Origin of the sequence: Flavobacterium cupreum (assembly GCF_003996965.1) — a bacterium.
Classification (GTDB): Bacteria; Bacteroidota; Bacteroidia; order Flavobacteriales; family Flavobacteriaceae; genus Flavobacterium; species Flavobacterium cupreum.
In genome coordinates this window covers 57,672-288,357 of record NZ_QWDM01000008.1, presented here as the reverse complement: position 1 = coordinate 288,357, position 230,686 = coordinate 57,672, and the positions used below count along the sequence as shown (strand labels likewise).

Below are 230,686 nucleotides of genomic sequence, written 5' to 3'. Positions count from 1 at the left end.
CGCAATTACGTCCTGATAATATTTAGTATCCGAATACTCCTTTTTGAGTGTTTTAAAACCGTTCCACGCAATAAAATTGATCTTATCGTCATCTGCTTCCCACCAATTTTTCAAACCGTTGTATTTTTTACTATAATATTCATTGCGTTCGCATTTCGCTATCATATAAATGCATTTCGCCTTTTGTTCTTTTGTCGTTGCAGCCTCCAGTGCTTTTTGGTAATACATTTTAGGAATGTCGCAGTTGGTGATCATCTTTTTCATCGAGTCCCTAAATGTATACGGACTTGAACCATACCCCACGATACTTATTTCATAAAACGTTCTGCCGTTCCCGAAATGAGTAATGTTATAAAAAGCATTTCCCAGCAGCAGACTGTTGGTATACACCTCTTCTTTCTGAGCAAGTTTATCCTGCATGGACTTTATGGTCGTTAAAAAATCCATTTGAGAATATTTCTTTTTCTGATATGCCACATGATCACAATCGTGACAATCTTTTATGCTTCCGTTAAACGGATTTCCTAAAAACTGATTGTACTGAACAGAATCGGTCTGTTGCATAAAAGCAATTGCTTCCGGGATTTTATTTTTAAAGGTTGCCTGAACAGCCTGAAAATTATTTATATCTTTTAATTTCAGGCTATATACTCCTGCTCCGATTTTTTCGATTTCGGTTTTATTGGTCTTAGCCAGAAATGCTTTCATATCCAACAGGACCTTTTCATTATCATAAAAAGCATTTCCATCATTCCAATAACTGTAGCGGGATTCCCCAAATATTTCAGCCATCACAGCATTTCCTTTTTCTTTATAAAGGGCCGACAAGAAGTTTCTGCTCCAGGAAACGGCGTTCTGGTAACGAAATTCCTGTTCCTTATAGGTTTTAGGAAGTTCGTAGTACAGCCAGTTCAAATCGGCTATGATTGTCTTTTCGTTTTTATCGGTGAGATTATCAATTTTACTGAGATTATTGATAAAACGAAGCAATCGCAGCTGATACCCTGCCAGTTCTGTTTTCGGAAGTGTTTTTTCGGCTTTATCGAAATTTTTATCAGCATTGGCAAAATCTCCTTTTAAGGTTTGCAGGTATCCCAGAACCAGATCCCACAGGTAGGGCCTTTCAGTCTTTCCGGCAGCTGCAATTTTCGAAATTAAATCGAAAGCACTTTTATCCAGTTTCGCCTGGTTTTCTAATTTATTCTCCGCAACGGTCTGCTGTTTCACCGGAACATTCTCTTCGGCCTTGAGCTGAAAAGAATTATTCAGGTTCTGCTCTTGTTTGTTGACCAGTCGCGTGACCAGGTAATTCAAGTGTTCGCTTTTTGGATCTAATTCGTAAATCTTCTCTATGGCTTGTTTCTCATCTTTATAATAACCGTGAATGGCCCAGAGTGCAGCTTTTTCTTTATTGTTTTTGGCCATTGCCAGCGATTTATTCCAGTCGGCATCGTTTTGCGGATGGAAACTGTACGCGGTCACCACTCTCATTTCCGGGCATTTATCAAAAACCTGTGCATATAAGTAGTTTGAAACTGCATATTTCTTTTGCTTGTAATTGATTCCGGCCACATAAGCAAGCGCCCTGTAATACAAGGTGTTCTTCGCAACAGAAGCTTCCGTTTTATTAAAAAACAAAACTGCCTTTTGCTTGTCGTTACTATAAAAACGTGCTTTTACGGTTAGAAACCAATACCTGTTTTTCAGAAAAGGATCTGAGGTGGTATTATAAACATTTTCAATAGACTGAATCATCTTCTGATCATCGAATGTTTTTGCCACCACAGGATCATAGCTCCAGTAATCACCGCCTAAAGAAACGGTTTCTATTTTTTGTGCCAGATAGAGAAATTCAATAAAACTTTTAATTTTATCGTCTTTCAGGCTGATTTTTTTCCCCCACTTCAGCGAAGCCTTATTTTCTTTTTTGGTTTTATAAAAAACATGAAGCTGTTCTATTTCGGGTTTATTTTCCAGAGGTTTGTCCCTGTCTTCATATGAGGCTGGTTTATCAGGGCCAATCAGGAAATAGCTTATCGTTGCCGGATTTGCTTTTCCCTTCAGGTAGGTTTCCCAGTCTGCTTGTATATCCTCATTAAAACGGGAATTATGCCGGGTATCAAAACCAATCCCGTAAAAGATATCGCCTGATAAAAAAAGCGGTGTATAGGATTTGTCTGCGAATGTTTCCGGTGTGAAATTCGAATTATAACCAAAGTAATCCCAATCGTCTCCGCCTCCACAGGCATAAATTATTCCGTATACAAAAAGCAAGGAGGCACTAGAAACAAGAAATAACCTGTTCAAAAATATTCTTTTCATAGTTTTTTAAATTGAATTCGTCTAAATCGTAAAATATAATTTCTTTCGGAGGCTGCGCAGTATGCTCTTTCAGCTCTTCCGCCATTTGTTTTAAATCTTCTGCCGCAATTGCTTCAATTTTCAGCAGGTCGTTTTCTTCATAAAATACCCCGTTTTTATAATTGGAATGTTTCACCTTAAAAAACACGGCACTGGTTTGTTCAAAATTTTTATCTTTCCTAAGCGCCTCAATATTCATTTTGGAACGCAGGCCAATCACCTTGTGATTTCTGATGTGCACTCCCCACGAATATACAGGCAAAGCAAAATCAAGCGGCAGCGGATATTTTTTTAAACTCTTCAGATATCGTGCTGCGATTTTGGGATCGTACACCGAGTTGAGCGAATCAGGGGCAATTGAGCCCATATTATAATACATCAAAACTCCGGAATCGACATTCGGAATTTTTGTCTTTTTAAAATATTTGACCTGATGCAACCGGATAGTAGCGGAAAGTTTTTTCTGTGAACGTTTCTTAAATTTTTCAATAAACTTCAGATAGTTGTCTTTACTCGAAAGCGTCCAGTCGCAATCGATCTGGATTTCCTGACAGCCAATGTTGTTTTCTTTATTGATTTCTGAAATCAGGCGAAATGTTTTTTCAGCCAGATCATCAATATCGAGATTCGGTTGTAACATGACTTTATTTTTGATAAAAACTACCGGAACTATAGTAAAACGCTGCACATTTTCCTGAAAATGAATGGGGGAAATCGGAATGGGCTCCTGAGTCTGCGGATGCAAACCAATATCGAAATAACGAATATACAGCTTACGAACATGGTTATCTTCTAAAACATCTTTTTCTGTTTGGGATAATTTAAAAATGGTCTTCCAATAATAAAAAGATACAACCGGCTCTTCTTTTCTACTGCAGGACAGCAGTAAAAAAAACACCAAACCCATTAAAATATTCTTTTTCAAAACCAGTTAAATTAAAAACAAAACCAAAAGTAAGAAATTATAACGCATTTCGGAATCTATATGTAAAGAAACAACACGAGATAAAAACCGCAAATACTAATAAAGGCATAAAAAATTTCTATTAAAGCAAATATAATTGTTATTTTGTGGAATAAAATTCAAAACCTGTTATGTTGAAAAACACACTGAAATATATTTCCTTTTTATTGGTACTATCAATGATAAGCTGTGCTAAGAGAGGCAGTATTACCGGCGGACTGAAAGATACCCTTGCTCCTGTTCTGATATCCAGCTCCCCAAAAAATCTTAGTACTGACTTTAAAGGAAATGAAATCACTTTGACTTTTGATGAATATATAAAGCTTAAAAATATAAACAAACAGCTGATTATTTCCCCTCCAATGAAATATGAGCCGCTGATCACACCCACCAATGTCAGCAGATTTATCACCATCAAGCTTAGAGACACTTTACAGCCCAACACTACCTACAGCCTGAATTTTGGACAGGGTATTACAGACAATAACGAAGGAAACGCCTACAACCAGTTCAAATATGTTTTCTCGACCGGTTCTTATATCGATTCGCTTACCCTTAACGGAAAAATCAAAGATGCTTACGAAAAAAACGTAGATAATTTTGTATCGGTAATGCTCTATGAAGTGAATGACAAATTCAAGGATTCGGTTATTTACAAAGAAAACCCGAGGTATATTACAAATACGTTAGACAGTATGCGAACTTTTAGATTTGAAAATTTGAAAGCCGGAAAATATCTTTTACTAGCCTTAAAGGACAAGGGAAGCAACAATAAATTTAATCCGAAGGATGATAAAATCGGATTTCTTAAAAGTTATATTACGGTACCCACCGACTCGGTATATGAGGTAGAATTATTTAAGGAAACACTTCCGTTAAAAACCTTCAAACCCATACAGGCTTCCGGAAACCGATTATTACTTCCGTATGAAGGAAAACAAAATTTTAAGAATTCGAAACCCAATATCGTCCTGAAGAACAATACCGAAATCCTCGAGACTATTGTCACACAATTTCCGAAGAAAGATTCCTTGCAGATCTGGTATAAACCCCTAAAAGCAGACTCCTTGTCTCTGGAAGTAGACAAAGACAGTTACAAGAAAAGGTTTAGTTTTAAAATTAAAGACCAGAAAAAAGACACCTTAAGCATAAAAGCAGTACAAAACGGAGTGATCAATTTCAGGGACCGGTTTACTTTAGAGACCGAAACGCCTTTGGTGAAATTTGACAAATCTAAAATCAAATTAGTGAATAAGGATTCTGCAGCAGTAGATTTTACAACGGAGTACGATGAATTTGACCAGAAACTATATATTGATTTCAAAAAAGAGCCTTTGGAAAAATACAATTTCACCTTTTTTCCGGGTGCTTTAACCGATTTTTACGAAAAGGCAAACGACACCTTATCATACAAGCTCACGACAAAAGAACTGGCCGATTACGGGAATTTAATATTGAATTTAAAAAATGTAAAACGCTTTCCTATCATCGTAGAACTGACGAATAAAAAGGGAGATGTCGTATTGGCGGAAGCGTATTCCGAAGGCGAAACCAAAATCGAATTCAATCTGGTAGAGCCTAATGCATTTACGATTCGCGTTATTTACGATGACAACAAAAACAAAATGTATGATGCCGGAAGTTATCCGGAAAAACGACTTGCCGAGGAAGTCTATTATTATCAGCAGGAATTTGATGTCCGCGCCAACTGGGATCGAAATGAAACGGTTGATTTAAGCATTCCGTTCAGTCCTGAAGTCGAGAAAAAACTGGATGAAAAAAAGAAAAAAGAGGAAGCGAAAAAGAGAAAAGCTTTTTAGATCCTAATTTCAAACTGATCCCTGTCACTTAAAAAATCCAGTTTCTTACGGGTTTCCAACATTGGATCCTTATCAATTTCAACAATAAAAACACCTTCGTTTTCCTGGGGATCCAAAACCGGATTCCCAAGAAAATCTATTACCTGCGAATGACCGATATGCTCATACTCATTAGCATCCAGTCCGACCCTGTTTACCGCAACTACATAACTCAGGTTTTCAATCGCACGCGCTTTCAGCAAAGCATCCCAGGCATTTGTGCGGACTTTTGGCCAGTTGGCAACGTATAAAAGCAGGTCATAATTCTCTGTATTTCTTGCAAAAACAGGAAATCTCAAATCATAACAAATTTGCAGACAGATTTTCCAGTCTGAATATTCAACGATCACTTTCTGAGTTCCGGCCTCGTAGTATTTATGTTCTCCGGCCAGTGAAAACAAATGACGCTTGTCATACTGTTGTATTTCTCCATTTGGAAAAACAAACAGCATCCGGTTGTAATACTTCCCTTCTTCTGCAATAATCAAACTTCCTACTATGGCTAACTGTTTCTGTTTTGCCACAGACTGCATCCAGAGCACGGTTTCTCCCTGCATAGTTTCGGCTACTTCGCTGGCATTCATGGTAAAACCGGTGGAAAACATTTCCGGAAGGACTACCAGATTCACCCCTGAATCGATTTTATTTATTTTCGATTCGAAGTTTTTTCTGTTCGCGGAAGCGTCTTCCCAATGCAGATCGGATTGAATAAGTGCAATTTTCATAGCTCAAAAATACGAATTTTCAGCCAAAATTTTTTTTTGCAATCATAAAACACTTTGTGCAAAAAATTCTCAAAATACCTTCAAAAACAGCACTTCTTTTGGAATTTAAAAATACTTCAGGAAAAAATATTGCAAAAAATATGCATTTTGTGCAAAAAAAATGCAAGTGTGAAAAATAAATATTTATATTTGATCGCCAATAAAAACCAAAAAAACATGAAAACCAAAGAATTATGAAAACAAAGCTAATTTCATTAGTGCTTATGGGAGGAATAATCCTCTCCGCAAGCGCAAAAGAGACTGCAATTAAAAAGCATCTTTTTGAACAAACAAGTAATCAGGTCGAAATTTCAGGTCAGGTATTAGGCCAGGATGACGGAATGCCCATTGCAGGAGCTACTATTTATGCCGAAAGCAACAATAAAATAGTAACAATCTCTGACGAAAACGGAAGATTTAAACTAAGTGTCCCTGAAAACGAAGTCCACGTTATTGTGACTTATATGGGATACGAAACTTTGTCATTCGCTTTAATTAAAACGACTGGTTTAACTATTCGATTAAAACCGGCAGAAAATGTTCTCGATCAGGTTGTCGTAACGGCCCTTGGTGTTAAAAAAAGCAGCAAGTCAATTGCATACGCTGTGACAGAACTTAAAGGAACAGAATTTACAAAAGCAAAGGAAACCAATATCGCTAACGCTCTGGTAGGTAAAATTGCCGGCGTAAACGTAAGCAGCACGGCAACCGGACCAAACGGATCCAGCAGAGTGATCATTCGTGGAAACGGCTCGCTAAACGGAAACAACCAGCCGATGTACGTGGTCAATGATTTGCCTATTGACAATACACAGTTAAATTTACCGGGAATTGGAAATGGAGCGGGATCCACAAGAATTAACGTAGACCGCGGTGACGGAACTTCGGTTATCAACCCTGATGATATTAAAACCATCACGGTTCTTAAAGGAGGAACAGCAGCTGCGCTTTATGGTGCCAGTGCTGCCAATGGAGTTATCCTGATCCAGACTAAAAGAGGTGCAGCCCAAAAAGGTATCGGGGTAGACTACAACTCCTCCTTTACTTTCGAGACTCCGTCTATCACACCAGACTGGCAGTACGAGTACGGTTCGGGATCACTAGGCAAAAAACCAACCACACAAGCCGAAGCTGTAGCTGCCGGACGCTGGTCCTGGGGAGCTAAAATGGACGGTACAGATGTGATTCAGTTTGACGGAGTGGCAAGACCTTACTCTCCTCAAAAAAATAATATTAAAAACTTTTACCAAACCGGAACAACTTACATCAACTCTATTGCTTTATCGGGCGGAACAGAAAAAGCAACAGGACGTCTTTCTTTCATGAACATGGACAATGAAGGCGTGGTCCCAAATTCAGATTTCAACCGCAAGAGTGTTAACATTGCAACAAACGTCAACTTAACCAACTGGCTGAAATTTGATGTTGTAGCGCAGTATAATATTGATAAATCAAACAACAGGGTAACCGTTTCAGATGCGGAAGCCAATCCAAACTGGGGAACGTATATGATTGGGAATACCGTCGATATCAGAAATCTGGCTCCGGGTTATGATGCGAATGGCATTGAACAGGCATGGAATCCTGTTGCAGTCGCTACAAACCCCTACTATGTGATCAATAAAATAAAGAACAGCGATACCAAAAACCGTTTCATTGGAATGCTGAACGTAAAAATGAACTTCACACCGGACTTATTCCTTCAGGGACGAATCGGACAGGATTACACGAATTATGACTTCTTTGGATACATTCCAAAAACAACGTTAAACAATCCGGTTGGATACGCACAAGGTTCAAAAGTAAAATTACAAAACCTGAATTCTGAAGCGATCCTTAACTATAACAAGAAAAACATTTTGGGCGATTTCTCTTTAAATGCTTTGGTTGGAGTGAATTCGCGTACGACTTTGAGAGATGAAACTAAAGTAGAAGGCTCCAATTTTGTGTTAGATGATTTTTATGCGTTAAGCAATTTATCTACGCTGGCTTACACCTATCCTTATGGAAAAACTAAGACAAATTCCGTTTACGGTGCAGTGGATTTAGATTATAAAAATATTGTTTTCTTAAACGTAACAGGACGCCAGGATTGGTTTTCTACTTTATCTAAAGAAAACAACACAGTATTTTATCCTTCGATCGGAACCAGTATCATCCTTTCAGAAATTATAAAAATGCCGGAATGGGTTTCATTCACCAAACTAAGAACTTCATGGGCTGAAGTAGGTGGAGCCACTCCGGATCCGTATGCTCTGAACCCTTCCTATTCGATGATTCAGGGCGGACATAACGGCCAACAATTACAAGGACCGACAAGTTCGAGAGTGCCTAATGCTACGCTAAGTCCGTTAACTTCCACTACATTCGAAATTGGTACCGATTTAGGCTTTTTTAACAATCGCCTGAATCTTGATGTGGCATGGTACAACCGTGCTACCACAAATGATATTGTTGAAACGACGATTTCCAATGCTTCTGGAGCAAGCACTGCCTTATTGAATCTTGGGAAAATGAGAAACAAAGGAATTGAGCTTTTGCTTACCGGAAAAATAATTAATCATGAAAATTTCTCCTGGGAAGCCAGCTTCAACGGATCCTATAATGAAAATACGGTTGAAGCTCTTACCGATCAGCTGAATTCGATTACAATGGCTACTTCTGTAAACGGTTATGTTACGATTACCAGTGATGTCGGCCGTCCGTACAGCATTATTAAAGGATACAAACCCCGTAAAGATGCCAATGGCAATACGGTTTATAACGTAAGCGGCGGATCGGCGACTATCGCACAAGGTCCTCTTGAGGAATTAGGACAGGGTGTTCATCCGTGGTCAGCGGGTATCAGCAATGAGTTTAAATACAAAGCTTTATCCTTTAGTTTTTTAATCGATGGTAAGTTTGGCGGAAGCTTATATTCCGGAACTGATTTATACGGAACGCGTATGGGATTAACCAAACTGACTTTAGAAGGCCGTGAAAACGGATTGCCAATTTCCGGTGTAGATACCAACGGAAATCCGGTGAACATGGTTATTGCCCCGGAAAACCTGAGAACCTACTATGACGGATTACGAAATATCTCTTCAACCTTTGTGTATGATGCGAGTTTTGTAAAATTAAGACAGGTGATTTTTGGTTACCAGTTGCCAATTGAAAAAATAAAAGGGCTGTCTAAACTTCAGGGCGCTTCTGTTTCCTTTGTGGCAAGAAACTTATTCATTCTTTATAAGAAAACACCAAACGTAGATCCGGAATCTGTATTTAGCGCCGGAAATGCTCAGGGTGTAGAACAATTCGGAGTGCCAAAAACAAGAAGTTTTGGTTTAAGTTTAAACGTTAAATTTTAAATTAAAAAGACATGAAAAAGAGAACCATACTATATATCACAGGAATACTTTTAGCAAGTATGACAGCCTGTACCAAGGATTTCGAAGAAATAAACACGAATCCGAATGTTGTGGAGAAACCCACTCCGAATTTCATTTTCAGCAAATCGCAATTAGACGGTTTAAACAATAATTATTTTGCTACGAATATTCTGGAATGCGGCGGAATGCTGCAGCATTATGCGACCTACAAAGAAGCTTCGGGTGCGGGTGATAAATACCTGAGCAATGAAGTGTATTATTCCGCTTATTTTAACCAGGCGTATCCAACCGGTGTGAATGAAGTCGAAATTGTAATTGATGCCCTCAAAAACAGTCCGAATGAAAGCAACAAACTTAATATTGCAAGAATCTGGAAAGCATACTTGTACCACCGAATTACTGACTTGTATGGCGACGTTCCTTATTTTGAAGCTGCAAAAGCAAACAGTACACAGATTTTTCTTCCGAAGTATGACTCCCAGGAAGCGATTTACAAAGACCTGTTAAAAGAACTCGATGAAGCGGCAACCGCTCTGGATCCTGCTAAACCAAGTTTTGGCAAAGCCGATTTTATTTATGACGGGGATGTGACCAAATGGAAAAAATTCTCCTATTCGTTAATGCTTCGTCTCGGATTAAGATTGACAAAAGCAGACGCTGCACTTTCCAAAACATGGGTCACCAAAGCAATTGCCGGAGGCGTAATCCTAAACGGAACCGATAATGCGATCATGAAATATACAGACGGCCCGAATGATTTTAACAGAAATCCGGTTGGACTTGATTCCAGACGACAAGACTTTACCCAGGGATCTTACGGTCAGAAAAATGTGGAAGGCGGAAAACTGGCCAAAACCTTCATCGATTTACTACAGGCGACTGCAGATCCAAGAATTAGTGTGTATGCAGGAGTCTGGCAGGGAACGGTCCAAAACACCACACTGGCCGTACAGAAAGGTTTTCCAAACGGACTTAAAACAGCGCCTACTCCAACAGAGCAGGCTACGTATTCCGAACCGAACCAAAGTAGTGTTTTTAAATACGATGCACCGCTGGTACTGATCAGCAATGCGGAAACCAATCTTTACCTGGCGGAAGCCGCGGCAAGAGGATGGTACACCACTGAAACGGACAAAGATTTATACGAAAAAGGCGTAAAAGCATCCTTCCTGAATATGGGAATTTACGGTGCCGGTTATACCATTGCTGATGCCACACCTTATTTAACGGCAAATCCGTTTAATGCGGCGGGATCTTTAGACCAAAAAATGAATCAGATACACACGCAGATTTGGGTTGCCTTATTTGTAGACGAGCAGGAAGTATATGCCAACTGGAGAAGAACAGGGTATCCGGTTTTGGTGCCGGTAAACTTTCCCGGAAACGTTACAAACGGCACTATTCCAAGACGTTTCAGATATCCGACGAGTGAATATTCAGTGAATTCCGCTAACTTAGCTGAAGCCATCAAACGCCAGGGCGAAGATACTTTCACAACAAAAATCTGGTGGGATAAATAATATACAAGAGATAAATGAGCATTTTAATTCTTACTGCCTGCATTGCTTTTTTAATCCTGCAAATAGCGTGGTTTAAAATCAATCCTTTTATTGCATTCATCATAACAGCTTTATTAGCAGGCCTTTTTTTAGGCCTGCCAATAAACACTTTGTCACAAACCGTACAAAAAGGTTTGGGCGAAATGCTGGGTTCTATTACTTTGATTATTGTTTTCGGAACCTGCATTGGTAAACTTACCGTTTCGTCCGGAGCTGCCAATGTTATTGCAAAAACGGTTATGGGATGGACGGGTAAAAAATACGTTCGCTTAGGCCTCATGATTACCGGGTTTATTGTTGGGATACCACTTTTTTATAGTGTTGGATTTGTTTTGTTAGTACCGCTGATCTTTTCAGTAGCCCACCAATTTAAATTATCGAAAGTATATCTGGGAATTCCTATGCTGGCGTCGCTTTCAGTGGCACACGGTTTTTTGCCCCCGCATCCGTCCCCAATGGCACTGAGCAGTATTTTAAATGCCGATATCGGACTTGTGCTGGTTTACGGAATTATCATCGCCATACCGACTATTTTTATTGCGGGTTTATTATTTTCGAATTTGCTTAAAAATATAAAAACTGAATCCAGTCATGAGATTTTAAATGTTGAAGAAATCGCTAATCCGGCCACACTTCCGAGTTTTTCGATTAGCTTATTCTCTGCCTTATTTCCTGTTTTTGGTTTGACCCTAACCTCGGTATTGCCCCTGATTTCAACAGATGAAACAGTACTAAACATTTGTAAAACAATTGGTGAACCCAGCATGATTATGCTTATTTCACTGCTTATTTGCACCTACACTTTAGGCCTGCGAATGAACAGAAGCCTGACTTCTGTTATGGATGATTATGCCATCGCGATCAAAGATGTAGCCCTGATTGTTCTGATTGTCGGAGGAGCGGGAAGCCTGAAAGAAGTCATGATCGTCAGCGGTGTCAACGAAACTATTGTGTCGACTTTAACACAGACCAGCATTCATCCGTATTTACTGGCCTGGATAATGGCCGCGATCATTCGGGTTTGTGTGGGTTCTGCAACCGCTGCCGGATTAATGACTGCCAGCGTTTTATTACCTTTACTACAAACCAACGGGCTCGACCCCAACCTGTTAGTTTTATCTGTAGGAGCCGGAAGCCTGATGTGCTCCCACGTAAACGATCCGAGTTTCTGGATGTTTAAAGAATATTTTAATATCAGCCTGAAAGATACTTTTAAATCATGGACCGTCATGGAGTCTTTAGTATCTGTTTTAGGAATCATTTTCGTTTTTATTTTAAACTCAATTATACATTAATATCATGAATTTATTACCACAGGAAAAATTTGATACATTAGGTTTATCTTTACCGCCGGCACCCCAGCCGCTTGGTATTTACAAACCTTATTTAGTAGATGGTAACTATTTATACCTGTCCGGACACGGTCCTGTTCGGGATGACAAATCCTTAATCATCGGAAGAATCGGCGATGACATGGATATTGAAGAAGGAAAATTAGCCGCAAGACAAGTCGGACTGACGATGCTTTCCACGATTGTAACCAATTTTGGAAGCCTGAATAAAGTAAAACGTGTTATAAAAGTTTTAGGAATGGTGAACTGCAATGGTGATTTCCTGAGACACCCTTACGTAATCAACGGCTGCAGTGAATTGTTTGCCGAAGTATGGGGACAGGAAAACGGAATCGGTGTCCGAAGTGCTGTTGGAATGGGATCTTTACCGGACAATATTCCTGTTGAAGTAGAAGCTGTTTTCGAATTATATTAAAAAGTTATGCCACAGATTACATGATTTAAAGGATTAAAAATTTTGTTTTGCCACGAATTGCACGAATTTTCACGAATCAGCTCGCTTAACCGTCTTTGAATTATTTTAAAAAAGTCATGCCACAGATTACAGGATTAAAAGATTTTTTAGCCGCGAATTTCACGAATTTTCACGAATTAATTTTACGCACTGATTTGTGTAAATTAGTGTAATTCGTGGCAAATCAAAAAAATCTTTTAATCCTGTAATCCGTGGCAAAAAAACACAACCAATGAATACAACAACCTCACAAACCAGAATTGCGACATTCGGCGAATTATTACTCCGAATGAGTGTGGCCAATGGAAACCGGTTTACGCAGGCCAACGAAATAAAAATACACGTTGGCGGAGCCGAAGCCAATGTTTGTGTTTTACTTTCCCAACTTGGGATTCAAACCGATTATATTACCCGATTACCGCAAAATGATCTGGCGCAACTGGCGTTAAACGAACTTCAGAAATACAAAGTAAACACCTCGAAATGTGTGTACGGCGGAGAACGTTTAGGATTGTATTTTGTCGAAGCCGGAAATCAGATCAGGCAGTCGCAGGTAATTTACGACCGAAGCAATTCTTCTTTTGCAACCATTCAAAAAGATCAGATTAACTGGGATCTGGCTTTGGCCGATGTCACGCATTTTCACTGGTCGGGAATTAGTCCGGGCGTTTCGAATGAAGCTGGTTTAGCGTGTAAAGAAGCCATCCTTTCGGCACACAAAAAAGGAATTCCGATTTCCTCTGATTTTAACTTTCGATCCAAATTATGGCAATATGGGAAACATCCGTCTGAAATCATGCCTGATCTGCTTCAGTACAGTACCATTACGGTTGCGGATTTAGATGCGATTGAAATTTACTTCGGAATAAAAACCGATAAAAATGAATCTGATGTGAGTCGTTTTCAGCAAACATTCGAATTGTTAAAAACAAAAATGCCTTTTCTGAAAACACTGGCCATGAGCTTTAGAAAATCAGACGGACCGGCACATCTATACAAGGGACTGCTTTTACATGAAGGCAATTTTTATGAAACAAAAGAACAAAAAATACATCTGGTAACGGACCAGATTGGTTCCGGAGATGCCTTTACAGCAGGTTTGCTTTACGGAATCACCCATAACTTTTCCGGTCAGGATTGTATTGAATGGGCCACAGCCTGCGGTGTAATCAAACAGAGTCTTCATGGAGATTTTGCCATCAGCAATCCAACAGAAATAAGTCATTTTATTAAAAATGGCTCAAGCAACAGAATTAACAGATAAATTCCCCAAATATGTACAGCATTTTAAAAACACAAGGTGTACTTCCGTTAGTAACTCAAATCAATATTGAAACAGCCCAAATTGTATTGCAATCGGCTGCTGATGCTGGCATAAAAATTATCGAGTTTGCTGCCCGTGCAGACAATGCGAAAGAAGTTTTTACTCAAATGATTGCATTCAGAAAAGCAAATAATTTAGAGGTAAAAATAGCCGTTGGATCGATTTTAAGTGTTGATGATGCCGAGACTTTTCATCAATTGGGAGCCGATTGTATTGTTTGTCCGCATACCGATTTAGAGATCGGTAATTATTGCTTCAAAAATAATATTTACTGGATTCCCGGCGCTGCGACTTTGAATGAAATACTGCACGCCAATAAATTAGGGGCCGAAATTGTAAAACTTTTTCCAGCCGATAAAATTGGCGGACCCGGATATGTAAAAGCGATAAGAGCCCCTTTTCCAAATTTGAAAATAATGCCCACCGGAGGTGTAACCCTTGAAGAAAGCAATTTGAAATCATGGTTTAAATCCGGAGTGGTTTGTGTCGGAATCGGATCTAATTTATTTTCTAAAGAAATGCTTTTGAACTTAAATTACGAAAAGTCTCTTGAGGCCTTTCAAAATTTAATTGAAGTTGTAGAAAAAACAAGAAACTAAAGTTATGCAAAAAGACTGGTGGAAAATTAATTCCGAAACCCTTGTTGACACTCCTTTTTTAGCTGTATATGAAAATCGTATCCAGTCGAATATAGAGCGTCTGATTGAATTCGTAAATGGTGATGTTCAAAAATTAAGGCCCCATATCAAGACACATAAAATTGGGGAGATTCTGGATTTATTTAAAACCTACCAGATCCATAAAATAAAATGCGCTACTATTGCCGAAGCCGAACTTGCAGCCCTGCACGAAATTCCGGATGTGCTTCTCGCCTATCAGCCTGCAGGGGCCAAAAAGGAAAGATGGATTGCATTGATAAAAAAATATCCGAATACCGCTTTTTCGACCATTGTTGACAATTCCGAATCGGCGAAAGCCTTAGATGAAATTGCCCGTAAAAACAGTTTACAACTTACGGTTTATCTGGATCTGAATACCGGAATGAACCGAACCGGAATTTCGGTTGCTAAAAACTGGAATGCCCTAGTTGACGAAATTGTTGCCTTAAAAAATATTCATTTTGCCGGAATTCATATTTACGACGGTCATTTAAAAGGCGATTTAGAACAGCGCGTTGCTGCCGCTTCCAACTTGTTTTTCAGTATTATTGAAGAAATTGATGTCCTTCAGAAAAAACTGGGCTATGAACTCAAAATTGTTGCAGGAGGATCCAATACATTTCCGTTTTACGCCACTCAGAAGAATGTAGAATGCAGTCCGGGAACTTTTGTGTTTTGGGATTCTAATTACCAGATTCAATTACCGGAACAGAATTTCGAACCCGCTTTGGTTATTGTGGGAACCATTATTTCAAAACCAACCAGTGCTACATTTTGTATCGATATCGGATATAAAGCCGTGGCTTCCGAAAATCCGATCGATAAGAGATTAGTCATTTTAAATGATGAAAATCTAATTCCAACGGCACATTCAGAAGAACATCTAATTTTAGAAAACAGAGGGAAAAACGAGTATGCTATAGGCGATATCATTTACGCGCAGCCGTATCATGTCTGCCCGACCTGCGCACTTTACGATTCGATTCAGGTGGTAAATGCTGCACATGAAATTTGCGATCAATGGCAGGTAGCGGCCCGCAGCAGAAAAATTAATATTTAGAAGCTGAAAAAGAGAATAGAGAATAGAAAATAGAGCCAAGAAGAAAGAGAATAGAGCCTTTGGACCTGTGCCTTAAAAAAAATACTATGTTTATAATAGACGCCCATCTGGACCTGAGCATGAATGCGATGGAATGGAACAGAGATTTAAGAAATGATGTAAAAACATTACGCCACTTAGAAAAAGGAATGACTGACAAACCCGATCGCGAGCGTGCCACGGTTTCGTTTCCGGATCTGCGAAGAGGTAATATTGGTATTGTGGTGGCGACACAGATTGCGCGTTTCGTAAAACCGGGCAGTATCATTCCGGGCTGGAATTCCCCCGAGCAGGCCTGGGCACAAACGCAGGGACAACTGACCTGGTACAAAACGATGGAAGAAGCCGGAGAAATGGTGGCGATTACCGATAAAAAATCGCTTCAGCAACAAATTGATTTATGGAGTGACGGAACTCCAAACGATAAAAAGCCAATTGGTTACATTTTAAGTTTAGAAGGTGCCGATTCTATTGTTGATATTTCCTATTTAGAAAAAGCCTATAATTACGGTTTACGAGCGATCGGACCTGCACATTACGGTCCGGGGCGTTACGCCAACGGAACAGACGCCACCGGAAAAATGAATCAGAATGGTCTTGACTTATTGAAAGAAATGGAACGCCTGAATATTATTCTGGATGCCACCCATTTATGCGACGATGCTTTCTGGCAGGCGTTGGACCACTACAACGGACCCGTTTGGGCAAGCCATAACAATTGCAGAAGTCTTGTGGATCATAACAGGCAGTACAGCGACGAAATGATTAAGGCGTTAATTTCGAGAGGAGCTGTAATTGGCGGAGCCTTAGATGCCTGGATGCTGGTTCCAAACTGGGAAAGGGGCGTTTCGACACCTTTGGGAACCCAATGTAATCTCGAAACGGTTTTTAAACATATGGATCACATTTGCCAGCTGGCCGGAAATGCCAGTCATATTGGTATAGGTTCCGATCTTGATGGTGCTTTTGGTACAGAACAAGGTCCGTATGATTTAGATACGATTGCCGACTTACAAAAGTTGGTGCTGATTTTTAAAAACAACGGCTATTCTGATGAAGATTTAAAAAATATCTTTCATCAGAACTGGATTAATTTTTTAATGAAAAACTGGAATTAAATAAAAACTAAACTTGGAACGGCTTTTTTATACGATTGCAATTTTTCGTGATCCGGACTAACTTCGGTAACCACATAATCAACCTCGGATAAACTGGCAATTTTCATTTTTAAAACGGTATCGAGTTTTTCGGAAATAGTCAGGATGGCGGTTTTTTCGGAAGCCTGAATCATTGCTTTTTTTACCTGAACGGTTTCCCAGTCAGAATCTGAGAATCCACCTTCGATATCTAAAGCATTGGTTCCTAAAATCAGCAGGTCCACTTTAATATTGGCCAATTGATTGTAGACATCACCGCTCACGCACATTTGGCTGTAAGATGAAATACTGCCGCCAATCATGATGATTTTGACATTCGGTTTGTCGAGAAGTTCCACGGCAGAAAGAACGGTAACCGTAAAAATAGTAAGATTTAAATCATTTGGAATCAGGCGTATGAACTCCCTAATGGTCGTTCCGCCGCCAATTAACAAAACCATACCATCATGAAGCAAGCCTAACGTTTTTTGCGCAATCACCTGTTTCGATTCGCCTGCATACGTTTGATTGGAAGAAGAATGGTGATAGGCTTTTGTCATCGCACCACCTTTAACCTTAATCAATAACGATTCTGATTCAAGTTCATTAATATCACGTCGTATCGTATCTTCTGAAACAAATAATTTAGCAGAGAGCGTTTCAAAACTCACACGGGTGTGCAGATTGATCTCTTTTAAAATATGATTTTTACGTTCTTCCTTAGTATAATTAACTACTTCATTATCATTATTCATGCAAATTCAATTTTGTTGGGACAAATGTAAACAATAAATGCAATATTATTGCGAAACAAAATATAACATGGAGAAGTAAAAAAGTTAATTACCCTATTTTAAAGACATTTAAACCCAGTTTCGTTTTGCATATTTTTTGCAGAAAATAATCGTAAACCTTACATTTGTTTGTAACCAACCAGAAAATAAACCATGAAAAACAGTCTTATCTTTTTTTTACTCTTTTGGTATTCCATCGGAAATGCACAATCTGTTCTGGACAATACTACTATAATTCCGGCTCCGAATTCCTATAAGGCTACGGGCGACAGTATTCGTTTAAACGGAAAGATAAAAGTTGTTTTTGAGAATAATAAATTTAGTGCAGCAGAACTCAGAACAGCCCAAATTTTTGAAGTTGCCGTTAATGGAAATCTACCCTCAAAAAAAGGTACTGTCGAAGTGTTGTTTATTGCTAAAAACCCCTTGGCCTCCTCAAAAAAAGAAGCTTATAAAATAAATATTACTTCCAAAAAAATCATTGTAACAGGTACTGAAGAAGGATTATTTTATGCTGTGCAAAGTTTACTGCAGCTGCTGCCAAATAAACCACAAAATCAGGAAATAAAATTGCCCTGTATAACCGTTGAAGACGCGCCACGATACGCTTACCGTGGATTACACCTGGACGTTTGCCGTCACTTTTTTACCGTCGATGTTATAAAAAATTTTATCGCACAAATGTCTAGCTATAAATTAAATAATTTCCATTGGCATTTAACAGACGATCAGGGCTGGAGAATTGAGATCAAAAAATACCCGAAATTAACCGAAGTCGGATCTAAAAGGGCACAGACTTTAGTTGGCAATAAATTCGAAAGATTCCCCTATTTTTTTGATGGAAATCCGTACGATGGTTACTATACTCAGGAAGAAATTAAGGAAGTTGTGAAATTTGCCGAGGCACATTACGTAAACATCATTCCCGAAATCGAAATGCCCGGTCATGCCACTGCAGCGGTTACCGCTTACCCAAATTTATCCTTTTTTCCGGATCGTCCGTATAAGGTTGTGGAATCCTGGGGTGTCTTTGAAGATATTTTTTGCGCCGGAAAGGAAGAGACTTTTACTTTTCTGGAAGATGTTTTAACGGAGGTTATTGCTTTGTTTCCGAGTAAATACATCCATATTGGCGGAGACGAATGCCCCAAAACAAGATGGAAAGCTTGTCCGAATTGCCAAAAAAGAATCAAAGAGTTAGGTTTAAAAGACGAACATCAATTACAAAGCTACTTAACAACCCGAATCGAAAAGTTCCTAAATGCCAACGGAAGACAGATTCTGGGCTGGGACGAAATGCTTGAGGGAGGACTGGCCCCAAACGCAGCAGTAATGTCATGGCGCGGGGAAGCCGGGGGAATCAGTGCAGCGAAACAGAAACATTTTGTAATCATGAATCCCGAACAGGTTTTATACCTGGATTACAATCAGGGCTATTCGCCAAATGAACCTTTAACCGTTGGAAGATTAATCACAGTGGATAAAATTTATAATTACAATCCAACTCCCGTTGACAGCCTTACGGTTGATGAGCAAAAATATATTATGGGCGTGCAGTCCAATCTTTGGTCGGAATATTTGACCAGTCCGGCTAAATTGAATTATCAGCTTTATCCAAGAGTATTTGCCCTGGCAGAAATTGCCTGGACGCAGCCTCAAAACAAAAATTACAACAATTTTGTCCTGAACCGAATACCATATCAACTGGAAAAACTGGAAGCCCAAAAAGTACTGTATAAAGTTCCAACCCCGTTTGGAGCGAATGAAACGGCTTTAATTGCTTCAAAATACGTGCTGGACCTGAAACCAACTCTCAAAAACGGACAGATTTTCTATACGATCGATGGTTACAATCCGGACGAAACCGCTGAACTTTATACCGGGCCAGTCACTATTAACATTCCGAAAGGAGAATACCGAATTATCAAAACCGTTCAGATTACCGAAGGCGGAAGAAGAAGTTCCATCAATAAAATACTGGTAAGGAATCCGGATATAAAGGCGGCTCTAGCTATAAAACCAACTAAGCAAGGTTTAAAATATGACTATTATACCGGAACTTTTTTTCAGCAGGTACTGGATTTAGAAGGAACAAAACCCGTTAATTCCGGAATTTTTGAAGGGGCCGTAAGCAGTGAAAAATGGAAATCGAAAACAGAGCGATATATCGGCTTAAAATTCGAAGGATACCTCTATGTTCCGGAAACGGCAAATTACACCATTTCGACACTTTCAGACGACGGATCGAAGCTCTTTATTGACCAGGAGTTAGTAGTGAACAACGACGGAATACACTGGCTCAATGAAGCGTATGGAGTCGTAAAACTCGAAAAAGGCTTTCATAAATTCAACATCAGTTATTTCGATCAGATTGGCGGTACGACTTTAAGTTGTTTTATACAACAGGAAGGAAAAGAAAAACAGGAAATAAAGGCTTCGCAATTGTATTACGAATAACAGACAAAAAAACGCATTCTTAACGGAATGCGTTTTTGTTATTAATTTAATTCTCCTTTTATTTCTATTTTTTACCTGCATTAATGGTGTCAAAAGCAATAGTGTACGCTACGTCTTTAAAAACTTCTTTCAATTCAAGCTTTACCTTACTGATCCCGGTTATTTCGAACTCAGCTTCTCCATCCTTATCCAGCATCCACTCCGGGCTTTTTATTTGAGTAATTACGATTTTTGTTTCCGTATTATCGAACCATTTCCATTTTCCGAATTCTATGTAGTGCCCTGCATTTTGAGAAGTAATACTAAAATTTGTAAAACAGGTTCCTGCTTTTGAAAAGTTTATCAAATTAACAGTGTCTTTAATAGGTGCTTTTTTGGTGAATTTCCAGGTATTATCACATAACAAATCCGTTTTAAGGGTACTTGTAAATTCAGCGGCCTTCGTTACTTTCAGCTCGTAAGTGTACGTATCAGAACCTTCGTATTTGATCGAAAATTTTACATTCGCCGGATCACTATCGTCGAATTTCATAGATCCAAAGTTTGAAAGCAATAAAATATCCGTATCTAAAATATCATAAGTACCTGTGACGAAAATCTCTTCTGCTTTTTTCGCATTTTTTGAAATTGTATTACTTGCATTTTTTACAATAATATAATTTCCGTTACTGTCAAACTCAATCGATTTGAATTCTGTTGAATTTTCTACAATCCATTTTTTATTAATGCTTTCCTTTACTGTTTCTTCCGTGGCATTTTCCTCTTTAGAACAATAAGAAAAACTGATGATTAGTACTATAAAAACGAGGGCTTGTGCTATTTTTTTCATTTTGAAATTATTTAATGGGTTAGTACTGTTGTTCCTGTTGTTTTGCCCTTACAGATAAATCCGAATCACTCAATTGATAATCTTTCACCAATCGGTTATCAATATACAAACTGGCATTACCCCCAGAATGAAGCACTATTTTTATGGGTAACGTAACTTTTAAACGAAGCCAAAAACAAAAACCCATTCGCTTTCCTTCGGATTCTTTACATAAACTATAATCAAAAGGAAAATCCTGGGAAAACATGCGGTCTGTTCTAGTAGAAAAACCATGAAAAATTATTTTATTGGCAGATCTAGGAATAAAAAGATCGGTCTGTTTTTCTGCATCAGGATCGACATTGACAGTGATTCCATTAGACGTGTTTTGAAAACTAATTTCACGAACTAAAGATTCCTGACCCGGTTCCTTTATCACTTCTATTACACTCTTAGTGAAAATCTTCTGGCAAAATGTAACATTTTCTACATATTGATAAACATAACGCCCTGCAGCAAAGACAGCAATAGCGGCCAACAAGAAAATGAATGTTTTCTGAGGAAGATAATTATGTGACAAACGGGCCACTATAAAAAGTCCGCACAGCAAAGAAATAAACATGGCCAACATGGGTACTACAAATTCCGATGCATCCGGACCATTGCTGCCTCCGTTTGGGACTGCATGTTTCAGCGAGACATATAAAAATGAAATAACAAATGCTATAAAGCATGTCGCCGCTATCGCAACCGACCAATGTGTAAACCGCAACAAAAACCATTGAAGTCCGGCAATAACAAGTACGCAAATAAGAAGCAAACTGACTAATTCTCTAATATCCTGAGCCATAAATAATAAATTATAATGGGGCAAATTTAGAGCGATTGCTTTTAGTGCGCATCACCATTTATAATGAAATAAACAATTCTGATAGTGTCTGAAATAAAAAAAGCATCAGCTAATGCCGATGCTTTTTTCTATTTAAAACTAAATGGTACTACTTATCCTTTTAAGCTTGCAGACAAATACTCACGGTTCATACGTGCGATATTTTCAAGAGAAATTCCTTTAGGGCATTCTACCTCACAAGCTCCGGTATTGGTACAGTTACCAAAACCTTCAGCATCCATTTGGTGCACCATGTTTAAAACACGGTCAACTGCTTCTATTTTACCTTGTGGTAACAAAGCATACTGCGATACTTTTGCAGCAACGAATAACATGGCTGATGAGTTTTTACAAGTTGCCACACAAGCACCACAACCAATACAGGCAGCAGCATCAAAAGATTTATCTGCATCGTGCTTGTTAATTGGAATTGTATTGGCATCAATTGTATTACCTGAAGTATTTACAGAGATAAATCCTCCTGCGTGCTGAACTCTGTCAAATGAACTTCTGTCAACCACTAAATCCTTAATTACCGGGAAAGCTTTTGCTCTGAATGGTTCGATAAAAATCGTATCACCATCTTTAAACATACGCATGTGTAACTGACAAGTTGTAACTCCTCTGTCTGGTCCGTGTGCTTCACCGTTGATGAATAAAGAACACATTCCGCAGATTCCTTCACGACAATCGTGATCAAATGCTACCGGCTCTTCTCCTTTGTTGATCAATTGTTCGTTAAGAACGTCAAGCATTTCAAGGAAAGACATGTCTGGTTCGATTCCGTCAATTGGGTAATCAACGATTCCTCCTTTATCCTGGGCGTTTTTCTGACGCCATATTTTTAATGTAAGTTTCATTTTGTATAAGTTTAAAGTATTAAAGCAAGTATCAAGACTTCTTTAAATACTATTTGTAGCTTCTTTGAACTAATTTAATATTTTCGTACACCAGAGGTTCTTTGTGTAATACTGCATCACTTGGTTTTCCTTTATATTCCCAGGCTGCAACATATGCAAAGTTTTCATCATCACGAAGTGCTTCTCCTTCTTCTGTCTGGTATTCTTCACGGAAGTGACCTCCACAAGACTCATTACGGTGTAATGCATCTTTCGCGAACAATTCTCCTAACTCTAAGAAATCGGCAACACGTGTTGCTTTCTCTAATTCCTGATTAAATTCGTTAGCGCTTCCAGGAACTTTTACATCTTTATAAAACTCTTCACGTAAAGCGGCAATTTCTTCGATAGCTTCAGTCAAACCTTTAGCATTACGGGCCATCCCTACTTTATCCCACATGATTTTTCCTAATTTCTTGTGGAAATAATCTACAGAATGAGTTCCTTTATTATTGATAAATCTGTCGATTTGATCTTTTACATTTTTCTCTGCTTCCAAGAATTCCGGTAAATCTGTAGAAATTTCTCCCATTTTAATATCCGGAGCCAAATAATCACCGATAGTATAAGGTAATACAAAATATCCATCAGCCAAACCTTGCATCAGGGCAGAAGCTCCAAGTCTGTTTGCTCCGTGATCAGAGAAATTAGATTCTCCAATGGAGAAACATCCCGGGATGGTAGTCATTAAGTTATAATCAACCCAGGTTCCACCCATAGTGTAGTGAACCGCAGGGTAAATCATCATTGGCGTTGTATAAGGATCTTCATCAACGATTTTGTAATACATCTGGAATAAGTTTCCGTATTTACTTTTGACGATTTCAGCTCCTAATTTCGTTACCAAAGCAGCGTCATTAGCATCTAAACCTTTTACGAAAGCTTCTTCAGTTCCGTAACGTTTAATTGCTGCAGCAAAATCTAAGTAAACAGCCTCACCCGTTTTATTAACTCCAAAACCGGCATCACATCTTTCTTTTGCAGCACGGGAGGCTACGTCACGAGGTACTAAGTTACCAAAAGCAGGATATCTTCTTTCTAAGAAATAATCTCTCTCGGCTTCCGATAAATCAGTTGCTTTTTTCTTTCCTTCACGAATTGCCTGAGCATCCTCTTGTTTGGCAGGAACCCAGATACGACCGTCATTACGTAATGATTCAGACATCAAAGTCAGTTTTGACTGGTGATCTCCTGAAACCGGAATACAGGTTGGGTGGATTTGTGTATAACAAGGATTTGCGAAAAACGCTCCTTTTTTGTGAATTTTCCAGGCTGCTGTTGCGTTACTTCCCATAGCATTTGTAGAAAGGAAAAATACGTTTCCGTATCCTCCTGAACCAATAACTACGGCATGAGCAGAGTGTCTTTCGATTTCTCCTGTAACTAAGTTACGGGCAATAATACCTCTCGCTTTTCCGTTCACGATAACAAGGTCTAACATTTCGTGACGGTTGTACATTTTTACTTTTCCACGACCAATCTGACGGTTCATTGCAGAATAAGCTCCTAACAATAATTGTTGTCCGGTTTGTCCTTGTGCATAAAATGTACGGGAAACCAAAGTTCCTCCAAAAGAACGGTTATCTAATAATCCGCCATATTCACGAGCCAATGGCACTCCCTGAGCCACACACTGGTCAATAATATTAGCAGAAACTTCAGCTAAACGGTGAACGTTTGCTTCACGTGCACGGTAGTCACCCCCTTTTACAGTATCGTAGAACAATCTGTAAACGGAGTCACCGTCACCTTTATAATTTTTTGCTGCATTGATTCCCCCTTGTGCTGCAATAGAGTGCGCACGTCTTGGTGAATCCTGAAAGCAGAAAGCTTTTACGTTATATCCCTGCTCAGCCAAAGTAGCCGCAGCTGAACCTCCAGCCAAACCTGTACCAACAATGATAATATCTAGATTACGTTTGTTTGCAGGGTTTACTAAATTAATATGATCTTTATAATCTGTCCATTTGTCCGATATTGGGCCGTGTGGAATTTTTGAATCTAATGCCATTATAATTTATATTAATTATTGAAATGATGAAATAATGCGATAATTACGAAAAGTGCCGGTACTACAACTGCAAAACCGTAACCCACTTTACTTAAAAACCTGGAATATTTGTTGTGCATCCCCATTGACTGAAGAGACGAACCGAATCCGTGCCAAAGGTGAAACCCTAATAACACAAAAGAAATACAATACAATCCTGTTCGGATCGGATCATGAAACTTATGCACTAACTCTCCATAATATCTTGTTGCATCAGGCGCAGTTCCGTTTACGTATTTATACGCCACTTCCGGAAACCAAAAGTCATAAAAATGCAATCCTAAGAAAGCTAAAATTACCAATCCGGAAATAATCATATTTCTGGAACTCCATGATGCATTTGCAGCACCGTTGTATTTTGCATACGAAATTGGTCTTGCCGCGCTGTTCTGAGCAGTAAGAACAAATCCCATAACGAAATGGAAAATTACCCCAATTGCCAAAACCGGTTGCATTACATATTGAATTAGCGGATTGTAACCCATAAAGTGAGAAGCTTCGTTAAAAACATCTTCACTAATAATAGAAATGAAATTTAAGGAAACATGCAGCGCTAAAAACGTGATTAAGAATATTCCCGAAAGAGCCATAGCCACTTTCTTTAAGATGGAAGCATTCAACTGTGCAGATTGTGCCATAAGTGTTTTAAGTAGTTTGTTTTTAAAAATTAGACAAAAATAAAGCAATTAGACATGAACTACAACCATTTCGTTGTTATTTATAATGATTTTAAAGAGCTTTCCGTGACTTTATTGCAAATTATTTAAAAACAATAAAATAGACATTTTTCTCAGGCCATTTTAACGTAATCCTGACTTTTATATAATTACCAAATTGCTATTTTTTATCACTTTTTAGATTGTTTTCCTCAAAAGTAACGCCATCCTGAATTTTATTGATGGAAAACAGGGGAATTTTAGCAGCATAATTTTACCTTTATCGGCTTCAAAAAAAATCAGAATGAAAACAGGAATTGACGCTATTTCTTTTGACGTAGCCAACATACATCTACCTATAAAAACTTTGGCAGCCGCCAGAAATATTGAACCTGAAAAATTAGAAAAAGGTCTCGGACTAATTAAGATGACTTTACCCGATGTACATCAGGACGCGGTTGTTTTTGGAGCCAATGCTTTAACCAGACTAATTACGGAGAATCAAATAAACCTAAACGAAATCAGCCGGATTTATGTGGGAACCGAAAGCGTCATCGACAGTTCTAAACCTATTAGCTCTTTCTTAATCAGCCTGATGGAACAAAAATTTGGCGAGGATACACTGGCAGAATGTGACGTTGTCGATTTTACGTTTGCCTGCATTGGCGGCGTTGACGCTTTGCAAAATTGTATTGATTTTGTAAAACTCAACCCGGCCAAAAAAGCAATTGTCGTGACGACCGATTTTGCAAAATACGACTTAAACTCCACCGGAGAATACACACAGGGCGCCGGAGCATTAGCCATGTTAGTAACTTCGAACCCACGAATTATTGTTTTTGATGAAAATTGGGCCACCAGCACCAAAGGGGTTTTCGATTTTTTCAAACCTTACAGGACTATCGCAAAAGAAGCCATTACACAAAACGAAAACAATGATCCGTGGTTTGATAACTTAGAAGCCGAAATCGAAATTCATAAGGACCAGCCGGTTTTCGACGGTCAGTACTCGAATCAGTGTTATATGGATCGTACGAGATCTGCTTACTTCTCTTTCAAAAAACTAAAAAACACAACCGAAACTTTATACAATTCCTGGAACAGCATTATCATGCACCTTCCCTACTCGTTTCAGGGACGCAGAATGTTGTCTGAAATTTATGCTTTGGACCATGAAGATAAAATCATTCCAGAAAATATCGAACCGGCAGATTACCAGGCTAAAATCAAGGAAGTTGGTAAATCTGATGAATATAAAAAGTTTGTAACCGAAAAATTGCAGCCTGCCGAACTGGCTTCGTCTTTAATTGGAAACCTTTACACCGGTTCCATTTTCATGGGATTGTTGTCGACTTTGGCCCATTATTACGATACAAAAACAGAAGTTGCAGGAACAAAATTCGGATTCCTTGCTTACGGAAGCGGATCGAAATCGAAAGTTTTTGAAGGAACCATTCAACCCGAATGGCAAGCGGCTTTAGCCAAAACCAAACTTTTTGAAAATCTGGAAGAAAGTGTTGAAATTGATTTTAAAACTTACGAAAGCCTTCACAAAAAAGAACAAAAACAAAGCATCCGAACGCCTAAAAACGAATGGGTTTTAGACCGAATCGAAAAAGAAATCCCTAATTTGATTGGGGCGAGATATTATAAATGGATTGATTAAGAAATTCCAATTTTTTGAAATTGCTTCGCCCGTTCGCTATCGCTCGGGTCCAAATTCCAAGAAAAAGAAAACCGAAGCAAATGCTTCGGTTTTCTTTTTAGCACAAAGTTTGTCCTCCTGAGCGAAGTCGAAGGACACGCAAGGAGCTCGACAAAAATTGTCGCCTTTGTTTGCGGAATTACTTTGTGTCCTTCGACTTCAGTCAGGAAGACAGGCTTCTACGTTTAAATTTAACCACAAAAGTCACCAATTTTTGTAATCTTAATGAACACAAAGCCTTGCGAACCTTGCGTTTTTAAACATTCTACAAATAAAAAACCTTTGCGTGCCTTGCGGTTAAACCACTAACTTATATCTGCTAACCTAACAATTTTATCATCCAAAAATTCAAAAACAGATTTCCCTTTCAAATTCAATTCTTGTCCTTTTTGCAATCCGTTAGGAAAGTCTATTGCCAGAACAGCGCGGTAATCAATAGCAATTTCGCTCTGGTTTTCTGAATGGCTGAATAATGTAATTGTTTGTTCTCTTTCCGAGAAGTACTTTTTCGCTTCCTCTGCCTGATTTCTAAATTCATTAAGTCCTGACAAAGTCATGTTTACTTCGCCATTCTGAATATTCTCAAAAACAATTTTATCATCAAAATCAGCCATCATTTTATCAATATCAAATTGATTGTAACCGGCAATATAGTTTTCTATTATTTTTTCTCTGTCTATCATAATGTCAAAAATAGATGTTTTTTATTCTTTATAAATCGTAAACTTATTATGGCTTAAAGTAAAACCAAGGTTTTCATAAATCAGTACATTTTCCACTCTTCTTCTGTTGGTGGTTACTTCTATGCTTTTCAAATTATTTTGTTCTGCAAAATTTTTTATTTCATTAATTAGCAAACGTCCAACGCCCTGACCCCGATATTTTTGATCAATAAAAAACTCCTGAATTTCACCAACCAAGCCACAGTGATGCAGAAGATGCTGCGTATGAAAACTAATAAAACCTGCCCCTTCTTTTTCGTTTTCAGCGATCAGATAAACATTCATTGGGTTAGCAATATTTTCATTGAAGATTTTCTTGAAAACTTCGAAGTCTAAAACTTCATTTTCAAGTTCACAAATTGACTTGTACACAAAATCTAGATCCTGCTTTTCGACTTTTCTGATTTTTATTTTTGATTGCATAATCTTGTAAATAGTGAAACTAGTTTGCTAACACATTTTGGAAAGACTTATGCTTCCATTAACAATCTTTTTTAATTCCTCAAAATCTGCCAACCATTCAATCGCTATAAATTTTGAACAATTATCTTTCATGTCATCTGCCCAATCAATTAAAATTGCGGCGCCATCGTTTTTAATCTCGTCTTTCACAAACTCGACTGTTTTATTTGCTCCCACAGGCCCTTCTCCTCTCAGGTCAAAAACTATATTTTTTGTTTTGGAAAAAACCAAACATAACGAAAGTCTCTTCTTTTGACTGGTATCGAGATCTTTCATCTTGTCTTTTTTGGAAAAAGTATCAATTTCAAAAATTTTTGAAATCACAATATCTTTTGGATTTGCATTCCTTTTTAAGTATACAAATACAGAAGTCGGATTAAATATCCTTCTAAACTTTGATTCTTTAAAAGATTCCGCAAAAGTTAAAGGCTTAAATATCTTTATATTTTCATGATGTGCCTTTCCTGTAAAAATAGCTGTTAATTGCGCTTTCATGTCATCAAAATGCGCTCCACCTTGCAAAAAAATGGTAACCAATTCGCCCTTTCTTAACTCAAATGGTGGTATAAAATAATGATTGGTTTTTATTCCTTTACTTTCGATTATAAGCTCTTTCATTTTTTATTCTCCTTATCAAGATTACTCAATTTTAAATTCAAAATCAAAAATAGTAAGAAAACTTGTATTTTTGTAAAATTAAGAAACCAATTTACAAAATCTCCCCAACAAACAAAGATCCCTTTTTAAGCAAAACCAAAAAATATAAAAGAATTTTAAATATCTTTGAACTATGAGCACAGTACCAAAACCAAGACACATCGGGCGAAACATAAGCCGAATCAGAGAGCTTCGCGACATGAAGCAGGAAGCACTTGCTATTGCGATTGGCGTAAGCCAGCAAACTGTTTCGAGCATTGAAGGAAGTGAAAATGTTGATGATGAAAAACTAAAAGCAATCGCCGAGGCTTTAGGAGTAACATCTGATGTAATAAAAAACTTTTCTGAAGATGCCGTTTTTAATATTATTGGGAACACTTTCGACATTGACAACAACAATGGTTCTTCTGTTATTAGTTATGGCTGCACTTTTAATCCGTTTGATAAAATGCTTGAAGCTTTTGATAAGAATGAAAAACTTTACGAACGATTAGTTGAAGCAGAAAAAGAGAAAGTTGCTCTTTTGGAGAAGTTATTGAGTGAGAAAAAATAATTTATACGAAAGATATATTTATTGAAAAAACCGAAGTTTGGTTGCTTCGGTTTTTTTATGGGTTTTATTATTGTTGCGGGAACGGATTGAAAATCCAAGTTATCAAGAATTAATGCATATACTAATTGATATTCTTGCGCATTAAATTTTCTTCACTTTCCTTTTTTATTTTAGTAGCAAACTCAGTTAATTTTGTATTTTGTGATATTTTGATAACTTCGTTTGAGTATTTTAATCCAGTTTTAAAATCTCCCAGATTATTATATGTTATAGATAAATTTAACAGCAAAACTGATTTAGTATCTAAGTCTTTATCAGTTGCAAATTTCCCGCCCTTTAATAAAATTTCTTTAGCTTTTTCATAATCTTTAGTTTGCATATAATTTTGCCCCAAATTAACATACGTTGGTAAATACGTACTATCAATTAAAAGAATACTTAATAAGATTTCAATTGATTTTTGCACATTTCCCAATCTTATTTCGGATTGCGAAATTGCATTTAAAATTATTGGATTTTTATTTTCAATTTCATCAGCTTGAGTAAATTTCTTTTTTGCAGATTCAAAATCTTCAATTTCTACATCTTCCAATCCTGCAACAAATATCTTTCTAGCTCGTTCATTTTTTATACCTCTATTCTCAAAAAACAACACATCTTTTGTCTCTGTCTTGTATTTAATTTTTTTTTTATTTTTCTCTAGACAAGAAATAAAAACCGAAACAAATAGAAACAAATAGAATGTATTTTTTATTTTAATCATAATCTTATTTTATTACCTTTTTTAAAACAGCAATATACAAATTAGCACAATTGGAAAATATATTTTCTATTTAAACAATGAACTTCTTCTGAATCCAAGTTCGCGTGAGGGATAGAGGCGATATCCTTTTGTGAAGTGAAACGGAATAAAAGATATAGCCGAATCCCGATAGCTATCGGGACGACCCAGAGGGACACGCCCCAAAACTTATCAATCTTTGTAGAGTTACTTGCGGAGATTCCTCATTCCTCAGAATGACAATAATTACTGTTGTAAGGTTTATCCATACAGATCTTATGCTTTCTGTTTTCAACTATAGCCCAAGGTTTCAACCTTGGGTTTCATATTGCGACAAATCTATTACCCTCTAATGGTTGAAACCATTGGCTACGGCTTTTAATTAATCTTTGCCTGCGATTTGTGGTTAAATCAGCAACCTAAAATTAGCCTCAAAACAAATAGGAAAACTTTAATAAATCAAGTAGACGCCACTTCTTCAAAAATCACTAATTTTGAAATTCGAAGTTCAAAAACGAAATTATTATGAAATATCATCAAATAAACAGCGCTCTTTTTGTAAAAAACCGCAGAAAATTCACGGCAGAAATGAAACCTAACAGTGTTGCCGTTTTCAATTCCAATGACATTTACCCCGTTAGTGCCGACAGTACTTTGCCGTTTGCACAACACAGGGATATTTTTTACCTGAGCGGTGTAGATCAGGAAGAAAGCATTTTGCTTTTGTTTCCGGACGCGCCTTATGAGAACCAAAAAGAGATTCTTTTCCTGAAAGAAACCAACGATCATATTGCCGTTTGGGAAGGTGAAAAGCTAAGTAAAGAACGTGCTTTTCAGGTTTCAGGAATCAGAACGGTGTATTGGTTGCAGGATTTTCATAAAATTTTGAACGAAATGATGACTTACGCCGATACGATGTACATCAACACCAACGAACATTACCGTGCGACTGTGGAAACAGAAACCCGTGAAGCCCGTTTCATAAAATGGTGGAAAGAACGTTATCCGGCACATAATGTAGCGAAAAGCAACCCGATTTTACAACGCATCCGTTCTGTAAAAGAAAGCGAAGAAATCGATTTGATCCAGAAGGCGTGCGATATTACCGAAAAAGGTTTCCGCAGATTATTGTCGTTTGTAAAACCAAACGTTACCGAATACGAAATCGAAGCCGAACTGATTCACGAATTCATCCGCAACCGTTCTAAAGGTTTTGCGTACACTCCAATTATTGCTTCGGGCAATAATGCCAACGTTTTGCATTATATCGAAAACAATCAGCAATGTAAAGCCGGAGATTTGATTTTACTGGATGTCGCTGCTGAATACGCGAATTATTCGAGCGATATGACGAGAACAATTCCGGTTTCAGGAAGATATTCAGAAAGACAAAAAGCCGTTTACAATGCGGTTTTGAAAGTAAAAAACGAAGCCACCAAAATGCTGACTCCTGGAACGCTTTGGAAACAATACCATATTGAAGTGGGTAAAATCATGACTTCAGAATTACTGGGTCTGGGCTTAATTGACAAAGCCGATGTTCAGAACGAAAATCCGGACTGGCCAGCCTACAAAAAATATTTCATGCACGGAACTTCCCACCACATGGGACTGGATACGCACGATTACGGATTGCTTCACGAACCCATGAAAGCTAATATGGTCTTCACGGTAGAACCTGGAATCTATATTCCGGCAGAAGGATTCGGAATCCGTTTGGAGGACAACGTTGTGGTGCAGGAAAAAGGGGAACCTTTCAACCTGATGCGCAACATTCCGATTGAAATAGATGAAATCGAGAGCCTGATGAATGAATAAATAAATAAAGCCCTTAATAATTGAATATTAAGGGCTTTTTAAATTTTATAAATTGGTTATTATCCAATTTTCGATATCTGCAAATCTAATTCAAATTTGCCTGTAGCTTCATTTTCGTTAATCAACTCAAAAAGCTCTAAAGCTCTTCTTGCATTTTTCTCCTCTTCTCTTTGCTCAGCAACATACCACATCATAAAATCTTCTGTAGCATAATCATTTTCTGCCCTGCATTTTGCGATTACCTTGTTAATGGCCTGAGTAACGGCGATTTCATTTTGCAAAGCGATTTCAAATACCTCTCTGAAAGAAGCAAATTCCTGCTGCACTTCGGGAACAGATGGCGTAACTGCAATCCCTCCCATATCTGTAATATATCTGAAAACTTTAAGGAAATGTTCTCTTTCTTCCTCGGCTTGCTTATACATGTAGGATGCTGTATTATCAAAACCATTTCGATCAAGCCATGCAGCCATCGCTAAATATTTATTGGAAGCATCACTTTCTATTTTTGCCTGTAAGTTCAATATATTTTCTATTCCTTCAATTAATGAAGTACTTGTTCTTAGTAAATCTTTCATAACCTTTAATTTTTATACGTGTAAAGTTACAAAAATTAAAGACAACAGGTGGAGACACCTGCAAATTTGGATTTAATCTAAGTAAAAGATTAAATTAACTCCACTTTAAGAATATTGCAAAGCATAGAATGCAGGTTGAGGGTAAATTTAGTTCCGTTTAGTAATTCGCGAAGCTGAACTATTTCGCAGATCGTAAGATTTCTTGAAAAATTTCTTTTAGTAGTTTCAATCAATTGTGCATCTGACTTATCAGACAAGTCATAAAGCATATTGAGAATGTCAACGTTATTTACCTTTCTTTGAAAAATCAAAAAATCATGAATTTTATAACTTGATACTGTATCAACAAAATTGATAATTATACTATTAGTCAAATCACATTGATAACTGTATCCTTTTTCGGTCTCAAATAATATTTTAGTGGTCAAATCGCTAACTAATGCCATTTTGATAAAATTAATAACGCTGCAAAAATATAGAATTTAAACCAATTAAACATGTAATTAAGACTAATTTAAAATAAGAAAAGCTTTTTGTATTTTAAAAACATAATTTCATCTTCAATTTTCTCATTTAAAAATAGTTTTTAAGAAAATAAAAAGAAAACCTGTAACGTTCTAAAACATCATTCGACTTATTTTAAAAACTAAATTTAGAAATCATGCAGGCACACGAAATAGAGTATCAGATTTTTGGAGAAGAAATGCAATATGTTGAAATAGAACTGGATCCACAGGAAATTGTAATTGCCGAAGCCGGCAGTTTTATGATGATGGAAAACAATATCCAGATGGAAACCATATTTGGTGATGGTTCACAGCAACAGGGATCAGGCTTGTTTGGCACACTTTTGAATGCAGGAAAAAGAGTTCTTACCGGCGAAAGCTTGTTTATGACAGCATTTTTAAACCAGGGCACTACAAAAAGCAAAGTGTCCTTTGCATCTCCCTATCCGGGGAAAATTCTCCCTATTGATTTAATGCAATTTCAGGGCAAGTTTATCTGTCAAAAAAGTTCCTTTTTATGCGCTGCCAAAGGTGTTTCGGTAGGGATAGAGTTCTCTCAGAAACTAGGCCGCGGCTTATTTGGCGGTGAAGGCTTTATCATGCAAAAAATTGAGGGAGACGGAATGGCTTTTGTACATTCCGGAGGAACAATGGCTAAAAAAGAATTAGCACACGGTGAAGTTCTAAAAGTAGATACGGGATGCATCATTGGTTTTACCAAAGATGTAGATTACGATATTGAATTTATTGGCGGAATCAAGAATTCCATTTTTGGCGGTGAAGGCTTATTTTATGCTACTTTAAAAGGTCCCGGAACGGTTTATATACAATCATTGCCTTTCTCAAGATTAGCCGACCGCATTATTGCTTCTGCACCAAGATCCGGAGGAAACAGCCGTGATGAAGGAAGCCTTCTTGGTGGATTGGGAAATCTTCTGGATGGTGATAATCGGTTTTAATGGTATAAAATGGTTTTCGGAAACGGAAGCCATTTTTAGTTCAGAACTTCCCTATTCTAAAAAAAATAATAGCATTATAGAATAAATATTAACTCAAAAGCACATATATTTCTTATAAAGTCCGTGCTTTCCTATCTTTGTGCTTATTCTTTAAACTATCATTTTGAAAACTATTTTATATAAAAACACCAAAATATCGTATTCCGATTCCGGACAGGGAAATGCAATTGTATTGCTACACGGCTTTCTCGAAAACAAAAAGATGTGGCAGGAATATGTTACTCTTTTCTCTGAAAACTATCGTGTGGTCACAATCGACTTACTGGGTCACGGGGAATCGGATTCTTTAGGCTATGTGCATTCCATGGAGGATAATGCCAATGCTGTACATGAAGTTTTAGAACATCTGAAAATCGAAAAAGCCATCGTTGCTGGACATTCCATGGGAGGTTATGTTGCTCTGGCCCTGGCCGAATTGCATCCGGACAGCATCAGGAAATTAGTTTTATTAAACTCGACTTCTAAAGAAGACAGTGCAGAGAAAAAACTAAACAGAACCCGCGCCATCAAAGCAGTAAAACAAAATTATGTAAGCTTTGTAAGCCTGGCTGTAGCCAATTTGTTTAGCGAAGACAACAGAACAAGATTGGCCGCAGAAATTGAAGAAACCAAAGTTCAGGCCTTACAAACACCTTTACAGGGAATCGTTGCTTCTCTGGAAGGAATGAAAATCAGAAAAGACAGGGAAGCGCTTTTACGCGAAAATCTTTTTCCGGTTTTATTGGTTTTAGGGAAAAAAGATCCGGTTTTAAACTACGAAGAAAACATTACACAAATAAAAGATACAACTGCAGAGCTTGTCTCTTTTGACGATGGACACATGAGTCATATTGAAAATAAAGAAGAGCTGAAAATTGTACTGGCTGACTTTTTTAAATAAATCGATCCTTCAAAAAGCAAAAAAGGCTGTTCAAAAAATTTTGAAACAGCCTTTTTCTCATTGTTGGGGGCAAAATATTATATTATAGTTTTGAGATAATATCTTTTTTGAATTTCGCCAAAGTTGCTCTTGTCATTCCAAGATTCGCTTTAGTTGAATCAACCGCCAGATAAATAAAATAACTTCCATCTTCAGAAACATCAATAATATGAATCTGATCTGTTAGTGTAATTAAGATATCATTGATTTTTTGATCAAGTCCTAAAGCTTTGATAGCGTTTAATTTTGCTTTTACAACTTCTAAATTATAAGCGGATGCTAATTCCGGGTCAAAAGCCGGATTTAAAGAAAGCGAGCAATAAGACATTCCTGTTTCAACCTGAGTTACTGAAACGGCAATAAACCCGTTAATATTCTCTTTTAAATCGTTTTGAAAATTCTGTAAAAAATCTGACATGTTTTAATTGTATTTAATTAATTGTTGAAAACGGTATCCATTCTGCGTAACAGAAGTCCCATTTTACTAATATCTTTAGAAAGCAGTGCCACACAATTATCATCCGAATTCTTATTTGCCACCACGATACCGTCGTTGTTTTTAATCATTACCTGTTTCAAATCCCCGTTATTCACATCTTCCGTCATTTCCAGACACATCTTTAATATCATCCCTATCATTGCCGCTACATTCCCGTCGTATTCAAGATTAACTGATTCTACCAAAATTCCATCTATATTAAAAACCAATCCGGATTCCGCTCCGGTTTCCTCAACCAGTGTATTTAAATCAATCATATCGCTATTGTAAAAAAAATTAAGAATCTTCAAAGATATTTTCAATAAACCCAATTGTCCGCTAAACAGTTGTTAAAAAAACAGCTCTCGTAAACACTTGAACCACTTTTATTTATCCACTAATTTTTGACTATTTTTAGAATAAATTCTGCAAAAAAAATTAACAGAAAAAAGAAATATAACTATAATTGCAACAATCTGTTCAATAAAATTCAAATGATATGATTAACCTTTCCCGTAAGAGGGTTTACGAGAAGTTTTTCATAAATTTGCAAAAAAATTATCCAAATGAAAACGGTAGACGAATTACGCTTTGATCTGAATGTAAAACTGATGAAGTTCAGAAGATTTCGTTTTGAGAACGGAAGCATAAACAATACGATAACAGAGGAACAGAAAAAGAAAGGTTTCTTTAAAAAAATATTCAGCTAAAAACTACTTACAAAAAAAGCGGAAATTGTTCTCTAACAATTTCCGCTTTTTTACTTACAGGATGTAACTTACCATCTTCCGGTAAAATCAACCGGGTTGAAATTTTGATTACATTTTTACAATTATGATTTGTACTGATTATGCCTGTAAAGTTTGAATTTTTCGACAATCAACTTACTTAAAGAATAAGGTACAGCAAATAAGAACGTACTTTAGTACCCATCCCGATCAAACAAATTTTGAAGTCTTAAAACATTTTTTTTAATTTGAAGTTAGCGCACTCTACTACCGAAAAGCTGCTTATTATTTTGTTTGGGACATAGTCATTCTGCCTTTTTTTCCAAAAACTGTTTATCCTTTCTTTTCAACTGAAAATAAAATCGTCTTTTAAAAGACAAATCATCTAATTTATTTTTTCCTCGAATGGAATCGCAGCATCAAAAATTTCCTTTAGCAACAAAGCTATTTCTTCCAGGTAACTGCGCAAAGTTTCGTTCGTTACCGTAATATCCAGTTCTCTGTCCTCCTTAAATCCAAACGGAAGAAATCCCGACTTTAAATTTTTGAAGGAGATAATACCAACTTCCACAGGAATAGTTCCGGCTTTCTCCTCAAACATAAACGCATAGGCCAGCACCTGAATAATTTTGTCGTTTTTAAGCTCCTGAGTCAACCCGTTCCAGGATTTCAGTACTACATTCGTTTTCTCTACTTTTCCGGTCTTATAATCGATAATTCTTACTTTTCCGTTTCGCAGTTCGATTCTGTCCACATTTCCCTTAATCAAAACAGGAAATGGCAGAGACGGATGCGTAAACTCCCGCGCAAAAGTTTTTTCCAAAGCAATGATTTTAACCGCATCTCCGTTTACAATCGAATCCAGTTCCATTTTCAGGAAGTTGGAAACATTTCGTTTGGCTACTTCAAAAGCCAAAAGATTGCGTCCTTTTTTTATTTCCCCTTCTTTATAAACTACTTTAAATTGCCTTAAAACTTCATCATCAAGCAGTTTAAAACAATTTTTTATATCAGCTTCTGAAATAAATTTGTCTACAAAAGGATCGTATAATGATTTTAAAGTTTCATGTATAATTGTTCCCAGTGTATTCAGGGCAATATTTTCTTCGACTTCCTCCACTTCACGGATCCGAAGGATTTTCTGAAAATAAAATTCAATGGGATTCCGGATATAACTGGTCAAAGCTGACGGAGAAAAACCGGTCTCCGCAATTTCTTTTAACCGTTCCATCACCGCTTCAGATTTCGGAATCACCATCGGCTTGTAGGCCGTTGTTGGCAAAACAGGATTGTAAATATCAAAAGTAAGATTATGCTTTACTTGTTTTTCGACTTCCAGCTGCGTGATAAAACGACTGCGTTCGCCGGCATCCAAACCATCATTTTCAGTATTGTAAATCAGATAAATATTTTTTGCCCTTTGCAGCAAATGGTAAAAGTGATACGTATAGATAGCATCCTTCTCTTTAAAAGTGGGCAGACCCAATTCTTTTTTTACGTCATAAGGAATAAATGAATTTTGGGATTTCCCGGCAGGAAATTTTCCTTCATTCATGGAAGTCACAATTACAGTATCAAAATCCAGAACACGACTTTCGAGAACCCCCATAATCTGCAATCCTTTTAAAGGCTCACCTTCAAAAGAAACCTCGGCAACATCAATTACCTGTTTGTAAATCGCATAAAGGGTATCAATATTGTCAATATATTTATGTTTGGAATAGTAATTAATCAGTTTATTGATTACTTTAAAAATAGCAAAGACAAACGCTTTTGCAATTTTTTCTTCTTCATTATCATGACTGAAATTGTCTTTAATTACCAGCAAAAGTGTCGAAATGTTTTCGAGAACCGCCACCGATCCGTTCTCCCATTTTTGAAAGAGTAATTTAAAAAGATCCGATACATTTGAATTCAGTTCAAACAATCTGTTGTGCGTTATAAAAGTATAATTATTCTCTTTTATAATCTTAACCAGATTTCCAGTATGAGCATAAGGTTCCACAAGAGGATGCGTTAAAATATCCAATATATCCTTATAATAAAAAACATAGCTTTCTCCTTTTCTGGAGAGCGCATTGGCATGCATTTTGAATAATTTCGCAATCAGTATTTGCGATGGATTATTTTTACCTGAATATCCCATAGTAATATTCAAAGACCCAACCGAAGAAGGTAAAGCATACAAAACGGGCATTAAAAGATTCTCTTCACCTAAAACAATCGCGACCTTATCAAGGGAGGTTAAGGGATTTTCAGCAACTATTTTTTCGATAATACTTCCGGCTAATTTAGCCTGACCAATCGTTTTTGGAGTTCCGATGACCTGAATATTTTTTGATTGTGAAAAATCATCCACAATCCACTCAAAAGGATTCGACTTATAGTGTTTCCAGTTTTCTTTAAAGCGACGGACAAAAAGTCCTGCGTCGTGATAAGGGTCATTAAGAAAAGTCTGATCGACATCCCAATAAATTTTAGCCTGATCTAAAGCTAAAAGATGCTGCACGATTTTTTCTTCAGCAGCATTTAATGCATTGAAACCTGCAAAAACAAAATGACGCTCTGAAATTGTATTTGAAAAATGATTTAGATTATTAACTGCTTCCCGATAAATCAATCCCTGATATCCTATTCCTTTATGCAGCAAATGATTATATAAAGACTCATAATACAATGGTAGAAGTTTCCAGAAATCAATATATTTTTCCAGAAGCTTAGTTTTATTTTCGACTTCTATTCCCCACTTTTTGATGTCTTCGATATCATTCAGATAAGACAAAACATGAGAAGGCTCTAATAAGTAACGATCAATTTCATTAAAATCCTGAAGAAGAGTTTTTGCCCAATTGGCAAATAACTCGAAGGACTGCTGGTTTTGTTTTTCTGTAACAGAAAGATATACTTCATAGAATTCAAACAAAAGTTCAATGGAATCAACAGACCGAATGGCTGCGACATCCTGCACGAAATCTTCTATGCTAATGATATCGGGAGAAAGAATTGTATGGGTAGTTTCTTTTTTTAAAGCTTCAATTAAAAAAACCTTTGCTCTTTTATTTGGCAGAATAATAGTTGTTTCAGCAAGTTTACCGGAATAATCCTGAATTATAACAGCGGCTATTTTTTCGAGAAAAGAAGTATTTATCATTGTATAAAAATAAAAAAAGCCATTCAATTAAGAATGGCTTTTAGAATTTATTTAGAAAGTAAATTACAATTTACCTTCGTATTTAGAACCGATATGTTTGATTTCAGTTCTTCTGTTTTGTGCTTTACCTGCAGCAGTTTTGTTACTTGCAACTGGTTGAGACTCACCGAAACCTTTAGACACTAAGTTATCAACATTTACTCCTCTTTCGATCAAAGCGTTCATAACTGCAGCAGCTCTGTCTTCAGAAAGTTTTTGGTTCAATTTATCAGAACCATCGCTATCTGTGTGACCTTCAATGCTGAATTTCGCGTTTGGATAGTTTTTAAGGATTTCTTTAATTGCATCTAATCTAGCTGGAGTTTCTTTGTCTCCTGTTTTGAAAGTAGCTTTACCTGAGTTGAAGTAGATTGCTCTAGCTTGAACTTTAAGGTCTTCTAAAGCCTCAGAAGTAACTTCTGGACATCCTCTGTTAGAAGCAGGACCTGCAACTGTAGGACAATCATCATCTTTATCTAGAACACCATCTTTATCAGCGTCTAAGAAAGGACAACCACCGTTTTCTTTTGGACCAGCAACTGTAGGACATTTGTCATCTTTATCAGCAACACCGTCACCGTCAGCATCTGGACAACCTTTTAAAGCAGCTAAACCAGCAACATCTGGACAAGCATCATCTTTATCAGCAATTCCGTCTCCGTCAGTATCAGGACATCCGTTTAATGCAGCTAAACCAAAAACATCTGGACAAGCATCAGAAGCATCAACGATTCCGTCTCCGTCTGTATCAGGACATCCGTTGAATTGTTTTAAACCAGCAACGTCTGGACAAGCATCATCTTTATCGTAGATACCATCACCGTCAGTATCTTTACCACCAAATTTGAAGATAAGACCTGCAGTGTGTTGGAAATGAGATGGAGCGTCTGGAACACCAGCAGCATCTTCTCTGTCTCCACTAACTGACCATTTGTATTTAGTAGCAAGCTCTAAACCAATAGCATCAGTAAACCAGAAAGTTAAACCAGCACCTGGGTTAACAGTTCCGTAGCTGCTGTCTCCGAAGAAAACATAACCACCACCAACAGATAACGAAGGATCGATTACTTTAGATTTGATTAATTCCTGGAAGCTGTACTTAATAGTAGCATCAATTCCGTAATACATCAAATCACCTGGATTTTCAACAATCATTCCTCTTGCATCATGCCCTGCAGCATTTGGAGCAAAACGAACATATTTGTCAATTTTATTCACAGACCCTTGTAAACCAACAGAAAATCCTGACCCTACGTATCTAGACACTCCAATGTAAGATAAAGATGGAAGGATATTCCAGTTATCTTTTACAGCGAATGGCTGAGAGAAATGCGCCGGAAAAAAGTCAACATGTTCTGGACTTGCACTAGTCCTAGTATCCACGGCATTCACTCCAAAAGAGATAGCCCATGGATTGTTACTGTCTTGCGCGTGTGAGGACAACCCCATCACCATCATTACAGCAACTAAAAGTTTGTTAAGATGTTTCATACTTAATTTTTTTTAATTACAATTTAGTTAATTACTAGCAAAAGTAACACCAAAATTTTTAAATACAAAATGAAATGTTAAAAAAAACCTACAAAAATTCAATAAAATGGGAATTATATAACTTTTAACATTTTACCAACTGATACAAAAGCACTTATAGCTTTGTCCAAATGCTCCTTTGTATGCGCTGCTGAGAGCTGAACACGTATTCTCGCCTTCTCTTTCGGGACAACAGGAAAAAAGAAACCGATAACATAAATGCCTTGTTTTAAAAGTTCATTCGCCATTGTTTGTGACAATTTTGCATCGTACAACATCACGGGAACAATTGCAGAATCGCCATCGATAATATCAAATCCGGCCTTTTTCATGCCTTCTTTAAAATAATTCGTATTCCATTCTAATTTATCTCTTAGTGAAGTATCTTTTTCCAGTAATTCAAAAACTTTAATGGAAGCCCCTACAATTGCAGGCGCAAGCGAGTTTGAAAACAAATAAGGTCTTGATCTTTGACGCAGTAATTCAATAATTTCTTTCTTTGCTGTTGTATAACCACCCATTGCTCCACCCAGTGCCTTACCCAGTGTACCTGTAATAATATCAACTCTTCCCATGACACCTTTTGCCTCAAGTGTTCCTTTACCGGTTGCACCGATAAATCCGGCCGCATGACATTCATCGACCATCACCAAAGCATCGTATTTATCTGCCAGGTCGCAGATTTTATCTAACGGAGCAACAACACCATCCATAGAAAAAACACCGTCGGTCACAATTATTTTAAAACGTGCACCTGCTTCATTAGCCTTAATTAACTGCTCTTCCAGATCTTCCATATTACTGTTCTCATAGCGATAACGGGCTGCTTTACACAAACGAACGCCATCGATAATAGAAGCATGATTTAAACTATCTGAAATAATAGCGTCATTTTCCCCAAATAATGGCTCGAAAACACCACCATTTGCATCAAAGGCCGCTGCATATAAAATAGTATCTTCTGTTCCATAAAAATCAGCAATCTTTTTTTCTAAGGTCTTATGAATATCCTGCGTACCACAAATAAACCGAACCGAAGACATCCCAAAACCATGTGTGTCCATAGCGTCCTTAGCGGCCTGAACCACCTCTGGATGAGACGATAGCCCTAAGTAATTATTAGCACAGAAGTTCAGAACTTTTTCCCCGGTTGAAATTGTAATTTCAGCGTCCTGCGCCGAAGTTATAATGCGTTCTTTTTTAAAAATTCCGTTCTCTTCAATTGTTTGCAACTCACTTTGCAAATGATCTTTAATTTTACCGTACATTTTTATTTATTTAATATGTTAAAAATTAACAACTTAACGAAATCAACTCTTTAACATCTGATTAATTTCATCACAAATTTACCACATCAACATCTGTTCCTATATATACCAAAGCTCTTTTTAACACTTTGTACCCCAAATCTTCAATAGCTTCCTCATATTCCTGAATTTGTTTCGTGTATTTCGCATTACTGACACCGGTTTTATAATCGAGAAGGTAAGCCTCCTTGTCTTTTGTGAGAACAATGCGATCCGGTTTTAAAATCTTGCCTTCTTTCTGAACAATCGTCTGCTCGTTCAGAATCTTGTCATTTCCATTAAAACAAACACTTAGTTCCGGATGATTCACAATTTCACGCAGTGTTATCAGTACCTTTTCTGTCTGATCTAAAGTAATAAGTCCATTTTCAAGCGCTTTTGTAACCGCCAGATCCACATCTGATTTATCTTTAACGAAAGCCAGAATTTCATGAATACTATTTCCATAAGAAATAGCATCCTGCTGATGAGTTCCCCACATTAAAGCTTCGCGCTGCGCAATTTTTATATTTTTCGGATTCAAAACTTCAGAGACCATTGGAATTACCTTGACCAGATCTGCCATTTTTGAAGGCGGAGAGAGCTTTGTTTTGTTTCCAAAATCATATGCTGTCTTTTCGGGATCGTAAATCCCTTTATGCATCAAATATTTAATAAAAAAAGAAGCCATATTATTCGGGAATTCTCCGTCTTTTCGCTCTTTTAAAGATTGTGAAATAACATACAACTGTTCTTCGGCACGTGTCAGGGCGACATATAAAACATTGATGTTATCCAGCAATTCTTCCTGTTTTTTTAAATTAAAAACTGCCGAGGCACTTTCACCGAAACCTTCCACAGCACTGCTATTATCAATCAGGGCTTTTGGCACGCCCAAATCAGCTTCTTCTGTATCCAGCCAGAGTTTATCTTTTGGTTTCCTGTTGTAATCTTCTTCTGCAAAAGGCATGATGACTACCGGAAACTCGAGACCTTTCGATTTATGGATGGTCATAATGCGGACAGCATTATTTCCTTCCGGAGAAGGAATACTGAATTTCTCCGCATTTTTATCCCAATAACCTAAAAAATCGGCAATACCTGCCTGATTTCTAATGTCGCGCTCCAAAACAATATCCAGAAAAAACTGCACATAGGCATTTCCTTCTGAAGGAAGAATAAATTTTGAAATGATAATTTCGACCGCTTCATACAAAGATTTCTTCCTGATATCTTCAAAAGAAAGCGAAACATCAAACGCCAAGAGCCAGTTTTCAAAATCACTTTCGAGTCTCTGAGCCATTCCGTTTGCGATAAAATCATGAATCGGAATTTCAGTTTCCAGAGTGGTTCCCAGAAAATGTAAAAAATTAGCTTTCGACTCCAGATCGGCACTATTATTTAGATATTTCAACAGATGAACAATCAATCGAACCTCTGTAGCATTCTGAATCATGAGGGTTTCTGACGAAAGAAGCGGAATATTCTGTTCTGTCAGATAATTGGCAATGGCGATTCCCTGATCCCTTTTGCGGGTCAGAACTACGATGTCCTTATATTCAAAACCTTCCTTAACCACTTTTAAAATTGTATTTAAAGTCGCCAGCACATATAAATCTGATTTTTCCACAACATCTTCTTCATCTGCAAAATCATTTTTTTCTATTATGGGAAGAAAAGAAATGTTGACATAGCCGCCTTTTTTAGAATTTGGATTCTGAAAGCTATGATTTTCATATAAATCCTTATAATCCTCATTCGTAAATTCGGTTGAAATCAGTTTAAAAAAAGCATTATTAAAATCAATTACTTCGCTGTAGCTTCTGTAATTGGTGTTTAAATGTTCCAGTTTTTTATCCGGATTCGCAAAAGGATTTGCTTCTTTACTTAATTCAATAAACTGCTCGGCCTTTCCTCCCCTCCAACGATAGATGGATTGTTTCGGATCCCCCACAATCATCAGTGTTCCTTTATTCCCGAAATCATCCTGGCCCGAAAGCGCATTGTCAATTAGCGGAATCAGATTCTGCCATTGCATTTCTGAGGTATCCTGAAATTCATCAATAAAAAAGTGGCGGTAACGTTCTCCCAAACGTTCGTAAATAAAGGGTGCCGGCTGATTCTGAATTTCACGATGAATAATCGCGTTGAATTCTGAAATAGACAAAATATTTTGTTCCGACTGAATTTTGGCCAGTTCATTGCTTACCGTATTCAGCAAAGAAAGCGGTGTTATGTTTTTCAGAAAGGCTTTGTAGAAATCCCTTTTTTCGAAGTTTTTATAGATCTTATCTAAAGTCAGCAGTAATTCCGGAATAAGATTTTCGATCAGAGCCCGGTCACTCGCCGTTTTATTAATGGCAATATCCTCAAATTCGTGAAATGCTTTATTTCTCGGATTGAATTTTCCATCACGAATACTTTCCAGATGATTTGGAAAAGTCCCTCTTGAAAACGACTTTAAATCAATTCCGTTTTTATCGATCAACTCGAGAGTCTGTGTTGCAAATCCGGTATTTTCTTTTTCTAAATCGGCACACAAAACCGACATTTTCTTTTTTATCGCAACAAATTCCTCAATGGATTTGTCCTGAAAATGAGAAATTTCATTTCTGTTGTTTTCATTCAGCACCAGTCTTCCGGTTTCAAGGATTTCACGCGAAACATCCCAACTTTTATCATCGTCGGTTTTTTCCATGGTGAAATCGATCAGCAATCTGGTGAGCGTTTCATCCTGTCCGGCCTGAGCAATAATTGCATCAACGGCTTCTACCAGTAAATTTTCGGTATCAAGTGTCACCTCAAAAGTCATGGGCAAATTCAGGTCATGTGCAAAAGCACGAATTACCTTGTGTGTAAATTTATCTATGGTAGAAATATCAAAAGCAGCATAATTATGAATAAGATGCTTGATAATATTCTGGGATTTTGTTTTGATTTTTAGGATCGAAAGGCCTGTTTCACGGGACAAATCCTCCATTAAATCCATAGCTTTTGATGAAGGTTCTTCTTTGGTAAATTCAGACAAACTCCCGACAATACGGCTTTTCATTTCATGAACCGCTTTATTGGTAAAAGTGATTGCCAGGATATTACGGTAGGCATCATTTTTAGGGGAAGAGAGAATTATTTTAAGATACTCTTTGACCAGCGTATAGGTCTTTCCCGAACCTGCAGATGCATCATAAATAGAAAAAGACGGACTTTGCATAGGTTTGATTTTGTATTGTAAAAATAGTACAATAAATAGTAATCCCAATACGGTGAAATTTTCAATAAAAAAATTCCAAATTCCAATAGCTGTAAATCACAGCATCCATTGGAATTTGGAATTTTTTTATTGGTATTTTCTACCTTTTATGAATGTTTCGGGAATGCTCTTTTATTAAAAACCAGCAGGATACCAACACCGGTAGAAATCGCCATATCGGCAACATTGAAAATAGCATTGAAAAACATAAAATGCTTCCCTCCAAAGAAAGGCAGCCAGGCTGGCAAATTACCTTCCCAAATTGGAAAATAAAACATATCCACTACCAAACCATGGAACCAGGTTCCGTATGGAGTTGGTGAAAAAAGCGTTGCAAGATTATGTGTACTGTCGTCAAAAATTACTCCGTAAAAAACAGAATCCAGGATATTTCCCGCAGCGCCGGCAAAGATTAGGGCAATAGCCACGATCAGATAAGCAGAATGACGTTTCTTAATTGCATCAGCCAGCCAGTACCCGATTCCGAATACAGCAAAAATTCTAAAAACAGTCAAAATTAATTTTCCATATTCCCCGGGAATTTTGGTTCCCCAGGCCATTCCTTCATTTTCTATAAAATGAATTCTAAACCAGTCCGTAATAACCACTTCTTCACCTAAGACAAAATTTGTTTTTACATAAATTTTAGAAAGCTGATCGATAAGTAAAACTAAAAATATAAGGAAGTACGAGTTTCGTAATGACATTTTATGAATTTTTGATGGCAAAAGTAATAATTTAATCAAAAAGAACGCCCCTTAAGGAGCGTTAATTGTTTTATAATAAAATAAGCCGGTCTAAAAATATCTTTGACCAGCTATATATCTCTATTTCTTAACACTTGAATTTCCTGCTGTTTTAGGGGCATCCGTAAAAAATTCAGTAAGGGATTTAAATAAACCTTTCCCTTCTTTTCCTGCAGCGACCTTTTTAGCGGCGTCTTTTGCGATCTGAGATTTTAATTTCGTACGCGTTTTCTCGAATTCTTTCATTCTATTTTCAACATCCGAGTTCACATCTTTGAATTTCAACACTTTAGCCATAATGTAAGGTTTTTATAGTAAAAAAATTAAATTATTATTCGTTCGGTAATACAATGATACATAAAATAATTTATATTTGTTAGGAAAATTAACAGTTGTTTAGTCAGAATACATCCCAAACTTTAAATACCTTAGCAATATCAATATATTTTTAACAACTCCTTAAATCCTTCCAAATGAATGAAATCACCACCATCCTGAACGATTTTCTGGTTAATACAAAATCTACGTCGGCACTAATTTTAAACGGAAAAGGAAAACTCATCACATCACTGCACATAGATTACGGAGACAGCGTAGCAGCCATGAGCGCAGCAATTTTATCCATGAGTGAAAAATTCTTATCGGATCTCGACAAGGGTTCTTTGAAGCAGTTGTTTTTAAAAACAACGGAAGGGGTTGTAATCGGAAATAAAATCAGTGGCTCACACTTTGTGGTGGCTTTTTCAAAAGACGGGAGCAATCTCGGATTATTGATGCGTACAACAGATGAACTTTCGACAGAATTAAGCAAAAATTCCCTATTGAAATAAATAAATCTATTAACCACAAAACCACAACATTATGAGTAACGACTTTTTAAACGTGTTTTTAAATGAAATGAAAACAAACGTAAACGGCTTTATTGCTATTGCCGTAACCGAAATTGAATCCGGATTAAGCTTTGGTAATTTAAGTTTAGACCCGTCTTTTGATCCTGAATTGGCAGCTGCCTACAACCTGGAAGTTGTTAAAGCAAAATTAAATGCCGTAAAGGCTTTGAATTTAAATCAGGAGATTGAAGATATCTTAATTACGCTTTCATCGCAAATTCACATTATTGATATCTCACCGAATAAAAAATTTATGATTTATCTGGCGGCAGACTCCACTAAGGCAAATTTAGGAATGACAAGAGCCATCCTGAAAAAACATAAATTGGAACTGGAAAAGAATTTAGCGTAATGCCTTATATTTTATTGCTTAATCAGAACTATCCTTAATCAAGACAGTTCTAATTAAGCAATATTTTTTTTAACCCTGCACGACTAACTGCCCTCACTGCCTATTTTCTTTTCAGGTGTAAGACATTTATGATAATCGCAAATATACCTGCATAAAAAACGCCCCAAAAGGAGCGTTTAATTTGTATAACTTATCGTTGCAGATTTTTTGCTTCAATACTCATAGTAGCATGAGGTACAATTTTCAGTCTTTCTTTACCGATTAATTTACCTGTTACTTTGCAGATACCATATGTTTTGTTTTCTACACGGAATAATGCGTTTTTCAAATCACGAATAAACTTTTCCTGTCTGATAGCCAACTGCGAGTTCGCCTCTTTTGACATTGTTTCACTTCCTTCTTCAAACGCTTTGAAAGTTGGGGAAGTATCATCTGTCCCATTGTTCAAATCATTCATGTAAGCACTTTTTATTAAATCCAGGTCGGCTTGTGCTTTTTGTATTTTATTTTGGATTATTTCTTTGAACTCCGCCAAATCGGCGTCAGAGTATCTTGTAATTTCATCTACCATTTTTATATTATTTTGAAATTAATATCATTGTTTTAATATCATCAAATTCAATTTCTATGCCGCTTTCCAAAGCATCAGTAAAAACCAAATTCTCTGTTAGTGTCTCAGACTTAATATAGTCTTCATTCTTTAAGATGGCTTCTTCTAAAAGGCCGGTTCTTTTAATTTGTACTTTAATCTTATCAGTAACCTCAAATCCTGAATCTTTACGGATATTCTGAATTCTGTTTACTAATTCCCTTGCAATACCTTCGTTTTTTAAATCTTCGGTGATTGTTATATCAAGCGCAACTGTAATTCCGTTTGAATTTGCTACCAGCCATCCTTCAATATCCTGAGATGTTATTTCGACGTCTTCCAGAGATAAAGTTACATTATTTCCAGCAATAACAATATCTAACGTCCCCTGCTTGTCCAACTGATTGATCTGATCGGAAGAAAAGCTTTGTATTTCCTTAGAAATCAAGCCCATATCTTTTCCAAAGCGTGGTCCTAAAGTCTTAAAATTAGGTTTAATCTGCTTTACTAAGATGCCCGAAGCATCATCTAAAAGCATGATTTCCTTAACGTTTACCTCTGCTTTTATAAGCTCGGAAATTGCTTCGATTTCAGCACGCTGATTCTCGTCAAGTACCGGAATCATTACCTTTTGCAAAGGCTGACGCACTTTGATCATTTCCTTTTTACGAAGAGATAAAACCAATGATGAGATGGTTTGCGCCTTCTGCATTTTACTCTCTAACGTTTTATTAACAAAGTTTTCGACAAATTTTGGGAACTCAGCCAAGTGAACACTGGCATATTTCTCAGATTCTGTAGAAATTGTTAAGTCGCGATACAATTTATCCATGAAAAAAGGAGCGATTGGAGCACTTAATTTACTGATCGTTAGCAGACAAGTATAAAGCGTCTGATACGCTGCAATTTTATCATGAGCGTATTCGCCTTTCCAGAAACGACGACGACACAAACGAACGTACCAGTTACTCAGATTCTCCTGTACGAAGTCAGAAATAGCCCTTGCTGCTTTTGTCGGCTCGTAATCTTCGTAACATTCATCAACAAATTTTATTAAGGAATGCAATTCAGATATGATCCACTGATCGATTTCAGGTCTTTCGTTTAACGGAATTTCAGCTTCTTCATATTTAAACCCGTCGATATTGGCATATAGCGAAAAGAACGAATAGGTGTTGTATAAAGTTCCGAAAAACTTACGACGCACCTCAGCAATTCCCTCCAGGTCAAATTTCAGGTTGTCCCACGGATTCGCATTCATAATCATGTACCAGCGGGTGGCATCGGGACCATATTCTTCAATGGTTTTAAAAGGGTCTATTGTATTCCCTTTACTTTTCGACATTTTTATTCCGTCTTTATCCAGAACCAAACCGTTGGAAACTACATTTTTATACGCTACTTTATCAAAAACCAGGGTTCCGATGGCATGTAGGGTATAAAACCATCCACGGGTCTGATCTACACCTTCTGCGATGAAATTCGCAGGAAAATCTTTATTCTCGTCGATTTTATCTTTATTTTCAAAAGGATAATGCCATTGTGCATAAGGCATTGCACCAGAATCGAACCAGACATCAATCAAATCGCTTTCGCGTTTCATTGGCTGGCCTGAAGCTGAAACTAAAGTAATTCCATCCACTACATTTTTGTGCAAATCAATTAAATCATAATTGGATTCAGACATGTTTCCGATTTCAAAACCTTTAAACGGATTTTCTTTCTGAAAACCGGCTTCGATAGATTTTTCAATCGCATTGTATAATTCTTCAACAGAACCAATAAGAACTTCTTCTTTTTTATCTTCAGTTCTCCAGATTGGCAACGGAATACCCCAATATCTAGAACGAGATAAGTTCCAGTCGTTGGCATTTTTCAGCCAGTTTCCAAAACGTCCCTCACCAGTAGACTTAGGCTTCCAATTGATAGTTTCGTTCAGGTCGAACATTCTATCTTTTACATCGGTTACTTTAATGAACCATGAATCTAGCGGATAATATAATAACGGCTCATCTGTTCTCCAGCTGTGTGGATAACTATGTACGTATTTTTCAACCTTAAAGGCTTTATTTTCTTCTTTTAAACGAATAGCGATTTCAACATCAACAGAACGTTCCGGAGCTTGTCCTTCATCGTAATATTCGTTTTTAACATATTTACCGGCAAGATCTCCTAAATGAGAGGTAAACTTTCCTTGTAAATCTACCAGCGGCACTGGTGTTCCGCTTTCGTCCAAAACCAGCATCGGCGGAACTTCCGGTTTTGCTTCTTTTGCTACTCTGGCATCATCTGCACCAAAAGTCGGAGATGTATGTACGATACCTGTTCCGTCTTCTGTTGTTACAAAATCCCCGGCAATTACCCTAAAGGCATTTTCAGCATTTTGGTACGGCAACACATACGGTAATAATTGTTCGTAACGGATTTCAACTAAATCAGTCCCTTTTGCTTCTGCCAGAATTTTGTACGGAAGTTGTTTGTCGCCATTTTTCACTTTGTCAAAATCAGCATCGTCTTCGCTGGCAAAAAACCCTTTCCCGAACTGTTTTCCCACTAAATTTTTAGCAAGAACCACATTTACAGGTTCGAATGTATACTGATTGAATGTTTTTACTAAAACGTAGTCAATTTTTGGCCCAACGGTCAAAGCGGTATTCGATGGCAATGTCCAAGGCGTTGTCGTCCACGCTAAAATGTGGATTTCTCCAAAACCCTGTAAAAATGAGGGCAATGTTTCCGGTAAAGTTTTGAATTGCGCTACAATCGTAGTGTCCGTAACATCACGGTAAGCTCCGGGCTGATTTACTTCGTGAGAAGATAATCCAGTTCCTGCTTTTGGGGAATACGGCTGAATTGTGTATCCTTTGTACAATAAACCTTTGTCGTAGATTTGTTTCAAAAGCCACCAAACCGATTCCATATATTTGGGTTTGTACGTCACATACGGATCTTCCATATCAACCCAATACCCCATTTTTTCGGTCAAATCATTCCATACGTCGGTATAACGCATAACGGTTTTTTTACACGCTTCGTTATATTCTTCGATAGAAATGGTTTTGCCAATATCTTCTTTTGTGATTCCAAGTTCTTTTTCGGTACCCAATTCTACAGGTAATCCGTGCGTATCCCAACCGGCTTTTCTTTTAACCTGAAAACCTTTCTGGGTTCTGTATCTGCAAAAAATATCTTTAATGGCACGTGCCATCACGTGGTGAATTCCCGGTAATCCGTTTGCTGAAGGCGGGCCTTCAAAAAATACGTAAGGCTCAGCACCTTCGCGAGTTGTTACACTCTTTTCAAATATATTTTCTTTCTTCCAAAAATCAAGTACTTCTGACGCTACTGTTGGCAAGTCAAGTCCTTTGTATTCAGTAAATTTTGTGCTCATTTTATCCTTTTCTTAATCGAGGTGCGAAAGTAAGGAATTTTGAGGTAAATAGATAAAAGATGACAGAAAAAAGAGCGATGCCCCGTAATTTCAGTCAGATTCCGCAAAAAATAGTTGCGTTTTCTAAATTTTAAGAGAAAACTTCTTTTAAAACCTCTAAAGATTTTGGCTTTTTGAATCCGTCTAAATGAAAGCTATAATAGTCAATCAATATTTTAAGTAGTATTTGCCTTTCAATTACATGAAAAACTTTCTGGTCATTATCAAATTTCAGATCGATGAGCTTTTTAAATAAAGTACTTTCGTGTTCCGTCAGCGAACCTACACCATGAAAAAGGGTAAAAATCCCGTCATACATTTCAAAAAACGGCAGTTCTATTTCCGAAACATCCGGATAAAAGCCCAGATACTTGGTGGTTTCGAGGAGCAGGATTAAATGGAAATTGGAAATATCATCATGATGATCCAGCCAGGTCAAAGCGGTCTCTAAAAACGTAAAAAGCGATTCGTTTTTTTCTTCTTCCTGAATGGAATAATGAAGCATTTCAGACAGAAACATGACCATCGTGCTTTTTACAATATCAGTATGAATACTCTGAAAAGGAACTGCCGTTTTTATTTCCTTGAAATTTTCCAAAGTCCCTTTGTTTTTATGCACGGCTTCAATTTCGAGAATGGACAAAGGCTGAAAATAAGCAATTTTCTGACTGGCTTTCCGGCTCGAAAAAGCATCGCGCACGAAATAAGATTTCAGGCCGTTGGAAAGCGTAAAACATTTTACGATCAGGCTTTTTTCCTGAAATTTTAAAGAGGAAATTACGATTGCTTTGGTTTTGACTAACATACTGTCGGAATGTGCTTTTGTTTATTCTTTTTAAAGCGGTCCAAAAATCTGCGTTCGATTAAAAACCAAGACAGGACAGCAAAGAACAAAGTAATCAAAATTACGGCAACGGCCATTAAATAAGGATTGTATTTTTCGAATAAATTGTATTGTCGAAACAATTGGATTATCGGAAAATGATAAATATACAGTCCGTACGTAAAATCACCATATTTCCCGAAATTATTCAAAAAGGGAAGATTGTAGGCCATAATGATCACAATACAGCCAAACGCGGCAGGATAAAACCAATCTGTAGGCAGACTTAAAAGGTAATAACCAATTAGGATGAAAGCTGAAAATGTCAAAATTGTTTTTTTGAATTTCATAAGGAGATCAAAATTCAAAAACAGAAAAATCCCTGTTACGAAATAAGACAAATACCCCGGCAGTTGTTTCGCTAATAAGGGCTTATTGAAATAAGAATCCATCATAAACCAATAGAATAATGACAAAATATAAAGGGCTGCCAGTACCAGAAAAGCGCTTCTGGTTTTTCTGATGGTATAAAAAATCAAAGGCAAAACAATATAAAATCCTTCTTCTACTTTTAAGGTCCACAAAGCCCCGTTTACCGCACAAAGAAGATTGCCTTCAAAAAGCCCCGGCAGGCACGGCTGCATGAAATTCAGAAAAACCAAATTCCATCCCAAATATTTATAGGTATTGCTATCTGAAAAATAATCCGAAAAATCAGCGCTGCTAAAGAAGGAAAAAATTAAAACTGAAAAAACGACCACAACCACATAAGCCGGTAAAATCCTTTTGGCCCGTCTGATGAAATACTCTTTTAATGAAGGGGTATTCACAAAACTTTTAGCCACCAGAAAACCACTTATTACAAAGAAGCCTTTTATCGCAATAATGGCATTAGAAAAATGAGACAAAAAGGCCAGATCACTATTTTGAGAAAGTTCCGAAATATGTGCCAACAGAATATTTGCAGCAAAGAAAAACCGTAAAAAGTCAAAACAATTTTTAGTATTCATAGCACCAAACTACCTGATAATCATTACTTTTTTAACTTTAGTTTCCGCTCCGTCCTGAGCCGATATAAAAATCATATACACTCCGGATGCTACTTTATATCTGCCAAAAGCGGTGGTATCCCACTCTATTGTTCCACCTTCGGAGGTTGTTTCGTAAACGAGATTTCCTTCGATATCTGTAATTTTTATATTCGCTTTATCCAGTAATCCAGCCACTTTTACCGTTCCCCCATAATTGGGACGCACGGGATTTGGATAGACATACACCTCGTTCAAATTATCATTTGCGGCAGTTGATACTCCTTTAAAAGAAATAAGTCCTTTGTCTGTTGCTATAAAAACTTCGCCTGTTGCACTGTTGATATCAATATCATTTATAGTGTTACTGGGCAAGGGAGAATTGTTTATGGTAAAATGATATTTGGTTTCCTGACCATTCGGAGAAACTAAGAAAACACCCGAATCGGCAGTCGCGATCCATTTGTTGTTGGATCCGTCGACCACAATATCTGTAATAAACTGCTCGTACAAAAGTTCCTGTGCCAACCCATCTTCCAGAATAATGATCGGTTTTGTTGTTAATTGGGGGTCTGTTAAAAAACTATTCACATTCGAAAGAATCCTTAGTCCTTTTGCGGTTCCTATCCAAAGCTGATTGTTATTATCCGGAGTGGCTACACGTGCATCAATAAAAGGAAGATTTCCTGCATCACTGCCCATTGTGATTTTTTTGAAAACATTTCCTTTTTCATTAAATCCGATAATCCCGTTATTATAGGTCGCCATCCATTTTGTTCCGTTTTTATCAATTGACATTCGGCCGAAAGGACAACTGGCAACATTTGTAATGATTGATTTTGTCGAATAAACCTGCCAGTCCCCGTTTGGTTTAAGCATTTTTATTCCGTTATCTACCAGGCTGTTATTCATCCATAAATTTCCGGATTTATCAAACACGGTTCCGTTTATCCAGACATCGGGCGTACCCGGAATAGCCTCCAATGAGCTGTTTCCTGTCCCGTAAAGATAAGTGGGCACCTCTTTTTCAATCTTTAATAAACCGGCATCATAAGAACCTGCATATACCTTATTTTCATTATTGGGATCTACCGCTATTCTTACCAATGATTTAGCGCCCAGAACTTCTTCATAAGGAATATCCAGCCATTGATCCTGACTGAATTTACTTATCCCGTAACTGTCTTTCGGATATGGATTATAGGCTCCTGAATAATCTCCGAAAACAGTCCACAACGAATTTGTTGTCGCCTGAAGTGCAAAAACACTATTCCGCAAAGGTCCTTTTGGTGTACTGTTCTCAAAAGCAGAAGCTCCCGAAAGTATTGACGAGAACAATCCATTTTCAGCGGTACCAATATAAATTAAATCTCCAACAGTGGTAGCACAGCTAAAATTCACTTTATCATTCAGCACCTGCGTATTGCTAATCTGACGGCTCAGCGTCATTTGATTATTATAAACATAAACCGTATTAGCTGTCGTAATAAATAGATTATGATTTTTAGCCCGCAGGTCTACAGCCGTTTGCGGAAGCTGAATAAATCCTGTAAAGGTGTTGGAATTGTACCTGTGAACGTAGCCTGCAGCATTAATTGCTATAAGTTGCGTATCGAATGTTTCAACGCTCGACCAATCTCCTGCATTAACTACACTCCACTGGTTGAAATCAATTAAATTTGCATTTGCAATATCCGCCCGTCTGATTCCGTTTGAAGTTGCCGCATAGAGAAAGCCATTAAAAAAGGAAGTTTGTTTTACCCTTATTTCAGCTCCGTTATCGCCAATAAAATAGGTGTCCCCAAATTGTAATGTTTTCAAATTAAACTGTACAATTCCAAAATCGCAGGAGACATACACAAGACCGTCATGCTCCATGAAGTGATTTATTTTTTTTAAATTAGGGGCTAACTGTTTATTGATAATATCGACTTTTTTTGAAATGCTTCCGTCCGTTTCATTCACGATGGTCAACAAACCGTTTTCATATCCAATTAAAGTTTTTTTAGAAGTTTCGCTGTAATAAATAGCAGAAATCGCCTGTCCCGAAAGTCCCTCGACTGTAGTGGTTGTTTTAACACTTTTGTTCGCCTGGTTACTGGCAAACATTGCATTTTCTGAAGCGGCAAAAACAGTTGTTGTACTTTCTGAAATATCTTTTATTTCATTAAACGAAAAATAACCCTGCCAGGATAATTTATTCTGTGCGACAGAGAATTGCATTAGCAATAAAAACAAAATATACAAAAACCTTCTCTTCATTATTAAATATGTTGGGATGGACAAATATACTACAAACGTAAGTATTTGAATTTTGTTCTCTTCATAAATAATTCACGTTATTACGGGTCATGAATTTTATTCTTTAAAAAATAAAAAAAATGCCTTCATTCCTCGTAAGACGAATGAAGGCATTTATAGAAATTGTACTTAAAATTATACTACACCCTGAGCAAGCATAGCATCAGCAACTTTAACGAATCCGGCAATGTTAGCTCCTTTTACGTAGTTTACGTAACCATCTTCGCCAACACCATATTTTTTACATTGGTTATGAATTCCAATCATGATATCTTTCAGTCTCAAATCTACTTCTTCACTGGTCCAGTTCAGACGAATTGAATTCTGGGTCATTTCTAATCCTGAGGCAGCAACTCCACCGGCATTTGCGGCTTTCCCCGGAGCGAATAGTACTTTATTGTCCAGGAATAATTTGATAGCATCTAATGTTGAAGGCATATTTGCAGCTTCCGTAACACATAGTACTCCATTATCAATTAGTTTTCTGGCATCTTCCCCGTTCAGTTCGTTTTGAGTAGCACAAGGAATAGCGATATCTACTTTTACTTCCCATGGGCTTTTCCCTTTGTGGAAAACAGCATTTGGATATTTTTTAGTATAAACTTCAGCTCTGTTATCACCCGTTGCTCTCATTTCTACCATGTGCTCGATTTTCTCTCCTGAAATTCCTTCTTCATCATAAATATAACCATCAGGTCCGGAAATCGTAACGACCTTCCCTCCTAATTCATTTATTTTTAGTGCCACACCCCAGGCAACATTTCCGAAACCTGAAATCGCAACTCTTTTTCCTTTAATTTCATGCCCTATAGTACGCAACATCTGATCTGTAAAATACACAACACCATATCCGGTAGCCTCAGGACGTATTAACGAACCTCCGTAAGCAATTCCTTTTCCGGTTAAAACACCTGTAAATTCATTTCTGATTCTTTTGTACTGACCAAATAAGTATCCTATTTCTCTGGCGCCCACACCGATATCTCCGGCAGGAACATCTAAGTCAGGACCAATATGACGGCATAATTCAGTCATAAAGGACTGGCAAAAACGCATGATTTCACCATCGGATTTTCCTTCGGGATCAAAATCAGAACCTCCTTTTCCACCTCCCATAGGAAGTGTTGTAAGACTATTTTTAAAAACCTGTTCAAAAGCAAGAAATTTTAATACAGACAAATTTACTGTATGGTGAAATCTTATTCCGCCTTTATAGGGTCCGATTGCTGAATTCATCTGAATTCTGAAACCTCTGTTTACAATGATTTCTCCATTATCATCTACCCATGGAACCCTGAAAATTATAGAACGTTCCGGCTCAGCAATTCTAAGAAGTAAGTTTTTTCCATCATACTTTTTTCTTTCTGCAATAAATGGAATTACCGTTTCTGCAAATTCTCTAACGGCTTGAAGAAATTCTGGCTCGTTTGGATTTTTTGACTCTACAAGAGCCATAAATTCATTTATTTTTTGTTCCATTTCTAAATAAATTATTCTAGTAAATTATTTTATTCTGACTCTTTTAAACTTAGAAAACACGTTTAAGAAAACGTTTTCGTTTTGACACACAAAGATATAGTAAATTGACAATTCAATGTTATTTTTTTTTGTTTCCGTTAGCGAATTGTATATTTTTCAAACAATCCTAAAAATAGTATTTTACAGTTCTGAAATTACAACAAAACAACCTAATTAAAGTTAGCAAATTAAGTATTTTGCTACTTATTTTCTAATAGCACAATATTATATTTTGAATCGTACATGTTTTTTATATATTTGCCAAGATTTGAAAGCCCAAACTCATGCTTAAACCTATAGTACTCACATTATTTGCCTTATTCGGAATCTCCACAACTACTGCAAATGCTCAATCTATTGCACAAGAAGTAGGAATTATATTCGGCCCCGTATCTTTTCAGTCTGATTATGGACAAAGACACAATTTTGAAACCAATGTCGGAAATACCGGATTTGGTGTCGGAATTGTTCACTTTATCAATTTTTCAGCCAACAGCAACAGAGATCGTTTCTTCTCAGAACATTTCAAGGTAAGATCGGAATTATCATTCAGTAAAACCGATTTAAAACATTTCGGAGAGGCAGTTGAAAGAACTCCTCCAAAAATAACAACAGAACAATTGAAAGCCATGACCGGCAGTTCTACTTTGTTCAATCTTGGTACACAACTGGAATTTTCGCCATTTATGAAAATACATGATTTCGAAAATACGGCTGGCAGCTTTAGTCCTTACGTAAGTTTAGGAGTTCAGGTTAGTTATTATTCAACAAAATCTGAATCATCATTAGGACCTTTAGGAAGTACACAAGCCACTTACCCGAAATACCTAACACCTTCTGATGGTCGTGCTTTTGGATTTTCTACCGAAAACGGTGTGGTTTTATCTGTTGTAACAGGTGTAGGTATTCACTACAAATTAACAGAGATGAGCGATTTAATGTTCGATATCCGTTATCAGGGATTTAGCTCTGACTGGGTTGACGGATTAAATCCTAACAAAGACATCTACAAAGAAAACAAATCTAATGATTCACAAGTATGGTTTAACGTAGGTTATATCTATTATCTGGAGTTCTAGAATTGACAAAATAAATTATAAAACAAAAACCCCAACTCTTTCGGATTGGGGTTTTGTTTTTTATGCCAGTGCCTGTTCTAAATCGGCTATTAAATCTTCTGCATCTTCAATTCCAACACTCAGTCGGACTAAATCATCAGTGATACCCACCTCAGCTCTTTTATCCGCAGGAATAGAAGCATGTGTCATTAAAGCAGGGTGATTTGCCAGTGATTCTACTCCACCCAATGATTCTGCCAGGGTAAAAACTTTAAGTTTTTCCAAAAATGCAATCGAATCTTCTTTTTTACCTGAAGTAAAAGTAAAAGAAACCATTCCTCCAAAAGCCTTCATTTGTTTTTTGGCAATTTCATGAAAAGGATGGCTTGGTAATCCGGGATAGTACACTGTTTTAATCTTTGGATGTTTCGTTAAGTACTCCACTACTTTTTCCCCATTTTCACAATGTCTTTGTACTCGTAATGAAAGCGTCTTAATTCCTCTTAAAACCAAAAAGCTGTCCATTGGCCCCAGTGTTGCTCCGGTTGCAAACTGCTGAAAGTGCAATTGTTCCCCTAAAGCTTCATCCTTTACGATCAGGGCCCCGGCAATAACGTCAGAGTGTCCCCCCAGATATTTTGTAGCAGAATGCATCACGATATCAGCACCCAGATCAAGAGGTTTTTGTAAATAAGGTGTCGCAAAAGTATTGTCTACAGCCAACCAGATTTTACGTTCTTTAGTGATTTTTGAAATTTCCTGAATATCGGCCAGTTTCATTAACGGATTTGTTGGTGTTTCAACCCAAATCAATTTTGTATTCTCATTGATCAATGACTTCAGTTTTTCAATATCGGTCATATCCACAAAGTGAAACTTAATGCCGGAATCTTTATAAATTCTGGAAAACATTCTATAAGTTCCGCCATACAAATCATCCATTGCGATTACTTCGTCTCCGGCTTTGAATCCTCTCAAAATACAATCTGTCGCTGCCAGACCAGAGGAGAAAGCCAATCCGCGGGTACCATTTTCAATACTCGCCAAAGCATTTTCCAAAGCCGTACGGGTAGGATTTGCAGCCCTGCTGTATTCGTAATCGCCCAAAGGCTGGCCCGGACTCGTCTGAATATAAGTTGAAGTTTGATAAACGGGAGGCATAACAGCTCCTGTACTTGGATCATGATGCTGGCCACCATGTATTACTTTTGTATTGAATTTCATATAGTTACATTTTTTAAACCAAATTTAACAGTACAAATTTACCGTTTAATTTATTTTAATCCAGCCACAACTCCTTACCTTTGTATATAATTAACACTTTTAGACATGAAACAGTATACTTTTTTAGTCTTTTTGTTTCTGATATGCATTAGTTGTAACAAAGAGCTTTCATTTGAAAATGAAACATTTGAAAAAAAAACCACCCTGCCCTGCGATAAAGACTGCCCTTCTGTTTACATCAATATTCCAATTGCAAAAAATAGTAAAATCATTGCAGACAGCATCAATAAAAAAATATATTCGACCGTAAAGGAAATTGTCTATTTTGAAGAAACACCACTAAAGTCTTCCGACTACAATACCTTAGCTTCGTCATTTATTGCTTCTTATGAAGAAATGCATAAAAAATTTCCAGGTGAAACGTTTGGCTGGGAAGCTAAAATTACCGGTAATGTCGAATTTCAGTCGGAACAGATTCTGAATATAAAAATCGATCACTATACTTTTACAGGAGGCGCTCACGGGTATCAGGGGTTCCGTTCTTTACTGTTCAGCCCTAAAACGGGGAAAGCAATTTTTAACGATCAGATTTTTAAGAATCCAAAACAATTTAAGGCTTTCGCGGAGAAAGAATTCCGGGCCAAATACAACATACCGGAGAAAGCCAATATCAATGCTACGGGACTAATGTTCGAAAACGACCAGTTTCAGCTGCCGCAGAATATTTTTTATACCGAAGAAGGATTGCTTTTATATTACAACTCTTATGAGGCCGCTTCTTATGCAGAAGGAGCGAAGGAAATCCTTTTTCCGTACGAGCAAGTCAGTCCTTTTTTACGCTATCACTAATAGTGCTGTGCTGAATTCTTTAATTCCGGGCCTTGCTACTGAACATCGTATTTCATTTTCCTTAAAATTCGTAAGGCTTCCTTAAAAGACAAATAGACTTGCCCAAAAGGTTTTAAAAGTACTTTTGAATCTATTAATCTTTGCCTTGCATCTTCAAAACCATTCAGATAGCAAATCATAAAAGTAGACGGAAGGTTTTCCAAATCGAACATTTCGCGTTCCGAAAGCGTGAATCCTTTTTGTAATTTCTGAAGCAATGCCACATTCGAATTGTAAATATGATACAACATCCGCCTGTTGAATTCAGGTGGCTGAAAAAGCATTTTGCGGTCAATCTTATAATAACCGTTATCAAAAAACCGGATGGTTTGTTCTTCCAGAGGATAATAACTCGTTTTATCATTCAGCCCTAGCGGAACATATTCTGTAATGGTAAAGCTATCCTCATCAAAAACAATCGTAACCACATCCAGGGCCGAATAAAAAAGCTTGATTTGTTCGTTGATCAGTTCAATATCGACACGCGACAAAAAGGTTTTATCCCTGGATTTTTTAGGAACGCCCGCCCAGCAGATCACAAACAATTCTTTAAAAACATTGTACTTAGGCGACATGTCTTTGTGCCTGAAATTCATAAAATCGATCACGCCGTCCAGCGTATACTGAATACTGTTTCGGGAACTGTTTTCGATTCCAATAACCGTTTCCGTGTTTTGGTAATTTTTTTCAATCTCCCCTTCAACAGGAACCGAATTGCTGCCACGCCTCACAAAAACGCTATTGGCAAGAATGGTATGTATTCCTTTCTTAAAATACGATATTTTATTTTTGGGTTTAATGGTTACCAGACCGATCACTTTATCCTTTGGAAGATTCGGAAAAGGCACATTCTCGTACTGGATTTTAGGCGGATTTTCTAAAAAAGCATTCACCAGATTCTGAATCCGGCTGTCATCAAAGAAATCATCCCCGACAATTTCATTATCCTGATCTTCAACACCCACAACGATATAGGAATTGTTGGTAGGATTTGAATTGGATAAGGCACAAATGTGTTTCAGAAACTTTCCCTTTCCTTCACGGGTATGCAGATTCAACTGTCTTTTTTTGTCATAAAAACTGCTCTCGTCGTTATGAGCGAGTAAATTTTTTATTAAAAGACGTTTGTTGATCATTTAATTAGACTTCTTATAGGTTAGATTTTTAGACTTCTTAGACGTTGGACTTCTTAAATTTTTAGATTTAACAATTTTAAATCTCGCTGTCTAAGCCAGTCTAAAATCTAAGAAGTCCAATGTCAGATAATCTAAATATTCTTCTTGACAATTGTTGCCGAGGCTTGCGCTGTCGGATATACAATTAAATCCGCTATGTTTACATGGTATTTTCTCGAAACCACAAAATGAATAATATCCGCAATATCTTCCGCTTGTAAAGCGTCCCAACCTTTATAAACATTCGACGCTCTATCTGCATCGCCTTTAAAACGAACTTCACTAAATTCGGTTTCAACCATTCCCGGATGAATTGCTCCTACTCTAATTCCGTATGGATTTAAGTCCATTCGCATTCCGTTGTTAATAGCATCAACAGCATGTTTTGAGGCGCAATAAACATTTCCATTCGGATAAACTTCTTTACCCGCAATAGAACCAATATTGATAATGTGTCCCGCTTTTCTTTCGATCATTTGTGGAATAATAGCCTTTGAAACATACAAAAGTCCTTTCACATTAATATCGATCATAGCATCCCAATCGTCAGTATTTCCATTTTGAATTGGATCCAGACCATGGGCATTTCCGGCATTATTAATTAAAACATCAATTTGCGAAAATTCTGTTGGCAATGAGTGTATAGTTGAAAAAACTGTCTCTTTATCACGAACATCAAAAGAAAGCGAATGGACTTCCGTAAAAACCGAAAGTTCTTTTTCAAGTTCTGCCAAACGTTCTTTACGTCTTCCGCAAAGGATAATTTTATAGTTATTTTTTGCCATTATTTGCGCGGTTGCTTTTCCAATCCCGCTGGTGGCCCCAGTAATTAAAACTGTTTTTTTCATGTTGATTTTTTATTTTTTTTCACACCAATAGAAGCTGAATACATACACTGAAAACTAGGCTACGTCGTCGCCCATACTTTCTGTCCAGATGGCAAACCAGTCTTCTTTATCCATTTCAAGTTCGACTGCTTTCATCAGGGATTGAATTCTGGCAACATTTACTGTTCCGGCGATCGGAATAACTTTTGCCGGATGTTTCAGAATCCAGGAAAGTAAAAGGGTATCCGAACCGAAATGGTATTTTTCTACTAAGGTCGAAAGCAATTTTTTCAGACGACGTGTTTTCTTTGTATCCTCTCTAAAGACAGTCCCAAGCGGATTCCATGACAATGGTCGTATTCCGTGAGTTTGCATATAATCCAGACTTCCGTCCGTCATGGGCTCAAAATGAGTTGCCGAAAACTGAACCTGATTGTAACTTACTTCTGTTTTCTGGCGAATTAATTCCGTTTGGGAATTCGTAAAATTAGATAGTCCAAAATCTATAATTTTCCCTTCTGCTTTTAATTTTTCAACCGCTTCAGCAATTTCATCAGCCTGCATCAGCGGACTTGGCCTGTGCAGTAAAAAAACATCCACGTAATCTGTTTTTAATTTTTTTAATGATTCTTCAACAGACCATACAATATATTCTTTGGAATAGTCATAATATTTAATTTTGTTCTCCGGACGATTTTCAGCAATCATCTGGATGCCGCATTTGGTGATAAGCTGTAATTTTTCGCGTGCAATTTTACTGTTGTGAAAAGCTTTTCCAAAGTCGGCTTCTGTGGTATAAGATCCGTAAATATCGGCGTGATCAAAAGTGGTGATTTTATTTTCGATACAGATTTGTATCATGTTTTCCATTTCTTTAGGTGTTAGGTTTTTATCCCATACTCCCCAATTCATAGTGCCCGAAATTATAGGCGATAATGTTGTTTTGCTCATGGTATTATTGCGTTATTTTTGGTATTAAATATGCTTTTCTAAAGCATAATCACCAAAGTTCTTAAAAATATAAAAATAGATTCACAATTCGTCCTTAAAATTAGGTCATTGGTCGAAGTTTTAACCATTCTTTAACATCTTACTTCTCAAAAAATATTCAATTTGCACTCTCAAAAGTTAGGCACATAAATCAACGTCTTAAAAAGGTTTTAAAAATATTTATATGGAAGAAAATACAACGACTTTAGACATTAGAGCGATAAATGAAAAAATTGAAAGAGAAAGTGCTTTTATAGACCTTCTTACAATGGAAATGAACAAAGTTATTGTGGGCCAGAAACACATGGTCGAGCGTTTATTAATTGGTCTTTTGGGACAGGGGCACATTTTACTGGAAGGTGTTCCGGGACTGGCCAAAACGTTAGCCATTAATACTTTGTCACAAGCTGTCCAGGGTTCTTTCAGCCGTATTCAGTTTACACCTGACTTATTACCTGCCGATGTAGTCGGAACAATGATTTACAACATTAAAGCAAACGAATTTTCTATTAAAAAAGGGCCAATCTTCGCCAACTTCGTCCTTGCCGATGAGATCAACCGTGCTCCGGCGAAAGTTCAGTCAGCACTTTTGGAGGCGATGCAGGAAAAACAAGTTACTATTGGCGACACTACTTTCAAACTGGACCGTCCGTTTTTGGTACTTGCTACTCAAAACCCTGTGGAGCAGGAAGGAACCTACCAGCTTCCTGAAGCTCAGGTCGATCGTTTTATGTTGAAAACAGTAATTGACTACCCAAAAATTGACGAAGAGCGTTTTGTAATTCGTCAAAACTTAAAAGGAAGTTACGAAAAAGTAAATCCGGTTGTTTCAGTGGAACAAATTCTGCGTGCGCAGGAAGCTGTCCGCGAAGTTTACATGGACGAAAAAATCGAAAAATATATCCTGGATATCATCTTTGCAACCCGTTATCCGGAAAAGTACAAACTGGCAGACTTAAAACCTCTTATTAGTTTTGGAGCATCACCACGTGGAAGTATCAATTTAGCCAATGCGGCAAAATGTTACGCTTTCATCAAACGTCGCGGTTATGTAATTCCCGAAGATGTTCGTGCTGTTGTGCATGATGTTTTACGTCACAGAGTCGGGATCACTTACGAGGCTGAAGCCGAAAACATTACTTCTGTAGACATTATCAACAAAATCGTAAACGAGATTGAAGTACCTTAAAAATTTGTTTAATGTTTCAGGTTTCAGGTTGTTGTAAAGCAAACCTGAAACCTGAAACTTTTAAACTTTAAACAAATCAAATGGATACAAAAGAGCTTTTAAAAAAAGTACGGAAAATAGAGATCAAAACCAAAAGGCTGAGTAATCATATCTTTTCGGGAGAATACCACTCTTCTTTTAAAGGACGTGGAATGACTTTTAGCGAAGTGCGTCAATACCAGTACGGCGACGATATCCGTAACATCGACTGGAATGTGACTGCCCGTTATAACGAAGCGCACGTAAAAGTTTTTGAAGAAGAACGAGAGCTAACCATGGTTTTAATGGTTGACATTTCGGGTTCTGAAGGTTTTGGATCAAAGAGTCAGTTTAAAAAAGACATCGTAACCGAAATAGCGGCAACGATGGCTTTTTCGGCTACACAAAATAACGACAAGATTGGTTTAATCCTTTTTTCAGATAACGTCGAATTGTATATTCCGCCCAAAAAAGGACGTTCGCATGTTTTGAGAATCATTCGCGAATTGATCGAATTTGAACCGAAAAGTCAGAAAACGGATGTTGGAGCTGCTTTAAAATTTTTATCAGGAACTCAGAAAAAGAAAGCGATTGTTTTTGTAATTTCTGATTTCATGTCTGAAAATTACGAGCAGACTTTAAAAATTGCTTCCAAAAAACACGACATTACCGGTGTTCGTGTTTACGACATCCGCGAAGAAAAAATCCCGAATTTAGGAATGGTCAGCATGCTTGACGCAGAAACCGGAAAGGTGCAATTGGTGGACACCGGATCAAAATCGGTGCGAATGAATTACGAAAAGCATTATCAGGAAAGAGTCAATTATTTCAAAGATATTTTCAGCAAATCCGGAGCTGGTGTCGTAAATACAAGAGTCGACGAAAATTACGTAACCAAATTGCTGGGGTATTTCAAGTCAAGATAATTTTAGATTATCCGGCTTCTTAGATTGTTAGAATATTAGATTTTAAAATATAAATATCCAAAATAAAATCCGCTTCAATCTGTGTCATCCGCGTACCATTTTTAAGCAATCATTTTAGAATAAAATCTGAAATTAAAAAAATCAAATGAAATTAAAGTTTTACATCTTTTTATTTTTACTTTCCTCTGCTATTTTTGCCCAGCAAAAACAAGTGGAGACGAGCATTGATACCACAAAAAACAAAATTGGGGCTGAGTTTAAACTGACACTGAAAATGGTGGTAAGTTCGAAATCTAAAGTTGTTTTTCCTCAACTAAAAACCATTGGTCCGCTTGAAGTAATTCAATCGTACCCAGTTGATACGGTTAAGAAAAATGACACTTACGAATTGATCAAAAAATACGGTTTAACACAATTTGATTCCGGAAAATATACCATTCCGGGTATTAAGATTCTGATTGACAAAAAACCTTTTTTATCTGATTCTATCCGTGTTGAAGTGGCCAATGTAAAAGTGGATACTTTACAGCAAAAAATGTACGACATCAAAGACATCACTGCCGGAGACAATGGCATTAGCGATTGGTGGCTTTACCTATTACTTGCTGTTGTTGTTATCGGATTTGGTGCTTTTGTATATTGGTTTGTAAAAAAACGCCAACAAAAGAAAATTGAAGAAGAAGTTTATAAAACACCTATCGAAAAAGCGACCAGCTTACTGAACAACCTGGAACAAAAAGAACTGGTTCAGAAAGGTGAAATTAAAGAATATTACAGTGAATTAACGGATATTGCCCGTAATTATATCGAAGAAGCGATTCACATTCCGGCAATGGAAAGCACCACTTCCGAATTGATACAGGCCATCAGAACGGCTTCTACCAAAAAGAAAATGGCGTTAACACCGGAAACCGTTGAAAACCTAGAGCGCGTTTTACGTCAGGCCGATTTAGTAAAATTTGCAAAATCAAAACCTTTGGATTTCGAAATTACGGATGACCGGAATAAAATCCAAAAAGTAATCTTAACGCTTGATAATGCGATTCCGACAGAAGTTCCGAACGAAGAAGACGAATTGCTGAATGAGGCGCAAAGACAAAAACAAATCAAGATTCAGTTACGAAAAAAACGCAACAAACGCATTGCAATTGCCATAGGATCTGTTTTTCTTTTACTGGCCCTTACAACCGCGGTTTTCATTGCAAATAAAGGCTTCACTTATGTGAAAGACACTATTTTAATGAACCCGACCAAGCGACTTTTAGAAGGAGAATGGGTAAAAAACGAGTACGGAAATCCTGGTGTTTTAATTGAAACTCCAAAAGTTTTAAAACGTATGGACGCCTTAAAAGTGCTGCCAAAAGAGACAATGGCCCTGATTAAGGAAATGCAGCTTTTTACATACGGAAGCATGACAGACAATTTCTTTATCACGGTTTCTACCAGTAAATTCAAAAAACCTGTGGAGCTGGATTTAGCCAAAACTTTAGAAGGTTCTTTAAAAGTAATTGAAGCTCAGGGCGGACAAAATATAATTGTAAAACAAGAAGATTTCCAGACCAACGAAGGGGTGCAGGGATTAAAAGGCTACGGGACAATGACCGTCTTAAACCCTGTCGATAAAACAAGTGCAAAAGCATATTATGAAATTTTGCTTTTCAAACAAGATCAGGGCTTACAGCAAATCATGATTTTACATGAAGAAGGTGATTCCTATGCAAATGATATCACAACCCGAATTTTAAATTCTGTTGAACTTAGAAAAGCAAGTAACTAATGAGTAAGATAACTTTTTTAAATCCGGAATTTTTTTGGTTGTTTCTTTTAATTCCAATTGCAATCATTTGGTTTTTACTGAAACGCAACCAGCAGTCGGCTACCTTAAAAATGAGTTCAACGCAGGGTTTTAAAAATAGTGAATCACTATTGACAAAACTAAAACCGTGTTTGTATGTTTTCAGGACTATTGCTTTATCTTCTCTAATTATTGCATTAGCAAGACCAAGAACAGTAGACATCAGCAATCAGACGAAAACAACCAAAGGAATTGATATTGTCATGGCAATCGACGTTTCGGGAAGTATGCTGGCCAAGGATTTAAAGCCGAACCGTATGGAGGCTTTAAAAAGAGTAGCGGCAGATTTTGTTGAAGAAAGACCAAATGACAGGATCGGATTGGTGCTTTATGCATCAGAAGCGTATACCAAAACACCGGTTACAAGTGACAAAGCTATTATCTTGGAAGCCATTAAAGGAATTAAATACGATACCGCTTTACAGGACGGAACCGGAATTGGAATGGGACTGGCAACTGCCGTAAACCGCCTTAAAGACAGTAAAGCAAAAAGCCGCGTTATTATCCTGATGACAGATGGTGTAAACAACGCCGGTTTTATTGAACCGGAAACGGCTGCAGATATCGCAAAACAATACGGAATAAAAGTATATACCATAGGTATTGGAAGCAACGGAATGGCAGAATCGCCCTATGCTTACGCGCCAAACGGAGGATTTTTATTTAAAATGCAAAAAGTAGAAATCGACGAGCAATTGATGAAAAACATCGCACGAAAAACCGACGGAACGTATTTCAGAGCAACAAGCAATGACCGTTTAGCGCAAATTTACAACGCAATCAATAAACTGGAAACAACAGAAATCCAGGAATTGAAGTTTTATGATTACGACGAAAAATACAGAGGTTTTGTTTTACTCGCAGCATTTTTATTACTGCTGGAAATTGGTTTAAGAAATACAGTTTACAGAAGCTTCATTTGATTTTGCAAATCAAAAAAATTCAATTTTAAAATTCCAAACTCCAATTTGAATTGGATTTAAAAATTGAAGAAAAAGGCAAAAAGTTGGAATTTGGAATTTATCCCTGCAACGATGAGGATTGGAATTTTAAAAATTATATGGAATTAGACGAAAAAAAATATTTATACCTTTTATTCTTACTGCCGGTTGTGGTGTGTATTTTTCTTTTCAATATGTATTGGAAAAGAAAAAAACAACGTGAATTCGGTGATCTGGAAATAGTAAAAAAACTGAGCCCGGAAAGTTCTGTTTTCAAACCTGTATTAAAAATATCGGTAATGCTTCTGGCGTTGGCGTGTTTAATTATCGGATTGGTGAATCCGAAGATTGGAACCAAAATGGAAACCGTAAAACGCGAAGGTATTGACATTGTTTTTGCCGTTGACGTTTCTAAAAGTATGCTGGCAGAAGATGTGGCACCAAGCCGATTGGATAAAAGTAAGCAATTGGTTTCGCAGATTATCAACAACCTTGGAAGCGACAGAATCGGAATTGTGGCCTATGCCGGCAGCGCTTTCCCTGTTTTGCCCATTACAACAGATTACAGTGTTGCCAAAATGTTCCTGCAAAGCATGACTCCTGATATGGTTTCTTCTCAGGGAACTTCACTTGACGAGGCGATCCGGTTATCTTCTACTTATTTTGATGAAAAAAGCAAAACCAGTAAATTACTGATTCTGATTTCTGACGGGGAAGATCACTCTGAAGGAGCTTCTGCTGCTGCCGAAGAAGCCAATAAACTGGGAATGAAAATCATCACCATTGGTGTTGGAACTGAAAAGGGAGCGACAATTCCGCTGAAGGAAAATGGCGTTGTCAGAAGTTACCAAAAAGATCAAAACGGAACAACGGTTATTACCAGACTAAACCAGGAAGGATTAAAAACCATCGCAAAAGCTACAAAAGGCGGTTATGTATATGGCGGAAATACCAAAGAAGTTTTAGAATATGTAAAAAATGCCCTGAACAACATTCAGAAAACCGAATTTGAAGCCACGCAAATGGCCGATTTTCAGTCGCAGTTTCAATGGTTCATCGGCTTTGCATTCCTGTTATTGTTTTTGGACATTTTCCTTTTAGAAAGAAAAACAAGCTGGATAAAACAGTTGAATTTATTTAACGAAAAGAAATAATACCGTTGTCGGTCAATTAAACGAATTCTTCTCCGGAATAAAGCGTTTTAATTATTTCCCTTTTTGAAAAATTCAAATAAAAAACAACCTGATTAGTGATAATTGGTGTCATTCGTGGCAAATAAAAAATAAAAAATTAGAATGAAAAATTTACTTCTTTATATTTTACTAACGTTTTCCTTAGCCGTTTCAGCTCAGGAGAAAGACAAGACATTGCCTGATGCCAATGAAGAATATAAGCAGAATAAATTTGTTGATGCTGAAGCAAATTACAGGATTTCTGAATCTAAATTTCCAAGACGCGGTGTTGCTTCTTATAATTTAGGAAATACCATTTACAGGCAAAACCAGGCTTCTGAAGCGAAACTGGCTTACGCTAAAGCAATAAAAAATGCTAAAACCAGACCTGACAAACATAAAGCCTATCATAATTTAGGAAATGTTTTCATGAAAGAGAAAGATTATACGCAAGCGGTAGAAGCTTACAAACAAGCGCTGCGTAATGACCCCACTGATGATGAAACGCGTTACAACTATGCATACGCCAAACAAAAACTAAAAGAAAATCCTCCGAAAAACGATAAAAACAAAGACAAGAATAAGGATAAAGACAAAGATAAAAATAAAGATAAGGACAAGGATAAAGATAAAAACAAGGATAAGGACAAAGACAAAGATAAAAAAGACGACAAAGGCGACAAAGACAAGGATAAGAAAGACGGTAAAAACGATCCGAAGAAAGATGACAAATCAGACAATAAAGGAGAGCCAAAACCAATGCCGGGAGGAATTTCAAAAGAACGTGTTCAGAATTTATTAGATGCCGTCAATAACGAAGAAAAGAAAATTCAGGATAAAGTTAACGCACAAAAAGTAAAGGGAAATCCTAAAAAAACAGAAAAAGACTGGTAGTTCTTTTTGGTTTAATCGTTTAAACCGTTCATTTGCCTAATCGATACCATCCATTAGACAAAAGGGCGAATAAACGATAAAACAGTTAAACAAACAACGATTAAACAACAAAATGAAGAGATATTTAATTCTATTACTATTCACTTTTCAGGGGCTTATGGCTCAGGTTCAATTTGAAGCCAAAGTAACTAAAACTACCCTTGGGGTAAATGAAAGACTTCGAATTGACTTTATCATGAATGTTGATGGAGATAATTTTGAACAGCCTGCATTTGAAGGATTCAGGGTTGTGGCAGGACCAAGTCAGCAGGTGAGTCAATCCTGGATAAACGGGCGCAGTTCTTTTCAGAAAGCATACTCTTATATTTTACAGCCTGTACAAAAAGGAACTGTTACGATCAGACAGGCCTCTATAGAATTTAACGGCCAGGTCTACAAAACAGCTCCTATACGAATTGTGGTTACCAATGCTGTTGCCCAGGAAAGAGATCCTAATGACAGACCACAGGGAGCCGGAAGTGAGACACTGGATCTTGTTGCAGAAATTTCGAAAACCAACCCGTACCTGAATGAACCTATTACAGCGGTTTATAAATTATATTTTAATAATATTGGCGTAACCGGTTTTAAAGAACTGGCAAAACCAAAATACAATGATTTCTGGAATCAAAATATCGATATCAGACAGTTGGTAACAGAAGAAGGAACTCATAATGGCCAAAGATGCTATTTTGTAATCCTGAAAAAAACTATTTTATATCCTCAGAAATCAGGAAAACTAACCATTGAGCCACTTTCATTAGATATTGGGGTACAATTACCGACCAACCGTCGCGACATGTTTGGTCAGATGATATTATCGGAGGACAACAAAATCGTTTCGGCCGGGGCTAAAACAATCAATGTAAAACCACTCCCTGAGACTGGCAAACCGGAAGGTTTCAGTGGTGCGGTAGGTAAATTCAATTTTACCGTTACGCCTTCTAAAACGACACTGAAAAACGGGGAAAGTCTGGACTTATTCATCAGTGCTACGGGATCCGGAAACATGAAATTATTTACGTTGCCAAAACCGGTGGTGCCAAACGCATTGGAAATGTACGATCCGGTACATGACGAAAAAGTAACGACTTCACTGGCGGGAATGTCCGGAAGAATTTCAGACAAGTATACTATTATTCCGCAGTACAAAGGAAAATATGCCATAAAGCCAATGCAGTTTTCTTATTTCGATCTGAGTACAGGTTCTTACAAAACCATTACTTCCAAAGAAATTATGGTTGATGTTTTAGATGGTCCAATGCCGGCTGAAGCAAATACGTCTGCAAACGCATCAAAAAATGTGATAGCAAAAACAGAACAATTCAAATATATCAGAACCAAAACGACATTGGTTTCGATAGCTAAAAATGATTTTTACGGCTCTAATCTGTATTACGGATTGTTGTTACTTCCTTTTATAATTCTGCCAATTATTATTCTGGCTAAGAAGAAAAAAGAAGCAATTGACAGCGATGTGACCGGAAACAGAATCAGAATGAACAATAAACTGGCCAAGAAATATTTATCTGAAGCGAAAAAACAGCTTAACAATAAAGAGCCTTTTTACATTGCACTGGAAAAAGCGATGCATAATTTCCTGAAAGCAAAATTGCATATTGAAACTTCAGAAATGAGCAAAGACAATATTCGTGAATTGTTATTATCCAGAAATGCCAATCCTGAAACCGTTCAGAGTTTTATCGATTTAACTGAAAACTGTGAGTTTGCCCGTTATGCTCCGGCATCTAGTGCGTCAATTCAGCAGGACTATGACAAAGCTGTTCTGATTATTTCGGAATTGGAAAAGCAGATTATCTAACCGCAAAGTTCGCTAAGAAACTGATCTGTCTTTTGCTGAATTAAAGTTCGCAAAGTTAAAAATTTTACAAACCAGGAAAATGAAAAATATACTATATCTCTTTTTATTAATCTCTCAGGTTTTCTTTGCTCAGAGCAGCTTTGAAAAAGGGAATGATTTCTACCAAAATGGAAAATACCAGCAGGCTATTGCCGAATATGAAAATATCATTAAAGAAGACCAACAGCAATCAGCAGAGCTCTATTACAATCTGGGAAATTGTTACTATAAACTCAATAAGGTTGCCCCTTCCATATACAATTACGAGAAAGCCCTGGTTTTAAAACCTGGTGATCCGCAAACTTTAAACAATTTAAAATTCGCCAAAAAACTGACGATTGATGAAATAAAAGAAGTACCAAAAGTTGGTTTTGCCAAACTGATCCAGAACTTCACGGGAATTTTTGACTATAATACCTGGGCAAAAATTTCTGTTGCCATTTCTTTTGTTTTTTTACTGAGCTTTATTGGCTATTATTTCTCGCAGCGTACAATTACTAAAAGAATTTACTTCATCGGAATGTTTGTTCTTTTGTTAGTGCTGCTTTTAAGTGTTGCTGCCGGAATGTCCGAAAAAGATCATTTTGATAACGATCGTCCGGCCATTGTTTTTGCTGAAATCAGCGAAATGCGAAGTGAACCGCAAAAAGCAGGTTCAGCGATTATTTTATTACATGAAGGTGCAAAAGTCTACGTTACAGAAACCTTAGGACAATGGAAAAAAATTGAATTGACAGACGGCACTGAAGGCTGGATTGACGGGTCGACTATTAAAGAAGTAAAATAAAAAGATTATCTTTTAAAATTACAAAACCCAAATTCCAAATTCCAATTCTGGATTTTGGAATTTGGATTTTGTTTTTTTTGGAATTTGAAACTTCGGATTTAAAATCAAAACGAATACGTTTTTTCAGGCGTCACACAATAATCCAGTTTTATATCTAATTCAAAAACATCTTCAATCTGGCTTTCCCCTTCAAAAAAAGAAAGACCTATTTTGATGGTTTCCGGTTTGCATTCTGCTAAGAATTTATCATAGAAACCTTTTCCGTAACCCACACGATTTCCCAACAGGTCAAAAGCTAAAAGCGGTACAAAAACAACTTCAATCATTTCTGAAGCAACCGGTAATCCGTTTACGGGTTCTGGAATATTATATTCGTTTTTCTTTATTTTAGTATTGTCTGTCAGTAAAAAATGGGACATACCGCGGGTTTCAAAGTCACTTTTAGAAACCACAATTTCCTTATCCTTTCCTGAAAGCAAATGCAGGATATATTCGGTATTGATTTCTTTTTGCTCTTCAATGGGAAGAAAAACATGATAATACGTTTTATTCCAAATTGGGAGTTGTAGTAAATTATTGGCTACAGCAAGGCTCTTTTCTTCGATCTCATCGGAAGAAAGTGCTTTCCTGAGATTTTTGTAGTGTACTCGTAGTTCTTTTTTATTCGTCGGCATTTTCAGGGGCATTTTTAGACATATGATAAATCGCATCTCCTTCATAAACGATAGGCGAATGATTGGCATTGATCACAAAACCATCGTGCGGGGCTTTTACTTTTTGTTCAAATTTACCAAACGGATCCGTAATTATGGCCAGAATAGTCCCTTTGGTCACAAATCGGCTGATCATATTAAAGTCATGCAATAAACCGGAACATTTTGCCCTTAGCCAAACCGAGTTTTTAATATAGATCGACGGATCTTCTGCTTGCTCGACAATCTGTTTCGGGTCAAGCATATCAAGATAATTCAACAAACGCTTTACTCCCAAAACGGCTTCATTTGCAATCTCGTTGTTAATATCCAATGATTTTCCTCCCTCAAAAAGCAGCATTTTTACGTTTGCTTTTTCAGATGTATTTCTAAAAGAGCCATTAATATTTTTAGAATATAATGTAAACGGGGCATTAAAAACATCCGCCAAAAGTTTCAGTTCCGGATTATTTTCGGTAATTCTGATCTGAGGGGCATTAAATCTGCTCGCACCGCCGGCATGAAAATCGACTGCATAATCTAAAATTGGCAGGATTTCGGCAACAATATGAAAAGCAAAACGGCTTGCGAGGGAACCTTTTTTGCTTCCGGGAAAGACACGGTTCAAATCTCTTCCGTCCGGAAACTCCCTGGATTTATTTACAAAACCATAAATATTAATAATCGGAATACAGATAATGGTTCCCCGGGTTGGCCTGTTGATTTTTTTGCTAATAAGCTGACGTACAATCTCAATTCCGTTTATTTCGTCTCCGTGAATTCCTGCTGAGAACAAAACTACCGGGCCTTCTGCTTTGGAGCGACGCACAATAACTGGAATATTAAGCTTCGTAGTGGTATGCAATCTGGCAATTTCAACGTTTATGGTTCTATTTTCTCCCGGCAAAATCGATTCGCCAAAAATAATCATGGGTTTGTTATTTTTCATATAGAATTATAAAATCTAAATATAGAAATTATTCTTTTGATTTCGTAAATTTGAAACTAAATCACTGTTAAGCTTATCAGCAAAACCAGAATCGTTTTCAAAAAAGCTTTTTCAGTCTCTTCAGAAACAAAACAGAATGTCAAAACCGTCTTTAGAACTCCAAATTCAAACCTTGCCGGACAATCCCGGTGTGTATCAATATTATGATAAAGACGACAAAATATTGTATGTCGGAAAGGCAAAAAACTTAAAAAAAAGAGTTTCTTCCTATTTTAATAAAGTTCATGACACGAGAAAAACAAATGTTCTCGTCAGGAAAATCGTCACCATAAAACACATTGTTGTTCCTACTGAAAGCGATGCACTTTTACTGGAAAACAACTTAATCAAAACATTGCAGCCGCGCTATAATGTATTATTGCGTGACGATAAAAGTTATCCGTGGATCTGTATTAAAAGAGAACCTTTTTCAAGAATATTTTCAACGCGCAGGATGGTTAAAGACGGGTCGGAATATTTCGGCCCCTATACCAGTTTCAAAACCGTGCATACCATTCTGGATTTAATCAAAGAATTGTATCCGCTTCGTACGTGTAATTACGATTTAAGCCAGTCCAATATCAATTCAGGAAAATTTAAAGTTTGCCTCGAATATCATATCGGGAATTGCAAAGGGCCTTGCGAAGGTTTGGAATCCCTGGAAGATTATCAGAAACAAGTCGATGCGATCCGCGAAATCCTGAAAGGAAATTTCAAGGAAAGCATGAAAGACTTCAAACGTTTAATGAATAAATATGCTCAGGATTTACATTTTGAAGAAGCCCAGAAAATAAAAGAAAAGATTGAAGTCCTCGAAAACTATCAGTCGCGATCCACTATTGTAAATCCAAAAATTACCAATATCGACGTATTTTCGATCGTGTCGGATGAAAGCGCGGCCTACGTCAACTTTCTGCAGATTTCACACGGATCAATTATACGTTCGCATACTTTAGAAATAAAGAAAAAACTGGACGAAAGCGATGAAGAATTACTCGAACTTGCGATCATCGAGCTTCGGGAACGTTTTCATTTATTGTCAAAAGAAATTATTGTTCCGTTTGAGATTGATCTCGGAGAAAACATCAAAACAACAGTTCCGCAGCTTGGGGACAAAAAACAGATACTGGATTTATCGATCCGAAACGCCAAATTTTACCGAATAGAGCAACTCAAACAATTGCAGATTGTAGATCCCGACCGCCATACCAATCGCATTATGGCGCAAATGCAAAAAGATTTGCGACTGCCGGTTGAGCCACGCCATATAGAATGTTTTGACAACTCGAACATTCAGGGGACAAATCCTGTTGCGGCCTGTGTTGTTTTTAAAGACGGAAAAGCCAGCAAAAAAGATTATCGCCATTTTAACGTAAAAACAGTCGAAGGCCCGGATGATTTTGCGTCGATGACTGAAATTGTTTATCGCCGTTACAAACGATTATTAGACGAAAAAGAACCTTTGCCGCAGCTTATCATTATTGACGGTGGAAAGGGACAATTATCTGCTGCCTTAAAAAGTATAGACGAACTGGGGCTGCGTGGTAAAATTGCCATCATCGGAATCGCAAAACGCCTTGAAGAGCTATTTTATCCCGGAGATTCGATTCCGTTATACCTCGATAAAAAATCAGAAACCTTAAAAGTAATCCAGCAATTGCGAAATGAAGCCCACCGATTTGGTATTACTTTTCATCGCGATAAACGCAGCAAGGCAGCACTAAATTCCTCTGTAGAAAGCATTCCCGGAATTGGAGAAAAGACGATGCTTATTTTAATACAACATTTCAAAAGTGTGAAAAGACTAAAACTGGCATCCGAAAAAGAAATAGCCGATGTCGTTGGCCCATCGAAAGCAAAAAAAATTGTCACTTTTTACCATAACAGTCAATCCTAATCAGATGAGAGTATTTTATTTAAGCCTTGTCACATTTTTTTCACTCCACTGTTACAGCCAAAAGAATATTGAATTCTCTCAAAAAGACAAAACACAGCTAAAAATTAAGGTACGCAATGATTTTGAAAAACTGGAGATCACCAATTCCAAAAATAAGCAAACCCAAATTATAGATCATCTCGGAACCTCCATTACAGGTAAGGAGACGCATTTTGTAACAGAAGATTACAATTTTGACGGTTACAAAGATTTTGCAGCCTACAGAACAGATGACGGAATGGGCGTTTACACGATCTATCAGATCTTTATTTACAACCCCGTAAACCGATTATTCAGCGAATTAAAAATACCTGCAAACTCTAGTCCCGAATGCGATGAATTTTGCGATGTTCAAATAAATAAAAAAACAAAAACACTTCAATCCAGTTGTCGCGGCGGTGCCAGATGGCATACTGATAGCTGGAAATTTGACAAAAACAAAAATCTGATCTTATTAAAGAAATAATGTTATTAAAAACAAAATTGACCCGTATAGTTCAATAATATTTCCGACTTTTACAAAACAAACCAGCTATTTTTATGAGCCTTATTCAGCTGTCCTTTAAAGATATACAATCAAAAGGATTTTTTCTCTCCAAGTTTTCTATTTCCACCTGGGGCTTAAACGCATATGTTGTACTATTTGCTGTACTATTCTCACTAAATTCTTTTTCACAAAATAAAAAACAAGACAGTGTCAGGAGGCCAAAAATCGGTTTGGTTTTAAGTGGCGGAGGCGCTAAAGGATTTGCCCATATTGGTGTCCTGAAAGTTTTGGAAGAAGCCGGAATAAAAATAGACTATATCGGCGGGACCAGCATGGGATCCGTTATTGGCGGACTTTACGCATCGGGCTACAATGCTTCGCAGATTGATTCAATTTTTAAAAAAACCAATTTTGACGAATTAATAAACGATTACATTCCGCGTTCCTCAAAAAACTTTTACGGCAAAAAAAATGATGAGCTGTATGCTATTGTTTTGCCTTTTAGTAATTTCAGAATTGGTATTCCGGAAGCCCTTTCCAAAGGAATGTACAATTATAATTTATTGAGCAGCCTGACCCGAAATGTACGTCATGTTCGGGATTTCAATAAATTACCAACTCCGTTTTTGTGTATTGGAACCAATATAGAAACAGGAGAAGAAGTTTTGCTTAATAAAGGCAATCTCGTTCAGGCCATGATGGCGAGTGCTGCTTTCCCGTCGTTGTTTACTCCCGTAGAAATTGACGGAAAATTGCTGGTTGATGGCGGTGTTGTAAACAATTATCCGATAAAAGAAGTTCGGAACCTTGGTGCCGATATCATCATTGGTGTCGATGTACAGGATGATTTATTAAATCGAAAAGGGCTTAAAAATGCTACCCGGATATTGGTGCAGATCACCAATCTGCAGTCGATTGACAAAATGAAAAGCAAGATAAAAGATACTGATGTTTACATAAAACCGGACATTCGTGACTACGGTGTCATTTCATTTGATAAAGGAGAAGAGATAATCCGAAAAGGTGAAGAAGCCGCCTTTGCTGTGTATGAGAAAATCAAATCACTGACAGATGAAGATCATTTTTACAAAAAACCGAAATTAAAAATAAGCACGGATACCATCGGGATTAAAAAAATAAACAGCGATCCGCTAGATAATTATACCCGTGAATATATTCGCGGTAAACTTCGTTTTAAACCCGGAAGTACTATAACCTACGAGGACCTGAAAACCGGAATAAACAATCTGAACGCTACACAAAACTTTAGCACCATATCTTATTGCCTGCAGCCTGATGGGCAACAGGATAATCTGGACCTTGTATTACGGGAGAATCCAACACAGACTTTTTTAAAACTCGGACTGCATTATGACGGGCTTTACAAAAGCGGAATTTTATTAAACCTGACGCATAAAAAAACTTTCTTAAAAAACGACATTACCTCGCTTGATATTATTTTAGGGGATAATTTCAGATACGATTTCAATTACTATGTAGAAAACGGTTTTAATATCAGCTTTGGATTTCAGTCCAAATTAAGTAAGTTTAACCGTAATGTTACCACGAACATCAGTAATTTAGAGCCTGAAAATTTAAACCTTATAAATGTTGACTTTTTAGATTTGACCAATCAGGCCTATTTCCAGACTATTTTTGTACAAAAATTTCTTATGGGCGGCGGTCTCGAATACAAATTCCTGAAAATAGATTCCCCAACACTATCCAACGAGGAGAACATTCTTGAGAGAAGCAGCTATTTCAGCGTTTTTGGTTATTTAAAATACGATTCGTTCGACAGCAAAAGTTTTCCGCGTTCGGGATTGTATTTTTCATCCGGTTTACAAACCTATCTGGCTTCGTCGGATTACACCAAGCAGTTCAGGCCTTTCTCCGTTGCGAAGGCTGAAATTGCATTTGCAAACAAACTTTTCAGAAGGGCAACATTCAAAATTGGAGCCGACGCAGGATTTAATATTGGCAGCGACAGCGTTCCGTTTTTTGATTTTCTGCTTGGAGGGTATGGTTACAGTAAAATAAATAACTTCAATTATTTTTACGGATACGACTTCCTGAGTATTGCCGGAAACAGCTATATTAAATCAGACATTACACTGGATTATGAAATTTTCAAAAAAAATCACGTTAACATATCTGCTAATTACGCCAATCTGGGGGATGACATTTTTACCACAGTAGACTGGATCTCAATGCCTAAATATTCAGGCTATGCCGTAGGTTACGGACTGGAAACCATTATTGGGCCAATTGAGGTAAAACATTCCTGGTCTCCGGAAATGTCAAAAAGTTTTACCTGGTTTAGTATCGGATTTTTATTTTAATTTGTAATTTAAATCAATAAAAATTACGACATTTGTTATAATGAAAACAAAATGGACAGGTTTATTGGAGTATCTTCAATTTCTCATTAAGAGAAACCCGGAGTAATGCTTTCGAATTGAATAATTAGCCAACTTAGAAAATGAGCTGATTATCTGTTCACAATTTACATTTTCTAATTATCTAATTTATAAATTATCTAATTGAAAAGCCATGCCATTATATCATAAACTTGGAGATTTTCCTCAAAAAAGACACACCCAGTTCGAGAAACCAAACGGAGGTTTTTATTACGAACAATTATTCGGAACCGAAGGTTTTCACGGACATTCCTCATTGTCCTATCATGTTCACAGACCTACGCAGGTTAAGGAAATTATAAACTCCTATTCGGTTGAGCCTAAAATCGCAATCGGAAAAAATATAAAATCATTATTATTCAAAGGTTTTGAACTAAAACCGGAGAATGACTTTTTAGACAGCCGCAAAGCAATGATGGTCAACAAAGACTGTATTATTGGTTTGGCCGCGCCTAAGGAATCGCTTAGAAATTATTTCTACAAAAATGCCGATGCCGACGAAATGCTTTTCATTCATAAAGGAAAAGGAAAATTACGTACCATGCTGGGCAACATTCCTTTTGAATATGGTGATTACCTGATTATTCCCAGAGGAATTATCTACCAGATCGAATTTGAAACAGCAGAAAACAGACTCTTTTACGTCGAATCGTATTCTCCTTTTTACACGCCAAAACGGTACAAAAACCAGTCAGGTCAGCATTTAGAGCATTCTCCGTTTTGCGAGCGCGACTTTATTCTGCCAAACGAACTGGAAACGCACGATGAAAAAGGTGATTTTTTAATTAAAATCAAAAAGGAAGGAATGATTCACGAAGTAGTTTACGCGACACATCCCTTTGATGTTGTTGGCTGGGACGGCTACAATTTCCCATACGGATTCTCGATTCACAATTTCGAGCCTATCACCGGACGCGTGCATCAGCCGCCACCGGTACACCAGACTTTCGAAACGGCAACTTTTGTCGTTTGTTCGTTCTGCCCGCGCCTTTACGATTATCATCCGAAAGCGATTCCGGCACCTTATAACCATAGCAACATTGATTCAGACGAAGTCCTTTATTATGTTGACGGGGATTTTATGAGCCGTAACAATATAGAGCAGGGACATATTACTTTACATCCAAAAGGAATTCCGCATGGTCCCGCACCCGGTGCCATGGAACGCAGTATTGGTCATAAAGAAACCCAGGAATTGGCCGTGATGGTAGATACTTTCAGACCACTGATGGTTACGGAAGAAGCTATGGGATTAGATGACGGTCAATACTATAAATCCTGGACGGAGTAAGGAATTAGTCAATGTGGCAATTTGATAATTAGATAATTTATCAATTAGAAAATGTGTTAATGAGATAATTAGACAATTTATAACGAGGTTAAAAAGTAGTCCTTATATTACAAATTATTATCTTTGATGGTATAATAAATTATCTCATTAACACATTTTCTAATTATCAAATTAAAACATGACTTTCAACGAACAATACAAAGACAACGCTCTTTTAATAAAAACTTTCAACTTTGCATTAAATATCATTGATTACACAAGCGATTTACAAGAACAAAAAAAGTTTGTAATTGCAAATCAATTATTAAAAAGCGGAACATCAATCGGAGCAAATTCAAAAGAATCGCAAAATGCAGAAAGTAAAGCAGATTTCATACATAAATTAAAAATTGCAATTAAAGAAGCAGACGAAACAGAATATTGGCTGTTTCTATGCGATGCTCATAAAAGCTATCCCGATTGTAAAGATTTATTAAATGAACTATCAGAAATTTTAAAAATTTTAAATAAAATAATATCAACATCTAAGGTGAGGAATTAGAAAATTAGAAAATGTGTCAATTACAAAATTGATCCAATTAAAACATTTCAAAATTATCTCATTTTCTCATTGTCAAATTATCTAATTATTATGAAAGAAGTAAAATCAGTAGAATACGGATTAGAAAAAATCTTCGAAGGAGCACAGGATTTCCTTCCATTATTAGGAACAGATTATGTAGAATTCTATGTGGGAAATGCAAAACAATCGGCACATTATTACAAGACCGCTTTCGGATATCAGTCATTAGCCTATGCAGGTTTAGAAACCGGGGTAAGAGACAAAGCTTCCTATGTATTGAAACAGGACAAAATCAGAATTGTGCTGACTACGCCATTAACGCAGGATTCACCAATTCACGAGCATCTTAAAAAACACGGAGACGGTGTAAAAGTAGCAGCTCTTTGGGTTGAAGATGCGAGAAGCGCTTACGAAGAAACCATCAAACGCGGTGCCCGTTCTTTTATGGAGCCAACTGTAGAATCAGATGAATTTGGAGAAGTTGTTCGTTCGGGAATTTACACCTACGGAGAAACAGTTCATATTTTTGTAGAAAGAAAAAACTACAACGGTGTATTCTTACCGGGTTACAAAGAATGGAAATCAGATTACAATCCGGAGCCAACAGGATTAAAATACATTGATCACATGGTAGGAAATGTAGGCTGGAATGAAATGAACACCTGGGTAAAATTTTACGAAGAAGTTATGGGGTTTGTCAATTTCCTTTCATTTGATGACAAACAAATCAACACCGAATATTCGGCTTTGATGAGTAAGGTAATGTCTAACGGTAACGGAAGAATCAAATTTCCAATCAATGAACCGGCCGAAGGCAAGAAAAAATCACAAATTGAAGAATATCTGGATTTTTACGGAGGGCCCGGAATTCAGCATATTGCCATTGCAACCGATGATATTATCAAAACCGTTTCAGATTTAAAATCGAGAGGTGTCGAATTTTTATCCGCTCCGCCTCACACCTATTACCAGGCAATTCCTGAAAGATTAGGTGTTCACATGGACGTGATGAAAGAAGATTTAAACGAAATTGAAAAATTAGCGATCATGGTCGATGCCGACGAAGATGGTTATTTATTACAAATATTTACAAAGCCGGTTCAGGACAGACCGACATTATTCTTCGAAATTATTCAAAGAATGGGGGCAAAAGGGTTCGGTGCAGGGAACTTTAAAGCGCTTTTTGAGTCCATTGAGCGAGAACAGGAATTGAGAGGAACGCTATAAAAACGCATTATTTTTACATTATGTAGAAAAATTCTCTGTAAAACTATGCTTTTTATGCAAATGATATGTTAAACTCACTTTTTGCTATTTATTTTCTGAACTTTGTATCTATCTTTGCACTCGCAAATCAGGAAGGGGTGGTTTCCTTCCGAATTGATATAAATTTCATAATTTATAGTTTTTTGGTTAGTTAATAGCATAAAAACTCAGTCATTTTTTGACTGAGTTTTTTTGTTTTAGTAACTTTTGGAATAAAATTTGTCATTATCTTTATATATATAACTGTCAAAATTGTCCTATGAAAAAAATTGTCCTACTCCTTATAATCCTCACGACCCTTGGTTTTGATTCATTTAAAGAAGATGCATTCGATGTAGGCGAGTATTTTAAATTTCGAATTCATTACGGAATTGTAAATGCCGGGTATGCCACACTGGAGGTAAAAGATGCTACAATAAACAATAAAAAAGTGTTTCACGCAGTCGGAAAAGGCTATACCACTGGTATGTCAAAATTTTTCTTTAAAGTTGAAGATCTGTACGAAAGCTACTTCGACAAAGAAAACGGAAGCCCCTATCGTTACATTAGAAAAATTAACGAAGGCGGTTATACCAAGAATCAGGAAGGTATTTTTAATCAGAATGAAAACAGGGTTTTAGTAAAAGACTACAAACGTAAATCTGAAAAAACAATTGTTACGTCTAATAATGTACAGGATATTATTTCTTCTTTTTATTATTTAAGAAACCATCCGAATATTGACAAACTTAAATCGGGCGAAGCGATTACGATAGACATGTTTTTTGATGATGAAATCACAAAATTTAAGTTAAAATATGTAGGTCGTCAGGATATTACAACTAAATTTGGAACCGTTTCTACCATGATGTTTAAGCCACTGGTACAGACCGGAAGAGTCTTTAAAGAAAAGGAAAGCGTAACACTCTGGATCTCAGATGACGACAACAAAGTTCCGGTTCGAATAAAAGCAGATCTTGCCGTAGGGTCCCTAAAAGCAGATCTTGACGAATACAAAGGATTAAAAAATCCATTTAAAGTAAAAAAATAATGAACACCACAGATAAATCTGAATCAATCTTAAAAGAAATTGACCTTAAATTTCAAGCCATAAATCAAAAAACTGATGTGCAGCTTGAAGGCTTACTTTGGTCGAAACCAATTACCTATTGGGATTATATTCAGACGGATGCTCTTTTAAATCTGCAAATTCAACGGACGACACTTCCTGACGAAATGGTATTTATCATGTACCATCAGGTGAATGAATTGATTTTTAAAATGATTCTTTGGGAAATTGATCAGATTGCCGATACCGAAAATATCCAGGTGGATTTCTTCAGTGAAAGATTATCCCGAATTACGCGTTATTTCGACATGCTTACCAATTCATTCAGTATTATGGAAAACGGAATGGAAGTCGACCAATACATGAAATTCAGAAATACCCTTACTCCGGCCAGTGGTTTTCAGAGCGCACAATACCGACTGATTGAATTTGCTTCTACAGATGTCATTAATCTGACAGACCTCAGATACAAAGCCGACTTTGACGAAAATACACCGTTAGAAACCAGTTTCGAACATTTGTACTGGCAGGCTGCAGGCAAAGATTATCACACCGGAAAAAAATCATACTTACTTCAGGAGTTCGAAAACAAATATAAAGAGCAGTTTTTACGTCAGATCAGTACATTCAAGACAAAAAATATTTGGCAGAAATTTACTCAGCTGCCTGAAAAAGACCAACTGAACGAAGAATTAACCAATGCAATGCGTCATTATGACCATACTGTAAATATTACCTGGGTGATGCAACACCTTAATACTGCAAGAAAATACATCCTAGAAAGCGGAAAAGGAAATGGTGAAGCCACCGGAGGAAGTGACTGGCAAAAATATATGCATCCAAAATACCAAAGACGCATCTTTTTTCCTAAATTGTGGACCGAAGAAGAATTGTCCAATTGGGGAAACGAAACCACCGTTTAATTTCTCAGTAAAAATTTAAGAGTTTGAAAAAAGCAGTTGTAATTATTATAATATTGTTTTCAATATTTTCATGTAAAAAAACAGAAGAAAAAGTCGAAACCAAAATTACCAAGCCAAAAACTAAAAAAGTAGAATTTGGTTTTAATTACGCAGATTTTAATGTTTTACAGGACACTATACAAAAAGGAGATTCTTTTGGATCCATCTTTCAAAGTCAGAATATTGGCGACAAAAAGGTGTATGACATTGTAGAACAGGTTAAAGATTCTTTTGATGTCAGATCTATTCGCTACAACAAACCGTATACTTTACTCCGGTCAAAAAATAAAACCAACAAACTTGAGGTTTTTATTTACCAGCCCGACGCCTTAACGTATTATGTAGTCGACTTTAGGGATAGTATTGCCAGCGCTTACAAAAAAGTAAAACCGGTTACCTTTAAACGCAAAATTATTGGCGGCGTTCTAAAAAGTTCATTATCTGAAACGTTAGGAAACGAAAGCGTGGAAACCGCACTTGCCAACAGAATCACCAAAGTATTTTCCTGGTCTATTGACTTTTTTAAACTTAAAAAAGGAGACCGTTACGGACTAATTTTCACGGAACGATTTATAAACAATAAAGTGTATGACGGAGTGGAAGATCTTGAAGCGGCATTTTTTGAATATAAAGGCAAAATCATCTATGCTTTCCCGTTTGAAAAAGACTCTCTTTCCGGAAAAATAGAATATTACGATGATCAGGGAAGAACGCTGAAAAACTTTTTCTTAAAAACACCGATCAAATTCAGCCGAATCACTTCCCGTTTTACGATGAACCGATTTCATCCTGTACAGCATACCTGGAAAGCACATAAAGGAACGGATTATGCTGCTCCTACCGGAACGCCAATTTCAACAACCGCATCAGGAGTTGTAGAAGCGACCGGATACACTGCAGGAAACGGAAATTTTGTAAAGGTAAAACACAACGGAACCTATTCTACTCAATATTTACACATGTCCAGGATTTTAGTGCGACGCGGCCAACGTGTTACACAAGGACAGAAAATAGGATTGGTGGGAAGTACCGGATTGGCATCAGGCCCGCATGTTTGTTACCGTTTCTGGAAAAACGGAGTTCAGGTAGACGCCCTCAGACTTAATCTGCCAATCGGGGAATCTTTAGGAGGAAATGACAGAACGCGTTTCTTAAATCAAATTGAACCTTTGAAAAGAGAACTTGACAGTATAGGGAATTTATAAAAATTTTATTCAACGAAAAATTCGACATCCTGCTATTTGCAAAACTTTTTCCTGAACTCGGAAGGATTCATGCCTTTATGTTTTCTGAAAACCTTATTCAAATGACTTTCATCTGAAAAATGGAGTTCGTCTGCAATTTCATTAATACGCATATCACTATTCAGAAGTCTGGCCTCGATTAATCTTAATTTGTAATTCGCGATATATTCCTGCAGCGTTTCACCTGTTTGTTTCTTAAAATATTTCCCCAAATAATGGAGTGATATATTAAAATGCACACTTATTCTATCTGACTTTAATTCTTTTGGATTAAAAATATTCTCCTGAATATAATGCAATATCTCCAGAACCATTTCGCCTGTACTTTCCTTAATATTCTTTGGTAATTTCAAAGCAATATTCCTGGCAACAACAGTAATAATTGTATTTACGATTTGCTCTGTTATCTTCTGATGGTAAATTTGCTGATTGAGCTGTTCGCTTATTATACTTTCAATAAGCAATGCGATTAATGGTTTGTCGATTTTATTTTTCAGGATACAACCCGGGCGATGACTTGCATTTTGCAGAATATATTCCATACGCAAAACAGTTTCTGCCTGTCCATTCTGAGAATTTGTTTTAATATAATATTCGTTAAAACGAAGAAAAAAGAATTTCGTCGGAGTCAGAATTTCAAACGAATGAACATCTTGCGGCGTAACGAGAAAAAGATTTCCTTTTTGGTATTGAAATTTATTATTGTTAATAATCTGGATTCCCGTTCCATCAACCACATAGATCAATTCAAAGAAATTGTTTTTCCGTTCTATTTTCGGAAACTGTTCGAATTCTTTAAAATCTACTTCAAAAGGAAGATATAAATTTTTATCGTTCATCCTGCTAAAATACAATTTTACTGCCGAAAAGTACAATTTTCAATGAAGGTTAACCGGCTAATTTTGTCTCATATAACAAATTAAAAATCATAAAATGAAAATACTTTTAATTGGGGCAAATGGCGAAATCGGCCAGATTCTAAAACCGGCATTTACAAAAAATCACGAAATTATTTCCGCCGGAAGAAATAGTGGTGATTTTAGAATCGATGTATCTGATAGCGATTCTATTGAAAAAATATTCAAAGAAATTAAAGACATCGATGCCTGCATTTGCGTCGCGGGTGATTGTTATACAGGAGATTTACTTTCACTTGACGAAGAAAAATTAAACATTGGCATTAAAAATAAACTTTTAGGACAAGTTAATCTGGTTTTAATCGGGCAAAAATATTTAAACGACAACGGATCATTCACATTGACATCAGGAAAAATGGCTGATAAACCGGTAAAAAACAATATCAGCAAAGCAATTGTAAATGGAGGAATAAACAGCTTTGTATTGGCAACTTCACTGGAACTGGAACGAGGCATTCGAATAAATGCAATAAGTCCGGGAAAAGTTTCAGATATCCCTGTCAGTGATTTAGTAGCTGCTTACTTAAAAAGTATCGAAACAACCATAAATGGAGAAATCATTAAAGTAAACTATTAAATCTTCAAAAATGAAAAAACTACAAACAGTACTACTTATATTGCTCGTTACAAATTCTGCCCTTTCGCAAAAAAATAAAAAAGAAATATACTCAGAAATTTTGGGCTCGTGGACATTGGTATCTGTTGAAAATATAAATCAGGATGGCAAAAAGACTTTTCCATACGGAACAGACCCCAGAGGAATATTATTTTTTGATGAAAAAGGAAATTACGCTATTCAGATTTATAAAAATGAAAGACCCAAAATAATATCAGGAGACAAAAACAAATGTACCCCCGAAGAAAACGCTTTGATTGTACAGGGAAGCAATTCACATTTTGGTAAATTTGAAATTGATGAGGCTAACAAAACGATTATTTTTAAAATAAAAACAGCCTCATTTCCGAATTGGGAAAATGAGGAACAAAAAAGGTCTTTTACAAACAACAGCAACGAATTAAAATATGTTGTTACGAATACCACACAAGGCGGAAAATCAGTTACTGCTGAAGTTGTCTGGAAAAAATTACAATAAAACTACAGCTTTCCAGCCTTATAAACCACAAAAACGTTTTCGCAACTATTTGTTATATAATCGTGAAGCAATACCCTATTAAAACTAATTTCAGTATTTTTGCGTTATAACCACTTTTATAATTAAACAACAAAATGGCTTTAAACACAACAAACCCAACCGGGACTGAAGCGTGGAAAAATCTGCAAAATCACTATAACGCAATTCACGAAACTACGATACAGGAATTATTTCAACAGGATAATGAGCGTGTTGAAAAATTCAATTTACAATGGAATGACTTTTTAGTAGACTATTCTAAAAACAATATTAGTCAGGAGACTATTTCCCTTTTATTGGAATTGGCCAATACAATTGGATTAAAAAATGCAATTTCGGACTATTTCAACGGAGAAATCATTAACAAAACCGAGAACAGAGCCGTTCTACATACCGCTTTGCGTGCGCCGGAATCAGCAAACATTAAAGTTGACGGAGAAAATGTGATTCCGGAAGTTTACGAAGTAAAAAACAAAATCAAAAAATTCACCCAGGAAGTAATTTCAGGACAAAGAAAAGGTTTCACCGGAAAATCATTTACCGATATCGTAAATATTGGTATTGGAGGATCTGACCTGGGTCCGGTTATGGCAGTTGAAGCCTTACAGTTCTACAAAAATCATTTAACTACACATTTCGTTTCTAATGTTGACGGAGATCACGTAAATGAAATCATCAAAAAATTAGATCCTGAAACAACCCTTTTTGTCATTGTTTCCAAAACCTTTACCACACAGGAAACTTTAACCAATTCTGAAACTATTAAAGAATGGTTTTTAAAATCGGCAACTCAGGAAGATATTGCAAAACACTTTGTTGCTGTTTCGACCAATATTCAGAAAGTAACCGAATTCGGAATTAATCCCGACAACGTTTTCCCAATGTGGGATTGGGTTGGAGGAAGATTTTCGTTATGGAGTGCCGTTGGTTTGAGCATTGCACTGGCTGTTGGTTTTGATAATTATAATGAATTATTAAAAGGAGCCAATGAAATGGACGAACATTTCAAATCGACAGAGTTTGACGAAAACATTCCGGTGATTTTAGCCTTACTAAGTGTTTGGTATAATAATTTCTTTGGAGCGGAAAGCGAAGCCTTGATTCCCTACACGCAATATTTACAAAAATTAGCGCCTTACCTGCAACAGGCCTTTATGGAAAGCAACGGAAAAAGTGTTGGCCGTGACGGAAAACCGGTAAACTACCAAACAGGAACCATTATCTGGGGAGAACCTGGAACCAATTCCCAACATGCTTTTTTCCAGCTGATCCACCAGGGAACAAAACTGATCCCGACAGATTTTATCGGATTTGTAAAACCTTTGTACGGAAATGAAGATCACCACGATAAATTGATGTCCAACTTTTTTGCGCAAACGGAAGCTTTACTGCATGGAAAAACTGCCGCACAGGTTCAGTCCGAATTTGACAAGCAGGGTCTTGCTGCAGAGCAGGCCGCATATTTACTTCCTTTTAAAGTTTTCAACGGAAACAAACCGACTAATACGATTCTGATTCAAAAACTGACTCCAAAAAGTTTAGGCTCCTTAATTGCCTTATACGAACACAAGATTTTTGTTCAGGGAATTATCTGGAATATTTTCAGTTTTGACCAATGGGGAGTCGAATTAGGAAAGCAACTGGCCAATTCTATTCTGGAAGAAATAAACACTAAAACAGTGAAAAATCACGATAGCTCAACTTCATTTTTACTGAATCATTTTTTGAAAAATAAATAATTTAATTTTTCCACAACATACTGAAACGTCTTAATTTAACACGAATTAAGGCGTTTTTTCATGTAAAACCTTAATAAACGGAGACTGAACGGACTCAATTGAGCGTTTAAGACTACACTGCTATTGATATTATTATGTTTTTAACAAAAAACAGCCCTCTAAATTCAAAAAATCATTATTTTATTTATGATAAAAATGAAAAACCATTTTAATGCGCAATGAATTAAGCAAAACTAGTTTTTCTTAACATTTTGATAACATTAACTGAATTAAATGTTATAATTTTGCCAAAAACAATAAACTAAATAAACAAATGAAGACAATGAAAAATTGGTTACTAACTGGACTATTGTTCATGGTAGTTTCAACCGTATTTTCTCAAGGAAAAGTTACCGGTACTATTACCGATGCCTCAGGTGCAACTTTACCTGGTGCAAACGTAGCTGTTAAAGGTTCGCCAACTGGAACTTCAACAGATTTCGATGGTAAATTTACAATCGATGCTAAAACTAGTACTGGAGAATTGGTTATTACCTATTTAGGATACGATTCCAAAACTTTAAAATTTTCAGTTTCAAACGGTGGAACAACAAACTTAGGCGAAATTGTTTTGTCTGCTAACTCAAACGAATTAAGCGAGATTGTTGTAAAAAGTACTTTAGTGGATATTGCAAAAGACAGAAAAACTCCTGTAGCAGTATCAACGATAAGAGCTGCAGAAATTCAGCAAAAATTAGGAACTCAGGAATTTCCTGAAATCTTAAGAAACACTCCTTCTGTATATGTTACTAAATCAGGTGGTGGATTTGGAGATTCCAGAATTAACATTCGTGGTTTTACCCAAAACAACATCGCAGTTATGATCAACGGTATGCCGGTTAACGATATGGAAAACGGTTCTGTTTACTGGAGTAACTGGGCTGGTTTATCTGATGTTACTTCTGCAATGCAGGTTCAGAGAGGTTTAGGAGCTTCCAAACTTTCTACTCCTTCTGTTGGAGGTACTATTAACATTGTTACTAAATCTTCTGATTTAAAAGAAGGCGGATCAGTTTCTTCTGGTTTTGGTAACGGAAGATATTTCAAAATACAAGGATCTTACAATACTGGGAAATTAGATAACGGTCTATCTGCATCTGTTTTATTATCTCAAACTATGGGTGACGGATATATTAACGGAACTGATTTTGAAGGAAGTAATTATTATATTGCTTTAGGATATGCTAGTAAAAATGACAAACATAACTTTCAGTTAACTGTAACTGGTGCGCCGCAATGGCACAATCAAAGATCTACAGTTTCTACGATTGCAACTTACCAAAAATATGGTAGTGTTCAAGACCCAAATACAAGATACAATCCAGATGCTGGATATTTGAATGGTGAGGCTTATAACATTAGAAAAAACTATTACCATAAACCTGTAGCCTCTTTCAACTGGGATTATAAAATCAACGAAACAACTAAATTATCTTCTGTACTTTATGCTTCTATGGGGCGTGGAGCCGGAGCAAGTGCTGCCGGAGGAATCAGAGGAAAGTCATATAGTGATTTAGTTGCTTTCAGAACAGCAGACGGATTAATTGACTACGATAAAATTGTCGCTTATAACTCAGGGCAACCTGTTTTAATTAACGGTTTTACTGGATTACAAACAAGAGCTAAAGTTGGTGGTGTTTATCAAAATACATTCTCAAGCGGATCAAATGCACCTGCGGGAGCAAGTACTGGTACTTCCGGTATTTCTCAAACTTCATCAATCAATTCACATGACTGGTTTGGTGCTGTAGTTAATTTAAACAAAAAACTGACTGAAACCCTAACGTTAGATTTCGGTCTGGATGCAAGAACTTACACAGGATACCACTTTACAGTAGTAAACGATTTATTAGGTGGAGGTGAATTCTACGACGTATCACAGGCTAGTTCTTTACCAGGAGGAAACCATATAACATCAGCATACCCTACAGATGTTCAGTGGAATGTTTTTGACAAAAAAAATTACGACAAAATTTCATTTAACAGTACTGGAAAAGTAAAATGGTATGGCGCGTTTACTCAATTAGAGTACTCTAAAGATAATTTAACGGCATTTGTACAAGGTGCGGTTTCTCAACAAGGTTTCAAAAGAGAAGATACTTTTGTTTACTTACCTACAAACCCATTAACTTCTACACCTTACAAAAACATTACAGGTGGTAACGTAAAAGGAGGAGCTAACTACAACATTAATGAAAAAAACAATGTGTATGTAAATGCAGGTTATTACAGTAAACAACCATTTTTCAACTCTGTTTATCCTAATAATAAATCTACAATAAATCCTAACTTAACTAACGAAAAAATTACAGGTTTTGAAGCAGGATACGGTTTCCGTTCCAGATTCTTCAATGCTACTGTAAACGTTTACAATACGAATTGGGATGACAGATACTTAAAAGGTAACGCACTTCCAACTTCTCCAACAATTCCTGCAAATACTACTTATACAGAATTCGTAGGTCTTAACGAGGTACACTCAGGATTTGAATTAGAAGCAAATTCTAACATCACAGAAAAATTAAGAGTTAACGCTATGTTCTCTTACGGAATCTGGGAATACAAAGGAAATGCAACTGTTAATGCTTACTACCAGGCAGATAACACTCCGGTTCCGGGATTCCAGGGAACTACTATCTACATGGACAAAGTAAAAGTTGGTGATGCTGCTCAAATGACAGCTTCTTTAGGAGCTTCTTACGAAGTTTTAACAAGAGTAACTGTTGATGCTAACTACAACTTTAATGATAAGTTATATGCTGGAATTAACCCAACTAACTTTACCTCTCAAAACAACAAGGGAGCATTAGAATTACCTTCTTATGGTTTGGTAGATGCAGGTTTCTCCTATAAAATGTTAGTAGGTCAGAATAAAGACAAATCTGTTAACTTCAGATTAAATGTGAACAACTTATTAAATGAGGTTTACATTGCAGAATCAAGAACTAACACATTTGCAGATGATTTCGTTTCTGGTACATCAGGACCAACTTACGCATCTTCTGGACAAGTTTACAGAGGTGTTGCTACAAACAACCAGGTATTCTTTGGTTTCGGAAGAACTTGGAACTTTAGTTTACGTTACGATTTCTAATATTTAGAATCTGAATAAATACCAAAAACGGCATTGACTTTTAGTCCAATGCCGTTTTTTTATGGCCTTTTTTGTTATATTTGTTTTAATAAAAAAACAACCTTATGTACTCTTTTTTACAAAAATTCCATTCCGGATGGGCATATTTAGCCTTACTACTTTTATTAATTGCAGTTGTAAATGCCATCATTGGATTTACTTCTAAAAAAGAATTTACAGCCAAAGACCGAAAAATAGCATTGTTTGCCTTAATTGGAACCCATACACAATTATTGATAGGTCTGATTCTTTACTTTGTATCTCCTCTTGGAAAAGCGGCATTTGGACAAATGTCTAACGCTGAATTAAGATTAACTTCATTAGAACACCCGTTAATTAATATTATAGCGATCATACTGATTACTATCGGATGGTCAAAACATAAAAAATTAATCAATAGCGAGGCTAAATTCAAAACTTTTGCTATTTATTACGGATTAGGATTATTACTTATTTTAAGTAGAATTCCATGGAATCTATGGTTCTAAAAACCAATTAAAGCCCTAGGAAAATAGGGCTTTTTTTATCTCGGCATATTATTTGTACAAACTCCCCAAGTCTGAAAAAAAATAAACCTATGAGAAGTAAAAAACACATTATACTTACCACACTTACCATCACATTTTTAAGTTGCTTTACTTATGTTATAAGCCAGACAAAGCCAACAACAGAACAACCTAAAATTACACAGGACACTGTAAAAACTGCAAGACCTGACTTACTAGCCATTCCAACCGATTCTATATTTACCGATAAAGGTTTAAAATTAAAATTATACAAAAAAACGGCGCATGCCTCCTACTATGCAGACCGTTTTAACGGAAAGAAAACAGCTGACGGAAGCAGGTTCAATAATAGCAAATACACTGCAGCACATAAAAAGCTCCCGTTTGGAACAAGGGTAAAAGTCACCAATGAAGCCAACGGCAAATTCGTAATCGTAAAAATTACCGATCGCGGACCATTTGTAAAAACCCGTGAAATAGACCTTTCCAAAAGGGCTTTTATGGAAATCACCAAAAGCAAGGGTGCCGGAGCCATGAAAGTTACCATTGAAGTCATAATGAATTAATAAAAAATCCCGCTGGTGCGGGATTTTTTATTTAGATAAACTTTCTGAGACCCATAATAATTCCGGTATGAATGCCTTCATGGTAATTAACAAAATCCAAAGCATCCTGAACATTCGTAAGATCAAAGCCCATGCTCGTCGTGTAAGGAGTGTAATTGGTAAAAACGTTATTCGTATAATCTTTTTCAGTCTGCTCGAAAGTTGCAAAAAGCAATGCTTTAATTTCATCAGCTTCAGCCTGTGAAACATCACCTTCCGGCTTTGTTCCTTTTTTATATTTATCGATAAATTCATCTGAAACCAGTGTTGGCAAACCTGACAGTTTATACACTAAAACCTGCTGCGACGATATGCAATGCGCCACGTTCCAAATCAGATTATTTTTAAATCCTTCCGGAATTTTATTCAATTGTTCTAACGAATGACCTTCCAAAACTTTCAAAAGAATTTCCCTAATCGTTTTTTGCACTTTAAAAACTGAACTCATAATTGTATTTTTTTTATAAAATTAAGCAATTTTGTATTCCAAATGGATTTTCTTTGTAGTCAAATCAATTCAGAAATCATGAACAAAATATACTACCTCGCTTCCTGCGATACCTGCCGAAAAATTATTAAAAGTTTACCGAAAGACAATAATCTGGTTTTTCACGACATTAAACAAAACCCGATAACCGAAGCAGAACTAGAAGAAATGTATAAGCTTTCGGGGAGCTATGAAGCTTTGTTCAGCAAAAAAGCGCAGCTGTACAAATCAATGGACCTGAAAAACAAGTCTTTGACGGAAGAAGATTATAAGAAGTACATTTTAGAACATTATACTTTTTTAAGCCGTCCGGTTTTTATTATTGATAATCAGATTTACATTGGCAACACACAGCCTGTGACATTGCAGGTCATGAAAGCTTTGAGCTAGGAATGTTCGCCACGAATTTCACGAATTACCACAAATTATTGGTTTAACTTAACAACGCCGCAGATTAAAAGATGCTACAGATTGTAAAAATCCATATAAGCATTTTAATCTATGGCAAAAAAGACCATTAATTCAGACAAATTAAATTCATGTTAATTCGTGTAATTCGTGGTGAAAAAATTTTAAGTCACTCAGTACACAACTGATTAGTGATTTAAAACCCAAGACTGCAAACTTTTATTTATCTTTGCGCCTTTATACTCAATTATATGATACAATCTATGACAGGGTTTGGCAAAGCTTCTTTGCAATTGCCTACAAAAAAAATTACCGTCGAAGTAAAATCCTTAAATAGTAAAGGTTTAGATTTAAACGTAAGAATGCCGTCGCTTTATCGTGAAATGGAATTAGGTTTACGAACTTTTATCTCCACAAAACTCGAAAGAGGAAAAATTGATTTTGCGATTTATATTGAAAGCACTGCTGAACAAACTTCGACTAAAGTAAATGTTCCTGTTGTAAAAAACTATATCGCCCAGCTACAGGAAGTGTATCCTGATGCAGACGAAACGGAATTAATGAAGATGGCCATTCGTATGCCGGACACCTTAAAAACGGAGCGTGACGAAATTGATGAAAATGACTGGGAACAAATTCAGGTTATTATCGAAGAGGCGCTTCAGAACATCTTAAACTTCAGAAGAGACGAAGGCGAATCACTGGAAAAAGAATTCAATCTGAGAATCGGAAATATCCGCCAATACATGACTGATGCCCTGGCACTTGATCCCGAACGCGTCCAGGCTATCAAAGATCGTCTACAAACTGCTATTTCTGAATTGAAAGTAAATGTGGATGAAAACCGTTTTGAGCAGGAATTGATCTATTATCTGGAAAAATTAGATATTACAGAAGAAAAAGTACGTCTGACGAATCATTTGGATTACTTTTTAGAAACAATTAAAGGCACGGAAGCCAATGGTCGTAAATTAGGTTTTATAACACAGGAAATGGGTCGAGAGATCAATACCATGGGTTCTAAATCGAATCACGCCCAAATGCAGAAACTGGTGGTAATGATGAAAGATGAATTGGAGAAAATTAAGGAACAGGTTTTGAATGTCCTGTAAAGGCATTAAGCTTTAAGCTGTAGGCTATAAGCAAAAAACATAAAGTAAGAGAGCTTAAAGCGTACTGCCTAAAGCCTAAAGCATAAATTAATGAACAAAGGAAAATTAATTGTCTTTTCGGCACCTTCGGGATCGGGAAAAACAACTATAGTAAGACATTTACTGGGGAAAGAAGATTTAAATTTAGAATTTTCGATCTCAGCAGCTTCCCGCGACCCGCGCGGAGAAGAAGAACACGGAAAAGATTATTATTTTATTTCGCTGGAAGAATTCAAAAAACACATTAAAGCCGAAGATTTCCTGGAATGGGAAGAAGTATACCGCGATAACTTTTACGGTACTTTAAAATCAGAAATCGAGCGTATCTGGGCTTTAGGTAAAAATGTAATTTTTGACATTGATGTGGCCGGCGGATTGCGTATCAAACACAAATTTCCGGAGCAGACTTTAGCAGTTTTTGTAAAACCTCCAAGTGTAGACGAACTGAAACGCCGATTAAAAGAACGTTCTACAGAAAGTGATGACAAAATCAACATGCGAATTGCAAAAGCTTCCGTTGAATTAGCAACCGCACCACAATTTGATACGATTATAAAAAACTACGATTTAGATACGGCAAAAGAAGAAGCTTATCAATTGGTGAAAGCTTTTGTGAATGCTTAAATTATAACACAAAGCCACACAAAGGAAAAAACACAAAATCACACAAAAAAAAATAAATTACTTTGTGAATCTCTGTGAAAAACTCCGTGCATCTCTGTGAAACCAAACAACTATGAAAATAGGTCTTTATTTCGGAACGTATAACCCCATTCACGTCGGTCATCTGATCATTGCCAATCATATGGCTGAGTTTGCCGACTTAGATCAGGTTTGGATGGTTGTCACGCCTCACAATCCGTTGAAGAAGAAGGCAACGCTATTAGACGATCACCAGCGCCTGCAAATGGTTTTTCTGGCAACAGAAGATTATTTAAAAATTAAACCTTCTGATATTGAGTTTAAGCTACCACAGCCCAATTATACGGTAAATACGCTGGTTCATTTACAGGAAAAATATCCAACCCATGACTTTTCACTGATTATGGGAGAAGACAACCTTAAAACGCTTCATAAGTGGAAAAATTACGAAGTGATTTTAGACCATTATGAAATCTATGTTTATCCCCGCATTTCAGAAGAAGCCGAAAATATTGAATTAAAATCACATCCAAAGGTTCATATTATTGATGCTCCAATTGTAGAGATTTCTTCAACCTTTATCCGAAACAGCATTAAGGAAGGTAAAAATATACAACCGTTATTGCCGCCAAAAGTCTGGGAATATATCGATCACAATAATTTTTATAAAAAGTAAATGCCTTTTTCTGCTTCGATTTATATTCCGCAAAAACAAAAAGGTCTTAATTTAACGCGATCAGAAAAACTTTGCTGGTACTCGCTTGGAGCATTAGTGCTATATTCATCACCTTTTTTATTCATTGAGAATTATTACGATTACAGATTTCCTCAATGGGCTTATTATCCATCATTTCTTATCTTTCTATTAAATTTTAGCAGTTATTTTATAAGAATAACGGAATTTGAAAATCTTAATGGACATTTTGACGGAACACTTTCATTTGAAGAAGATTTCTTAATGATAAATAAAACTGAATACAAATATTCAGTTTTAGAAAATTTGGTCATTTACGGAAATTCTTTCTGTGGAGAAAAAACAAAAAATTACAGATATGGGCCAACGTATGCAAATGGTGTTGAAAATTTAATATCATTTACTCATAATGGATTCAAAGTTGAAAAATACTTTCAATTAAATTCAGAACGCCATCTTGATAAATTACAGGAAACTTTAATTCACATTATTACCAGTGAAAAAATTCCTTATAAAAGAGAACACCTAAACTTTATTAATGAAGAGTACCGATCATTTATCCTTTTTGAATTATTCATCGGAAAATTGATAAAAGAAAAAAGAATCGACTATCGAGATGGGATTGATTTGATTGGGCTTAAATCAAAACAAGCTGAAGAATTTAAAACAAAATATTGCCTTAAATAAAAAAAGCCTGAATTTTTTAAATTCAGGCTTTTTTTATTTATAGTGTCACACTTACTGGACTCTTAACTCGTGATCTGATATCACTTAATGACTGATCAACCAAAAGTTTCCCATCCCTGAAAACCTCTTTAAGTTCTCCTTTTTGCTCCTCTTCCCACGAAACATTGTCTGTTAACTGATAAACTCCGTCAACTAAATCAATTTTCATTAATCCTTTCGCCGATTTTTTAGTTCCGTCATCTGTAATCGGATCTTTGAAGATAGCTCTGCCTTCTCCGTTTACTTCACCATACGTTGCTTTCATTGCAAAACCAAAAGTATCCCTTGTATTATACTGATACGTAAACGAACCTATTCCCAGCACAACATTCGTTGATGCAAAACCTTTTAACTTTAATCTTTCACAGATTTGAGTAGCTCTCGGAACCGTAATACTGTCGCCGTAAATGGCGCCAATTTGAGGCACAAGCTCTTTGTATCCTTTTGCATTAACTGTTCCTCCAAAAACATCCCAAAGCAGCTCAATTACACCTTTCTTCTCCTGCTCTGTTTTACCATTTGGGTTTCCGCAGATAATATCTACCGGATCACCACTGTCAGGGCGAATGACAACTTTGCCTTCTCTTGAAACTATTTCATCTTTGAGTCGGGGCAGATAATCCGTCAGGACTTTCCACAAATCCCAGGTATCCGAAACGATTGAAACAATTCCTTTTGGATAAACTTCAGAAATCAGTCTTTTGAAAGTTTCATATTCTCCTTCTGTTGTTCCCATACACATAACCGAATGCTCCGTAGCCGCTACGGAACCCGCGACTAATTCAACATCTGAATTGGCGTTGTAATATTCTTCCAGAAAATCAATTGCCGGAATGGTATCCGATCCTGTAAAACTCAATAAATGCCCGGCAGAAGATGTTACCGAAGCTTCGATTCCGCCCATACCTCTCATAGAGAAATCATGTGCCTGCCAGTCTACAAATTCCGGAACTGAAGAGGTTTCTTCGCCATATTTATCCAGTACTTTTCGGTACTCTTTTGCGATTGTAGCAGAATTACAAGGAAGCCAGACTACAGCAGAAAGTAAGGTTTCAAAATAATTGGTCAGCCAGAAAAACTCCGGAAGTGTATTGAACATGGTAAACATTGGAACGCGAATCGGCACACTGGTACCTTCCGGTAATGCTTTAAAAACCATAGGAATATAACCTAAGTCATGTAAATCTTCAATATGTTTTGTTCCTACGAGATTTTCGCCCAGGTAATTATTGATTCGTCGGGCGTATTTTTTCACCACTTCTTCTTTGGGCTGTTTGAAAAAATGCAATTCAAAATCCTGAATAATATACTTTTTGATAAAATATTGCAATCCGAAAAACACCACTTCGTCAACACCTTCAATTCTTGATTTTCTCGGTGTCCAGTTAGAATATACTAGTGTTGTTCCTGTTGGGTATTGTCTTCTGTGGTCTACTTTGTAACCGTCTGTTAATAATAGTGGGTTCATAGGTTTAAATTTATATTTTTTGATAATCTTTCTGCCAAATCTTTTATATCGTTGGTTCGAACCAAATTTTCAATCCATTTTTTTGGAATTCTTTCCATTCCGTAATAAATTCCTGCTAAGCCTCCTGCAATCGCGGCAGTAGTATCTGTATCCTCTCCCAAATTCACCGCTTTTAAAACTGTTTCTTTATAAGAATCTGAATTTAAAAAACACCACAAACTAGCTTGTAAACTATCAAGCACATATCCCGACGAATGAATATTTACTTCCGGGTATTTTGAGATATCATTCCTTAACACTCTATCAAACAGTTGAACTTCAATAGGATTATATTTTTTATCTTCCAGAAATTTTGAAAGCGTATTTTGCATTTCAGCATAAGCTTCGAATTTATCTTTATTTTTGAGAATCTCCAAGCAATAGACAACATAGATAAAACAAGAAAATACGGAACGAAAATGAGCATGGGTAATTGATGAAACTGCTTTAACCTTTTCATAAATTACTTCAATATCTGCTTCAGCTTTAAGATAAAATACTAATGGAAGGATTCGCATCAAAGATCCATTTCCATTGTCTTTTTCTTCAAAGCCTCCACAAAATTCAGGTTGATGCCCTTTTCCAATATTATGAATTGCATTTCTTGTCGCAATTCCAATATCAAAAACTTTTCCATGTGGTGTCCATAATCCTGTACTATACCATTTTACAAAATTTCTGGCTATATCAAACAAATCAAAACCATTACATAAACTCTCGGCTAAACAAAAAGCTAAAGAACTATCATCGCTCCAGGTTCCTAAAGGCTGATAATGGGTTCCATAACCAATCATGTCAGAAACAGGATTTTCTTTTAGGGAAAACCTCGAATAAAACTCTACAGGAACGCCTAAGGCATCACCAATAGCTAATCCGAATAGTCCTGATTCTATTTTATTACTCATCAATCCTTTCATTAAGATTTAAATTCAATATATTTCGCAGGAACTTCATCAGTTAACCAAACATCATTTTCAGATAAATAAAATTTAAATCCGTCCCGATGCATTGCACCGCTTCTTATGGTTAGAATCTGAGGAACTCCTCTTCTACTTCCAACCTTTATTGCCGTTTCTCTATCTTTTGAAAGATGAACATGCTGACGGCTCATTTTTTTCAAACCTTCTTTCTGAATGTTGTCCATAAATTTTCCAACCGTTCCGTGAAATAAAAATTCCGAAGGTTCTGCTTCTGCCAAATTTAATTCCACTGAAATCGAATGTCCCTGACTGGCTCTTATTTTGGTTTTATCTTCATTAAAAGCGAAACGTTTTTTATCATTGTTTTCTACAACATACTCTAAAAGTTCTGCGGTTAATGGATTTAATGAATTTCCGTTTTTAGAACATTTTTCAATCAATTCTTCTACATCTGCCCAGCCGTTTTTGTCTAGTTTTAAACTAATGGTTTCTGGTGAATGCCGAAGTACAAGACTCAGGAACTTGCTTACGCTTTTTGCTGTTTTTTCATTCATTATTTTAGTTTTTAAAGTAGCTCTCTTTCTAATAAACCAGTATAAATTTCGTAACTCTCTTCATCAAAACAGACAAATATTACTTTATCTATCTCTGAAATTTTATAGAAGTCTCTAACTGATTTTATGGCAATTTCAGCTGCCCTATCTTTTGGAAACCTATAAATTCCTGTGCTAATGCCCGGAAAAGCAATGGTTTTAATGTTGTTTTGTACCGCCAGTTCTAAACTATTTTGATAGCAAGCTTTAAGCAAATTATTTTTTTCTTCTTTATCGCCATTCCAAACCGGACCAACAGTATGAATAACATACTTTGCAGGCAGATTGCCTGCTGTTGTGATGACTGCTTGTCCAACTTTACAACCTCCCTGCTTATTTCTAATCGCTATACAATCATCTAATATGGCTTTACCGCCTTTTCTGTGAATAGCACCGTCAACCCCACCACCGCCTAACAAAGAAGTATTAGCCGCATTTACAATTGCATCTACACAAATTTCTGTTATATCGGCTTTTACAAGTTGTAAAATCATTTTTTAAATCTATTTAGCTTATCTCTTAGTTCGCTATTTTCAGATATAAAAGAACGATCTGTAAAATAAACATTAACGACTTGTATTCCATTCACTATATTGGCATTAAACTCGGCTAAATCTTCAGAAGGAATCCAGAGTTCATTATGATTTCTGTCTCCAACATTTTGAACTTCATATTTTTCTAAAAAGGCATTTTTAACTTCAAAAGCTGTAACAATTCCAATAAACCCGGAAAACTCATCAACGGTATTCCATTCTAAAGCAATTTGTTCAGCATATTCCTGATTTGTTACCGGATAAAAAATAGGTTGCCAATCTAATCTTGGAGGAAATAATTTGTAATCGGTCTCCGCAATTAGTTCCATTTCTTTCAATCCTACCGGACGATATAATTTTGTCGTTTCCATAATTAATTATTTCAATTCATCCCTAACTTCCATCAAAGCAAAGCCTAAAAGATTTAATCCCTTCCATTTTTCGGGATTAGGAGCATCTTTATGATCAGCCGCCATTCCGATTCCCCAAATGGGATCAACGGGGCTGGCTTCGACCAGAATTCTTTCGTTGGTTTGGATAAGAAACTCTTTTAAAGATGCATTCTGACTGAACTTGTAAAAATTCCCTTGTATGACAATCTCATATCTGTTTTCCAGCCAAACGGCATCTACATAGTTTTTAACTTCCCGTCCTAGTTTTTTAGCTTCGGCCGGAGAATTTGCCTGGATTATTTTCTCGAAGATTGCTTTATCATCAAACAATTCCGCTTTCTTTGCCATCATCCAGTGTTCGGCTGTTTTATACGTTATATTGTCAACTACAAAAGAACTTAACCACCATTGACTGAAACAGGTTTTAGAAATACTTCCATCTTTGTTGGGCTGGTGTCCCCAGAAAAATAAAAATTTACTTTCAGGAGCTATATTTTGTATACCATATTTCATTTTCTAATTTTTAAAAGCATCATCGAAATGCCTGAAATTTGATTTTTTCTCAGAAGTGTCCAATACTGCAAAAACTATTCTTTTAAAAGCACCTGTATATTTTTCTGAAATAATTTCTTTGAATAAATAGGCTACATCTTTTGGCTCATTTCTAAAAACACCGCATCCCCAGGCTCCCAAAATCAGCGACTCTATTTTTTGCTTTGAAGCGATTGCCAATACTTCATCCATTCTTTTTCTGAAAACCTCTTCTATTTCAGCGATTTCTTCTTTTCTGTCATGTTGTAACATAGCGCCTTTGTTTGGTGCCGGCGATGTGATTATGTCTGCAACTAACGCTTTTTCAAGATAATTTCCGCTGTCGTCGTTCCAAAACAAAACATTGGGACTATAAATCATGTGATCTGAATATAAAAATGAAGATTTATTTTTATTAAAATCATACATCTTTTTGTCTTTGATTTGTGTTGCATACAGATTTGAAGACCGGGCAAGACTTTCTTCCTGAGCGGAAGCGCCTCCCAAAAATCCACCTCCGGGATTTTTTGCCGAAGCAAAATTTAAGACGCCAATTTTGCCCTTTTTCTCCTGAAGTAGTGCTTCAATTGTAGAACAATTTTTCGTAACAATTTCTGTGTCAAAATTATTCTCAATTGGAGTTTTCAGGATTGCATCCCAATCATCTGGCACAATTGTAATGGTATTTTCTATGGATTCTCTGATCTCTTTTTCTATATCAATCTTTTTTCCATTATGTTCATAAAAACCATTTTTGATAATTTCTAAGGTTTTATTGGCTATTTCGACTCTATAATTTTTATTCATAATTTCAATTTTACAACCTCTACTTTTTCATCGTCAAAATCTTTAAAAGAATTGGTTGTGAATATTTTTTCGAAGCAATCTAAAACTTCGAAACCTTTGTTGAAAATTCCGTGACTTACTGCCAGATATAATTTTCCTGCATTTTTGTTTTTTAATTCTTGTGCTAAACCAACAAATGTTCCTCCTCCGTCACAAATATCGTCTACGATCAGGCAATCGATGCCTTGCAAATCGTCCTCGTAGACTTTAAAACCAGATAGTTTTCCGGTTTTTACATCGCGGCTTTTGCTGCATTCCACAACATCAACACCTCCTAAAAATTCAGAAACTTTGTAGATTTTTTTCAGGGCTCCTCCATCCGGAGAAATTAATTTTACCTCGTTGCCAATCGTTTTTATAACGGTCTGAATAAAAGTATGATTCGGAATCACTTCGCAATTGTTGACTAATGCCGGTGTAACTTCAGAGTGCGCGTCAAAAACAAAAACTTTTTCCAGCTGCATGGTATTTATGATATCAGCATAAACTTTTACAGATAAAGGCTCGCCTTTGATCATTACCCTGTCCTGACGTGCCGCCGGAAAATACGGAATGAAAAGGCTAATAATTTTCACATCCATTCGTCTTAAAGCATCAACAGTCAGGCACAACAATCCTAAATCATTGAATGAATTTAAACGGTGTGTGATTGTTACGGCCTCCTTAGTATCAAAATCAGGATTAATTTTGATGTGTGGCTCTCCTCCTGAAAAGGTGAAATTTTTAAATTCTATTTCTTTCTGACCAGTAAATGGTTTAAAATTGGGGTCCAGGTTAAGTATCATAATTCTTTGATTTGCGTTAATTATACGCAAATATACATTTAATATTTTATGAAACAATTATTTTGTGTAAAAATTACGCAAACTTTTATTTTTTTTATTCTTTAAAGTATTCTTTGGCTACCTTCTGAGCAATTAATTTTCGCTTTTCTTTCAAGGCTTGCTCTTCACTGTCAAAGGCTTTTACCATTTTTTGTCCTTTGGTTCCTACCCGTCCGTACTGAACAATTATATTTTTTCCGTCAGCAGTAATTTCCCAAAATTTATTACTTCCGTTTGAGGTGTTAAGGTATCTTTCGAAATTACGATTCCCGTCAGATTTCCCATCAGCAGTATTATCCGGACTAACATCTTCAATTTCGATATGATTTTCTTCGATTACAACATCATCAAAAAACGATTCATTTTTTAATGCTGCAGCAATCATTTTTAAAACTCTTGGTTTGTTTTCGATCCAGTCTTTCGAATAAATTTGACATACCGTCCAGCCATTTGCAATCAGAATCTGAGGCCTTAAAAGATATTGTTCTAAAATATCATCATTGGCATAATGTAAATCATCGTCGATCATAATTCCGAGCACAAATTCTTCGTCGTCGACAGCTTTCTTGAACCCTAAGTGGCATTTAAATTTACTTTGCCCAATATTTTTTGTGGCAAAATAGCCGATTTTCTCAATTTCTTCCTGAATTTGATCTGCTATTAAACTTGATGTTTCGACTTTATTTTTACTGTTAATCGCATTCAAAACGTTGTTTGCGGCTTCTAATTGTCCCAGACTGATCAACTCCGCATACTGAAGGTATTTCCTGAAATAATTTGCCCCTTCGTTGTATTCATTTTTAATATCTGTATATTTTATGGAACTCACCACACACATACTTCTCTTGGCCCTTGAGAAAATTACATTCAGTCGTTTCTCACCGCCACGTTTATTGATTGGCCCAAAATTCATCAGCATTTTTCCTTGCGGATTGTATCCGTAACACGTACTCATAATAATAATGTCACGCTCGTCTCCTTGCACATTTTCGAGGTTTTTCACAAAAAGACCAACAAATTGGTTGTTTTCAATTCGCTTGTATTCTTCTTCAATCAGGTTTTCAAAAACTTTATCTTCGATGCAAATATTTTCTATTGCGGTTTCGATTTCATTTTGCTGTTCCATTGAGAACGCTACGATTCCGACACTTTGCCCTTTGTTTTGTATTAAAAGTTCACGTACCATATTGGCTATGTATTGTGCCTCCATGCTATTAGAACGCGCATTATAAACACCTTTATGAATGTAATGATAGGATATTGGTTTAGAGAACAAATGATCAAGATTGTTTTTTGCCTCTTTTACATCGTCAACAATGATCGCTTCACCCACTTTGCTGTGATCTTTTAAATCCGGAATCGTCAGCAATTTACTGTCATAAAAGGAAGCATTCGAGAAACCAATTAAGGCTTCGTGTTTGCTTCGGTAATGCCAGCCCAGCATAATTGAGGGGAATTTACGGGCGCCCTGCGTCAGGAAACTATCGGCATCCAGAGAGAAATAATCATCTTCATCTGCCGCTGCGTCGTTCCATAAATCGTCCTGGTTTCCGGATGCGCTTCCAAAGAAATTACTCGGCGGCATTTGCATTTCGTCGCCCACAATTATGGTTTGTTTAGCTCTGTAAATCGGCATAAGTCCTTCTTCGAGGGTAATCTGACTCGCTTCATCAAAAATTACTACGTCAAAATAGTTTTCATCAACCGGTAAAGTGTCTGAAACGCTTAGCGGACTCATCAGCCAAACGGGTTTTATTTCACGAACAATCTGTCCGGAATCTGCAGAAGCCAATTCACGAATCGATTTAAACCGGATACTTTTGCTGAATTCATTTTCCAGAATTTTTCTGCCTTCGGTAATCGATCTTTTGCTTTCTTTTTCTGCTGCTGTCATTCCCGAAACGGACATTTCAGAAGTTAAAATCAACTCTTTCAGATTGCTGACTTGTTTTGCAATGATGTATTTTCCGTTTAATTCTAATAAATCGGCATACATTTTTTTTACTTTTTCAATGGAGGTATGCAGCAAATCCATGTTGAATTTTTTATGCGTATAATGAATCGCATAATATTTCTCCAAAGATCTTTCCGCCAAAGTAACCTGCAAATCTTCAAGCGGGATTTTCTTCGATTTTAACAATTGGATTACCGATGGATTTACATCCTGAATTTCTTCAAAGAAAGAAGCGTACAAATCAAAATACATTTTCTTTGTATTGATCGCTGCGATTGAATTTTCTATCGCGGATAAACTTAAATTTTCGTAATTTTCAATACTGTCACATAAAGAAGAACTTAGTTTTAAGAAGAGGTTTTTAATTTCAGTAACCTCTTTTCGTTCCGCCGAATTCAGGTTTTTAGCAAAATCTAAAATGGTCCCGTCTAATTCTTTTTTAATTGTTTCGGTATGATATTTTAATTCGAATAAATCACCGAGCCTGTATTTGCTTTCGAAATCACTTTTTAAAGTATTGAATTTTTCTTCCTGCTCAAATTGAGCCAGGTAATTTTCCAAAACAACAACTAAACCTGGTTTTATTGTGTGTTTATTGATGTCGTAAACGGCAAGAATTTCGCTTCGTGTTTTTTTATAATCGGAATTGATGAAATTAAAAAAGCTGTTTTCGTTTTTTCTGATGATTTCCAGAGCCGTTTTCGCATCCGTTTCTGATATCGCCCTGGTCCAGTACGGATACTGCTGGGCCGATTTTTCAATATCGGATCTCAGTTTCTCTAACGTCTGAACATCCTTTTCAAGCAATCTGAAAAGGGCGCTGTCCGGCTCTAATAATTCAGATACATTATTATCGAAATAGATGAAAGTCGCTATCGCCTTGCGCAGCAATTTATGAATCTCAAAAAACGTATCGACTTTTGGCGAAATGGAAACAAAATCCAGTCGTTCTGAAATGTTTTCCAGTATCTCCTGGCTGTTTTCAAGATCTTTCCTTAAATCAGAGATATGTTTGTATTTTCGAAAGGCATCCATCCTTAAAAAACGGAACGGATGCACAGAAAAGAACTCCGACTGGTTGGTTTCCTGATTTATGGCAAATAATTTTTCGAATAATTCGTGATGTTTGGTCCAGTCCTGAAGTCCGGCGTTATCATCCAGCATATTCAGATTATCCAGTAAAGCTTTATGCGGATTAGAAACCAAAACATCAAAAAGTGATTTGATCGTCAGGTCCGTTTCATCATCGATGCGGGCATTCATAAAATCATGAAAAATCGCGACCTTATGGATTTCAGCATCAATCTTCTGAACTAACTTATCTCTATTGTTTGCTACCGCCTGAAAATTATTTTTAGATGCCGTAAAATCGTTAAAAGTCTGTTTCAGGTCCAGAATAAATTCTTTTTTATCGGCCTGTGAATCGTGAATTAAACAGCATAAATCATCCAGTCCCTGATTTTTAAGGCGGTAAAAAACGACGTCTAAGGCAGCGCGCTTCTCACAGACAAACAAAACCTTTTTATCATTTGCCACATAATTGGCAATTAAATTGGCAATGGTTTGTGACTTTCCTGTTCCCGGTGGCCCTTGTATAATATAACTTTCGCCCGATTCGGAATATTTTACGGCGTTGTTTTGCGTAGGATCGCTCGCGACAACATTAAACGTTTTGGTAAAACTATTGCCGGATTTCAGTTCATTTTTAAACTCTTTTTGTGCCAGTGAATTGAACAAACTCCCGAAAACATTACTTTCGACATTATTTTCAACAACCTGATTGTAATCGCGAACCAAAGACATTTTTTTATAATTAAAATTGCCCAGGATTAAATTGCAGGTATCAAATTCCCAACGGAAAGGATTTACGTCACCTTCATCAAGCTGGTAAAATTCTCTTTCTATGGTTTTGGTTTCATTGAAAAAATGCGGGTTCTGTTTTATATCGCTGTTGATGAGGTATTCTAAAGAGGAAGCCTGCGTAAAAACATAATTTCGAAACAATTCCAGACCATACGGCTGAAAATTTTCGGGCTTGTAAGAGTAACTCAGATTTTTTTGATCCTGAATGGCTTCCTTCTTTTTGGAACGTTTATTAAACTGTGTCAGGATTTGCCTGGCCTGTGAATGAATCAGTTTTATTTTGGGTTTAGCGATATAATCCAAAACAATTCCTGAACTGTTTTTCTCCACTTGTATGCGCAATAATTCATAGACTTCTTCGATTTTGGTTTCCGAAAGCTGAATGCGTTCCGGTAATCGAATGTCATATAAATCTTTTAGCATATTGGACAAAACAGGATTTATTTCCACTTCAGAATCGAGAAATTCTAAGGAATAATCATCTTTCACCCCTTTTTTCTTCGTCAGCGTAACGGATGCCAGAAGCAAAGGCGAAACTATTTTTTCTGTACTTTCTTCTTTGGTATTAAACCAGTTCAGGTTGCACAAAACGAGTTTTAACTGGCTAAAGCCGTATTCGTTAATGTCCTTATTCGCTTCTAAACGAATTTTATCGAGCGTGGGCACGATATAGGTATTGTCCTGAAATTCTAAATATTTGTTGAGTGAAATCGTACTGGTATTGCTGATTTTCTTTGAAATCTCCGCATTCCAGTAAAAAATAGCATCCGGATTTATATTTTCATAATTCAATGCCTGCGGAACTGAAGAAACGGTCAGGTTCAGGAATTTTAAATTCGGCTGAAAGTATAAAAGACGGTTTCGCTTACTATTATCAAATAATCGGTTCCGGAGTTTTTCGTGAATGAATTGGTTTTTATTCTGAACTTTCGCATCAATTAAACTTGATAAATCATACTCAGTTTCCGGATTATAATCCCGGTAATTTTGCAGTTTTTCGACTATTTCATTTAAATCTTTCCAGCGATTCTCGCGATTCAGTTCTGTCATTCCCAAAATAATATTGGCAATCGCAGGATTTATTTTGCTGTTCAGGAAATACATTTTCCTGCGATATTCTACAAAACGCTTCACGTCTTCGATATCCGTAAAATCAAATTGCAATGCGATACTCGCCAGGATCATTCCCAGTACAAAAATATCGGTTACCGGATCGTGATGGCCGAATTCAAATTCAAAACAGCTGTAATCTATTATGTAAGCAGGTTTATTTAAATGCTCAGCATCCTCTTCAGAAACACTTTTATCTCCATACTCTCTTTTTACGCCTTCCCCGATTTCGGTGGTTGTAAAATGTTCGCCCGAAATTTCAAACGCTTTACTTTTACTTTTAAAAAACGCCGCAATTGCTTTCGAATTATCTTTTATGTCGAACGCATTGTCCGTAATATGAAAATGCTGATTTTCGATATAAATAGTCGAAATGTCCTGCAGTGATGCGACTTTTCCCTGATTATGAATAGTGGCGACCGTTTTCAGCAAAGGTAGTATTATCGCAATAATATCATCGTTGGCAAAAGTTCCCCGCTGGAAATTTTCGGTGATAAATTGATAAAAAGCGGATTCCTTAATGGGTGTAATCATCTTAATAAGTGTTTTCCTGGTCTGATTCTAAAATAGTATTTAAAGTCTTCGTGCAGTTTTCAGCGAATGATTTATAGTTTTTCTCCGTAAGGTTCAATTCCTTTTTCAGAATCGTTTTCATTTCTTCCTGCAGGCTTAATTGCTCCCCAATATCCAAAATATGCCCGATAAATGCTTCTTTCAAATCAGGATCACATAAGGCAAAATCAAGCATTACATAAGCGTAATATTCCTTTAAGTTTTTCCTGCTGTTTTCTATCTTCAGTTTGAAAACAGCATCAATAAAAGCGTCGGTTTTTATTGCTGAATTCGTAAAATATTGTTTGTAAAGTGCATGGCAATATTCAGATTGTGTCCATTTTGGTTTAAGAATAATGGAGATTAACTCTTTTGTAGTATCAAAAACCAGTTTTTTATTAAATAAGTTCAGTTGATGCAAATCGGTTTTTCCCGAAATAATTTTTTCTGTTTTCGAATAGTAACCGGAATTGTCTTTTTCGAAAATTTCCAAAGCTTTTGCCCGAATAAAATTCTCCGGGTGCGTTTCTCCATTCGATCCTTTTTCTATTCGTTCCAGAATTTCGTTAGCTTGTTTAAGATAACTTTCTGCCGAAACTTTTTCTAAACCGGTATTTAATTTTACCAAAGTCTGGATCGTGGTTTCCAGACTTCCGCTCACTTTCAAAGCGCCCAAATCACAAAACAATTCAGTATAAAGCTGGTACAATCTTGCGGTTTCATAATAAAACAATTCGCTGTTGCTGTCGCTGGCAATGGTATTGATAATTCTGTTGGTAATTTCAAAATCACCATTTTCCAGACTAAATAATACAATATGAGACAGTTCATGTCCGAACAAGACCAGCAATTCGTCTTCGGTAAGCAGTTTTAAAATCGTTCCTGATAAAATAATATGTGCTTCGTTTTCAAAAAAAACAACTCCTGCATTATTTTCATCCATGCTTTGTGATTGATAGATCGTGATCGGAACTATGATTCCCAATTTATCTTTTGCAACATTCAGGATTTCATACACTTTTGGTTCTGTATCGGGATCTATTCTATAGGAATTTTTTAATAAATCTGTTTTAAAGGCTTCTTGCTGCTCTGCTTTGATCTTTTCCTCAGAAAACCAGGACCAGGTTTTGTCCTGCTTTTTAAAGTAATCCCTTAAATCGGAATGGAATGGAAATGGTTTAATCATTATCATGTAGTTTAAGCAAATTTTATTTCAAAATGAAAGCCTTTCTCTAATAAGTCATTGTATTTCAATTTATTAAATTTAAAAAGTTTTGCCGGACGACCGATTTTTATCGGGGAAAAATGCTCCGTCTGATCTAAAAAGCCGTAACTGAGTATTTTTTTTCGGAAGTTTCTCCGGTCAATTTCTTTTTCCAGAATGGTGCAATACAGGTTTTCAAGATCCGAAAACAGGAATTCGTCCGGCAGCAAATCGAAACCAATAGGTTCGTAAGTCAGTTTTGCTTTTAGTCTTGCGATTGCACTTTTTACTATTAAATTATGATCAAAAGCCAAAGAAGGAATTTCATCTATTTTAAACCACTGCACTTTTTCGGCATCAGTATCCGCCTTAATTTCCAGATTTGAAGCATCCACCAGCGCATAATAGGCTACCGAAATAACACGATTTCTGGAATCTCTCTTAATATCATCGCCGAAAGTATAAAGCTGCTCCATGAAAGTCAGCTGCACATTGGTTTCTTCATGCAATTCTCTTATGACCGCGTCGCTTAAAGACTCTTCCGGTTTTACTAATCCTCCCGGTAAAGCCCAATATTTTTCGGCTGAGCCAAATTTCTGTTCGATCAAAAGCACATACAAATTGTTGTTTTTATATCCAAAAACAATGGCATCAACAGCAATACGAATATTTTGAAAATTCTCCATACTTAAAAAATCATATCTCACAAATATAACGAATGAGAGTCAATTTCATTATTTATTGCACAAGCATAAACGATAAAACTGACTCTCCTGAATATTTCTTTTCAATTAGCTTCCTACTCCACCGTCACGGTTCGCTTGGGGCTCGAAGTACATTCTGAACCATTTTTCTTAACTGTAACATCAGCTTTAGCCTCATAGGTTCCTGGAGAGGCATATATATGGGCGACAGTTGTACCGGTTCCGGTGCTGCCATCCCCAAAGTTCCACTTTACTGCGCTTAAAGTTCCTGTTCCCGTATATTCAACGGAATAATTCATGAGTTTAGGATTAACCGCATCGGTAGAATTATGTAACTTAATATAAATTGATTCGGCCAGGCAATCTATTATCACCTCGTCGTCATGTTTACTGCAGGAATTAGTCATAAAAAACACCAGCGTAAGCATTAAAATTGTTGTAAGCTTTTTCATGATTGTTAAGTTTAGTGTTGGTTTGTCAAAATTATCCATTTAACCGCTAAACTCAAAACAAAAAGAAGAATTTTCATACTTTTTTAAAAGATAACAACACTTCAATTAAAAACCATGATTCAAATTACAACCTGTTACCAAAAAATAATTTTAATTCTTTCGAAATACTATCAAAAAAGGAATCTACATTGTTGTTTTTAGTCGCTAGTACATATACAAATTCTTCCGGCACATGGAAACTATTCCATAACAGCTGCAGTTTATTTTCCTTAATGTATCGTCTCGCATTACAATTCCAGGTTATCGCAACTCCCGAATTTCTGGACAACATTTCGAGCATTTCAGATTCAGACGGAATAATATAATTAGGAACCATTGAGGGTCTTTTTTTATTAAAAGCATGTAACCAGAATAATTTTATATGTGAAATTCTCGCGTCATGGCAATACCACTTTTGTTCATTAAGCCATTGTTCCGTGGCTGTGTAATTATCGGTTTTTAAGATCTGACGAAATTTTTCTGCATCTAAATTTACCGGTGCCACCATGACCAGCTTTATTTTTCCAACAATTTCATAAATCGTATCAAAGGTTTCAAATTGCTTGGTTACGATTGCGAAATCCAGTTTTTTAGCATCAACCAGAGCGAAAAGCGCATCATTATCTCCAAAAGTGAAATCTATAAAGTCGAATTTTGAAATTAAGGTACTTCCCACACTATTGAACAAATCTTTTGAAACTCCAACCGAAATCAACCGAACGGAATCCTGGGCTTTTGCCCTAAAAGTGGTTTCGACATTTTCCAGACGATCCAGCGCATCAATAATTAAATTATTGAGTAACTTACCGTACTCGGTAGCTTCTACGCCTTTCGACTTTCGATTAAATAATTTATTTCCCACGTGAGCTTCCAGCATTGAAATCTGCTGACTTACAGCGGGCTGACTCATAAACAATTCTTTGGCGGCAATAGAAAAATTGCCGTTTTTATAAACCGACTTAAAGGTTCTGTACCATTCTAGATTTACCATGATATAAATAAATTTATAACAAACATAGTTTATTTTATTTTTACTGATATCACTATTGCCGTAAATTTGTATAAAAATCAAACAATATGAAAAAAATAGCATTACTCGTAACTATAGCATTCACAGCCGTTAGCTTTTCTGCTACCGCTCAAAAATCAAATAAAAAAGGTATGAAAAAAGTATTATTTGTTGTGACCAGTAACGATAAACTGGGCAACACAGGAGAAAAAACAGGATTCTGGTCAGAAGAATTTGCTGCACCTTATTATGAATTATTAGATCAGGGTATTGAAATTACAATCGCCTCTCCACTGGGAGGTCAGCCGCCAATTGATCCTAAAAGCGCGGATCCGGCTTCTGCGACAGAAGACACCAAACGTTTCGATGCTGATAAAACATTACAGGAAAAACTAAAAAACACTCATAAACTTTCGACGATCAACCAGAAAGATTACGACGCTGTATTCTATCCGGGAGGTCACGGACCACTTTGGGATTTAGTGGAAGATAAAAATTCAATTGCCTTAATCGAATCTTTTTACACGCACAATAAACCGGTTGCATTTGTTTGTCATGCTCCTGCCGTTTTGAAAAATGTAAAAGTAAAAGGCGAATATTTAGTGAAAGGTAAAAAAGTAACCGGATTTACAAATACAGAGGAAGAAGCGGTTGGCTTAACAAAAGTGGTTCCATTTTTACTGGAAGATGCTCTAACACAAAATGGCGGTAAATTCTCAAAAGGGGAAAACTGGCAGCCTTATGCAGTTGAAGACGGTCTTTTAATTACAGGACAAAATCCAGCTTCGTCTAAATTGGTAGCAGGGAAATTACTGGAGCAATTAAATAAATAAGGTTCTGAGTTACTAATTCTCTAAGGTTCTAAGGTAAATCTGTTTGAAAACCTTAGAACCTTAGAGACTTAGCAGCTTAGCACCTATAAAAAAAAGAAAAAAACATGCTAAACTTTGAATTATATAATCCGACGAATTTAATCTTCGGAAAAGGACAAATTGAAAAACTTTCGACTTTAGTTCCAAAAGATGCTAAAATATTATTGGCTTATGGCGGTGGAAGTATTTTTAAAAACGGAATTCACGAACAGGTAATCCAAAACTTAAAAGGTTTTGAAATCGTGGAATTTGGAGGAATTGAACCCAATCCACATTTTGAAACGCTGATGAAAGCTGTCGAAGTGATTAAAGCCGAAAAAATCGACTTTATCCTGGCTGTTGGCGGTGGCTCTGTTATTGATGGTGTGAAATTTATTTCGGCTGCCGTTAATTTTAACGGAAACCCAATTGATATTTTACAAAAACGTCTGTTGATTAAAGAAAATGCAGTACCATTTGGAACTATTTTGACATTGCCAGCAACGGGAAGCGAAATGAATTCCGGATATGTCGTAACAATTAAAGCAACTCAGGAAAAATTAGCTTCCGGCGGAAGTGCTTTATTTCCAAAATTCTCTATTTGTGATCCAACGGTTATTGAATCTTTGCCAAAAAGACAAATTCAAAACGGTGTTGTAGATGCCTACACCCACGTTATGGAACAATACCTAACCTATCCGCATGAAGGTTATTTGCAGGACAGGATTGCCGAAGGAATTTTACAGACTTTAATTGAAGTTGGTCCAAAAGTCGTAGAAAATCCAACAGATTATGCTTTGGCCTCGAACTTTATGTGGAGCTGTACGATGGCGTTAAACGGACTGATTCAAAAAGGAGTTCCTTCCGATTGGGCCACCCATATGATTGGTCATGAATTAACCGCTTTATACGGTATCGATCATGCCAGAACCCTGGCGATTGTAGGTCCAAGTTTGTACCACGTGATGTTTGACACCAAAAAAGAAAAACTAGCACAATACGGAAGACGTATTTTCAACTTAAACGGTTCTGATGACGAAGTGGCAAAAGAAGCGATCAATCAAACGGTAGCTTTCTTCCACACTATGGGAATGGATACCAAATTATCGCAATACACCAACGACTACGATAAAACCGCTGATTTCATTGTAAACCGTTTTGACGAAAGAGGCTGGAAAGGTCTGGGAGAAAAACAATTGGTTACTTTAGACAAAGTAAAAGCTATTGTGGAAATGAGTTATTAATAAAATTCCAATTTTTTTAAATTCTAAATTCCAAAGGCACATGTACTATTGGAATTTGGAATTTAAAAATTGGAATTTGTTTTGAATATTTAAATCAAAAAAGGCGTTCTTAATTTATTTAGGAACGCCTTTTAAAATACTAAAACAAAACTAACTAACTCAATTTGTGCTAAACTCATTAAAATTCTAATTTATAATTACTTACAACGCAGGGATCACAAAATTATTGTGTACTTGTTAAAATATTTTTTACATTCTTCTAAAGTCCCTGAAAACCATTGCAATTACAGCGTGTTTTTAAATTTCTTAAATCAGATTTTGTATTATTACTACATTATTAAGTACTTTTGTTTTAAATTATTAAAATAATGAGCGAAAATTTAAAATTTGCAGTAATTGGAGGAGGAAGTTGGGCTACGGCAATTGCAAAAATGCTTTGTGTAAATCTTTCCGAAATTGCGTGGTACATGCGCAACGATGCTGCCATAGAACACATTGAAAAATACAAACACAATCCAAATTATTTAAGTTCGGTAGAATTTGACACCAAAAAACTTAAACTGACCAATAATATCAATGAAGCTGTTGCATATGCAGATTATGTAATTTTTGCTATTCCTTCTGCTTTCCTGGACGCAGAACTCAAAAACCTGACAGTGTCTCTAGCCGATAAAATTATTTTCTCTGCTATTAAAGGTATTGTTCCGGAAACCAGTTTAATTGTTGGGGAACATTTCCATATTCAATACGACATTCCGTATTATAACATTGGTGTAATCACGGGTCCTTGCCACGCAGAAGAAGTGGCATTAGAAAGACTTTCCTACCTGACCATTGCCTGTGGCGATCCTGACAAAGCCAGCATTGTTGCGAAATCCCTTTCCGGAAATTACATTAAAGCCAAAATTTCAGATGACATTATCGGTACCGAATATGCTGCCATGCTTAAAAACATTTACGCTATTGCTGCCGGAATCGCGCATGGATTAGGTTATGGAGATAATTTTCAGTCGGTGATGATGAGTAACGGAATTCGCGAAATGAAGAAATTCATCCGAAAAGTACATAAAATGAAACGTAACATCAATGATTCCGCTTATTTAGGCGATTTATTGGTTACGGGATACTCTGTATTTTCAAGAAACAGGATGTTCGGAAACATGATCGGAAAAGGATACACCGTAAAAAGTGCGATGATGGAGATGAGCATGGTTGCCGAAGGGTACTACGCCACCAAAAGTGCCTACAAACTAAATCAGGGTTACGGTGCCAAAACGCCAATTATCGACGCCGTTTACAGCATTCTATATGAAGGTAAAGACGCTAAATCGGTTTTCAAGAAACTTACTGAGTCTTTGGACTAAATTTTTAAGAATATAGAATAAAGGGTATAGAGAAAATAGAGTATAGAAAATAGACTTTATAAAATAGATATAAGAAGAAAGAGTCAAGACGAAATTAATAAGTCCTGACTCTTTTTTTATGTTCAGAGATAAGAATCTTTATTCTATACTCTATTTTCTATACTCTTAATTTTATACTCTTAATTTTATACTCTTTATTCTATACTCTTTATTCTATACTCTTTATTCTATACTCTTTATTCTATACTCTATTTTCTCTATTTCACCATAACCCCATCCACAAACAAAATCGGCACTTCTTCCGTATTGTTCTCGCTGATTAAATTAGATTTGAAAATGAATTTCTTGTCGTATAACGTATTTCCGATAAAGAAAGTCACCATAAATTCGTTGTTTAACACCAGCAGGCTTTTTTCAATCATTTCGATTTTCACTACAGAAACAGCAGGAACTTCAACAAAAGCATGACGTAAAACAGACGTTTTTTTCATTTCCCCTTCTATTGTTCCAAATGCTTTGGAAACGACCATTACACCATCTAAATTAAAATCGCTGTCGTTTACAAGATAAGCATACCATACTTTCTCCATAAAATCGTCGCTCCATTCCTGAACGGCAGCCAGAAAAACGTTTTCTACTTCCGGGATTGTTATGTCTTTTTTCATTTTTGTTAAAAGCTTTAAAACCTTTGTCAAAGTCTAAACTTCAACAAAGGTTTATGTATTGTAATTAATAATGATTGACCATTTCAGGGCTTGCCAGCGTAATCTGAGATCTAAATTGTCAATCTACTATCTAAAATTATATATTCGATTTAAATTGCTCCAGAAAACGAACGTCATTTTCGTAAAACATACGGATATCACCAATTTGATACAGTAACATAGCAATACGCTCTACTCCCATTCCAAACGCAAAACCGTTGTATTCATCAGGATTGATGTCGCAGTTTTTAAGAACATTAGGGTCTACCATTCCGCATCCTCCAATTTCAAGCCAGCCTGTTCCTTTTGTGATACGATAATCGGTTTCGGTTTTCAGGCCCCAGTAAATATCAATTTCAGCACTAGGTTCCGTAAACGGGAAATAAGACGGACGCAAACGGATTTTTGATTTTCCGAACATTTCTTTCGTAAAATAAAGCAACGTCTGCTTCAAATCTGCAAACGAAACGTCTTTATCAATGTACAATCCTTCTACCTGATGGAAAATACAGTGTGAACGTGACGAAATCGCTTCGTTACGAAAAACACGTCCCGGAGAAATGGTACGGATTGGCGGTTTGTGATTTTCCATATAACGCACCTGAACAGACGATGTATGCGTACGCAACAACACATCAGGATTGGTCTGAATGAAAAACGTATCCTGCATATCACGTGCCGGATGATATTCCGGTAAGTTTAGTGCGGTAAAGTTATGCCAGTCGTCTTCGATTTCCGGTCCTTCGGAAACATTGAATCCGATGTTGGCGAAAATATCGATAATCTGATTTTTAACGATCGAAATAGGGTGGCGTGAACCGATAATTACAGGTTCTGCCGCACGTGTTAAATCACCAAAAACCCCTTTAGATTCTTCTTTACTTTCTAATGCTTCAACAATTACTTTTACTTTATCTTCAGCAGTTGTTTTCAGTGCATTTATAACTTGTCCGAATTCTTTCTTCTGATCATTTGGCACGTTTTTAAATTCGGCAAAAAAGTCATTCAAAACCCCTTTTTTTCCTAAGAATTTAATACGGAATGCTTCCAGCTCTGCGGCATTTTCTGTTGAAAAAGCTTCTGCCTCGCCAATATAGTCTTTTATCTTATCTATCATTTTCATTCAATAATTGAGAATACAAATTTACATAATTTGTTTCAAGTTTAAAGTCTAAAGTTCAAAGTTTCCTTTGCAAGCGATGATATTATTCATAACTATTTTATCAGACTTATGTTGCTTTCTGTTTCCTGCACTTTCTTGAGCCAAAAATCTATTCCATCATGATTCGTAAAATCAATATTTCAAGATTGTTTTCTTTTTAAGCAGGAAGTTCAGTATTCAGTATTCAGTCGCAGTATTCAGTAACTGTACGGTGTAAACTGCGACTGAATACTGCGACTAAATTTTACTCAATAACTTCTCTTTCTAAAAAATAATTTACAATGGCTTCTTTCATTAAAACCGATTGCTCACCCGCTTTTAGTGGCGGTAATTCTTCTTTTACCCTGTAATGTGGCCAGCCGTCTTCATCGAAATATTCGAATTCGTAAAATCCGTATGGCTCCAATAATCTGCAGATGGCAATGTGCATCAGGTTTAATTTTTCGTCTTTTTTGTATTCACGGTGTACCTTACCGTATTCCTGAACACCGATTAAGTAAATAATCGCATCCAAATCAAGGTCTTCGCCTTGTGAGAATTGATTTGAAAGTATATCGACGAGCTTTTCCCAGCGCTCTTTTAGTTGTGTATCTCTTGACATTTCTATTTGTGATTTTAGATTTTAGATTCTAGATTGCGCAATGATTTAATGATTATTTAAATCTAAAATCAACAATCTGAACCCTAAAATTATTAGTGCAAAGATAGCAACTTCAATCCAAAGACCTAGAATTAACTGCTTCTGGTATTGTATTGAATAAATTACCAATTATACAGCCGGTTTAACGGATTAACACCCGTTATTTTTTGTTTGTGTATTCTTTTAAAATAAAAAGGCATACAAAATCAAACCTCTGAACCTTTGTATCTCTGAACCTTTGCCCCTTAAAAACTGGATATTTCTTTTATATTTGCGCCTCAGTAAAACAACAGCAATATGAGTTTTTTAGATATTATTTTAGGAGCCCTTTTAGCTTTTAGCTTGTACAAAGGCATTAAAAACGGACTTTTTGTCGAAATCGCTTCTTTTGTTTCTTTGCTGCTGGGCATTTATTTGGCGATAAAATTCTCTTCTTTCATGAAGGACCTGATCGCAAAACATGTCAGTTGGAATCCGACTAACATTCAGATTACGGCTTTTATACTGACTTTTATACTGGTCGTGATTGCGGTCTATTTACTGGCCAAATTCCTAACCGGAATTGCTGATTTTGCAATGCTGGGCTGGCTGAACAAATTAGGCGGCGGTTTTTTCAGGGTACTGAGAACCATCCTGATCCTGAGTATTGTAATTGCCCTTTTTGAAAAAATAAACTTCGATAATACGTTCGCCAAAAAGGAAACACTTGATAAATCTGTTTTTTACAATCCGATTAAAAAAGTAGCGGCTTACGTTTATCCTTCGATTGAAAAATGGTACGAGGCTTTTAAGGAAAGTCAAAAGAAAAACGATAAAGAAAAAGAAACTGAAGCTTCTCCGAAAGAATAACATCCGTAACGATTAAACCCGACAGGTTTTTAAAAACCTGTCGGGTTTATTTTTTTTTGTCCGGCTGAGCGAAGTCGAAGCCCTTCCCGATAAGCAAGCCTTCGACTCCGCTCAGGGTGACATTCGTTTTCAAAAGTAGTAGCTTTCGGTTTATTTTTTTTGTCCGGCTGAGCGAAGTCGAAGCCCTTCCCAATAAGCAAGCCTTCGACTCCGCTCAGGGTGACATTCGTTTTCAAACGTAGTAGCTATCGGTTTATTTCTTAAACCCGACAGGTTTTTAAAACCTATCGGGTTTAATTTTTTTTGTCCGGCTGAGCGAAGTCGAAGCCCTTCCCGATAAGCAGGCCTTCGACTCCGCTCAGGGTGACATTCGTTTTCAAACGTAGTAGCTATCGGTTTAATTTTTGAACGGCGGCTTCGACTTCGCTCAGCCTGACATGCGTTTTCAAAAGAAACTTTTACCAGTTTATTTCTTTCCTATCTCCTTTTTTCAAGACGACATTTTCTTTTTTATCTCCGTTGATCAGGGTTGTTTTCCCTCCTGTTTTTGAAGAAACTGAAACTTTTTTCAGCATTTTATTCTCCCATTCCATTTCAATTTCGAATCCGCCACGGGCACAGATTCCTTTTACTTTTCCGCTTTCCCAGGGATCGGGTAAGGCCGGCAATAATCTGATTTCGTTTTCGTCCGATTGCACCAGCATTTCTGCTACGGCAGCGGCACCTCCAAAATTACCATCGATCTGAAAAGGCGGATGTGCATCGAATAAATTCGGATAGGTTCCTCCTCCTCTTCTGGGTGTTTTCGTTTTTTTACCGTCCGGATCTACGTATCGCAATAATTCCCTGAACATTTTGTACGCACGATTGCCATCCCAAAGTCTTGCCCAGAGGTTAATACGCCAGCCTTTTGACCAGCCTGTTGTTTCATCGCCTTTTATTTCCAGCGTTTCTTTGGCAGCATTTGCCAGATCAGGAGTTTTTAAAGGCGTAATATGATCGCCCGGAAAAAGTCCGAACAATTGGGACTGGTGACGGTGTTTCGGGTCTTCGTCATTCCAGTCGAAATACCATTCCTGCAGGTTTCCTTTTTTACCAATCTGGTACGGATACATTTTTGAAAGCGCTGCTTCCAGCTTTGTCCTGAAATCGGAATCGGTATTCAAAACCTTCGCTGCTTTAATGGTTTTATCAAAACATTCCCGGATCATGGCCAGATCGGCTGTCCCGCCGTACATCGTTGCCCCGATAAAACCATCAGGAGCGATATATTTATTCTCGGGAGACGTAGATGGCGATGTAATTAATTTGCCGTTTTTATCGGTAATCATCCATTCCAGAAAAAATTCCGAGGCGCCTTTCATAATCGGATAGCCTTCTTTTTTCAGGTATTCTTTGTCCTGCGTAAAAACATAATGCTCCCAGATATGTGTACTTAACCAGGCTCCTGATAATGGCCAGCACGCCCAGCTTGGATCTTCTTTTCCGAATTGCCCAACCGGATTTGACATTGCCCAGATATCCGAGTTATGAGCCGATGCCCAGCCTTTGTTTACGCCATAAAAAGTCTTTGCCGTCACTTTTCCGGTTACGGACAGGTTTTTTATAAAGCTCAAAAGCGGCAAATGCATTTCTGAAAGATTGGTGTTTTCGGCCAGCCAGTAATTTTCCTCCAGATTGATATTCATTGTATAGTTACTGCTCCAGGGCGGATTGAGATAGGGATTCCAGATGCCTTGCAAATTGGCCGGAACACCCATTGTCCTTGAACTGCTGATGAGCAGATAACGCCCGTACTGAAAATACAGGATTTCTAAGTTTTTATCTTCTTTTCCGTCAGCGTAGCGCAATAAACGCTCGTCTGTCGGAAGATCCGGTGCGGTTGTTTTTCCTAAATCGAGATTTACGCGGTTATAGAATTTCTGATAATCCGCAATGTGATTTTCTTTTACTTTATCGAATGGTTTTGCAAAGGTTTTATTCAGGTTTTGCAATGCAATGGTAATGTCATCTACCCCTTCGGTGGCCGGATTTTTGTCAAAACCATTAAAACTCGTGGCCACAGAAACGTAAATAATAGCCTCGGTTGCCTCTTTCAGGCTTAAAGTTTCTCTGGAATTTGTAATTTTTCCGTCTGTTTTTTTAATTTGGATTAAGGTGGTAAATCGTATCCCTCTTTCTTTTACGTCTTTGTACTTGGGCAGAAGCGTGTATCCTTCGTTTTCATGAATGGGTGCAAAACCAGTCATGACCAGTATATTATTTCTGACCTCAACCGTTGATTTCAGTAAACTCTTTAAATTAATGTCAAAATTTAAAGCTCCTTTCTGATCGCTTGTCAATTTGATCACCATAACCTGATCGGGAGCCGAGACAAAATATTCGCGTGTATATTTGATGCCGGCCATTTCGTAACTTACTTTTGATATGGCATTCGAAATATCCAGTTCCCGATGGTAATTGACTGCTTTTCCTTTCTCGGAATTGTTGATTTCCAACGTTCCCAAAGGCGCAAAGGACTCGGAGTTTTTACCCTGAATTTTTTTGTTCAGTTCATCGGCCAGTTTGTAGTTTTCATTTTTTAATGCTTCGCGAATCGCCGGAATATTTTTGTACGCTTCGGGATTCATATTTGCATTTACAGGTTCCCCGGACCAAAGTGTCGCATCGTTCAGATAGATTTTATCGGAATTGGCGCCTCCAAAAACGGTTGCTCCCAATTTTCCGTTTCCAAGAACCAGACTTTCTTCGAAGAATTCAGCCGGCTGATTGTACCACAAAACATGAGTGGACTGGGCTGTAGCTTTGATACAGAAAGAAGTGAGCAGTAAAATGAAAAATGTTTTTTTTATGATGGGTAGATTCATAAGCTGGTATTTTTTTTTTGCTTTTTGATATATTTTTCGTTGAAGGACAAAAAACGATTTTTCTCCATTTGTCCGCGTGAGGGATAGGAGCTAACTACCGAAGTAGTGCGGATAGCCCGACCGCACCCCGATAAGAGGGCGCATGTACACCCTGTATGTTTGCCCTCTTATCGGGAGGTGGTCACGCCCAAATATCTATTTACTGACTTTATATTTCTCGTTGGCTGTTATCATTTCCCAATTATCCGTTCTGAATGGTGATGCCGGAAATTTTTCTTTATTAAAAAGATTGATTTCGGTATCGTCGTCTGCCCAGCCGTAATGAACAGCAACGGGATTTGGAACGTCGCTAGCGGAAACGATTATTTTGTTGTTTTGTATAATGGCTTTCGCCGGATGAAATACTTTGTCGGCACCTGCGATTTCGAAACCTTTTAATTCAGTATTATCAGGAGTTGCTAATCCGCTGCCGATATGGTTAAAATTTAAAATAATTTGATTTCCTTTTATTTCGTGAGATTGATAAACCGGACCGCTGAAAACCTGTTTTTTACCATACACATTATTCATGGCGATTGCTGCCAGACGCAAACCAATATCCTGTTTGTTGGTTGGGTGAATGTCTTTTGCATTTCCGATATCGGTCGTTACGGCCATTCCGGTGTTGGGTAGTTTTAACGTTCCGGTTTGTGCTTCGCGAAGTTCGGCCCAACGGCTTCCTTTCTGACTGTTTCCTCCAAACTCGTCGAAAGTGGATAATTGTACAAAATAGAAAGGGAAATTCCCCTGATTCCATTTTGTTCTCCAGTCTGTAATCATGAGCGGGAATGCTTTTTTATATTCGTTTGCTCTCGAGACATTGGCTTCACCCTGATACCATAAAACGCCCTGAAATGCGTATGGAACCAACGGATTTACCATGGCGTTGTACAGTAATGACGGATAACTGTTTGGTGACACTTCAATTTTTACTTTTATCACATTAAATTTCCAAAGGCCTTCCAAAGGCAGGCTTGCATCTTTAAAATCGATTTTTAAATCGGCCGGATCACCGTAAATTCCGCCACCGCCGCTGTAATCGGTAACTCTGACTGAAATTACGTTTGTTCCTTCTTTCAGCACATTTGCAGGGATTTTGTAAACTCTCTGTTTGTCCCAAAGATTGTTTGTTCCTACTTCGACTCCGTTCACATACGTCTGATCTTCATCATCAACTTTTGACAAATACAAAACAGCCTCTTTTTTGGCTTGTTCTGCTGTTAAAACAATGGTTTTTCGCATCCAGACAATGCCGTCCATATTGCCCAGCTGCTGATTTTCCCAAAGTGACGGGACTTTTATTTCCGGCCAGTTTTTATCATTGAAGTTTGGGTCTTTAAACTGGCTTTCGTTTTCCATTGAAACTTCAAAACCCTGAACTTTTCTAACATTTTCCAGAACTGATTTTTTATAGCTTTCAAAAATCTCGTCCATATTAACAGACGGAACATCAGCAATCATGGCCTTAAAATCATCGCTGTTTTGAAATGCTTCGTGACTCGTCCAGGTTTCTACGTTGGTTCCGCCCCAGGAGGTATTGATGATTCCGATCGGGATTTTTAATTCGGCATATAGTTTTTTAGCGAAATAATATCCGACAGCGGTAAAATTACCTACTGTTTCCTTGCTGCTGACTTCCCATTTTCCTGCTTTTAAATCGCTTTTTGGCGAACCGCTTAAATCCTGCGCCACTCCAAAATGACGAATCATCGGATAATTGGAATCTTCGATTTCTTTTTGGGCATTCGTTGTTTTAAAAACCTGAAATTCCATGTTGGATTGTCCGCTGCAAATCCAGACTTCACCCACCAAAACATTTTTGATCGTGATTTTGTTTTTTCCTGAAAGGACTAATTCAAAAGGACCACCCGCTTTTTCCGGGCTTAGATTAACGGTCCATTTACCGTTTTTGTCGGCCTGAACGGTTTTGGTCTGTTTGTTAAAATGAATTTCTACTTTTTCACCGGGATCGGCCCAGCCCCAAACCGGGATTGGTTTATTGCGCTGCAGCACCATTCCGTCAGAAAACAACAGGGGCATCTTTACATTGGCATTGGTGATTATACTGAAAACCAGAAAGAGAAAGGTGATATTTTTCTTCATTTTTTTTTATTTAAAATTAAGCATAAAAAATTACCGCAAAGTCACAAAGCAATCACAAAGTTCGCTCTAATTTGCGTTCCCTGCGGTAATGCCTGTAACTTTGCGGTAAACTGATTTTATTGCAGTCCTTCGATCAATGCGCTTAGCGCTTTCGCGTCGAAAACCGTATTATTGGATCTGTTAAAGATTCCGAAGCTGTTGTCTCCTGCACTTCCTTCATCCCAGTAAAAAGGTAATAATCCGTTTGCTTTTGCTTGTTTTACTACTGTTTTCAGATAATAGGCCCTTGAATTCAAATGTAGGGTCAAAGCCTCTCCTGTTAAAGAAGTTCTGCGGATTGCTCCAAACTCGCCCAGTAAAACCGGAATTCCTTTGTCTACAAACTGTGTTTTCATCAATTTGAAATTATTCGCTAAATCCGTTTCTTCTCCCCAGGTAGCATTGCGCTCTGTGTCTGTTGCCGAATGAAATCCGGTTCCCCAGTAGTAGAACATTTTTCCCCAGCTTTCATCTTTGGTCAGGCCGGCAAAATTCCACGGAGAATAATAATGTACCTCCACCATCATTCGGTTGGCGATTTTATCTACAGGCAGGTTAAGCATCAGTTTGTTTGTTTTTTCGATATCGGTTGCAGGTCCCTGCACTACTAAGGTACGATACGCATTTTTCCCTCCGGTTGCACGAACGGCATCGATAAAAGTCTGGTGATAGGAGGTTAAAACGGCCATTTGTCCCGCATCTTCAACATTGGGTTCGTTGGCACTGGCAAAAAGCAAATGCTCATCGAATCCTCTGAAATGTGTTGCGATCTGTTCCCAAAATGCTTTTTGTCTGGCATTGTTTTCCACTTTTTTGGCTTCGGTGATATTATTCTCGAGCCATCCGCCGTCCCAGTGAATGTTAATGACCACATACATATCATTATCGACACAATATTGCACGACTTCTTTGACCCTGTTTAGCCAGTCCGTTTTTATTTGTGCAGTGGCGGTATTGGCTAAATACTGATTCCAGGAACACGGAATTCTGATGGCATTGAATCCATTGGCCTTAACCGCATCAATTAATGCTTTTGTCACTTTTGGATTCCCCCATGCTGTTTCTCCGTTGGTGGCTTCCAGCGTATTTCCGATATTCCAGCCCAGTTTTATTTTTGCTGCGAGTTGTACTGCGGTACTGTTCATACCTGAAGCATCTGCAGCAATCGGATTGGTATTGTAACTTGGGTATAGTCCCTGCTCGACTGCTACTGCACCGGCCTGAGAAACCGAAATCTGTAACGGTGCGGCTTCTGCTGAACTGATTTTGATTGTAGCTGTTCTGGTGTCTTTTGTTTTGTTTTCCAAAGCGGTAATGGTTACCAGACTGGTTCCCTTACTTCCGGAAGTCTTGCTCAGCTGAATCCAAGTGGCGTCTGATGCGCTTATGTTCCATGAGGTAACTTCTGCCGCAATGACAACATTGGCTGCACTTTCTTTCGCTTCGAAATCTATTTTGTTTGTATTTACCGTAAGCGTTTTTCCGACCGTGTTCTCCGGTACGTCTTTTTCTGAGCTACAGGCAAAGACGCCACTTACAGCGATACAAAGCAGGGCCGTAATACAGTAATTTTTTATACTCTTTTTCATTTTATAAAATCAAAATTCGTTAAGGGAGCAGCTGACCCTCAGCCAACTCATTCTATTTCATTTATTAAAACATTTCAGACTATTCGAATGAATTACCATATAAGTCATATAAGTATTTCATTTAAGCCAAACTTATATTTCCTCACATCACTTATATGGTCAAAACCGCTTTCCTGTTATTTTTTTACTTAATGCTAATGGTAATTTCTTTTTTGATGTCTCTCGAAGAATTTCCTACTTTCAAAATATATTTCCCTGGTTCAACGGTCCATTTTTTTGCCGTTACATCATAATACGCCAGTTCTTTCACCGGAATTTTGATGGTTACAGTATTGGAACTTCCTGCTTTCACGGCTGTTTTTTGGAAACCTTTTAATTCCTGTGCGGCACGTGTAATTTTTGAATCGGTTTTTGAAGTGTACAATTGCACAACTTCTTTACCATCTACTTTTCCGGTATTTTTTACCTCAACCGAAACGGTAATGGTTTCGTTCAACGCATATTCCGATTTATCTGCTTTTGCATTATCGAAAGCAAAAGTGGTGTAGGACAACCCGAATCCGAAAGGGTATAAAGGCGCAATATTTTTAGTATCAAACCAACGGTAGCCTACTAAAATTCCTTCTGCATAGTTAACTGTTTTTCCTCCCGGAAAACTGTTTGTGGCATGTGCAGGAGAATCCATGATTTTTTTAGGCATTGTCCATGGTAATTTTCCGGATGGGTTTACTTTTCCAAGCAATACATCTGCCAACGCATTTCCACCTTCAGAACCGTTAAACCAGCTCCACACTAACGCGGATGTTTTTTTGCTCACAGCATCAATATCGAAAGGCGCTCCGGCTACCATAACCACAATAGTCCTTGGATTTACGGCCAATACTTTCTGAATTAATTCTTCCTGTCCGAATGGCAGGTTTAAATTCCTGCGGTCAGAAGCTTCGGTTTCGTAATCACGATTGGAACCTGCAAAAATGATGGCAACATCCGATTTTTTAGCGGCTTCAATGGCTTCCTGTAATTTAGCCGGATCTAACTGGTCTATGGTAACCGGTCCGTTGGAAGTGATGTTTCCTAAATTTCCTTTGTTTTTTTCATCGTAACGCTCCAAATAACCTTCTGCATAATTGATTTTAATAGAGGAAGGCAATCTGTTTTTCAGACCTTCTAACGGAGTAACTTCTCTTTTGGTTTTTACACCGGCTCCGAATCCGCCCAGGGCATTTTTCTTCGTGGCGTTGTTTCCGATTACTGCGATCGATTTTACACCTTCGAGTTTTAACGGAAGTGCATTGTTTTCATTTTTAAGCAGTACGATATCTTCTGCTGCTATTTTGTAGGCATCCTGGTAATGTGCTTCTGTTGCAATACTTCCTTTAGCACGTTCTCCGCCGCCCATTGCTTTTACCTGAAACAACATTCTGAGAATACGTTTTACGTGCAGGTTGATTTCAGCTTCTGAAACTTCTCCGGACTTCACGGCGTCAATTAATTTGTCTGCCAGGAAAAATTCATTGAAAGGTTTTGGCGTTCCCATTTCAATGTCCAGACCATTTTTCAATGATTTTGCTGTTGAATGCACCGCAGCCCAGTCTGAAACTACAATTCCCTTGAATCCCCATTCGTCACGAAGGATTTTATTCAGCATATAATCATTTTCACATAAATATTCGCCTCTGAATTTGTTGTAAGCGCCCATAATACTATAGGATTTTGCTTCTTTCACTGCCGCTTCAAAAGCCGGTAAATAAATTTCACGAAGCGTACGCTCGTCAATTTGCACATCGACAAAATCACGGTTTGTTTCCTGATTGTTTGCTGCGAAATGTTTCACGCAGGCCATTACATCTTTTTCCTGTAAACCAACAATTAACGGCACTGCTATTTTTTTGTTCAAAAACGGATCTTCGGACATGTATTCGTAGGTTCTTCCTCCAAGTGGCGTTCTTACCATATTGATGGCTGGCGAAAGCAGCATGTCTTTATCCCTGGCGCGTAATTCTTCTCCTAAACTGCTTCCGAAAGTATGGGCCATTTCTGTATTCCAGGTAGCGGCCAAACCTCCTCCGGCAGGATAATAGGTTGCAAAATCATTCGTTAGACCAGCGGGTGCCCAATTGTCACGTGAAATTTCTTCACGAACGCCCAACGGTCCGTCGGCCATTTTTAATTCCGGAATACCCAAACGTTTTACGCCACCGGTACTAAACATACTGTTACCGTGCAGCATTCCGATTTTTTCTTCAATGGTCATTTGACCAATCAGTTTATCTATTTCGGCGTCATGTGTGGTGTCTATTTCTTTTCCCTGATATTCTTCTGTCTGAGCGGAATCAGAACCTGAACCCTGAACGTCGTTTTTACAGGATGCAAATGCGATAAAAGCCAAAGCTGCCGACAGAAATAGTATTTTATTTTTCATGCTTACTAAATTTATTATGGTTTTGTATGTTCGTTATTTCGGAGGTTATTGTTTTACGAGATTCAACAGGAAAACATCATTTTCATTTATTTTGAAATCTTTACTGTAAGTTCCTTTTGAATCTATTACTACTTTTTCTGATGCCACCAAAGCACCACTGTTTTTCTCTTTAATCTGATGTACCTGCTCTGCTGTGAGTTGTTTTGGTCTTCCCATCGCGAGATAGTCTGCGAAAGCATCATTTACTTTATAGCCTACTTTATAAATTTCCAGAATATATTTCCCTTTCTGCAGTCCGTCGATTTCAACTTTTACCTTTCCTTTTTCTCCGGATGGTAAATCCTGAATGTAATAGGTTTGATTCAGCACTTTGTCTCCGGGATGCGTATTGGTGAAATCCCAGAATAAAAGCTGAACATCTCCTTTTGAATTTTTACAAACCCATGATGAAGTATCTTTATTTTGGAGTTCTGTTTCGCCTAACTTATTCAGAAAAGAATAGGAGAAATAAGCCGGTTTTTTAATTCCCTGAAGATTCAGCAATCCGAAACCGCCATGAAAAGGCGTATACCTCGGGCCTGCTTCTTCGAAAATATCGGTAAAAACCCAATACGATATCGAGTTTGCGGCATTTCCCACCTGTTTTAATTTCTGCAGAATATACGCTGCCGAGTGATAACTATCGTGAATGGGGTCGGCCGGTGTATAGGAGGAACTCCATTCTGTATAATGCAATTCAAGATTTGGCTTAGCCGAATTCGCAATCTGCTGACGTGAATTCAGAACATCACCACTTATACTGCTCTCGTCTTTATTCAGGATGGTTCCCGAAGTTCCGAATTCATCTAAATACCCGCTTTTTACGCCGTAGGTATGCGTCGAAATAAAATCGATCGGCACCTTATTTTTAGCACAAAATTCAATTGTTTCCGGAACCCATGCCGCTCCTGCTGTTGCAGGGCCTCCGACTTTGTACGCTGTATTTACGCTTTTTATACCACGGGCTGCATATTCATATAATTTAAAATAGTCTTCCTGTGTTCCTGTCCAAAATCCGGGTGAAAGATTCGGTTCATTCCAGACTTCAAAATACCAGGTTTTTACTTCTTCAGCTCCGTAACGCCGGGTGAAATGCGCGGTTAAGTTTTGTATAAAGTCTTCCCATTTTTTATAATCTTTGGGAGGTGTAACATTTCCTTTCCACCAAAAAATGGTCTGATTTCCACTGGCAAGTGCTGAAGGCATGAATCCTAATTCTACAAAAGGTTTCATTTTGATACTCACAATAAAGTCGAAAAGAGCATCTATATACTGGTAATTGTATTGTGGGTTTCCTTTTTCATCTTCATAATAAACAGCCATATCATCTGATAATAAACCATGCATTCTGATGTATTTAAAATCACAGTCTTTTTTCAGCATTGCCAGTTGTTGCTGCCAGTCTGCGCGCAGGCCTTCATTGGCTCTTCCGGCTCCGACACATTGTTTAAACATGGTATTGAATGCTCCCGCCGATTTAGTATAATCGACTTTTATAATCCGGTCTTCAGCAGCTTTCTGAGCAGCGGAATTCTGTCCGGACAATTGACCATTGATCAGGGTTATTAAAATAAAGAGCAGTATTACATTTCTTTTCATAGTATTTATTCTGCAGTGATTACAGTTGTAGAAGGTTTCAATCCGTTTGCTTTGGCGGTTAGTTCGAGTCTTCCGGTTTCATTACCGGACTGAATTACGACCAGGCACTTTCCATTCAGTGCTGTATGTTTTGTTCCTTTATACGATTCATGACTGACCGGATCTCCGCTGCAGACACCCACAATTTTTCCGTTTCCTTTTAGGGAAAAATTGATTTCGTTGTTTGCATTTGGTGCCAAAACTCCTTTTTCGTCCAAAATATCGACGGTTACAAATGATAAATCATTTCCGTCGGCATTGATGGTACTTCGGTCTGCCGTTAATTTTAAGCCGGCCGGATTTCCTGCTGTTTTAACTTCCGTTTCTAAAACAATTTTTCCGTTTTTACGCGAAACTGCTTTTAGTGTTCCGGGCTGAAAAGGAATTCGCCACATCACGTGCAAATCATCTCCTTTTTTACTTCTGATTCCGACTGATTTTCCGTTTAGGAAAAGTTCAACCTCATCGGCTTTATTGTAGTATGCCCAGACATCCACATTTTGTCCCGCTTTCCAGTTCCAGTGTGGCAGGATATGCAGCACGGTTTTGTTTGTCCATTCGCTTTGGTACATGTAATACACATCTTTTGGGAAGCCGGCTAAATCAACTACTCCAAAATAAGAGCTGATCGATGGCCATTCGTACGGTGTTGGTTCTCCGATATAATCGAAACCTGTCCAGATGTACATGCCCGAAAGGAAATCGTATTTTTTGATGACTTTCCAGGTGGCTTCGTGGGTCGAGCCCCATGGTGCCTGTACCTGATCGTAAGCTGAAACGGTATTGCCCGGATTTCCTCCCCTAAATTTAAGATCCCATCGTACCGGCCATTTTTTTAGGGTGTCTGAAACTGCATCATAATATCCGCGGGTTTCCAGAGCGGAAGTTGTTTCGGTCGCTATAAATGGTGTGTTTGGGAAATTTTTCTGATGATATTCGTAGGTCTGATGCGCATAATTGTAGCCAATAAGGTCTAAAACACCCGAGGCGGCAATGGCATTGTATTGCACTTCTGCTTTTTCGAATTGTAGATTTACACCTTCAATATTCATGTTGACCGGTGGATTCATGGCTGCGGTAAGCGGTCTGGTTTTATCGTACTCACGGGTAATGGCGGCCAGTTCTTTGGCAATTGTCACCCCGTTTTCGTTCCATTGTTCGGGGATTTCATTTCCGATACTCCAGATAAATATACTTGGGTGGTTCCGGTCACGTAATAACTGATCGATTAAATCTTTTTTGTGCCATTTGTCCCAGTCATTCCCATAGTCGTATTTGGTTTTGGTTTGTTTCCACATATCGAAAGCTTCATCCATGACAATGAAACCCATTTTATCGCAAAGATCCAGCAGTTCCGGAGCAGGCGGATTGTGCGTCGTCCTGATTCCGTTTACGCCCATTTCTTTCATGATTTCCAATTGACGTTCGATAGCTCTTGTGTTAATGGCTGAACCTAAAGGCCCTAAATCATGGTGTAAACAAACGCCTTTTATTTTAACCTGTTTTCCATTCAGGATAAAGCCTTTATCTAAATCAAATTTAAAATCCCGGATTCCGAAACTGGTTTTATAGGCATCAATAACGGTATCGTCAAGCGAAATTTCCGTCACTGCCGTATACAGTTCCGGTTTTTCGACAGACCATAAAATTGGTGTTTCAACCTGTACTTCCTGTTTAATGGTTTGATTGGCATTTTTACCAATTGTTATATTTTGGGTAACCGATGTTACTTGGGTGTCTTCTTTAAAAATAGTAGTGGTTACGGTTGCTTTTTTCGATCCTGAATATTGATTCTGAATGGTCGTTTCAACTTGTACCGAAGCTTTTTCGGCCGTAACTTTTGGGGTGGTAATATAAGTTCCCCACTGCCCTACGTGAAGTTTGTCGGTAGTTTCGATCCAGACATTTCTGAAAATTCCGGAACCTGAATACCAACGTGAGTTGGGTTGTTTTGAATTGTCAACCTTTACAATTATTTCATTGTTTTGATCTCCATATTTTAGGTAAGGAGAAATTTCATATTGAAAACCAATATACCCGTTGGGGCGTTTTCCTAAATAATGTCCGTTGATCCAGACTTCGCTGTTTTTATAAACCCCGTCAAAAGTGACTGAGGTTACTTTGCTGCTGTCTTCAGCGGCAACTTTGAATATTTTTTTATACCAGCCTAAACCACCGTTTAGTGCTCCGCCTCCGTATCCGGCAGGACTTTTTTCATCAAATTTCCCTTCGATACTCCAATCGTGCGGGACATTTAAAGTCCGCCACTTTGTTGCAGTTCCGATGGTATCTTTATCTAGAATACTATCATTCAAATGAAAGCTCCAATCTGAATTGAAAGAAACTTTTCGGTCCTTAAACTTTTGATCCCCGGATGTATGGCATGCCGTCAATACAAGAAAACATCCAAAAAGTAATCCTAATTTTTTATATAAAGTGAGCTGAAGCATAGTATTGTAAATTTTAAAATAACCTGAAAGCGATGAAACTTTCAGGTTATTGTTAAACTAAAAACTGTAATATTTTAAGGGATAATATAATGGAAAACAAACCATTCATCCTTAGTCGCATCGTAAGATGTTCCTAACCAGATGCCTTTAGTCAGAAAACCGGTATTATAGGCTTTCACTACCTTAATAACATTTGTAGTTGGATTCATCCAGCTGGTTGTATTTTGAAGCAATGTATTTGTTCCAAGATTAATTTCGTTGGTTGCGGCATTTATGGTAAATAAACCTGTAGTAACTACTCCGTTTTGGCTGCGGGTATAGTTCAGTTTACCTTCCCACTGATCAAAACGTATCCATGAATTACCGGCAATTGCTGCCCAGTCATCATTCCATCCCCAGTTATAAGAATCATTAGGTCCTTTGGTCCATCCGATACCTTTTCCTACCCAGTCCACCGGATTACCTGCTGCATCTAACTTCCATACTCTTCCTGCACCGGCTCCTCCTGTTAACATGGTCAGCAATTCTCCAGGGGCAAAAGTTGGATTGTAACCTTCATCAAGAACAGGGTCCGTAACTACAGGAACATAGTTGTCTGCATATTCTTTAGAAACGAAATTCCAGATATACCACCATGGCCCTTCACTGTTGGTTCTTTTGATAGCAATTCGCAACTGATTATCCGTAAGTGTTAATACTTTAATATCAGTGTTCCAGTTACTCGCATTTGCAATGTAATTGTCAGGTCTTAAAATAGTAGCCCCTGTTGTAGTTAATGTATGAGCATTAATATCAAGGAAATAAGATCCGTTTTCGATACTTGTTCCGTTTGCTTCATGAACGGTCATAAAAGGTCCTCCGTCCAGGCTGAATGTCATGTATCTTCCCCAGTGCATATCAGCATCTGTACTTGAATTGGCATTTCCTGCAGGTTCCCAGTTTGGAGAAAATTTACCCCATTCTACTACCGTGCCTGGATCTGCAAAAGACATCGCACCCGGAGCTAAACCATACTTCCCATTATCAAGGATCCATGATTTCTTGTGACCAACTCCACCTGATAATGCGGTCCAAAGAGGATCATTAACATAATTTAAGTTATCTGTACTAACTGTAATGGTTACCGGATCTAACTCAACGATACCGCCATCAGTTACAGCTGAAATTTTAATGGTATAGTTCCCTTTAAAAGCATATTGCACTTTTTGTAGTGCTTTATTAGATTTTCCGGTAACATAATCCCAGTTTAATACCACTCCGGGAGTTGTATTTTTTAATAGTACTGTATTTCCTCCCGGATCTGTAACTAAATCCTGAGTAATTTCAAAATGTATATCCGATTTAGCCATCGGCTCTTCCAGAGAATAGGTGTCCGGAGAACAAGAGGATATCAGCAATGCTGCTAATATCACAAATGATGTCATTAATAATTTAATATTTTTCATTTCTTTTCCTTTTAAGTTAAAATTACCACCCCGCATTTTGCTTCAAAACTCCACCAGATAATGTAATCTGAGTATTTGGAATTTGTATCAGTCCTTTTGTTTCCTGAATTTTACCTGCAGAGATTGTTTTTGTGGCAGGTACTCCTCCATTTAGCAAAGTTGTTGTTTCTGCAATTGCAGAAGAAGCTTTTCCAACACCCTGACGTAATAAATCATAGTATCTTATCCCTTCCAGAGCAAATTCCAGGCGTCTTTCATTCAAAATATTTTCAGGATTTACCGGTAATGCTACAAAATTCTCTTTGTACGCTCTTTCTCTTACTTCATCAAAGTAAAGCTGAGCACTTCCGCTTCCCAATTCTGCAGCCATCAATAAAACGTCTGAATATCTTAGCACTACATAATCCTGAAATTGGCTGATGTCCCAAAACTGGCTTCCCATAGCAATCGGAAGATCTACTCCCTCTTTATTCACCATTGGAGAATATTTTTTGTTGTAGTAACCGGTGTATTCTCTCTGGCTGTTCTTTTTATCAAATTTGATTTTTTCTTCGTCAACTCCGATGATACTTGCTGTACGTCTTGTATCTGTTACGCTGTAAGCATTCCATAATTTTGAATTTACGGTAACACCCCAACCACGGCCATACGGATAAGAGGAGAATTCTCTCATTCCAAACATTACCATCCATTGGTTACTGTCTGTATTTCCGTTATAATCACTTGTATAGGTGTATTTAATAGAAAAAACAAATTCTTTATTGGCTTCGCCTGCATACTTTTCTACTGAAGCTGCCGGCCATAAAGTAGAAAAATCAGCTACTAAACCATGACCACTTGAAGCGATAACATCTTCTAAATGTGCTAAGGCCTGAGTTTTGGTTACTACCCCGGCTAAATCCGTTTTTCCGTAATATCCTGTATAATATAAATAAACACGTCCCAGTAAAGATTTTGCTGCCCATTTTGTAATGCGTCCGTTTGGTTTCGCATTATAGGCTTCTGTAGGTAAATTGTTTGAGGCAAATACTAAATCTTCTGCAATTACTTTATAAATTTCTTCAGGAGTTGCCTGTGGTACGTTCTCAGAAGAAGGTGCTGTCAACAAAGGCACACTACCCCACAAACGGGCCATTTCAAAATAAAGATACGCTCTGATAAATTTAGTTTCAGATTCGTAGGTATTTCTTAATGCCGTATCTCCGTCCCATTGAATCTGATCCATTTTGGACAGTAACATATTACAACGATAGATTCCTTTATAATAGGCAATCCAATTAGTGTTCAATAAATCAACATCTCCAGGAGATCGTGTAATATCAAACTCATCTATGGCTGCGTAATTGTAACCATCTGAATTTCCTGTCCCTCCAAAACAATCATCAGACATTACTTCACTTAATACCGGAACTCCCATTCCTGCACCACCTGTTGCCACCTGCATTCCGTCATAACAACCTACTAATGCTACATAAGCATCTTCTTTGGTTTTATAAAAACTTGTATCTATTGGTGTCATCGGCTCTGTTTCTAAACTACAAGAACCCAGAGATAATAAACTCAAACAGAAAATATATAAATATGTATTTTTCATCTTTTTTTATTATTAAAGTTTAACATTTAATCCCATCATGAATGTTCTTGGTCGTGGATAATAACCAACATCTACACCTGATGAAAATTTTTGGTCATCGTTGGAAGAACCAAATCCAATTTCAGGATCCATACCGTTATACTTTGTAAAAGTGTACAGATTTAATACTGAAAAGTAAAGTCTGAACTGGCTTGCAAAAAACGGTTTAGATTGTTTCATTTTTGCCAAATCAAATCCTACTGTCACCGTACTGATTCTTAAGAAATCCCCATCCTGAACATATAAATCTGAAAACTGTGTAAAGTTCCTGTTGTCTTCTGTTACTCTTGGTGTTGTGTTCGAAGAACCTTCTCCATGCCAACGATCTAATATGGCAGAAGTATAATTTCCGTAAGCACCGGATTGGTTTCTGTAGGATTGTACAATTTGGTTTCCTGCTACACCATTCGCCAAAACCGAAAAGTCAAATGCTTTGTAGCTACCTGATAAAGAGAACCCATAAGTAAAGTCCGGATTAGGGTTTCCGATACTGGTTTTATCAGTAGCGTCAATTTTATCATCTCCGTTTGTGTTGACATAAATAAGATCCCCTGGAGCTGCAGTAGGCTGTAATACTACACCGTTTGACGATTTATAATTGTCAATTTGTGCCTGGTTTTGAAAAACACCTCCGGTTTTATATCCCCAGAAATAGCCTAACGGGTATCCGTTTTGTGCTCTGTAGAATTCACTTGAATTGTCATAAAGTTCATTAGGCAATCCATGAATGATTCCGTCTGCTGTAGGTATTGCACCCACTGTATTTTTGTTATAAGCGCCATTTGCACTCACACTATATTTAAAATCTCCAATATTATTCTGGTAATTCAAACTTACCTCAACCCCTTTATTAACAACATTTCCTCCGTTAATAAATGGTGCATCAGCACCTGCAGTTGCTAAAATTGGCGCTAATATTAACCAGTCTTTGTTGGTTTTCTTATAAAAATCAACTGTGAAATTTAAGGCATTGTCTAAAAATCTGGCATCAAGACCAAGGTCAATCTGCTCGGAAGTTTCCCATTTTAAGTCCAGATTAGATAATCTGTTTGGGTAGGCTCCCGGAGTAAGAGCGCCTTCTTCTCCAAAATTGTAATTAGTATCGTCTACTTTTATGGGTGACAGGTATTGAAAAGCTCTTGCATTCTGATTTCCAACTTGCCCCCAGGACGCTCTCAATTTAAGAAAATTGATCACTTTTGAATCTTTTAAAAATGCTTCGTTGGAAGCAATCCATCCTCCGGAAACAGATGGGAAATAGCCCCATTCATTCTGCTTGGCAAAAATGGAAGATCCGTCAACTCTAAAAGTGGCATTTAACAAATAAGTTTCTTTAAAACTGTAATTTAATCTTCCGAAATAAGACATTCTTTTAGTCTGTTGCTTGATACCATTTAAGGCTATTTTAGCACCGTCTTTATTGGTTGTATTGTCTAACCAGGCATGTTCCAGATCACTAAAAAACGAATCTGCATTGGAAGCCTGTATTGTAGTTCCGTCAAAATTAATAGATGATGTTCCTACCATGGTCTCAAAACGGTGCGTTTCGGCAACATTAAACTTATACGTCAGTAAATTATCCCAGGTAAGTGTTTTGCCTTTATTCATGTTTTGAGTTACTTTATCAGCAACACTGTTGGCATAAATTGACAATTGATATTTAGGAAGGTAAGAATGTCCTTCACCTGCATAATAATCAAGACCTAAAGTAGTTCTGAATGTCAGGTTTTTGATTGGTTCTATTTGCAAGTACACATTTCCAAGCAATTTTTGGTTATTGCTTTCATTCTGATTGTTATACACCATTAATGCGTAAGGATTTGCCTGACCTGCCAGCCACGGCTCACTGTTTTTGGTACTATCGTAATAATTACCATTGGCATCGTACATCGGTAATAATGGTGATACCTGAAAAGCACTTCTTAAAGAATTGCTGTACTGATTTCCAACTCCGATTCCGTTTTTATTAATGTAAGCAAAACTTAAGTTCTGACCGAAAGTCACTACATCTTTGTATAATTTATGTTCTGAATTGAATCTGAAATTATAACGCTCATAGTTCGATAAATCTTTACCTCCTACAACTCCTTCCTGTCCTAAATAAGACAAAGAGGACGAATATACAGAAGTATCCGAGCCACCGGAGGCACCAAATGAGAAGTTTTTGGTAGCTGCATTATCAACCAGCATTTTATCCATCCACTTTGTTCCGGAACCCATTCCGGCAATTTGGGCATTGGTAAAATAAGGAGTATTACCAGAGTTTACTCTCGCCTCATTTAGTATCGTCGCATATTCTGTAGCATCTAACAAATCTACTTTTCTCGATACTGATTGTACACCATAATACTGATCAAAAGTCATTTGTCCTGCCGAACCTCTTTTTCCCTTTTTAGTGGTTACCAAAACCACTCCATTGGAAGCCTGAGAACCATAAATAGCAGCAGATGCCGCATCTTTTAATACAGAAATAGATTCTATATCTGAATTGCTTAAATAAGAAATATCAGTAGTAAGTATTCCGTCTACAACATATAGCGGACTGCTTCCTGCTGTTGAACCCACACCTCTGATCACCACATTTAATCCTTCTCCCGGTTGCCCTGAAGTAGAAGTAATCTGGATTCCTGCTGCCTGACCCTGAAGTGCCTGAAGTGCATTTGTTGTATTGGTTCTGGCAAGATTTTCTCCACTAACCTGAGTAACAGCATTGGTTACCAGTGTTTTTTTCTGTGAACCATACCCAATAACAACCACTTCCTTAAGATCTGCCGCTTCGGTCTGTAAGGTAACAGCAATTGTTTTCTGAGTTCCAACAGTTACGCGTTGCGTTTTAAATCCCATAAAACTGATCACAAGTACGTTGCCTGTTTTTACTTCCAGTTTGAAATTTCCGTCAAAATCTGTTGAGGTTGCTGTTTTCGTTCCTTCAATTCCAACGGTAGCACCGGGAACGCCCATACCGTCTTCTGCTGATTTTACATTTCCGGTTACGACCTGGGCCTGCTCCTGTGCAAAACCAGATTGTAGCGTAAAGACGCTAAGCAGCAGCGCCATACAAAACGGAAGCATTGTTGTTTTTATACAATATTTGCTTTTCATAATAATTAAGAATTGGTTAAATTTATAGTTAGTTACCTTATAATTTAATTTAGTATGCATTCGAAATAATTTGCTCGAATAATTCCTGTCTGCCGCTTAAGGGCTGAGGTTCCCCACTTGCACGTGCAATTTTACTTAGATCTTCCAGAGACAATTCCCCGTTTTCGAACTTCGCTCCGTTTCCGCCGTCAAATGAACTGTAACGCTGTGTGCGTAATTTTCTGTAATCTGTATTTTGTAAAATATGATCGGCACAGATTAATCCTCTTGCAAAAACATCCATTCCTGAAATGTGCGCAATAAATTTGTCTTCCAAATCGATTGAATTTCTTCTCACTTTGGCATCAAAGTTTACGCCACCGCCCTGAATTCCGCCACCTTCCAGGATAACCAGCATTGCCTGGGTAACTTCCTGAAGATTAATCGGGAACTGATCAGTGTCCCAGCCATTTTGGTAATCACCTCTGTTGGCATCAATGCTTCCTAACATTCCGGCATCAACGGCAACCTGCAATTCATGCTCGAAAGAGTGTCCGGCAAGCGTTGCATGGTTCACTTCAAGATTTAATTTGAAATCGTTTTGAAGTCCGTATTTATGAATGAACCCTAATGAAGTCGCCGCATCAAAATCATATTGATGTTTGGTTGGTTCCATTGGTTTTGGTTCGATTAAGAAGTTTCCTTTGAAACCTTCTTTACGGGCATAATCTTTACACGTGTTTAAAAACCTTCCTAAATGGTCCAGTTCTCTTTTCATGTCTGTATTTAAAAGGCTCATGTATCCTTCACGGCCTCCCCAGAAAACATAATTTTCACCGCCTAAAGCAATGGTGGCATCAATAGCAATTTTTGCCTGAGCTCCTGCATACGCCAAAACATCAAAGTTTGGATTCGTTGCAGCACCATTCATGTAGCGGGGATTGCTGAATAAGTTGGAAGTTCCCCACAGCAATTTAATTCCGGATTCCTGTTGTTTTTGTTTGGCATACTCGACCATAGTCTGAATACGGATTTCAAATTCTGCCAGAGTCGGTGCATCATCCACGACATCCACATCATGAAAACAATAATAAGGCAAACCTAACTTGGTCATGAATTCAAAAGCAGCATCCATTTTGTCTTTCGCTCTTAGAATTGCATTTTCGTTTTTATCCCATGAAAAAGTTTCCGTCGAAGCTCCAAACGGATCGCCTCCTGTATTACACAGCGTATGCCAGTAAGCCATTGAAAAACGCAAATGCTCTTTTAATGTTTTACCTGCAACGACACGATTTTCATCGTACCATTTAAACGCTAACGGGTTATCACTTTCTCTACCTTCGAATTTAATCGTGTCTATGTTTTTGAAATAGGTTTGTTTTGTTGTGCTCATTATTGTTGTTCGATTTTAATGTGATTTTTCCATTCCTGATATAAATCCTGATATTGATTTGTCAGGATTTTATTGGGTTCAATTCGATCCAGACATTGCAATCCCTGAAAAGCTTCTTCCAGCGAACTGTAATATCCGTAACCGTAAGCAGCGCCTCTTGCGGCACCTTCAGCTCCTGAAGTATTGTATAATTCTAAAGTAGTTTGTGTCGTATTGGTAAAGATTTCCCTGAAAACCGGACTTAAGAAAAGGTTTGAATTTCCCGCTCTTACCACAGTTCCCGAAACCCCGACTTCTTTCATAACATCAAAACCGTAGTTCATGGCAAACACGATTCCTTCACAGGCCGCACGGACCAAATGAGAGGGCTGATGAATATTAAAGTTTAGATTCTGAATTCCCGAAGTCGCATTTTTATTATTAAAAATACGTTCCACGCCATTTCCGAAAGGGTAAAAACGTAGTCCGTTGCTACCGGCTTCCACTTTCGCTGCTTCAGCATTTAGTTTTTCGTAAGCGATCAGTTCGGTTTTGTCTACCGACATGATTTTTCGCAGCCACTGGTATAAAATTCCCGAACCGTTAATACACAACATTACACCGTTGCGTTTTTCGGTTTCTGAATTATTAACATGTAAAAAAGTATTGATTCTGTTTTGTTTGTCATAGGCATCCTGATCACTTACTGCGTATACAACTGCCGAAGTTCCGGCTGTTGTGGCTATTTCGCCGGGTTTCAAAACGTTAAGTGATAACGCATTGTTGGGCTGGTCTCCTGCACGATAGGTTATTTTTACAGCTGAATTCAATCCCAATTCCTCAGCAATTTCTGCATGAACAGTGGCCTGAATTCCGAAATTTGAAACAATTTCCGGAACAATTTCTTCCGATAATCCCATCTGGGACAGAATTTCAGTCGCCAGTTTTCCTTCTGAGAAGTTCCACAAAGCGGCTTCTGACAATCCGGAAGTACTGATTTGGGCTGTTTTTGATAATTTGGCAGCAATAAAATCACCGGGTAACATCATGTATTTTGCTTTCGCGAAAATTTCCGGCTGATAGTCTTTTACCCATTTTAGTTTTGAAGCGGTAAAATTTCCCGGGCTTCCTAAAATTTGTTGCTGGCAATTTTCAGCTCCAATCTGATCATAAATGGTATCCCCAATAATCGCCGCACGGCTATCGCACCAGATGATTGAAGAACGAACCGGATTTAAATTCTCATCGGTCAAAACCAATCCGTGCATTTGATAGGCAATACCGATTCCGGCAATCTTTTTTAAATCAATATTTGATTTTGAACCTAATTGCCTGATTCCGTCTTTTACATACGTCCACCAGGATTCCGGATCTTGTTCGGCCCATCCAAATTCCGGGGCAATAATTGGCATTTCAAAATCAGGAACGCTAACCGCTCCAATAGTTGCTCCTTTTTCCGGATCAAATACAGAGAGTTTTACAGATGAGCTTCCTAAATCAATTCCTAAAAATAACATCAGCTATATTTTATTTAATTAAAGAATTATTGTTGTTTTGCAAACTAATAGTCAAATTGAACTTATCTTATGGTAAATTTGACTACAAGTGTAAAACATTTTTTCTATATTAACAAAATATTAGATATTTTTTTTGGCTATTACGATTAATGCATAGTGATTTTTATCAATACACTAAAAAGGAATGCTAAAGTGAAATAAAAATTATTAAAAAAATATCGAATCAGCGATTTGACAATCAGACATTTAAGAATACTTAAATTAGAAAGAAAAAATCAGCAATAAAACAACCACCTGATTATCAGAAAATTGCTACGTTCAAAAAAATATAAAAGATTTATGGCGTCAATTATTCATTTTATTTATTTAATTTGTCAAAATTTAAAGTAGGTTATGGTTAAAAATGAGGATGATGATTCACTTTTGAAAAGCGAACAGACCGCGATGAATGCAATCACGATTGACTGTGTCATTTTTGGTTTTGACAAAGGAAGCCTGGAAGTACTTTTGGTACAACACGGGGAGGGAATCAGTAAAGGAAAATGGGGACTTCCGGGAGGATGGATCTATAAAAAGGAAAGTACCGATTCTGCTGCCCACCGTTTACTGAACGAACTTACCGGCCTTGACAACATCTACTTAGAACAATTGAAAGCTTTTGGGGATCCGGATCGTTTCCCGCTTCGACGTGTTATCACCATTGGCTATTATGCCTTGGTAAAACGAGAAGACTATAATATTAAAGCAGGTTTTACAGCTGCTGATGCCAAATGGTATAAAATAAACAGCATTCCCGACTTAATTTACGATCACAACGAAATTTTAGGCTACAGCCTGAAACACCTTCGCAACAGGGTTCGGCAGGCACCATTAGGATTCAATCTTCTTCCTGAAAAATTTACGTTACTGCAATTGATGCATCTTTACGAAGAAATTCTGGGTGTGGAAATGGACAAATCAAATTTCAGGCGTAAAATCCTTCATATGAAATTACTGGTGGCACTTGATGAAAAACAACAGGATGTTTCGCACCGGGCGGCAAAATTGTATAAATTTGACCCGGACATTTACAAGAAACTTACCGAAAAAGGATTTAATTTTGAGTTTTAAACCCTAGTCCCTGCCCAAAAATGACATTTTTATCTTCTAAAAATACTCCCGAAACCCTGTCAGAAATAAGAGAAGAAGGCGACACGGCTGTCATTGACGGAATTACGATCGATTGCGTAATCTTCGGATTTAACAAACAAAACCTCGAAGTACTTTTGGTACAACATGCAGAAGGAGAAAGCATCGGAAAATGGGGACTTCTCGGAGGCTGGATCAAAACAGAAGAAAGTACCGATCATGCCGCACACCGAATTGTATACGAATTAACCAATCTGGACCATCTTTATCTCGAGCAGTTAAAGGCTTTTACGGATCCGGAACGTGTAAGCTCCAAAAGGGTGATTACAATTGGCTATTATACTTTGCTAAACCGGGAAGACTATAATATCAAAGCAAGTTTAAAAGTAATTGAAGCGAAATGGTATAAAATCGCTGATATTCCGCATTTAATCTTTGACCACAATGAAATTTTAAAATTCAGTCTGATGCAATTGCGCAACAGAGTCCGTCAGGCTCCGATTGGTTTTAATCTTTTGCCTGAAAAGTTTACCTTATTGCAACTAATGCATCTTTACGAAGAAATATTAGGAGTAGAACTCGACAAGTCCAATTTTCGCCGAAAAATCCTGCACATGAAGTTACTCCTTGAACTCGAAGAAAAACAAAAAGCGGTTTCCCACAGGGCGGCCAAATTATATAAATTTGATCCCGAAGTTTACAAAAAGCTGACCGAAAAAGGATTCAATTTTGAATTTTAAAAACGATTTTGAATTGCAGTATCTAACATTCACTCATCTTCATTCCAGAATCCAAAACTTTCCGCTATCTTTGCGCCTTAATAACACGCTCTGCAGCAATTGCCCAAGCGTAAATTTATACCCGAAAAAATACTTAAAACTCGTATAGAGAATTGAAATAGAAAATGAAGAAGATACGTAACTTTTGCATTATTGCACACATTGACCACGGTAAAAGTACATTGGCAGACCGATTATTAGGTGCCACACAAACCGTTACAGCCCGTGAGGAAAAAGCACAATTGCTTGACAACATGGACCTGGAGCGTGAGCGTGGAATCACCATAAAAAGTCACGCCATTCAGATGGAATACACTTATAAAGGAGAGGAATACATCTTAAATTTAATTGATACTCCCGGTCACGTTGACTTTTCATACGAAGTTTCACGATCTATTGCTGCCTGCGAAGGTGCCCTTTTGATTGTTGATGCGGCACAAAGTATTCAGGCACAAACGATTTCAAATTTATATTTAGCTTTAGAAAATGACCTGGAAATTATTCCGGTTTTGAATAAAGTAGATTTACCAAGTGCCAATCCTGAAGAAGTGAGTGATGATATTATTGATTTGCTTGGCTGTAAATTAGAAGATATTATTCATGCTTCGGGAAAAACAGGTTTCGGTGTCGAAAACATCCTGGCCGCCATTATTGAAAAAATTCCGCCGCCAAAAGGAAATGTTGACGAACCCTTACAGGCACTGATTTTTGATTCACATTACAATCCGTTTCGTGGAATTGAAGTAATCTTCAGAGTTGTAAACGGGGAAATCAGAAAAGGGCAGAAAATTAAATTCATGGCCACCGGCAATGAGTATTTTGCTGATGAGGTTGGAACTTTAAAACTGAACCAGGTTCCTAAAAATGTTATTTCTACAGGTGATGTTGGTTATTTGATTTCCGGAATTAAAGAAGCCAAAGATGTAAAAGTTGGAGATACTCTAACGGATGCTAAAACGCCTACTACCAATATGATTACAGGTTTTGAGGATGTAAAACCAATGGTATTTGCCGGAATTTACCCTGTTGATACAGAAGACTATGAAGATTTGCGTTCTTCTATGGAAAAACTGCAGCTGAATGATGCTTCGTTAGTATTTACACCTGAAAGTTCTGCAGCGTTAGGATTTGGTTTCCGTTGCGGATTCTTAGGAATGCTCCACATGGAAATTATCCAGGAACGTTTAGAGCGTGAGTTTGATATGACTGTAATTACTACGGTTCCTAACGTTTCGTATCTGGCGTATACCAAAAAAGATCCTGAAACACCATTTGTGGTAAACAATCCTTCTGACTTACCGGAACCTTCTCGTTTAGACAGGGTTGAAGAACCGTATATTAAAGCAACGATCATTACAAAAGCTGATTTTGTTGGAAATGTAATGAGTCTTTGTATCGAAAAACGCGGCGTAATTACCAATCAAACGTACTTAACGACAGAAAGAGTTGAATTGAATTTTGATATGCCTTTAGCCGAGATTGTATTCGATTTTTACGATCGTCTGAAAACGGTATCTAAAGGATATGCTTCTTTTGACTACTCTCCAATCGGAATGAGAACTTCAAAATTAGTAAAACTGGATGTACTATTGAATGCTCAAACGGTTGATGCACTTTCTGCCTTGATTCACGAAGACAACGCCTACAACATCGGTAAAAAAATGACCGAGAAATTACGCGAGCTAATTCCGAGACAACAATTTGACATTCCGATTCAGGCGGCAATTGGTGCTAAAATCATTGCCCGTGAAACGATTAAAGCACTTCGTAAAGACGTTACCGCAAAATGTTACGGTGGGGATATCTCCCGTAAACGTAAACTTCTGGAGAAACAGAAAAAAGGTAAAAAACGTATGAGACAGGTAGGAAATGTTGAAATTCCTCAGGAAGCTTTTATGGCTGTTTTGAAATTGAATGATTAAGTTTTTTTAGAAAATAGAATAAAGAGGAAAGAATATAGATTGAACCCGATGACGAAAGTTGTCGGGTTTTTTGTTTTTTTTTTTAAAATCTATATAACAAATATTATATTCTAAAGGTATATTGTAGAGGCGTACAGCAGTGCGTCTTCCCCAAAGAATTTCGATAATAACATAAATCGTAGTCTTTTAATCAGGCGGACATAGATTGCGTAGACGCACTGCTGTGCGCCCCTACGATTAACGTTTTGGATATTTATTATATTGAATAAAACGCTGAAACTTATTAGAGGCACTGTTGTGCACCTCTACGAAAATGCAAATTTCGAATAATGTTTTTAACCCAAAAATCTGTCCTAATTTGGAACAGATTTTTTACTTCTCTAAACACGAACCTTTGTATCTTTGAATCATTGTAATCAGAAAAAAACTCAGAACCTCAGCCACTCAGAACCTTACTAACTCAAAAAAAACTCAGAACCTCTGTCTCTTTGAACCTTTGCACCTCAAAAAGAAAAAACCTCAGTAACTCAGCACCTTCAAAAGAAAAAAAATGGACGAAACCCCAAAACGATTTGACCGGATTGTCGCTATCCTGATTCAATTACAATCCAAGAAAATTGTAAAGGCACAGGAATTGGCGGATCGTTTTGAAGTTAGCTTACGAACGATTTATCGTGACATCCGAACTTTGGAAGCTTCGGGAGTTCCGATTTACAGTGAGGCGGGAGTGGGTTATGCTTTGATGGAAGGCTATAGATTACCTCCGGTTATGTTTACGCGCGAAGAAGTAGGAAGTTTTATTGCTGCCGAGAAACTGATGCAGAAATTTACCGATCCGGCCCTTGGATCGCATTATGCATCGGCGATGTACAAATTGAAATCGGTTTTGAGAGGTACCGATAAGGACTGGCTTTCGAACATCGAATCAAGAGTCGTTATGCAAACTGCTGAACCACTGTTTCATGATAAATCACCCAATACGCTGTCGGTTTTGTTTGAAAGTATTGCAGAGAAAAAACAAATCATTTTATGTTACAAAACGGCAGAAGCCGAAGAACCCACTAACAGAAACATTGAACCAGTGGGCGTTTTTCACGATCATAACAACTGGTATTTCCTGGGGTATTGCCATTTGCGAAAGGACTATCGCCAATTTCGAACCGACAGAATTCAGGGCATTAAAAAAACCGAATGTGATTTTACAATTGAACATGATTCTCTCGAGACTTATTTAAATAAAAATGAAACCATTCCGACCACCAAAGTCAGAATCCTGATTGAGAAAAAAATTTCCCGATACCTGGAGTTTGAAAAAAAATACCACGGTTTTGTCTCCGAAAAAGAAATTGACGGACAAATCGAAATGACCTTTATGTGCCGCGATATCGAAAGTGGTTTCCCGCGCTGGTTTTTAATGTTTGGAGACTACGCTACAATTCTGGAGCCGGACAGCCTTAAAGTCAGGACTTTAGAATTACTTGACACCAACAGACAAAGACTTTTATAAAAAAACTCCTTAAAGGGAATGCTATATTCATCTTCAGGAGTTTTTTTAATTGGCCAATCTTCAGAAATGTTATCTTTCCCAGAAAAAAGGAGGTTCAATGCCTAATGCTCTTAAATACACATATCCTTGTCCGCGGTGGTGTATTTCGTTATCTATAAAATACAGGATATTCTGGATAACCGGAAATTCATATTGTCCGAAAAGATTAAACGATTCATTAAAATCTTCAATCGATAATTTTTCCCAATACTGATTAATTTCTGAAGTGGCTTCATCCCATTTTTCCAGGTATTGTGCTTTAAAAATCAGTTTATTTGATTCCTCTGCGAAGCCTTTCACTTCTTTATTGACAATTCCTTTTAAGCCCGGAACCGCAATCGCTAAAAGTTCATCGGTTAATTTGGCAAAGGTTCTCATACCTCCTATCGAAAATTCAAAGAAATCTTTTTCAGGAAAAAGTTCAATTACTCGACGGGTCAGTGCGCGGTGTCCCTGCCAGTGTTTCAACAAATCTTCGGGAGTAATTACTTGTGCTGCTAATGTTTTCATGGTTTTAAAGTTTTAATTATTTAATACTTCAAAATTATGGAGGGCCGGTGACAACAGTTTGTCAGCAGGAAAAAATAATTTATTTTTCATATTAAACCCGACAGGTTTTGGAAACCTGTCGGGTTTAATTGAAGACATGAAGATTGGTAAAACAAAGCATTTCCATTAAAATTAGACAAAACCTTTACATCTTTGTACCTTTGCACCTTAAAAACTTTTCACATTAAAGAAAATGATCGAAGATAAAAATCCACAACGTACCAGTATAGCGCAATTAGGCGAATTTGGCCTGATTGAACATTTAACCAAAAACTTTGATGTTACCCAGGAATCTACTTTGAAAAGTATTGGAGATGATGCAGCTGTTCTTGATTTTAAAGACAAAAAAGTAGTTGTTTCTACCGATTTGCTGATTGAAGGCGTACATTTTGACCTGGCCTATATGCCGCTTAAACATTTAGGATATAAATCTGTTGTTGTAAATATATCTGACATTTGCGCGATGAATGCGCGACCAACTCAAATAACGGTCTCTGTGGCTGTTTCTAATCGTTTTCCACTGGAAGCCTTAGAAGAATTATTTGAAGGGATTACGCACGCTGCAAAAGAATACAAAGTGGATGTTATTGGCGGAGACACTACCTCATCACAAAAAGGACTGATAATTAGCATTACGGCAATTGGAGAAGCTAATGAAGAAGAGCTTGTTTACCGAAACGGTGCCAAGCAAACCGATTTACTGGTGGTTACCGGAGATATCGGTGCCGCGTATATGGGATTACAGGTTTTGGAGCGTGAAAAACAGGTTTTTCAGGTTAACCCAAACAGCCAGCCGGATCTGGATATGTATAGCTATCTGATCGAGCGTCAGCTAAAACCTGAGGCGCGAAAAGATGTCCGTACTCTATTACATGCCCTTGAAATCAAGCCGACTTCTATGATTGACATTTCGGACGGATTATCCTCTGAAATTATTCATTTGTGCAAACAGTCCAAAGTGGGTTGTAATTTATACGAAGATAAACTTCCGTTAGATCCGCAATTTATTTCGACTTGTGAAGAATTCAATATTGACAGTACTACGGTTGCTATTAATGGCGGTGAAGATTACGAATTGTTATTTACAATCGACATTAATGATTTCGATAAAATAAAAGGAAATCCAAATTTCTCGGTTATTGGTCATATGGCAGATGAAAGTGAAGGCATTCATCTGGTGACTCGCGCGAATACGAAAATTGCCTTAAAAGCCCGTGGCTGGGATGCTTTAAGTGAATAAAAATTAAAAAATATCAAATAAAAAATTCCAAATTCCAATGCATCACGTTATTGGAATTTGGAATTTTTTTTATTGGAATTTCAGGCTAGAAAAGCGATTTACTTTTAGCTTCCTTCACCAGATCCTCGTCTGATCCGGATTTTATTTTGAGCAGTTCTTTTAAATTGGCTCTTCTTTTTTCTATGGCATTTAAAGAAATGGGAATGTACTGCGGCATATCGGCCACGGGAGTTCCTTTCGATAAATGAAACAGAATCTGTTTGTCAAATTCATCAATTTCTATCGAATTATGAGGCGCCTGGCTCAACATCTTCTGAACCGACTGGCTATAATATTTTTCATTTTTCATTACCCTGTCGAATGCAAACAGCAATTCATCAAAAGTCAGATCATTTTTGATAATTAAACCATTGGGGCTAATGGTCCTGATTATTGTTTTAATTTTGAGCAATTCGGTATACATCGTTAGTAAAACGATTTTACAGCCGGGCATTTTTTTTGAGATTAATTTGGCGAGATCTTCTCCCGAAAAAATATCTTTTTCTTCGTAGGAAGGCATACTGATATCTAAAAAAGCAACATCAAAATTTGGTGCTGCCTCATCCTGTATCAAATCGTATCCTGACCTGCAATCGTAGGCCTGTGAAATAACAAATTCGTATTGTTTGGTATTATAACGCGTGATCGCATTTTTGTATCCTTCAATAATAAAAGGATGATCATCGACAATTAATATGTTTTGCTTAATTAATTGTGAAACTAAAGTGTTGGGGTCAGCTGTCATTTCTTGTGTAGGTTAATTTTTTGATCTATGGGTATTTTTACCAAAAGAAGGGTTCCTTCTCCTTTGGCAGATTTTATGGTTACGGATCCCTTACATTCTGCAGCTCTGTATTCGATATTATGCAATCCAATCCCGTTTTTTGTCCTTTGCGGATTAAATCCAACTCCGTCATCAAAGACAGATAATATCAAATAATTTATTTCACTTTTAAATTCAACTGTAATTGTCTTTGCTTTTGCATACTTATTACAATTCTGCAACGCTTCCTGAACAATCCTGTATAAATTAATCTTCACTGCATTGCTGACCAGTTCCCATTTGATTTGGGAATCGAAAGCAGTAATGAGTCTGGAAGGATAGGTGTTTTGTTGATTATCAAACAATTTGTTCAGAATCAAAACAAAATTATTAATTAATTCTGATTTTTCCCTATTTAAGTCATGCGAAATTTCGCGTATATCCTCCTCGATGTTTTTAAGTTCTGTTAAATATTTTTTCCTTTTCAGGGCTGCTTCCGCTTCATCTATTTTATCTAAACTGTCCAGACTGATCCGTACCCCAAACATTCTTCCTAAAACACCGTCATGCAGTTCCTGCGCTACTTTTTTCTTTTCCCTGATACGGGTCATTTCGATATCGTTCTGCTGGGAGATCATCAAATTATAAATATCCTCATTTGCTATCTGCTGTTGTTGCTTAAAAATTAACTCCCTGTTTTTGGCCTGCTGGGTTTTGTAGACGTAAAAGAACAGCCCCACCAATGTACAAATACTAAAAACATAGACTAATGTTTTATTCTTTTCCTGCAGATTCGAGTTTTGGTCTTTTATTTCACTGGTTTCATATTCAATGCGTGAGAATTTTTCGCCCATATTCCGCTCTGCTTTCAGCATTTTATCGTTGAGCTGAATGTATTCCCGTGAATAAGCAGAAGCGTTTACAGGATCGACAACGGCAATTTGTTTGAGAGCTTCTAATATGTTTCTTATCTTGTTTGAATTTTTAGATAAAGCTAATGCCTGTTTTGAATACTGAATTGCCTTGAAAGTATCTTTCTTAAATGCATAATATTCCGATAAATGTATTTTATTCAATATCACACCTGATTTTAATCCCAGACTGTCTCTTATTTTCAAAGCCTCAAAGAATTGTTTCGGCAGCCCGTCAGACTGCTTTAATTTAAATTTAGAATACGCTAAATTATCCAGTACAATAGCATACAAAGTCGTATTTTCTTCGAATAAATTTTTTTGGTTTAAGCTTTGCTGAAAATATAATTTGGCTTTACTGTAATTTTGCATCCTTAAATAAACAAATCCTATATTGTTTAATGACGTAGCCTCTAACTGGAAATCGGCCGGGATGGATTTGTCTGCCAGCGTATTTAAAGCCATCTCGTGTAATTCCAGCGCCTTGCCATATTCCTCTTGTTCATTGTATAAGATGCCAAGTAAATTATAACAGTCGTAAAGTACATCATTGACATTATTTTCCTTTTTTAAAATACGAAGTGCTTTAAAAACACTGATTTCACTCTCGAAGTAATCCCCTCCGTTATATTGAAGATTTGCTTTATCGAGAAAGGTTTTTGCTAAATTAGTCCGGTCATTGATCTTCAGGTAAATTTTTTCAGCTTTAAAATAATTCAGAAACGAACTGTCTGATATCGATTGGGATCTGTAGTAGTCTCCTAAATAGCTATAGGATTTAGCCATATGGATGGAATCCCTGGAATTCGTCGCTCTTTCTAAAATTAATTTTGTGGTTTGGAGATACGATTTCCAATCGTTCATATTATAATACCGATTGGCGACTTTGAAAAGATTTACTTTATTTATAGAATCGTCTTTCTGTTCTAAAATAGTGTTCAGCGCTTTTTTATTGTATTGCTGCCTGTACTTAAAAGGCAGATTTATATCACTTGCTAATGACAAATACGTAGCGAGGCTATCTTTCGACAAGCTTACATTTTTATCTTTTTGATTTTTTTTGGTACAACCAGAAAAAACAATACATAAAAAGAATAATATTAAATAGTTATTTTTCAACAGCTTTCTTGAGTTTTACCAAAAATAGTAAAACTAAAGGCTAAAAAAAAGGCTGTCAAAAAAATGACAGCCTTTTCTTAAATTTTTAACTTTTATGTACTTAATCTAATTTCACGTTCATTCTTAGAGACTGACCATCAGTACTTAAGCTATTTGAGTGATTGTAATTCAAATCTGCGTGACTTGTACTTCCTGTATAATCGTGTTTTTGTCTTCCGTCTCTTGTACCAACCTGACCATCAATTGGCGTTATGATACTGGATTGGTTATTTGCAATATCCTTTGTAATATCAGGAGTCGTAAAAGAAGTTGCTACCATTACTAAAGAAAATAATCCGATTGTTAAAGCTGCTTTTTTCATGTTTTTGAGGTTTTTGTTTGTGATTTTTATTTGGGGGCATCTGACTGCTTTGCTGCAATCACGGGGACAAATCTACGTTGAGAACCTAAAAATATTGTACGAAAAAATCAGTTTGTGGTAGAACATACCCAATTGATAGTCAATGAGCCTCAATTGTATGTAATTACTTAGTTTTTAGACTTCTAAGTAATTACCTGCAGAAAAATTAGCAATGATTAAGTCTATATTTGATTTGTAGGTTTTTGAGAAAGGAATTTTTTTGGAAGAGTTTTTAATGTAACAAACTGAGTTTCCGTTATGAATACGTGCTACATAATTTCGGTTAATGATGTAACTGTTATGAATTCGGAAAAAAGGATACGAAAGCACATTCTCAAAATATTTGAGTGTTTTAAAAGCCGTAACCATTTCACCTGACTTAAGATAAATATCGGTTGAATTATTATCGGCCTGAAAATAACTGATATCAGCTGCATTTAGATAGCGGTAGTCGCCATACGATTTGATACAGATAATCAATGGTTTTTCGGTATCGGGAGTGCTTTTAACAAAGGGAACGGCAGCAGTGCTACAGTCGTCTCCCCGTTTGGCAAATGGTGTCTCCGGAACTATCTTATCTAATTTCAGAATAGTCTTAAGCAAATCTGTTTCCAGAACGGGTTTCAGTAAATAATCAAAAACACCATACTGAATCGCATCGTAAGCCAATTCTTTTTTTAAGGTCGTAACAATTATTTTCGGCATAATCGACAAATACCGATACAGTTCATTGATGAAAGAAAGCGATAAATCACCCGATGTTTTTTTGGGATCAATTTCTAAAAAAACAAGTGAAGGCTGGTACTTTAAAATCAAAGTTAATCCCTGTTGACAGTCCGCAGCTGCTGCCACAAAAGTTAATTCTGAAAAACCTTCTGCAACAGTTTTAGTGTTCAGGCTGCTTTCGGCATCATCATCAATAATAATATACGAATACTTTTTCAATATTGAAATGTCTTGATTTTATCTGTCCCTAAAATTACGAATAACAACTTATTTAAAAATTGAATTGTTGATACATTCCCCGCAAATGTTAACATAAAAAACAAAGCATGAAAATACCCGGCTGAACAATGGCCTAAATTAAAAAAATCCCAAACTCCTAAGCCGGAATTTGGGATTATTTGCATTTTTATTTGAAATTACATTTTCATTAACCAATTTTTCATCGAAACTTCATTTTCGATAATATCTTTCAGTTCCGCAATTTTTACACGATCCTGTTTCATGGTATCTCTATGACGAATGGTTACGGTTTCGTCTTCGATGGTCTGATGGTCTACTGTAATACAGAATGGAGTCCCTAAAGCATCCTGTCTTCTGTAACGACGGCCTACTGCATCTTTTTCATCGTAAGCCACATTGAAATCCCATTTTAAATCGTCTATGATTTTTTTAGCGATATCCGGCAATCCGTCCTTTTTAACCAATGGTAAAATAGCTGCTTTTGTTGGCGCTAAAACCGAAGGTAATTTCAGAACGGTTCGTGTTGATCCGTCTTCCAGGGTTTCTTCTTGTAATGAAGTAGCGAAAACAGCCAGGAACATACGGTCTAAACCAACTGAAGTTTCCACTACATATGGCACATAGTTTTCATTCAATTCCGGATCAAAATATTGTAATTTTCTACCCGAATATTGTTCGTGTGCTTTTAAGTCAAAATCGGTACGGGAGTGAATTCCTTCTAATTCCTTAAATCCGAATGGGAAGTTAAATTCAATATCGGCAGCTGCATTTGCGTAATGCGCTAATTTTTCGTGATCATGAAAACGGTAATTTTCTTTCCCTAATCCTAAAGATAAGTGCCAGTTTAAACGTGTTTCTTTCCAGTGGTGATACCATTTCATTTCTTCACCCGGGCGCACGAAAAACTGCATTTCCATTTGTTCGAATTCACGCATACGGAAAATAAATTGTCTGGCAACGATTTCGTTTCTGAAGGCTTTACCTGTTTGAGCAATTCCAAAAGGAATCTTCATACGTCCTGATTTCTGAACGTTCAGGAAATTCAAAAAAATACCCTGAGCTGTTTCCGGACGCAAATATAAATCCATTGCAGAATCTGCAGAAGCACCTAATTTCGTTCCGAACATTAAATTGAATTGCTTCACATCTGTCCAGTTTCTTGAACCAGTTTCAGGATCAGCAATTTCTAATTCTTCGATCAGAGCCTTTACATCCTGAAGATCATCCGTCATTCCTTTTGCAAGCCTTGATAAAATTTCTTTGTACTTTGAAAGATATTCTCCAACGCGGGCATTTGTGGCAACAAATTCTTCTTCATTAAATGCATCTCCAAAACGAGCTCTCGCTTTTTCGATTTCTTTTTGAGCTTTTTGATTGATCTTTTCAGCATGATCTTCTACTAAAACATCGGCTCTGTATCTTTTTTTCGAATCTTTATTATCAATTAACGGATCATTGAAGGCATCAACGTGGCCTGAAGCTTTCCAGGTAGTCGGATGCATTAATATTGCCGCATCAAGGCCGACAATATTTTCATTCATCTGAACCATTGATTTCCACCAATATTCACGGATATTCTTTTTTAACTCGACGCCATTTTGTGCGTAATCATACACTGCACTCAATCCATCGTATACTTCGCTTGACGGAAAAATAAATCCGTACTCTTTTGCGTGCGAAACCACATTCTTAAATATATCTTCTTGTTTTGCCATAGTGATGCAAAAATATAAAAAGTACGTTTAAAAAAAAGAAAAATAATAAAGATTGAAGCGTTGATTTCGTTATTTTTGTAACTAAATTCTTTCTATTTGTGTTTAATTATATTCTTGACCTGTTTTTTCCTAAAGTTTGTGCCGGATGCCATGCTGTTTTAATGACTTATGAAAGTGTATTGTGCAGTACATGTCGGCACGAAATGCCTTTGACCCAATATCATCTGGATCCTAAAAATGAAGCCGTCAAAAAGTTTTACGGGAAAATTGACATTGAGCATGCATCTGCCTTTTTATATTTTAATAAAAAAGGAATTGTCCAGGAACTCATTCATAACCTAAAATACAAAGGACGGGAAGAAATCGGAACTCTTTTGGGACATTGGTACGCAGAAGATTTGAAAAACCTGCAATTAGAATCCCCTTTTGATGTGATAATTCCGGTTCCGCTCCATAAAAGGAAATTCAGGGAAAGAGGTTATAACCAGGTCAGTACTTTTGGAAAAGCTTTAGCGGAAAATTTAAACATTCCTTATAATGACGCTGTTTTATATCGAAAAATATATTCAAAAACACAATCAAAAAAGAATCTGCTAGGAAGATCGGAAAATATAGAAAACATATTTGATGTCATTTCATCAGAAGAAAATCACAATAAACATTTTTTAATTGTTGATGATGTCCTGACTACGGGAGCCACACTGGAAGCCTGTTCCCGCGCCCTTTTAAAAATTCCGGGAGCTAAGATCAGTATTGTCTGTATGGCAATGGCGCACTAAATATAAATTTGAGTAAGATATTTTTTCGCTTTTACAAATCCATATCATCCTGAGCGGAGTCGAAGGGCATCCTGAGCGGAGTCGAAGGCTTTTTTGACATGAAAAGGGCTTCGACTCCGCTCAGCCTGACAATGATTTTGAATTACACCCAGGAAGTTAGTAATTAGTTTATTACTATTTTCTTCACCGTTTTTCGGTTACCGTCCATAACGCTTACCAGATATATTCCTGAAGAAACATTGGAAAGCTGAATATTTTCATTAAAATCAGCTGAAGGCTCAAAAGCTTTTGTGTACACGGTTCTTCCCAGAATATCAGAGACTACCACTTTAACCCCTGAAGCAGATTCCGGTGAAAACTGAATCGTAAAACTTCCTTTATTTGGATTTGGAAAAAGAGCAAAATCAATAGCCGTTGCTGCCTCATCGGTTCCTAATGTAAATCTTTGAGCCTGAATGGTAATCGATGCCGAGTTTATCGTTCCCTTTTGTCCGGCATCAATATCACGAACCATTAACGTCCAGTCACCATAAGGATTTTCATTATTAAACGCACTTAATTTACCAGCCGGAAAAACCGTTTGCAATTCTGTTACTCCACATGAGATGGCACTTCCGGCATCATCATATTTTAAAGAAAGCGTGTTTGAGGCACTACCGCAACTTCCGTCAAACAATTTAACAACAGTTCCTGACGGACTCATGATACTGATCTCAACATCTGACAAATAAGTATGCGTAAAATTAATATTCAGATCTACATCACTAACAGCTGTTCCATCCGGAGCTGCAGTATTTTTTGCTGTTTTCTGAGTATCACCCATAGTTGCCGTAATGCTGTTTTTAGCTGTCGAAAAAGGCGCAGTTACCGTAATTATTCTTGTCGTATAAGTCAAATTTCCATCCGGAATTACAATTGGCGTACTGAAGGTGTAGGTATTTGAATTTGATGTCACGGTATAACCGATTGCAAACGCATTGCTGTTTACAGCGTAATAAATATTAGCCGTTGGTTCGATCAGCAGTCGACAGCTCGTCGCTTTAATGTCGGCAGGAACCGTAATGATTTCCGACCCGTCATTGGGTGTATTGGTTACTAATGTGGTTGGAAACGTTACACCACCATCTGTAGACAGTTTAATATTTACATTAGTAGAACCCGCCAGACTAGTGGTATTATTAACACTCCAGGAAATAGTCTGCTGGCTTCCGTTTGCCCAGCCAATATTGTCTGTATTTTGAGAAGTAACAGCAAAGGGGCCTGCATTGGCACTGACCACCACAGCCATTGCATCTGTTCTGGTCTGCGCTGTTCCCTGACGTGCATTGTCACGCCCTGTTAAAGTAAAATTCAAAGTCCTGGCAATATTCGAAACAGATTCCCAGGTAGAGGATAACTTATTTTGCAGCACCGCATCTAACTGCGGCATATATCGAACAGGTGAGCTAACCGGCAGAAAAGAACGGAACAAGGCTCCGTCAGGCTTTGTTGCATATGCTTTGCTGGTTTCACCGGATGTACTTGTGGCATTATCATTTTCTTCCCAGCAATAGGTTACTGTATCTCCTTCTGCATCAGAACCTGTTCCTTTTAGAACAAAGGCAGTACCTTTGGGAATGGTGTAATCCGCACCGGCACTGATGGTTGGGGGATTATTGGTCAAAGGCGTACTTACAGGGCAGCTCACACTGGAAAGTGTGTTTTGAATTTGTAAAATACTTACATACGCAAAATAATCATCAGAGTTTGTTTGCACATCATAACCCTCCGAAATTCCGGCGTATCCCATAATTGTAGAACCGCTGCCGGGCTCCACATTTACATTTGTTCGCTCACCGGAATCAAACGAAAAAGTATGATTGGCTCCTAATTGATGTCCAAATTCGTGAATCACGAAATCAATATCAAAAGTATCTCCTTCAGGTTTCCCATTAGAGGGTGACGTGTAACCACTTCCTTTTCCTGCCGGCTCAGAGCTTGTCGGATTGACACAAATACAACCTACACATCCTGCATTTCCTCCTCCGCCTGAAGCGCCGAATAAATGTCCGATATCATAAGCACTATTTCCGATAACATTGGTCAAAGTAGTCTGAACTTCATCATTCCACGCACCGTCTGTTCCTTCGGAAGCATTGGAATACGGGTCAGTAACCGCATTGGTATAAATTAAGGCATCATTGTTCGCAATCAACTCTAATTTAATTGCAAGATCTCTGTTAAAAATTCCATTAACTCTTGTTAGTGTGGCATTCATTGCAGCCAGTGCCCCTGCTTTAGTTCCTCCAAAATAAGATGTATATTCTCCTGTACAGGACAGGGCCAGTCTCAAAGTTTTAAAAACTTTATTGTTGGCGGTTTCTTTTGAAGCCAGCGTATTTTTTGCTGTTTTCTGATTGCCTGAAAGTTCTTTTGTAGAACAATTTAATCTGGCTTTCCCAAGAGTGCTTTTAGAAGCAAAAACAACATACTGGGCTTTATCGTCAGGATTGCTTTCTATAAATTCGGGACTTTTATCTGTGCGCAGTACCATGGACTGTAATCCAGCCGGCGAAAGGCTAAAATGAATTTTTGCCGATTTATCGTCAATTCCTGCTCCTTCATACGCTCTGATGTCCGGGTATTTTGCCTGTAATTCAGGATCAAAATTAGAAGATTCCCAAACGGTAAAACGTTCTAAAACTCCGTCTTCATTTGGAAAAGTAATTTGCGAGGTAGTACTTTTTGATTGTTTGGCTGTTGCAGCCGAAAGTTTTTCTTTCAGTACATCTGCGTTTAATTTAAAATACACCTTTTCTGAATCCTCAGCCGTCACTTTTTTATTGAAAACAGACGTTGCGTTCACTTTTTGCCACAAAGCATCGTTTTGAGCATTCATATTGGCACAAGAGAAAATAATTGCTATAAAAAGTAATAGTTTTTTCATAAATTCAGTGGTATTTTAAACCACCAAAAATAAACGAATTAAATTAAATTCTTACATATGTCAGACAATTAATTGCTTTTCATCGACGAGTGGCGTGTTTTTAACAAAAAGAAACCAAATTTCATTAAAAAATCAATTCAGCTGAGCATCAATTTTAAAATAGATAGTATAAATTTGCACCATCTTAAATAATTTGCTTTGAAGCTTTTTCATTCTATAAACGATTTTCGGTCAACCAAGAAAACTATTTTAACTCTTGGCACCTTTGATGGTGTGCATATTGGCCATAAAAAAATTCTGGAACGAATTACGCAAAACACTGAAAACGGTAAATACGAAAGCTTAGTCCTGACTTTTTTTCCGCACCCCAGAATGGTCCTTCAGGAAAAATCGGAAATAAAACTTTTAAATACGATTTCCGAAAAAACAAAACTTCTGGAAGAAACGGGAATTGAAAACCTTGTAATTCATCCGTTTGACGAAAGCTTTTCAAGATTAACGGCCGAAGAGTTTGTGCATTCTATTTTGGTAGATCAGTTTCATATTCAGAAAATAATTATTGGTCACGATCATCGTTTTGGCAGAAACAGAACGGCTGACATTAATGATTTAATTGCTTTTGGAAAAGAATATGGTTTTGAAGTGGAGCAAATCTCAGCTCAGGAAATTCAGGATGTTTCTGTAAGTTCTACTAAAATCAGAAAAGCTCTAGACGAGGGAAACATTCCTCTTGCTACTGATTACTTAGGCTATTCTTATTTTCTAAGTGGTGAAGTTGTAAAAGGAAAACAACTCGGCAGAACTATAGGTTTTCCAACAGCCAACATTCAGATTGATGAAGACTATAAAAAAATTCCGAAAAACGGGGTTTATGTCGTTCGTACTTTTATCAATGAAAAAGAAGTTTTCGGAATGATGAATATCGGTTTTAATCCAACGGTCAACGGAGAAAAACAAACTATAGAAGTACATCTTTTTGATTTTGATGCTGATATTTACGGGCAGAAAATCGAAGTTTCTTTATTGGACTATCTTCGTGAAGAACAAAAATTCGCGTCTGTAGAATTGTTAAAAGAGCAACTAAACCACGACAAAAAAACAGCATTGGCTTTTATTGGCCAGCTTTAGAAAACTCCCTGTACTACTTTTTGCTGCTTTTAAATCATAATAGTTAATTTTTTAGTAAATTTGACATACAACACTGTTTGTCAATTGCTTACTATTAACTTCTTTAAAAATAACCATTATGAAACTACCTAAAGAAATCACCAACGGTTTTTTAATATTCCTTGGAATTGGCATTTATTTTTTATTGATGAATCTGTTAGGACTTGCCGATTTGTTTTACCTGCGTACCCTGAATGTATTTTTTATATTTTACGGCGTGAATAAAACCATGCGAATGAACCTTCAGGAAGGCGAGACCAATTTTGTGTCCAATGCCGTTTCTGCAATGGCAACTTCTGTAGTAGGTGTGGCATTAAGTGTTTTCGGACTGCTTGTTTACAGTTATGCAAGAGGTGGTGACGCATACGTAGAAAGCCTTTCCGAAACTTTTATGTTTGGAGGAAATCCTTCTGTACCTGCCTACTGTATTTGCTTATTGTTTGAAGGAGTTGCTTCATCGGTAATTGTAACTTTAATGATGATGTTGTACTGGAATAATAAATATGTAGCGGATTAGTTTTTCAAAATAAAACAAACAATTTAGCACTCTAAAATCATAAAAAAATATAATTCTATGGTTTTAGAGTGTTTCTTTTTTGAAAAAACCTGCTAAATATTCATTTACAGAATACATCATTGGTGGATTAGAACAATTTAACTACTTTTGAAGCATCAAAAAAATGTATCAATGAGCATTACAAAACACAACTGGACAAAAGACGAAATAATCGCCATATATAATAAACCTATGATGGACCTGCTTTATGAAGCAGCAACGATTCACAGAGAAAAACACGATCCGAACGTAGTACAGGTTTCTACGCTGTTATCAATCAAAACAGGAGGCTGTCCCGAAGATTGCGGTTATTGCCCGCAAGCTGCCCGATACAACACAGGTGTTGAAGGAAACGATTTAATGAGCGTAAGTCAGGTAAAAGCCCAGGCTTTGCGTGCAAAATCCAGCGGATCCTCACGTGTCTGCATGGGAGCTGCCTGGAGAAATGTAAAAGACGGAGAAGAATTTGATCAGGTTTTAGAGATGGTCCGTACCATTAATAAACTTGATATGGAAGTTTGCTGTACGCTGGGAATGATTACTGAAAACCAGGCACAGCGTCTTGCAGAAGCAGGTTTATATGCCTACAATCACAATTTAGATACTTCTGAAGATTATTATAAAGATGTAATTTCGACACGTGCTTTTGAAGACCGTTTAGAAACAATCGAAAACGTACGTAAAACCAATGTTACGGTTTGCAGCGGAGGAATTATCGGAATGGGAGAAAGCATCGAAGACAGAGCAGGAATGCTTGTGGCGCTTTCGACATTAAACCCACAACCGGAATCGGTGCCTATTAATGCATTGGTGGCTGTTGAAGGAACTCCTATGGAAGACGAAAAACCGGTTGAAATCTGGGAAATGATCCGTATGGTGGCTACCACAAGAATTGTGATGCCGGAAACACAGGTTCGTTTATCTGCCGGAAGAACCAATATGAGCCGTGAAGGACAGGCTATGTGCTTTTTTGCAGGAGCCAATTCTATTTTCGCCGGAGACAAATTACTTACTACTCCGAACCCGGATGTACACGAAGACATGAAAATGTTTGAGTTATTAGGATTGAATCCGCAGAAACCATTTACTAAGGTTTCACAGCCAAAAACGGTTGAAGCAGAAGATTCTCAATTCGCTCCGTTAGGAGAAAAACCGAGATGGTCGCGTCCCGGACACATCATTGAAAGAAATCTTGAAGCTTCGATTAAATCAAAAATTTAATTAAATGAGTTAATAACTCTCTCGAAATATTTTTAAATTGCTTATAACACAGAGTTATAAGCAATTTTTTTTTGAAGAGATGAAGTTAAAACAAATCGAAAGGGTAAAAAAAATCTCAAAAAATGATTTTATTTCCCAATATGTAAAAAACCAGATTCCCGTTGTTATTGAAGAGCTGACCGAAGACTGGCCGGCTTATCATAAATGGAAATTATCCTATATAAAAGAAATCGCCGGTACTACAATCGTTCCTTTATATGACAACAGACCCGTTAATCATGAAGATGGCTTTAATGAAGCCCATACTAAAATGAAAATGAACGATTACATTGATCTTTTAGAACAAAGACCTACCAACTACCGCATTTTTCTTTATAATTTAATGAAGCAGGTGCCCTCTTTGAACAATGACTTTTTATGGCCGGATATAGGCCTGAAATTAGTACGGCAGATGCCAATGTTGTTCTTTGGAGGACAGGATTCCAAAGTCTTTATGCATTATGATATTGATTATTCCAACATTTTACATTTTCATTTTCACGGAGAAAAACAATGTATGCTTTTTGCGCCGGAACAATCAAAATATATGTATAAAGTGCCACATGCCCTAATTTCAAGGGAAGACATCGATTTTGATAATCCTGATTACGAAAAATGGCCTGCACTTAAAAACGCGGAAGGCTATATTACTAATCTGAAACATGGTGAAATGTTGTATATGCCCGAAGGTTACTGGCATTACATGAAATACCTGACTCCCGGGTTTTCTATGAGCCTGCGTTCTTTCCCAAAAAACATCACCAATTTATCAAAGGCCTTTTATAATGTTTTTATTATGCGCCATTTTGATATTATGATGCGAAAATTCAAAGGTCAGAAATGGATTGATTACAAAAATGAAAAGGCAATCCGGAATACGCATCAAAATTTACAGCGGACTTTCTAAGCCACTATTAAAAAAGCAGTTTTACTTTTGGGTAAAACTGCTTTTTTAATAACTTTCTTTAAAATTTAAAATATAACTTTCTGAGTGTTTACAGTATTGTCTGTTAACGTAACCTTCACCAGAAGAACCTGATTTTGAGATCTCAAATTTACAATTTGAAAGGCCGGATCATTAAGATTTGTCTTTCTGTAAATAAGATTTCCTGTTATATCATAAATAAGAATTTCATTAATCATTTTTTCAGAAGCGTTAATGGTGATAACTTTATCTTTTGTACTTATTACAACTTCTTTTCCCGAATTTTCAAACTCATCGATTCCTAATGATGTACCGGTGTAGCGTAAGATGAAACGATCATCAAAAGTTCCTATTGCACTTGAAAACGTATAATTGCTATCTCGTAAGTTATGCACGATTCCCGTTACTTTGTCTTCTACGTAAACAGGCTGATTTACTAAATCACCGTCTGAATCATCTATGGCAATAGTAAAATCACTAACAATAGCAGAACGATATCCTAATGGGACCGTATCGGTATCTGAAAAAGGTAATGCACGGCCCTGGATCACATATTTGTAAGTGCCGTTGATACTATAAAAATCGAGATACGGATTAGCATCCAGCGTAATTCCGTCGAATCTGTTGTCGTTACCATTTGTGGCTTCTTCGATATAACCTACTAACAATTGTTTAAAAGCTCCTCCTTCGTTTGTCATATTAAGCCACAAGCGATGTCTCTCTAAATCTGCATTTTTAGATGTGTTTGCTGTTTTAAAGAACTGATTGTTACTTGCACCTCCTATTCTCATAGTATTATTAAAAGTAGCCATTCCGGAAGTAGTAGCCTGTGCAAAAAAAGATTGTCCCGCAGCAATATTGCCTGTCGGTTTTACTCCGGCATCTGTTGCCGGATTGTCTGTATGCCCCGGAGAACTTTTTGCAGATGTCCCGACACCTCCACTGGTATTATAACTGGCATAATCATCGTCGCTATATTGATATTGGGCCGCTGTTCCCACAGGAGTGTTATGATTCCAAAAATAGATAGTTCCGTCTAAAAATAAGTTTTCATCCAAAAACAGATCAGCATCCAAACCGGAAGGGTATGGATTACCGATTAAATAGAATTTGCCGGCAGCCATAGTCTCACCGGACAGTGTCCCATTGTTAGGAACACCTGTAAAAGAGCCCGGATAATCTTGTCTTACTGAATTTGAATAGGTTTGTGGTCCGCGAATAATGTATCCTTTCCCTACCATCATAAAATCGTTCGGATTGGTTATAACCCAGTTGTCGCCATTGAAACCAAAGTATTTATCCGATAACGTTAATGGAGACAAATCAATTAACTTTTGCGGACTTACCGGTGTGGACCAGTATACATAATCTCCCAAAAGGATTTGTTTGGCGGTACGCTTGTAGGTGATATTGCCGGAATTTATAACTGGATTATTATTCATTTGAATCAAACTCGAATTATTTTCAAATATCAATTCCGTTCCTAATGCCGGATCAACAATTAATGCACTATTTACTGTTAAAGTATTTAATGCGGTCACCGTTATTTTTACTCCGGGATTTACTTTACAGGTGTAGCTGTTTAAATCTCCGGTTACACTATAATTATCAGCAAAAACAACATTCTGATTTATTGTCGGTGTTCCGTTTGACCAGCCTCCAATAGTAGTGTACGTATTGGTTATAAGAGGATTTACCGTGATATTAGACAAAGATGGCGAAAGACAGCTGCCCGCATATTGAACCGTAAAACTATAGGTTCCTGCTGCAAGCCCTGTAACGACATAAGTTGTTGGATCAGGACCACTACCTCCTGTATAATTGTTTGCAGAAGATCCGCTTTGTACAATTGTATAACTGCTTATATTAGGCAATCCTGATAAAACTAAAGTACCGGTCTGAATTGCACAGGTTGGTTGTGTAAGTCCGCTGTTTATTGGAGTACCTGGTATCGGATTAATTGTAATTGTTGCAGAACCACCCGTAAAAGCAGAACTTCTGGCACAACTATTCGATCCTGTAACAGAAACCAAAGTATAGGTTGTTGAAGAAATGACTGGAGTCGTAAACGTTGCAAAAGCAGCACCACTGGTAATATTTGTTGCCGTTTGGTTCGCTCCGCCATTTTCTTTGTAGACGATGGTATAAGGCCCTGTGCCGGCTGTTGCCGTAAAAGTCAGCTGCCCCGCTCCTGTTCCACAAAATGGACCATTAGCCGTCAGACTTCCCTGCGGGAGCGAATTTACGGTTATCGTTGCAGAACTTCCTGTGAATGCACTACTTCTTACACAAGTATTTGCTCCGGTAACCGAAACCAAAGTATAAGTAGTGGAGGCAATAACCGGAGTGGTGAATGTTGCAAAAGGAACTCCGCTTGTAACATTTGTTGCCGTTTGGTTTGCTCCGCCATTTTCTTTGTAAACTATGGTATAAGGTCCCGTACCGGCTGTTGCCGTAAAGGTCAGTTGTCCTGCTCCTGTTTCACATAAAGGGCCATTGGCCGTCAAACTTCCCTGTGGCAGGGGGTTTACGGTTATCATTGCAGAACCAACGGTAAATGCACTACTTCTTACACAAGTATTTGCTCCGGTAACCGAAACCAAAGTATAAGTAGTTGAAGCAATAACCGGAGTGGTGAATGGTGCAAAAGGGGTTCCGCTCGTAACATTGGTTGCTGTACGATCAGCTCCGCCATTTTCTTTGTAGACTATGGTATAAGGTCCTGTGCCGGCTGTTGCCGTAAAGGTCAGTTGCCCTGCTCCTGTTTCGCAAAATGGTCCGTTGGCTGTCAAACTTCCCTGCGGCAGCGGGTTTACGGTTATAGTTGCAGTACCTAAGGTAAATGCACTATTTCTTACACAAGTATTTGCTCCGGTAACAGAAACCAAAGTATAGGTTGTTGAAGCAATAACCGGAGTGGTGAATGGTGCAAAAGTGGTTCCGCTCGAAACATTGGTTGCCGTACGATCAGCTCCGCCATTTTCTTTGTACACAATTGTATAAGGACCTGTTCCGGCGGTTGCGGTAAAAGTCAGTTGTCCTGCACCTATTGCACAAAATGGACCATTGGCCGTCAAACTTCCCTGCGGGAGCGGATTTACCGTTATCGTTACAGGAGTCGAAGCTACGGAAGCACATGGGCCATTTTGAACGATAGCCCTGAACTGAGTAGTAGCTGTTAGAGGACCCGAAGTATACGTTGCAGTAGTATGATTAATATTGGTCCATGAGGAAAATGGACTAACTGATGACTCCCAATTTAAGATTGTTCCGGTATGACCACTTAAGGTTAAAAGACCACTCGTTGCCCCGGAGCAAATTGGTGAAGTACCCGTTACAGCTCCTCCAGCCGTTGGTCCAAAAACAGTTACATTTCCGATATTGTTTGATCCTATTGTTGATGTACATGGTCCTGCTGCCAGATTTGTCACCGTAATAGCAGGTGTACCTGCAACAGTTAAACCAACTGCAGTAAAAGTCCCTGTTCCTGCCACAGCAACTGTCAAAGTTGCCGTGAGTGCAGTACCTGATGGATTACTGCGATTATAAGTTACGGTATAGGTACCTACTGGTAAAGAAGCAGCACTTCCTGTTAGTGTGACCACAGAAGTTCCTGCTGAAGTACAGGCATTCGCAGCTGAGATTCCGGTAATACTGTATGTTGGGCAAGTATAGTCAATTCTGATTTGTCCGTGGGCACCTGCACCTCCGGCCAATGGTCCTCCTGTACCTGCCGTCATTGCGCCGCCGTCGCCGCCGCCGGGGCCTGCACCTGGATTACCAACACTATTTACTCCTAAAACTACACTAGCAATACCAGCTCCGCCGGCTCCTCCTCCCGGTGCCGCACCGGCTCCTCCTTTACCGGAAGAAAATAAAAGACTTAGTAGCGAAGTTCCCCCAGGATCACCGTTTCCGCCTGAAGCCTTTGTAGCGGGGTTACCAATTGAGGCAGAAGCCTGACCTCCCGTACCGCCGGTCGGTGTACCACCTGCCGTATTTGCGGTACCACCTGATCCTCCAACTGCTAAAATTACAGATTCAAAACCTGTAATTGTTGAGCTGGCGCCATTAGCGCCATTACCGGTTGTACCTGTCGTTGTTGCTCCTACAACTGCATTTATATTGGTATTGTTTAGGGTTGAAACTGAAATTGTAGCGGTCGCATATGCTCCACCCCCACCACCTGCGCCACCTCTTCCGAAACCTCCTCCGGGAACACCAGAACCTCCCCCGGCTCCTCCGGCCCCCCAGGCATGAACAGTCATCGTACTTAATCCCGGAGGAACAAATACTGACGTATTAGTTATATACGTATTTGATATGTTCTGCGCCAGGGAAGATGCAAAAACAAATAAAAACAAAGCGGAAAGTTTTGCCTTAAAAAATGAAATTTCAGGATAATGCAGATTCCTTTGAGAAAAATAACACATGGAAAACAGAGACACGAAAGCTGGTAATTTTTTTTTCATCACACTAATTTTTAAGTTAAAAAGAAAAAATTAACACCAAACAATGGGGGAGGTCTGGTAACATTAAATTCTAAATACCATAAAAAATAAAGGATTAAAAAATGCATTTATAAAATAAGAATAATAAAAATGCTGCTTTTTTATTTAGTGGTATTTAAAAATTGTAATCTATATTTTGGCGAATAAAAACAGAATAAAATGTACTATCTGGCTTATAAGTACGTTAGTTGTACAAGCATTACAACAAGGTACGATTTTATTTACATGAAAATTAAATATTTCAATATAAAATGTAAGAATTTAACACTTATGCATTTTATACACTACTAAAAACAAGCTAATTAGCCTGTAAAATATAGGATTAGAAGCGAAAAGCGTTTTTTGACATGCCTGCCAGACTGCATACCTAAAACGGCATAATTTGTAATTTCATCAGGAAAAAGAGTGCTGTTTTAACATTCTGAATGAAGTTAAAAACACTTTTCTTTATTTAAAATCAACGTTGTGGCCCAATAAAATAATAACCCTTAATTATTGCAGTAAAAATTTTCGGACAATCCTGTTATTATTTTCGAAAGTAATTTTCAAAAGAAAAATCTGGTGGCTTAATTGTAAATTGGACAAATGAAACTCTGATTCATTAATGGCCTTTTTCGTGTAAACAAGCTTACCCGAGATATCAAAAATTTCAATCTCCTTCATTTTTTCTTTTGTTGATTTTATTAGTACAGATCCATTTTTTACGGATATAAAAACGGGATCTTCAGATTTTTCGAAATTTTTACTTTTTAAACTCTTGTCGTTATAATGTATTAAAAAGCGCTCCTTAAAAGTACCCCTGGAAGTACTGAATGAGTATGGACTATCCTTTAAATTATGGATTACCTTTAAAATTTTATCTTCGATGTAAACATTCCGGTTTTCAAATAGTCCATCAACATGATCTATTCGGATAGTAAAGTTTCCTTCAACGGCTGTATCATATCCGATTGCAGCAGAATCTGATACTTTAAAGGGCATAACTGAGCCGTGAATTGCAAGATTTTTATTTTCAAGAATACTATAAAAATCTACATATTCATTTCCTTTAAGAGATTCGGCATTATAATTATCGGGTGTCAAATCAGATGCTCCCTGAATATAACCAATCAGGATTTGTTTAAAAACACCTTTCGAATTCTCAAGGTCGAGCCAGATACGATGTTTTTCAATTGCTGGTTTTTCGGTTTTTTTATTCTTTATATCCGACTTAAAAAAAGTTGAGTTCCTGCCCATAATTCGGATACTGTTATTAAACTCCACAATTCCCGCATTTTTACTCATGGCAAAAAATGCCTGTCCGGACGCAATTGTTCCATCCGGTATGGTTTCATTTACTCCGGGTGATAAGGCCGCTCTTGTCCCTGTGCCTCCCAGTAAATTGTAAATTGCATAGTCATCTGAAGCATACTCGTAGTTATTAATTGGCGTATTATGTGTCCAGAAATACAGGGTTCCTTTAATGTTTTCACGATTTTCGTCTAAAAATAAATCTGCATTAATAGCCGACGGATAAGGATTTCCAATCAAATTAAAAGTATCCTTATCTCCCATATTCAAAGTAATTTTTCCATTATTGGGAATGCCTTTAAATAGGGCTTCAAACTTAGATGCAGCTACAACTGAAAAATCCTGAGGACCACGAATAATATATCCTTTGCCCAAAACCATGGGGTCTGCCGGATTTTCAATAGTCCAGTCTCCCAGTAGATAATTAAAGGAGAAAAACTTATCTGCTAAGGTCTTTGGGGAAACATCAATCAATCTTTGATTTGCTACAGGAGAAGACCAATAGGTATAATCAAATTTTAAAACAGGAGACGATTTTCTTATAACATGTACGGTTCCACTGTTGATAATCTCATCATCATCCTGATACAAACTGGCTGTATCATGTAAGATCAAAGTTCCCAGACCACTATAGTCAAATTGAATTTCTAAAGTATTTCCACTTAAAAGATTAACCGTTTTTCCTTCGTTAATGGTGCAACTGCAACTATTGGTTGTTGTCAGGTTTGCATAATCTTCTGTGAAAACAACTTCTTTTCCTCGTGATGGAAAGCCATTTGACCATGAAACACCATCCCAGACTGTTTTTTCAAGGCAGATCTTCAGGCGTGCAATTCTATGTTTGGATACTCCGGAAACAGAATTAAAATCTCCTCCAATCATCAGTTTACGATCAGCTGTAAAGGTCATGGTATGCAATTTATTGTTTAAAGCTGCCTGAAAACCACTATCCCTTTCACCTGTCTTTAATAACCTGATAATTCTTAAAGAAGGTTTCGTTTTATATGTGCCCGAGAAAGTTCCGCCTGCCAAAATGCGATCATCGGGCTGTACAAGAACAGTTAAAACATCTCCTTTACTAAAGCCGGTGCCTGAATCAAATGTAGTGTCTAAATCCCCGTTTGGATGTAATCTGAGAATCCGTTTTTGAGGAATACCGTTGTACAGCAGGAAAGACCCTCCAACAATTATTTTCTGGTCTGACTGTAAAGCCAGTGCATATACATTTTTATCAAAACCCATTCCTGTATTGAAACCCGCATCTATACTTCCATCGCTATTCAGCCGTACTAAACCCGGTATGATCTGATTATCAAAAGATGTAAATCGTCCTGCAACCAATAGTTTACCATCGGGTTGAATTAAGATCACGTCAATAATTGCATCAGCACCGAGGCCAACCTTAAAGCCGGCATCTGGCACACCATCTGGCAGTAACCTGATTATTCTGTTAGCGGGTGCATTATTATATGAACTGAAATTACCGCCTACGATAATCTTTTGATCCGGCTGAATTGCCATTGCATATACCTGATTATTGAAGCCCGAACCGATATTGAAGTTCGCATCAATAGTTCCGTCAGCTAAAATACGTGCGATTCTATTAGAAATCAGTCCGTTGTATTTGGTAAAATTTCCCGCAAAAACGATTTTACCATCAACTTGCAGAACCGCTGTTTTTATAACATTATTTGCCCCTTGCTGACCGAAATTAAAAGTATCGTCCAGGGTACCATTTTCCAGAAGCCTTGCAATTTTTGAAGAATCTGTTCCATTGAATTTATTGAAATTCCCAAACACCATTGTCTGTTTATTTTCTAATGCTAAAACTTTTAAAACAGAATTATTAAAACCGATTCCGGCAGACAAATAACCTGTGTCATACTCTCCATCTGCATTAATTCTGGCTATTCGCCCCTGATTCTGACCATCAAAAACGGAGAATGATCCTCCGATATACCAGGAGCCGTCCGTACTGTTTTCCAGCGCCAGGACTGATGCCGACTCAGGACCTGAACCGGTATAAAAATCAGTCTTCAGAGTTCCATCCTGATTTAAAAAGAACAGGCGGCTGACCTCAGTATTATTATAAAAACCATTGAATGATCCTCCAACGGTAATAGTCCCGGAAGCATCAATTCTGATGACCTGAACAGCGTCTTTACTCAAACCTGAACCTGAAAGAAAAGCAGTATCAGGAGTTCCGTCCGGATGTAGCCGAATAATTCTGTTGGCAGTAATTTCGTTATAAGCCGTAAATTTTCCACCTAAGATAATTTTACCATCTGACTGTACTGCTATTGCGTTTACATCATCATTAAAAGCCGTTCCAATATTAAAACTCTGATCCACACTTCCATCAGGATACAAGCGAACAATTCTATTGGCTGCAATTCCGTTAAAAGCAGTAAAATTTCCAGTCAGCAGAATTTTATCATCTTCTAAAATTTCAACATTAGTGATGGTTAAAGACGAACCTGTTCCTGTAGTAAATGAAGTATCTAAAGCTCCATCCGGTAAAATGCGGGCAATTCTGTTGACTGTAACATTATTGTATTTTGTGAAACTTCCGACAAGGATAATTTTTCCGTCGGTTTGCGGACAGACTTTATAAATAATTCCGTTTGTTGCCCCAATTGTTGTATTGAACGACGTATCCTGTGAGCCATCCGTATTTAAACGGATCAGTCTTCCTGAACTTCCGCCATTATAAGCGGTAAAACTTCCTCCAATAACAATCTTTCTATCCGGCAGTATACAACAGCTGTAGACTTTTCCGTTAAAACCCGTTCCTGTAGTAAAGCTCTCATCAATTGAACCGTCCACATTCAGACGGGTGAGATACGGTGATGATATTCCGTTTAAGTTGAGATAATCCCCGCCAACAATGAGTTTTTCATCAGATTGTAAAGATAAGGTTCGTACGGTATTATCAAATCCGTCACCGATTGTCCCGTTGTCTGTTGTATTGAAGGTTGGGTCTGTTTTTCCTTGCTGTGCATATAGTCCGGTATTGAAAAAGCTAATTGCCAGTAATGAAAAAAATATTTTTCTGATCAAAAAAGAATACATTGAATAAATTATAAGATTTTTACTGCAATTTATTAATCTTCTGCCTATGTCACAATACCCACTTCAGGGGATATTTTCTTTAATTAAATTTGGAAAAAGACCAAAAAAAAAATCCATTTGCTTAAGCAAATGGATTTTTTTTTATAGATAAACGAAATGTTTATATCTTATTGAAATATAACTTTCTTCGTAACGGCATGCTCATTGTCCAGAATAACTTTTACCAGTAAAACCTGATTGGCAGACTGTAAATTTGTTATTTGCAATTCAGTTGCACTTACTTTCTTTTTGCTGAAAAGCAGTTTTCCTGAAATATCGTAAACCGTAACTTCTTTGATGTTTTCTTTTGCAGATGTCACTTTGATGGCTTTGTTTTTGACACTTATCAGGATGTTGTTTTCCGTGTTTTCAAAATCACCTGTTCCCAATGTTTTATCCGTATAACGCAATACCAGACGATCGGTAAAAGTTCCTGCCTTTGTTGTAAAGGTGTATTTACCGTTTTTTAGATTATGGATCATACCGGTTGCTTTGTCTTCGATGTAAACGGGCTGATTTACTAAGTCCCCGTCGGTATGCTGAATCGAAATGGTGAAATCACCCTCAATGGTACTGCGGTAGCCTAAAGGAACGATATCGGTGTCCGTAAAAGGCAGGGCACGTCCCTGGATCACATAATTCAGGTTGTTGTTTACACTGTAAAAATCAAGATATGGATTGGCATCAAAAGATTCTCCGTCATACCTGTTATCAATTCCATTGGTTGCTCCGTCTATGTAACCTACGAGCATTTGTTTAAAAGCACCTTTATCATTGGTGATGTTAAGCCAGATACGGGATTTCTCTTCTTTTGCTGGTTTACCGGGTTTGAAAAACTGGCTGTTGTTGGCTCCTCCCTCTCTCATTTTGTTGGTAAAGACAACTGTTCCCACATCGTTGGTACTGGCAAAAAAGGATTGTCCGGCTGCGATGTGACCCTGAGGGATAAAAGGATTATTGCCCGGGGCATCGTCACCGGTTGGTGCCCCTTCGGTGGCTACTCCGCCTGTTAAATTAAAAACGGCATAGTCGTCTGCGTCATAGTCTTTTATTGAAATGGTTAAAGGCGTATTGTGCGTCCAGAAATAAAACGTTCCGTTTATAAAACTATTGGCTTTTAGGAATTCATTGGAACTCAAAGCCGATGGATAAGGATTACCGATCAGGTAAAATTTGTCCTTTTGCAGGGTTTCGCCAGATAAGTTACCATTGTTCGGAACCCCTTTAAAAGCAGCCGTAAAATCAGCCCTTACCGTATTGGAATAGGTTTGCGGACCACGAATAATGTATCCCTTACCTACGGTCATCACATCGTTTGGACTCGTTATTACCCAGTTGTCTCCGTTGAAACCAAAATATTTGTCTGATAACGTTAACGGGGAAACATCAACTAATTTCTGAGGTTTCACCGGTGAAGACCAGTATTCAAAATCAGAAAGACGCATTGAGCTCGTACGTTTGTATGTGATCTCTCCGGTATTCACCACATCACTGTCCTGCATTAAACTTGAATTGTTTTCGAAAGTTAAGGTAGCGCCAGTGGTAACGGTCACCGCATTGGTCACTGTTAAGGTATTTCCGTCACTAATGACAACATTCACACCCGAATTTACGGTACAGCTACAAGAATTTAAATCTCCTGCTGATGTATAATCTCCCGCAAAAACAACAGGCTGATTAATTGTTGGCGGCCCATTTGTCCATCCTGCATTCCAGGTGGCCAATAAAGGCAGTTGATTTACAACAATATTATTTGAAGATACAGAAGTACATGTACCATTTCCTATTGTATAGGTATAAGTTGTATTAGCTGCAAGACCTGAAATGGTAATCTCTGTTCCGGTTCCTGTAGTTACTACAGCACCCGGCGATCTTGTTAATGTCCATGTTCCTGTAGAAGGTAATCCGGTTAAAACTACACTTCCGGTAGGTACCACGCACGTAGGCTGTGTTATTGTTCCTACTATCGGAGCGGCTGGTTGTGGATTTACCGTAACAGGAATCGTTTGTGTACAGCCATTGCTGTTTCTAAAAGTTATAAAACTTGTTCCCTGCGAAACTCCAATTACTAATCCGGTGTTTGACACTACAGCCACTGATGGTGTAGATGAAGTCCACGGTGTCGTACTATGCGGAGTCGCAGAGCCTGTTAATTGTGTTATTGATCCTACGCAAACAAATGGAGTTCCAAATATTGTTGGGAATGGAATTACGGTTACAGTAACCGTTTGTGTACAACCATTAGCGTTTCTGTAAGTGATAACGCTAGTTCCAGGCGCAACTCCGGTTACTAATCCTGTATTGTCTACGGTTGCAACTGCTGGTGTTCCTGAACTCCATGGTGTTGTAGCATTTGGAGTGGCAGAACCTGTTAATTGTGTGGTTGATCCGATACAAACATTAGCATTTCCTGTAATTGTTGGTAAGGCGTTTACGGTAACAGTAACGGTTTGTGTACAGCCGTTGCTGTTTCTATACGTGATAACACTTGTTCCCGCTGCAACTCCTGTTACTAATCCCGAGTTGTCAACTGTAGCAACCGCCGGTGTTCCTGAAGTCCATGGTATTGTTACATTTGGAGTGGCAGAACCTGTTAATTGTGTGGTTGATCCAATACAAACATTTGCTGTTCCTGTGATTGTCGGCAAAGCATTAACAGTTACTGTAAAAGTATTTTGAAGACTTACACAAGTTCCTGCTGCATTTCTTACAGTAAGTCTACCGGTGTAAACCCCCGGATTAGTTCCTGCCGGAACACTAACGGAGATATTGCTTGCCGGTAATGGGGCATTTGCAACTGCAACGAAGCTGTTGGTTGGTGCAGCATTCCATGCAATACTATAAGTGGTTGGTGTACCTGTTGTAGCGCTATAAGCTAAAGGTGTTGTCTGAATAGCTGAAGCATTATAACAAACCGGTGTAGTTGCAGCAGCAGCTGTAATAGATACAGTGGCCTCTATTAATTTAGAGAAACAAGCTGTAGTTGTACAACCGTTTTGATATCTAACGTAATACGTTGTAGGGGCTGTAGGAGTTACTGTTATAGAATCACCTGACCCTACAAATGTACCTCCGCAAGAACCTGTATACCATTGTGCGTAACCTCCATTTCCTCCTGTACTTCCTCCGCTAACCGTTAAGGTAGTTGCGCTTCCTGCACAAAATGCTGTATTTGCAATTGCTGTAGGAGCCACCGGAGCATTATTAACCTGAACGATAACGATTGTTTCACTGGCATAAAGTCCTGAATAAACCGTTCTTCTGAACCATGAAGTAGTTGTTAAATTTCCAGGGGTATAATCTTTTGCATTATTTGTTCCCGGTGCTGCAGTATATCCTGAAACGGCACTTGTAGTACTCACTTCCCACAGATAAGTATAGGTACCATTTCCTCCGGTAGGAGGTGAACCGGTTATAATTCCCGGACTTGTGTTTATACAAATAGGTTCTGTATAAGTGGCTACAACGCTTAAACGTTTTACTATGCTTACACAAGGATCACCAAAAGTAGCATTTGTTGCAGGAATAGTGGCGGTGGTGTTTCCTAAAAAAACGTCTGTTGCCACAGTTCTACTGTTAAAAGCATTACAAGTTCCTAATGTGAAATTTGGAGCTGTTCCTGCCGGAGTACCATAACTTGCAAAATCGGCGTTGATAAAAACAGTACCGTTTGGTGCCGTTAGTACGGGTACTGGTGACGCATTTTCTACATAGGATGCATTTAATTTACCACTTACGCCTTTGGTGTAAGAAGCGTAATTGGAGTCTATTACCGGATCGAAAGTTCCGGAACCGCTCACAATTATTCTACCATAATTTGTATTCGTAAAATAGGTATCGGTTGTATTTGCCGCTCCTGATCCCTGCGCTCCCCATGTGCTGATAAGTGGGCCAATGCCCCCCAATATCAGTACCCTGGCTGTATGATTATTATTGGCCGATAAATCAAGCTGAACACCTTTTGCTACATTGATGAAATTAGAAGTCGCTACAGTTGTTCCACCAAAAACTTTGGTACCACTTCCTGTAAAAGTAAGATTGTAGTAGGATGTTGATTTAATGGTTTGTGCAGCACCGGTATAATTTACGGTATTTCCTGCTGCTGTCGCAGTAAGTGTAGTAATTCCTACTGTCGAGGCACCAATGTTTAAAGTTCCAGAATTGATTAAAGTACCAGTTCCTGCTAATGCAGTTGCAACATTTAAAGTATTAGTATTAGTAAGAGACACTCCTGTAACGGTAACTCTGTTAATAGAAAGAATACCGGTAAGTGACTGATTGTTAGTATTGAATGTCTGTACTCCCGATCCACTGGTAAATGTTCCGTTATTGGTAATTCCACCTCTGAAAATCACTCCGACATTACTGGAATTATTCCATAATCCACCTGAGTTTATAGTTACTAAACCCACATAGGTCTTTGTTCCTGTATTACTGCTGTGAACCAATGATCCGGTAATTGAAGTAGTACCTGAAATTGTAATATCAAATGCCGCAACACTTAAAGTTCCTCCGGTTTGAATTTGTAAATTTCCGGTTACAGCCCAGGCTGCAGTCGTTGCCATGCTATGACCCGTCTGAACAATAAAAATATCACCTCCGGTTGTGAAATTTGCAGGATGCGCTCCTGTTCCGTTAGTATTGGCCCACCAGTTAAGAACGTTGTTAGCATCAGTTGGTGTTCCGTTAATCCCGGAATAATAAGTAGCCGCATTCGCAAACGAAGCACAAAACAGCAAAGCAAAACAAAACATTTTTGCCCTAACACTTAATTTTCCTCTGGAACTATCTAAAGAAAAAATAGAAAATGTGGGCAAAAACAATAATCGAACGAATAAAAGTAGTTTTTTAATCATATAAGTTGTGGTATTTATATTATAATTTTGTTTTCGAATGCTAAAACGGAATAAAAAAATACCAACGGTTATATATTATACGTCATAATATACTTACGTCCTGTTTTTTTAAATTGTTTTAAAAACTTTAAAATCAGTGATTTAGTTAATTTTGTTCAATCATCGCTAAACAAACTAATTTTGCGTACAAAAATATCATAATTCTATTCATGTGCAACATTTTAACGAAAAGACTTTTTGAGAATTTACAAGATATTAAGACTAATTTTAACAGCAAAATGACTATTTTTAGCAATAATAGTTAAAAAGAAAGAAAAAACTCATGAATTCAACCTGTACTCCTAAAGAGGCTTTACTCAGATTAGAACGGTTTTGTGCCTACCAGGAACGCTGTCACAGCGAAGTTATTGCCAAATTATACAGTCTGAAAATGACTACTGACGAAATAGATTCTATTGTCGTTCAACTAATTGAAAGTAACTTTTTGAATGAGACCCGTTTTGCCTGCAGTTTTGCCAGAGGGAAACACCGAATTAAATTTTGGGGTAAAATAAGAATTACGAATGAGCTAAAAATGAGACAAATTTCTTCGACTATCATTACAATCGCACTCAAAGAAATTTCATCGGAAGAATATACAAACACTTTTGAACAACTTTCCGAAAGATCCTGGAATTCGATTTCTGAAAAAAATGCCCTTAAAAAGAGAAAAAAATTCTGCGATTACATGTTGCGGAGAGGATATGAAAGTAATTTAGTATATGAAAAAATGAAGGAATTAGAACAGGCATAAATTTGTCTTTTTTCCTGAAAATTACCCTGATTTTCTCAAATCGAAAAAATCTTATCATTTACATTTGAACTTGTATTAAAATCCTTATTTATTACAAAATAACGGTTAGTTATAAATTATTACTTTCTTGCGAATTATTCAGCTAAACTCGCGTTTTTTCAACTAAATTATAAAAAAATACTTTTATTTTTGTTATAATTTACGATTATTCTTATATTTTTATTTCGTGTTTTATAAGAAATACCATAATTCTTCATTTTTCAGGATGTAGTTTGTCGATTATTTTTAACATTTAATCGATTATACAGCCTTTCTTAAAACCCATTTTGTCATCAACTCGTAGTTGTATATATCTTTGTGCGAGCCAAATTTTATGCTAGCATAACAACCTGATAGAAAACAATTAACATGACAAAAACTTTACTTTTATTCTTAATTTTACCTTTTGCTGTTTTTGCACAGAGTGATCTCGTAAAATGGAATGCAGCATCTTCCGGAAACAGGAACACTCCTGCATACGATAATACTCTTTTGTATGCTGGTACATCTGTATCCCCGGATTTTACTGTTAATGGGGGCGTTAACTTAAATTACAATACCGATGATGTTAATAATCCTTATTTTAGCACCGGTAACTGGCCTAATACACTGGAATTTACAGGCAGTTATGATCCTGCAAGATATATTGAATTTAAAATTACTCCTAAGGCGGGAAATAAAATTGACTTAAGTTCTTTTAATATTACCTACAAAGTTCAGTCTGGTACCAGTCAAAAATTTCAGATACAGTACTCAAAAGATCCTGGTTTTACAACAGGAGTAAAAGTTTTGGCTCCGGAAACAGTAACATCTACTACCTGGACCACTATAAACCCACTTTTTTCAGCAGAGATAAACCCGGTTTTACCCGGACAGGTGGTTTACGTTCGTTTATACGCCTACAATAGCAACAATAATTTTCAATTCAGAACTGGAGTCAATACCGGCAATTTGCCTGCCATTTTAAAAGGAACTGTTTCTGCTTTTGACTCTTCGAAAATTTTAGCGATAAATGACTATTTGTCAACTAAAAAAGAAACTGCTATAAATATTGCCCCTTTAGCTAATGATGTTCAGGGATCAACGGTAGCTTCTATTGCGATTTCTACGCCTCCGGCAGCATCAGAAGGAACAGCAATCGTAAATCCGGATAAAACAATAACATTCAATCCGGCTAAAAATTTCACAGGGACGTCAACATTCAAATATACTATTACCAAAGGCAGTGATCCTTCATCAACAGCTGATATTCAGGTAACTGTTGCAGATATAACCGTAGATGGTTTAGTAATATGGGATGCAAAAACAAGTACTGACCGATTTAAACCTACCGTAAATACTTCATTTATAACGGGAAGCAATATTCCTAATACAGCTACTCCACCTGTTAGTTTCAATAATAGTGAAGATGCAACCAACCCTTTCTATCAAACAACCGGATGGCCGGCGCCGGGTCAAAATGGCGGAAGTTACGATCCTGCTAAATATGTAGAATTTAAAATTAAAGCAGATGCAAATCATAAAATTGATTTATCTACTTTTGGGCTGACCTACAGAAGTCAGGGAGGTTCAGGGCAAAAACTGCAAATTCTTTACTCTAAAAGCAGCACTTTTACCGGAACCGAAAGAGTTTTGTTCTCAGGAACTACTACGAGTGCATGGACACCAATTAATCCGTCATTTGCAAGTGATTTAAACACTTTACTGGCAGGAGAAACCTTGTACATCCGTGCCTATGTTTACAATACCAATAATGAATTTCATTTTAGAGCGACGGCAAATATCAAAGGAAGTGTAAAGGATACCAACACCTTAACCGCCAATAATGATTATGTCTCTACACCAACCAATCAGGCAGTTACAATTCCGATTTTAGATAATGACGTTGTTGGAAGCACTAGTGCTTTACAGACAATAACAGTAACACAGCCTTCAAACGGAACTGTAACGGTTAACGGATTGAACAACATAACTTTTACTCCTGCAAGTGGGTTTACAGGAACAGCGTCTTTTACGTATACACTTAAAAATGCTGCCTCCAATTACTCTTCAGCAACGGTAACAGTTACCGGAACTGCAGCGGTTTGTGCGGCTACACCAACTCCAGGGATTAACAACTGGAAAGGTTATGTATACACGTATACCGGAAATACTCCTGCTACTACAACTTACGTGGGTTCAATAGGAGAGAAAGCAAATTTTGACCGAAATGTTGGTACTGCTGTAATTACAGGAGATACAAGTGTTCAGGCAAATTCATTTTGCGGGACTGTACCAAGTGACAAGTTTATGGTTCGTTACTTAATGCAGGCTACTACAACAGCTGGTATCTATAATTTCACAATAGGAGGTGACGACGGTGTAAGATTATATATTGATGGTAATCCGGTTACCTTTAACCCTACAAATTCGTGGAGTGACCACAGCTATGTTACGTATTCTACGCAGTATACTTTTACAACAGCAGGTACTCATAATTTCGTTTTAGAATATTATGAAAACGCAGAAGCATCAAGAGTGTCATTTTCATACGGAGAAATAAAAGGGGATACTACTTTTCCTTTCGGAGATAATAAATGGAATGTATATGGTTTCAATTCACCGGATATTTCATTAATAGCCAATACTTATGCAGGAACTTATGTTGATAATAATGTGAAAATCGATACTCAGGCATTTTGGAATGCGACATTATCACCATCATCCTATTCCGGCTGGCAAGGTGCTCCAATGCCCGTAGATCAGTTTGCTGTAACTTACAAGCGTAAGGGATTTGCCTGTGGACGTTACCAGTTGCAGTTGGTAAATTGTGATGATGTTGCCGAAGTTTATATTGACGGGGCCAAAATTTTTACACAAAACGGATATACAAATACGACCTCATTGATTCCCGGAATATATCCTTTAAATAAAACTTCTAGAGTGGAAGTGCGTTTAAGAGAAGATGGCGGTAATGCTAATGTCGCAATTAACTTTATCGATACTCCTTTTGCGTATGACGGATCGACAGCACCTGCCACCGGCTCTTCTATTGCAGTCAATAACGATTTAACTTTATCCAGCGATTTAGAGGTTTGTTCCTGTACAATAGCAGCGGGTAAAACACTAACAATACCGGGAAACAAAACACTTACGGTAAACGAAAATATCGTTGTAAATGCGAATGGTAAACTGGTCATAAAAAACAATGGTTCTTTGGTACAAACCAATAATACTGCTACTTATACCGGAGCTGCAAATTCATTCGACATGGAAAGAATTTCATATCCAATGAAGAATTTTGATTATACTTACTGGTCATCAGCCGTAGCCGGAGAAAAATTAAATGTGTTATCTCCGAATACATTATCTGATAAATACATGTCTTTTAATGGCACGAATTGGGTAATAGAAAGCGGTAATACTGTTATGACTCCCGGAAAAGGATACATTATCCGTGTTCCAAGCTCAGGTTATACCTATCCAAACGGTAAAGACAAATGGACAACACCTACCTACGCCCAAACAGTAAATTTTATCGGAATTCCTAACAACGGAGTTATTACAGGTGAATCGCTTAAGGCCAATAATTTCTATTTGATTGGAAATCCATATCCATCTGCATTAGATGCTAATAAATTTTTAGCAGCAAATGCGTTTTTAAATGGTACCCTTTATTTCTGGACGCACAATACTGCCATTGGGACAACGGCAAAGTATGAGTATAATTCGAATGATTATGCGAGCTATAATTTAACCGGAGGTACAGCTACCGCCCCTTCTACAGCGCCGGGCAGTAATAAAAATATTCCTTCAGGTAAGATCGCAGCGGGAGAGTCTTTCTTTCTAAGTGCAAATACTGACGGAATCGTTACCTTCAACAATTCAATGCGACCTGTAGGAGATAACAATCAATTCTTTAAAACTACCAATACATCGAAAACGGCCACAACCGATAAAAGCCGTCTATGGTTAAACATGACCAATGAAGGCGGTGCTTTTAAACAAACCCTGATTGGATATGTGGAAGGAGCAACCAATAATTTCGAAAACAGATTTGACGGACTGACTTTTGATGGTAATGATTATATCGATTTTTACAGCATCGAAAGTGATAACAATTATGTGATTCAGGGTCGTGCATTACCTTTTTCTGACAGTGATATCGTTCCTTTAGGATATCGAACTGCTATTGAAGGTGAGTTTACCATTGCAATAGAACAGACAGATGGCGATCTGGCCGGTCAGGCAATTTACCTGGAAGATAAAACAACAGGGAAAATTCATGATTTACGAGCTGGCAAATACACCTTTAAAACAGCAAAAGGAATCTTTTCAGATCGTTTTGTACTTCGTTATACTAATAAAACATTAGGAACAGGAGATTTTGAAAACACTGAAAAGAACTTAATCGTCTCCGTAAAAAGCAAGGTGATAAAAGTAACTTCCACAACAGAAAACATTAAAGAAGTTACCATTTTTGATATTTCCGGAAAGGTACTTTATAACAAAAAGAAAGTAGATGCAACAGAATTGCAAATATCAAACTTGCAGTCGGGAAATCAGGTTTTGCTTGCAAAAGTGATTTTAGACAATGATCATGTTGAATCTAAAAAAATAATTTTTAATTGATTTTTATCATTAATCCCACATCAGAATCCGGCAGCGAAAGTTGTCGGATTTTTTAGCGTAGTGACTTTTTTATAAATCACAACCTGAATACTTGAAATACCTATTATGAACTTTAACAAAAAAACAAATCAAAACAAACCACACCTTATGTCCTCAAAGCTACAATTGTTAATTCGTTCTTTAATTTTAAAAAATATAAGACTGCTTTTTTTCCTGATTTCTTTTAGTGCATTAAGTCAAAATACAGTTACAAGAATTCATACCGACTGGAAGGGGTACTGGACATCAAATGCTACAACCGGTGTTGGAAATCGACCGGACAGAGAGAATAATTTGCTGGCATTCACATGGGCGCAGAATGGAAAAACGTACTCTACGGGAGTCAGCGACAATACGCTTACAGCAAACACGGTAAGCTTTATTCCTCAAAAATTCAGAGCACTGAAAATTCAGACTATAGGAACAGACCCTTCCATGTACATATTACAAGGTTCTATGATCGATGAATCCGCAAGTGGAGCCATTTTAACTCCAAAATTAATCGGAGCCACCGCAAGCGGTGCCGAACTTGCCTCACGACTTACCGACGGCCCTAATGGTTTATCGCTCGGAACGGGAATTGCAAATATAAAAGCAGGTACCGCTGAATTCAAAATTGGTACTAACAATCTTAATCTTACCGGATTGAATGATGATACTCCCGATCTGATTGTAACCCAGGTTGCCGAACCCGGCAGTGCCATCCAGGCAGATAAATTTAAATTTATTGATGCGTCTGGAAACACAGTAGGGAATGAACTATCGGTGTTTTTCGGATCCTCATCCGTTCCGGCTGTAGGAACCTATAGTCTTGATCTTTTCAAAATGGATGGAACATATGGTTTTACTCCGGCTGCGACAAGAGACATCCGAATGTTAGGTATCGAAACAAGTTCCTTTGGTATCACAGCTGCAAACGCTGCACAGGTAGACCGTTTTGTGGTTACATTTTCAGGTAGTTCAGATTGTGCCTTTATTGCTTTTAATACCAAATCTTTAAAAATTGCAGAATTAAAACTGGTTGCTACATCCTCAATACTGCCATGTGGTAAATTAGGGGATACTGTAAATTATACCTACGAAATTACAAACAACGGCGAAGTGCCCATAACTAATATTCAAGTTAGCGATCCAAATACCGGAGTGACAATTTCCGGAAATCCTATAGCCAGTTTAGCCGTTGGGGCAAAAGCAACACTAACAGGAACCTATGTGGTCACAAGTGCAGATGTAGCTGCAGGCAGGATTGTTAATTCCCCAAAAGTTACAGGTACCGATCCGTCTTTAAATACAGTTGAAGATACACCGCTGCCCATTGAAACTATTTTACTGGCCACTCCAACTATTGATAAAATAACAAATACTACATGCAGCGCATTAGGGAGTGTTGTTTTAACTAATTTACCTTCTGCAGGAACATGGAGCTTAACAAGATCACCGGGTGCTGTAGTAACTACAGGAACCGGAGCAACAGCAACAATTACAGGCCTGCCTGTAGGTAATTATACTTTTAGAGTAACTAACAGTACCGGATGTCTGTCACCGGCAACTGTTACTGTACCCATAACCAACCAATCGGCAACAACCTGGAATGGCACCGTATGGTCTGGTGGAACCCCTGATATTACAAAAAATGTCGTTTTTGCAGGAGCTTACACCATAGCATCAGATTTAGAGGCATGTTCCTGTACTATCAATTCAGGAGTTAATCTTTTAGTTCCTGCCGGTCGTACACTGACAGTCACAAATGCTTTGAATGTTAACAGTGGAGCCACGCTGACTTTTGAGAACAACTCCAGTTTGCTTCAGGACAGTAATGTGGTGAATACCGGAGAGATCACATACAAACGTACGAGCTCAATGCGTCTTTCTGATTTTGAATACTGGTCTTCACCGGTAAAACCTCAGAAACTAGTTGACGTTTCCCCGTTAACGTTATCAGACAAATATTTTGGTTTCAACGGAGACAACTGGGTAATAACGAGTCCAAACGATGTGATGACCGTAGGTAAGGGATACATTATTCGTGGTCCGCAAACCTATTCCAATACGGTAAGGGCTGATTTTACGGCTGCTTTTAAAGGGGTTCCGAACAATGGTAACTTATCTGGTGAGACCCTGCAAAAGGACAAATTTTACCTGATCGGTAATCCTTATCCATCAGCTTTGAGTGCCAATGAATTCCTAAAAGCCAATAGTTTTATAAACGGAACGTTTTATTTCTGGACGCACAATACGCCTTTAACCATTTCAATAAAAGACTATGACGCAGACGACTATGCCGTTTTTAATTTAACAGGCGGAGTAGCCACCGAAGGGGCACCAACCGGTGACGATGCCCCGGGCAATAATCCTTTTATCCCTCAGGGTCACATCGCAGCCGGACAATCCTTTTTTGCCAGTACCAACGATGTGGGAACAGTTGTCTTTACCAACAAAATGAGAGAGGGAGGAGCCAACAACAGCCAGTTTTTCAAACCTGGCAAACCAGCAAAAGAAGAGAAATCCCGTATCTGGCTTAACATCACCAATGATAAAGGTGCTTTTAAGCAAATGCTCGTAGGTTACATAGACGGAGCAACCAATGGAATTGATAACAGATATGACGGAGAATCTTTCGATGCCAACCCCTATCTTGATTTTTACAGTGTAAACAACAACCTGAATTATGTGATCCAGGGACGTGCCCTGCCTTTTACGGACACCGATATCGTTCCTTTAGGCTACCGCAGTACCATTGAGGGTGATTTCACCATTTCGATACAGCATACCGACGGGGACTTAGTAAATCAGCCCGTTTACATCGAAGACAAAGCAACCGGGATCATCCATAATCTAAAAAACGGTAAATACACCTTTACAACAAAGGCAGGAACTTTTGCCGATCGTCTGGTCTTGCGTTATACGGATAAAACATTAGGAACAGGTGATTTTGAAAACACGGAAAACAACATCCTGGTAAGTGTCAAAAACAAAGCCATCAAAGTGACTTCTGCAAAAGAAAACATCAAAGAAGTTACGGTTTACGATATTTCAGGAAAACTGCTTTTCAGCAAAAAGAAAGTAAGTGCAACTGAATTGCAAATAACAAATTTACAGTCTGCCAATCAGGTTTTACTGGTAAAAGTTATTCTGGACAATGAGCATGCCCTTACGAAGAAAGTTATATTTCAATAAGAACTAAAACACATCGTTTATCCATAATAAAAAAATCCATTTGCCTGTGCAAATGGATTTTTTTTATGTTCTTATGATTCAGCTTACAGGACGAAGCTACGCCTTTTCAATTAAGACACTGACTGCATTACCGCCAAAACCTACCGCATTAATCAATATTTTTCGTAATGGTTTTGTTTGCTCCTGCACTACGCCAAAAGGGACATTAATAAAAGTATCATGCTCTAACATTAAAAGGGCCAATTCCAGGCTTAATATTCCGGAAGCTCCAAAAGTGTGTCCGATTTTCCATTTATTGGTGGTCAGTAAAGGAATTTGAGTCCCAAAAACTTTTTCAACCGCACGCAATTCCGTCAAATCTCCTTTTATGGTTCCCGGGGCGTGCATTACAATTACATCTACTTCTTCCGGGCTAGTTTGCTGCAATGCCATTTTCATAGACTTCTGAAAACAATCTGCCTCTGCGGAAATTGAAATATTATGTTCTAAAATTTCGGTGGCATACCCAACCCCTGTCACATACGCTATTGCATTGTCTTTTTCTCCGGCTTCCAGACAACAAACCGCTGCTCCTTCGCCTAAAATCATGGTATTTTGCGTTTTCTCAAAATCGAAAGCAAGATTTGGCCAGGCTTCTTCGTTCTGATCTATTCGGGAATATATTTTTAAGGCCCTCATCTGAGCAATGGTAAAATCTGTCAAAGGGGCTTCACTTCCACCCACCAAAAACTTATCTGCCATTCCGGACCGCAACCAGGCAACTCCGTTTAGAAGTGCATGAAGCGCTGTAGAACACGTTATCGAATGTGAAATTTCAGGACCTGCACTTTGAAGATCATGTGCAATCCACGAAGATATGTTCCCTAATGTTGTGGTTGGAGAAGCTAACGTTTGTGCTTTACCGGTATCGATATATTCCTTGTAATGCTTTTCGAATAAATCGGTGGCACCGCGGGAAGAGCCAATATTTATTCCGAAAATATCCTCTTTATTCCAGCCGGCTTTTTCAACTGCCTTTCTTGAAGCGGTTAAAGCAAACAAAACAGAATCATCTAAAAACTTATACTTACTATCTGATTCGCGAACTGCTGTTACCAATTGTTCCGAGTCAGCACTTAAAGCGGCTACGGACGTATCCTGCTGATCTAAAAACTGCTTTGTAAAGCAATGTTGATTGTTAAGATAATTTTTCCAGACTTCTTCTGCGTTATTTCCCAAAGGAGAAATAGAAGAGAAAGCTGTTATTGCTATTTTTTGTAAATTCAAAATAAATAATTTTACCGCAAAGTTCGCAAAAGTTTAGGCAAAGTTCGCAGGATTTTCAAACTAAATTAAACCATTTCAATAGCTTCTTCAATGGTAGTATACACTTTCTGAAGCTGTTCATCGGTCATAATATATGGAGGCAAAATGTAAACAATATTTCCCACCGGCCTTAAAATAACTCCTTTATCTATAAAAAAATTATACAGTTTGGTACGCATCGACCCGTAATAACTTTCCGCAGCATCCGATTTTATTTCAACAGCAAAAATGACCCCAAGGGTTCTGGCTGTAACCACTTTTGGATGCTTTTCAATTTTTTGCTGGAAACTTAAATGTCTTTCATGTATTCTTTGAATGTTATTTTGCATTTCTTCGGTCTGCAATAAATCGATACTTGCCAGGGCAGCGGCACAACCTGTAGGATTTGCGGTAAAGGTATGACCGTGAAATAATGCTTTGTTGATATCATCATCATAAAAAGCATCAAAAACATCCTGGGTAAAAGTTGTAATGGCCATTGGAATTGTCCCTCCGGTAAGTGCCTTTGACAAACAGATCATATCCGGTTGTTCAGCAACATAATCCATCGCGAAAGTTTTTCCGGTTTTACCAAAACCGGTCATGACTTCATCAGCGATCGTTAAGACTTTATTTTCTTTACAAATCCCAATCAAAGTTGCTAGTGCTTCGGGCTCATACATCACCATCCCGGCTGCTCCCTGTACTAAAGGTTCAAAAATAAATCCTGCACAATTATGACTTTCGATCACTGCTTTCAGGGCTTTAAAACTCACTTCCTCCTGTCCTTTCACAGGAACCGGAATTCTGACTACGTCTATAAACATTCCCTGAAAAGCCTGCGTATAAAAGGAGATTCCGCTGGCTGCCATTGCCGCAAAAGTATCTCCGTGAAATGCATTTTCGAAAGCAATTATTGTGGTTCTTTTTTCGTTTTTATTGAAAAAATACTGTAGTGCTACTTTTATAGCTACTTCAACGGCCGTTGAACCATTATCGGAGAAGAAAATTTTCTGCTGGTTTTTGGGTAAAATTTCCATCAGCTTTTCGGCTACTTGTATGGCCGGTTCGTGCGTAAAACCTCCAAACAAAACGTGTTCTAAAGTCGTTAATTGTTTGTAAATCGCATCGGCAATAATGGTATTACTATGCCCAAACGGATTTACCCACCACGAGGCGATAGCGTCAATATATTCTTTATTATTCTCGTCCCAAAGCAAAGCACCTTTCCCTCTTGTTATGGCAATTGGCGTTTGTGACGTTTTATGCTGTGTATAAGGATGCCATAAATACTGGCTGTCTTTTTCTGTTAAAGTCATCTGATATAATATTGTAGATTTCTGATTTTAGATGGCAGATTTCTCTAACGACAACAAATTATGTCGAAATAAATCGGCGTACTCCCGAATTACATTTTGATCAAAATAGGGTTCTTCATCAATTCTGCCAATGCATTTTATTCCGGTTTTATGTAGAATTAAATCCTCTGTAGATTTATTTTCGTTTCCGCTAAAGATAATTCCGGCAATTTCAAAGCCCCTGTTTTTGATTGCTTCAACCGTTAGCAAAGTATGATTGATACTTCCTAAATAATGTCTTGAAACCACAATCACTTTATAATCTGGCTGAATTAAATCGATAATGGTATCTTTTTCATTCAATGGGACAAATATTCCTCCGGCACCTTCGATAACCAAATGATTTTCCGTTTTTGGTTCTTTTATTTCTTTTAAATCGATTGTAATCCCGTCAATCTCGGCCGCCAGATGCGGACTTGCAGGCGTATTTAATTGATAAGCATTGGAATAAAATTGAGATTTTGAATTTGAAACTTGAGATTTTACTTTGTGACTGTCCGAATTGTCTAAATCTCCCGCCTGAATCGGTTTCCAGTAATCAGCTTCCAGAGCTTCAACAATAATTGCAGAAGATATTGTCTTACCAACATCGGTTGAAATTCCTGTTATAAATATTTTCATAGATTGTAGTTTCCCGGAGATTCGCAAAGAAAAACACAAAGCAACACAAAGAATAAATTGTTTTGTGAATCTCTGCGCCTATTCTGTGAATCTCGGTGTAATATTCTCCGCAAAAATACCAATAAAAACAACAAACCCATCAATTACGATGGGTTGTATTTCTTATTCTTCTTTTAATTCGTCAATAACATCCTTGATTTCCCTGGCAAATTTGCCATAAAACCTGTGAACCCACAATTCCAGTGAAATTCCCATAAAAAGCATGGCAAAAACTACAATGGAAGAAATACCGGCTATTTGAAAATTAGTAAACTCTTTCGCAAAGAAACCCGGAATTTTAGAAAATTCAAAATACCCAAAGCCAATTAGGAAAAGAATCAGAAAAGGCGTTAAGGCAAATCCGAAGGTTTTATACAACTCCATATTAAGCCTGATATCAAAATAAGTCTCATACAAGTTGTCTTTTGTTTTGAGGGTCACCGTATTCAGTCTTTTATAAAACAAGTAAAGCTTTACTAAATAATAAATACACACTGCCACAAAAAGACTAAACAGCAGGTAATATAAAACAGTCATTTTTGCCGGAAAACTGTATATCAGAGGAATAAATCCCATAAAAAGAATTGATATAATCTGGTAAATAAATTCATTCTTCAGATTCTTTTTAATTTTGTCCAATGGCGTGTTTGCCGATTGTATTTTTTCTAAATTATCCGGAAGAACGACATTTTGTCCTTTTTCGTTATTCCATGCGTTTTGTATGTCGTTAAAATCCATATCCCTGATTTTTAATTATTTCTTTTAATTTTTCTTTTGCTCTGTTTAATTTCACTCTGGCATTTCCTTCGCTAATCCCTAAATTATCCCCTATCTCTTTATGAGAGAATCCTTCTAACTGATAGAAAATGATAGCCTTATCGATCTTTCCTAATTTCTGAACTGCTTTATAAAAATGATCAATCTGACTTTCCTTTATATGGGAATCCCCTTCATCCTCCCTGATATTCTCTGAAGCAATTTCGTACTTGTCTACTTTCCGCTTTTCCTTTTTTAAGAATACGATTGCAGTATTTACTGCCACACGATACATCCAGGTAGAAAACTGGCTCTCGTTTCTAAAAGATTCATACGACTTCCAAAGCTGACAGACGATTTCCTGAAACAGGTCCTGCTGATCATCATGGTTATTCATGTACATCTTAGAAACTTTGTACAAGATTCCTTTATGACTTTCTATCCGGTTTAAAAATTCTTTCTCTTTCAAAATAGTTTAGTTCATTACTGGTTTTAAAGTATATCCTTCTTTTCTTAACAAATGAATTATTCCCTCTTCACCGGCCAGATGAGCTGCTCCAACTGCCACAAACAGGTTTTCTTTTTTCATCATTTCAGGCAAAAGTGCTATCCAATTATGATTTCTTTCGTCAAGCATATATTTTTTGGCTTTAGCATTCATTAAATTTTCAGAAGTTATGTCCTTATACAACCCTCCCAAATTTTCCTTTTTATAATTGGTAACCAGCAATTTTGCCAGCTCGAAATCTGACTCTTCCAACATTGCTATCATTTCATCATCAGCATACGCGTTTGCAAAACTTTCGAATTGTGATTTAATCGTTTCCAGCCCGCTAACTTTCAGGTTTTTTTTCTTAGCGCTTTCGATAAACTCCATTTCGTAAAGTTTGAGATCATTACAGCCAAAAGATTTCATCGAAATTAAACTCATCACAGTCATTAAACTAAAAGCATCTACTTGCTGTACGGTCATTCCGGAAGTCTTTTTCAAAATTGCATCTAATTTAGACAATTGTTCCGGATTTAATCTTTTACTTAAAGGTTCTTTACCCATTGCCATTTGCTGCATGTCGTTTATTTCTTTAGGATCAGAAAAATTAATTTCTAAAACCAATTCACTTGAGGCGTCAAATGCTCTCTTTGTTTTTTCAGACAGAAAATAATCCTTCCCGCAAATCATATGAATGGTTCCATACAAATAAGAAGGTTTCGATAAGCCCTTCCCTGACACTTCCCACAAAAGGGAGTTTTCTACTTTTGGAGAAACCGTTTGGGCACTGATTGCACCATTAAAAACAAATAATACTACTGCTACTGCTGACTTGAATAAATTTTTCATTTTGTTGATTGATTTAAAGTTGATTGATTGAATGATTGAAAACTCCTTTTTTAATTACGTTTCTTATTTCGTTGCCAGGAAGCAATAGAAGCAATGCTTAAAAATGCCATTTGAACAAGAAATCCCAGATTCGGTTTGCCGAATATAAACTGATTTGCCAGGGCATATCCAAATCCAGCCGAAGCAAGAATGACAAAAATAAAATTGAAGCTATTTTGTTTTGATAAAGAGGATTGCGTTTTCATAATGGTTTTAGTTATTTTGATTACGACTCGTAAGTAATCAAAGAACCAAAACGTTACAAAAAAAATTAAACTTTTTTTGACAAGCGAGGAAAATCAGGGCTTAAAGAAGTGTTTTTTTAAAACGAGGTATTTAATGCTTCACGGATTTAACGGGTCAAACAGGCTGTCACGGATTTTTTATGTGTATACAAAAATAAATAAAACAGGATGATATAACGATTTGAATGTCACCCTGAGCGAAGTCGAAGGCTTTACTATTGGAGCGGGCTTTGACTTCGCTCAGCCTGACAACAATATAAAAAACCTTAAACACAAATAAAACAACATGGCTTGACAAGTTGAATGTCACCCTGAGCGAAGTCGAAGGCTTGTCTATTGGAGCGGGGCTTCGACTTCGCTCAGCCTGACAAGAATATAAAATGCCTTAAAACACAAAATCTCTAAGTAATTCAAGAATCTGATTAATCTCTTCTTCCGAATTATAACTATGAATACAAAAACGAAGTCGCTCCTGTCCTTCCGGAACTGTTGGCGAAAGGATCGGTTTGACATCAAAACCCTTATCCTGTAATTGCTGCGCTAATTGTTTGACTTTTTCATTTCCCGGAACAATGGCGGACTGAATCGCGGATTTACTTCTGACAAACATCGGTTTTAAACCCAGTAAATTTTTTTGCTGATTAAAAAATACAATGTTCTGACGTAATTTTTGGATCGTTTCTTTCTCCGTTTCCAGGTGGTGATAGGCCGTTAAAATGGTTGAAACGGAATGCGGGGATAGTCCTGTGGTATAAATAAAACTTCTGGCAAAGTTGACCAGGTATTCTTTGAGAGCTGCACTTCCCAAAACGGCAGCGCCATGACAGCCCAAACCTTTTCCGAAAGTCATGATACGCGCAAAAATGCGATCCTGCAGATTCTGGTATTGCATTAATCCCTCGCCTTTTTCACCAAAAACACCTAAAGTATGCGCCTCATCCACTACAAGGTAACAATTGTACTTTTCTGATAACGCCACCAGCTCTTCTAAATTCGGACTGTCACCATCCATCGAAAAAACAGTTTCGGTTACAATGTAAATTTTGGTGTCCGGAAATTTCAGAACAAGACGTTCTAAATCTTCAAAATCATTGTGACTGAACTTGTACGATTTAGCATTCGACATTACAATTCCGTCACGAATAGAAGCGTGACTCAGTTCATCATAAAGTATAACGTCATTTCTTTGCGGCACAGCGCTAAAAAAACCAACATTGGCATCGTAACCCGAATTAAAAATTAAAGCCGATTCTGAGCCGTGAAACTCTGCAATAAACAATTCGGCAATCTGATAAAGCGAATGGTTCCCCGAAATTAATCGCGAACCTGTTGCGCCATTCTGAATAATTTCGTTTTCTATCAAATAATGATGTGCCTGCTTAAAAACAGCTTCCGATTTCGAAAACCCAATATAATCATTAGAAGAAAAATCAACAAGATTATTAAAACTTGGCAATTGTCTTAACGAGTTATTTTGCTTTCTGTCTTCCAGTTTCTGAATAAGGTTTTCTGGTAATTTCATAAAAGCAAAGTTATGAAAATCATCCCAATATTAAATAAAACGGCGGATTTGATATCATCCGCCGTTACTTTCTAACTTTTAAATACTGCTGATAAAAGGTGATTTTCTGGAAAATTCAGAATCCATCATTTCCTTAACCATAAAATCTGCAATATTACGGGCACTAATTTTATCTCCCGTGCAATCTTCCAGGCTTATAACTAATTCAGAACTGACATCGCTAAATTCAATAAACGGAACCCTGACCAATGTCCAGTCCACAACACTATCATTCAAAAGATCATACGTCAATTGCCTGTCTTTTTGAATTTCGGGATAATTGGTTTTCATCCAGTTGGTCGCCAAAGTTGTTTTCTCGCTTTTGTTATCGAAGGGAGTATCAATATTAATCCCGGCCAGCAAAACATATCTTTTGATGTTATATTTCTGCATCGTTTTTAATATATGAATTGTTGCCCTGCTTGCCACCATTGGTTCGCCCGGACGCTGACCAATCGTACTGATTACAGCCCGACAGCCTTTGAGCAATAAGCGAATGGCGTTTGCATCAATCGCATCCCCTTTAATAATTTCGATTTGTGAATTTTGAATTGTAAAGTTTTCAGGAGTTCTTAGTAAAAGTTTTATACTAAATCCTTGTTTCAAAAGCTGGTTTACAAGGTATTTTCCAGTTTTTCCTCCACCGCCTAAAACGGCAATTTTTATATTTTTCATAGATACTCTTTATAAAATTTGACATAGATTTTTACGCTTTACCGGCTGACAAAACGTAATAATAAAAGCTTACTGAGCTTTTATACCAGAATCAATATTTTTATAAAGTGATTTTAATAGTTTAAAGGTATAAAAAAAGCCATTCGCTTTCGCGAATGGCTTTTAAAATTTATTTCAAATTATCTTAGTCTGCTAAAACAATTATTTTATTGTCTTTCATTTCGATAGTACCTGACACAATATCCAAAGTATAAGTCTGGTCATTTACTTTCGTGAATTTACCCGCTACTTCTTTAGAAAAACTGAAAGCCGGAGCCACAATTTTAATAGTTCCTTTTTCTAAAATAGAAACAATAGGCGCGTGATGATTCAATATTTGAAAGCTTCCATCAACTCCCGGCAATGTAACTGAAGTTACTTCTCCTGAAAATAATTTTGCTTCTGGTGATACTATTTCTAAAATCATAATTTTTGAGTTATGAGTTATGAGTTAAGAGTTATAAGTTAGGTAAAGCTTTGCTAAACTCATAACTCATAACTCAGAACTCAAAACTATATTAAGCTTCCGCCAACATTTTTTCTCCTGCTTCGATAGCATCCTGGATAGAACCTTTCAGGTTGAAAGCTGCTTCAGGAAGATGATCTAATTCACCGTCGATAATCATGTTGAATCCTTTGATAGTATCTTTAATGTCAACCAAAACTCCAGGAATACCTGTAAATTGCTCCGCTACGTGGAACGGCTGAGATAAGAAACGTTGTACACGACGTGCTCTTGATACAGATAATTTATCTTCTTCAGATAACTCTTCCATACCTAAGATCGCGATGATATCCTGCAATTGTTTGTATTTTTGAAGAATCTCTTTTACTCTTTGTGCACAGTCATAATGCTCAGCTCCTAAGATTTGAGGAGTCAAAATTCTTGAAGTAGAATCTAACGGGTCAACCGCAGGATAAATACCTAGCTCAGCAATTTTACGAGACAATACTGTTGTTGCATCTAAGTGGGCAAAAGTTGTAGCCGGCGCCGGATCCGTTAAATCATCCGCAGGAACGTAAACCGCCTGTACAGATGTAATAGATCCTTTGTTTGTAGAAGTAATACGCTCTTGCATAGCTCCCATCTCTGTTGCCAAAGTTGGTTGGTATCCTACTGCAGAAGGCATACGTCCTAAAAGTGCTGATACCTCAGAACCTGCTTGTGTAAAACGGAAGATGTTATCAACGAAAAACAATACGTCTTTACCCTGATCAGTTCCGGCTCCGTCACGGAAATATTCCGCGATAGATAATCCTGAAAGTGCCACACGTGCACGAGCTCCAGGAGGCTCATTCATTTGTCCGAAAACGAAAGTAGCTTTAGACTCTCTCATTCCTGGCATATCTACTTTAGATAAATCCCATCCTCCATTTTCCATAGAGTGCATGAAATCATCACCGTATTTAATAATTCCTGACTCTAACATCTCACGAAGCAAGTCATTTCCTTCACGTGTTCTTTCCCCTACTCCTGCGAATACTGAAAGTCCACCGTGACCTTTTGCGATATTGTTGATCAACTCCTGAATCAATACTGTTTTACCAACACCGGCACCACCAAACAATCCAATTTTCCCCCCTTTTGCATAAGGCTCAATCAAATCGATTACTTTAATACCTGTGAATAAAACTTCTGATGAAGTTGACAAATCTTCAAATTTAGGCGCTTGTCTGTGAATAGACAAACCAAATTCCCCTGTTTTTGGCAAGTTTCCTAAACCATCAATTGCATCTCCAATTACATTGAATAATCTTCCATATACATCCGGACCGATTGGCATTTGGATTGGGTTCCCCGTTCCAACTACTTCATATCCTCTTGACAAACCGTCTGTAGAGTCCATAGAGATAGTACGAACAGTGTTTTCACCAATGTGAGATTGCACTTCTAGAACTAACAATGTTCCGTCTTTTTTTGTGATTTCTAATGAATCATAAATTTTTGGAAGTTCAACATCCTTACCGTTGAAAACTACGTCAACTACTGGTCCAATGATTTGAGCAACTTTTCCTATTACTTTTGACATTACTTATGTATTTATTAAATAGCTATTTAGGTTTATCGAAAATACCTCTTTTTTCAGAGCGCAAAGATAATTTTTTAAAATATAAAATCAATATTTTTTCTAAAAAAAATACTATGTTTTTGTTTGATTCCTAAAACTCAGGTCCCAAATATCTAAAATGGTAATTTTTTAGTTAAATAAAAAAGCCACTGCATTTTATAAACGAGTGGCTTTCTCACTAAAAATTAAATTTTATTGCAATGTTGCAGGATATTGACTTGGATATGCAGACAAATCAACACGTCGCAATGTAGAACCGTATTTCGCATTGATGGCATCAATAAAAATATTGGCAATTAAACTGTATCCTCTTGCACTTGGGTGAATGCCATCCAGAGAAAAAGCACCACCTGTAACATACGCAGATGTTAAGCTAAAATTTCCAAATTTAATTCCGCCACTTGCCAGTTGCGTTAAAACTGCCCTGGTATCAACAAACGCCAGGCCTTTTTCGGCCGCAACTGCTGAAATTGTTGTATTGTAAGCATCTGTTGCTTTTTTTATTTCTGCAATTTCTGTCGGAATCAACACATGCTTATCCTGTAATGGATAAGTTACCCCAAATTTATTTAACGGAGCAGGCGGCACAATTCCAAGACCGGAATCCGTAGCACTAGGCGCGGCACCAATAGCTGTCCTGGTAGGCAAAACCACTAAATCAGTTGTTTTGGCCTGTCTGGCCTGACCAAATACTGCCCCATAAAAAGCTGCTGTCTGCGCCCCTAATGTTGGCGTAAAAGCTGCCGTTAGCTGCGGTGCCAAGTTAGTCAGGGTCTCATCTTTTAACATTACCGGGTTTGCAGCAGTTTCAGACAATAAACTAATCCTGTCACCTGCCCCAAAAGCAGTCAGAGCTTGTTTTAACGGACCATATAATTGCGCGTTTAATGCCTGAATTGTTGCTTTTCCAATCGCTTCATTATTCGAGCCAAGAGATTTAGCTGTAAGTGGATTATATGGAACAGTAGTAAAATAGGGCAAAGCTGTAATATATGGCAGATTTGCTACCACCCCTTTCGCTCCATTAGCGGTTAAAGCTGTTGCCATTGAAGAATATACACTTGCAAAAACAGTTGGGTCAGTAATATCGTTACTACCATAAGTTGCCGGATTAGGATTCCCTGTCTGGTCTTTTCCGATTCCTCCGGAAGTTGCATAACTCAGGACATCATTTCCTCCAATAAACAAGGAGAAAAATGTTGGCTTTTGAACTAATGCATCTGCCAGAACTGAAGTTGTAGGAGAGCTTGCGAAGCGAACAAAATACGGATTAGCCGCACCAATAGACAAACCTGCAGGATTGCCATATCCGTTAGCTACCAGATGAAAACTTTTAGCTCCGGGAACTCCTAAATTATTAAACGTACCGGAAAGATGTGCCATAACTTCGGTAGTTGGCACGCCAGAGACAGGAACCGGTGCTGTTCCGTTAAAGTATAAACGAGGTCCAAACGATGGATTTACCTGACCTCCGAATAGCAACCCTCCAATATTATCATTTGCATACGGTATTGTAAAAGTACCACCGCCTGCGGCAGCAAATTGCTGAGACAATATATTTGCGTAACCATTTTCCTGTCCTTTTTTAAATAATGAATTATCACTATATCCGGCAGCAAAAGAGTCTCCAAGTGCAATATACTTTGTAAAAACCGCTGAGCCGGGAACTACAGGAACCTCTTCCTGGGTAGTATCGTTATCGTCATTATTACAAGCCGCCATAAAGGTTAAAGAAACCAATAATAGCCATTTTATATTTTTTTTCATGTTATTAACTTTTAAATTATTTAGCCCTTTCCCGCTTAAGCCCTAAAAGAAAGGAAATCTTTTTGATCAGATAATTATTTTCATTAAGGATTAATTACCCATGAAGCAAACCACATCTGACCAATCATACCTGCACCAACCACCTGAAGATAATCTTTTCCAAAAAGATTTGTCGCTCCAACTTTAATAACGGATTTCAGTTTTGGAATACCATAATTAATCTGAGCATCAAGAACTGTATTTTCAGGAATCATACCGTCTCCAAAAGAAGACTGCCATAAATATTCTGTATTCCATCTTACATTCACATTAAAACCTAAATTTTTAGCCACTTTAGCATTCCCAAAAGAGCCTTTAATCCTGTGTTTAGGAGTATTAAATCCTGCAACAAAACTCGGATCTTCTGATTGATCAAAATCAAACTGGGCATAATTATAATTAACTCCTAATTCAAAGTCTTTATACACTTTTTTAGACAAACCAACCCCAAAACCCAACGAAGTAATCTGAGCAGTTGTATTGGTATAAACCTGATAAACTCTCCTGTCCCCAAAAGCCAAAGCTGAATAACTTAACAGAACACCCGCATCTGCAGGATTAGTCCCCACTGTTCCATAATAAGGCGTAATTACTCTCGAAGTATTCATAAAATCATTATAAATATTGTAATATCCATTGATATCTATTGACAAATCATTTTGAACCACTGTACGGTACCCTACTTCAAAAGCCTGTACTTGTTCTGGCTTTACCAATTTAGGATTTGCAACTTTAAGATCAAGAGGATTTGAAGACGCCGCGAATGCCTGAACAGAAGCCAGCGTATAAGAATTTTCATAAGCTTTGCGTCCGGACAAATTAACTGTTGGTCCTATATTTGCATTTGGTATAGCCTGGCCGGCAAGACTCACAGGCTGAGTTTCCTGAAAACGATCTAAATTATCTGCTGCAGAACCAATTAATGCAAAAGGCCCTAAATCTAAACCGATATATTGATCCTGAGTAGTTGGATTACGGAAACCCGTTTGATAGGATACTCTGAAATTATGTCTTTTTGATTCCCCTGCAGAATACACAAAAGAAATTCTTGGCGAAACATTTCCATCAAAATTCTGGCTTTTATCGTAGCGCATAGATCCTGTAAATTTCAATCTGTCATCCATCCATTTTTTTTGCAATTGTGCATAAGCACCATATTCCTTATATTCTATCGGACCATCATAATCTGTAAAGATTGTTCCTTCTGAATCCATGATATATTTTCTCCAGGATCCACCAATCTGAATTTCAGCAAATTTGATAAGATCTCTAAAATTATAATTTACATCTGAATGATATAATTTTGAATGATCAATAAATTTAGCCCCCTGAGTTAAGTCAGCATTAGAAGTAACCGTTGTAAGTGCATTATTAAATTGTGGAGAACCCGGCTCAAATCTCGCTGATCTTGGAGCACCCGGATTAAGCGGATCAGTATTTGGCACTAATCCTAAAATAGGAGCTACATTATAATCCGCAAAATTTCTTGCATAGTTAGCAGCCTGATTTGCGTTCAGGCCAAGTACAGCAGAAGACAATTGAAAGGCTGTTCCGTAATCCGTAAACCAGTTTTTATCCGATTTTGCCAATCTGTTAATATTCCATCCGGCAAATCTCATATCATAAGAATCTCCCGCATCTTCACTTGTAAAATAAACTCTTCCAAAAAAGTTTTTCCCTTTTATTTCAAATTTACCCTGCTGCATCAGGAAATCTTTTAAAGCATACCTGTTTGCTCCCTGATAAATTGTGCTTCCTGTACCGATTTTATATTGCAATATAATTTCTGTATCATTTGCCCAGGGTTTAAAATGAGCACTAAAATCAGCCTTCATGCTTTTAACCTTATTATCCGTTAAATCCTGCTCACGATATCCTGTTCTACTAACTTGTCCAACATTCGGAATAAAAGTAGTAACCTCATCTCCATATATATTTAACCCATCGTAATTTTGATTCATTTCATGTCCAACGGACCCACCGGTCATACTTCTTTTATCTGCCGCAATCCATTCAGAAGCTTCCATGTAGGTAAAATTTGCTTTTAATGCAAAATGCTTTGTAAATGCCTTTGCTGCCCTGATCCCAAAATCATTATAATCGTTGGTTCCTGCAACATCCTGACTTGTTTGTCCATATTTATAATAAATACTTATTCCTTCATCAGCAAAAGGGCTCTTGCTTGTCATAAACATGATACCATTAAAAGCATTAGCACCGTATAGCGCTGAAGATGCTCCAGGCAAAAGTTCTACACTTGCAACATCAATATCAGAAACACCAATTAAGTTCCCCAATACAAAGTTTAAGGCCGGTGATGAATTATCCATTCCGTCAACCAACTGCATAAAACGAGTATTGGCTACTGTGGCAAAACCACGCGTATTTATCGATTTAAAAGAGATACTGCTAGTATTAAAATTAACCTCTTTTAGATTCTCCAATCCATCATAAAAAGTAGCCGCAGTTGTATTCTTTATTTCCTGAATTCCCATTCTTTCAATTGTAACAGGAGATTCTATTACCCGCTCAGGAGTTCTGGAAGCCGAAACAACAATTTCATCTAATTTAGTTTCCTCATCTTTTAAAACGACATCAACTATTTGACTTAGTGATGTTACACTGATCGTTTTAGTTTCAAATCCTACAGCCGATACTTTAATAGCAAAAGGCGGCTTGGCCGAAGTGTTCAGTTTAAAGGTCCCGTCAAAATCAGTAGAAGCTCCTGTTGAACTTCCCACAACATTAACATTGGCACCCGGAATAGATTGTTTGTTACTGTCGGTAACAGAACCAGTAATTGTATTCTGCGCAAACGAAATTCCGCAGAAAAACAACATAATTAGCAAATAGACTCTCATTTGGTTGGTTTTTGTGTTAGTTTATCCTACCAAAATACAAATAATTTTAATATATATAAAAAAACGTTAAATAAAATTCATATTTACCATGTTTTAAAGCTATATTTTAACTATTCCTCAATTGGTTTTATTAAATTAAAATCAAATATCAAACCTTACTTACTTCAATTACTATGCACACATATTAATTTTGAAGGAAAAATTGCGGATTTACTAAAAATACAGGGCTAAGAAAAAAAATCTGACAATAAAAAAAAGCGAGACAAAAATCTCGCTTTTTTAACATAAGTTGTCGTTCCGCTCTTCTTACTGAAATGCAATCCTATTGATGACAAATTGTATATTTTCAGACAATTCATTAGTAATTAGCAAATTACTTAAAATTCAATTTTAAAACCAATTTGATTGCCACTTGCGACTAATGTTGTTTTTACAGCTGGCTTATAATTTTCTGCCAGGCCATCATTATATTTTGCAATAGCAGCTTTAATCTTCTTTGGATATCCAATTTTGATGGGAATCGAGGCAATGATCATGGCACCGCCAATAATTGCAGCGGTAAAACTGGTTCTCTCAGAAGTAATGGAGGGATTGTATCCGTTACCAGGATATGATACTGAAGTATCGTCTTTTGTTAGACCAACTACTAAATTGGCCACCATCAGGCTGGTTCCCCCATAAAAAAGGACATTACCCCATGTTTTTTTGTTTCGCCCGGCATTATAAAGAGATAATGCTTCGCTGTTATTAGCCAAAACCGATCGTACCTGATCAGATGATAATTTGTTATCTCCCTCATAAACATTTCCACCACTTCTATAGGTTAATTGCTGCGAAAAACCAGCTATAGTCATTACTAAAAATAATGCCGTAATCATTCCTTTCATCTTTTTACAATTTATTGTTTAGCAGCGAAAATACTCATTAACTTAATCTTTGCAAGAAAAATGCTAAAAAAATACGAGCATAAAAAAAAGCGAGACCTAGATCCCGCTTTTAAAGCATTACTTCTTTTCATTAAATCATTTAGAGCCTACCTCTAATTTTTCTAATCGACTCTTCAAATCAATAATTTGCTTATTCTGATTAATCAAATACAATGTCATCTCTTCAATTTTCTGCAACAACTTAGCATTCATTTCACCTAAATTAATTCCATCTTTTAAAACCTCTTCTTCATTTGGAATATTCTCTAAATGACCTTTTGCTTCAATATGCCTTTCAACTTCTTCTAAGGTTGGTAAAGGGTATTGTTTTTTAAAAACAAAATCAGACCATCCTTCCATATCAACTTTTACTTCTTTAGAATGAATTGTACCATTTACATCTAGTTTATTAAGTGGATTTGCTACACCAATACCAACATTCCCATTTCCCTGAATTCTTACTTTCTCAGTTTGACCTGTTAAATATGATTCCTGAGTAAACAATTGCATTGCATAAACATTATTTCCTGCACTTTGTGTTATTGTCCGTATTGAAGTTCCAAAGGTATCGCGATTAGAATAATTTATCGACTGTGCGATCATTACAGCAGATTCATTATCATTGTTAGCCAAATTCCTAATAAGTACATTCCCATTACTTACTTCTAGTTTTGCCAAAGGAGTCGTTGTTCCAATTCCAATATAACCATTAGGAGCAATTCTCATTCTAAATTGAGCAGGAGTAGCAGAGCCGTCCCAGGTTAAAAATGTAATTCCTTTGTTGAAAGCACTTCCGTGAGATGTTCCCTGAATCATCAATTCTCCGTATTCATTAAAAGGAAAAGCTCCAGTTCCATTATCCGGAAATCTTCTTGTTCTGTAAATAAGCGGTGAGGCCCAATATGCATTTGTACTTGTCCATGTTCCTGTACTTGAATCTGTTTTAGGAATTCCAACAGAAGAACTTAATACCGCATTTACACTATTATCCGTGGAAGTAATAATTCCTTGCGCAAAACCATACTGGAAACACAAAACACCCAACAGAACAAATATTTTATTCATTTTATATTATTTTAAAAAAATTAATTTACTTATTAATACTACTAATTTAATTCCAATCTCTTTTATAATTCGCCTGCTTCATTAACATTTTCAGAAACAGTCAAAAATCAATTAATATACTGTAAAACGTATTTCTGTTGATTACAAATTCTTAAACACAATTCTTAAGTTTTTATATTTTAGATAATTGATTTTGCAACTTAGAAAATTCACCTGAGAAGTCAAGAATTTCTTTTTAAATTCAGGTTTTTTCTTTGTTAATTCCTCTCAAAACAAATAGCTATCAATCATACTATTTTAAATATATTTCCTACAAATATACTGATACGATTTTAAATATGTAGATCTTTTGAAAAAAAATTAAAGCCATAAAAAAGCGAGACCTAAATCCCGCTTTTTTAAAACTATTATATTTTAAATACTTTATTCTACAGTAACCGATTTTGCCAAATTACGCGGCTGATCTACATTACAGCCTCTCATTACAGCTATGTGATAAGAAAGCAATTGTAACGGTATAGTTGTAATTAATGGGGACAATGCATCTGAGGTCTCAGGGATCTCAATTACATAATCCGCTAATTCTCTAACCTGAGTATCACCTTTCGTCACCACAGCGATAATTTTACCGCTTCTTGATTTTATCTCCTGAATATTACTTACAATTTTATCATAATGGCCTTGTTTAGGGGCAATTACAATAACCGGCATATGTTCATCAATAAGCGCAATCGGACCGTGTTTCATTTCAGCTGCAGGATAGCCTTCAGCATGAATATAAGAGATCTCTTTAAGTTTTAGTGCGCCTTCAAGAGCCACCGGGAAATTATAACCACGTCCCAGATACAAACAGTTTGGTGCATCTTTAAAAGCTGCAGCAATTTCTTTTGCCCTGTCGTTTGTTTCCAGTGCCTCAGCTACTTTCTCAGGGATTATTTCTAATTCCTGAAGGTAAGTGTGATAATCTGTATTTGATAGTGTTCCTTTAGCTTTTCCTAATCGCAAGGCGATCATCGTTAAAACTGTAATCTGTGTTGTAAATGCTTTTGTTGAAGCCACTCCAATTTCGGGACCTGCATGTGTATAAGCACCTGCATGGCTCTCTCTTGAAATAGAAGAACCCACGACATTACAAACTCCAAATACAAAAGCTCCGTTTTCCTTTGCCAGTTTAATAGCTGCCATAGTATCGGCTGTTTCCCCGGATTGAGAAATAGCAATAACTACATCATCTTTATTGATGATTGGATTACGGTATCTGAATTCAGAAGCATATTCTACTTCTACAGGAATACGTGTAAACTCTTCAAAAATGTACTCAGCTACCAAACCTGCATGCCATGATGTACCACAGGCAACAATCAGAATTCGTTTAGCGTTTAAGAATTTTTCAATATTATCCTCAACGCCAGCCATTTGAACAATTCCTTTATTGGCATTAAGTCTTCCTCTGTAAGTATCCTTAATTACACTTGGCTGTTCATATATTTCCTTAAGCATGAAATGGTCGTAACCCCCTTTTTCAATCTGCTCCAAATTCATTTGAAGTTCCTGAATATAAGGATCAACCAAAGAATCGTCTTTTATTTTTCTAACCTTAAGAGGCTTGTGTAATCTAATATTGGCCATTTCACCATCTTCCAGGTAAATCGCATTTGAAGTATATTCAATAAAAGGCGAAGCATCTGAAGCAATAAAAAATTCTCCTTCTCCAACACCAATAGCCAACGGGCTGCCTAATCTTGCAGCAACAATTTCATTTGGGTTTTTCTTATCGAATACCGCAATTGCGTATGCCCCTACAACCTGATTTAAAGCAATCTGAACTGCTTTACCAAGTTTTATTCCTTCTTTCTTCTGAACTTCTTCGATTAGATTTACCAATACTTCTGTATCTGTATCAGATTTAAAAGTATATCCTCTTTTAATCAGCTCTTCCTTAAGCGGTGCGTAATTTTCAATAATTCCATTATGAATAATTACCAGTTCACCCGAATTCGAAAGGTGAGGATGAGAATTCACATCATTTGGAACCCCGTGAGTTGCCCAACGTGTATGACCAATCCCTATAGATCCGTTTATAGTTAAATCACTCTCTGCCTTAGCTTCAAGATCTGAAACTTTTCCTTTTGTCTTACAAAGTTTTATACCTGTTTCCGTATCATATAACATGACACCCGCACTATCATATCCTCTGTATTCAAGACGCTTTAATCCCTTTATAATAATGGGATAGGCCTCTCTGTGACCGATATATCCAACAATTCCACACATATATATTTATTAATTTGGTTTCGTGTAGTAAACTTCAAGCTTCAGCCTTTTATTGTCCGGAACTGTAGCTTTTCCTCCAAACAATATAGTTCCTAACGGACTTAAAACTGATGCTCTTGGCGCATCTGTAATAACACTGTTTTTTAATTTTAATTTATTTGAAGCTACTGTGTTTATATCTCCTGAAACAACTAACCCCAATTTAACATTAACTGCTGTAGTGCTTTTTATAATATTTCGAATATGATCCGTTAGTCTGATTTTATAAGTTGTACCTCTTTTACTCGTAGGGTCAATATTGATTATTCCACTATAAACCACTTTCCCAAGCGGTGATCCACTACCCGTTCCGTCTGTCAAATAATCTAAGATAGGCGTGTTATTGGTTAAATCATATAGATAAACTCTTTTAGATTCGTAAACGCCTGCCATTTTATCGGTATCAATATGAAAAACTAAATTAGCCTCATTAACAAGCCATTTATTATTTCTGATTTCTGTAAGCTTCGAACCAAAAGCATTAAGCTCAATAACAGCAAGTGATCCCTGACCACCTTTTAGATAAAGGGATTCATCTCCTTCAGTTAAATTCTGATCTGCAATTGCAGCCTGATAAGCAGGAGTTTTAACATCATCAAGCAAACTGGCTGTAGCGCCCGCAAGGTTAATCACTATAGTCCTGTCTTCTCTTACTGTCTCTGCATCAGTTGTAATATCTGTTTTAGCAGTATATTTTATAGTAATCTTTCCTTTAGAAAAATCCAGTAAAGCTATATTACCTGCACTGGTACCTGACTTCTCAACCTTAAAATACAAGCCTTTAAAGTATTCCTGAAAAACATCACTTGAAGAAAGCACTGAAGCCGGGGCACTCAGGATCTTGTTCTTAAAAAATGTTTTATCCAGATTTAAACGCATTTCCGGAGCTACTTTAGTTGTAGTTTTAACACCTGTTTTCGGATCTGTTGTTTCATCATTAAACTCAGCAGGGTTAAAATAAAAGGCATCATTTTCTGCCACAACGCTACTATTATTCAAACGTTTAATAGCATCACCCGGCGCCGGGGTTTCTATTTTAAATTTATCGAAATCGGCATTTTGATTCGTATAGTACAACTGTGGAAACTGATTTCCATTATCAAAATAAGAAGATCGCATCTGAACTCCTGATTCAAAAACACTCAGTTTAATAAGCTTATCTTCCGGTTTCCCGTAAATAGAATCTAATACATAAGTATTAACTCCGGTTGTTGCATCTGTACTTACTCCATGACTAAAATATGGAATACTAAGCACAACACTTACCACCTGTGGGTCCGCACCGATAGAAGGCGCATAACTTGCAAGTGAAACCTGAGTTGCAAAACTTGCCGTTCTGGCTCCAAAAACCTTATCATCATAAATACCCAGGGCATTATTTACGAGTCCGTTTGACTGAACTGGCGAAATTTCCTGATCATAAGCCACAACATCATATTTTTCCGGTTCTAATCCGAAATGGTCATCACCAATCAAATTATCACCTATGGCGTTAAAATCTTTGTCACAAGAATATAAAAGAACAACTGTTGCTATTAATAGAATTTTCTTAAAAAAAGAAGTATTATACATGTTTTATAATAATGTTAAAATTTAAAGACCCATACTTTTGTAGAAATTTGTATACGCTTCTGCGAATGCATCTTTCGTGGCGAAAGGTAAAAAAGGTTTTCCTGAAGATTCTATAAATTTTGTTAAACTTGAAGATACATTTGGTGATGCGATAATTACAGCATCAGAATGCAATATGCTAGCCTTTAGGACGTTTTCGTAATTTGGCACTTCCAAATCTGCTACAGCTTCATGCGGAACACCATCAAACTTCACCTTATTAATCATTTCTAAATCCAGGTTTTCATCAAAAGACTGACCATAAACAGAGGTCACGATTTTTGTTTCAGAAAACAAAGCTTCATTTTTGTAATAATGTTTCATGTAAATCGGAAGCATCGCTGCTAACCAACCGTGAACGTGAATAATATCAGGAACCCAATTGAGTTTTTTTACTGTTTCTACAACTCCTTTAGCAAAAAAGATAGCTCTTTCGTCATTGTCCGGATATAAAACTCCTTCTTCGTCGGCAAAAGTTGCTTTACGTTTAAAATACTCATCATTATCAATAAAATACACCTGAATTCTTTCTTTCGGAATTGAAGCTACCTTAATAATCAATGGCATATCTAAATCATTCACTACCAAATTCATTCCTGAAAGTCTAATTACTTCGTGTAGCTGATGTCTTCTTTCGTTGATATTCCCGTATCTTGGCATGAAAATTCTTATCTGTCCTCCCTGATCATTAATCATTTTCGGAACGTCATAAGACATTAAGGAAACCTCATTTTCAGCCAAATAAGGCACGACTTCAGATGATACATATAATATCCTCTTATCTTTCATAATAGTATTTTACTTAATTTTTGGTAATAAAAACGTTGCAAAATTACAAAATTTTATGCAGTTATTAACTAATATATTATGTTTGCACTAAATTTTAATAATACCGCCATGCATATTTTCTACGGTAAAGTAGCTTTGATAGCCTATTTGAAAACTATCAAAACCACAAATTCGACCATCGGGTTTGTACCAACAATGGGCGCTTTACACCAGGGACATCTGGCTTTAATGCAACGATCCCTTAAAGAAAACGATGATACTGTAGTTAGTATTTTCGTAAATCCTACTCAGTTCAACAATCCTGAGGATCTGGCAAAATATCCCAGAACTATTGAAGAGGACATAAAGAAAATGCGTGTGCTGAGCGATAAAATGATTTTATATGCACCTTCTGTAGAAGATATTTACGAAGGAAATACTGTTTCCCAGGATTTTGATTTTGACGGACTGGAAAATCAAATGGAAGGAAAATTCAGACCCGGCCATTTTAATGGCGTCGGAACCATTGTTAAGCGATTATTCGAAATCGTAACCCCAACAAATGCCTACTTTGGAGAAAAAGATTTCCAGCAATTACAGATTGTTAAAAAGATGGTCGAAAAAAACCATATGCCTGTAAATGTTGTAGGTTGTCCTATTTTCAGAGAAGAAAACCAGCTGGCCATGAGCTCCAGAAATGAACGCCTGACTGCTGATGAGAGAAAAGAAGCTGCAATCATTTACAAGACTTTGACGGAAGCAAAAGAAATATTCCATACCCATACGCCGCAGGAAACCATAGAATTTGTAGAAAATTCTTTCAAAAACAACGAAAGATTCGAATTGGAGTATTTTGTCATTGCTGATGAATCCACATTATTACCTATAGATAATAAAAGTAAAGACAAAAAGTACCGTGCATTTATAGCAGTATTTGTTAATTCTATAAGACTGATTGATACCATTTCATTAAATTAATTTACCTTTGCATCATGCAAATTCAAGTTATAAAATCAAAAATTCATCGTGTAAAAGTAACGGGAGCCGATTTAAATTATATTGGCAGTATTACTATTGACGAAACCTTACTGGAAGCTTCGAACATTATTGAAGGTGAGAAAGTAGCTATTGTGAACATTAATAATGGCGAGCGTTTTGAAACTTATGCGATTAAGGGAGAAAAAAATTCAGGTGAAATCACACTGAATGGTCCTGCAGCAAGAAAAGTTCAGAAAGACGACATTATTATCATTATATCCTATGCAACCCTGGAATTTGAAGAAGCCAAAACCTTCAAGCCATGGATCATTTTCCCTAATGAAAACGATAATTCGCTAACCTAAGTTTTTCTTTTACACCTTATTTCTTCAGCAATTGACAAAATATTATTTTGCCAAAGAAGACTTTTTTTGCCCTCAGCCAAAGTAAACTTAAAGCAAAATACTGTATTGCTATTTTTAAAAACCCAAAATAATAAAAAAGCAAATAAAGTGTTATATTGCTACACTATTTCAATACTTTTTAATTCACTGAAATATCCCAAATCATGAAAAAAGTTTACTTACTACTTACTTTAATTTCAATTTCTGCTTTTTCACAGAAAAAATTTGACAACATTAAATCCGAGAAACTCGGAGAAGAAAGAAGAATAACTATCGGACTTCCTGCCTCTTACGAAGCCAGTCCCGAAAAAAAATACCCTGTTTTATATTTATTAGACGGCGATTATTTATTTGATCCTTTCTCCGGAGCTTTAAGTTACGGTTCGTATTGGGGAGATTTACCAGAAGTGATTATCATTGGTATTCATCAGAATAAAAATGACGAACGCGAAGACGACAGCACAATTGACCAGAACACGGGGCTTCCGTTTGAAAAAGGAGCGGATTTTTTTGAATTTGTCGGCGCCGAACTGGTTCCGTACATCGAAAAGAAATACCGTACTTCACCTTTCAGGATTATCGCCGGGCATGATGTCACCGCAAGTTTCATCAATTTCTATTTATACAAGGAACAGCCTCTTTTCAACGCTTACATTTCTTTTAGTCCGGAACTTGCCAATAAGATGGAAGTACGAATTCCTGAAAAATTTGCCAAAGTAACAGAGCCTTTATTTTACTACCTGTCTGTAGCGGACGGAGATAACAAAAAAATCAAAGAACCAATTGAAAAATTAGACAGCAATATCAAAATTGCCAATAATCCGTTAGTCAATTATAAATACGATGTATTTAAAGGCACAACCCATTATACGGAGGTTTTACACGCCATTCCAAGTGCTTTGTACCAAATATTTGAAGTCTACAGACCTATAGATTCTTCCGAATACAACAATAAAATTGCTGTTCTGGAAACAGGTTACGCAGATTACCTCGAGAACAAATACAATGTGATGTCTAAAATCCTTGGCGTACAGATTCCGGTAAGAATGAGCGATTTCAAAATCATAGAAACCCTTATCCTGAAAAAGAATGCTTATGATGAATTAGGGAAGATGGCCGAAATTGGAAATGTAAATTATCCGAAAGCCATGTTGGGGGAATATGAACTGGGATTGATGTATGAAAAAATGGGCGACCCGAAAAGAGCCTCAAAAAAATACCAGAATGCTTCCCAAATGGAGCCTATTGGAGATTTGAATAAGGATGTGATGTACGAGAAAATCGACGAGATGAATACGCTTGCCAAAACCACTAAATAATGTCGAAAGTTAAAACTTCTTTTTTTTGCCAGAATTGCGGAACCCAGTATGCCAAATGGCAGGGACAATGCAATGCCTGCAAGGAATGGAATACTATTGCTGAAGAAATTATTCAGAAGCAGGAAAAAGTGGCCTGGAAAAGCGAACCCACTTCAGGCGGCAAAGCGCCGCGTCCGTTAAAAATTAACGAAATTGATTCGACGCAGGAAATCCGCATGGATACTACTGATGGCGAATTGAATCGTGTTCTGGGCGGCGGAATTGTTCCCGGATCACTAATCCTTTTGGGTGGAGAACCCGGAATTGGAAAAAGTACCCTCTTACTGCAAATCTCATTAAAGTTACCCTATAAAACGCTTTACGTTTCCGGTGAAGAAAGTCAGAAACAAATAAAAATGCGCGCTGAAAGAATCACACCTAACGGCGACAATTGTTATATACTGACCGAAACAAAAACGCAAAACATATTCAAACAAATTGAAGCCATTCAGCCTGAAATTGTCATTATTGACTCTATTCAGACTTTGCATACCGATTATATCGAGTCTACCGCCGGAAGTATTTCCCAAATCAGGGAAACTACCGCTGAACTAATCAAGTTTGCCAAAGAAACTAATATTCCGGTTATTTTAATCGGGCACATTACAAAAGACGGAAACATAGCAGGACCTAAAATCCTGGAACATATGGTGGATACCGTTTTACAGTTTGAAGGCGACCGAAATCATGTGTACCGAATCTTACGTGCGTTAAAAAACCGTTTTGGATCAACTGCCGAACTTGGAATTTACGAAATGCTGGGAAGCGGTTTGCGGGAAGTCAGCAATCCTTCAGAAATTTTAATCTCGCACAAAGACGAAGAAATGTCGGGAACCGCTATTGCTACCACCATGGAAGGCATGCGCCCGCTGATGATCGAAATACAGTCGCTTGTCAGTACAGCCGTTTACGGAACGCCACAGCGAAGCACAACTGGTTACAACGCCAAAAGGCTTAACATGATTCTGGCCGTTTTAGAAAAAAGAGCCGGATTTCGTTTAGGCGCAAAAGACGTTTTCCTAAATGTCACCGGTGGAATTTCGGTTGACGATCCCGCCATAGACTTAGCGGTTGTCGCGGCCATTTTATCTTCCAACGAAGATATTCCGGTCACCAAAGGATTCTGTTTTGCCGGTGAAGTGGGTTTGTCGGGAGAAATTCGCCCTGTAAACCGGGTGGACCAAAGAATCCAGGAAGCCGAAAAACTAGGATTCAACACTATCTTCGTTTCCAAATACAATAAAATTGCTTTAAAAAACGCAGGAATCAAAATTGAACTCGTGGCTAAGATTGAAGATGTCGCCAGTATCCTTTTTGGTTAATTTTTTATAAAACCTACTTTATGAAATTCCCCAAACAAAAAATAGTAAAAGCACTCTTAATACTTGCCCTCGTATTAGCAGTGCTTTTTTCAGGATTTTACTTTTTCCGTGATTCACTGCTCAAACAGGCTATTGCCAAAGTAACCCACAAAATGAATGTCGATTACAACAGTACTTTTTCTGTAAAATCGGCTACGTTTGACGGACTGTCGGGTATCCGGCTGGCCAATGTAGTTTTGGTTCCAAGGAATGCCGATACGCTTTTTAATATCGAAAAGATTGAAACCCGTATCAGCCTGTCGAGTTTATTGATTGGCGATGTTCAGATCGGGACATTAAAAGTCAATAACGGGTATATTCAATTAGTTAAAAAAGGAAAAGTCCGTAATTTTGATGCTTTCCTGAAAAGAGATTCCTCCGAAAACGATACAAATGAAAAACGCAAGTACGCCACTTTTGCCTATCGTATTATCTCGAAACTGCTGAATCTGGTTCCGACGGATATGAATCTCGGAAATTTGGATTTCAGAATTGACGATAACGGCAAAAAAACGTCTATAGCCATAAATAAGCTTGTATTAAACAACAAACAACTCGAAACCAGCCTTCATGTGCAAAGCAAAAATTTTGACCAGCGCTGGAACATAAAAGGATTTGCCGATCCGAGAAACAAAAAGGCAGACATCCGTTTTTTCAATCTCGATACCGGTGCCATAAAAGTACCGTATCTGGATGAGCGTTATAATTTGAAAGCCAGCTTTGATTCGATACGTTTAAATGTAGCAAACATTGAGAAAGACGGCAGTGAACTTCATATTGACGGCTATACTTCTATTTCGAACCTAAAGATAAACCACCCGAAAATTGCCAGCAAAGATGTTGTGATTAAAAATGCGCGTTTTGATTACCGTTTTTTATTAGGCGATGATTTCATCTCTATTGACAGCACTTCCTCCATGCAGCTGAATAAAATAAAAGTAAAACCTTATGTTTCTTACAATACCGAGAAAGATACGGTGTACACTTTAAAAGTTGACATTCCGAAAATGAAAGCGCAGGATTTTATCGTTTCGCTGCCTGACGGATTGTTCACGCATTTTCAGGGAATGCAGGCTACCGGAAATTTTGATTATAAACTGGATTTCAAATTCAATAAAAACAGACCAAACACGCTTGTTTTTGACAGTAAACTAAATAAAGAAGATTTAAGAATCACCAAATACGGAGAGGCCGACCTGAACAAACTGAACGGGGAATTTGTGTACCGCGCGATCATAAAAAATGTATTGCAGCGTCCTGTTTTGGTCGGAAATGCCAATCCGAATTACACGCCTCTGGATCAGATTTCGCCTTATTTACGAAAATGTGTCCTTACGACCGAAGACCCTTCTTTCTTTTCGCATCGCGGATTTATCAATGAAGCTTTCAAACAATCGATCCTCAAGAATATCAGAACCAAAAAATTCTCCCGTGGTGCCAGTACCATCAGCATGCAGCTGATTAAAAATGTCTTCCTGACCCGCGAAAAAACAGTTTCCCGTAAACTGGAAGAAATTTTACTGGTTTACATTTTAGAAAACAACCGAATTGTAAGCAAAGAAAGAATGCTGGAAGTGTATTTCAACATTATTGAATGGGGACCTAATGTATACGGAATTGGCGAAGCAAGTCATTTCTATTTCCAGAAAAGCCCTTCTGCCTTAAATGTAGACGAATGTTTGTATTTGGCCACTATTATTCCGAAGCCCCGAAAATTCATGTATCAGTTTAATGATCAGGGAAATTTGAAGGATTATGCGGTGAAAAATCAAAAATTCCTGAAGAATTTAATGTTTCGAAGAGGGCTTTTAATTCCGGAAGATACGATTGGTCAGTTACCGGTTTATATCTCCGGAAATGCACGTTCGTTATTGCGAATTAAAGCTCCTGACTCGACAGCAGTTCCTGTGGATTCTTTGGCTGTGAGCGATGAATTTGACTTGTAATAGTGTAGTCACGCAAAGACGCAAAGGCGCAAAGTTTGTTTTTTGAGCTTATTACTTTAGGTTTGTTACTATCAGTGTGAAATTTCTGTGCAAAGACGCAAAAGCGTAAATTTTGTCATTTCTGACGTTAATCTATATAAAACTTTGCGACTTTGCGTCTTTGCGTGATTTTTAAAAACCTTTACTTTTAAGGCAAAAAAACTATTTAAAGTTCCTTAAAAATTCCTCTTTATAAGTAGGAGAAACTTCAATTTCAGCTCCGTCGTTTAAAGTTACGATTCCGCCTTTATTATAAGACTTCACACAATTCATATTGATGATATGTGATTTGTGGACCCGAATAAAAGGCAGAGGAAGAATTTCAGAAAAATGCTTTAAAAAACGGCAAACCATTTTTTTGTTTCCATTATTCAGATAGAGGTCTGTGAAATTTCCGTTTCCGCGCAAGCGAACAATTTCTTCCATTTTCACTACTTCAAAACCTTCTAAAGTGGGCAAAATTACCTGTTGCTTTTCGGGTTTTGCTTCGTGAAAATTGGCTACAATAATTTTATTTCTGTTAAAGATCTCGTGATTCATGATTTGATGCTGCACTTTGTTGACTGCAACAATCAACTCCTCGATGCTAATAGGTTTCAGCAAATAATAGGCTGCACTCTGATTCAGCGCTTTTAGCGAATATTCAGAAAAGGCAGTTACAAATATGGTTTCGAATTGTAAATCTTTACACGCTTCCAGCACATCAAAAGCATTTCCAAAAGGCATTTCGACATCCAGAAAAACCAATTGCGGTTTTAATTCATGCAGCAGCGGAACGGCTTCTTTAATATTCTGTGCTTCACCTATAACCTCAACCTGCGGGCAATATTTACTCAAATAATTTTTGAGTACTTCCCGCGCAGCCAATTCATCTTCGACAATTACACTTTTTATCTTCTGGATTGTCATCATATCTTGTCAATTAATGGGAAAACAATTTCGACTATTGTTCCTGATTCTGGCAATTCTTTCTCTTTAATAACAAATGAAATATTCTTTTTATACAACTCATTCAGCAAACCTATACGTTCTTTGGTATTATTGAGACCGCGGGATTCATGTACTTTCTGGTTGCTGGTTTTGAGTTCCCGGCTTTTGGTTAAACCAATTCCGTTGTCTTCAATAACGACCACCACTTTTGCATCAGCAAACTGAAATTTTAGCTGCAGCAACCCTTTTGTATCGAGATAACGCAACCCGTGCCAGATTGAATTCTCTAAATGGGGCTGAATAATCATATTGGGAACTAGAACACTTTCTGCATCAAGTTTTTCATCAACGGTGATTTCAAAATCGAATTTATCCTGGAAACGCAAATGTTCCAGATCCAGGTATTTCTTTAACTGCTCCACTTCTTTATCTAATGAAATAAAATCTTTATTGGAATTTTCCATCATATCACGCATCAGATTCGAATAGGAAGTCAGGTATTTATTGGCTTCCAGTTCTTTGTTTTCAGCTATAAACTGATTCACACTATTCAGACTATTGAATATAAAATGCGGATTCATTTCACGTCGAAGCGACTGCAGGGCGATTTCCTTGTTCTTGGTTTTTATGGCGTACAAAGCTTTTACGATAAAGGCAAATAAAAGCAAAAGCAATAAAATAGACCCCAAAAGAAAATAATTAAAGGTGTTTTTCTTTGTAATCAATTCATCTTTTAGTGTTTTTTCTTTTTCAAGCTGACGAATTTTCCCTTCGGTAACCTGAAAAGTTTTTGCGCTGATTAAGGTGGTATCCGATTGTATTAATTCATCAAAATTTTGCAGGAATTGTTCATAAAGCTTCATACTTTCTTTTTCGTTGCCCTCGGATTTATAATATTTCACTAAAGCGGATAAAGTATTTTTGGCTTCTGTTGAATTCTCTTTTTCAGAGGCCAGCCTATAGGCTTCTTTCAGTGAAACTATTGCTTTTTCAGGGTCTTCCTTTTTAAAATACAGAGACGCTATAGATTGCAATTGCTTGATCTGGGTACTAAAATCCCTGTTAGTTACGGCTTCTGCCAATAACTTTTCATTGATATTAATAGCCTTTTCAAACTGATTGTCGGACGCGTAAACATTTGCAATTTCATTTTTAATTTTAATAACAGCTTCGGGTTTGTCTTTTGCGTACACAAGTGCCTTTTTATAACTTTCAATGGCAACACTTTTATCTTTTAAGTCTAATGAATTTTGTGCTTTCTGAACATACGCTTCGGTAACTTCATCGCTTTTCTTTTCCTTTTTAAGCAATTCAATGTTAGAATTTACATAATCGGTCTGACTTGCGGGATTTGCCTGATTTTTAAGTCGATTGGCATCGTTCAGATTGATCTTTTCTTCAGATGGATCTTTTGCCAATGAACCCGCAACTTCATAATTTTCGATTGCCGAATTAAATTTTTTCCGGCTTTCCTGTACTTTGGCAAGGCTTCGTGCTACGCGAATTTTATCTTCGTTCTGTTTTAATTTAGTGTAACTGTTTAAGGCTCTTTTAAAATATTCCTCCGCTTTGGCATTATCTTCTTTGTTCAGGAATTCATTGGCTAATTTTTCATAATTCTCAGCAATCTTTCCTTCATCATTTTTATCTAATGAAACCGACAACTCTTCAGCGGCTTTACTGGCTTTGACCGCCCTGCTTTTTTCAGCTTTCTGGACAGGCATTTCCTGTGCTGCTATTTTCTGTGAAAACAGCAACACTAAACATAGCAGACTAAAAGTAATTGACAAATGACGCATCACGAATAAGGTATTAATGGAAATGTAAAGTAACTTAATTTCAAATTCCTATCCTATATTTTTCACCAAGTCAAACGCGCTGTTGACCCTTTCTTCAAAAAATACGCTTTTTCGATCAATACATTTGGTTCCTAATTTAAAAACTATAACTATGAAAAAACTATTCTTTAAATTTTTAACCTTACTCTTTTCTCCCCTTATCATAGCACAGGCTTCCGGAAATATTAATTATCAAAACCGGCAATACGCTGCCAACAATACCATCAACATCAGCTTTCCTGAAAATGAAGCTATTATGGTCAGCGTAAAAGGGCTTGCCAATGTAAAAGCTGATGCTTACACGGCAATTTTCAGTATCACGCAAACCGGTAAAACAACCCAGGAAGTAAATGAATTAATGGATAAGCGAATTATGCAGTCGCTCAATGAAATCAAACTTAAAAAAGGGGTCGAGACTTTTATAGACATGATTTCATTTGTTCCGGTTTATGAATATGAAGCCGAAAAAAAAGTATTCAATCGTAAAACCTATAATGAAGTGCCTGCGGGATTTGAATTAAAGAAAAACATTCACATAAAATACACTGACCCTAATCAGCTGAATGAATTTATTTCAATTTTATCCAATTACGAAATATACGATTTGGTAAGGGTGGATTATTTCTCGAATTCGCTGGAAACCATTAAGAAGGAAATGATGAACAAAGCAAAAATCCTGATTCAGGAAAAAGTAAAAAACTATGAAATGGTGCTTGGAGAAACATTTACCAATGCGGAAAAAAGAATCGCAGATGACTTCATCGTCAACGTACCTGTAGAAATGTACAGATCTTATGAAGCTTACAATAGCTCTTCTTTAAATTTAAAAAAGGCAGCAAATATTAATCAGCTAAATAAATCTGTTACGCTTTATTACCAGCCGGTAGTCAGTAAAGAATTTGATTTTGTGATGAATCCTGCTGTTTTAGAACCCGTTATTCAAATACAATATGAAATTAAAATAGCGATTACCAAAGAAAGGAAACTGCTTTCAAAAACAGATAAGGAATTTATTCTGGTTACTCCAAATGGCGATTTGAAAACACTGAATATAAGTGCCGCCAGACAGAATTAATCCAATGAAACTATTTCACCAAGTCAAAATACCGTTTCACCATTTGTCTGAAAAATGTGCTTTTTTAGTTTCTAAGTTTGGTATGTAATCAACAATTAAAACCAGAAATCATGAAATCAACTCTTTTTATCACGGCAGTTTTAGCCACTGCAATTTCTTTCGTAAGCTGTAATTATTCGAATGCAAATCCGAAAAAAAATCCTGAAATTGAAAATCCTGTTTTAGCAGAAAACACAAAAATACAAGTAGCGCTTTTATTAGATACGTCCGGCAGTATGGACGGTTTGATTGATCAGGCGAAATCAAGACTCTGGAATATTGTTAATACACTGACTACCTTAAAATACGACGGTAAAACGCCGGATATCGAAATCGCTTTGTATGAATATGGAAATGACGGCTTATCTGAAAAATCGAATTATATTCGACAAATTGCGCCGCTTTCAACAGATCTGGATTTGATTTCAGAGCAACTGTTTTCGTTACGTACGAATGGCGGAAACGAATATTGCGGTGCCGTAATTCAGGATGCTGCCAACCAGTTAAAATGGGCGAAAGAAAACAATAATATGAAGTTGATTTATATTGCCGGAAACGAAGAATTTAATCAGGGCAAAATTAATTATAAAGAAGCTATCAGTGACGCTTTGAAAAATGGTATTTACGTGAATACTATTTATTGCGGAGATAAAACACAAGGCATAAACGAATTCTGGAAAAATGGCGCCGATTACGGAAAAGGGAAATATTTTAATATCGATTCCAATGAATCTGTAAAATATATCGTAACGCCTTATGATGCTGAAATTACAAAGTGCAACGAAAAAATCAACAAAACATACATTGGTTATGGTGTCAAAGGTTCGGCCAAAAAAATGAACCAGGAAACACAGGATAAGAATGCGCAGAAAGTTTCTGCTTCCAATTATGCCGAACGTGCCGTGAGCAAATCAAAAGCGGTTTATAAAAATGAAAGCTGGGACTTGGTTGATAAGGTTAAAGAGGATAAAACTGCCCTTTCAAAAATCAAAAAAGAAGAATTGCCAACAGAACTTCAAAACAAATCTGCAGCCGAAATAAACACCATAGTCACTCAGAAAACAAAAGAAAGAGAAACCATCCAGAAAGAAATTGGCGAATTAGGCAGAAAACGTCAACAATATATCGATACCGAATCTAAAAAAACGAAGAAACAAGATGATCTAGGCAATGCCATAAACACTTCGATTGTTGGTTTTGCAAAAGTGAAAGGCTATACAGTTGAAAAATAAAATCAGTCAAAAACATGAAAAAGAGAATTTTCTTTTTGCTTTCGATCGGAATTTTTGGTCTGAGTTTTGCCTGCAGGAATAAAGAAGAGAAGCTGGAAATCATTAAAAATTCAAAACCGGTTTATTCCTATGAAGAGAAACTAAAAAGCGAGACCACTGAAATCAGGAGTTTTTTGGGGAAATCTCCGAAATACAATTCAAATATTGCCTTCTTTTTAGATATGAAAATTGAATCTGGAAAAAACCGGTTTTTTATTTATGATTTAAAGCAAAACAAAATACTAAACAAAGGTTTAGTCGGACACGGCACAGGATCTGAAACCGGTATTCCCGGGAAATTGCAATTCAGCAATCTCAAAGATTCGCATTGTACCTCATTAGGCAAATATGCCATAGGGACTTCGTATCAGGGTTCATTTGGGAAATCTTATAAATTGTACGGCCTAGACAAAACGAATAGTAATGCCTTTGATCGAAATGTTGTTTTACATGAATACAGTAAAATTCCATTTGAAGAACAGGAAAACCCGATTTGCAACAGTTACGGTTGCCCAATGGTAAATTCAGCCTTTTTTGATGCACTTGAAAAGATTATTGATACTTCTGCTAAAAAAATCATTCTGGTTATTTACTATTAGAAGTCGATTTAATTGCAGATATTCGTAATCCAAACCTTCCAAAAAAGAAAATCAAAATATAAATCACATGATCAAAAAAATAATAACAAGCTTTTTATTATTGCTTTGCGCCATTACATCAGCACAAAAACCAGTATTTACAACCGCAAAAATAAAAAACGCCACGGTGTATTTTAATGCCGCTGAAATTTCACAAACGGCCAGTGCCAGTTTACCAACAGGGACAAGCGAAATTGTCATTAAAAATGTGGCAGTAGATTTAAATGAAAGTTCGATTCAGATCGGATCTCCGTCAACAGTTACGGTTCTTTCGGTTCAGTTTACCAACAATTATATTTCAGAATATGATACGGATACAAAATCTCCCGAATTAAAAAGGGTGCGGGATAGTATTTTGATCGTACAAAAAGAAATACAGAAAGTAAATAATACGATCAATTCTGAAAACAAAACGATTCAGCTTTTAGATAAAAACCAGCAAATTTCAGGCGCTAATTCCGGTTTGAATGTAACTGAATTAATGAAAATGGTGGATTATTATAAAAACAAGCAAATCGAAATTGCCAATAACATCAATACGTTATCAGAGAAACAACAAAAACTAAACGAGCTACTGTATAAATTACAAAGTAAGCTGGAAATCAACGCTAACAAACAAGAGAAAACTTCCTCCGGTAAATTGATTGTTCAGGTTATGAATGAAGTTGCCGGGATTGTTCCTTTAGACATTTCATACCTAACCAATAATGCTTCCTGGACTCCGTTTTATGATTTACGTGCCGAAAGTGTTACCGCACCCATTAATATGATGTACAAAGCACAAGTGGTACAGAATACCGGAATTGACTGGAAAAAAGTAAAACTTACTTTGTCCAGCGGAATGCCCAATCAAAACAATCAGGCCCCAATGCTAAGCTCATGGTTTTTGAGAGACAATAGCGTTGTCCAGACTGGCTATGGAATGCAAAGAAATAAAATGAATCAGTTGCAGGGACGAGTGGCAGGAGTTGCTGTAGAGAGCGAAGAATTACAGAAGGTCGTTGTAACTGCTTCTCCCATAATGAAAAAATCATCGGTTTCAGATTACACCACTGTCGCAGAAAATCAACTGAATGTTTCGTTTGACATTGATATTCCATATGATATTTTATCCAACGGAAAAGTGCATAGCGTTTCTCTAAAAGAAATAAAATTACCCGCCTCTTATAAATATTATGCTGCGCCAAGAGTGGAGAATGAAGCTTTTCTTTTAGCCGAAATAGCAGATTACAGCAAATACAATTTATTAAGAGGGGAAGCCAATATTATCTTTGAAGGCATGTATGTGGGAAAAACTTTTATCGAGCCGAATCAGACTAGCGATACGCTGAATTTAAGCATGGGGCGCGATAAGAAAGTATCCATCAAACGTGAAAAAGTAGCCGACAAATCAGGCACAAAGTTTTTATCTTCGAAAAAAGAACAGACGTTTACGTATGATATCACAGTCAGAAATAACAAGAAGGAAAATATTGAACTTTTACTGAAAGATCAATACCCTTTGACCACCAGTAAAGAAATTGAGGTTGAATTATTACAAAGCGACAATGCAAAAGTGAATACCGAAACAGGAATTCTGACCTGGCAATTGCAAATGAAACCCAATGAAATCAGGAAATTCCGAATTAGCTATAAGGTAAGATATCCTAAAGATCAGGTTTTGAATCTTTAAACATAAAATCCCGATACAATAAATCTTGTATCGGGATTTTATTTTAGTTAAACAAAGCGAAACTAGCAGATTTCAAGAACCTGTAAAGTTTGACTTAGCAAGACATTGTATGTTATCAAGCCTTCGACTTCGCTCAGGGTGACGTTAGAAATATACAACGTTAACGTTTGTCAGGCTAATAAAGATTGTCAGGCTGAGCGAAGTCGAAGCCCGAAGCCCAAATCCCGAAATCATTTTTCAATTAAGGCGCAGGATCCGGAATTATAGCCTGAACGGCATTAATTTCAGCCAGAATTTCTTTCGAAAGCACCACATCAATGGTATCGATATTTTCTTTTAATTGTTCCAGTGTTGTGGCACCGATAATGGCACTCGTCAAAAATGGCTGCTGCAGGACAAATCCCATCGCAAGTTCTGTTAGTGTTAAACCGTGTTTCTGAGCAATTTCCTGATACAATCTTGTCGCTTGCGTACACTGATCACTACTGTAACGTGTATATTGCGGAAAAAGATTGATTCTCGCATTTGGATGTGCTTCTCCGGTTAAAAATTTACCCGTCAATACACCAAATGCTAAAGGAGAATACGCCAATAATCCCACGTTTTCATACTTGGAAACTTCGGCAGAACCTACTTCAAAAAGACGATTGAGTAAATTATACGGATTTTGAACAGTTTTGATTCGTGGAAGGTTCTGATACTTGCTTTCTTCCAGGAAGCGCATCATTCCCCAGGCATTTTCGTTAGAAACCCCAAGGTGTTTTATTTTTCCTTCTTTGATTAATGTATCAAAAGTTTCCAGCACTTCCCTGAAATTATCTTCCCAGACCGCATCGTGATCTTTGAAAGCGCGTTGTCCAAAATAATTGGTTGGCCGTTCCGGCCAGTGCATCTGATACAAATCGATATAATCGGTCTGAAGGCGTTTTAAGCTGTTTTCAAGCGCGTATTTAATACTTTCCGGCGAGAAATCTATTTTATCACGCATGTAAGTGAAATTCGGGTTTGGACCCGCTATTTTAGATGCTAAAACTACTTTCTCACGATTCCCGGATTTTTTAAACCAGGTTCCTATAATTTTCTCTGTACTTCCGTACGTTTCCTCACGTGCCGGAACCGAATACATCTCGGCAGTATCAAAAAAATTAACCCCTCTTTCGAGTGCATAATCCATTTGGGCATGTCCTTCGGCTTCTGAATTTTGCTGACCAAAAGTCATCGTGCCAAGGTTGATTTTACTGACTTTTATATCGGTATTGGGTAGTGTTGTGTATTTCATTTGTTTTTTAAGGTTCAAAGTTGCAGAGGCTCAAAGGTACAAAGGGAATAAGCAAATGAAAATATGACAAAAGTTAAAAAAGTTACAAAGTTCCAGAGTTTCAAAGGGACAAAGGAAATAATTAAATAAAAAAAGGCTCAAAGTTCAAATACACTTTAAGCCTCTTTATTATTTTAAACTTTTTATCTCATTCTGCAAAGAATTGAAAATTTTAATTATAAAAATTGAATCATCTTTAATTTGATAAAGAATTTTAAAATTCCTTACTATAATTCTTCTGCAATCCAATCTGTATTCATCTAATTGAAATTGTTCTGCAAAAACAATATGATTTGGACTATCAAATAATTCATCTCTAATTTTAAGTGCCGTTTCTTTAGAGATTTTATTTTTTATTGAAATGTAAATTTCTTTTAAATCTTGTTTTGCATTTGCTGTCCAAAAAATTTTGATTTTGATATTACTCATTATCCCAGTCCTGCATTTCTTTAGATAAATCTTGTTGTGAAGTTATTCGATTGTATTTAACGTCACTTAGACCTTCCTCAACTTTATTATGATATTCAGATAAGGTCAAAGGATTTCCTTTTGCATCGTATGACACAACTTCATTTAAATAATTATCAAATACTGAAGAGACAATACGTAATACTTTCTCGTCCGCTAAATCTAACTGATTTCGTATTTTATCTTTTAATTCGGGAAGTCCCATAATCCTGGATTTTTAAATTTCAAAGTTACAAAAATATAAATTCAATATAGATAATTTAAACTAAACCTAATATGAAACTTGTCAGAACAAAAAAAGGCCCAAAGTTTAAAACTCTGAGCCTTTGTTCCTTTGAACCTTTGTCCCTAAAAAACTTAATTAATGCTATTCAGCATCTCCGCAATCTCATCTAATCTAGGTGTTAAGATAATCTCGATTCTGCGGTTTTTGGCTTTTCCTTCCGGAGTGGCGTTGCTGGCCAGTGGTGAAAATTCACTGCGTCCTGCTGCCGTTAGTTTTTGTTTGTTGATTTTAGTGTTTTCGCTTAGGATATTTACAATGGCAGTGGCTCTTTTTGTCGACAGATCCCAGTTGTTTGCAATTGGTCCTGAACCTGCATACGGATCATCATCGGTATGGCCTTCGATCAGAACAGAAAGATCAGGATTATCGCCTAATACTTTTCCTAATTCCACGACTGCTTTTCTACCTTCTGTTCCAACGGCCCAGCTCCCTGAATTGAAAAGTAGTTTATTTTCCATAGAAACATATACTTTTCCGTTCTTTTGTTCCACTGTCAAACCTTTTCCTTCAAAACCGTTTAGGGCTTTCGATAACGTTTCTTTCAGTTTTTTCATTGCTGCTTCTTTGGCGGCAATCATTGCCTCCAGTTCGTTTAAGCGGCTTGCTGTTTTATCTAAACGCGCTTGTTCTTCGGCTAATTTTTTAGATTTTGCTTCTAATTGCGCCAATAATTCACGATTTTTGTTCATGTTGCTTTCCAGGGCATCGTTGCTGTTTTTTTCGAGAGCGTTGTACGAATCCTGAAGCACTTTGTACTTTTTCTGCTCAGCAGCCAGATCGGCTTTTTGTTTTTCAAGCTCTGATTTTGTACTGGCCAGATCTTTGGTCAGTATATCACGATCTAATTCCAGCTGATTTTTCGATTTCTTTAAATCGGAATTTTCATCGGCAATAGAGCGGTTTTCTTTTTTCAGATCCGAATATTTTGATTCAAGATCGTTGTAAATTTTCTTAGAAACACAAGAAGTAGCGGACAACGCTAAAACTAGCAATCCGATTGAGGCTTTTTTAATCATTTTATTTACTTTTTATTTGGGGCGTTTAATACTTTATAATTTCATGTCTGCCGAATATACTACTTCTCATAGTACTGATAGCTATCGAAAGGTATCCTTTTTGCTGTTCCTTAAAAAATAAGGTAAAAGCAGAAAACGGCTTCTTCTCTCCTAACGCTCAGAACGACAACTTAGACCGCTATTTTCTAACAAGAACAATACCAGAATTATTCGATTTCGACTAAAACCGGACAATGGTCAGAATGAATGGCATCCGGTAAAATAACGGCACGTTTCAGTCGGTGCTGCAAAGAATCGCTTACCAGATTGTAATCGATACGCCAGCCTTTGTTATTCCCTCGTGCACCTGCGCGATAGCTCCACCACGAATAATGATGTGCATCTTTATTAAAATGACGGAAACTGTCAATAAAACCGGATTTCATAAAACCATCTAACCAGGCGCGTTCTGCCGGTAAAAATCCGGAAACGGTTTTGTTACGAACCGGATCATGAATGTCTATGGCTTCATGGCAAATATTGTAATCCCCGCAGATTACAAGGTTTGGAATACTCAGCTTCAGCTCATTGATATACGTCTGGAAATCATCCATAAACATAAATTTATGATCCAGCCTTTCAATATTGGTTCCGGACGGAAGGTACAAACTCATTACAGAACAATCGTCAAAATCGGCACGAAGGTTACGTCCTTCAAAATCCATATGGTGAATTCCGGTTCCATAAACAATATTATTGGGTTGTGTTTTAGATAAGATTGCCACACCACTATATCCTTTTTTTGTTGCAGGATAGTAGTATTGGTACGGATAGCCGGCAGCGGTAATATCATCTACAGGAATTTGTTCCTGTGTCGCTTTTATTTCCTGAAGGCAGATAACATCCGGATTGGCATGTTGCAGCCAATCGATAAATCCTTTTGAAATTGCGGCTCTGATTCCGTTTACATTATAAGAAATAATTTTCATTACTGTTTTTTTTTTAGGATTTCAAATGTAATAAAAAAGTGGAAAGTTTGTGTTTGAAACAGCAAAAAGTAGAGTTTTTTGTTATCTTTGTTCGCTGCTCTAATAAATTAAAAATAGTACATGGGTTTAGTTACCGCGAAAGAAGTTGCAAAAGCAATAAATGTTGACAAGTACGGAGTATTAGGTACTTTTTCCGGCTGGATGCTTATGAAGGTTCTGAAGATCTCCACCCTCAATAAGATTTACGACCACAATAAACATTTAGAGGATGTTGCGTTTTTAAACGGAATTTTGGATGAAATGGAAATTAAATTCGAAATCCCTGAAGAAGATTTAAAACGTTTGCCAAAAGATGGTGCTTATATTACTATTTCAAATCATCCGCTTGGGGGGATTGATGGTATTTTATTATTGAAATTAATGCTTGAAAGAGAGCCTAATTTTAAGATTATTGCCAACTTTTTACTGCACCGCATCGTTCCGCTTAAAAAATACATCATGCCGGTGAATCCTTTTGAAAACCACAAAGACGCTAAGTCAAGTGTGGTCGGAATTAAGGAAACATTACGTCACTTAAGCGATGGCAAGCCTTTGGGGATTTTTCCTGCCGGCGAGGTTTCAACGTATAAGGATGGAAAATTAGTAGTAGACAAACCCTGGGAAGAAGGTGCCCTGAAGTTAATCAGAAAAGCCAAAGTTCCTGTTGTCCCGATTTATTTTCACGCTAAAAACAGCAGATTATTTTACTGGCTTTCTAAAATTGACGATACCTTACGTACCGCCAAATTACCGTCTGAACTGCTTACGCAAAAAGACCGCGTCATCAAAGTCCGCATTGGTAAACCGATTTCTGTAAACGAGCAAAACGAAATTGAATCGTTTGAAGAATACTCTGAATTTTTAAGAAAGAAAACCTATATGCTGGCCAATCCTTTTGAAAAGGACAGCAAACTGCTTGATACGGCAAGCCTAAAAATCCCGAAAGCACCCAAAAAAATCGTTACACCGGCAAGTGAATCAGCGATGATTGACGAAGTAAATGCACTGAGAAACAGCGATTGCCGTTTACTGCAAAGTAAAAACTACGAAGTCTTTTTTGCAAGGGCCAAAGCGGTTCCGAACATTCTGCATGAAATTGGCCGTTTACGTGAAATTACTTTCCGTGAAGTGGGCGAAGGAACGAATGAATCTATAGATTTAGACAAATTCGATCAATATTATCACCATATGTTTTTATGGGATGATGAAACCAAAAAAATTGCAGGTGCCTACCGTATGGGATTAGGCTCTGAGATTTATCCGAAATTTGGAATTGAAGGTTTCTATCTGAATGACCTGTTCCGATTTGAGCCTGAATTACACGATATGATGCACAAATCAATCGAAATGGGACGTGCTTTTATCATCAAGGATTACCAGCAAAAACCGATGCCTTTGTTCTTGTTGTGGAAAGGAATTATTCATACGACCCTGCGTTATCCGGAACACAAATATCTGCTAGGCGGTGTAAGTATCAGTAATCAGTTTTCTGATTTCTCAAAATCTTTGATGATTGAGTTTATGAAATCCAACTATTACGACCCTTATATTGCGCAGTACATACATCCTAAAAAAGCGTATAAAGTTAAACTGAAAGATGCAGACAAAGACTTTATTTTTGATGAAGCTGAATCTGACCTGAATAAATTTGATAAAATTATTGACGAATTAGAACCTGGTAATTTACGTTTGCCTGTTTTGATTAAAAAGTATATCAAGCAGAATGCACGCGTAGTTGCCTTTAACGTCGATCCTTTATTCAATAATGCCATAGACGGCTTAATGTACATCAGAATCGCCGATATTCCGGAAAGCACTATGAAACCTGTTATTGAAGAGTTTCAAATAGAATTAGAGCGTAAACTATCTGAAAAAGAAGAGTAGCACTTTAATCACCAAATAAAAACCCGTTTCGATATGAAACGGGTTTTTTATTTTTATACGATGTCTGTTAGGCCAATTCCTTTCCAATCTCATCCATTTCATCAAACTCATCTTTAGGATCTGAACCATATTCATTTGTGCCATCATCTCCTTCGGTGCAAAGCGTTATAAAAAACCAAATTATACCTACTAAGGGAATAAACAGAATAAATATAAACCAACCACTTTTGCCAACATCATGTAATCTTCTGATCATTACGGCGAGTCCGGGAATAAAAACCGCCAGACTATATAAACCCCTAAGGATACCGAGTTTTCCCATATCAAATGCCATTCCGATCGTATAATCCAGTATTTCTAAAATTATCGATATAATAATAGTTGCCAGCGCATAATACCAGTATTCACTTCTTCTGGCCCTTCCGTTAAAGTTTGCGTAATTTTCAAAAACTACTTTTTTGTACCATTCAATCATAATCGATCTCTTAATTTCCCTACTCTTCCGGATTTTCAGTTACTCCTTTTTACTTATTTTATTGGATGAAAAGTTCTTTTATAAACAAAAAAAATACAAGTCCCCTACTTTAAAAGAACTTGTATTTTATTAAAAAATCCCATTTAACATGGGACTTATATGTTTTTAGAACCAGCCTTTTTTACCAACCTGATACGTCTGGTAAAAATCTTCGTCTGATTTTGTAAGGTAAATGATTCCTTCTACGAAACCAATTATTCCTGCAATACCACAGGTTACAATACTTAAAACAAGTTGGATTATTCCTTCCTGAGTGTAACCCAAAACGAATTTGTGAATTCCTAGATATCCAAAAATTATCCCTAAAACTCCTGCAAGAACTTTTTTATTTTCCTGTCTTACAGTTGGAGGGGTATTCCATGATTCTGGTTTTGTCTCTTCCATGTTATATTTCTTTTAATGATTATTATAGTTCAGCTTTTCCTATTTCATCAATGGTGTCAATATTACTTTTAGGATCCGGACCGTATTCGTTTGTTCCTTTATCTCCCTCAGTAGCTAACAAGATAATATTATAAATAGGGATAAGAATGTACCAGCCACTTTTACCAATATCATGCATTCTTCTGATTGCAACTGCAATTGAAGGAACAAGAACTGCTAAGCTGTAAATATTTACTAAAGGAGCCAGACTAGGCGAGATTAAAGCAAAAACTAAACCTAGCACAAAACCTAATACAAAACTTATAATAATATTTGCCAAAAAGAACATCCAGTATTCTTTTCTTCTCGCTCTGCCTTCAAAATTTGCATAATTTTCAAAAACTACTTTTTTGTACCATTCAATCATAATAAATAATATTAATTAAGTTAATTCCTACTCTTAAGGATTTTCGGTTACTCCCTGATCTTCAAAGACAGCCTTATTTAGATTAATTCTTCAAAAACCAGAAACAATATTATTAAAAATTACCTAATAAAACTAATTATGACTGGAAAATTTAGAAGAAAACGCTCGTTATTTAAATCTAAAATTAAAGTTAATTAATGTCGTAAACAGCCTTTATTTTATCTACAATAACCTGTGCCAGCCGCTCATGGCTCTCAAAGGTCCATCCGGCAATATGAGGTGTTAACAAAACGTTTTTTGATTCGAGTAAATACTGAAAGGCTTCCGGAGTGTTATTATCCTGAAAAAGGGTTTCAAAAGACAACTTTTCATATTCCAGCACATCCAGGCCTGCTCCTAAAACCTTTTTATCTTTCATGGCTTCCACTAAATCTGCCGTGACAATATTTTTACCACGGGAAGTATTTATTATCCAGAACGGCTTTACAAAGGCATTTATAAAATCAGTATTCACCATTTTATCGGTTTCCGGAGTCCACGGAAGGTGTAAACTCAAAACATCTGCTTTTTGCTGTAATTCCTGCAGTGAAACCTGTGTGGCATTTTCGTCCCCGACATTTTCCAGGATATCATAACACAGTACAGCAACCTCAAATCCGCGGAGCTTTTTGGCAAATGCCTTGCCCATGTTTCCATAACCAATAATACCCACGGTTTTGCCGTCGAGTTCATGTCCGCGGTTGCTCTCCCTGTTCCAGTGTCCGGCTTTTATTTCTGCATCGGCCTGATTGAGGTTGTTGAATAATGACAGAATCACACCCAGCGTATGTTCTGCAACAGCGTTGCGATTACCTTCCGGAGCAGCAATCAGGTGTACTCCTTTGCTTTCGGCATAGTCGCAATCAATGCTTTCCAAACCCGCGCCAACTCTGGCAATAAACTGTAAGTTGGGTGCCTTATCGAGAAAGGTTTTATCGATTTTAAAACGGCTTCGAATTACGATTCCGTTATACTCGTGAATTTTAGTTTCGATTTCTTCTTTCGAAGATTTAAAATCGGCATGATTTTCAAAACCGGCTTCTTCCAGCTGGTTCCAAAGAATCGGATTATTACTGTCAATATGTAGAATTTTTGCGCTCATAAATTGAAACTTTATTAGGAAAACAAAGTAACAAAAAAATTGCCGTTTATTATTTTAACAAAATTAATTCCCCGAAAAATGCGTAAATTCGCATAAAAGTGAAAATGAAAACAATTGGCCTTATTGGAGGAATGTCCTGGGAAAGCTCCTCTTTATATTATCAGATCATAAACCGGACCATTCAGGAAAAACTGGGTGGCGTCCATTCAGGAAAATCGATTTTGTATTCTGTAGATTTTAATGAAATTGCAGTATTGCAAAAAGAAGAAAACTGGGAAAAATTAGCAGAATTGATGATTGAAGCAGCACAAAAACTCGAAAAAGGCGGTGCTGATTTTATTGTTTTATGTACAAACACGATGCATAAAGTAGCTGATGCCATAGAAAAAAGCGTGTCAATTCCTTTAGTTCATATTGTGGATGCCACTGCCGAAAAGATTCAGGAGAAAAATATAAAAAAAATAGGTCTGCTAGGCACATCGTTTACTATGGAACAGGATTTTTTTAAACTTCGTTTACTCGAAAATCATAACATCGAAACCATAATCCCAAACGAGAAACAAAGAGCCGATATACACCGCATTATATATGAAGAATTAGTGAAAGGAATTATAAACGCTGATTCAAGAAATATCTTTTTAGAAATAATTACTGATTTAATTCAAAAAGGCGCCGAAGGAATAATACTGGGCTGTACGGAGATCGAATTATTAATCACCAATGAATTCACTGACGCTGAATTGTTTAATACTGCTGCCATTCATGCCAGGAAAGCTGTCGAACTTTCATTAGAATAAAATATTAAAACGCAACAATGAAATTAACCAAAACTTTTAATGCTTTTTTTGAAAACGAAAAATCAGGAGGCCTTCTTTTGCTTTTCGTTACCATTGCCTCTCTTTTTTTAGCCAATTCTTCCTTTCAGACGGAATATATTTCATTTTGGGAAAAAGATCTGGGGCACCATTCCATAACGCATTGGATCAACGACGGCCTGATGACTATTTTCTTTTTACTGATCGGTTTAGAACTGGAACGTGAAATTTATCACGGTGAATTATCGAATATCAAAAATGCTTCATTACCCATTATGGCAGCATTTGGAGGAATGGTTATTCCCGCAGCAATCTTTCTGGCCTTGAATTTTGGCACTACAACCCAAAACGGAGCAGGAATTCCGATGGCTACCGATATTGCTTTTGCTATTGGAATTTTATCCCTTTTGGGAAATAAAGTTCCTGCATCACTAAAAATATTCTTAACAGCACTTGCGGTTATTGATGATTTGGGTGCTATCATTGTCATCGCGGTTTTTTATACAACATCAATTTCTTTTGTAAACCTTGCCATTGCCCTGGGGATCTGGGGAATACTCTTTTTTTTGAACCGCAAGAAAGTATACTCTATATTACCCTATTTAATCGGGGGTGTCGCTATGTGGTATTTTATGCTGAATTCCGGCGTTCATGCCACGATAACCGGAGTCATATTGGCTTTTGTTATTCCGTTTGGAGATGGCGGAGAAAACTCGATCTCGTATAAACTACAACACTATTTGCACAAACCGGTAGCGTTTTTTATACTGCCGCTGTTTGCTGTTGCCAATACCTGCATCGCCATAAAACCGGACTGGTACGAAGGCTTAAATCATTCCAATACCTTTGGAATTGTCTTAGGTTTGGTTGTTGGAAAACCATTGGGAATCCTGCTTTTCTCGTTTGTTGGAGTTAGTGCCGGAATTTGCTCTTTGCCAAAAGAACTAAAATGGTCCCATATTTTAGGTGCGGGAATGCTCGGCGGAATTGGTTTTACCATGTCCATTTTCATTACCCTTTTAGCTTTTAAAGATCCTGACACTATTGTTTTTTCAAAAATTGCCATTTTA

General features: G+C 37.2%; 180 protein-coding genes (2 of these 180 only partly in view). 77 read left to right on the top strand and 103 right to left on the bottom strand.

Annotated elements, in window-relative coordinates:
- Nucleotides 1–2,322 carry the 5' portion of a hypothetical protein gene (locus D0817_RS14510; RefSeq protein WP_127339099.1) on the bottom strand. 36 nt of this gene lie to the left of the window's left edge, so the window shows 2,322 of its 2,358 coding nt (coding positions 1–2,322); the start codon lies at nucleotides 2,320–2,322; the stop codon falls past the left edge of the window.
- On the bottom strand, nucleotides 2,282–3,286 hold the full coding sequence (locus D0817_RS14505) for a hypothetical protein (RefSeq protein ID WP_238160881.1): 1,005 nt from the start codon (nucleotides 3,284–3,286) through the stop codon (nucleotides 2,282–2,284). Before D0817_RS14505 ends, D0817_RS14510 begins: the two co-directional genes overlap by 41 nt.
- A gap of 170 nt (nucleotides 3,287–3,456) precedes the next feature.
- On the opposite strand from D0817_RS14505, the gene D0817_RS14500 reads away from it, so the two are divergent.
- Entirely contained in the window at nucleotides 3,457–5,145 is a 1,689-nt protein-coding gene (locus D0817_RS14500) for an Ig-like domain-containing domain (RefSeq protein ID WP_127339098.1), read from the top strand.
- On the opposite strand, the gene D0817_RS14495 is transcribed toward D0817_RS14500, so the two are convergent.
- Nucleotides 5,142–5,909, bottom strand: coding sequence for an amidohydrolase (locus D0817_RS14495; RefSeq protein ID WP_127339097.1), 768 nt, complete (start codon nucleotides 5,907–5,909; stop codon nucleotides 5,142–5,144). The genes D0817_RS14500 and D0817_RS14495 overlap by 4 nt on opposite strands.
- A 233-nt stretch (nucleotides 5,910–6,142) precedes the next feature.
- On the opposite strand from D0817_RS14495, the gene D0817_RS14490 reads away from it, so the two are divergent.
- The 8 genes from D0817_RS14490 to D0817_RS14455 all read left to right on the top strand — a co-directional run bounded on the left by D0817_RS14490 (nucleotide 6,143) and on the right by D0817_RS14455 (nucleotide 16,884).
- Entirely contained in the window at nucleotides 6,143–9,298 is a 3,156-nt protein-coding gene (locus tag D0817_RS14490) for a SusC/RagA family TonB-linked outer membrane protein (protein ID WP_127339096.1), read from the top strand.
- Nucleotides 9,299–9,309: 11 nt separating this feature from the next.
- A complete protein-coding gene (locus tag D0817_RS14485) occupies nucleotides 9,310–10,839 on the top strand; it encodes a SusD/RagB family nutrient-binding outer membrane lipoprotein (RefSeq protein ID WP_127339095.1) in 1,530 nt (509 codons plus the stop codon).
- A 14-nt stretch (nucleotides 10,840–10,853) separates the two neighbouring features.
- Nucleotides 10,854–12,173: a GntP family permease gene (locus tag D0817_RS14480; protein ID WP_127339094.1), complete on the top strand. Its 1,320-nt coding sequence runs from the start codon at nucleotides 10,854–10,856 to the stop codon at nucleotides 12,171–12,173.
- Nucleotides 12,174–12,177: 4 nt separating this feature from the next.
- Nucleotides 12,178–12,645 carry a RidA family protein gene (locus tag D0817_RS14475; protein ID WP_127339093.1) on the top strand — a complete coding sequence of 156 codons (468 nt, stop codon included), beginning with the start codon at nucleotides 12,178–12,180 and terminating at the stop codon, nucleotides 12,643–12,645.
- 271 nt (nucleotides 12,646–12,916) lie between these two features.
- Complete coding sequence (locus D0817_RS14470; protein WP_127339092.1) at nucleotides 12,917–13,948, top strand: sugar kinase; 1,032 nt, start codon at nucleotides 12,917–12,919, stop codon at nucleotides 13,946–13,948.
- Between the two features lie 11 nt (nucleotides 13,949–13,959).
- Entirely contained in the window at nucleotides 13,960–14,607 is a 648-nt protein-coding gene (locus tag D0817_RS14465; RefSeq protein ID WP_127339091.1) for a bifunctional 4-hydroxy-2-oxoglutarate aldolase/2-dehydro-3-deoxy-phosphogluconate aldolase, read from the top strand.
- 4 nt (nucleotides 14,608–14,611) lie between these two features.
- Complete coding sequence (locus D0817_RS14460) at nucleotides 14,612–15,727, top strand: D-TA family PLP-dependent enzyme (protein ID WP_127339090.1); 1,116 nt, start codon at nucleotides 14,612–14,614, stop codon at nucleotides 15,725–15,727.
- Nucleotides 15,728–15,813: 86 nt separating this feature from the next.
- Complete coding sequence (locus tag D0817_RS14455) at nucleotides 15,814–16,884, top strand: dipeptidase (protein ID WP_127339089.1); 1,071 nt, start codon at nucleotides 15,814–15,816, stop codon at nucleotides 16,882–16,884.
- Here D0817_RS14455 and D0817_RS14450 read toward each other — a convergent pair.
- Nucleotides 16,881–17,657, bottom strand: coding sequence for a DeoR/GlpR family DNA-binding transcription regulator (locus tag D0817_RS14450; RefSeq protein WP_127339088.1), 777 nt, complete (start codon nucleotides 17,655–17,657; stop codon nucleotides 16,881–16,883). The two genes, D0817_RS14455 and D0817_RS14450, sit on opposite strands and share 4 nt — an antisense overlap.
- 192 nt (nucleotides 17,658–17,849) lie before the next feature.
- Between D0817_RS14450 and D0817_RS14445 the strand changes: the two genes are divergently transcribed.
- Nucleotides 17,850–20,153, top strand: a complete 2,304-nt coding sequence (locus D0817_RS14445) for a family 20 glycosylhydrolase (RefSeq protein ID WP_127339087.1) — start codon at nucleotides 17,850–17,852, stop codon at nucleotides 20,151–20,153.
- A gap of 64 nt (nucleotides 20,154–20,217) precedes the next feature.
- Here D0817_RS14445 and D0817_RS14440 read toward each other — a convergent pair whose 3' ends face one another.
- The 5 genes from D0817_RS14440 to D0817_RS14420 all read right to left on the bottom strand — a co-directional run bounded on the left by D0817_RS14440 (nucleotide 20,218) and on the right by D0817_RS14420 (nucleotide 25,437).
- Nucleotides 20,218–20,982: a hypothetical protein gene (locus D0817_RS14440; protein ID WP_127339086.1), complete on the bottom strand. Its 765-nt coding sequence runs from the start codon at nucleotides 20,980–20,982 to the stop codon at nucleotides 20,218–20,220.
- Between the two features lie 19 nt (nucleotides 20,983–21,001).
- On the bottom strand, nucleotides 21,002–21,811 hold the full coding sequence (locus D0817_RS14435; RefSeq protein ID WP_127339085.1) for a hypothetical protein: 810 nt from the start codon (nucleotides 21,809–21,811) through the stop codon (nucleotides 21,002–21,004).
- A gap of 152 nt (nucleotides 21,812–21,963) precedes the next feature.
- Nucleotides 21,964–22,710: a succinate dehydrogenase/fumarate reductase iron-sulfur subunit gene (locus tag D0817_RS14430; RefSeq protein WP_127339084.1), complete on the bottom strand. Its 747-nt coding sequence runs from the start codon at nucleotides 22,708–22,710 to the stop codon at nucleotides 21,964–21,966.
- 49 nt (nucleotides 22,711–22,759) lie between these two features.
- Nucleotides 22,760–24,760, bottom strand: a complete 2,001-nt coding sequence (locus D0817_RS14425; RefSeq protein ID WP_127339083.1) for a fumarate reductase/succinate dehydrogenase flavoprotein subunit — start codon at nucleotides 24,758–24,760, stop codon at nucleotides 22,760–22,762.
- An 11-nt stretch (nucleotides 24,761–24,771) separates the two neighbouring features.
- Complete coding sequence (locus tag D0817_RS14420; RefSeq protein ID WP_127339082.1) at nucleotides 24,772–25,437, bottom strand: succinate dehydrogenase cytochrome b subunit; 666 nt, start codon at nucleotides 25,435–25,437, stop codon at nucleotides 24,772–24,774.
- A 322-nt stretch (nucleotides 25,438–25,759) separates the two neighbouring features.
- Between D0817_RS14420 and D0817_RS14415 the strand changes: the two genes are divergently transcribed.
- Nucleotides 25,760–27,121, top strand: coding sequence for a hydroxymethylglutaryl-CoA synthase family protein (locus D0817_RS14415; RefSeq protein WP_127339081.1), 1,362 nt, complete (start codon nucleotides 25,760–25,762; stop codon nucleotides 27,119–27,121).
- A 344-nt stretch (nucleotides 27,122–27,465) separates the two neighbouring features.
- Here the strand turns inward: D0817_RS14415 and D0817_RS14410 are convergent, their stop codons facing one another.
- From D0817_RS14410 to D0817_RS14400, 3 genes are read right to left on the bottom strand one after another with little or no spacing between them, the layout of a single operon-like run.
- The gene (locus D0817_RS14410; RefSeq protein WP_127339080.1) at nucleotides 27,466–27,843 is read right to left on the bottom strand and encodes a nuclear transport factor 2 family protein; all 378 of its coding nucleotides are present in this window, start codon (nucleotides 27,841–27,843) and stop codon (nucleotides 27,466–27,468) included.
- A gap of 21 nt (nucleotides 27,844–27,864) precedes the next feature.
- Complete coding sequence (locus tag D0817_RS14405) at nucleotides 27,865–28,305, bottom strand: GNAT family N-acetyltransferase (protein WP_127339079.1); 441 nt, start codon at nucleotides 28,303–28,305, stop codon at nucleotides 27,865–27,867.
- Nucleotides 28,306–28,332: 27 nt separating this feature from the next.
- A complete protein-coding gene (locus D0817_RS14400; protein WP_127339078.1) occupies nucleotides 28,333–28,962 on the bottom strand; it encodes a hypothetical protein in 630 nt (209 codons plus the stop codon).
- A 172-nt stretch (nucleotides 28,963–29,134) separates the two neighbouring features.
- Here D0817_RS14400 and D0817_RS14395 point away from each other — a divergent pair, with 172 nt between their 5' ends.
- A complete protein-coding gene (locus D0817_RS14395; protein ID WP_127339077.1) occupies nucleotides 29,135–29,554 on the top strand; it encodes a helix-turn-helix domain-containing protein in 420 nt (139 codons plus the stop codon).
- 121 nt (nucleotides 29,555–29,675) lie between these two features.
- On the opposite strand, the gene D0817_RS14390 is transcribed toward D0817_RS14395, so the two are convergent.
- A complete protein-coding gene (locus D0817_RS14390) occupies nucleotides 29,676–30,317 on the bottom strand; it encodes a tetratricopeptide repeat protein (protein ID WP_127339076.1) in 642 nt (213 codons plus the stop codon).
- 543 nt (nucleotides 30,318–30,860) lie between these two features.
- Here D0817_RS14390 and D0817_RS14385 point away from each other — a divergent pair.
- Nucleotides 30,861–32,153: an aminopeptidase P family protein gene (locus tag D0817_RS14385; protein WP_127339075.1), complete on the top strand. Its 1,293-nt coding sequence runs from the start codon at nucleotides 30,861–30,863 to the stop codon at nucleotides 32,151–32,153.
- Nucleotides 32,154–32,212: 59 nt separating this feature from the next.
- On the opposite strand, the gene D0817_RS14380 is transcribed toward D0817_RS14385, so the two are convergent.
- Both D0817_RS14380 and D0817_RS14375 read right to left on the bottom strand, forming a co-directional pair.
- Entirely contained in the window at nucleotides 32,213–32,731 is a 519-nt protein-coding gene (locus D0817_RS14380) for a ferritin (protein WP_127339074.1), read from the bottom strand.
- A gap of 89 nt (nucleotides 32,732–32,820) precedes the next feature.
- Nucleotides 32,821–33,177: a hypothetical protein gene (locus D0817_RS14375; protein WP_127339073.1), complete on the bottom strand. Its 357-nt coding sequence runs from the start codon at nucleotides 33,175–33,177 to the stop codon at nucleotides 32,821–32,823.
- 215 nt (nucleotides 33,178–33,392) lie between these two features.
- On the opposite strand from D0817_RS14375, the gene D0817_RS14370 reads away from it, so the two are divergent.
- Both D0817_RS14370 and D0817_RS14365 read left to right on the top strand, forming a co-directional pair.
- The gene (locus tag D0817_RS14370; RefSeq protein ID WP_127339072.1) at nucleotides 33,393–34,196 is read left to right on the top strand and encodes a TIGR00266 family protein; all 804 of its coding nucleotides are present in this window, start codon (nucleotides 33,393–33,395) and stop codon (nucleotides 34,194–34,196) included.
- A gap of 163 nt (nucleotides 34,197–34,359) precedes the next feature.
- On the top strand, nucleotides 34,360–35,136 hold the full coding sequence (locus tag D0817_RS14365; RefSeq protein ID WP_127339071.1) for an alpha/beta fold hydrolase: 777 nt from the start codon (nucleotides 34,360–34,362) through the stop codon (nucleotides 35,134–35,136).
- 82 nt (nucleotides 35,137–35,218) lie between these two features.
- Here D0817_RS14365 and D0817_RS14360 read toward each other — a convergent pair whose 3' ends face one another.
- Both D0817_RS14360 and D0817_RS14355 read right to left on the bottom strand, forming a co-directional pair.
- Complete coding sequence (locus D0817_RS14360; protein WP_127339070.1) at nucleotides 35,219–35,593, bottom strand: hypothetical protein; 375 nt, start codon at nucleotides 35,591–35,593, stop codon at nucleotides 35,219–35,221.
- Nucleotides 35,594–35,610: 17 nt separating this feature from the next.
- Nucleotides 35,611–35,931 (bottom strand): roadblock/LC7 domain-containing protein, encoded by a 321-nt coding sequence (locus D0817_RS14355; protein ID WP_127339069.1) that lies wholly within the window; start codon nucleotides 35,929–35,931, stop codon nucleotides 35,611–35,613.
- 288 nt (nucleotides 35,932–36,219) lie between these two features.
- Between D0817_RS14355 and D0817_RS25685 the strand changes: the two genes are divergently transcribed.
- Nucleotides 36,220–36,363 carry a hypothetical protein gene (locus tag D0817_RS25685; protein WP_158286340.1) on the top strand — a complete coding sequence of 48 codons (144 nt, stop codon included), beginning with the start codon at nucleotides 36,220–36,222 and terminating at the stop codon, nucleotides 36,361–36,363.
- A 403-nt stretch (nucleotides 36,364–36,766) separates the two neighbouring features.
- Here D0817_RS25685 and D0817_RS14350 read toward each other — a convergent pair whose 3' ends face one another.
- The 6 genes from D0817_RS14350 to D0817_RS14325 all read right to left on the bottom strand — a co-directional run bounded on the left by D0817_RS14350 (nucleotide 36,767) and on the right by D0817_RS14325 (nucleotide 46,680).
- Nucleotides 36,767–39,532, bottom strand: coding sequence for a PD-(D/E)XK nuclease family protein (locus D0817_RS14350; RefSeq protein WP_127339068.1), 2,766 nt, complete (start codon nucleotides 39,530–39,532; stop codon nucleotides 36,767–36,769).
- Between the two features lie 63 nt (nucleotides 39,533–39,595).
- Complete coding sequence (locus D0817_RS14345; protein WP_127339067.1) at nucleotides 39,596–41,062, bottom strand: OmpA family protein; 1,467 nt, start codon at nucleotides 41,060–41,062, stop codon at nucleotides 39,596–39,598.
- A gap of 113 nt (nucleotides 41,063–41,175) precedes the next feature.
- On the bottom strand, nucleotides 41,176–42,369 hold the full coding sequence (kbl, locus tag D0817_RS14340) for a glycine C-acetyltransferase (RefSeq protein ID WP_127339066.1): 1,194 nt from the start codon (nucleotides 42,367–42,369) through the stop codon (nucleotides 41,176–41,178).
- Between the two features lie 70 nt (nucleotides 42,370–42,439).
- Nucleotides 42,440–45,598 carry a UvrD-helicase domain-containing protein gene (locus D0817_RS14335; RefSeq protein WP_127339065.1) on the bottom strand — a complete coding sequence of 1,053 codons (3,159 nt, stop codon included), beginning with the start codon at nucleotides 45,596–45,598 and terminating at the stop codon, nucleotides 42,440–42,442.
- Between the two features lie 146 nt (nucleotides 45,599–45,744).
- Nucleotides 45,745–46,344 carry a lipoprotein signal peptidase gene (locus tag D0817_RS14330; protein WP_127339064.1) on the bottom strand — a complete coding sequence of 200 codons (600 nt, stop codon included), beginning with the start codon at nucleotides 46,342–46,344 and terminating at the stop codon, nucleotides 45,745–45,747.
- A 120-nt stretch (nucleotides 46,345–46,464) separates the two neighbouring features.
- Entirely contained in the window at nucleotides 46,465–46,680 is a 216-nt protein-coding gene (locus tag D0817_RS14325) for a hypothetical protein (protein WP_127339063.1), read from the bottom strand.
- 176 nt (nucleotides 46,681–46,856) lie between these two features.
- On the opposite strand from D0817_RS14325, the gene D0817_RS14320 reads away from it, so the two are divergent.
- Nucleotides 46,857–47,213, top strand: a complete 357-nt coding sequence (locus D0817_RS14320) for a roadblock/LC7 domain-containing protein (protein ID WP_127339062.1) — start codon at nucleotides 46,857–46,859, stop codon at nucleotides 47,211–47,213.
- Between the two features lie 31 nt (nucleotides 47,214–47,244).
- Nucleotides 47,245–47,625 carry a hypothetical protein gene (locus D0817_RS14315; protein WP_127339061.1) on the top strand — a complete coding sequence of 127 codons (381 nt, stop codon included), beginning with the start codon at nucleotides 47,245–47,247 and terminating at the stop codon, nucleotides 47,623–47,625.
- A gap of 190 nt (nucleotides 47,626–47,815) precedes the next feature.
- On the opposite strand, the gene D0817_RS14310 is transcribed toward D0817_RS14315, so the two are convergent.
- From D0817_RS14310 to gdhA, 6 genes are all read right to left on the bottom strand, one after another.
- Nucleotides 47,816–48,196 carry a TraR/DksA family transcriptional regulator gene (locus D0817_RS14310; RefSeq protein WP_035681592.1) on the bottom strand — a complete coding sequence of 127 codons (381 nt, stop codon included), beginning with the start codon at nucleotides 48,194–48,196 and terminating at the stop codon, nucleotides 47,816–47,818.
- Nucleotides 48,197–48,203: 7 nt separating this feature from the next.
- On the bottom strand, nucleotides 48,204–51,605 hold the full coding sequence (gene ileS, locus D0817_RS14305) for an isoleucine--tRNA ligase (RefSeq protein ID WP_127339060.1): 3,402 nt from the start codon (nucleotides 51,603–51,605) through the stop codon (nucleotides 48,204–48,206).
- Between the two features lie 130 nt (nucleotides 51,606–51,735).
- Nucleotides 51,736–52,449 (bottom strand): DNA repair protein RecO, encoded by a 714-nt coding sequence (recO, locus tag D0817_RS14300; protein ID WP_127339059.1) that lies wholly within the window; start codon nucleotides 52,447–52,449, stop codon nucleotides 51,736–51,738.
- Nucleotides 52,443–53,477, bottom strand: a complete 1,035-nt coding sequence (locus D0817_RS14295) for an acyltransferase family protein (protein WP_127339058.1) — start codon at nucleotides 53,475–53,477, stop codon at nucleotides 52,443–52,445. Before D0817_RS14295 ends, recO begins: the two co-directional genes overlap by 7 nt.
- Nucleotides 53,478–53,486: 9 nt before the next feature.
- Nucleotides 53,487–55,757, bottom strand: a complete 2,271-nt coding sequence (porZ, locus tag D0817_RS14290; RefSeq protein ID WP_127339057.1) for a type IX secretion system anionic LPS delivery protein PorZ — start codon at nucleotides 55,755–55,757, stop codon at nucleotides 53,487–53,489.
- A 174-nt stretch (nucleotides 55,758–55,931) separates the two neighbouring features.
- On the bottom strand, nucleotides 55,932–57,275 hold the full coding sequence (gene gdhA / locus D0817_RS14285; protein ID WP_127339056.1) for an NADP-specific glutamate dehydrogenase: 1,344 nt from the start codon (nucleotides 57,273–57,275) through the stop codon (nucleotides 55,932–55,934).
- 323 nt (nucleotides 57,276–57,598) lie between these two features.
- On the opposite strand from gdhA, the gene D0817_RS14280 reads away from it, so the two are divergent.
- Nucleotides 57,599–58,393, top strand: coding sequence for a THC0290_0291 family protein (locus D0817_RS14280; RefSeq protein ID WP_127339055.1), 795 nt, complete (start codon nucleotides 57,599–57,601; stop codon nucleotides 58,391–58,393).
- A 60-nt stretch (nucleotides 58,394–58,453) separates the two neighbouring features.
- Here the strand turns inward: D0817_RS14280 and D0817_RS14275 are convergent, their stop codons facing one another.
- Entirely contained in the window at nucleotides 58,454–59,596 is a 1,143-nt protein-coding gene (locus tag D0817_RS14275) for a cystathionine gamma-synthase (RefSeq protein WP_127339054.1), read from the bottom strand.
- 105 nt (nucleotides 59,597–59,701) lie between these two features.
- On the opposite strand from D0817_RS14275, the gene D0817_RS14270 reads away from it, so the two are divergent.
- Nucleotides 59,702–60,445: a DUF3298 and DUF4163 domain-containing protein gene (locus tag D0817_RS14270; RefSeq protein WP_127339053.1), complete on the top strand. Its 744-nt coding sequence runs from the start codon at nucleotides 59,702–59,704 to the stop codon at nucleotides 60,443–60,445.
- Nucleotides 60,446–60,480: 35 nt separating this feature from the next.
- On the opposite strand, the gene D0817_RS14265 is transcribed toward D0817_RS14270, so the two are convergent.
- The 3 genes from D0817_RS14265 to D0817_RS14255 form a co-directional block, all read right to left on the bottom strand.
- Nucleotides 60,481–61,620: an ATP-binding protein gene (locus D0817_RS14265; RefSeq protein WP_127339052.1), complete on the bottom strand. Its 1,140-nt coding sequence runs from the start codon at nucleotides 61,618–61,620 to the stop codon at nucleotides 60,481–60,483.
- Between the two features lie 131 nt (nucleotides 61,621–61,751).
- A complete protein-coding gene (locus tag D0817_RS14260) occupies nucleotides 61,752–62,507 on the bottom strand; it encodes an SDR family NAD(P)-dependent oxidoreductase (protein ID WP_127339051.1) in 756 nt (251 codons plus the stop codon).
- A 54-nt stretch (nucleotides 62,508–62,561) separates the two neighbouring features.
- Nucleotides 62,562–63,437, bottom strand: coding sequence for an aldo/keto reductase (locus D0817_RS14255; RefSeq protein ID WP_127339050.1), 876 nt, complete (start codon nucleotides 63,435–63,437; stop codon nucleotides 62,562–62,564).
- 223 nt (nucleotides 63,438–63,660) lie between these two features.
- Between D0817_RS14255 and D0817_RS14250 the strand changes: the two genes are divergently transcribed.
- From D0817_RS14250 to D0817_RS14215, 8 genes are all read left to right on the top strand, one after another.
- A complete protein-coding gene (locus D0817_RS14250) occupies nucleotides 63,661–64,665 on the top strand; it encodes an AAA family ATPase (RefSeq protein ID WP_007807095.1) in 1,005 nt (334 codons plus the stop codon).
- An 80-nt stretch (nucleotides 64,666–64,745) separates the two neighbouring features.
- Entirely contained in the window at nucleotides 64,746–65,609 is an 864-nt protein-coding gene (locus D0817_RS14245) for a DUF58 domain-containing protein (RefSeq protein WP_127339049.1), read from the top strand.
- 145 nt (nucleotides 65,610–65,754) lie between these two features.
- Nucleotides 65,755–67,386, top strand: a complete 1,632-nt coding sequence (locus tag D0817_RS14240) for a phenylalanine--tRNA ligase subunit alpha (protein WP_127339048.1) — start codon at nucleotides 65,755–65,757, stop codon at nucleotides 67,384–67,386.
- The gene (locus tag D0817_RS14235) at nucleotides 67,386–68,387 is read left to right on the top strand and encodes a vWA domain-containing protein (RefSeq protein ID WP_127339047.1); all 1,002 of its coding nucleotides are present in this window, start codon (nucleotides 67,386–67,388) and stop codon (nucleotides 68,385–68,387) included. The genes D0817_RS14240 and D0817_RS14235 overlap by 1 nt, the downstream gene beginning before the upstream one ends.
- Nucleotides 68,388–68,524: 137 nt before the next feature.
- The gene (locus D0817_RS14230) at nucleotides 68,525–69,559 is read left to right on the top strand and encodes a vWA domain-containing protein (RefSeq protein WP_127339142.1); all 1,035 of its coding nucleotides are present in this window, start codon (nucleotides 68,525–68,527) and stop codon (nucleotides 69,557–69,559) included.
- 141 nt (nucleotides 69,560–69,700) lie between these two features.
- Complete coding sequence (locus D0817_RS14225) at nucleotides 69,701–70,471, top strand: tetratricopeptide repeat protein (RefSeq protein ID WP_127339046.1); 771 nt, start codon at nucleotides 69,701–69,703, stop codon at nucleotides 70,469–70,471.
- Nucleotides 70,472–70,583: 112 nt separating this feature from the next.
- On the top strand, nucleotides 70,584–72,332 hold the full coding sequence (locus D0817_RS14220) for a BatD family protein (RefSeq protein ID WP_127339045.1): 1,749 nt from the start codon (nucleotides 70,584–70,586) through the stop codon (nucleotides 72,330–72,332).
- A 79-nt stretch (nucleotides 72,333–72,411) separates the two neighbouring features.
- The gene (locus tag D0817_RS14215) at nucleotides 72,412–73,158 is read left to right on the top strand and encodes a tetratricopeptide repeat protein (protein ID WP_127339044.1); all 747 of its coding nucleotides are present in this window, start codon (nucleotides 72,412–72,414) and stop codon (nucleotides 73,156–73,158) included.
- A 104-nt stretch (nucleotides 73,159–73,262) separates the two neighbouring features.
- Here D0817_RS14215 and D0817_RS14210 read toward each other — a convergent pair whose 3' ends face one another.
- Both D0817_RS14210 and D0817_RS14205 read right to left on the bottom strand, forming a co-directional pair.
- Entirely contained in the window at nucleotides 73,263–73,832 is a 570-nt protein-coding gene (locus D0817_RS14210) for a 5-formyltetrahydrofolate cyclo-ligase (RefSeq protein ID WP_127339043.1), read from the bottom strand.
- The gene (locus tag D0817_RS14205; RefSeq protein ID WP_127339042.1) at nucleotides 73,819–74,799 is read right to left on the bottom strand and encodes a succinylglutamate desuccinylase/aspartoacylase family protein; all 981 of its coding nucleotides are present in this window, start codon (nucleotides 74,797–74,799) and stop codon (nucleotides 73,819–73,821) included. The genes D0817_RS14210 and D0817_RS14205 overlap by 14 nt, the downstream gene beginning before the upstream one ends.
- 136 nt (nucleotides 74,800–74,935) lie before the next feature.
- Here D0817_RS14205 and uvrC point away from each other — a divergent pair, with 136 nt between their 5' ends.
- From uvrC to D0817_RS14160, 9 genes are all read left to right on the top strand, one after another.
- On the top strand, nucleotides 74,936–76,735 hold the full coding sequence (uvrC, locus tag D0817_RS14200) for an excinuclease ABC subunit UvrC (protein ID WP_127339041.1): 1,800 nt from the start codon (nucleotides 74,936–74,938) through the stop codon (nucleotides 76,733–76,735).
- Between the two features lie 4 nt (nucleotides 76,736–76,739).
- Nucleotides 76,740–77,240: an XAC2610-related protein gene (locus D0817_RS14195; RefSeq protein WP_127339040.1), complete on the top strand. Its 501-nt coding sequence runs from the start codon at nucleotides 76,740–76,742 to the stop codon at nucleotides 77,238–77,240.
- A 74-nt stretch (nucleotides 77,241–77,314) separates the two neighbouring features.
- Complete coding sequence (locus tag D0817_RS14190; protein ID WP_127339039.1) at nucleotides 77,315–79,603, top strand: patatin-like phospholipase family protein; 2,289 nt, start codon at nucleotides 77,315–77,317, stop codon at nucleotides 79,601–79,603.
- A 211-nt stretch (nucleotides 79,604–79,814) separates the two neighbouring features.
- Nucleotides 79,815–80,972 (top strand): homogentisate 1,2-dioxygenase, encoded by a 1,158-nt coding sequence (locus D0817_RS14185; RefSeq protein ID WP_127339038.1) that lies wholly within the window; start codon nucleotides 79,815–79,817, stop codon nucleotides 80,970–80,972.
- A 178-nt stretch (nucleotides 80,973–81,150) separates the two neighbouring features.
- On the top strand, nucleotides 81,151–81,513 hold the full coding sequence (locus D0817_RS14180; protein WP_127339037.1) for a four helix bundle protein: 363 nt from the start codon (nucleotides 81,151–81,153) through the stop codon (nucleotides 81,511–81,513).
- Nucleotides 81,514–81,600: 87 nt separating this feature from the next.
- A complete protein-coding gene (gene hppD, locus D0817_RS14175; protein ID WP_127339141.1) occupies nucleotides 81,601–82,761 on the top strand; it encodes a 4-hydroxyphenylpyruvate dioxygenase in 1,161 nt (386 codons plus the stop codon).
- 298 nt (nucleotides 82,762–83,059) lie between these two features.
- A complete protein-coding gene (locus D0817_RS14170) occupies nucleotides 83,060–83,830 on the top strand; it encodes a DUF3108 domain-containing protein (RefSeq protein ID WP_127339036.1) in 771 nt (256 codons plus the stop codon).
- Nucleotides 83,830–84,771 carry a tryptophan 2,3-dioxygenase family protein gene (locus D0817_RS14165; protein WP_127339035.1) on the top strand — a complete coding sequence of 314 codons (942 nt, stop codon included), beginning with the start codon at nucleotides 83,830–83,832 and terminating at the stop codon, nucleotides 84,769–84,771. Before D0817_RS14170 ends, D0817_RS14165 begins: the two co-directional genes overlap by 1 nt.
- A gap of 23 nt (nucleotides 84,772–84,794) precedes the next feature.
- Nucleotides 84,795–86,015: a M23 family metallopeptidase gene (locus D0817_RS14160; protein WP_127339034.1), complete on the top strand. Its 1,221-nt coding sequence runs from the start codon at nucleotides 84,795–84,797 to the stop codon at nucleotides 86,013–86,015.
- A gap of 32 nt (nucleotides 86,016–86,047) precedes the next feature.
- Here D0817_RS14160 and D0817_RS14155 read toward each other — a convergent pair whose 3' ends face one another.
- A complete protein-coding gene (locus D0817_RS14155; protein ID WP_127339033.1) occupies nucleotides 86,048–86,893 on the bottom strand; it encodes an AraC family transcriptional regulator in 846 nt (281 codons plus the stop codon).
- 94 nt (nucleotides 86,894–86,987) lie between these two features.
- On the opposite strand from D0817_RS14155, the gene D0817_RS14150 reads away from it, so the two are divergent.
- From D0817_RS14150 to D0817_RS14125, 6 genes are all read left to right on the top strand, one after another.
- Nucleotides 86,988–87,548, top strand: a complete 561-nt coding sequence (locus tag D0817_RS14150; RefSeq protein WP_127339032.1) for a short chain dehydrogenase — start codon at nucleotides 86,988–86,990, stop codon at nucleotides 87,546–87,548.
- A 10-nt stretch (nucleotides 87,549–87,558) separates the two neighbouring features.
- A complete protein-coding gene (locus D0817_RS14145) occupies nucleotides 87,559–88,065 on the top strand; it encodes a lipocalin-like domain-containing protein (RefSeq protein ID WP_127339031.1) in 507 nt (168 codons plus the stop codon).
- A 134-nt stretch (nucleotides 88,066–88,199) separates the two neighbouring features.
- The gene (gene pgi / locus D0817_RS14140) at nucleotides 88,200–89,843 is read left to right on the top strand and encodes a glucose-6-phosphate isomerase (RefSeq protein WP_127339030.1); all 1,644 of its coding nucleotides are present in this window, start codon (nucleotides 88,200–88,202) and stop codon (nucleotides 89,841–89,843) included.
- A gap of 313 nt (nucleotides 89,844–90,156) precedes the next feature.
- Nucleotides 90,157–92,976 (top strand): TonB-dependent receptor, encoded by a 2,820-nt coding sequence (locus D0817_RS14135; RefSeq protein ID WP_127339029.1) that lies wholly within the window; start codon nucleotides 90,157–90,159, stop codon nucleotides 92,974–92,976.
- 104 nt (nucleotides 92,977–93,080) lie between these two features.
- Nucleotides 93,081–93,503: a hypothetical protein gene (locus D0817_RS14130; RefSeq protein WP_127339028.1), complete on the top strand. Its 423-nt coding sequence runs from the start codon at nucleotides 93,081–93,083 to the stop codon at nucleotides 93,501–93,503.
- 89 nt (nucleotides 93,504–93,592) lie between these two features.
- Nucleotides 93,593–94,087 carry a septal ring lytic transglycosylase RlpA family protein gene (locus D0817_RS14125; protein WP_127339027.1) on the top strand — a complete coding sequence of 165 codons (495 nt, stop codon included), beginning with the start codon at nucleotides 93,593–93,595 and terminating at the stop codon, nucleotides 94,085–94,087.
- A 31-nt stretch (nucleotides 94,088–94,118) separates the two neighbouring features.
- Here the strand turns inward: D0817_RS14125 and D0817_RS14120 are convergent, their stop codons facing one another.
- A complete protein-coding gene (locus tag D0817_RS14120) occupies nucleotides 94,119–94,574 on the bottom strand; it encodes a DinB family protein (protein ID WP_127339026.1) in 456 nt (151 codons plus the stop codon).
- A 78-nt stretch (nucleotides 94,575–94,652) separates the two neighbouring features.
- Between D0817_RS14120 and D0817_RS14115 the strand changes: the two genes are divergently transcribed.
- The 5 genes from D0817_RS14115 (at nucleotide 94,653) to D0817_RS14095 (ending at nucleotide 98,195) form a co-directional block, all read left to right on the top strand.
- Nucleotides 94,653–95,003 carry an arsenate reductase family protein gene (locus D0817_RS14115; protein WP_127339025.1) on the top strand — a complete coding sequence of 117 codons (351 nt, stop codon included), beginning with the start codon at nucleotides 94,653–94,655 and terminating at the stop codon, nucleotides 95,001–95,003.
- A gap of 269 nt (nucleotides 95,004–95,272) precedes the next feature.
- Complete coding sequence (locus tag D0817_RS14110; RefSeq protein ID WP_127339024.1) at nucleotides 95,273–96,133, top strand: YicC/YloC family endoribonuclease; 861 nt, start codon at nucleotides 95,273–95,275, stop codon at nucleotides 96,131–96,133.
- Nucleotides 96,134–96,223: 90 nt separating this feature from the next.
- Nucleotides 96,224–96,796 carry a guanylate kinase gene (gene gmk, locus D0817_RS14105; protein ID WP_127339023.1) on the top strand — a complete coding sequence of 191 codons (573 nt, stop codon included), beginning with the start codon at nucleotides 96,224–96,226 and terminating at the stop codon, nucleotides 96,794–96,796.
- A 112-nt stretch (nucleotides 96,797–96,908) separates the two neighbouring features.
- Nucleotides 96,909–97,490, top strand: coding sequence for a nicotinate (nicotinamide) nucleotide adenylyltransferase (gene nadD / locus D0817_RS14100; protein WP_127339022.1), 582 nt, complete (start codon nucleotides 96,909–96,911; stop codon nucleotides 97,488–97,490).
- The gene (locus D0817_RS14095) at nucleotides 97,491–98,195 is read left to right on the top strand and encodes a hypothetical protein (RefSeq protein ID WP_127339021.1); all 705 of its coding nucleotides are present in this window, start codon (nucleotides 97,491–97,493) and stop codon (nucleotides 98,193–98,195) included.
- A gap of 37 nt (nucleotides 98,196–98,232) precedes the next feature.
- Here D0817_RS14095 and D0817_RS14090 read toward each other — a convergent pair whose 3' ends face one another.
- The 13 genes from D0817_RS14090 to D0817_RS14030 form a co-directional block, all read right to left on the bottom strand.
- Nucleotides 98,233–99,702 carry a nicotinate phosphoribosyltransferase gene (locus D0817_RS14090; protein WP_127339020.1) on the bottom strand — a complete coding sequence of 490 codons (1,470 nt, stop codon included), beginning with the start codon at nucleotides 99,700–99,702 and terminating at the stop codon, nucleotides 98,233–98,235.
- Complete coding sequence (locus tag D0817_RS14085; protein WP_127339019.1) at nucleotides 99,699–100,646, bottom strand: ADP-ribosylglycohydrolase family protein; 948 nt, start codon at nucleotides 100,644–100,646, stop codon at nucleotides 99,699–99,701. Before D0817_RS14085 ends, D0817_RS14090 begins: the two co-directional genes overlap by 4 nt.
- Before the next feature lie 11 nt (nucleotides 100,647–100,657).
- Nucleotides 100,658–101,215, bottom strand: coding sequence for an RNA 2'-phosphotransferase (locus D0817_RS14080; RefSeq protein ID WP_127339018.1), 558 nt, complete (start codon nucleotides 101,213–101,215; stop codon nucleotides 100,658–100,660).
- Between the two features lie 11 nt (nucleotides 101,216–101,226).
- A complete protein-coding gene (locus D0817_RS14075; RefSeq protein WP_127339017.1) occupies nucleotides 101,227–101,748 on the bottom strand; it encodes an O-acetyl-ADP-ribose deacetylase in 522 nt (173 codons plus the stop codon).
- Nucleotides 101,745–102,158: an ADP-ribosylation/crystallin J1 gene (locus D0817_RS14070; RefSeq protein ID WP_127339016.1), complete on the bottom strand. Its 414-nt coding sequence runs from the start codon at nucleotides 102,156–102,158 to the stop codon at nucleotides 101,745–101,747. The genes D0817_RS14075 and D0817_RS14070 overlap by 4 nt, the downstream gene beginning before the upstream one ends.
- A 6-nt stretch (nucleotides 102,159–102,164) precedes the next feature.
- Nucleotides 102,165–102,692 carry a riboflavin biosynthesis intermediates N-glycosidase gene (gene ybiA / locus D0817_RS14065; protein WP_127339015.1) on the bottom strand — a complete coding sequence of 176 codons (528 nt, stop codon included), beginning with the start codon at nucleotides 102,690–102,692 and terminating at the stop codon, nucleotides 102,165–102,167.
- 3 nt (nucleotides 102,693–102,695) lie between these two features.
- On the bottom strand, nucleotides 102,696–103,517 hold the full coding sequence (locus D0817_RS14060; protein WP_127339014.1) for a TIGR02452 family protein: 822 nt from the start codon (nucleotides 103,515–103,517) through the stop codon (nucleotides 102,696–102,698).
- Nucleotides 103,514–104,341, bottom strand: coding sequence for a ribose-phosphate diphosphokinase (gene prs / locus D0817_RS14055; protein WP_127339013.1), 828 nt, complete (start codon nucleotides 104,339–104,341; stop codon nucleotides 103,514–103,516). The genes D0817_RS14060 and prs overlap by 4 nt, the downstream gene beginning before the upstream one ends.
- Before the next feature lie 94 nt (nucleotides 104,342–104,435).
- Nucleotides 104,436–109,841 (bottom strand): AAA domain-containing protein, encoded by a 5,406-nt coding sequence (locus D0817_RS14050; RefSeq protein WP_127339012.1) that lies wholly within the window; start codon nucleotides 109,839–109,841, stop codon nucleotides 104,436–104,438.
- A gap of 1 nt (nucleotide 109,842) precedes the next feature.
- Nucleotides 109,843–111,045: a M48 family metalloprotease gene (locus tag D0817_RS14045; RefSeq protein ID WP_161568437.1), complete on the bottom strand. Its 1,203-nt coding sequence runs from the start codon at nucleotides 111,043–111,045 to the stop codon at nucleotides 109,843–109,845.
- Between the two features lie 11 nt (nucleotides 111,046–111,056).
- A complete protein-coding gene (locus D0817_RS14040; RefSeq protein ID WP_127339010.1) occupies nucleotides 111,057–111,749 on the bottom strand; it encodes an NUDIX hydrolase in 693 nt (230 codons plus the stop codon).
- Nucleotides 111,750–111,862: 113 nt separating this feature from the next.
- Complete coding sequence (locus D0817_RS14035) at nucleotides 111,863–112,195, bottom strand: PKD domain-containing protein (RefSeq protein ID WP_238160880.1); 333 nt, start codon at nucleotides 112,193–112,195, stop codon at nucleotides 111,863–111,865.
- A 148-nt stretch (nucleotides 112,196–112,343) separates the two neighbouring features.
- Entirely contained in the window at nucleotides 112,344–113,249 is a 906-nt protein-coding gene (locus tag D0817_RS14030) for a LysR family transcriptional regulator (RefSeq protein ID WP_127339008.1), read from the bottom strand.
- A gap of 86 nt (nucleotides 113,250–113,335) precedes the next feature.
- Here D0817_RS14030 and D0817_RS14025 point away from each other — a divergent pair, with 86 nt between their 5' ends.
- The 3 genes from D0817_RS14025 (at nucleotide 113,336) to D0817_RS14015 (ending at nucleotide 116,726) form a co-directional block, all read left to right on the top strand.
- On the top strand, nucleotides 113,336–114,100 hold the full coding sequence (locus D0817_RS14025; protein WP_167470946.1) for a type 1 glutamine amidotransferase domain-containing protein: 765 nt from the start codon (nucleotides 113,336–113,338) through the stop codon (nucleotides 114,098–114,100).
- Nucleotides 114,101–114,204: 104 nt separating this feature from the next.
- Nucleotides 114,205–115,362 carry an iron-containing alcohol dehydrogenase gene (locus tag D0817_RS14020; protein ID WP_127339007.1) on the top strand — a complete coding sequence of 386 codons (1,158 nt, stop codon included), beginning with the start codon at nucleotides 114,205–114,207 and terminating at the stop codon, nucleotides 115,360–115,362.
- Between the two features lie 368 nt (nucleotides 115,363–115,730).
- On the top strand, nucleotides 115,731–116,726 hold the full coding sequence (locus tag D0817_RS14015; protein WP_127339006.1) for an NAD(P)H-dependent glycerol-3-phosphate dehydrogenase: 996 nt from the start codon (nucleotides 115,731–115,733) through the stop codon (nucleotides 116,724–116,726).
- A gap of 257 nt (nucleotides 116,727–116,983) precedes the next feature.
- Here the strand turns inward: D0817_RS14015 and D0817_RS14010 are convergent, their stop codons facing one another.
- The 3 genes from D0817_RS14010 to D0817_RS14000 form a co-directional block, all read right to left on the bottom strand.
- Entirely contained in the window at nucleotides 116,984–117,391 is a 408-nt protein-coding gene (locus D0817_RS14010; protein ID WP_127339005.1) for a hypothetical protein, read from the bottom strand.
- 136 nt (nucleotides 117,392–117,527) lie between these two features.
- Nucleotides 117,528–118,547, bottom strand: coding sequence for a phenylalanine--tRNA ligase subunit alpha (gene pheS / locus D0817_RS14005; protein ID WP_127339004.1), 1,020 nt, complete (start codon nucleotides 118,545–118,547; stop codon nucleotides 117,528–117,530).
- Nucleotides 118,548–118,836: 289 nt separating this feature from the next.
- Nucleotides 118,837–119,193 carry a hypothetical protein gene (locus tag D0817_RS14000; protein WP_127339003.1) on the bottom strand — a complete coding sequence of 119 codons (357 nt, stop codon included), beginning with the start codon at nucleotides 119,191–119,193 and terminating at the stop codon, nucleotides 118,837–118,839.
- 336 nt (nucleotides 119,194–119,529) lie between these two features.
- On the opposite strand from D0817_RS14000, the gene D0817_RS13995 reads away from it, so the two are divergent.
- Entirely contained in the window at nucleotides 119,530–120,081 is a 552-nt protein-coding gene (locus tag D0817_RS13995) for a CvpA family protein (protein WP_127339002.1), read from the top strand.
- Between the two features lie 458 nt (nucleotides 120,082–120,539).
- Here the strand turns inward: D0817_RS13995 and D0817_RS13990 are convergent, their stop codons facing one another.
- From D0817_RS13990 to D0817_RS13940, 11 genes are all read right to left on the bottom strand, one after another.
- The gene (locus D0817_RS13990) at nucleotides 120,540–122,948 is read right to left on the bottom strand and encodes a glycoside hydrolase family 95 protein (RefSeq protein WP_127339001.1); all 2,409 of its coding nucleotides are present in this window, start codon (nucleotides 122,946–122,948) and stop codon (nucleotides 120,540–120,542) included.
- Between the two features lie 195 nt (nucleotides 122,949–123,143).
- Nucleotides 123,144–125,090 (bottom strand): sialate O-acetylesterase, encoded by a 1,947-nt coding sequence (locus tag D0817_RS13985; protein WP_127339000.1) that lies wholly within the window; start codon nucleotides 125,088–125,090, stop codon nucleotides 123,144–123,146.
- Between the two features lie 116 nt (nucleotides 125,091–125,206).
- Nucleotides 125,207–126,718, bottom strand: coding sequence for a cellulase family glycosylhydrolase (locus D0817_RS13980; protein ID WP_127338999.1), 1,512 nt, complete (start codon nucleotides 126,716–126,718; stop codon nucleotides 125,207–125,209).
- 184 nt (nucleotides 126,719–126,902) lie between these two features.
- Entirely contained in the window at nucleotides 126,903–129,140 is a 2,238-nt protein-coding gene (locus D0817_RS13975) for a glycoside hydrolase family 3 C-terminal domain-containing protein (RefSeq protein ID WP_127338998.1), read from the bottom strand.
- A gap of 45 nt (nucleotides 129,141–129,185) precedes the next feature.
- On the bottom strand, nucleotides 129,186–130,778 hold the full coding sequence (locus D0817_RS13970) for a GH39 family glycosyl hydrolase (protein WP_127338997.1): 1,593 nt from the start codon (nucleotides 130,776–130,778) through the stop codon (nucleotides 129,186–129,188).
- 5 nt (nucleotides 130,779–130,783) lie between these two features.
- Nucleotides 130,784–133,267, bottom strand: coding sequence for a glycoside hydrolase family 2 TIM barrel-domain containing protein (locus D0817_RS13965; RefSeq protein ID WP_127338996.1), 2,484 nt, complete (start codon nucleotides 133,265–133,267; stop codon nucleotides 130,784–130,786).
- A gap of 74 nt (nucleotides 133,268–133,341) precedes the next feature.
- Nucleotides 133,342–134,712, bottom strand: a complete 1,371-nt coding sequence (locus D0817_RS13960) for a hypothetical protein (protein WP_238160879.1) — start codon at nucleotides 134,710–134,712, stop codon at nucleotides 133,342–133,344.
- 22 nt (nucleotides 134,713–134,734) lie between these two features.
- On the bottom strand, nucleotides 134,735–136,306 hold the full coding sequence (locus tag D0817_RS13955) for a RagB/SusD family nutrient uptake outer membrane protein (RefSeq protein ID WP_127338995.1): 1,572 nt from the start codon (nucleotides 136,304–136,306) through the stop codon (nucleotides 134,735–134,737).
- A 12-nt stretch (nucleotides 136,307–136,318) separates the two neighbouring features.
- Nucleotides 136,319–139,447: a SusC/RagA family TonB-linked outer membrane protein gene (locus D0817_RS13950; protein WP_127338994.1), complete on the bottom strand. Its 3,129-nt coding sequence runs from the start codon at nucleotides 139,445–139,447 to the stop codon at nucleotides 136,319–136,321.
- Nucleotides 139,448–139,496: 49 nt separating this feature from the next.
- A complete protein-coding gene (xylA, locus tag D0817_RS13945) occupies nucleotides 139,497–140,819 on the bottom strand; it encodes a xylose isomerase (RefSeq protein ID WP_127338993.1) in 1,323 nt (440 codons plus the stop codon).
- Nucleotides 140,819–142,315 carry a xylulokinase gene (locus tag D0817_RS13940; RefSeq protein ID WP_127338992.1) on the bottom strand — a complete coding sequence of 499 codons (1,497 nt, stop codon included), beginning with the start codon at nucleotides 142,313–142,315 and terminating at the stop codon, nucleotides 140,819–140,821. The genes xylA and D0817_RS13940 overlap by 1 nt, the downstream gene beginning before the upstream one ends.
- Nucleotides 142,316–142,708: 393 nt before the next feature.
- On the opposite strand from D0817_RS13940, the gene D0817_RS13935 reads away from it, so the two are divergent.
- The 4 genes from D0817_RS13935 (at nucleotide 142,709) to D0817_RS13920 (ending at nucleotide 147,651) form a co-directional block, all read left to right on the top strand.
- On the top strand, nucleotides 142,709–143,425 hold the full coding sequence (locus D0817_RS13935; RefSeq protein WP_127338991.1) for an NUDIX hydrolase: 717 nt from the start codon (nucleotides 142,709–142,711) through the stop codon (nucleotides 143,423–143,425).
- Nucleotides 143,426–143,445: 20 nt separating this feature from the next.
- A complete protein-coding gene (locus tag D0817_RS13930) occupies nucleotides 143,446–144,183 on the top strand; it encodes an NUDIX hydrolase (protein WP_127338990.1) in 738 nt (245 codons plus the stop codon).
- 164 nt (nucleotides 144,184–144,347) lie between these two features.
- Complete coding sequence (gene lepA / locus D0817_RS13925; protein ID WP_127338989.1) at nucleotides 144,348–146,144, top strand: translation elongation factor 4; 1,797 nt, start codon at nucleotides 144,348–144,350, stop codon at nucleotides 146,142–146,144.
- Nucleotides 146,145–146,694: 550 nt separating this feature from the next.
- The gene (locus D0817_RS13920; RefSeq protein ID WP_127338988.1) at nucleotides 146,695–147,651 is read left to right on the top strand and encodes a helix-turn-helix transcriptional regulator; all 957 of its coding nucleotides are present in this window, start codon (nucleotides 146,695–146,697) and stop codon (nucleotides 147,649–147,651) included.
- A gap of 69 nt (nucleotides 147,652–147,720) precedes the next feature.
- Here the strand turns inward: D0817_RS13920 and D0817_RS13915 are convergent, their stop codons facing one another.
- Nucleotides 147,721–148,200 carry a DinB family protein gene (locus D0817_RS13915; protein ID WP_127338987.1) on the bottom strand — a complete coding sequence of 160 codons (480 nt, stop codon included), beginning with the start codon at nucleotides 148,198–148,200 and terminating at the stop codon, nucleotides 147,721–147,723.
- A 232-nt stretch (nucleotides 148,201–148,432) separates the two neighbouring features.
- Here D0817_RS13915 and thiL point away from each other — a divergent pair, with 232 nt between their 5' ends.
- Nucleotides 148,433–149,479 carry a thiamine-phosphate kinase gene (gene thiL, locus D0817_RS13910; RefSeq protein WP_127338986.1) on the top strand — a complete coding sequence of 349 codons (1,047 nt, stop codon included), beginning with the start codon at nucleotides 148,433–148,435 and terminating at the stop codon, nucleotides 149,477–149,479.
- A gap of 85 nt (nucleotides 149,480–149,564) precedes the next feature.
- Here thiL and D0817_RS13905 read toward each other — a convergent pair whose 3' ends face one another.
- The 5 genes from D0817_RS13905 to D0817_RS13885 form a co-directional block, all read right to left on the bottom strand.
- Nucleotides 149,565–150,263 carry a response regulator gene (locus tag D0817_RS13905; RefSeq protein WP_127338985.1) on the bottom strand — a complete coding sequence of 233 codons (699 nt, stop codon included), beginning with the start codon at nucleotides 150,261–150,263 and terminating at the stop codon, nucleotides 149,565–149,567.
- Nucleotides 150,260–152,224 carry an ATP-binding protein gene (locus D0817_RS13900; RefSeq protein WP_306462215.1) on the bottom strand — a complete coding sequence of 655 codons (1,965 nt, stop codon included), beginning with the start codon at nucleotides 152,222–152,224 and terminating at the stop codon, nucleotides 150,260–150,262. The genes D0817_RS13905 and D0817_RS13900 overlap by 4 nt, the downstream gene beginning before the upstream one ends.
- A gap of 187 nt (nucleotides 152,225–152,411) precedes the next feature.
- Nucleotides 152,412–152,672: a hypothetical protein gene (locus tag D0817_RS13895; protein ID WP_127338983.1), complete on the bottom strand. Its 261-nt coding sequence runs from the start codon at nucleotides 152,670–152,672 to the stop codon at nucleotides 152,412–152,414.
- 174 nt (nucleotides 152,673–152,846) lie between these two features.
- Nucleotides 152,847–153,656, bottom strand: coding sequence for a LytR/AlgR family response regulator transcription factor (locus D0817_RS13890; protein ID WP_127338982.1), 810 nt, complete (start codon nucleotides 153,654–153,656; stop codon nucleotides 152,847–152,849).
- A gap of 197 nt (nucleotides 153,657–153,853) precedes the next feature.
- On the bottom strand, nucleotides 153,854–155,392 hold the full coding sequence (locus tag D0817_RS13885; RefSeq protein WP_127338981.1) for a glycine--tRNA ligase: 1,539 nt from the start codon (nucleotides 155,390–155,392) through the stop codon (nucleotides 153,854–153,856).
- 161 nt (nucleotides 155,393–155,553) lie between these two features.
- On the opposite strand from D0817_RS13885, the gene D0817_RS13880 reads away from it, so the two are divergent.
- Nucleotides 155,554–156,171, top strand: a complete 618-nt coding sequence (locus D0817_RS13880; RefSeq protein ID WP_127339138.1) for a ComF family protein — start codon at nucleotides 155,554–155,556, stop codon at nucleotides 156,169–156,171.
- A gap of 163 nt (nucleotides 156,172–156,334) precedes the next feature.
- Here D0817_RS13880 and D0817_RS13875 read toward each other — a convergent pair whose 3' ends face one another.
- Nucleotides 156,335–159,097, bottom strand: coding sequence for a zinc-dependent metalloprotease (locus D0817_RS13875; protein WP_127338980.1), 2,763 nt, complete (start codon nucleotides 159,095–159,097; stop codon nucleotides 156,335–156,337).
- Between the two features lie 198 nt (nucleotides 159,098–159,295).
- Between D0817_RS13875 and D0817_RS13870 the strand changes: the two genes are divergently transcribed.
- From D0817_RS13870 to D0817_RS13855, 4 genes are all read left to right on the top strand, one after another.
- A complete protein-coding gene (locus D0817_RS13870; RefSeq protein WP_127338979.1) occupies nucleotides 159,296–160,225 on the top strand; it encodes a bifunctional riboflavin kinase/FAD synthetase in 930 nt (309 codons plus the stop codon).
- Nucleotides 160,226–160,343: 118 nt separating this feature from the next.
- Nucleotides 160,344–160,781 (top strand): hypothetical protein, encoded by a 438-nt coding sequence (locus D0817_RS13865; protein ID WP_127338978.1) that lies wholly within the window; start codon nucleotides 160,344–160,346, stop codon nucleotides 160,779–160,781.
- 171 nt (nucleotides 160,782–160,952) lie between these two features.
- The gene (gene bioB / locus D0817_RS13860; protein WP_127338977.1) at nucleotides 160,953–162,041 is read left to right on the top strand and encodes a biotin synthase BioB; all 1,089 of its coding nucleotides are present in this window, start codon (nucleotides 160,953–160,955) and stop codon (nucleotides 162,039–162,041) included.
- A gap of 79 nt (nucleotides 162,042–162,120) precedes the next feature.
- Entirely contained in the window at nucleotides 162,121–162,987 is an 867-nt protein-coding gene (locus tag D0817_RS13855) for a cupin-like domain-containing protein (protein WP_127338976.1), read from the top strand.
- 65 nt (nucleotides 162,988–163,052) lie between these two features.
- Here D0817_RS13855 and D0817_RS13850 read toward each other — a convergent pair whose 3' ends face one another.
- From D0817_RS13850 to D0817_RS13840, 3 genes are all read right to left on the bottom strand, one after another.
- Nucleotides 163,053–167,477: a beta strand repeat-containing protein gene (locus tag D0817_RS13850; protein ID WP_127338975.1), complete on the bottom strand. Its 4,425-nt coding sequence runs from the start codon at nucleotides 167,475–167,477 to the stop codon at nucleotides 163,053–163,055.
- A 531-nt stretch (nucleotides 167,478–168,008) separates the two neighbouring features.
- A complete protein-coding gene (locus tag D0817_RS13845; protein ID WP_127338974.1) occupies nucleotides 168,009–171,878 on the bottom strand; it encodes a DUF8693 domain-containing protein in 3,870 nt (1,289 codons plus the stop codon).
- 167 nt (nucleotides 171,879–172,045) lie between these two features.
- Entirely contained in the window at nucleotides 172,046–176,773 is a 4,728-nt protein-coding gene (locus D0817_RS13840) for a DUF8693 domain-containing protein (RefSeq protein WP_127338973.1), read from the bottom strand.
- Between the two features lie 322 nt (nucleotides 176,774–177,095).
- Here D0817_RS13840 and D0817_RS13835 point away from each other — a divergent pair, with 322 nt between their 5' ends.
- From D0817_RS13835 to D0817_RS13825, 3 genes are all read left to right on the top strand, one after another.
- On the top strand, nucleotides 177,096–177,566 hold the full coding sequence (locus tag D0817_RS13835; protein WP_127338972.1) for a regulatory protein RecX: 471 nt from the start codon (nucleotides 177,096–177,098) through the stop codon (nucleotides 177,564–177,566).
- A gap of 408 nt (nucleotides 177,567–177,974) precedes the next feature.
- Nucleotides 177,975–182,216 carry a DUF8693 domain-containing protein gene (locus D0817_RS13830; RefSeq protein WP_127338971.1) on the top strand — a complete coding sequence of 1,414 codons (4,242 nt, stop codon included), beginning with the start codon at nucleotides 177,975–177,977 and terminating at the stop codon, nucleotides 182,214–182,216.
- A gap of 105 nt (nucleotides 182,217–182,321) precedes the next feature.
- Nucleotides 182,322–185,432: a DUF8693 domain-containing protein gene (locus tag D0817_RS13825; RefSeq protein ID WP_127338970.1), complete on the top strand. Its 3,111-nt coding sequence runs from the start codon at nucleotides 182,322–182,324 to the stop codon at nucleotides 185,430–185,432.
- Between the two features lie 96 nt (nucleotides 185,433–185,528).
- Here D0817_RS13825 and D0817_RS13820 read toward each other — a convergent pair whose 3' ends face one another.
- From D0817_RS13820 to D0817_RS13735, 18 genes are all read right to left on the bottom strand, one after another.
- Nucleotides 185,529–186,698 carry a beta-ketoacyl synthase N-terminal-like domain-containing protein gene (locus D0817_RS13820; RefSeq protein ID WP_127338969.1) on the bottom strand — a complete coding sequence of 390 codons (1,170 nt, stop codon included), beginning with the start codon at nucleotides 186,696–186,698 and terminating at the stop codon, nucleotides 185,529–185,531.
- A 65-nt stretch (nucleotides 186,699–186,763) separates the two neighbouring features.
- Nucleotides 186,764–188,035, bottom strand: a complete 1,272-nt coding sequence (gene bioA / locus D0817_RS13815; RefSeq protein ID WP_127338968.1) for an adenosylmethionine--8-amino-7-oxononanoate transaminase — start codon at nucleotides 188,033–188,035, stop codon at nucleotides 186,764–186,766.
- Nucleotides 188,036–188,062: 27 nt separating this feature from the next.
- Entirely contained in the window at nucleotides 188,063–188,695 is a 633-nt protein-coding gene (bioD, locus tag D0817_RS13810; RefSeq protein ID WP_127338967.1) for a dethiobiotin synthase, read from the bottom strand.
- A 162-nt stretch (nucleotides 188,696–188,857) separates the two neighbouring features.
- Nucleotides 188,858–189,472, bottom strand: coding sequence for a hypothetical protein (locus D0817_RS13805; RefSeq protein ID WP_127338966.1), 615 nt, complete (start codon nucleotides 189,470–189,472; stop codon nucleotides 188,858–188,860).
- A complete protein-coding gene (locus tag D0817_RS13800; protein ID WP_202866480.1) occupies nucleotides 189,462–189,962 on the bottom strand; it encodes an RNA polymerase sigma factor in 501 nt (166 codons plus the stop codon). Before D0817_RS13800 ends, D0817_RS13805 begins: the two co-directional genes overlap by 11 nt.
- Before the next feature lie 3 nt (nucleotides 189,963–189,965).
- Entirely contained in the window at nucleotides 189,966–190,829 is an 864-nt protein-coding gene (locus tag D0817_RS13795) for a TraB/GumN family protein (RefSeq protein WP_127338964.1), read from the bottom strand.
- A gap of 50 nt (nucleotides 190,830–190,879) precedes the next feature.
- Nucleotides 190,880–191,074 (bottom strand): hypothetical protein, encoded by a 195-nt coding sequence (locus D0817_RS13790; protein WP_127338963.1) that lies wholly within the window; start codon nucleotides 191,072–191,074, stop codon nucleotides 190,880–190,882.
- Between the two features lie 424 nt (nucleotides 191,075–191,498).
- Entirely contained in the window at nucleotides 191,499–192,635 is a 1,137-nt protein-coding gene (locus tag D0817_RS13785; protein WP_127338962.1) for an aminotransferase class I/II-fold pyridoxal phosphate-dependent enzyme, read from the bottom strand.
- 78 nt (nucleotides 192,636–192,713) lie between these two features.
- Nucleotides 192,714–193,349, bottom strand: a complete 636-nt coding sequence (locus D0817_RS13780; protein ID WP_127338961.1) for an NAD(P)-dependent oxidoreductase — start codon at nucleotides 193,347–193,349, stop codon at nucleotides 192,714–192,716.
- Nucleotides 193,350–193,533: 184 nt separating this feature from the next.
- On the bottom strand, nucleotides 193,534–193,815 hold the full coding sequence (locus D0817_RS13775) for a F0F1 ATP synthase subunit delta/epsilon (protein ID WP_127338960.1): 282 nt from the start codon (nucleotides 193,813–193,815) through the stop codon (nucleotides 193,534–193,536).
- Between the two features lie 91 nt (nucleotides 193,816–193,906).
- Nucleotides 193,907–195,418 carry a F0F1 ATP synthase subunit beta gene (atpD, locus tag D0817_RS13770; protein ID WP_127338959.1) on the bottom strand — a complete coding sequence of 504 codons (1,512 nt, stop codon included), beginning with the start codon at nucleotides 195,416–195,418 and terminating at the stop codon, nucleotides 193,907–193,909.
- A 231-nt stretch (nucleotides 195,419–195,649) separates the two neighbouring features.
- Nucleotides 195,650–197,224 (bottom strand): SGNH/GDSL hydrolase family protein, encoded by a 1,575-nt coding sequence (locus D0817_RS13765; RefSeq protein WP_127338958.1) that lies wholly within the window; start codon nucleotides 197,222–197,224, stop codon nucleotides 195,650–195,652.
- A gap of 83 nt (nucleotides 197,225–197,307) precedes the next feature.
- Nucleotides 197,308–200,124, bottom strand: coding sequence for a carboxypeptidase-like regulatory domain-containing protein (locus D0817_RS13760; RefSeq protein ID WP_127338957.1), 2,817 nt, complete (start codon nucleotides 200,122–200,124; stop codon nucleotides 197,308–197,310).
- 377 nt (nucleotides 200,125–200,501) lie between these two features.
- Entirely contained in the window at nucleotides 200,502–201,002 is a 501-nt protein-coding gene (locus tag D0817_RS13755; protein ID WP_238160877.1) for a hypothetical protein, read from the bottom strand.
- Nucleotides 201,003–201,146: 144 nt separating this feature from the next.
- A complete protein-coding gene (locus D0817_RS13750) occupies nucleotides 201,147–202,115 on the bottom strand; it encodes a hypothetical protein (protein WP_127338955.1) in 969 nt (322 codons plus the stop codon).
- Between the two features lie 423 nt (nucleotides 202,116–202,538).
- The gene (glmS, locus tag D0817_RS13745; RefSeq protein ID WP_127338954.1) at nucleotides 202,539–204,389 is read right to left on the bottom strand and encodes a glutamine--fructose-6-phosphate transaminase (isomerizing); all 1,851 of its coding nucleotides are present in this window, start codon (nucleotides 204,387–204,389) and stop codon (nucleotides 202,539–202,541) included.
- A 9-nt stretch (nucleotides 204,390–204,398) separates the two neighbouring features.
- Nucleotides 204,399–206,000, bottom strand: a complete 1,602-nt coding sequence (gene bamH / locus D0817_RS13740; protein ID WP_127338953.1) for a BamH family beta-barrel-assembly machinery protein — start codon at nucleotides 205,998–206,000, stop codon at nucleotides 204,399–204,401.
- A 21-nt stretch (nucleotides 206,001–206,021) separates the two neighbouring features.
- Nucleotides 206,022–206,828 carry a glycogen/starch synthase gene (locus tag D0817_RS13735; RefSeq protein WP_127338952.1) on the bottom strand — a complete coding sequence of 269 codons (807 nt, stop codon included), beginning with the start codon at nucleotides 206,826–206,828 and terminating at the stop codon, nucleotides 206,022–206,024.
- A gap of 78 nt (nucleotides 206,829–206,906) precedes the next feature.
- Between D0817_RS13735 and panC the strand changes: the two genes are divergently transcribed.
- The 5 genes from panC (at nucleotide 206,907) to D0817_RS13710 (ending at nucleotide 212,854) form a co-directional block, all read left to right on the top strand.
- On the top strand, nucleotides 206,907–207,785 hold the full coding sequence (panC, locus tag D0817_RS13730) for a pantoate--beta-alanine ligase (protein WP_127338951.1): 879 nt from the start codon (nucleotides 206,907–206,909) through the stop codon (nucleotides 207,783–207,785).
- A 14-nt stretch (nucleotides 207,786–207,799) separates the two neighbouring features.
- Nucleotides 207,800–208,150 (top strand): aspartate 1-decarboxylase, encoded by a 351-nt coding sequence (panD, locus tag D0817_RS13725; protein ID WP_017495920.1) that lies wholly within the window; start codon nucleotides 207,800–207,802, stop codon nucleotides 208,148–208,150.
- 203 nt (nucleotides 208,151–208,353) lie between these two features.
- Nucleotides 208,354–209,508: an alpha/beta hydrolase gene (locus D0817_RS13720; RefSeq protein ID WP_127338950.1), complete on the top strand. Its 1,155-nt coding sequence runs from the start codon at nucleotides 208,354–208,356 to the stop codon at nucleotides 209,506–209,508.
- Nucleotides 209,508–210,869, top strand: a complete 1,362-nt coding sequence (gene radA, locus D0817_RS13715) for a DNA repair protein RadA (RefSeq protein WP_127338949.1) — start codon at nucleotides 209,508–209,510, stop codon at nucleotides 210,867–210,869. The genes D0817_RS13720 and radA overlap by 1 nt, the downstream gene beginning before the upstream one ends.
- A 20-nt stretch (nucleotides 210,870–210,889) precedes the next feature.
- Nucleotides 210,890–212,854: a transglycosylase domain-containing protein gene (locus tag D0817_RS13710; RefSeq protein WP_127338948.1), complete on the top strand. Its 1,965-nt coding sequence runs from the start codon at nucleotides 210,890–210,892 to the stop codon at nucleotides 212,852–212,854.
- A 201-nt stretch (nucleotides 212,855–213,055) separates the two neighbouring features.
- Here D0817_RS13710 and D0817_RS13705 read toward each other — a convergent pair whose 3' ends face one another.
- The gene (locus D0817_RS13705) at nucleotides 213,056–213,805 is read right to left on the bottom strand and encodes a LytR/AlgR family response regulator transcription factor (protein WP_127338947.1); all 750 of its coding nucleotides are present in this window, start codon (nucleotides 213,803–213,805) and stop codon (nucleotides 213,056–213,058) included.
- On the bottom strand, nucleotides 213,802–215,622 hold the full coding sequence (locus tag D0817_RS13700) for a tetratricopeptide repeat-containing sensor histidine kinase (protein WP_127338946.1): 1,821 nt from the start codon (nucleotides 215,620–215,622) through the stop codon (nucleotides 213,802–213,804). The genes D0817_RS13705 and D0817_RS13700 overlap by 4 nt, the downstream gene beginning before the upstream one ends.
- Nucleotides 215,623–215,773: 151 nt before the next feature.
- Here D0817_RS13700 and D0817_RS13695 point away from each other — a divergent pair, with 151 nt between their 5' ends.
- The 4 genes from D0817_RS13695 to D0817_RS13680 all read left to right on the top strand — a co-directional run bounded on the left by D0817_RS13695 (nucleotide 215,774) and on the right by D0817_RS13680 (nucleotide 220,356).
- Nucleotides 215,774–216,736, top strand: a complete 963-nt coding sequence (locus D0817_RS13695) for an SIMPL domain-containing protein (RefSeq protein WP_127338945.1) — start codon at nucleotides 215,774–215,776, stop codon at nucleotides 216,734–216,736.
- A gap of 110 nt (nucleotides 216,737–216,846) precedes the next feature.
- Nucleotides 216,847–218,007, top strand: a complete 1,161-nt coding sequence (locus D0817_RS13690) for a vWA domain-containing protein (RefSeq protein WP_127338944.1) — start codon at nucleotides 216,847–216,849, stop codon at nucleotides 218,005–218,007.
- Between the two features lie 14 nt (nucleotides 218,008–218,021).
- Nucleotides 218,022–218,645: a murein L,D-transpeptidase catalytic domain-containing protein gene (locus tag D0817_RS13685; RefSeq protein ID WP_127338943.1), complete on the top strand. Its 624-nt coding sequence runs from the start codon at nucleotides 218,022–218,024 to the stop codon at nucleotides 218,643–218,645.
- 67 nt (nucleotides 218,646–218,712) lie between these two features.
- Nucleotides 218,713–220,356 (top strand): DUF4139 domain-containing protein, encoded by a 1,644-nt coding sequence (locus tag D0817_RS13680; protein WP_127338942.1) that lies wholly within the window; start codon nucleotides 218,713–218,715, stop codon nucleotides 220,354–220,356.
- 241 nt (nucleotides 220,357–220,597) lie between these two features.
- Here D0817_RS13680 and D0817_RS13675 read toward each other — a convergent pair whose 3' ends face one another.
- The 5 genes from D0817_RS13675 to D0817_RS13655 form a co-directional block, all read right to left on the bottom strand.
- On the bottom strand, nucleotides 220,598–221,635 hold the full coding sequence (locus D0817_RS13675) for an NADP(H)-dependent aldo-keto reductase (protein WP_127338941.1): 1,038 nt from the start codon (nucleotides 221,633–221,635) through the stop codon (nucleotides 220,598–220,600).
- Nucleotides 221,636–221,803: 168 nt separating this feature from the next.
- Nucleotides 221,804–222,103: a type II toxin-antitoxin system RelE/ParE family toxin gene (locus D0817_RS13670; protein WP_127338940.1), complete on the bottom strand. Its 300-nt coding sequence runs from the start codon at nucleotides 222,101–222,103 to the stop codon at nucleotides 221,804–221,806.
- Nucleotides 222,096–222,347 (bottom strand): hypothetical protein, encoded by a 252-nt coding sequence (locus D0817_RS13665; RefSeq protein WP_127338939.1) that lies wholly within the window; start codon nucleotides 222,345–222,347, stop codon nucleotides 222,096–222,098. The genes D0817_RS13670 and D0817_RS13665 overlap by 8 nt, the downstream gene beginning before the upstream one ends.
- A gap of 152 nt (nucleotides 222,348–222,499) precedes the next feature.
- Entirely contained in the window at nucleotides 222,500–223,444 is a 945-nt protein-coding gene (locus D0817_RS13660) for an OmpA family protein (protein ID WP_127338938.1), read from the bottom strand.
- A 206-nt stretch (nucleotides 223,445–223,650) separates the two neighbouring features.
- Nucleotides 223,651–224,412, bottom strand: coding sequence for an exodeoxyribonuclease III (locus D0817_RS13655; RefSeq protein WP_127338937.1), 762 nt, complete (start codon nucleotides 224,410–224,412; stop codon nucleotides 223,651–223,653).
- Nucleotides 224,413–224,532: 120 nt separating this feature from the next.
- Here D0817_RS13655 and D0817_RS13650 point away from each other — a divergent pair, with 120 nt between their 5' ends.
- On the top strand, nucleotides 224,533–226,335 hold the full coding sequence (locus tag D0817_RS13650; protein WP_127338936.1) for a GNAT family N-acyltransferase: 1,803 nt from the start codon (nucleotides 224,533–224,535) through the stop codon (nucleotides 226,333–226,335).
- A 67-nt stretch (nucleotides 226,336–226,402) separates the two neighbouring features.
- Here the strand turns inward: D0817_RS13650 and D0817_RS13645 are convergent, their stop codons facing one another.
- The 4 genes from D0817_RS13645 to D0817_RS13630 all read right to left on the bottom strand — a co-directional run bounded on the left by D0817_RS13645 (nucleotide 226,403) and on the right by D0817_RS13630 (nucleotide 228,801).
- Entirely contained in the window at nucleotides 226,403–226,810 is a 408-nt protein-coding gene (locus D0817_RS13645; RefSeq protein ID WP_127338935.1) for a DUF805 domain-containing protein, read from the bottom strand.
- A 165-nt stretch (nucleotides 226,811–226,975) separates the two neighbouring features.
- The gene (locus tag D0817_RS13640) at nucleotides 226,976–227,254 is read right to left on the bottom strand and encodes a TM2 domain-containing protein (protein WP_127338934.1); all 279 of its coding nucleotides are present in this window, start codon (nucleotides 227,252–227,254) and stop codon (nucleotides 226,976–226,978) included.
- A 22-nt stretch (nucleotides 227,255–227,276) separates the two neighbouring features.
- Nucleotides 227,277–227,660 (bottom strand): DUF805 domain-containing protein, encoded by a 384-nt coding sequence (locus D0817_RS13635; protein WP_193555361.1) that lies wholly within the window; start codon nucleotides 227,658–227,660, stop codon nucleotides 227,277–227,279.
- A gap of 190 nt (nucleotides 227,661–227,850) precedes the next feature.
- Nucleotides 227,851–228,801 (bottom strand): 2-hydroxyacid dehydrogenase, encoded by a 951-nt coding sequence (locus D0817_RS13630; protein ID WP_127338933.1) that lies wholly within the window; start codon nucleotides 228,799–228,801, stop codon nucleotides 227,851–227,853.
- A gap of 104 nt (nucleotides 228,802–228,905) precedes the next feature.
- Between D0817_RS13630 and D0817_RS13625 the strand changes: the two genes are divergently transcribed.
- Nucleotides 228,906–229,598 carry an aspartate/glutamate racemase family protein gene (locus D0817_RS13625; RefSeq protein WP_127338932.1) on the top strand — a complete coding sequence of 231 codons (693 nt, stop codon included), beginning with the start codon at nucleotides 228,906–228,908 and terminating at the stop codon, nucleotides 229,596–229,598.
- 17 nt (nucleotides 229,599–229,615) lie between these two features.
- Nucleotides 229,616–230,686 carry the 5' portion of a Na+/H+ antiporter NhaA gene (gene nhaA / locus D0817_RS13620; protein ID WP_127338931.1) on the top strand. The gene runs 84 nt beyond the window's last position, so 1,071 of the gene's 1,155 nt are visible here — the first part of the coding sequence; the start codon lies at nucleotides 229,616–229,618; its stop codon lies off the right edge, out of view.

Excerpts from the sequence above, each read along its gene's own strand:
- D0817_RS14500 (WP_127339098.1), top strand. The coding sequence starts at position 3,457 with ATGTTGAAAAACACACTGAAATATATTTCCTTTTTATTGGTACTATCA.
- D0817_RS14495 (WP_127339097.1), bottom strand. The coding sequence starts at position 5,909 with ATGAAAATTGCACTTATTCAATCCGATCTGCATTGGGAAGACGCTTCC.
- D0817_RS14490 (WP_127339096.1), top strand. The coding sequence starts at position 6,143 with ATGAAAACAAAGCTAATTTCATTAGTGCTTATGGGAGGAATAATCCTC.
- D0817_RS14485 (WP_127339095.1), top strand. The coding sequence starts at position 9,310 with ATGAAAAAGAGAACCATACTATATATCACAGGAATACTTTTAGCAAGT.
- D0817_RS14480 (WP_127339094.1), top strand. The coding sequence starts at position 10,854 with ATGAGCATTTTAATTCTTACTGCCTGCATTGCTTTTTTAATCCTGCAA.
- D0817_RS14475 (WP_127339093.1), top strand. The coding sequence starts at position 12,178 with ATGAATTTATTACCACAGGAAAAATTTGATACATTAGGTTTATCTTTA.
- D0817_RS14470 (WP_127339092.1), top strand. The coding sequence starts at position 12,917 with ATGAATACAACAACCTCACAAACCAGAATTGCGACATTCGGCGAATTA.
- D0817_RS14465 (WP_127339091.1), top strand. The coding sequence starts at position 13,960 with ATGTACAGCATTTTAAAAACACAAGGTGTACTTCCGTTAGTAACTCAA.
- D0817_RS14460 (WP_127339090.1), top strand. The coding sequence starts at position 14,612 with ATGCAAAAAGACTGGTGGAAAATTAATTCCGAAACCCTTGTTGACACT.
- D0817_RS14455 (WP_127339089.1), top strand. The coding sequence starts at position 15,814 with ATGTTTATAATAGACGCCCATCTGGACCTGAGCATGAATGCGATGGAA.
- D0817_RS14450 (WP_127339088.1), bottom strand. The coding sequence starts at position 17,657 with ATGAATAATGATAATGAAGTAGTTAATTATACTAAGGAAGAACGTAAA.
- D0817_RS14445 (WP_127339087.1), top strand. The coding sequence starts at position 17,850 with ATGAAAAACAGTCTTATCTTTTTTTTACTCTTTTGGTATTCCATCGGA.
- D0817_RS14440 (WP_127339086.1), bottom strand. The coding sequence starts at position 20,982 with ATGAAAAAAATAGCACAAGCCCTCGTTTTTATAGTACTAATCATCAGT.
- D0817_RS14435 (WP_127339085.1), bottom strand. The coding sequence starts at position 21,811 with ATGGCTCAGGATATTAGAGAATTAGTCAGTTTGCTTCTTATTTGCGTA.
- D0817_RS14430 (WP_127339084.1), bottom strand. The coding sequence starts at position 22,710 with ATGAAACTTACATTAAAAATATGGCGTCAGAAAAACGCCCAGGATAAA.
- D0817_RS14425 (WP_127339083.1), bottom strand. The coding sequence starts at position 24,760 with ATGGCATTAGATTCAAAAATTCCACACGGCCCAATATCGGACAAATGG.
- D0817_RS14420 (WP_127339082.1), bottom strand. The coding sequence starts at position 25,437 with ATGGCACAATCTGCACAGTTGAATGCTTCCATCTTAAAGAAAGTGGCT.
- D0817_RS14415 (WP_127339081.1), top strand. The coding sequence starts at position 25,760 with ATGAAAACAGGAATTGACGCTATTTCTTTTGACGTAGCCAACATACAT.
- D0817_RS14410 (WP_127339080.1), bottom strand. The coding sequence starts at position 27,843 with ATGATAGACAGAGAAAAAATAATAGAAAACTATATTGCCGGTTACAAT.
- D0817_RS14405 (WP_127339079.1), bottom strand. The coding sequence starts at position 28,305 with ATGCAATCAAAAATAAAAATCAGAAAAGTCGAAAAGCAGGATCTAGAT.
- D0817_RS14400 (WP_127339078.1), bottom strand. The coding sequence starts at position 28,962 with ATGAAAGAGCTTATAATCGAAAGTAAAGGAATAAAAACCAATCATTAT.
- D0817_RS14395 (WP_127339077.1), top strand. The coding sequence starts at position 29,135 with ATGAGCACAGTACCAAAACCAAGACACATCGGGCGAAACATAAGCCGA.
- D0817_RS14390 (WP_127339076.1), bottom strand. The coding sequence starts at position 30,317 with ATGATTAAAATAAAAAATACATTCTATTTGTTTCTATTTGTTTCGGTT.
- D0817_RS14385 (WP_127339075.1), top strand. The coding sequence starts at position 30,861 with ATGAAATATCATCAAATAAACAGCGCTCTTTTTGTAAAAAACCGCAGA.
- D0817_RS14380 (WP_127339074.1), bottom strand. The coding sequence starts at position 32,731 with ATGAAAGATTTACTAAGAACAAGTACTTCATTAATTGAAGGAATAGAA.
- D0817_RS14375 (WP_127339073.1), bottom strand. The coding sequence starts at position 33,177 with ATGGCATTAGTTAGCGATTTGACCACTAAAATATTATTTGAGACCGAA.
- D0817_RS14370 (WP_127339072.1), top strand. The coding sequence starts at position 33,393 with ATGCAGGCACACGAAATAGAGTATCAGATTTTTGGAGAAGAAATGCAA.
- D0817_RS14360 (WP_127339070.1), bottom strand. The coding sequence starts at position 35,593 with ATGTCAGATTTTTTACAGAATTTTCAAAACGATTTAAAAGAGAATATT.
- D0817_RS14355 (WP_127339069.1), bottom strand. The coding sequence starts at position 35,931 with ATGATTGATTTAAATACACTGGTTGAGGAAACCGGAGCGGAATCCGGA.
- D0817_RS25685 (WP_158286340.1), top strand. The coding sequence starts at position 36,220 with ATGAAAACGGTAGACGAATTACGCTTTGATCTGAATGTAAAACTGATG.
- D0817_RS14350 (WP_127339068.1), bottom strand. The coding sequence starts at position 39,532 with ATGATAAATACTTCTTTTCTCGAAAAAATAGCCGCTGTTATAATTCAG.
- D0817_RS14345 (WP_127339067.1), bottom strand. The coding sequence starts at position 41,062 with ATGAAACATCTTAACAAACTTTTAGTTGCTGTAATGATGGTGATGGGG.
- kbl (WP_127339066.1), bottom strand. The coding sequence starts at position 42,369 with ATGTACGGTAAAATTAAAGATCATTTGCAAAGTGAGTTGCAAACAATT.
- D0817_RS14335 (WP_127339065.1), bottom strand. The coding sequence starts at position 45,598 with ATGCAAAGTCCGTCTTTTTCTATTTATGATGCATCTGCAGGTTCGGGA.
- D0817_RS14330 (WP_127339064.1), bottom strand. The coding sequence starts at position 46,344 with ATGTCATTACGAAACTCGTACTTCCTTATATTTTTAGTTTTACTTATC.
- D0817_RS14325 (WP_127339063.1), bottom strand. The coding sequence starts at position 46,680 with ATGGCTAAAGTGTTGAAATTCAAAGATGTGAACTCGGATGTTGAAAAT.
- D0817_RS14320 (WP_127339062.1), top strand. The coding sequence starts at position 46,857 with ATGAATGAAATCACCACCATCCTGAACGATTTTCTGGTTAATACAAAA.
- D0817_RS14315 (WP_127339061.1), top strand. The coding sequence starts at position 47,245 with ATGAGTAACGACTTTTTAAACGTGTTTTTAAATGAAATGAAAACAAAC.
- D0817_RS14310 (WP_035681592.1), bottom strand. The coding sequence starts at position 48,196 with ATGGTAGATGAAATTACAAGATACTCTGACGCCGATTTGGCGGAGTTC.
- ileS (WP_127339060.1), bottom strand. The coding sequence starts at position 51,605 with ATGAGCACAAAATTTACTGAATACAAAGGACTTGACTTGCCAACAGTA.
- recO (WP_127339059.1), bottom strand. The coding sequence starts at position 52,449 with ATGTTAGTCAAAACCAAAGCAATCGTAATTTCCTCTTTAAAATTTCAG.
- D0817_RS14295 (WP_127339058.1), bottom strand. The coding sequence starts at position 53,477 with ATGAATACTAAAAATTGTTTTGACTTTTTACGGTTTTTCTTTGCTGCA.
- porZ (WP_127339057.1), bottom strand. The coding sequence starts at position 55,757 with ATGAAGAGAAGGTTTTTGTATATTTTGTTTTTATTGCTAATGCAATTC.
- gdhA (WP_127339056.1), bottom strand. The coding sequence starts at position 57,275 with ATGGAACAAAAAATAAATGAATTTATGGCTCTTGTAGAGTCAAAAAAT.
- D0817_RS14280 (WP_127339055.1), top strand. The coding sequence starts at position 57,599 with ATGCTTAAACCTATAGTACTCACATTATTTGCCTTATTCGGAATCTCC.
- D0817_RS14275 (WP_127339054.1), bottom strand. The coding sequence starts at position 59,596 with ATGAAATTCAATACAAAAGTAATACATGGTGGCCAGCATCATGATCCA.
- D0817_RS14270 (WP_127339053.1), top strand. The coding sequence starts at position 59,702 with ATGAAACAGTATACTTTTTTAGTCTTTTTGTTTCTGATATGCATTAGT.
- D0817_RS14265 (WP_127339052.1), bottom strand. The coding sequence starts at position 61,620 with ATGATCAACAAACGTCTTTTAATAAAAAATTTACTCGCTCATAACGAC.
- D0817_RS14260 (WP_127339051.1), bottom strand. The coding sequence starts at position 62,507 with ATGAAAAAAACAGTTTTAATTACTGGGGCCACCAGCGGGATTGGAAAA.
- D0817_RS14255 (WP_127339050.1), bottom strand. The coding sequence starts at position 63,437 with ATGAGCAAAACAACATTATCGCCTATAATTTCGGGCACTATGAATTGG.
- D0817_RS14250 (WP_007807095.1), top strand. The coding sequence starts at position 63,661 with ATGGAAGAAAATACAACGACTTTAGACATTAGAGCGATAAATGAAAAA.
- D0817_RS14245 (WP_127339049.1), top strand. The coding sequence starts at position 64,746 with ATGGATACAAAAGAGCTTTTAAAAAAAGTACGGAAAATAGAGATCAAA.
- D0817_RS14240 (WP_127339048.1), top strand. The coding sequence starts at position 65,755 with ATGAAATTAAAGTTTTACATCTTTTTATTTTTACTTTCCTCTGCTATT.
- D0817_RS14235 (WP_127339047.1), top strand. The coding sequence starts at position 67,386 with ATGAGTAAGATAACTTTTTTAAATCCGGAATTTTTTTGGTTGTTTCTT.
- D0817_RS14230 (WP_127339142.1), top strand. The coding sequence starts at position 68,525 with ATGGAATTAGACGAAAAAAAATATTTATACCTTTTATTCTTACTGCCG.
- D0817_RS14225 (WP_127339046.1), top strand. The coding sequence starts at position 69,701 with ATGAAAAATTTACTTCTTTATATTTTACTAACGTTTTCCTTAGCCGTT.
- D0817_RS14220 (WP_127339045.1), top strand. The coding sequence starts at position 70,584 with ATGAAGAGATATTTAATTCTATTACTATTCACTTTTCAGGGGCTTATG.
- D0817_RS14215 (WP_127339044.1), top strand. The coding sequence starts at position 72,412 with ATGAAAAATATACTATATCTCTTTTTATTAATCTCTCAGGTTTTCTTT.
- D0817_RS14210 (WP_127339043.1), bottom strand. The coding sequence starts at position 73,832 with ATGCCGACGAATAAAAAAGAACTACGAGTACACTACAAAAATCTCAGG.
- D0817_RS14205 (WP_127339042.1), bottom strand. The coding sequence starts at position 74,799 with ATGAAAAATAACAAACCCATGATTATTTTTGGCGAATCGATTTTGCCG.
- uvrC (WP_127339041.1), top strand. The coding sequence starts at position 74,936 with ATGTCAAAACCGTCTTTAGAACTCCAAATTCAAACCTTGCCGGACAAT.
- D0817_RS14195 (WP_127339040.1), top strand. The coding sequence starts at position 76,740 with ATGAGAGTATTTTATTTAAGCCTTGTCACATTTTTTTCACTCCACTGT.
- D0817_RS14190 (WP_127339039.1), top strand. The coding sequence starts at position 77,315 with ATGAGCCTTATTCAGCTGTCCTTTAAAGATATACAATCAAAAGGATTT.
- D0817_RS14185 (WP_127339038.1), top strand. The coding sequence starts at position 79,815 with ATGCCATTATATCATAAACTTGGAGATTTTCCTCAAAAAAGACACACC.
- D0817_RS14180 (WP_127339037.1), top strand. The coding sequence starts at position 81,151 with ATGACTTTCAACGAACAATACAAAGACAACGCTCTTTTAATAAAAACT.
- D0817_RS14170 (WP_127339036.1), top strand. The coding sequence starts at position 83,060 with ATGAAAAAAATTGTCCTACTCCTTATAATCCTCACGACCCTTGGTTTT.
- D0817_RS14165 (WP_127339035.1), top strand. The coding sequence starts at position 83,830 with ATGAACACCACAGATAAATCTGAATCAATCTTAAAAGAAATTGACCTT.
- D0817_RS14155 (WP_127339033.1), bottom strand. The coding sequence starts at position 86,893 with ATGAACGATAAAAATTTATATCTTCCTTTTGAAGTAGATTTTAAAGAA.
- D0817_RS14150 (WP_127339032.1), top strand. The coding sequence starts at position 86,988 with ATGAAAATACTTTTAATTGGGGCAAATGGCGAAATCGGCCAGATTCTA.
- D0817_RS14145 (WP_127339031.1), top strand. The coding sequence starts at position 87,559 with ATGAAAAAACTACAAACAGTACTACTTATATTGCTCGTTACAAATTCT.
- pgi (WP_127339030.1), top strand. The coding sequence starts at position 88,200 with ATGGCTTTAAACACAACAAACCCAACCGGGACTGAAGCGTGGAAAAAT.
- D0817_RS14135 (WP_127339029.1), top strand. The coding sequence starts at position 90,157 with ATGAAGACAATGAAAAATTGGTTACTAACTGGACTATTGTTCATGGTA.
- D0817_RS14130 (WP_127339028.1), top strand. The coding sequence starts at position 93,081 with ATGTACTCTTTTTTACAAAAATTCCATTCCGGATGGGCATATTTAGCC.
- D0817_RS14125 (WP_127339027.1), top strand. The coding sequence starts at position 93,593 with ATGAGAAGTAAAAAACACATTATACTTACCACACTTACCATCACATTT.
- D0817_RS14120 (WP_127339026.1), bottom strand. The coding sequence starts at position 94,574 with ATGAGTTCAGTTTTTAAAGTGCAAAAAACGATTAGGGAAATTCTTTTG.
- D0817_RS14115 (WP_127339025.1), top strand. The coding sequence starts at position 94,653 with ATGAACAAAATATACTACCTCGCTTCCTGCGATACCTGCCGAAAAATT.
- D0817_RS14110 (WP_127339024.1), top strand. The coding sequence starts at position 95,273 with ATGATACAATCTATGACAGGGTTTGGCAAAGCTTCTTTGCAATTGCCT.
- gmk (WP_127339023.1), top strand. The coding sequence starts at position 96,224 with ATGAACAAAGGAAAATTAATTGTCTTTTCGGCACCTTCGGGATCGGGA.
- nadD (WP_127339022.1), top strand. The coding sequence starts at position 96,909 with ATGAAAATAGGTCTTTATTTCGGAACGTATAACCCCATTCACGTCGGT.
- D0817_RS14095 (WP_127339021.1), top strand. The coding sequence starts at position 97,491 with ATGCCTTTTTCTGCTTCGATTTATATTCCGCAAAAACAAAAAGGTCTT.
- D0817_RS14090 (WP_127339020.1), bottom strand. The coding sequence starts at position 99,702 with ATGAACCCACTATTATTAACAGACGGTTACAAAGTAGACCACAGAAGA.
- D0817_RS14085 (WP_127339019.1), bottom strand. The coding sequence starts at position 100,646 with ATGAGTAATAAAATAGAATCAGGACTATTCGGATTAGCTATTGGTGAT.
- D0817_RS14080 (WP_127339018.1), bottom strand. The coding sequence starts at position 101,215 with ATGAATGAAAAAACAGCAAAAAGCGTAAGCAAGTTCCTGAGTCTTGTA.
- D0817_RS14075 (WP_127339017.1), bottom strand. The coding sequence starts at position 101,748 with ATGATTTTACAACTTGTAAAAGCCGATATAACAGAAATTTGTGTAGAT.
- D0817_RS14070 (WP_127339016.1), bottom strand. The coding sequence starts at position 102,158 with ATGGAAACGACAAAATTATATCGTCCGGTAGGATTGAAAGAAATGGAA.
- ybiA (WP_127339015.1), bottom strand. The coding sequence starts at position 102,692 with ATGAAATATGGTATACAAAATATAGCTCCTGAAAGTAAATTTTTATTT.
- D0817_RS14060 (WP_127339014.1), bottom strand. The coding sequence starts at position 103,517 with ATGAATAAAAATTATAGAGTCGAAATAGCCAATAAAACCTTAGAAATT.
- prs (WP_127339013.1), bottom strand. The coding sequence starts at position 104,341 with ATGATACTTAACCTGGACCCCAATTTTAAACCATTTACTGGTCAGAAA.
- D0817_RS14050 (WP_127339012.1), bottom strand. The coding sequence starts at position 109,841 with ATGATTACACCCATTAAGGAATCCGCTTTTTATCAATTTATCACCGAA.
- D0817_RS14045 (WP_161568437.1), bottom strand. The coding sequence starts at position 111,045 with ATGATTAAACCATTTCCATTCCATTCCGATTTAAGGGATTACTTTAAA.
- D0817_RS14040 (WP_127339010.1), bottom strand. The coding sequence starts at position 111,749 with ATGGAGAATTTTCAAAATATTCGTATTGCTGTTGATGCCATTGTTTTT.
- D0817_RS14035 (WP_238160880.1), bottom strand. The coding sequence starts at position 112,195 with ATGCTTACGCTGGTGTTTTTTATGACTAATTCCTGCAGTAAACATGAC.
- D0817_RS14030 (WP_127339008.1), bottom strand. The coding sequence starts at position 113,249 with ATGGTAAATCTAGAATGGTACAGAACCTTTAAGTCGGTTTATAAAAAC.
- D0817_RS14025 (WP_167470946.1), top strand. The coding sequence starts at position 113,336 with ATGAAAAAAATAGCATTACTCGTAACTATAGCATTCACAGCCGTTAGC.
- D0817_RS14020 (WP_127339007.1), top strand. The coding sequence starts at position 114,205 with ATGCTAAACTTTGAATTATATAATCCGACGAATTTAATCTTCGGAAAA.
- D0817_RS14015 (WP_127339006.1), top strand. The coding sequence starts at position 115,731 with ATGAGCGAAAATTTAAAATTTGCAGTAATTGGAGGAGGAAGTTGGGCT.
- D0817_RS14010 (WP_127339005.1), bottom strand. The coding sequence starts at position 117,391 with ATGAAAAAAGACATAACAATCCCGGAAGTAGAAAACGTTTTTCTGGCT.
- pheS (WP_127339004.1), bottom strand. The coding sequence starts at position 118,547 with ATGATAGATAAGATAAAAGACTATATTGGCGAGGCAGAAGCTTTTTCA.
- D0817_RS14000 (WP_127339003.1), bottom strand. The coding sequence starts at position 119,193 with ATGTCAAGAGATACACAACTAAAAGAGCGCTGGGAAAAGCTCGTCGAT.
- D0817_RS13995 (WP_127339002.1), top strand. The coding sequence starts at position 119,530 with ATGAGTTTTTTAGATATTATTTTAGGAGCCCTTTTAGCTTTTAGCTTG.
- D0817_RS13990 (WP_127339001.1), bottom strand. The coding sequence starts at position 122,948 with ATGAATCTACCCATCATAAAAAAAACATTTTTCATTTTACTGCTCACT.
- D0817_RS13985 (WP_127339000.1), bottom strand. The coding sequence starts at position 125,090 with ATGAAGAAAAATATCACCTTTCTCTTTCTGGTTTTCAGTATAATCACC.
- D0817_RS13980 (WP_127338999.1), bottom strand. The coding sequence starts at position 126,718 with ATGAAAAAGAGTATAAAAAATTACTGTATTACGGCCCTGCTTTGTATC.
- D0817_RS13975 (WP_127338998.1), bottom strand. The coding sequence starts at position 129,140 with ATGAAAAATAAAATACTATTTCTGTCGGCAGCTTTGGCTTTTATCGCA.
- D0817_RS13970 (WP_127338997.1), bottom strand. The coding sequence starts at position 130,778 with ATGAAAAGAAATGTAATACTGCTCTTTATTTTAATAACCCTGATCAAT.
- D0817_RS13965 (WP_127338996.1), bottom strand. The coding sequence starts at position 133,267 with ATGCTTCAGCTCACTTTATATAAAAAATTAGGATTACTTTTTGGATGT.
- D0817_RS13960 (WP_238160879.1), bottom strand. The coding sequence starts at position 134,712 with ATGAAAAATATTAAATTATTAATGACATCATTTGTGATATTAGCAGCA.
- D0817_RS13955 (WP_127338995.1), bottom strand. The coding sequence starts at position 136,306 with ATGAAAAATACATATTTATATATTTTCTGTTTGAGTTTATTATCTCTG.
- D0817_RS13950 (WP_127338994.1), bottom strand. The coding sequence starts at position 139,447 with ATGAAAAGCAAATATTGTATAAAAACAACAATGCTTCCGTTTTGTATG.
- xylA (WP_127338993.1), bottom strand. The coding sequence starts at position 140,819 with ATGAGCACAACAAAACAAACCTATTTCAAAAACATAGACACGATTAAA.
- D0817_RS13940 (WP_127338992.1), bottom strand. The coding sequence starts at position 142,315 with ATGTTATTTTTAGGAATTGATTTAGGAAGCTCATCTGTAAAACTCTCT.
- D0817_RS13935 (WP_127338991.1), top strand. The coding sequence starts at position 142,709 with ATGGTTAAAAATGAGGATGATGATTCACTTTTGAAAAGCGAACAGACC.
- D0817_RS13930 (WP_127338990.1), top strand. The coding sequence starts at position 143,446 with ATGACATTTTTATCTTCTAAAAATACTCCCGAAACCCTGTCAGAAATA.
- lepA (WP_127338989.1), top strand. The coding sequence starts at position 144,348 with ATGAAGAAGATACGTAACTTTTGCATTATTGCACACATTGACCACGGT.
- D0817_RS13920 (WP_127338988.1), top strand. The coding sequence starts at position 146,695 with ATGGACGAAACCCCAAAACGATTTGACCGGATTGTCGCTATCCTGATT.
- D0817_RS13915 (WP_127338987.1), bottom strand. The coding sequence starts at position 148,200 with ATGAAAACATTAGCAGCACAAGTAATTACTCCCGAAGATTTGTTGAAA.
- thiL (WP_127338986.1), top strand. The coding sequence starts at position 148,433 with ATGATCGAAGATAAAAATCCACAACGTACCAGTATAGCGCAATTAGGC.
- D0817_RS13905 (WP_127338985.1), bottom strand. The coding sequence starts at position 150,263 with ATGACAGCTGACCCCAACACTTTAGTTTCACAATTAATTAAGCAAAAC.
- D0817_RS13895 (WP_127338983.1), bottom strand. The coding sequence starts at position 152,672 with ATGAAAAAAGCAGCTTTAACAATCGGATTATTTTCTTTAGTAATGGTA.
- D0817_RS13885 (WP_127338981.1), bottom strand. The coding sequence starts at position 155,392 with ATGGCAAAACAAGAAGATATATTTAAGAATGTGGTTTCGCACGCAAAA.
- D0817_RS13880 (WP_127339138.1), top strand. The coding sequence starts at position 155,554 with ATGACTTATGAAAGTGTATTGTGCAGTACATGTCGGCACGAAATGCCT.
- D0817_RS13875 (WP_127338980.1), bottom strand. The coding sequence starts at position 159,097 with ATGAAAAAACTATTACTTTTTATAGCAATTATTTTCTCTTGTGCCAAT.
- D0817_RS13865 (WP_127338978.1), top strand. The coding sequence starts at position 160,344 with ATGAAACTACCTAAAGAAATCACCAACGGTTTTTTAATATTCCTTGGA.
- bioB (WP_127338977.1), top strand. The coding sequence starts at position 160,953 with ATGAGCATTACAAAACACAACTGGACAAAAGACGAAATAATCGCCATA.
- D0817_RS13855 (WP_127338976.1), top strand. The coding sequence starts at position 162,121 with ATGAAGTTAAAACAAATCGAAAGGGTAAAAAAAATCTCAAAAAATGAT.
- D0817_RS13850 (WP_127338975.1), bottom strand. The coding sequence starts at position 167,477 with ATGAAAAAAAAATTACCAGCTTTCGTGTCTCTGTTTTCCATGTGTTAT.
- D0817_RS13845 (WP_127338974.1), bottom strand. The coding sequence starts at position 171,878 with ATGTATTCTTTTTTGATCAGAAAAATATTTTTTTCATTACTGGCAATT.
- D0817_RS13840 (WP_127338973.1), bottom strand. The coding sequence starts at position 176,773 with ATGATTAAAAAACTACTTTTATTCGTTCGATTATTGTTTTTGCCCACA.
- D0817_RS13835 (WP_127338972.1), top strand. The coding sequence starts at position 177,096 with ATGAATTCAACCTGTACTCCTAAAGAGGCTTTACTCAGATTAGAACGG.
- D0817_RS13830 (WP_127338971.1), top strand. The coding sequence starts at position 177,975 with ATGACAAAAACTTTACTTTTATTCTTAATTTTACCTTTTGCTGTTTTT.
- D0817_RS13825 (WP_127338970.1), top strand. The coding sequence starts at position 182,322 with ATGAACTTTAACAAAAAAACAAATCAAAACAAACCACACCTTATGTCC.
- bioA (WP_127338968.1), bottom strand. The coding sequence starts at position 188,035 with ATGACTTTAACAGAAAAAGACAGCCAGTATTTATGGCATCCTTATACA.
- bioD (WP_127338967.1), bottom strand. The coding sequence starts at position 188,695 with ATGAAAATATTTATAACAGGAATTTCAACCGATGTTGGTAAGACAATA.
- D0817_RS13805 (WP_127338966.1), bottom strand. The coding sequence starts at position 189,472 with ATGGATTTTAACGACATACAAAACGCATGGAATAACGAAAAAGGACAA.
- D0817_RS13795 (WP_127338964.1), bottom strand. The coding sequence starts at position 190,829 with ATGAAAAATTTATTCAAGTCAGCAGTAGCAGTAGTATTATTTGTTTTT.
- D0817_RS13790 (WP_127338963.1), bottom strand. The coding sequence starts at position 191,074 with ATGAAAACGCAATCCTCTTTATCAAAACAAAATAGCTTCAATTTTATT.
- D0817_RS13785 (WP_127338962.1), bottom strand. The coding sequence starts at position 192,635 with ATGAAATTACCAGAAAACCTTATTCAGAAACTGGAAGACAGAAAGCAA.
- D0817_RS13780 (WP_127338961.1), bottom strand. The coding sequence starts at position 193,349 with ATGAAAAATATAAAAATTGCCGTTTTAGGCGGTGGAGGAAAAACTGGA.
- D0817_RS13775 (WP_127338960.1), bottom strand. The coding sequence starts at position 193,815 with ATGATTTTAGAAATAGTATCACCAGAAGCAAAATTATTTTCAGGAGAA.
- atpD (WP_127338959.1), bottom strand. The coding sequence starts at position 195,418 with ATGTCAAAAGTAATAGGAAAAGTTGCTCAAATCATTGGACCAGTAGTT.
- D0817_RS13765 (WP_127338958.1), bottom strand. The coding sequence starts at position 197,224 with ATGAAAAAAAATATAAAATGGCTATTATTGGTTTCTTTAACCTTTATG.
- D0817_RS13760 (WP_127338957.1), bottom strand. The coding sequence starts at position 200,124 with ATGAGAGTCTATTTGCTAATTATGTTGTTTTTCTGCGGAATTTCGTTT.
- D0817_RS13755 (WP_238160877.1), bottom strand. The coding sequence starts at position 201,002 with ATGATTACGGCATTATTTTTAGTAATGACTATAGCTGGTTTTTCGCAG.
- D0817_RS13750 (WP_127338955.1), bottom strand. The coding sequence starts at position 202,115 with ATGAATAAAATATTTGTTCTGTTGGGTGTTTTGTGTTTCCAGTATGGT.
- glmS (WP_127338954.1), bottom strand. The coding sequence starts at position 204,389 with ATGTGTGGAATTGTTGGATATATCGGTCACAGAGAGGCCTATCCCATT.
- bamH (WP_127338953.1), bottom strand. The coding sequence starts at position 206,000 with ATGTATAATACTTCTTTTTTTAAGAAAATTCTATTAATAGCAACAGTT.
- D0817_RS13735 (WP_127338952.1), bottom strand. The coding sequence starts at position 206,828 with ATGAAAGATAAGAGGATATTATATGTATCATCTGAAGTCGTGCCTTAT.
- panC (WP_127338951.1), top strand. The coding sequence starts at position 206,907 with ATGTTTGCACTAAATTTTAATAATACCGCCATGCATATTTTCTACGGT.
- panD (WP_017495920.1), top strand. The coding sequence starts at position 207,800 with ATGCAAATTCAAGTTATAAAATCAAAAATTCATCGTGTAAAAGTAACG.
- D0817_RS13720 (WP_127338950.1), top strand. The coding sequence starts at position 208,354 with ATGAAAAAAGTTTACTTACTACTTACTTTAATTTCAATTTCTGCTTTT.
- radA (WP_127338949.1), top strand. The coding sequence starts at position 209,508 with ATGTCGAAAGTTAAAACTTCTTTTTTTTGCCAGAATTGCGGAACCCAG.
- D0817_RS13710 (WP_127338948.1), top strand. The coding sequence starts at position 210,890 with ATGAAATTCCCCAAACAAAAAATAGTAAAAGCACTCTTAATACTTGCC.
- D0817_RS13705 (WP_127338947.1), bottom strand. The coding sequence starts at position 213,805 with ATGATGACAATCCAGAAGATAAAAAGTGTAATTGTCGAAGATGAATTG.
- D0817_RS13700 (WP_127338946.1), bottom strand. The coding sequence starts at position 215,622 with ATGCGTCATTTGTCAATTACTTTTAGTCTGCTATGTTTAGTGTTGCTG.
- D0817_RS13695 (WP_127338945.1), top strand. The coding sequence starts at position 215,774 with ATGAAAAAACTATTCTTTAAATTTTTAACCTTACTCTTTTCTCCCCTT.
- D0817_RS13690 (WP_127338944.1), top strand. The coding sequence starts at position 216,847 with ATGAAATCAACTCTTTTTATCACGGCAGTTTTAGCCACTGCAATTTCT.
- D0817_RS13685 (WP_127338943.1), top strand. The coding sequence starts at position 218,022 with ATGAAAAAGAGAATTTTCTTTTTGCTTTCGATCGGAATTTTTGGTCTG.
- D0817_RS13680 (WP_127338942.1), top strand. The coding sequence starts at position 218,713 with ATGATCAAAAAAATAATAACAAGCTTTTTATTATTGCTTTGCGCCATT.
- D0817_RS13675 (WP_127338941.1), bottom strand. The coding sequence starts at position 221,635 with ATGAAATACACAACACTACCCAATACCGATATAAAAGTCAGTAAAATC.
- D0817_RS13670 (WP_127338940.1), bottom strand. The coding sequence starts at position 222,103 with ATGAGTAATATCAAAATCAAAATTTTTTGGACAGCAAATGCAAAACAA.
- D0817_RS13665 (WP_127338939.1), bottom strand. The coding sequence starts at position 222,347 with ATGGGACTTCCCGAATTAAAAGATAAAATACGAAATCAGTTAGATTTA.
- D0817_RS13660 (WP_127338938.1), bottom strand. The coding sequence starts at position 223,444 with ATGATTAAAAAAGCCTCAATCGGATTGCTAGTTTTAGCGTTGTCCGCT.
- D0817_RS13655 (WP_127338937.1), bottom strand. The coding sequence starts at position 224,412 with ATGAAAATTATTTCTTATAATGTAAACGGAATCAGAGCCGCAATTTCA.
- D0817_RS13650 (WP_127338936.1), top strand. The coding sequence starts at position 224,533 with ATGGGTTTAGTTACCGCGAAAGAAGTTGCAAAAGCAATAAATGTTGAC.
- D0817_RS13645 (WP_127338935.1), bottom strand. The coding sequence starts at position 226,810 with ATGATTGAATGGTACAAAAAAGTAGTTTTTGAAAATTACGCAAACTTT.
- D0817_RS13640 (WP_127338934.1), bottom strand. The coding sequence starts at position 227,254 with ATGGAAGAGACAAAACCAGAATCATGGAATACCCCTCCAACTGTAAGA.
- D0817_RS13635 (WP_193555361.1), bottom strand. The coding sequence starts at position 227,660 with ATGATTGAATGGTACAAAAAAGTAGTTTTTGAAAATTATGCAAATTTT.
- D0817_RS13630 (WP_127338933.1), bottom strand. The coding sequence starts at position 228,801 with ATGAGCGCAAAAATTCTACATATTGACAGTAATAATCCGATTCTTTGG.
- D0817_RS13625 (WP_127338932.1), top strand. The coding sequence starts at position 228,906 with ATGAAAACAATTGGCCTTATTGGAGGAATGTCCTGGGAAAGCTCCTCT.